The organism is Halomonas sp. M1 (genome assembly GCF_029581375.1).
In the GTDB taxonomy this organism is placed as follows: domain Bacteria; phylum Pseudomonadota; class Gammaproteobacteria; order Pseudomonadales; family Halomonadaceae; genus Vreelandella.
In genome coordinates, this window is the sequence record NZ_CP121119.1 from 460,004 (window position 1) to 690,689 (window position 230,686).

Consider the following 230,686-nt stretch of genomic DNA (forward strand, 5'->3'; position numbering starts at 1 on the left):
GCTTCATAGTAGTTTTCACGCAGCTCATCAAAGGTGACATTACGTTTAGCGGGATCGTTTACATCCGGTGAGAGGGAGGCAGTGCGCGATGTTGGGCCAAGCACGCCCGCGACGTAGCGCGGGATGTCAGTTTCGGCGGCTACTGCATCGCATACTTCCCGAGCCAAACGTGCCGACTCACGGTTGAGTTCTGGTACCAGCTCTTCCATGTCATAATCGGCCTGAGACAACCGGGTGCTGTTAAACGTATTAGTTTCAAGAATATCAGCGCCCGCTTCCAAATAGTCGCGATGAATACGTGCAACGACATCGGGGCAGGTAAGCGCTAATAAGTCATTGTTACCTTTTAGGTCAGACGGCCAGTCACTGAACCGGTCACCGCGAAAATCCTCCTCGCTGAGTTCAGCATTCTGCAGCATGGTGCCCATACCGCCATCAAGAATCAGGATGCGTTGGGTAAGGCGTTGGGTGAGGGAGGCAGTCAAATCACTAGCAGCCATGGCAGGGGGGAATCTCCAGCGTCTCAGTCGAAAAGGATATTTTTATAGTCGTCGTCATAGTGTGAGCGGCGCCTATCATAACAAAGGGCACACCATAGGGCAGCAAGTGCGGGCGTGAAGTTATTGCAGCATCTTTATTAGGCGCGCTCATAGACCTGCAATAGCCGACTAAAACACTCAGGATTGTGTCAGAGGCCAGTTTTGCTTACCATGGGTACAAATGACATGTGAAGTGGCCGCGCCACTACCACGGGAGGACAACACCCCTCATGACCACGACTATCGAAGCTCCCGGTATTGATATTACCGAAAGCGCACAAGACTACCTCGCAGAATTGCTTGAAAAGCAGAACGTTGAGGGAATTGCAGTACGTATTTTTATTACTCAGCCGGGCACGCCCTATGCTGAAACGTGTTTAGCGTACTGCCGTCCAGGTGAAGAAGAGCCCACCGACATGAAGATAGAGCTTGAGAAAATTAATGTTTTTCTCGATAAAAACAGCTTGGTCTTCTTGGAAGAAGCGGTGGTCGATTTCAATGCAGACCGTATGGGTGGCCAGTTAACGATTAAAGCGCCCAACGCAAAAATGCCTAAAGTGAATGCCGATAGCCCCTTGGAAGATCGCATTAACTACACGCTTTACAGTGAAATTAACCCTGGACTAGCAGCCCACGGTGGTGAAATTAAACTTGTGGAGCTGACGGAAGACAGAGTTGCCATTCTTGCTTTTGGTGGGGGTTGCCAGGGCTGCGCAGCGGTGGATTTAACGCTTAAAGACGGCGTTGAAAAGACTTTAATGGAGCGCATCCCTGAGCTTGCGGGTATTCGTGATGTGACCGATCACACCGATACCTCTAACGCCTATTATCGCTGATCGATATTGTGTCTCAAAACCCCAGCAGATATCTGCTGGGGTTTTTTTTACTGTCCTACTTGTCTGACTCATGACTCTCTTGAGCCTTAGGAGCCAGCGTTTCGGGTAGGGCTGTTAGCTGTGCCTGCAGGTCTTCCATCCGCTGCCAAAGCTGCTGCTGCCACTCATCGTCTTGAGCAGTTTGCTGCTGCTGCCGTGTTAACGCCAAGAGGGCTTTATCTATTTCGCCCTGCAGTTTGGCACACTGTTCTTCACGTGCTGCATTGTCATGCTCCAGTTCAGCAATGCGCTGCTGCTGAGTGCTGCTCTCTAACTGGTGCTGCTGCAATTCAGCTTTTTTGATCTGCAGTTCTTTGTCTAGGGTGTTAGCCCGCTGCTCCCAGTGCTGTAAGCGCTTTTGTAGCGCCTTTTCTTCTTGGGCGCGTTCCTGTCTTAATGTATCCAGTAGCGCCATTAATTTCCCTTCCGCGGCCTCGTTGCGCTGTTCTTCCCGTGCTAGCCGTTCTTGCCAAGTGGCCTGCTGTTTTTGTTTCTCATCGGCAAAATGCGTCTTAAGTACGGCAAGGTTTTGCTCTGCTTCGGCAAGCTGTTGACGAAACCCCTCCGTTTGTCGGTCTGCTTTTTCTGCCTGCAGCTGCCACTGGTTCTCTTTTGCTTGGCTCGCAGCAAATTCACGGTTTACGGCTTCTAGCCGCTGTTCGGTGTGGCGAAGATGTTCAGCTAGGGCGCTTTCCCGCTGCTCGGCGTTGGCGGCATGTTGTGCTGCTTCTGCTGCCTGCTTTTGAGCAGTTTCTACCTGACGGTTAGCCTCTTCACGGTAGTGAGCAAGGGCTTGATTGGCGACATTTTGTGCCTCTAGCCATAGCTCGCTTGCCACACTCACTACTACTTCTGGCACGCCTTTGGGAGGCGGCACGTCACGATTTTGCTCTCGCTCAATACGCCATCGCCGGAAATGCTCGCTAATTGTCGTAAAACTGCCGGTACCCAGCACCTCGCGAATACGTTGAACGCTAGGCGCATCGCCACGGGCAAGCAGCGTATCAATCGCTTGCTGAACGTCACTGTACTGAATGCCACTGCGCGCCATGGTGTTTATCTCTATTAAAAGTAAAACGTTATTTTCGCCGGGATTGGTTAAAACTTCAATTATTACGTAATACATAAAACGTAATAATATTTATTATAATCAGTATAAATTCAAGATTACCCGCCTTATCTTGAATTTATATGCACGTAAGCCCACACTTAGCCCATTGAATATCCATCTGCTCGCTATAAAGGCTGATAAGGACGTAAACATGCCCCATCGTGTGGCCAGCACATTGCTGCCTGAAGAAAAAGGTTTGCAAAACAGTCGATTACCTTTGATCAGCCAGCTAGGGCGTATCGATGCGCAAAATGATGCCGAAGCGGTAGCTGCCTGGCTTGCGGAGTATCAAGACAGTCCTCAAACATGGAAGTGTTACCGACGTGAGGCAGAACGCCTGCTGCTCTGGCTAGGAAGTCACCATCAACAGCTGCAAGATATTAATCGCGAAACGCTGCGCCAATTTGAACGGTTTCTTGAAAATCCGCAGCCTACTGCCCAATGGGTAGGGCCAGCCAAGCCACGATATCACCCCCAATGGCGACCCTTTCGAGGCGGGCTTTCTCCAGCGAGCCGCCGTCAAAGCCTAGTCATTTTGCAGGGGATGTTTAGCTGGCTAGTTGAAGCGGGGTGGGTGATACATAACCCGTTTGCATTGATGCGCGATAAGTCACGCCGACTCAACAACCAAACCCAGCGAATTGAGCGCTATTTAGAGCGCGCGTTATGGGAGTGGTTATGGGGGTGGATCAATGCCCCTAAAGAGCAGCAAAGTGAGCGCGCACGATATGAGCATGCCCGCCGTCGCTTTATATTTGGTTTTGCTTATCTGCTGGCACCACGTATTAGCGAAATGTCGGGTGCGCAAATGGGCGATTTTCAGCAGAGCGAAGGGCGCTGGTGGTGGGTAGTCGTAGGTAAAGGCAATAAGGTAGCGCGTATCCCACTGCCTAGTGACATGCTCGATTGTTTGCGCGAGTGGCGAGAAGCACTAGGTATGGATGGTCTACCCGGGCACCATGAAGCAACGTCGCTAATTCGTGCGTTAGATAAGCGGCGTGGTATTAGTGATAACCAGCTATACCGTCTGATACGCAAAACATTTTTCGATGCAGCCGATGCGTTAGAAGAGCAGGGTGGTAAACCTGCCTATATCAGTACTTTTCGCCAAGCAACTCCCCATTGGCTACGCCATACATCGATCACCCACCAAGCTCAATCCGGCATTAGCCTTCGCTATTTAGCAGAAAGCGCTCGTCACGCTCGAATAGAAACCACCACGCGTTACCTCCACAGCGAAGAAGCAGAGTGGCATCAAGAACAGCAGCGGCACCGTTTAGGGGAAACGATCCCAAAAGAGCGTAATGACCCGGTATAATAGACCGCATTCTGTGACACTTAACCCAAAGGGAAACGCCATGAGTACTTCCGGCGCCGAGTTAGCCCAGCAAGAGCTGGTCGAAGAGTTTGAAATGTTTGATAACTGGATGGATCGCTATCAATACATTATCGATATGGGAAAACAACTTCCTGATTTTCCAGAAGCGTGCAAAACAGACGAGTTTAAGATTCAGGGGTGCCAATCCAATGTTTGGATGCGCCACGAGGAGGAGGGCGGCAAACTAATCTTTAAAGCCACTTCTGATGCTGCGATTGTATCAGGCTTAATTGCGGTGCTGCTGAGGATTTATAGCGAACGAAGCGCAGAGGAAATTAACCATACTGAACCCCATTTTATGAAAGACCTTGGCCTGGATAAACACTTATCCCCTACGCGCAGTAACGGTCTGCACGCCATGCTGGAGCGCATTTACCAGGTAGCGAAACAAGGCTGATAGGGCACGTTAAGTGTTGTTGACTAATATTGTTGGCTATTGCTTTTAGTGGCGGTGGTTGCATTTGGCGTGGGTAGGGGGTGTTGAACTGTCATCTTCTTGGCAAAGCTGTTCGCTTCTTCCGCCAGGCACAGGGTCCATGCCGCCAGGGTTGCCCGGGTGGCACTTCACGATACGTTTAGCCGCCATCCAGCCTCCCTTAAAGGGGCCATGCACTTGAATGGCTTCAATGGTGTAAGAAGAACAGCTTGGCCAAAAACGGCAGCGCGGGCCAAGTAGGGGGCTAATGGTGTATTGGTAGACTTTTACTAAGCCTACCATGGCCCCTCCCATTAACTTCATCAAGCCTTGGCTCAGCGCAGTAAAGAACCGTCGCATCACTTTTTGCCGTAAAGGGTGGTAGGGTCAATCAATGGCTCGCTATTAATGGTTGCCTGCTCCCTGTCCATGCTTATGTAAAAACAGCTACGGCGGCCGGTGTGGCAAGCGGGACCTGTTTGTTCAACCTGGAGAAGTAGAGTGTCCCCATCGCAATCTAGCGCGGCACTTTTCAGCCGCTGCTGCTGCCCAGAGGATTCTCCTTTACGCCACAGTTTTTGACGAGAGCGAGAGTAGTAACACACTTGCTGGGTCGTCAATGTCTCTTCCAGGGCTTCTCGGTTCATCCACGCCATCATCAGTACTTCGCCGGTATCGTGTTGCTGGGCAATGGCGGGCAGTAGTCCATCTTTATTAAAGCGCGCCGCGTCCAGCAACGTCTGCGTAGCTGGTAACGTATCTGTGGGAGTGGCAGCTTCCAGCGCTTTAAACAGGCTGCTGGGTTCTAAGTGATTAAAACGGGACATAATTAGGCACTCGCTTGTCGGCAATGTTGGCAAAGGCCTTGAAGCTCAATGGTTTGGCGCTCAACGTTAAAGCCTTGCCGTTTTGCCAAGGTCGCCAGCTCATCGCTGATAGCATCTAAGTGAAGTTCTTCTACGTAGCCACACTGTCGACAAATAAGCAGCTGGAAACCGTGGGCATGCTCAGGGCATGCGCAGGCCACGTAGGCGTTTTGTGACTCTATACGGTGTACTAATCCCTGGTCGATCAAGAACTCCAAAGCACGATAAACCGTGGGCGGCCGTGCGGCAGCATGTTCAGTGGAGAGCTTGTCCAGCAGGTCATAGGCTTTTAAACCGCCTCCATTCTCAGCAATTAGTTCAAGCACACGGCGGCGAATCGGCGTAAATCGTACGCCTCGGGTGTGGCACTGAGTTTCTGCTTGCAACAGTAACGAATTGGCTTCAGTCATAGGTAACTCATTGAACATCGTTAGCGTAGTCTACGCGCTAGCCGGAGTGCTGTCAGGGCTTTCAATCAGCTCGCTTTGTCGGGCAAAGTGATGTTGAGCAAACGCTACTCGCTCTTCAACTGAGACCCCATCTGGCTGACGCTCAATCAGGTCAAGGCGTCGGCGTAATCCTTCACCATTCGTCATTTGGATGGCTAAGCCTGGGCGGGCATTGAGCTCCAGCAGCATGGGGCCATGTGCTCGATCAAGCACCATGTCGGTTCCTAGATAGCCAAGCCCGGTCATTTCATAACAACCCGCCGCCAAATGGAGCAGCGTATCCCACTGCGGCACCACCAGACTTGCCAAATCGTGACCTGTATCAGGGTGGCTGAAACAAGGACGGTCAAACTGAACGCCCCGAATAGCTGAGCCGGTGGCGATATTTAACCCTACGCCTACCGCCCCTTGGTGCAAATTAGCTTTACCGTCGGATGCCGCAGTCGAGAGCCGCATCATCGCCATGACCGGATAGCCTTTAAAAACGATGACTCGAATATCAGGCACACCCTCGTAGGTGTAAGCCAACAGACTTTCATCAAAGTTGATCAGCGTTTCAATGACCGCCACATCAGGCGATCCACCCAAAGAGTAAAGCCCGGAAAGAATATTGGAAACGTGGCGTTCAATATCCTCAATCGACTGACGCACCCCACTGGGTTTGATAAAGGCCCCGTCTTCGACTTTCTCGATTACCAGAATGCCTTTCCCGCCACTCCCTTTGGCAGGTTTGATAACAAAGCCACTATGTCCTGTTAGCATTTCGCCAATGTGCTTGACGCCGAACTGGGTGGTAACTGTGCCAATGAGCTCTGGCGTGGTAATACCGTACTGGTGAGCAAGCAGCTTAGTTTTAAGTTTATCATCCACCAGCGGATATAGACGACGGGAGTTGTAGCGACCGATGTAACGAATGTTACGCCGGTTCATGCCGATAATCCCTTTGTCTCGCAACCGAGTTGGCCATGTCCAGTTTTTAAGCCAACTCATGAGGGTTTCTCGTCATCTGTAATTGGCTTGAAACGCCGTAACTCAAACAACCGGTAGCCAGTGTAATTACCCAAAAGTAGAATCAAGGCCATGAGTATCAGCTGGACGCCCAGGAAATTAAACGTGATGTGACGCACCCAAGGGTTATTCATGGCAAGGTAAGCCAATACAGCCGTGAGCAGGCTGCCGCCACCTTGGATCAACACCTGTTTAGGGCCTTCTTCTTCCCACAGAATGGACATCCGCTCGATGGTCCACGCCAAAATAATCATAGGGAAGAAAGTAACCGTTAATCCAGCGCTTAGCCCCATGCGATAAGCCAATACGGTAAAGATAGAAATGATGGCGATGACCGTGATGATCACCGCCGACACTCGCGCCACAAGGAGCAAATTGAGGTAAGAGAGGTAGTTGCGGATGATCAAGCCAACAGCCACGATTAACAGAAAGCCGATTAAGCCGGTCAGCAGGGTGGTTTGAATAAAGGCCAATGCAATAAGTACCGGCATAAAAGTGCCCGATGTTTTAACGCCCACCAGTACCCGCAGAAAGACCACCATCAGTGCGCCTATCGGTATGAGCAGAATCGTCTGGAACAGCGCTTGCTCTTCCAGCGGCAAGCTGTGAATAGAGAAGTTCAGTAGGGTGTCGTCAGAATAGTGGTTGCGTACCGCAGCCGATGCCGGCTGATGGTGGGTTAGCATCGAAAAACTAACCCGAGAGTTGGTGCCACCTTGAACTTCTAACACCGCACGCCCGCCTGTTTCCCATAGCAGTAGGTTTTCGGGCCTGCCTTGCTCACCGGTGGTTGGGTTAAATATCGCCCAGCGCTCGGTGGATGCATCAAATACTTGGATCCAGCTGCTTAATAGCTGACGTCTGCGCCCATCTTCAAGTAGTAAGCCACTAACTTCACGTGCTTGAACACCCGCTTGATTGAGTAAGCGAACCACTAGAGTAGAAGGCTGTTCTTGGGTAAGCAGCAAACGAGCGTTTTCGCCTTGCCGGGTACCATTAATGTCGAGTATCAGCTCCCTAGCAAAGGTCGCGTTGTTGGCACTGCGTCCCCAAGCGCGCTCGATGAGCTGGTTAGCCGCTGTGTCGTATGGGCTCTCCCACGGAGGCGGAGAAGAGAGGCCAGGAGGCGTTTGTACGGGAGAGCGAGCATCGGGAGATACCAGCATTTGTACCGAATAGTACAGCTGCTGGCTACCGGCGGCCTCGCGAATCGTCCATTGCGCCTGACGGCCAAGCTCGTCAGCCAGGTAAGCTAAACCATAACCAGAGGAGGCGGTGTTTTCGGTAAGTACGCGGAAACCTGCCTGATGGGTAGGTAGAGCCAAGTCGACCTGAACCGGCCCATTTTGCGCATTGAAATTAATAACCGCTTCAATTTCCCATACTTGGCGCTGTTCACCGGGAAACCAGGGGATCTCAAACTGGATGTGTCGATGAATGCTGGTAGCAATACCCGCAACTAGCAAAAAACCTACGATCAAATAAAATGGCAGCCGTGACATGGAGATTCCTTTCAGCGAAAAGCGGCAAGGGGAGAGCGGTTACTCTTCGGTATCGTCTTGATCAGCCGCTTCATCATCAGCAGCTTGCTCGGCTGGCTCACCGCCAGGAAACTCAGGTCGCTCGTGAATATAGGTTTGAGCAACATCAATGGTGGCAATATCCATCATAAAACGACGCCCCAGCAGCACTGGGTAGTCTAAATGCGTCCGGTTATTGAGAGTAAATTCAACGTTTTCACGGAGAGGACCAAGCGTCATTAACAATGAAATAACGGGACGAGACTCTTCGCCGGAAGCCTGAACAATGCGTACCCTACGTATGATAGGCGCTTCAATCCACTCATCACGAATACGTTCGACAACGACATCTTCTTCGTTTAGCGCAAGCTTAAAGCGCACCCAGTTTTCACCGTCTCGCTCAAAGCGAGTGATATTAGAGGCGGAAAGCGACGACGTATGAGCGCCGGAGTCGACCCGTGCTTTCAAATAGGTGCCAATACTGGGTAACCCTACCCACTCATTACGGCCCAGCATGGTCTTGGTATCTTCAATACTCGCCGCTTCGCACTCTTCACGGATAATGATGGGCTCTTCGCCTCGAGCCTCTAAGTTCGCGATATCGTCACGCAAAAAGCGGAGCAGGCTGCCCACCTCTCGCACGTCGGCTGTAAGCACCTGCTGCTGATTAAGCTGACGCTCCTGCAGCGTAGACATTGCACCACACTGCTGTGAAAAGGCATTTTCTAGCTCAAGGATGCGGGTATTGAATGAGGCTTCGCTCAGCGGTGGTGGTTCATTAGTATCTGGCTGGGTGGCGGCACAGCCTGCAAACGTAAGCGACAAACCAGCCAACAGCCACAAAACACCTGGGCGCATAACGAGTGATATCCTTGGATAATAAGAGCACGAATGATAAGGAGAAGGGAGACCAGTTGTCCAACATAGCAGTGGTTTTCACATCTAACGTTTATGAGATTTAACATAATATATATTATGCGAACTTGCGTAGTTATCGATTACTACCACGCACCGCTACTTTTATAGAAAAATTTCTCTTACAATGATTATACATGCTATCCACTATATACAGGAAAGCCTTATGAAACGTAGAACATGGCTGCCTCTCTTGGCTTCTCTTTTTCTCCTTGCAGGCTGTGCAAGCGTGGATGTTGAGGACTACGCGGGTACCACACCGCATTTCGATATCGCCGAATACTTTACGGGCACCACCCGCGCTTGGGGTATGGTACAGGACTACTCAGGTGAAGTTCAGCGTCGTTTTACTGTCGATATCACTGGTACGTTTGAAGATGACACCCTAACCCTTGATGAGACTTTTCTATTTGACGATGGTGAAACCGATCGGCGCATTTGGGTATTTGAGCGCACTGGCCCACACTACTGGCTAGGGACTGCCAACGATGTCGATGGCGAGGTAGAAGCTCGTCAGTATGGTCATGCCTTTAATATGCGCTACCCCTTGGTTATCGACGTTGGCGGCCGCAGCATACGCTTTACGATGGATGATTGGATGTATTTACAGCCAGATAACCGAGTGATTAATCGTACTGCAATGCGCAAATTTGGCCTCACCTTGGGAGAAATCACCCTGGTTTTTGAAAAGGTAGATATTGAGCCCAATGCCAATGAGCACTTGGCCACCCAAGAGTCTAATGGTTAGCGCTATACCTCTCGTCCAGCAACAAAAAGCAGCCCGCTCAATAGCTAGGCTGCTTTTTTCGTAATTGTACGCTAAGCGCCTGCTAACTACTCATCTGCAGGCGCGTAAGAACCATCGTCCCGGTGCACTTCATTACCAGTGATAGGCGGCGTAAATACGCAGGCTAAATGCATGGTTTTGTGGGCACGCAACAAGTGTTCATCGTGCTGGTCCAGAATGTAGATGTCGCCTGGCTTAATCGGCCAAATTTTGCCATCGGCCAGGGTCTCCACCTCACCTTCGCCTTCAATGCAGTACACAGACTCGTAGTGATGCTTGTAGTGAATGTGTGTCTCAGTGCCTTCAAAGATACGGGTAATGTGAAACGAGAAGTTGCCACCGTCGTTAGCCAAGACCAAGCGTGTGCTGTCCCAGTTGCCGTTTTCAGCGGTCACTAAGCGGTCAGTTTGGCGTGCTTCTTCAATGTTGCGAACGATCATAGATATGCTCCTTTACTAGGCGTCTAGCGCTGGCCAGCCGCCTACTCTTTAATCGATATCATACGCCGAGAAACTCGTGCGTAGCATAGTCACGAAACGCTAACTCACTTGCTGATAACAGCCTTCACCGATGCTTCTAGGATATCCAGCGCTTCAAGCAGGTCGTTATCGGTGATCGTCAGTGGGCAGAGGCATTTCACTACTTCACCATCTTGGCCACTCGTCTCAATAATCAGGCCATGCTCAAACGCTTTGCTGGTAATCTTATCGGCAATGTCGCCAGATACAACGTCGATACCGCGCATAAGGCCACGGCCACGTTCGGTAGCAGGCATGCCGTTTTCACTGAGTAGCGCTGCCAGTTTTTGAAAACGCTCTTCAACAATACGCGCTTTGCGCTGAACGTCACGCTCAAACGTATCATTTGACCAATATTTTTTCATCGCTGCGGTGGCTGTCACCATCGCAAGATTAAAACCGCGGAAAGTGCCGTTATATTGGCCTGGCTTCCATTTATCCAATTCTGGGCGCATCAGTACATGAGCAAACGGCATGCCAAAGCCGGAGAGTGACTTTGAATTAGTGACTATATCGGGCGTAATGCCTGCGTGCTCAAAGCTAAAGAATTTGCCTGTACGTCCACATCCCGCCTGAATATCGTCCACAATCAGCAAAATGTCATGAGCATGGCAAATGCTTTCTAGGCGTTTCAGCCACTCTAGGCTCGCAACGTTGATACCGCCCTCGCCTTGCACGGTTTCAACGATTACGCCTGCGGGGATATCTAAGCCGCCTGATTTGTCGTTGAGTAGTTTCTCAAAATAATCAAGAGTATCCGCATGCTCGCCCATGTAACCATCGAATGGCAAGAAGCTTGCGCCCTGGGTGGGTATGCCCCCCGTCGCTTCACGGAATTTACGATTCCCAGTAGTGGCCAGTGCGCCCATGGTGACGCCGTGGAAGCCGTTGGTAAAGGTCACAATGTTATGGCGACCTTTAGCAACACGGGCCAGACGGATGGCCGCTTCTACTGCGTTAGTACCTGTTGGACCAGGCAAGTGGACTTTATATTCCAGCCCGCGAGGCTTAAGGATTAGCTCTTCAAGGGTTTCTAAGTAGTCACGCTTCGCAGCTGTCCACATATCCAGGCCGTGCACTACCCCGTCGGTTGCGAGGTAATCGATCATTGCCTGTTTCAAATGGGGGTTGTTGTGACCGTAGTTCAGCGTGCCGGCGCCCGCTAAGAAATCGATATACTCGCGACCATTCTCATCAGTTAAACGCGCATTTTGTGCTTTGGTAAACACCACGGGAAACGAGCGCGAATAAGTACGTACATTGGATTCTAAACGTTCAAGCGTTTGGGTCTGCATTTAGCGACCTCCTTTTTTTGAATAGTTGAGCCGAGCCGACTTATAACAAGCCAGGTAAGTATGATTGGAAAAACAAAGTGTTAGAGCGCTTCGGTTTGGAACGGGCCTATACGAACTAGGTTTTCCGGGTCGTGCTCCCCACCCAGTTGCTCGGTAGAGAAGTATTCACGACTATTGAGGGGGGCATGCCAGCGTGCGGCAAGACGACGAAACAAGCCCCAAGAGGCTTGGTTGTCGGGAGTAATCGTTGTTTCCAGATGGTGGACATTTGCCAATTCAGGGCGGGACATAATGGCTTCCACCAAGCGGCGTGCTAACCCAGTACCCCGTGCCTTTTCACCTACAGCTACCTGCCATAGGAAATAGGTATCCGGCGCATTGTCTTTTACATAGCCCGAAACAAAGCCAACAATCTCGCCCTCTTCATTAGTGGCGACTGCGCAAGTATCACGAAATTGGGTTGCCAATAATAAGTAGGCGTAGGCTGAGTTCACATCCAGAGGTGGGCAAGCTTTAATCAGCTCGAAGACGCCCCATCCATCATCCGCGTTGGGCTTACGGATAAACAGTGGCGTCTCTGCATGACCGACTACCGCATCAGCAACAGTAGGCCGTGCTAAGTCGGCAGAGGGTGTAAAAGGCTTTATAGGCGTACTCATGGTTATGCTTCGCTGTAGCGAATTTGACGTTCATTATAACAGCTGATTATGAGCAATTCAAAAGCCATATTATCCTCGGGTCTATTTTCCATAATTTTTAGTTATAGACAATACATAAACCGCTTTAGCTGAGCCTTTTGATGCAATGCCTAGTTGAAGTTTAGAGCAACGTTTCGGCAGCGCCAGATGAAAAAGGCGAGCCTAAGCTCGCCAAATAGGTTAGAAAAAATCACCTTAATAGCGCGAAGGCTCTCTCATGGTGACAAATTCTTCAGCCCCTGTTGGGTGAATACCCACTGTGCAATCAAAATCGCGCTTGGTTAGCCCTGCTCTTACCGCTATTGCTATACCCTGAATTAGCTCCCCGGCGTCTTCCCCCACCATGTGCGCACCTACGACGACATCTGTTTCATCATCGACAATCAGCTTCATCAACACACGCTCCGTATTACCAGAGAGCGTGTGCTTCATCGACCTAAAGTCAGTGCGATAAACGCAGATTTTAGTATGTTTTTCCCGCGCAGCTTCCTCTGAAAGCCCCACGGTACCAATGTTCGGATGGCAAAATACCGCCGTAGGAATAGTGGCGTAATCTAGTGGTTTGGGCTCGGTCTTATTAAAGTGCGTATCCACCAGCTGCATGGCTTCGGCTAGGGCGACAGGGGTTAATTCAGGCCCATTGGTTAAATCGCCCAGTGCTAATACAGAGCGGACTTGGGTTTCATAACGTTCATTGATGGGTATTTTTCCACTAGCATCTAGCGTTATCCCCACAGCCTCTAGCCCTAAGCCTTCAGTATTAGCCCTACGCCCTGTGGCTGCGAGTACAGCGTCTACTTCCAGCACCTCTCCTGTAGTGAGGTGCACATTTAGCGCTGTGCCATTGGGCTCAATTCTCTCAATGTTGGTATTAAAATGTAGGTTGACCCCTTTTTTGGCCATCTCTTCGCAGGTAAATTCACGGACTTCCTGGTCGAATCCTTTTAAGAAAAGCTCACCGCGATAAATTAAGTGAGTTTCACTGCCTAACCCATTAAAAATACTGGCAAACTCAACTGCAATATAGCCGCCGCCCAGCACTAAAAAGCGATTCGGAAAGTTTTGCAAATCAAACACTTGGTTAGAGTTAATGGCGTGTTCACACCCCGGGAAATCAGGCACCCATGGCCAGCCGCCAGTCGCTAATAAAATCTGCTTGGCAGTGACCTGGGTCTCGCTTCCTTGGGAAACTAACGAAACGGTGTGTGGATCGAGCAGCCTCGCGCGAGCGTTGAACAAGGTTACCCCAGCGCCTTCGAGCATCCGCTGGTAAATGCCGTTTAGGCGGCTTATTTCACTGGTTTTGTTATCACGCAACGTGGCCCAATTGAAAGTGGCTGGCCCCGCCATTTGCCACCCAAAGCCCTCAGCATCACTAAAGTTATCTTGAAAATGTGACGCATAGGCGTAGAGCTTTTTAGGCACACACCCCACATTGACACAGGTGCCGCCCAAATAGCGGTCTTCTGCTATGCCGACGCGTGCGCCAGTTGAAGCTGCCATACGGGCAGCACGGACGCCACCAGACCCCGCTCCAATCACAAACAGATCATATTCATACTCAGCTGACATAGTTGACTCCTATCTACGGCGCTTAGTTAATCGCGCTAAAGGTAAGCTGGCGATTGACCTTGTATTCTCAGGAGGTTAAAACCTCCTACTCTTGTAAAACCACGCTGTCATTACACGTCCAGCGCCCTACCACCTGATGATGTCATTCTATGGAGATTTAATGTCTGACCCTATTGCGACACTTCTCGAAAACAATCGCGCCTGGGCGGAACGCATGTGCGAAGAGGATCCCGAGTATTTCAAGCGCCTCTCCAATCAACAGAACCCTGACTATTTATGGATAGGGTGTTCTGATAGCCGCGTTCCCGCTAACCAGATTATTTCACTGCCACCGGGTGAAGTGTTTGTCCACCGGAATGTAGCTAACCTGCTCCACCATACCGATATGAACGCGCTTTCCGTGGTGCAGTATGCGGTTGATGTTCTGAAAGTCAGCCATATTATGATTGTGGGCCACTATGGTTGTGGTGGTATTAAGGCGGCCGTGACAGGTGGCGAATGCGGTGTGGTTGATTACTGGCTTCACTCTGTAAGAGAGCAGTATAACCACCACCGTGAGGCGCTCAAACACCTGCCTATGGCGGAACAGATCGACCGCATGTGTGAATTGAACGTTAAGGCTCAGGTTAATAGCCTATGCCGCACTAAGATACTCCAACTTGCATGGCAGCGCGGTCAACGTATCTCAGTGCATGGCTGGGTCTACGGGTTGAGTGATGGCCGGGTTAAAGATTTAAAATGCACCATTAGCGGCCTTGACCAGGTAGAAACGCTGTATCGGATTGACCGTCTTCAATCTGGTGACTGACATCTAACGGTCCTCTACATCGTGCTTACCCAGCCTTTGAAGGCTCGTCTTTGAAAACCAGTCTTTGAAAAACTCAGTAGCCGGTTGACTAAGAGCTGAAACCACCGGCTAATTGTGACGGTAAGCGCGGTGGCAGCTACGACAGCTCAGGCTCACATCTGAAAAAGCTCGCGTTGCTGCACGATAATCTTCCTGCTCGGCGGCTTCTACTAACACGGCCACCTTCTGCTCTAGATCTTGAAAACCGGCAGCAAATTCGTCCCACTCCTCCCATATAGCCGGGCGTGCATCAGAGCCGCGCCCATGGGTTCCCTTGATAAAGGCAGGCAGAAAATAGTCTTGGGTTGCACGCTCCTGCAGCTCAGCTAATCGAGGAGCTGCACCGCGTGCATCGCGATTATTAACCAGATCGAACCGGAGCTGGCGCAGGAGGCGCTCTAAATCTTTTAGCTCATCCTGCCGCCACGCAACGGCTTCACGTTCGCTAGCAAACGGAGAGTCCTCCACGGTGTGCGGCAAATGCGCTGCGGTTTCTTCGTCGGCTGAGAGCGCCACGGCAGAGTACATTATACTCACCGTGGCTATGCCGCTGAGAAGAGCGTAACGGGCTAAACATTGCATTATTGATTGGCTCCTACTTATCCAATGGGGCAAGTAACACCCGTGCCTTTTAAACCACAATAACCGCCTGGATTCTTATCCAAATACTGCTGATGATAAGCCTCCGCGTAATAAAACGTATCCAGTGGCTTTATTTCAGTGGTAATTGCTCCTTTGCCGGAGCGATTAAGTGCCTGCTGATAAGCAGCAGCGCTGTCTTGAGCCGCCTTGAGTTGCGTATCGGTGGTGGTGAAAATTGCCGAACGGTATTGGCTACCCACATCGTTACCCTGGCGGTTCCCTTGGGTGGGGTCGTGCTGTTCCCAGAAAATTTGCAGCAGGGTTTCGAGTGCCGCTTGTTTTGGGTCGTAAATGACCCGGACAACTTCAGTATGCCCTGTTCGGCCCGTGCAGGTTTCTTGATACGTGGGGTTAGGGGTCGTGCCACCCGCGTAACCCGCCGCCGTCACATAAACACCTGGTTGCTGCCAAAATAAACGCTCTACCCCCCAAAAACACCCCATGCCGAGGACGATTTCTTCATAACCTTCTGGAAAAGGAGGATGAAGGGAGTGGCCGTTTATCGTGTGCACTTGGCTGGTTTCGATTGCTGTGTCGCGACCAGGCAGTGCCGAGGTTGTGTCAGAAAATAGCGCCATAATGCCCTCTTCTCATTCCCGTGGGTAAATGTAGGGATCGCCAGAACGGGTGAAGGTATAGATTAAGTCCACCGCTTGATTAGCACCGGATACCGCCTGCACATATAAATTACGCCAGAGCGTATAGCGAAGTGTTAACTCGGCAATAGGCGAGAAAATACCGACGCCATAGCTAATACGAATATCGTCGGTTAGTTGCCCGCTTACCGCCACTTGGCTTTCGTCGCCAGCACCCGTGGTGTCTAGCGTTAAGTCATCAATGCCAAAGGCTTCGCCAATAGAACCAACCGCTCCCCCTGTACGACCAAGCGACATACCAATTAGTGCCGTCGTTAAGGCGCTATCTATTCCGCCGCCGGAGGCGTCGGGAGCACGTCCACGTAATAAATAAGAGAGTGCGCGCGTTTCATCCATTGCTGGTTCGGAGAAAATTGATACGTTGGGTTCTTCGGCATTTCCCGTCACACGCAGGCCAGCAATAACCTCGTCTTCTGTGACATCAGGATTGCGGACAGCCTCAAAGTCCAACACCGGCAGGCCAGGAGGGCCACTAAATAGTAACTGGCCACGGCGTATTAGCAGATCTTGCCCAAATGCCTGGAAACGTCCATCCACCAAGTTCACCTCACCAAATAACTGTAACGCGCCGCTATCCTGGCGAATTTCCAGCGTGCCGCCTAGCCCTGATTCAAGCCCATAGGCCGAAAACAGCATGTCGCGGCCCAGGGTGAGCGTAATTAGGACATCTAGCGCCATGCCGGTTTGAGCTAACTCGTCGGCGGCACTGGGGCCATCGCTGCTTGCACGCTCCTGAGCTAAGCGTTCGGCTTCACGGTCATCGCGCTCGGTAATGATGACTTCATCGGCGCTTGGCGAAATCGCTGAGGGGGCTCGGTCGCCTATCTCCAAACGTGCCCAGGGTATGTCGACATTGCCTCGCACTTGTAACAGTTCTGGGGTCACCCTGATACGGATATCCGGCGCCGCCTCCAGGCGCCCGAATTGAGGTAGCTCCACGAGCAATGGCTCTTGAGTGGCGCTAAGATCAACCCCAATTCGCCAATTGTCACCAGAGGGCCAGTAAGCGTCGCCTGTGATATTGAGTCGGCCGCGCTCGGCAGCTAAGAAGCCATCAATGTCTCCCTGTTCGCCGTCAAAGGTAACTGCCAAGACGCCATCTTGGATATCAATAGGGATATCTGGCCCATGAACACGAATGCTGCGTAAGGCAAGTTCCCCCTGTAAATCTGGTTGGCTGGTGGTGCCACCTATTTGTACGCTCCCATTAAGGTTGCCCTCTAAGCGGTCCATTCCCGCCACCATAGGGCGATAGGGCTCAAGTGAGACGTTGTTTGCGCGCAGCTCGCCTCCCAGCGCCCCCTGCCCCATAGGGTCATTGACCGATAGGTTCAGAGAAAGCTCACCCGCTTCTGAGAGCGACAGCGCTACATCGGCATCTGCTCTCGCTTGGTTAGCGTCTATCTGAGCATCTATGTTGATGACCGGCAGTTGGACAGGTTGCCCATAATCATTAACGGCAGTAATTGCTAATTCACTGAGCAGCTGTACATCAGCTTGCCATAGGGCTCCCCCTTGGCGCCAAGAGGCCACCATATCAGCGGTGGTATCGCCCTCAAAACTCCACTCTTCGGGCAAGAAGGGCTCCAACATTTCCATGGGCACTTCGCGCACAGTAAGTACAGCGCGTCCTTGTTCAGCTGACCCATCGATGGCTTCTTCGGAACACACTAACCCACCTTGCTCTCGCCGTAAGCAGAAAGGTGATAGCCGTATACGCCCATTGGCTAGGTTGTAGCTCAGGTCTAACGGCGCTTCCAGGCGAATATCACCTGCCTCGGAATCGATTTCCAGCGGTGTTAAACGTCCTTGATATTGCTGGGCTTGCTGGTCAAATCGGCCATCAATAGCGAGCAGTGCTCGGCTAAGTGCGCTGCGGGGCTCTCCCTGGGCGTTAATCGTAAGCGTATGCTCGGAAAGGCGACCACTTAACGCCAGCGCTACACTAGAAAGCGACTGCCCTCCCGCGTTGACCTGTTGTAAATCTAAATCAACGTCAAGGCTTGGGTCGTCAATCCCCGTCACGTCTGCGGCAAGTGACAGCTGCTCTACCCGATTTTCGGCAAAGCGTAGCCTTTCCCCAGTCAGGCGCGCCATAAGCGCTGGCTGAGAAAAACTGCCGCTTGCCTGCACGCGCCCCGTTAATGTGCCTGCCAAGTCTGGATGCAGGGTTTGCAGCTGGCGCAGGGCGATTTCAGCGTTTAAAGACATCGCTTCTTGGCTGACTTGACCTTGGGCGGTCAGGCGATTTTCTCCTTGAGTAAACAGCAGCTCTTGAATATCAACTTCAAGATTACTATTCGCCTCTAAGGCTGCCTGCAATGTCAGCGGGTACTCCTGTAGCTCCCCTTCAATGGCCAGCTCAGGAATATTCACTTCCCATAAGTCGTCAATCTGGCGAACGTTGAGGGCAATATCACCCGTCAAATTGCCATTCAACTGATCAACAAAATGAGAAGGATCAAACTGTTCTAAGCGGATCCGTGAATCAATCTGGAGTGGTGTTGCCCAGTTAATTTGTCCTTCGCTACGTAGTAAGCTCTCATCGATGCGCAGCGTTAATGGCGCCCAGCGGAAGGAAGTAAGATTTCCGTCCCCGGAAATACTCACCTCTGTGGAAGGCACTTGCGGCCCTTCGGCGGTAAAAGCCAGTGAAAGTTGATAAGCCTCTAAACTACCCGTAATCGCAAGATCCAATGCGTCGATTGAATAAACCTCTTGCTCTTCCCCCTCGGTTTCAGTGAGCGGCCATTGTAAATTTTCACTTCGCAGGCGAGCCTCAAAAGGTACCGTCGGTGACAGCACGTCTACTTGGCCACCTAGGTTTACATTCACTTTTCCGCTTACCGCTAAGTCGGCATAAAGCTCAGCAAGGTCCCCAGATAGCTCAAGCACGACTTTTTCTCCCTCAAGCTCTGGGAACAGCTCTGGTAAGAAAAGCTCCGCTGTTAAGCGTGCCCCCAATGGATAATCCCCTTCTAAAGAAACCGAAGCTGTAAGCGATGCATGAGCGTCGGGAGTTAACACATCAAGGGTATTGATCGTTATCTGGTTATTTTGTGTTTCAGCTTCTAATACTAGGCGCTCAACATGGTAGTCAACTGCACCTTCCAAGTTGAAATCGGTCACCGTTAAGGCTTCAAGATGGAGGTCTATGGGCAGAGTAATTTCCGGCAGCGCTAGTCGCTCATCGGATACCAAGGGGGCTGTTTGGGCCACGGCGGAAGTGCCATTGCCTGTAGGGCGTGCAGCAACGATAGCGCCGTCGATACCTTCAGCCATCAGAGGTGTTTCGATGCCCTGGGTAAGCTGCACGCCAGGCGATGGAGGCAGATAAAGCGTTGGCCGTATCAGCGCTGTAGGTGCAATAGCCAGCTGGTTTCCTTCCGCCACGGCAGAAGTGGTAAATGTATCCCAGTTAAGCCGGGTGCCATCCTCCAGCTGAATTTGAACGTCACTGATCTCAATGGAACGCAGTTCAATAGGAAATGGCAATTGAATGCGAGCTTGCCCGGAGGAGCCATCATCAGCCTCGTCCGAAGTATCTGCGCCACTGCTTAGCTGGATATCGGCCCCTTTAAGGCGCAGCGTTTCTAAGCACAAGCGTCCCGAAAGGACACAGTCATCCGCCCAGGCTAGCTCGAAGTCATCAATTTGGATGCGTGTATCACCGATAGCAAGCTGGAAGCCCTGGAGCGTGAATCGATCCAGCAGCGCTCCTTCTTGTTGTTCAAAGGTGAAATAACCGCGTTGCTCGCCTTGTGAAAACAGCTGCCCGGTGCCCCAAGGTGAGAGTGCAACCCCCAGCAGCAGTGCTACGAGACCCAACAACCAAAGGGGCACAACGATAAATAAGCGAATAAAGCTCCACGCCGCTAACCATAAGCGACGTTTAGGCGAGAGCAACTGACGCTTTGCAGGGCCCCGTGTTTCAACCTTAGCCAAAATGCTCTCCTAGAATTCCGGTCCAATGGAAAAGTGCACACGCCAGTCGTCATCATTGTCAAAGGGATGAGCGACATCAAAGCGAATGGGGCCCACGGGTGATATCCAGCGCACCCCTACACCAGCACCGGTTTTGAGATCTTCTGGCCCCCAGTTATCGAAGGCGTCACCACTGTCAACAAAGGTTGCTCCCCACCACTCCCCTGTCACTCGCCGCTGATACTCAAGCGTTGACGTAAGTAATTGTTGCCCGCCACGCAAACGGCCTTCTTCGTTTTTGGGCGATAAACTCTCAAAAGAGTAACCCCGAACGCTACGGTCACCACCAGCAAAGAAGCGTAGTGAGGGCGGCAGCTTATCAAAGTCATCGGTTTCTATAGCACCGATACTCAAGCGTGCTGAGAATCGGTTGTCATTTCCAATGGTGCGAATCCACTCTGTATCTCCCGTTAGCCGGGCAAATTGAGCGCTGGACCCCCATGTGGTGTCTGAATATTCGATGGAAAGCTGCTGACGGTCGCCCCATAGCGGAAAGCGTTGGGGCTGTGTCCGCGTTCGAGACCACTGGATGCCAGGGTAAAACAACCAAGCGTCATCTGAAATGCCGCCCTGAGTGAAGTCTTCATAAGTGGTACGAAAGTACAGCGTTTGTACCCAACGATTTTCAAACTCCCAGCGTCGCGCTACTTCAACCGTACCCTCTAGCGATTGGGTATCCCCATCGTCTCGGTTACGCACACCGTATTGAAGGCGATAGTTATCGCGTATGGGGTCTTCCAGAGGGATATTGTAGACACCCGTGAAGCGCTGCTCAGGTGCGGAAATATACAGGTCGTGGTTAAGGCTATGCCCAAAGCGGTTAATCCAGGGCTGTTTCCAGCCAAAACGTAACCGAGGCCCTACATCCGTCGCGTAGCCAATACCCACCTCAAATTGATGCCGCTCCGCGGGTTCAACGCTAACATCAATAGGTAGATGTGTATCATCTTCATCGCGTCGATTAAGGCTCAATGCACTGGCCAATGCGGCACTGGATAAACGGGACCGCTGAGGCTGAGAGGCCGTTGCTTCGGTCCACCAGGGATCCCCACCAGAAGGTGGAGCAATGGAAAGCTCTTGCGCTGTTTCTAGCCGAGGGCGGACGGTTACCGATCTAAACCACCCTGTCTCTGCAAGGCGTTGGTTATAACGGGCTAAAGATTCTGCAAGGTAAGGATCACCGGCTTCAAATGTCTGCATTTGGCGCAGGCGCCCAGGCTCGATATGACTGCCTCTAATTGAGGTATTACCAAATTGGTAACGCGGGCCACTATTAAAATCCATATAGAGACGAGCGCTTTCAAGGTAAGGTCTGACTTCCATTCTACGATCAGCAAACGCCCAATCGAAGTAGCCTCGCTCAATGGCTAGGCCCGAAAACTGGTTACGCAGCCTATCCCATGGCGCATGTTGTAAAGCATCACCTTCCCGCAATGGAAAGTTAGCAAGGGCGGCCTGAAAAGGTGGGTCGTTCTGCGCATCGCCTTCAACGTTAATCGAAAGCACTTCAATTTTTACCTGGGGCCCGGGCTCAATACGCACCGAGATCGGTGTTTGGTTCAGCTCAACGGTAATGTCAGGTTCGTAGTAACCAAAAACGCGCATGGCTTCACGGGTACGCTGCCTAATTTCACCTTTTAGGCGCACATCGGTGTACTGTTCTTCATCAATACTTTGTAAATAAGCATCAATATTGTCTTCTACTGGACTACTAACCCCACTGATCGCTGCGTTTAGTGCCCATGTGGTGGGACTCAACGTGAAGAGTGGCAGTATCACTAAGCAAGCTGCCTTTTTGGCCACAGGCCATCGCCGTTGTTTTCCCATACCTTCCATCCCTAACTAAATCAGCAATTCGGTAGGCATTTTCTACCGGAGCATTTCCATCTGCGCACTAAAAGCAAGCTGTGCTTGGCGTACCTGCCGAATGTCGCTTTCTAAAGTAATTATTCGCTGTGACCACTGCTGCTCTAGTTCTTCCAGAGATGCCTGGGTCGCCGCCGGCGACTCCGCAGTGCTTAAATTCTCAATGGCTGAGGAAAGCGTACTTAACTGCTGATTAGTTGCTTCACGCCAGCGAGCAAACTCAGCTTCTAGTTCATCGCTTTCGCTCGCCAGCTGGCGCTCAAGTGCTGCTAAGCGCTGTGCTGTGTTCTCTTCCAGATGAGAGACCTCTTCAAGCAAGTTTTGCCGACCTGAAGTGCCCGACTGCTCCAGCGCATCTAGGGACGCACGAATAGCTGCTAGCTGCCCATCACGAAGGCTTGCCTGTTCCCGAAATTGTTCAAGTGACTGCGAAAGCGAACTCACTGCATCGTTTGAAACAAGTTCTTCATTAGCCGTTAACAAGCCATAGAGCTCTTCACGCGTATTAGTCACTACCATTGCTAGCTGCTCCTGTTCTTGGAACAGCGTTGCCATCTGTGCTTGTACAAAGGTTATCGTATCCTGGGCGTCCGTGTCACCCGAGTCTAGCCTAGCGTGAAGGTTAGAGACTTCACCGCTTACGCGGTTAAACTCACTTAACAAGCGCTCACGCTCGTACCAAAGGCTGACGGCAGCTGCCCCCAGCGCAATAATGATCACTATCATAACCAGCCACAATGGCCATAGCCTTGGCCCCCTGCGGTGACGCAAGTGTCGCGCGGTCAAGCTTTGATCCACATCGGGAACAATGCGCTGGGACGAAGAGCTATTAGGCATGGTTATTCCTCAAAAGTGGTCGGGTCGGCACGTCGCCCGATCCCTCTATAGCGTAAGCCACAGCTTGCTACGAAGGCTGGGTCGTAGATATTACGCCCATCGAGCACTAACTTAGCGCTTAGCAATGAGGCTAAACGATGCCAGTCAGGGTTCCAATAGGATTTCCACTCTGTGACGAGCATCAGTGCATCGGCGCCCTCACAAGCTTCATAAGGATCCCCTTCGAAGGTGGTTAAATCGTCACGTTCGCCCACTGCCGCATACAAAGCCGGGATAGCCGCGGGGTCATGCAGCCTTACCTTAACACCCTGTGCCCAAAGGGCTTCAAGCAGAGTTAGTACCGGTGCATGATCAATACGCGCAGTACCAGGTTTGAAAGCAGCTCCCCAAATGGCGATCGTTTTACCCGCCAAATTGCCTTCAAAAGCAGTCCATAGTTTTCTGAACAGCGTCTCTTTTTTCTGCTCGTTAATATCCATTACCTGCTCAAGCAGCGCTGAATATCTACCACTTGCCGACTGAACATCTGCTAGGCGCATCAAATCACGGGAGAAATTGGGCCCACCGAAACCACAGCCTGGGTACAAATACTCAAACCCGATGCGGGTATCTGCGCCCATTCCTTGGCGAACGTGTTCCACATCAACGCCAAGCGTATCTGCTAGGCCCGCAATTTCATTCATATAGCTTATGCGTGTCGCTAACATGCCGTTAATAGCAAGCTTAGTTAGTTCGGCTGCCCGGCAGGGCATCCTCTGAAATACTTCGCTGCGTCGATTAAAAGCACGCAGTAACTCCCGGGCTACTTGTTCCCCCATGGCGTCATCACAGCCCAACAACCATCGCACTGGGCGGGTAAATGATGCCCAAGCTCGGCCCTCTTCAAGGGTGTCAGGCAGCGCAACGCTGCTGTGCTGAGCGCCCATGACGGCATGGAGTCGCTCGGTTTCACCTACCGGGAAGGTCGAGTTATTAATTAATACAGCGCCACTATGCGACTCAAACATGGGGTGCTGAAGTAACGTATTAGCTGATTGACGCTGCCCGGGCGATAACGCAAGCCATATCACATCGGGAGTGTTGGCTTGTTCAAGCGTTTCGATAATTCGCAGCGTGCCGCTGGAGAAAGCTTGCTCAATATGTGTCATAAGCTCGGGTTCGCGACGCAACCAGTCTTCTTTTGAAAGCGCGGCCCACTGAGCCTCTTCATGCAGCAGCCAGTCGACGTGATGGCCAACCCAGGCTAACGCGGCGGCGGCTGTTGCAGCACTTAGTTCACTACCATGGAGTAATACACGCATCGCTCACGCTCCCCGACCGGATAACATTCGGGAAAATAGGCTGTTATGTATCATGCAAAGTTCCTTTTCATGCGTTCCGCCCCTGGAGTGGTTAGAATGACATAATACTGAACGAATGGCCGGATGCCACCTTGCTACTTGATATGCCAACAAGCGAAGGCGATAGCATCCTGGCATATGCTGACAGACAAATCCCCTTTAGGCTAAGGAGTGCAAAATATGCAAGCGTCACCTCAGGATAGCACTGCTCATCGCTATCAAGGCAACGTCGATGCAGCGGAAGTTGCTAAATTTGAAGCGCTCGCGAGCCGCTGGTGGGATCCGCAGAGCGAATTCAAGCCTCTGCACGACATTAATCCCTTACGACTTGATTTTATTGATGCCCGTTCTGGCCTGGCTGGAAAACGTGTGCTCGATGTCGGCTGCGGCGGCGGCATATTAAGCGAGTCAATGGCGCATCGTGGCGCCAAGGTTACCGGAATCGATCTAGGTGAAGCCCCGTTAGGCGTTGCACGTTTACATGCTGAGGCAAGCGGTGTGGAAATTGACTACCGTAACATTAGCGTTGAAGCCTTAGCTGATGAACAGCCAGGCCAATTTGACATCATTACCTGCATGGAAATGCTAGAGCACGTTCCAGACCCCGCTTCTGTCATTCGTGCTTGTAGCCAACTAGTACGCCCTGGGGGCTACGTATTCTTCTCCACCTTAAACCGTACCCCTAAATCTTATGCCTTTGCGATTCTGGGCGCTGAATATGTGCTGAGGCTATTACCTCGCGGTACCCATGATTACGCAAAATTTATTCGCCCCTCTGAAATGGCCGCTTGGTCACGGATATCAGGGCTTGAGGTACGGGAACAAACAGGGCTTACCTACAACCCATTAACCCGGCGTTATCGACTAGTAGCCAATGATGTATCAGTTAACTACATGATGTATTGCCGCAAAGTGAGCCAATAAATGCCAACGACACTTCCAACTGCAGTGCCTGAGGCCGTGCTGTTCGATTTGGATGGCACGTTAGTGGATACGGCGCCAGATTTAGCACAAGCAACGAATGCCTTAAGGCAGCACCATGGGCTAGCGCCGCTGGCGTATGAACAAATTCGTGGGCAGGTATCCAATGGCGGGAGTGCGCTGGTGACACTGGCGATTGGTCTTGAAAGTGGTAGCCAGGCGCACGATACAGCGCGAGAGTATCTACTGGATGCCTATGAACAAGCCGTGGCGGTGCATAGTCAGGTCTTCAAACCGCTGGATCAGTGGCTAACCCGCTGGCACGCACAAGCGCGTTTATGGGGAATTGTTACTAATAAACCTAGACGCTATACCCTGCCCTTACTTGATGCTCTAGCATTAAAGCCAGGCGCACTACTCTGCGCTGATGACCTTAGCGTGAAGAAGCCCGCCCCTGAACCACTTTGGGAAGCAGCGCACCGTCTTGGCGTAGCCCCACAAGCGTGCTGGTATGTCGGTGACCACGTGCGTGATATAGAAGCAGCTAAAGCGGCGGGAATGACGGCCGTCGCGGTTGGCTATGGCTACATTAGTGAGGAGGATAACTATCAACAGTGGCCCGCTGATATCTGGTTTGAAACGTGTGAAGACTTGGTTGATGCTCTAAACGCGTTTCATCACACTGCTAATCAATAAGTAAGCAATAACGTTTAGAGCACCTTGCTAGCCCCGCCTCTGATGTTGTTAAACGCGAGGCGGTTGGGCGTCTAGTTTTTGACCACTAACGCCGGTGCTGTCTGGGCCCATTAACCAAAGGTAAGTTGGCATGATTTCTTCTGGTGTACGCAGCGTTGTGGCATCTTCACCCGGAAACGCGGAGCGGCGCATCTGAGTGCGCGTTGCACCCGGATTAAGGGTATTAACGCGTACATTTGGCTGATTTTCCAGCTCATCGGCCAACACTTCAGCAAATCCCTCAGTGGCGAACTTAGAAACCGAATACGCTCCCCAATAAGCACGCCCTTTACGACCTACGCTTGATGAAGTGAAGATAACCGATGCATCTTTGGATTGTTGCAGCAATGGTAATAGGGCTTGCGTCATCCAAATAGGCCCATTGATATTTACCTGCATCACCTGCTCCCACAGTTCAGGATTATATTGCTCAAAGGGCGTAATCCTTCCCAGCAACCCGGCGTTGTGAAGCAGCCCATCTAAGCGTCCAAACTCCTTATCCAGCGTTTCAGCCATGTCATGGAAGTCTTTGAGCGTCGCGCCCTCAAAGTTCAGCGGAAAAATGGCTGGTTGTGGCCCTCCTGCTGCTTCAATTTCATCGTAAACGCTTTCAAGTTTTGCGATGGTACGCCCCAATAGAACAACAGTTGCCCCATGGCGGGCATAGCTCAACGCCGCAGCGCGGCCAATACCGTCACCCGCACCGGTTACCAACACGACGCGGTTTTCTAAAAGATTGGCCGTTGGTTGATAGTCGATTTTGCAGCTCATGAGGTTTCCTTGAAGCGAAAAAATTAAACAGGGTTATCCAGCAGCCTGGCGTAGAAAATCATTTGCAAGCCCGGCAGCACTGCTTTGTGGATAGTCATCGCGCACTTTTTCAAGCAGTTCTCGGCTACGTTCAGCCTCGCCCTGACGTGCTTTTACAAGCCCTAGTTTGTAAAGCGCATCGGGCACTTTGCTACTACTGCTGTACTGCTCTATCACACGGCTAAAGGCTTCATCCGCTGAGCTTAGCTCGCCTTCAGCGGCATAAAGCTCACCTAGCCAGTAGTGGCCGTTGGCGGTCAAGCTACTATCGGGATGATCAGTGACGAAGGCTTCAAAAGCAGCAATGGCTTCGCTAAAACGACGTGCCTGCACATGGGCAAATGCTGCTTGGTAGTCCGCCTGGGCATCTTCACTGACGTTGCGTGCCGAAGGCGCGTTAACCACCTGCTCCGCTGCTTCAGGCTCGACCTGCGGAGTGGATTGCTCAATTTGACTAGGGCCACTACTCATTAAGCGGTCTTCAATATCTAAATACTGCTGCTGAGATTGGCGACGTAACTGTTCCAGCTGATGGCGCAGTTCTTCAATTTGGCCACGCAGCTGTTGAATTTCCTGCTGGTGCTCTTGAACTTGGTTAAAAAGCACCAAGTTTCCACCTGAGGCTTCTTGGCGTTGGGTCTGCTGATAAAAACCGCTGGAAGAGCCCGATGAGAGATCTTGGACAAGCGGCTGCTGAGCAACAGCGGTCAGGGGCAATACGGACAGCGGGAGCACTAAGGCTCCCGCACCGCACAGCCTCTCAAAATAGCGTTTGAGACTGTGATTCATGATGACTCCGTAGGTAGTACGCTATTGGCGTGTCTTTAGCACGCCAACGCCATCAATAATTGAACACAACGCGGCGATTCTGTGAGTACGCGCTTTCAGTTTGTCCGCTTGCGGCTGGGCGCTCTTCACCGTAGCTAACCACGCTCATTTGTGAAGGTGATACACCTTGAATATTCAGGAAGCGCTGAACGGCTCCTGCACGACGCTCACCCAGTGCCATGTTGTATTCACGTGTGCCACGCTCATCAGTATGGCCGTGTAGTACAACTTGTGCATTTGGATTAGCGCGCAGGTAGCGAGCATGCGCCATTACCACTGACTCGTATTCGCCCTTGATGGTATCGCGGTCGAAGTCGAAGTAAATGGTGCGTACCTCAGGGATACGCGAGTCAGCTTGCTGACCGGCACCTGCACCAGAGCCTGACGTGGAGCCGTATTGGCCACTAGTGCCAACACCCGTGGTAGAGCCCATGCTGCTGCCATCTTGGCTGCCGTATGAGTCACCATCTTGAGTCCCGCCGGTGCTGGAACAGCCAGCGATAACTACGATAGATAACGCTACTGCCAATGAGCGAGCCAACGGTTTAAGTTGCATAATCAGACTCCTTGCCTGAAAAACAGAAAACAAATGCGGTTCAAGATCAATTTAAGAAAGGTGACCACGCGGGATCGCGGACATCACCTTGTGCTGCGGGTAATCTAAATGACGAGCGACCATCGGCCGATACAGCACTCAGCACCCCATTGTTACCCTGTTGGGTAGCGAAGATTACCATGGTCCCGTTCGGAGCAACACTAGGAGATTCATCTCTTGTAGATTCACTTAATACAACTAAGCGACCTCCATCGAGTTCCTGGCGTGCGACTTGGTAACCACGGCTTGAGCGGTGAATTAAAAATATCTGTTCACCGTCTGGCGAGTAACGAGCACGGGCGTTGTAATTGCCCGTAAACGTAACGCGATTTGTTTCTCCGCTGCCTAATACGTGGCGATAGATCTGCGGGCCGCCACTGCGGTCAGAAGTGAAGATAAGACTGCGGCCATCGGGCGCCCAAGCAGGCTCAGTATCAATGCTGCTGCTTTGGGTAATACGCTCAACAGAGCGATTAGCAACGTCCAGAATATAAATTTCTGGCTGGCCATCTTTAGAGAGCGACATGGCTATACGTCGGCCATCAGGCGACCAAGTAGGTGCTCCGTTGATGCCCTCAAATGAGGTGGCTTGCACCCGCTGCCCGGTGGCTACATCTTGGATATATATAGCAGGGCGCTCGGTTTCAAAAGACACATAGGCAAGCTTTCTGCCATCTGGCGACCATGAAGGTGACATGATCGGCTGATCAGAGGTAAGAACTTGTTTGCTATTACGACCATCAGCATCAGCCACATAAAGGCCGAACTGCATATTGTCACCTAGCCCCTGAGCCGTAACATAAGCAATGCGCGTTGAGAAAGCGCCTCGGATATCGGTGATTGCCTCGAAAATCTGGTCGCTAATGTAGTGAGCTGCACCGCGTAGGTCGTTTGCGTCGGCGGTAACCGTTTCACTAATTATGCGGCGTTGACCACTGATATCCATTAAATCGAACTGTAGCTGGTAGCCGCTACCGGTTTGCTGGGCACGCCCAACCACCAGGTAGCGTACATCTAGCGAACGCCATGTGCCGAATTCTACCTCGCTGGCTTGACTTGGGCGGTCAAACATTGCGCTACGCTCAAGCGGTGAGAAGAACCCGCTTCGTTCTAGGTTATCGTGAATAATTTGGGCAATGTCTTCTGGCATATCGTCACCGCCAGCAAAAGGCACCACGCCAATGGGGAGCGCTTGATCACTCCCACGCGTTATTTCGATCGTAAGATTTGCATGTACTGCACTGCTGACAAACAGCAATACGCAAAACAGCCACACTTTGCTAAAGGTTTGCATCAGCGAACATCCCCCGGGGTAAATCGCAGATTAAATTGGCGTAAATTACGCTGCTGATCGGCGGGCAATTCTCGTAACTCGCCGAAAGGTGCAGCTTGTTCGACGGCCTGCATCGCAGACCTGTCAAACGTGCTATCGCCACTTGAAGTAACAATAGAAGTTGCCAACAGTTCACCTGATGGCCCAAGCCTTACTTGAATCGTAGCACTCATCGCATTACTTGCACCTGGCGGTATTATCCAAGCCTGCTCTACCGCACGCCTAACAATGTTGATGAAGCTATTAGCAGCCTGCTGAGCTTGTTGAGCATTGGCTGCGGCCTCTGCTTCACCGGCTAGTTGACGCTGCATAGCAGCTTCGGCTGCTTCTGCCGCACGGCGCTCTTCGGCTTCACGTTCACGCCGGGCCTCCTCTTCGCGAGCCCGCTGAGCCTCGGCTTCGCGCTGGCGTTGTGCCTCAGCCTCTTCACGAGCGCGCTGCTCTTCAGCTTCACGCTGGCGTTGTGCCTCAGCCTCTTCACGAGCGCGCTGCTCTTCAGCTTCACGCTGGCGTTGTGCTTCAGCCTCTTCACGGGCGCGCTGCTCCTCAGCTTCACGCTGGCGCTGGGCTTCGGCTTCTTCACGGGCGCGCTGCTCCTCAGCTTCACGCTGGCGTTCGGCTTCGGCTTCTTCACGAGCGCGCTGCTCTTCAGCTTCGCGCTGGCGTTGAGCTTCAGCCTCTTCACGCACACGCTGCTCATCTGCTTCTCGTTGGCGCTGAGCCTCCTCACGCGCTTGCGCCTCGGCTTCCTGCTCTTGTGCTAAACGTTGAGCCTCTTCAGCACGCCGCTGAGCCTCTTCTTCAGCCTGGGCTTGGGCCTCTTCTAGTGCACGCTGCTCTTCGGCTTGCCGAGCCTCGCGCTGGGCTGCCTCCTCAGCTGCTTGCTGTTGAGCAGCCTCTTGGGAGGGTTCCGTTGAAGGTTCCGGCTCCGGTTCTGGCTCAGCCTCCTCTACCTCAGCCTCAGCCTCTGCTGCGGCTCTGCTCAGCGCCGCCTGCTGCTCCGTAATCTGCTGTGCCTGATCCGTGAATGTTTCTGTACTGACAAGCGTCGCCTGCACAATAGAAGAAGAGTCGGGCTCTGCTGTCGATGTTGGCAAACTGATCAAGCTAAACACGACTACCATCAAATGCACCGCAACAGCCAAAATGACCGGTAGCGTGTAGCCAACATCTTGGGGGTCTCGATGAGTATCGGCAGCCATCTGTGCGTTACCTTTACCCATCTTGTGGTGGCTCGGAAAGCAGCCCCACATTAGCGACGCCAGAGCGCTGTAACGTACTCATGAGCAGAACAATTTGGCCATAAGGAACGTTACGGTCACCGCGCACCATGACCGGTGTGCCAGGACGGCGTTCTAAAATAGCGATAATCCGCTCAGCCATTTGATCAAGAGAGACGACGGATGTGTCTTCGCCTAAGGTAACGAAATAGTTACCCTCACGATCAACGGAGATGATGATCGGGTCGCTATCCTCTTGGGTTTCGATTGGCTCAGAAGTGACTTGCGGCAAGTCTACGTCTACCCCTTGGGTGAGCAACGGGGTGGTGATCATAAATATCACCAGCAATACCAACATAACGTCGATAAAGGGGACGACGTTGATCTCCCCCATCGGCTTGCTTTTGCCGCTACGGTTGAATGGACCTTGCATGGCAGACTCCCTTAACTGGCGTTAGGCTTGCCGTCACGGCCTTGCAGATTACGGTGCAAGATAGCGTGAAACTCTTCGGCAAAGTCTTCATATTTGCCCAGTAAACGAGCCGCATCATTTGACAGGCGGTTATAAAAAATTACCGCTGGGATAGCAGCAAAAAGCCCCATGGCTGTCGCAATCAAGGCCTCTGCAATCCATGGCGCAACCGTTGCCAAGGTGGCTTGCTGTGTCATGGAGAGCGCTTGGAAGGAGCCCATTATGCCCCACACGGTGCCAAAGAGGCCAATATAGGGGCTAGCTGAAGCGACGGTGGCCAGGAAAACCAAATGTTGGGTTAATCGGTCTTCTTCACGGGACCACGCAACGCGCATGCTGCGCTGAACGCCATCTAATACTGAGTCAGCATTGCGGGTTTTAGGCATTAGCCGATTGAACTCGCGAAACCCTGCTTGAAAGACATGCTCAGCACCATGGCGCGGATCGTCGGCCGGAATTTCTCGGTAAAGTTCGTTCAGGTCGACACCAGACCAGAACGACTCTTCAAATTGGTTGTACTCTTGCTTTGCTTTACGCAGCGCAATGCTGCGCTGGAAAATCACCACCCACGAGAGGATTGACCCCACTACTAGTAGCAGCATCACCAGTTGAACAACCGTACTGGCACTCATTATCAAGTGGGGAATGGACATGGTGTTATCGTTCACAGTTGCCCTCATCAATCAATTAGCGTCGGCTTATCCGACTGTGGTGATATTCGCGGTGATATCCGCCAAGCGTTGCAAAGAACTCAGCATTCGTTAGCCGCACTATAAATCAAGCGCTTAAAATCGTTAGGCCTCGCCTAGCAGACTAAGCGTGGCGGGCCATTTCTTAGGCTTCAACGTCTTAGCACTCAAGCAGGCTATCTCGACTGTCGCAGCGCACAAGAGTTCCTCATTACGTCGAACCTGCTGTTCAAACGTCATACGGCATCGCCCGATAGTTTCCACTGAGGCACTTACCACCAGTTGGTCATCTAAGCGAGCTGGCTTGGCATAGTGACAGGCCAAGCGGTATACCACTAGCTGTGTTCCTTCGTCTAGCAGCATTTGCTGATTTATTCCTAATTCTCTCAGCCAGTCACTACGCGCACGCTCCATAAACTTCAGATAGTTAACGTAGTAGACAATCCCGCCAGCGTCAGTATCTTCCATGTAAACGCGTATTGGCATAGTAAAGCCATGGCTCATGGACGCCGCTCTCCTTCCACGTTGACAGAGTGTTCATGGGGAACCCTATCAAAATGCAGCCACGCTTGGCGGGTCACCATACGCCCTCTTGGTGTTCGCATCATAAGGCCCTGCTGAATGAGGTAAGGCTCTATAACGTCTTCGATGGTATCGCGCTCTTCCCCTATCGCTGCGGATAGTGAATCCACCCCTACAGGGCCGCCATCAAATTTGTCGATCATTGCCAGTAACAAGCGACGATCCATGTGATCAAGCCCATGATGGTCGACATTAAGCATGTTCAGTGCAGCATCCGCCAAGCTAGCATCCACTACCCCGTTACCTTTGATGTCTGCGTAATCCCGCACACGCCGTAGAAGGCGATTGGCGATACGCGGCGTACCCCGTGAGCGGCGGGCAATTTCCACGGCGCCTTCCTGGCTAGTTTCTACCCGAAGAAGGCGTGCCGACCGAGAAACAATTTCAGTGAGCTCTTCTAAATTATAAAACTCAAGGCGCTGGACGATACCAAAGCGGTCACGCAGCGGTGACGTTAATAGCCCCGCACGTGTTGTTGCGCCCACCAGCGTAAAAGGGGGCAGGTCGAGCTTAATAGAGCGAGCTGCAGGCCCTTCACCAATCATGATGTCGAGTTGAAAGTCTTCCATTGCGGGATAAAGCACTTCCTCAACCACCGGCGATAAGCGGTGGATCTCATCAATGAACAGCACATCGCCTGGCTCAAGGTTGGTTAACATCGCAGCTAGGTCACCTGCCCGTTCAAGCACTGGACCAGAGGTTGATTTAAGCCCCACCCCCATTTCCGTGGCAATGATATTGGCAAGCGTCGTTTTGCCAAGCCCAGGAGGGCCAAATACCAGCGTATGATCCAGGCTTTCCTCGCGAAGCCTGGCCGCGCCAATAAATATCTCTAGCTGCTCTCGCACCCGAGGCTGGCCGATGTACTCTTTAAGTCGCTTGGGGCGAATAGCGTGGTCAATTCGCACTTCTCCCTGTTCGGGTTCAGCAGCGATTAACCGGTCGTGTTCTAACATAGAGGCTCTTTTTTTGATGGCTTGCTTAACCGCACGCAGTGTCGTTAACCATAAATGAACAAGGACACTTACCCGTTCATACGATTCGTTAGAGCCGCTTTGATCAGCGCTTCTGTTGATTGATTAGGATTAATATCAGCCAACATTTTAGATGCCTCTGTTAGCTTATAACCCAGGCTAACCAGCGCAGCTTCAGCGTCTGCAAAGCTATCCCGAGGGGCTGGGCGGCCACTTGTTGCTTCCAGCGCTAGAGGTGCATGACTGCCATTTTCCCATTCGGGGAAGCGGTCGCGCATTTCAATGATCAAGCGTTCTGCGGTTTTTTTGCCCACCCCAGGGAGTTTGGTCAGCGCTTTACTATCATCGTCCCTAACACAGCGCATAAAGGCATCTTCGTCCATCCCAGAGAGGATAGCTAACGCTAGCTTAGGGCCAACGCCATTAACCTTGATCAGGGCGCGAAACAGCGCGCGCTCGTGTTCTCGGGCAAAGCCGTAAAGAAGATGAGCATCATCGCGAATAGTAAGGTGGGTATAGAGTGAAACGCTCTCCCCGGGAGCAGGCAGTGCTACTAGGGTATTCATTGAGGTCTCTAACTCATAGCCAACACCGTGAACGTCGATCACAATCCACGGGGGTTGCTTTTCCAGCAGAGAACCGCTCAAACGACCAATCATAAGGTTACTCGCAACATTCAAAACAGCTGTTTACTATAAAGCCACCCTGTACAGATGACCAGCAGCGGTTAGAGTCGCCAGCGTCCTGAGGAGGACCTGCTGCGCCCTCGTGACGAGCGCGTTGTGCTCAGCCCACTGCCTGCATAGGCATGGGTGAGCGCAATAGCTAACCCATCCGCTGCGTCGGCTTGTGGCGTGGCGGAGAGTTTAAGTATGGCGGTTACCATGTGTTGCACTTGGCTTTTATCAGCCCCACCTTGTCCGGTAACCGCCTGTTTAATTTGTCGTGCAGCGTACTCGCCGATACTTAAACCGTGGTTGGCGATACACACCAACGCCGCGCCTCGGGCCTGCCCTAATTTAAGCGCTGAATCGGCATTTTTAGCCATAAAAACACGCTCAACGGCCACCGCATTAGGACGATGCAAGCCAATGACCTCGGCTACGCCTGCATAAATTTGCGCCAAACGCTGCTCTAAGGCCCCTTCTGCGGTGCGGATACAGCCACTTGCGACGTATTTTGGCGTGACACCAACAAGGTCAATCACCCCATAGCCGGTGATGCGCGAACCGGGATCAATACCTAAAATCCTAATAGTGGGGGCTGTTTCGATTCCATTCATTTTACGTGCTCAACTGTGCTGGCAATAAAATATCGCTCACAAAAACGTCGCTAACAAAAACACCGACGCAGGGCGTCGGTGTTGGATAAAGCTTAGCGTACTGGAATGCTATTCAGTAGCGTCAGCTTTGGCCTTTTGGCGCAGGCGAATATTCAGCTCTTTTAACTGGTCGAGGCTAACTTCGCCCGGCGCATCAGTCATTAAGCAGCCTGCGCTTTGCGTTTTCGGGAAGGCTATCACTTCACGGATTGTCTTAGCACCCGCCATGAGCATTACCAGACGATCTAAACCGAAGGCTAAGCCGCCATGGGGCGGAGCGCCATACTGCAGAGCATCCAGCAAGAAGCCAAATTTCTCTTGTGCTTCATCTTTACCAATGCCAAGAATCTCAAACACAGTGCTCTGCATAGCCTGGTCGTGAATACGGATTGAACCACCACCCAACTCAGTGCCATTGAGCACCATATCATAAGCACGGGAAAGCGCTTTTGCTGGGTCTTCCTTCAGCGCTTCCGGCGAGCAAGATGGCGCCGTGAAGGGGTGGTGAAGCGGGCTCAGGCGGCCATTATCGTCGGCTTCAAACATTGGGAAGTCAACGACCCACAGCGGTGCCCAGGCTTGGGTATAAAGTTCAAGATCAGCGCCTAGTTTGACACGCAGTGCGCCAATCGCTTCATTAACAATACGCGCTTTGTCAGCACCGAAGAAGATGATATCGCCATCCTCTGCACCCACACGGTCTAATAACGCTTCGACCACATTTTCCATAAACTTAACGATGGGCGACTGCAGACCTTCAAGGCCTTTGGCGCGCTCGTTAACCTTAATCCAAGCAAGGCCTTTTGCACCGTAGATGCCGACAAATTTAGTGTATTCATCGATCTCTTTACGGGAAAGCTTAGCGCCGCCGGGCACTTTAAGCGCTGCTACGCGGCCATCTTCGGCACTCGCTGGGCCTGAGAATACCTTAAAGTCGACCTGTTGCATCAAGTCATCAACGTCGGTCAGCTCAAGGGGGATACGCAGGTCAGGCTTGTCCGAACCAAAACGGTTCATGGCTTCTTGCCAAGTCATGCGCGGGAACGCTGGCAACTCCACGCTTAGCACTTCTTGGAACAATTGACGAATCATGACTTCAGTAATGTTCATGATATCATTTTCTTCGACGAAGGAAGCCTCGATATCAATCTGAGTGAACTCAGGCTGACGGTCAGCACGCAGATCTTCGTCGCGGAAGCATTTGGCGATCTGATAGTAGCGATCAAATCCGGCCACCATTAACAGCTGCTTAAACAGCTGCGGCGACTGCGGTAGCGCAAAGAAGCTGCCGGCGTGGGTACGGCTGGGCACCAGGTAGTCGCGAGCACCCTCTGGCGTAGCGCGAGTGAGTACTGGGGTTTCAATATCAAGAAAGCCTTGATTTTCAAGATACGCGCGAACGTTATGGGAAATACGCGAACGCAGACGCAGTTTCTCGATCATGTCAGGGCGACGAAGGTCAATATAGCGATGCTTAAGACGCACTTCTTCGCCTACCTTGCCATGCTCATCAAGCTGGAAAGGTGGCGTAGCAGCGGTATTGAGCACTTCTACTTCTTTGGCCAGCACCTCAATCATACCCGTGGGCATATTGGGGTTTTGAGTACCTTCTGGACGCAGCCGGACACGCCCGGTAATACGCAGGACGTATTCGCTGCGGACGCGGTCGGCATGGGCAAACGCCTCGGCGGTATCAGGGTCTACAACGAACTGAGCGATGCCATCGCGATCGCGCATGTCGAGAAAAATGACCCCACCGTGATCACGGCGACGGTGCACCCAACCACATACGGTGACCGTTTGATCCACCAAAGTTTCGTTAAGCTGGCCGCAATAATGGCTGCGCATGTCTAATCCTGTTCTGTTACGTGGCAATGAGATTGTCGCGGGGCGTTACGCCCCTGACAGCCGCAGCTAAGCCGCGGCGCCTTTGTTCGTTGGTGCGCTGGGGGATTCTGTTTTTGAACCCGTAGTGCTGGAAGCGGTTTGGCCATCAGCGACCAAATTCTTCTTACTGCCTGTCTTAAAATCAGTTTCGTACCAACCGCCGCCCGCTAAGCGAAAACCTGCCGCTGAAACTAAGCGTTCAAGTCCGTTGCGCTGGCAAGCAGGACACTCTTTGAGTGGGTCCGCACTGATTTTCTGTAATTTTTCCATGCGATGGCCGCAGGCCTTGCACTCGTACTCATAGATGGGCATGTTGATGACTCCTGAAAAGCTCAACTCCAACAGACTGGGTTTTCACAGGCTAACGTTTTGATAAAAATGACGTTAACAGGCTGTAAATATGTGGCCTGTCGGGATAAATTCCAAGACTGCGGTTGATAGAGCGACACATTATACCCTTTTGTGCCCCCTGCCGAGCAAGGCCAAGCGCCTACTGGCAGTTAATGGAGAGAATAAAATGTTCAATGCGGTCATGCTGGATGCCCAAAGCTTAGGGCCCGATATTGATTTAACCGCAATTCAAACAGTTGTTAGCCATCTTGAAGTGTACGGTAAAAGCACCTCAGAACAAGCGCTTGAGCGTCTTGCAGACGCCGAAATCGCTATCGTCAACAAGGTGAAATTAGATGCGCAGACGTTAACACAGCTGCCCAAATTACGGCTTATTTGCGTGCTAGCAACCGGGCTTAACAATATCGATCTAGAAACAGCTAAAGCGCAAAATATTGACGTTAAAAATGTTACCGCTTATGGAACCGCCAGCGTTTCACAGCATACATTAATGCTAATGCTGACATTGGCAAATCGTCTGCCACGCTACCAGGCGGACATTGCTGCCGGGAAGTGGCAACAAAGTGACTTTTTTTGTTTACAAGAGCACTCAACCCTAGAGCTAGCAGGCAAGCAGTTAGTGATGGTTGGTCAAGGTGAACTTGGCTCGGAAGTAGCGCGCTTAGCAGAAGCATTTGGTATGCAAGTGACGTTTGCCGCACGGCCAGGAAACGAGGCTGCCGACCAGCGACCGTCTCTCGATGAACTGTTACCCAGCGCAGATATCATAAGCCTACACTGCCCCCTCAATGAGGCTACCCACCATCTCATCAACCAAGAGCGGCTGGCAAAAGCGAAGTCTTCGCTACTGCTTATCAACTGCGCGCGAGGTGGCGTTATCGATGAAGCCGCCGCCCTAGAAGCGTTACGCAATGGCCAGATTGGTGGGCTGGCAGTGGATGTATTGCCTACAGAACCGCCTCGCGAGGGCCATCCGCTGTTAGAAGCGCTGGCGAATGCGGAGCCGCTGAACCTGATTGTTACGCCCCATAACGCTTGGATTACCCCTGAAGCCCGTCAAAACATTGTGGCGTTAACGGCAGACAACATTACGGCGTGGCAAACAGGCGCAAAGTAAGCGCCCATTAATACGTCGAGAAATGATCAGGAGCGTGGTAGTCATCAAACACTTCAAACGTAACATGGGTGACCCGCGCTCCATCAGGCCCTTGCCATAGCCACTCGCCAAGCGCAGTCACAGCGTCGGTTTCTCCGCACATTGCCACCTCCACACGACCATCTGGCAAGTTCTTAGCGTAGCCAGTAATGCCCAGCTTGAGCGCCTGCGCTTGCGTGCTATTTCGATACCACACGCCCTGCACCTTTCCTGTCACATAAGCACGAACACAACGTTTTTCCATGATTTAGCTCCTGTTTAAATTAACTCGCGTTTAACCAGAACTGCGCTGTTACGAGGAACCAATGGGCGGCCACGACGCAATAGCAGTGAGCGTGTAAATGCAGCGCCAAAGAGTAGAATTAACGAGCTGTAGTAGACCCATAGCAATATCATCACCACTGAGCCTGCGGCGCCATACGTAGACGCAGTAGCCGTGTAGGCTAGATACACGGCGATGATGTTGCGCCCTATTGTAAAGAGCACAGCTGTCACTACTGCCCCAATAAACACATCTTGCCAACTCAAAACCACATCCGGCAATACCTTAAAAATCGTCGCAAAAAGCAGCACAACGACTGCCAATGAAATTAACGACTCAAGCGATGTGGTAAACAAGCTGGCATAAGGAAGGAGGTGATCGGTCGCTTGCAGCATTCCCCTTATTACTACCCCAAGCACCAAAGAGACAAGCAGAATGAAGCCAATTGAGAGCACCACTGTCAGCGACAGCAAACGGTTTTTGATAAATATAAACATGCTATTTGAGGTGGGTTTAGCCGTTACGCCCCAAATGGTATTGAGCGAAAACTGCATTTGCGCAAAGACGGTGGTCGCCCCTACGATTAGTGCAGCAAACCCAAGCAACGTGGGCAGCAAACCAGACTCTTCAATGCGCGACTGCGCCACCGCCTGCTCAATCGCAGAAGCAGCATCTACGCCTAACGTTCCCTGTAATTGAGCAACGATTTGCCCTTGGGCAGCGTCTTCACCCAGCACCACCCCAATAACAGTTACCGCAATGATGACAGTGGGCGCTAATGAAAATAGCGTGTAAAACGCCAACGAACCTGCATAGCTAAAGGCGTTGCGCTCTAACCATAAGGAAGTTGCGTCTTGTACTACTTTCCACCAAAAAATAAGTGTGCGCTTGAACATATCCATTCCCTTAAACGACTTTATGGGGCGTCCGTGTCAATCATTAACGCCTGCTCGAGATAGTAAGCATACCTAACCCTAGCGCTGGGTGCAGGTATGACCACATTGCGTCACTTCGCAGCCCACTCCATAATGGCGCTCATTTATCAACGATCAAGGAAGCCCTATGAACTCGGATGCTGTTGAATCTGCTATGGCTTACGACTTTGATTGCTTGGTATTTATCGGACGCTTCCAGCCTCCCCACCTTGGGCATTTAGCGATCATCCGAGAAGCGCTAAAACAGGCGAGACAGGTTATTGTGTTGGTGGGGTCCGCTTGGCAGGCTCGTTCGTTACGCAACCCATGGCATTTTGATGAACGCCAAGCCATGATTCGTTCTGGCTTTGATGATGATGATAACCAGCGCCTAGAAATTACGCCGCTGCTGGACGCTCTTTATAATGACGATGTATGGGTAAGAGACGTTCAACGGAAAGTTCGTGACCTCGCAGCACCTGCCAACGCCCGCTTGCCACGCATTGGGTTAATAGGCGCAAGCCGTGGGCAGTCTAGTTACTATTTATCGCTTTTCCCCCAGTGGGAGTCAGTGAGCGTACCCTTAGTAGAAGGCATTTCGGCGAGCCAAATACGCGAGCGTCTGTTTCGCTCGCTGGGCTCTACCGATGACTACCTAAGCACCGGTGCATATCACGACTTGCCGCCTGGAGTGGTAAAACGTGTGGGCAGCTTTTGCCAAGGCGACGCCTACCATCAGCTGTTAGAAGAGCAGCAATTACTCGACCAGTACCGGCAGGCATGGGCACACGCACCCTACCCACCTATTTTTGTTACCGTTAACGCGGTGGTCGTCCAGTCGGGGCACGTGTTATTGGTTAAACGTACGGCGGCTCCCGGTAAAGGTTTGTTTGCTCTACCGGGGGGCTTTATTAACCCCCATGAGCGACTGTTAGATGCTTGCTTAAGGGAGTTGCGCGAACGGCTACGTCTCAAAGTGCCCGAACCCGTTTTAAAAGGTTCCCTTCGCGGCCAGCGCTTATTTGACGAGCCGCACCGCAGTTGGCGGGGACGCACGCTAGCGGAAGCATTTTACTTCGCTCTTCGTCCTGACCAGCAGCTACCACGCCTTAAACCGGTTCGCGGGGGGGACCATGCGCGCTGGGTGGCATTGGCGGATTTAAGGCCGGAGAGCTTGTTTGAAGACCACTTTTTTATTATTCAAAATTTTTTAGGGCTACCCGCGGACTTTAGTAGTTTTTAGACTTAGCGGCGTCAGAAGACATCGACGCCGCTTAACTAAGCCTGTAGAAAGTCCCTTGGCAACTTCATCATCTGACGCCATAGCCGTTCAACGCCTGGTTTATGCACTAATGAGCAGCGGTAAAGACGAATCTCGAGAGGAATATCCCAGCTTTCATCTCCTGCCCTTACCAGTCGACCACTTTTTAATTCCTCACGGATACAAAAATCCGGGATCCACGCGGTGCCAACACCTTGCAACACCATACCCTTTAAACCTTCGGCCATGGCGGTTTCGTAAACCGTGCGAAGCTTCATACGCAGGGGGTCATTCTTCAGCAGCATTCGGACACTGCGGCCTAAAAATGCCCCTTGAGTGTAGGCTAAATAAGGAATGGAGCTATCACGCTGCAGCGAAAAAAGCGGCTCGCCATTCTCGTCAGGAAGGGTGACCGGTAACATTTTCACTTTTCCGATTGAAAATGAGGGGAATACTTCTGCATCTAACTGCATGGTGGCAAACGGGTCATAGTAAGCCAACATCAGGTCACAATTACCCTCTCGCAGCACATGAATGGCCTCCCCCACATTCATAGCAACCAAGCGGGTAGGCAACTCGCCTAATCCTTTTTGTAACCGCGATATCCATGGCGGATAAAAGCTCAGCGCTAGTGAGTGAGCAGCGACGATATCCAGTGCTTCGTTAGCAATAGATAAACCACGAAGATGCCCTAGTGACTCATTTAACTGTTCAACCAAGTTTCGGGCGGTAATTAAAAAAAGTTGACCCTCCGACGTCAAACCTATCGGGGTTGTAGTGCGGTCAACTAGCGTCACGCCGATTGCTTGCTCTAAGGCCCGGATACGGCGGCTAAAAGCTGGCTGTGTTACATGACGCTGTTTTGCCGATGCAGAAAAACTACGTGTATTCGCCAACGCGACAAAGTCTTCTAGCCATTTTGTTTCTAAATTCACCCAAAACTCCTTGTGCCCAACCATTCGCAGCTGTTTTCGGTGCTCAGTTGATCACTGAATTGGCGCAGTCAAATAAGCAGCCCTTGATACGACTTTTTTCCACATAGAACGCTGGTTTATTTCATCCATGGTAACGCGTCGGCAGTGAGCAAAGTCCTCTTCCAGCATCTTACTTACTTCCGCAGCAAATGCTGAACTGGGGATAAAAGCAGTAATTTCAAAATTGAGTCGAAATGAGCGGTTATCCAGATTTACGGTACCTACACTTGCTGCTTCATTGTCAATTAAGATCACTTTTTGGTGTAAAAAACCAGGAAGATAACGGTATATTTTAACACCTGCCCTTAACATATCGGGTAGAAATGAGAATGCTGACAAGAATACCAACAGATGATCTGGCCGCTCAGGAATCATCACACGGACATCAAGCCCCCGCATCGCCGCTAAACGAAGCGCATCTTGTACTCCTTGATCAGGCACAAAATAGGGGCTGGTCACCCATAGCCTTTCATTCGCACTATGAATTAACTGTTGAATTAACAGGCTTGCAGTGTCCTGTTTATCCGCAGGGCCGGAAGGTACGATAACAACCTGGTGGTCTTCTTGCGGATGGGTTTCTGCATGCCAATTAAGCGTGATGACCTCATTAGTCGCCCAGTGCCAATCTTCCCAAAAAGCTTCTTGCAGGCCCAAAACACTCGGCCCTTGCAAGGCTAAATGGGTATCCCGCCATGGGCCATGACGAGCACCCTGCCCCAAATACTCTACCCCAACATTAAAACCACCAACCCAGCCCTTCTTGCCATCGGTCACCATAATTTTGCGGTGGTTACGAAAATTAAGCTGAAACCGATGCTTGAAACCTCGCGAAGAACGAAAGGCTTTTACGTCAATGCCCTCTTTGGTGAGCTCTCGAAAATAGCTTTGATTAAGCTTTCGGCTGCCTACTTCATCATAAAGAAAGTAAACACGTACACCCCGCTGTGCAGCTTGAATCAAGTGCCGCTGCAATCGACGCCCTAGCTCATCGTCACGAACGATAAAAAACTGAAGCAACAGATAATCTTTAGCATCGTCTATGCCATCGAAAAGACTTTTAAAGGTCGCTTCACCATCAATGAGTAGTTCTGCACTGTTGCCCCTCGTTAAAGGCATCATCGCCAGCTGCTCCACAGCCTGAATATCGGCATTTTTAGGCAGTGCAACGTGAGGTTTAACGTTGTTCCTGTAGCGTGCCAACACTCGCCTTAGAACGTTATCTCGTGCGCCTCTCGCCGAAACATAGCCATAAAACCGTGGCCGCCCAAAAAACCAGTACGCTGGTAATGCCACGTAAGGAAACGTAAGCAATGAAATAATCCACGCAACAGCACCTTGAGAGGTACGGCTCGACATTAACGCCATGATGGCTGACACAATCCCCAAAAGGTGTATCAGCATAATACCTGTCCCTAATAACCATGAGGTCATTGACTATTCCTCGCCATCCGGTAGGGATCCTTTGTTTGATCGATTTACTGCCAATGCACAAAAGCCCCGCGTAGGACGGGGCTTCTTTATTTCACGTATTGCTTATAAAGATATCAAGCAATTAAGCCGACTGAGCAATAATTTCCTTCCATTTGGCTGGCCCGGTTTGATGGACAGAAGTACCAAGACTGTCTACCGCAACGGTTACCGGCATGTCTTCCACTTCAAATTCGTAGATTGCTTCCATGCCCAGATCTTCAAAGCCGACCACACGAGATTTTTTAATTGCTTGGGCTACCAAGTAAGCCGAGCCGCCCACCGCCATTAAATAAACCGCTTCGTTGTCACGAATTGCGTCAATGGCTATTTGGCCACGTTCAGCTTTACCTACCATGCCTAATAAGCCCGTCTCTTCCAGCATAGTCCGGGTAAATTTATCCATTCGCGTCGCAGTAGTAGGGCCTGCTGGGCCAACCACTTCATCGCCAATGGGATCAACGGGGCCTACGTAGTAGATAAACCGGCCTTTCATATCAACAGGCAGCGGCTCCCCTTTTGCAATCATATCAACCATGCGCTTATGTGCCGCATCACGCCCAGTTAAGAGCTTGCCATTTAAAAGAAGCGTATCACCCGGCTGCCAGGTTTTAACTTCTTCAGGCGTTACGGTATCTAGGTTAACGCGTTTAACGTTATCCCCTGCTTCTCGGGTAATTTGCGGCCAGTCTTCAAGCTTAGGGGCAGGCAGTGCAACAGGGCCTGAACCATCTAGCGTAAAGTGAGCATGACGGGTGGCTGCACAGTTGGGGATTATCGCCACCGGCTTATTAGCGGCGTGGGTCGGATAATCTTTGACTTTAATATCCAGCACGGTGGTCAAGCCACCTAACCCCTGGGCACCGATGCCGCTTTTGTTCACTTTATCGAACAATTCAAGACGCAACTCTTCAGCACGGTTACTTGGGCCACGGGCTTGTAAGTCTTGAATATCAATAGGATCCAGCAGCGCTTCCTTGGCAATTTCCATGGCCTTTTCAGCGGTACCACCGATGCCAATACCCAGCATACCCGGTGGGCACCAGCCTGCCCCCATTTTTGGCAGCTGTTCCATTACCCAATCCACTACGCTATCGGAAGGATTGAGCATGGCAAATTTAGATTTTGCTTCACTGCCACCACCTTTAGCAGCCACATGAATATCGACTTTATCGCCAGGTACGATCTTGTAATGGATAATTGCCGGCGTGTTGTCTTTAGTATTTTCACGCTTGCCATCGGGGTCGGCTAGCACTGAGGCACGCAGAACGTTATCCGGCAGCTTATAGGCGCGACGAACGCCCTCATTGATCATATCATCAAGGCTCAGCTCCGCATCCCAAGTGACGTTCATACCAACATGTACAAAGACCGTCACAATGCCGGTATCTTGGCAAATCGGGCGGTGGCCAGTGGCACACATACGCGAATTGATCAGAATTTGCGCTATAGCATCTTTAGCAGCGGGATTTTCTTCGCGCTCGTAGGCGGCTGCCATGGCATCAATAAAGTCTTTCGGATGATAGTAAGAGATGTACTGCAGAGCATCGGCAACGCTTTGTATCACGTCGTCCTGGCGGATCACGGTCATGGTCAAACAGCTCCTCGGTTATCGTCTTTTCCGCGGCCGTTAGTCGTCACTACTGCTATGGACTAATACGTCAAACGTGGCCGTCTGGGTGTGGGAGGAGTATACCGTATTGCCTAGAGAGCGGCAGCCGCTCAACGCTGCTTCGGAGCCATAAATGCTAATGTTTTGATCTAAGTTTTAAGAAAACAGCAAGATAACGGTATAAAATACTTTAAGGGGAAAGCAACTGACAGCAGGGGCATAAATACAGCCGACGTGACCCAACCATCATTCGCTCAATAATGCTGCCGCAGCGGTGGCACGATAACCCTGCACGCTCAAAGGCGCTAAAACGCCACTGCCTGCGTGGCTCCTTCGCAGCAATTGCCTGCTCAATCCACGCGTCAAGGTTAGTAACTCCTGCCTGGCGGTATGCCCGATGAGTGATATCAATAATAGAGTCGGCTAGTAGCGAGAGCTGAACAGACGTTAAATCCACAGGTCGCATTTTAGGGTGAAGCTTAGAAAAAAATAGAATTTCTGTTCGCAGGTAATTACCCAAGCCTGCCACTAGCCGCTGATCTAACAACAGCGCCCCCAAGCTTCTCCGCCGGAACTGGGGGTCATGTAAGCGCTTTTGTACATCACCTGATGTTACCTGCTGGCTCAATAGGTCAGGACCTAAACGCGCTAAAAATGGGTGTGAATCTAGCGCATTTTCATGCCATAGCGACACATCCGATGCGCTATAAAGGCTCGCCGCCCTGCCCTCTGCTGTTAAACGAACGCGAAGAGAGCGTTTGGTCGAGGGCGGCTTATCTTCTGAATGGAGCTTCCATACCCCATACAGCTGATTATGAGAGTACAGCACCCGCTGATCTGCAAAGCGAATCAGCATCGCCTTTCCCCAGGTATCCACTGCGTTTACTTGAATGCCGATTAACGAACTAGCCTGTTTAGCAAGCTCGGGGAATGCAAACCACACATCATCCAAGGTTTTACCACGCAGCTGCTTTTCAATTTTATCAGCAGCACGGCGAATTTCAGGACCTTCCGGCATTGTTTACCCCAGCGCCAGCTGCTTTTCTTTCATTTGATGAAGCTGATCACGTAGACGCGCCGCCTCTTCAAACTCGAGGTTCTGTGCTGCTTCAAACATGGCGTCCTCAAGCTTACTAATAGCGCCTAGCAGGTCTTGTTTGCTCATGGTGGTTACATCGTACTCAGCGGCATTTTCCGCCACTTTGCGCTCTGAACCACGGCGACGACTGCTCTTTTTACCGGGTGCTTGGGCAGCTTCAAGAATATCGGCTACCGATCGCGTGACCGTAGTGGGAGTAATGCCATGTTTTTCATTGTGCTCAACCTGTTTGGCGCGGCGCCGATCGGTTTCATCAATCGCCTTGCGCATTGAGTCAGTGATTCTGTCGCCATAGAGTATCGCTTTACCGTTGGCGTTACGGGCAGCGCGGCCAATAGTTTGAATCAGCGAGCGCTCGGCGCGTAAAAAGCCCTCTTTATCCGCATCCAGAATAGCCACCAGCGACACTTCAGGTATATCCAACCCTTCGCGAAGCAGGTTAATCCCTACTAATACATCAAATTTACCCAGCCGCAGGTCACGAATAATCTCAACCCGCTCCACCGTATCGATATCGGAGTGCAAATAGCGCACACGAATACCGTGCTCATCAAGGTATTCGGTTAGGTCTTCAGACATACGCTTGGTCAAGGTGGTCACAAGCACACGCTCGCCAACGGCGGTACGTAAGCCGATTTCAGAAAGCAGGTCGTCTACTTGGGTGCTTGCCGGGCGAACTTCTATCTCAGGGTCTAACAGCCCAGTTGGCCGCACCACCTGTTCAACTATCTGGCTGGCGTGCTCTGCTTCATATTTCCCCGGCGTGGCTGAGACAAAAATCGTCTGCGGGCTTATCGCTTCCCACTCCTCAAACTTCATCGGCCGGTTGTCCAGCGCTGAGGGGAGCCGGAAGCCATACTCGACTAGCGTCTCTTTGCGTGAACGGTCGCCCTTATACATACCGCCTACCTGGGGCACGCTAACGTGGGACTCATCTATAAATAGCAGTGCGTCATCGGGCAAGTAATCGAAGAAAGTCGGTGGCGGCTCACCTGGGGCACGCCCCGAGAGATAGCGCGAGTAGTTCTCAATGCCGTTGCAATAACCCAGCTCCAGCATCATCTCAATATCGTAAAGGGTGCGCTGCTCAAGACGTTGCGCTTCCACCAGCCGCTCGTGCTTGCGCATCCATTCCAGGCGTTCTTTGAGCTCATCCTTGATGGCATCAATGGCCCCCAAAATAGTTTCCCGCGGCGTAACGTAGTGCGATTTTGGGTAGATGGTCATACGCGGCACCTCCCCACGGACAGCACCGGTCAACGGATCAAACAGGCGAATGGTGTCAATCTCGCTGTCAAACAGTTCAACCCGTACCGCCTCTTCATCTGAGTCTGCCGGGAAGATATCAATCACATCGCCGCGTACTCGGTAAGTACCCCGACGAAAATCCATATCGTTGCGGGTATATTGCAGCTCAGCTAGGCGGCGCAGAAAAGCCCGCTGATCAATCAGCTCACCACGGGTAAAATGCAGGCGCATTTTCAGGTACTGGTCGGGGTCACCCAGGCCATAAATAGCTGAAACCGATACGACGATTAACGCATCACGTCGCTCCAGCAGGGCTTTAGTAGCTGACAGGCGCATTTGTTCGATATGGTCATTAATCGAGGCATCTTTCTCGATAAACGTATCGGAAGAGGGAACGTATGCTTCCGGCTGATAGTAATCGTAATAAGAGACAAAATACTCAACCGCGTTGTCTGGGAAAAACGACTTAAATTCCCCGTAGAGCTGGGCAGCAAGTGTTTTATTGGGCGCCATGACGATGGTAGGCCGCTGCAGCTGCTGTACCACATTTGCCATGGTAAACGTCTTACCTGAACCGGTTACCCCCAGCAGGGTTTGATGGGCAAGTCCCGATTCCAGCCCGCTGATTAAACTACGGATTGCCGTTGGCTGATCACCGGCAGGCTTAAATTTTGACTGTAGCCTGAACTCCTTGCTCATCATTACTCCCGTTCTGAGGATGGAACACTCAGTATGCAGCGTTACTCGGTGTGCGTCGTAATTTCTACCGTCGCCTGGGTCATCAGTCGCTGGATAGGGCAGCGATGGCTGATCTCTTCCAGCTTGGTGCGCTGCTCAGGGTCTTCAATCCCGTGCAGTATCAACGTGACGGCCAGGCTGTAGACACCTTTTCTTTCTTGGCTATCATCGCGCTGCACCTTCACGGTGATTCCCTCTAGAGGCCACTGCTTACGCTTTGCGTACATTTGCACGGTAATCGCTTTACAGGTACCCAGCGCGATATCGAAGTAATCATGGGGGTCGGGGGCACTACCATCACCACCAACGACCGGTGGCACATCCGAGTACAGCGCCTCCAAACCATCGACCTCAACCCGTTGACGAAAAACGCGATTGCGCTCGCTAATAATAGTGATGGGCTTATGCATTACGATACCTTTACTCCTAGGTTAAGTTTTTCAACGGCTTTAATAAGCGTCTCCCGCTTAGCACGTCCTTCTACCTCAGCGCCATAACGGCCCACCTCAGCGCTATCGACGCCATCTAATATCATTAATGCAGTGGTGATTTTATTGACCTGTTCAGGGGTGGTTACGCCCTTAAACGTTAGTGATTGATAAGCCATCCGCCACCCTTTTGAAAAATGAATCTATGGTCAGGCGATTGCCGAAACCTATACAAATATGCTGCACAGTACCGGTGCAGTAAGAGTGTCTAGTATGCCATAGCTGTCTTGCAATTGGCTCACGGCGCCCTCACCTAACTAAGTCGCGCTTCAGTTTCATTCTTAAAATACAGTTTGTATGCTCTACATACATTAGCACTCTGCATCCATTATGCGCTCTACACGAAACTATTGCCGCTTAGGCATAGCTAGCTAATAGCCAGATACTAGCAACCACCTGCAATCAGGAGTTTTTATGGCGGCCGCCACTTTCCAGACCCAGCTAAATCGCAATGTACGTCTTACCCACCTTGGCGCTCTGGATGTGATAGGTGCGGATGCAGAGAAATTTCTGCAGGGTCAGACCAGCGCCCAAGTCAGTTTAGCGAATGGCCACTTTGCACCGCTAACCTGCTTTTGCACCCCAAAAGGTAGAATGCTGGCTAATGCCCAGATACTACGCTTAAGTGAAGAGCACTTCCGCTTGATAATGAGCGCTTCACTAGTCGATATGCTGGCTACACACTTAAAAAAATTCGCCGCTTTTTACCGTACAGAGTTAGTCTCCCAGCCTACACTCACCTTTGTTGGCGCCAGCGCAGACGCCCTGCCGTTAGCCAAAGCAACGGGTGTGACGCTACCTGACCTACCCGACACCCAGCACAGCAACGGCGAAACGCTTGTGCTGCGTATACCAGGCCAAGCACGCTGGCTATTTTGCCTCAAAGATAGTTCGCACCATGAACTGAGCGATGACGACCAATCGCGCAATGCGTGGCATCTTGAAGATATCCGCAATGGCATAGCATGGCTTACCGACGCACAGCAGGATCATTTCTTGCCACAGATGCTTAACTGGGAAGCCTTAGGAGGGATCAGCTTTAAAAAGGGCTGTTATACCGGCCAGGAAGTCGTCGCGCGGGCTCATTTTCGTGGCCAGGTAAAAAAACGCATGGTGCGCGCCTCAGTTCCTGCGACCACATTGCCTAGCACAGGTGATGCTTTGATAGATGCTGACGGTAAACGCGCTGGAGAAGTGGTGAGTAGCGCGTTCAGTGAAGAGCAGCACGTGGAGCTGTTAGCGGTTGTGAGCACTAAAGTTATCGAAGATGCGCCTGCTATTTTTTGGCAAGATAAATCTGTAACGCTCTGTTCGCTACCTTATGCTCTTGAGCGCTTAGATCCGGAACAATTAGCCGTTAACTTGAATGCATAACAGCCTGATAATCATTTAAGCCTTAATAATTAACAAGCCCAAACAGTCGCGCTGCATTCGCGCTACTTAGTGCCGCGACCTCCTCCACCGTTTGGTTGCGTAGCGATGCGACGGCTTTACAAACGCCTGCCACTCGACAAGGTTCATTACGTTGGCCCTGATACCCGCTAAGGGGCATATCAGGGCTATCCGTTTCCAGCACAAAGCCATCATCTGGTAACTGACTAACCACGCGACGCAATCGCTGGGCACGCTCAAAGGTAACGCTGCCCCCCAAGCCTAGCGTATAGCCAAGCTGCAAAAACGTATCAGCCTGTTGGTAAGACCCCGCAAATGCATGAATCAAACCACCCCTTGGCAACGCAAGCTCGCGCAAACGTTTGCTGACGGTGTCGTTCGCTTTGACACAGTGTACTACCACCGGCAGTGCATACTGTTTGGCGAGCCGCAACTGGGCGTCAAAATAGCGCCACTGCTCATCTAAGGTATTTGTAAAACGCCCGTCGATGCCGCACTCACCGACAGCGACGAAATGCTTATTTTCCGCAATCTGTTGCTCCAGAGCATCAAGATCCTGCTCCTGGTGCTCGGCGATAAAATAGGGATGTAAGCCTAGACACAGGCTGACATCCGAGCGTTCCCCTAGCTTAAGCACATTGGGCCAGCGAGTTCGTGTGGTACCCGGCACCACAAAATGGCCCACACCCACCGCTTTGGCCGCATTGATAACATCGAGGCGATCATCATCAAACGCGGCAAAATCGAGGTGGCAGTGGGCATCTATCAACATAGGCAGTGAGCTTAATGCTCGCGAGTCGGCTGGAAGCGGATGTCGGGCCAACGCTCCTGGGTCATCTGCAAGTTAACCCGGGTTGGCGCAATGTAGGTAAGATACCCCCCCCCATCGATTGCCAAATTGGTACTGGCCTTGCGCTTGAACTCCTCCAGCATCTTGGCATCTTCACAATATACCCAGCGCGCCGTTTGCACGTTGACGCCTTCATACAGGCAGTCAACTTTGTACTCTTCCTTCAACCGGTGGGCGACCACGTCAAACTGGAGCGTACCTACCGCACCCAAAATTAAGTCATTATTGTCCATCGGCATAAATACTTGAGTAGCCCCCTCTTCTGAAAGCTGCTGAAGCCCCTTCTGCAGTGCCTTCATTTTCAATGGGTCTTTTAAGCGCACACGCTTAAATAGCTCCGGGGCAAAGTGAGGAATGCCGGTAAAGCGCATATCTTCACCCACCGTAAAGGTATCGCCGATCTGAATAGTGCCATGGTTGTGTAAACCAATAATATCGCCCGGCCACGCCTCTTCTACCTGCGAGCGATCCGAGGCCATAAAGGTCAACGCATCGGCAATTTTCACATCCTTACCAATACGCACATGGCGCATTTTCATGTTTTTCTCATACTTTCCCGAACATACGCGCAAGAAGGCAATGCGGTCTCGGTGATTCGGGTCCATGTTGGCCTGAATTTTAAAGACAAAACCGGTAAAGCGCTCATCGTGAGCGGTCACTTCACGCGTATCGGTATTGCGGGGTTGGGGCGCCGGGGCATGCTCTACAAAGCCATCCAACATTTCGCGTACGCCAAAGTTCCCCATGGCAGTACCAAAATAAACGGGTGATAACTCGCCGCGGCGGTAAGCCTCAAGGTCAAACTCATGGGACGCACCGCGTACTAACTCAACCTCCATACGCAGTTCTTCTGCTTGCTCTTCACCCAACACAGCATCCACTTCAGGGTTATCTAACCCTTCAATACGCTTATCGTCAGGAATGCGACTACCCTGACCTTGTGTATACAGATGAACGACGTCGTTATAGAGGTGATACACCCCTTTGAAATGCCGTCCCATGCCAATTGGCCAGGTCATCGGCGCACACTGAATGTTTAATACGGTTTCTACTTCATCCATCACCTCAATGGGGTCGCGGATATCACGGTCCATCTTATTGATGAACGTCAGGATAGGCGTAGTGCGCAGACGACACACCTCCATCAGCTTGATGGTGCGATCCTCAACCCCTTTTGCGCCATCAATCACCATTAACGCTGAATCGACCGCTGTCAGCGTGCGGTAAGTATCTTCGGAGAAGTCTTCATGCCCTGGCGTATCTAGCAGGTTTACAATACGCCCACCATAGGGGAACTGCATCACCGAGGTGGTTACCGAGATACCCCGCTCCTGCTCCATCTTCATCCAGTCAGAAGTAGCATGACGGTCATTGCGCTTACTCTTCACCGAGCCAGCCATCTGGATAGCGTTCCCAAACAGCAGCAGCTTTTCAGTGATAGTTGTTTTACCCGCGTCAGGGTGTGAAATGATAGCAAAGGTACGGCGCAGTTCAGCTTCGCGCGCTATGTTAGCGTCAGACATTAGGCTCTCTGAAAGATGGTGCAATATTCAATCCGGGGAAGCGCGTACAACAGCGGCGCTTGAGTGGGCATATGGTAACGCAACTAGGCTATAACGGCATACCACGAGGTGACGCCCATGTATCTCAAGCAAAAACAACGCACAAAAAAACGCCGGATAACCGACGTTTGAAATAGTACATTCCAAAAAAGCGACTGCTTACGCGAGGCCTCTTTGAAAGTTCTTTTTGATAGCTTTTTACGATAGCTCTTTGCAAAACATCTATGCGAATGTATTGACCTGAGTACCTAGGCTACCCTCTTGCGCAAGATCCGGCTCAGCACCCGCAGTTGATGATGCCAGAACCTCTGTTACTTGGTTAGCCTGATCCTCAAGTGCCTCTCTAAAAACTTGCATTTGAGCTTGCTCAGCGGTTTGCGCTTGGTTCATGTACAGAGCGGTGCTTACTGCATTGCTTGCGGCAACATCCATATTTCACCTCACATTTCAAAAAATACGCTTCAAGCGTAGCAAATCCGAGACCTTCACACCAAATTTCTCATCACCTAGGTTCAGACATCTCATCCGATAGGTCGCTTTCTAGGGCAGCTTTAATACCCTCTGCCGTGCTAATTAAAAACGGTCTGCGCGGAACGGCGCCATATCGATAGCCGTTGGCTTATTTTCCATCATATCGGCAAGCAACTGTCCTGTGGCTGGCCCCAACGTAAACCCTTGGTGGCCATGGCCAAATGCCAACCACAGCCCTGGGTGACGCGGTGCTGGGCCAATCACCGGCTTCATATCCGGCAAGCATGGGCGTGCGCCTTTCCAAGCAGCTGCGTCGCGCCGCTCGCCAAGCGGAAAAACGGTGCGAGCCACTTTTTCGGCGGCACCCAACTGCTGCTCATGAGCCGGCGACTCAAGTCGATCAAGCTCTGCGCCTGTCGTCAGCCTCACGCCCGCGTTCATAGGCGCCAGCAAATAGCCCACCTCTGCGTCCATCAGCCAGTAATTAAGCTTAGCATTGGGTTGCGTTGCATAGTGCATGTGGTAACCACGCTTAACAAAGGTCGGGAAGTGATAACCCAATTTTTTCATCCACTCACCTGCCCACGGCCCAAGCGCCACGACAACCTCATCGGCTTCTAACGTTTCAGCAGCAGTATCGACTTTCCAACCCTCTCCTTCTTGCTGGAAACCATTAATATCGGTTTGCAAGATTCGTCCGCCTTGCTCAACAAACGAAGCAGCGTATGCAGCTACTAGCCCACCCGGATCGGCAACTGTCCATGGATCGAGCCAATGAATAGCCCCGATAATATCACTGCTTAAATCCGGCTCTTTCGCAGTCAGAGCAGCACGATCTAACACCGCAAACTGCACGTTATATAGCGCTCGCGCCTCTTCTGCCTCTTTCACACGTTTGGCAAGCTTTTCAGGCGTACGATAAATTTCCAACCACCCTTCACGGCGAACTAAATGATCCGCGCCAGCGGCTTCAATCATTGGCCCATGGGTCTCTAAGCAGAGCTCAATCAATGAAGCCCACTCAGGAATAATTTTCTTATAAAGCCGCGAAGATGAGTGGTGCCAGTAGCTCAGCAAAGGTGATGCTGCGTTAAACATGCCCGCCGGGCGATAACGAATATCCACACGGTTATTCGGCAATACGCTGAGAATCGTCTTCATGTCCCGAGGAAAGGGGTAAGGCCTAACTGCTTCCCGCTGAATAATGCCCGCATTACCAAAGGAGGTTTCACGGCCAGGCTGGCTGCGATCGACGAGTGTCACCTGGTGACCACGCTGCTGTAAGTGCCATGCAATGCTGACGCCTACCATTCCTGCCCCTAACACCACCGATTGACGCGCCATTTTGATGCACTCCTTTCTTAACAATGATTGCGCATATAAGCCCAGGTAGCTGCGCAAGTAACTTATTGAAAAATATCACTATCTGACAAGCTTTAACACAGTCATAAAAACTGTTTTTTAGTGTATTTTTAGATATTCATGTCGCAAAAAACACAAATACGGATGACTTTACTAAACGCGGCACAACAATTGCTTAATATCTATCAGCACCACGGTTACCCATCTATCAGTGTGCGTAACGAAAAGGTCTATCAGGGCTTGATGAAGCGGGCCTGACAGCTAGTAGCACCATAGCAGTGCTGAATACGCACCAATACTGCACAAGGGTTTGCCAATGTCTTACGGTTTTGACACTACGTTAATCGATACGCTTTGGGTGTTGTGGGCAGCCGCATTAGTTTTCGTTATGCAAGCGGGGTTTTTGTGCCTTGAAGCTGGCACAACACGAACTAAAAATGCCATCAACGTCGCCATGAAAAACTTAGCGGACTTTGCCATCGCCGTAAGTGTGTTTTGGCTTGCTGGTTTTGGGATGATGTTTGGAGCCTCCCACTCAGGCTGGATTGGCACATCATTGTTTGGCTGGGATCTTGAATCGGCAAACAGCTGGCTGATAACGGTCTTTATTTTTCAAGCCATGTTTTGTGCCACGGCAGCGACTATCGTGGCGGGGGCTGTGGCTGAGCGAATGACATTTATCGGCTACCTATGGACGGCCTTTTGGATCGCTTTGCTTATCTATCCCATATTTGGCCACTGGGCATGGGGCGGCCTACTAGGCGGATCACCTGGATGGCTAGCAGCACTAGGCTTCGTCGATTTCGCAGGTGCAACAGTAGTTCACAGTGTCGGTGGGTGGGTGGCGCTAGCCGCCGTATTAGTTATTGGCCCAAGGCATGGGCGCTTCCAGCCTGATAAACCGCCCGCCACGTTTCCTGCAGGAAATCTGCCGCTCGCGATGCTTGGTGCCCTGTTCATGATTTTAGGCTGGTTTGGCTTTAATGGAGGAAGCACTTTAACGCTTAGCAGTGCAGTACCCAGCATTCTCGCCAATACCCTACTGGGTGCTGTAGGCGGAGTCTTATCAGCCATGCTAGTGGGCTGGCGCATACGACGCTATGCCGATGTGATGTACGCAATTAACGGCGCAATAGCAGGGCTAGTGGCAGTAACTGCAGGGGTACACGTCCTTTCACTATCAGCCGCATTTTTACTTGGCAGTGTCAGCGGCGTTCTTATGGTTCTTTCGAGCGAGTGGCTGTTAAAGCGCCGCATTGACGATGCAGTGGGCGCAATACCTGCCCACCTAGTGGCGGGCGTTTGGGGAACATTAGCACTTCCCTGGTTTGCCGATATGAGTACTTTAGGCACCGCGCTGAGCCGAACAGACCAATTTGGAATCCAATTGATCGGCGTGATGGTTTGTGGTGCATGGAGCTTTGGCATCGCCTGGCTGCTCTTCAGCGTAACACAGCGCTTTTTACCCCTGCGTGTCTCTGAAGACGCTGAAAAAATGGGTCTTAACTTGGCAGAGCATGGCGCAAAAAATGAGCTTCACCAGCTCCTTGAGCATATGCGACAACACGAGCGGCAGGGTGATATGCACCAACGCATAGACGCCGACCCGTTTACTGAAGTAGGCGAGATTGCCGCTGGCTACAACCGGGTTTCCGCCGCCCTTGAGCGCGCCGTAGGCCATACGCAAGTGATGCTCCGCAACTTACGCGATGGTGTGATCACATGGCAGTCTGACGGCACTCTAACCGGCCTAAACCCCGGCGCAGAAGCTTTATTTGGGGTAAACGCTCAACAGCTAGTTGGCCAACCCGTCAGCAAACTATTTCCCAATAACACCCTCCACCCCGGCGCACGTCATGAAGTTAAACTACGCACAAAAGAGCAGCAGGTGCGCTACTTAGAGATTCAGGTAAGCGAAGGCGCCATTGGCTCGGCCTCGGAGTGTTCAGGCATGGTGCGAGATATCACCGAACGCAAACAGCTTCAGGAACAACTGAATCGAGAAAGGGACCTTGCTCGCATAACACTGGCATCCATCGGCGACGGAGTGATTACCTGTGACGTAAGCGGCAACATCACCTTTATGAATACAGAAGCACAACGGCTCACCGGCTGGACATTGGAGGATGCCATTAATCAGCCGATACAAATAGTTTATCAATTATATGATGACGTTAACGAGCAGCTGATTAATAACCCTGCCCGCCAGGTGCTCACCCAGCACGAAGCCGTTCAATACAGCGAACACTGCCAATTATTACACCGATACAGCAAGCGTCACCCAATCCAACACAGTGCAGCACCGATTCGCTCTCGGCGGGGCATCACATTAGGCGCCGTGGTTGTTTTCCAAGACGTAAGCTTGACACAAAAACTCTCTGAACAGCTTAACTACCAAGCAACTCACGATAATCTAACCGGATTAGTCAACCGCCGTGCATTTGAAACCGTGTTAACCAAGCTGCTCGAACACCCAGAGCACTCGCATGTTCTCTGTTACTTAGATCTAGACCAGTTCAAGATTGTTAATGACACCTGCGGCCACTTAGCGGGCGACGAACTGTTAAGGCAAGTAGCGGTAAAACTAAAAACCCACGTGCGCAACAGTGACACGGTTGCTCGCCTTGGCGGTGATGAGTTTGCGCTTATTCTTCCAGACTGCCCATTAGACAAAGCCGCACATATTTGTGAAGCAGTGCGTACTGACATCGAATGCTATAGGTTTGTTTGGCAAAACCACACGTTTGGCATTGGCGTTAGCATTGGCCTGGTGCCGATCACACCTGCACACCCTATGCACTTATCAGATGCCCTTCATGCCGCTGATGCCGCCTGCTACATCGCCAAAGAAGCCGGAAGAAACCGCATTCATAGCCATCAACCCAGTGACCGCCATTTATTAGAGCGCCATGGCGAGTTGCAATGGATTCAACGGTTACAAAACGCTCTTGATAATGACACCTTCCGACTTTTTGCTCAGCCAGTCAGCGCCGTTTGTGGGACAAAACCTGGCTACCAAGAAATACTGTTACGTCTCGAGGAAAACGGCATACTTATTTCGCCCGGCAGTTTTCTACCTGCCGCCGAACGTTACCACTTTATGACACGGATTGATCGCTGGGTAATTCGCAATACGCTTGCATGGCTAACGGATCGACACCGCGGCTCAGATGATAACGAAATCGGCTATTGGGGCATTAACTTGTCCGGAGAATCACTTTCAGATAGTGCTTTTTGCCATGAACTGATTCAACAAGTACGTAAAGCGGGCCTACCAGCAGGAAGCTTATGCTTTGAAATTACCGAGAGCACTGCCATTGCGCAGCTTTCAAAAGTCAGCGAATTAATCCAATCGCTAAAAGCGCTCGGTTGCAAGTTCGCATTAGACGATTTTGGTACAGGGCTTTCTTCGTTTAGCTATCTTAAGCAACTACCCGTGAATTATATAAAAATTGATGGCAGCTTTATACGCAACATTCACCACGACCCCATTGACAAGGCTATGGTACAAGCAATTCACGCGGTGGGAAAAGCATTAGAAATCGATACTATTGCCGAGCATGTCGAAACTCAGGACACACTGGACACGCTAAAATCATTAGGAATTGAGTACGCACAAGGTTATCTGCTGGGCAGGCCAGAGGCTATTACAGAAACAACTGACAATAGCATAAGGGTAATGCCAAGATAGAATGACGTTAGAGGATAAGGTGACAATGCAAAACAAAGGTAATTAAGCTAAGGGATTAAGATCTACAGGGAGGGTTGGCTCAAAAAAAATTCAGCCATTTATGAAAAGTTGCAAATGTGTTGAAAGGTTAATGGGGTGGATGATGGGGATCGAACCCACGACCACCGGAGCCACAATCCGGGGCTCTACCACTGAGCTACATCCACCACAACCTAAAACTGGGTAGTACGTTACATCAATGGGGTGGATGATGGGGATTGAACCCACGACCACCGGAGTCACAATCCGGGGCTCTACCACTGAGCTACATCCACCATAGATGAAGTACTTTAAGAACTACTTTTTATCACTGCTAACGAACACCATTTTTTAATGTAGATCTAATTACCTTGTTAAAAGTAATTATCTATATCATTAATGGCGCGCCCAGCAGGACTTGAACCCGCAACCTACGGCTTAGAAGGCCGTTGCTCTATCCGGTTGAGCTATAGGCGCACATAAAGCATTCTATCTAGCTGAATACTGATGAGCACTTGACCACAACCAAAGTCTGGAAAAGCAAGCTGCCGTCTTCCGCGCTAGGTATGTGGTCGGGATGGAGGGATTCGAACCCCCGACATCCTGCTCCCAAAGCAGGCGCGCTACCAGACTGCGCTACATCCCGATTTCTTACCTTAGACGCTGCTGCGTATCTCGTCTCAAGCGAGGCATATATTACTACTTCTAATTTTAAAGTCAACACCTAAAGTGATTGATTCGATAGATGCTTTGCCTTCCCGCCCTAGCATGCGAAAATTGCTCCTTAATAGAAAGCGCGTTGCTGCACGTATTTAGCAGTCTGCTTTGCTCTTCAACCTCGCATAGGGATCTCATTACATGGCCGCCCAACTCATCGATGGCAAAGCCATCGCCGCTAATGTCCGTCACGCCGTTGCCGAAAAAGTCAGCGCACGCCAGCAAGCCGGCACTCGAGTACCCGGACTAGCCGTTGTAGTGGTCGGAGAAGACCCAGCGTCTCACGTGTACGTCAGCAACAAGCACCGTGCCTGCGAGCAAGCGGGCATTCTCTCTTTTCAACACGCCCTGCCCGCCAACACCACGCAGGAAACGCTGGAAACCCTAGTCGATCAGCTAAACGATGACCCTGCGGTTGATGGCATTCTGGTTCAACTACCTCTGCCAGACCATATGGATGCACGACCCATTTTAGAGCGCATCCGTCCTGATAAGGATGTTGATGGCTTTCACCCTTACAACATTGGCCGCTTAGCCCAGCGAATGCCGTCGCTGCGGCCCTGTACGCCTAAAGGCATTATGACCATGCTGACGCAAAGCGGGATTGCGGTGCGTGGATTAGATGCCACCGTTGTAGGCGCCTCTAACATTGTAGGCCGCCCAATGGCACTAGAGCTTATGCTCGCGGGCTGCACCACGACGGTTTGCCATCGTTTTACTCAGAACCTGCAAACACATGTTAGTCGTGCTGACCTATTGGTGGTTGCTGTTGGCAAGCCTGGCATCGTCAATAGCGAATGGATTAAGCCTGGCGCTATTGTTATCGATGTAGGTATTAACCGACAAGAAGATGGCTCATTGATGGGAGATGTCGACTTTACCATCGCCGCTGAACGCGCCAGCTTTATCACACCGGTGCCCGGCGGCGTAGGGCCAATGACGGTTGCTACCCTGCTTGAAAACACTCTAGAAGCCGCTGAGCGCCACGACAAAGCTCTATAAGGGCTTAAAGAAACGCCGCCTTAAGACGATACTGAGCAACCAAGGAGCACCTTAACGTGCGACGGATTGGAATTATTGGCGCCATGGCGCAAGAAGTTAACCTTTTAGCCAGCCAGCTTGAAAATGCTGAGCGTTATGAACACGCCGGTTTTGTATTCTATACCGGTACGCGCTATGGGTTAGAGGTGGTGGTGTTGCAGTCAGGCATCGGTAAGGTCAACGCAGCCGTAGGCACCGCTATCCTGCTTGAGCGTCATCAGCCTGACGCTGTTATTAACACCGGCTCGGCAGGCGGCTTCGCTACCGATCTAAATATCGGCGATGTCATCATCTCTGATGAAGTTCGTCACCATGATGTGGACGCCGTCGTGTTCGGCTATGAATTAGGACAAGTTCCAGGCATGCCCGCCGCTTATCAGGCTGATAAGCAGTTACGCGATCTAGCACGTGGCGCGATTGCAGCGCTGGGGGAAGTAAACGTTCGTGAAGGGTTAATCGCCACGGGGGACGCCTTTATGGCCGATCCGGAACGCGTAGCCACAACGCGCGCTCAGTTCCCTACGATGCTGGCGGTTGAAATGGAAGGCGCCGCGATTGCACAAACCTGCCATCTCTACGGATGCCCGTTTGTGGTTATCCGCGCGCTGTCGGATATACCTGGCAGCGGCGACAACCATCTCTCTTTTGAACAGTTCTTAGATATCGCCGCAGACCACTCGTCCCGCATGGTTGATCAAATGCTTATAGCGCTCGGCAACACCTAGTCGACAACGCAAAACACAACATAAAACGGAGCCCAATGGCTCCGTTTTATGTTGCTAGCGCTAGATAGAGGGCTACATCTGCTCGATAGCGCGCTTTGCCAGGCGCCGCTTTTAGGCGTCTTTAAGTGCCCACGGCAAGGTTTCACCTGCCATAAGCGGAATGATGTCCTGCCCTGCGGCGTAGGGGAAGCGTTCAGGCAAACGCCATTCACGGCGTTCCAGCGTGATGGTGTCAGTATTGGGGGAAAGCCCGTAAAAACGCGGACCATTTAAGCTGGCAAAGGCTTCAAGCTTATCCAGCGCCTGCATCTCTTCAAACGCGACTGCATACAGTTCAATCGCGGCAGGCGCCGTATACGCACCTGCACAACCACAGCTCGACTCCTTATCACCTTGGGCATGGGGAGCACTATCGGTTCCCAGGAAAAACTTAGCGCTTCCACTGGTCGCAGCTTTTAATAACGCCAGACGATGCTGTTCGCGTTTTAAAATCGGCAAGCAGTAGTAATGGGGGCGAATGCCACCCGCCAGCATCTTGTTACGGTTAAATAGCAAATGGTGAGCAGTAATGGTAGCTGCAATATTGCCGGGCGCAGCGGCAACAAACTCCGCAGCCTGCTGGGTCGTAATGTGCTCAAACACCACTTTAAGGCTAGGATGCCTCGCTAGCAGGGGCTTCATTACCCGCTCTATAAACGCTGCTTCACGGTCGAAAATATCGATATCACTATCGGTGACTTCACCATGAACCAATAATGGCATACCCAACTTGGCCATCATCGCAATTGCCTCATCGCAGTGGGCAATATCGGTAACGCCAGAGGCCGAATTAGTCGTTGCCCCCGCTGGATAGAGCTTAACGGCTTTCACTACACCACTTTCAACCGCTTTCTCAATTTCACTGACAGGCGTTGTATCGGTTAAGTAGAGCGTCATTAGCGGCTCAAAGCGACTCCCAGGGGGTAGCGCTGCCAAGATGCGCTCGCGGTAAGCAATGGCCTGCTCGGTGGTGGTCACGGGGGGCTTGAGGTTTGGCATGATAATCGCTCGACCCATTTGGGCGGCGGTATGGCCTACCACGGCGTTGAGCGCCTCATCATCACGTAAATGAAGGTGCCAATCATCAGGGCGGGTTAACGTAATAGCGTCCACGGCAAGTCCTGTGCTTATCTGGTTGTAGAGTAATCGGGCAGAGCATTAGAGAGCGGACAGTATACCCAATACGGCGGGGTATAAATCTACCGTTGTGCCCCACAGCCCTCATCAAGTGTCGTATCATGGCGGCACTTTGTAGGATCAAGGATCTCGTTGTTTATGCAGAACGTGCGTCGCTATGCAGACATTATCGCCAGCATTGAAGGGTTAATGTGGCTTGGGCTTGCCTGGTCGATCTCTATTTCAATGTACAAAGGCAGTACCGAACCCACTGTGGCAATGCTGTTTGTGATTGGCGCCTTGGTACTTATTAGCTGGGCTCACCGCCCCATGCGCTATTTATTGGGGCGCTACCATATCCGTAAGCGGCGAACAGATATGTGGATTCATACCCTTGCATTGCCACTACTGTTGGCAATGTTTTTCCACATTATGCTTGAAGCCATCGTAGGTAGCGCCTGGCTTCCACCCAAAATGCTGCTGTTTAACTTTTTAGCTTCAGCCGGGTGGATGACCTTTGTCATGACCCTATTTATCAAATTTGTCATTCATAGTGTTAAAACATCAGGTAGATAATCTCGTTATGCCCACCGCCCTTCCCCTGCCACTGTCAACGCCAAACCGCAACCTGGTTCGATTGACCATTGTCCGAGGCATTACATGGACAGGCTTTTTACTGGCGATTATTGTCGGCATCGAATTCTTAGCGTTTGATTTACCCGTTACAGCAGTGGTCGGCGTGGTCATTGCTATGGGCGTGCTTAATATTGCGACTTGGTGGCGTCTTGGCAGGCCCCGGGCGGTAAAACATATTGAATACCTTTCCCACTTATTAGCCGATGTGGCTGGCTTAACACTGCTATTTTATTTTTCCGGTGGCTCTACCAACCCGTTTATTACCTATTACCTAGTGCCAGTGACCATTGCAGCCGCCACGCTGCCTTGGCGGCATGCCTGGACAGTGGCCGCCTGCTCTATGGCGGGTTATACGTTTTTGATGTTTTACTATCACCCTATTCCGCAGCTAGGCCACATCAATAGCGATGGCCCACTCAGCCTTCACGTGCTGGGCATGTGGCTCAACTTTGGCTTATCGGCGGGGCTGGTCACTTTTTTTATTTATAAAATGGCGCATGCGCTTCGCAACCGGGATAAAGCCTTGTCGCTCACTCGGGAATCTGCTCTGCGCAACGAACAGGTATTAGCAGTAGCTACCCAAGCCGCAGGCACTGCACACGAACTAGGCACCCCACTCTCCACCATGGCGGTGCTTCTTAAAGAGATGCAAGATGAAGCACCTAGGGACAGCGTGCTTCAGCAAGACATTGCGCTGTTGCGCCAGCAGGTCGATGTGTGCAAGTCGCGTTTGCAGCACTTGGTCACCAATGCGGATCGGCGGCGTATGGCTGAACCTGAAGTGCTTGATGCAGAAGTGTGGCTGGCAGGCGTAGTGCAGCGCTGGCTGGTTATCAGGCCCGATGTTAGCCACCACTTCGATGTTAACGAGAAGCGTGGCCGCCCTTGGCTTGCGGTGGATGCTACCCTTGACCAAGCACTCACTAACTTATTAAACAATGCCGCCGATGCAAATCCAGAGCAGATTGCCATTCGGTTAGATTGGCAGGAAGAGAGCGTCATTATCGATATACGCGATCATGGCCCCGGGATTGCTATGTCCATCGCTGACCAGCTTGGCGATACCTTCGTCTCTACAAAAAGCAAAGGGATGGGAATTGGCTTGTTTTTAACCCATGCCACGATTAACCGCTTTGGCGGCGGCGTTAGACTGTACAATCACCCTGAAGGTGGCACGTTAACGGAAGTAACGCTTCCACGCTGCTCCGCCCCAGACAGGTAATAGCGGCATGGCAGCCGCAGCAACACCGAGGACATCATGCAGACGCACGAGCAACGCCTTCTAATTATTGATGACGATGAAATGTTTTGCCATGTATTGAGCCGAGCGCTCAGCCGCCGTGGCTACGAGGTAATGGTTGCCCACGATGCCGACCAAGCACTAACGGTAGCGGCGCAATTTGTGCCAACCATGGCAACATTGGATCTTAAACTCGAACACAGCTCGGGCCTTAAACTACTACCTGAGCTGCTCATCACCGTGCCCCATTGCCGCATTGTGGTGCTTACCGGTTATTCGAGCATTGCCACCGCAGTAGAAGCAATCAAGTTAGGCGCAGTGAACTACTTGTGTAAACCCGCTGACGCAGACGACGTGATTCATGCGTTTGAACAGCAGGAAGGCGACCCCAACATCGAGCTTGCCGATAACCCGCCCTCTATCAATCGCATTACCTGGGAACATATCCAAAAAGTGCTTCAAGAGCACGATGGCAATATTTCAGCGACTGCCCGCGCGCTGGGCATGCACCGGCGAACCTTACAACGCAAGTTACAAAAACGCCCAGTTCGCCGTTAACTCACGTTAAAGTTCAGTCAATAAACATCTATGCATCAGCAAATTCCCCTGTTACCACCCTCTTATAAACGCTTCAGCATAAGTGGCGCGCCCTAACAGGGGAAATAATCGCGTTAGTGGGCTGTCCAGCCTAGGTCAATATTCCAGCTTGAACCGGTTACCGCACCAGCAGCGTCAGAAGCGAGATACGCTACCATCTGTGCCACTTCGATTGGTTCGATTAAACGCTTAACCGCGGCATTTTTTAGCATGATGTTTTCAATCACCTCTTGCTCGCCCATACCGTGCAGCTTGGCTTGATCGGCGATTTGGTTATCCACCAGCGGTGTTCTCACATAGGCAGGGCAAATAGCGTTGGCAGTAATCCCCTGATCGCCGCCTTCCAGCGCAGCCGTTTTGGTCAACCCCATCATGCCATGCTTAGCACTTACGTACGCAGACTTGCCGGGCGAGGCGACTTGGGCATGAATCGAGGCAATATTAATAATTCGCCCCCAGCCTTTTTCACGCATTGATGGCCAAGCCGCTTGAGTAAGGATGAAAGGCGCCGTGAGCATTAGATCAATAATTTGACGCCACTTCTCTTCAGGAAAGGTTTCAATCGACGCAACGTGCTGAATACCCGCATTATTCACCAAAATATCCACGCCACCAAAGCGCTTTACCGCATCCGCGATAGCAGCACGACACGCATCAGGATCAGTTAGGTCAGCCTGGTAAAACGCCGCGCCAGCCGCATCGGCCACTTCCTTGCCTTTTGGATTGAAATCCACGGCGAGAACCTGATGGCCCAGCTCACAAAAATGTTTCACAACAGCGGCACCAATGCCTGTGGTGGTACCGGTTACCACAGCAACGCGGGGGGTTGCGGCTACTGGAGAACTCATTAGCATTTCCTTTTGGGTTAAATTAGATGTTGAAAAGCAGGTCTTGAAAAACGCGACATAAAAATAGTCAATTTAACGCTCGGCACTCGTCGACACTCTCGTGTCACACTAGGCCATTTACAAGAAATCAGAGAGGAACATCAAAAGCCGGAACACGTTGATGATATCGGGGTTATTCATAACGACAACCGAAGCGTCCAGATGTAACGGTTACGAGTATAGAAGCCCATTAGGCTGTCTGCATACTCTGCCCTTCTGGCACTTAGCTCTGAGCCATTAAGCGCGACATCATTTGCTGCGCTAACCGAGCGGCATCCTGCATACTTTCGAGATCGCTTAAATCCTCTAAGACACTGCGCTTGTAGATTTCATAGCCAGTAGGCAACCGCTCCAGGTCTAACAAGTAACGCCCTGAAGGTAAGTCAAGCAACAGCGTCTCAGGTAGCGGCGACGTCAGCATGGACTGCTCGGGCACCGCCATCAGCCAAAGCTCACAAGGTGTCATCAAGGCTCCCACCATCAGCGAAGCCCCATGAACTGTCTCGTTGAGGTGTTCAAAGCATAAAGCGTCTACACCTAACCGAGGGTTATAGTGGCTATGTTCTTTGATAGAGCGCAGGTGCGCATCTCGATACGCCAGCGCCAGTGCCGCTAGGTGCTGATACTCCTGGGGAGCCAACCGTTGCATCACTTCTCCTTGAACAAATGGCACCGATAACGCGCCTCAATGATGGACGTAGTTTGGTGCTATTGGCGAAAGCATCTCAGCTACGCCACAATGGCCGTAATTTTTTACTGAAAGCCCACTATTTTAAAGGAGCGTTACCCATGTTTGTGGTTATTTTTGGTCGCATGTCTTGCCCTTTTTGCGTCCGCGCAAAGCAGTTAGCTGACCACCTGGAAAGCACAGGAAAAATTGAAGGCTATCGCTATGTAGATATGCCTACAGAGGGTGTTACCAAAGAAGATATTGCAAAAACTGCGGGCAAACCAATTCACACAGTTCCGCAAATATTTGTCGACCAACAGCACATTGGCGGTTTTACGGAATTCGACCACTATGTGCGCAATAAACAGCTACTCGCCTCTTAAACTTGGCGTTAAAAATGCCGTTAATACCCGTTGAACCCAATGTACCCTTGCTTGCCTATACTGAATGCCCAAGAACTTAACCCATACGGGTCAACTATAGGCGGCGAGGTTACCCCATGCAGCGAGAGGAGTTTATTCAACAGCTGTGGCTTGACTATATTCATACCCATCCCGATTTAGGGGCACTTAGGCTGTGGCCGTTAAACACCCCAGCTGAATACCTGACGCTGGTAACTCTCAACCACGGACCTTTTGCTGCGAACATACTGGCGGGCAAGTTAGCGCATATGGGGTACCGTTCAGTAGGTCATTACGCCATGGCAGATAAAGGGATGCTTATTCACCTTCTCGCCCCTAATGACAATGGTAGTTGGCTATTATTGGCAGAACTGCAGTTAGGCACACTTTGCAAAGCGCCCAGGGAAGCACTCACTGGTCTAGTAGCACAAAGCCATCCCGAAGATTGCAAAGGCCATAACTTGCTTTGTCGTGGGCGCCCCTGGCCAATGCCGTCCTGGACACTGTATCAACAGCTTCAAGCTGCCCACCCACTTGCAGCATGGCTAGCGGTCATGGGCCCACGACTTCATCATGCAGGCTTTGATTGCATAGCTCTGGATAATCCACTTGAAGCACTCGATGTCCAACTCGCAACGGCTGGCATGCCAAGTATTGAAAGTCAGCAAAATGGCGTATTCCCCGTCTCATCGATGCTGCAACATCGCTTTTATCCCGCTATGCCTCAGAAAATTGCGTTTGACAACGGCGATGAACACCGGCTTAGTCTTGGCGGCCTCGCCTTGATTCAAAAGCATCTGGACGATGACCACGAGCGAATTGCTGAGATATTGCTGCCTTTTCATACTCGCTGTGAAATGGCGTGAGCCCGACAAGCGTGCCCACGCCAATTTAATCAGCCAACGTAAGCAAAATTACTCATCAAAGGTCATTTCAGGAACGTTATCTGGAACAATGAGCTTTCCAGCGGTTTTCTCAATGATCTCTTCAACGCTTACACCCGGCGCACGCTCTTTCAAAATGAATGCACCGTCTTTAATTTCAAGATAGGCGAGATCTGTCAGAACGCGATTGATACAACCTGCACCGGTTAATGGCAGCGTACACTTCTCCAGCAGTTTAGATTCGCCATGTTTAGACGCATGGGTCATTGTACAGATAATATTTTCGGCGCCTGCGACCAAATCCATAGCGCCACCCATGCCTTTGATCAATTTACCAGGCACCATCCAAGAGGCAATGTTGCCTTCCTGGTCGACTTCAAAAGCGCCAAGCACCGTTAAATCGACATGACCACCGCGGATCATGGCAAACGATTCAGCCGAAGAAAAAATTGCCGCACCGGGTCTAGCGGTTACCGTCTGCTTACCGGCATTAATCATATCCGAGTCAACTTCTTCCTCCGTCGGAAAGCGTCCCATGCCCAGCAAGCCATTTTCAGACTGCAGCATGACATCAATACCTTCAGGTACGTAGTTGGCAACCAGAGTGGGAATGCCGATACCTAAATTAACGTAGAAGCCATCTTCAAGCTCGCGAGCAACGCGTTGGGCCATCTGTTCACGTGTTAAAGCCATGGTACTTACCTCGTAGTGAATAACGTGAGAGTCATCGAGTTGAGTAATTGCATTAAGCTATGTCGCAATTAAAAAGCGTGTCGCGATTAACTGCGCACCGTACGCTTCTCAATACGCTTCTCGAAAGAGCCTTGAATAATGCGATCCACATAAATACCCGGCGTGTGGATTTGGCTTGGCTCCAGCTCACCCGGCTCAACAATTTCCTCAACTTCCACTACGGTGATTTTTCCGGCAGTCGCCGCCATTGGGTTGAAGTTCTGCGCAGTATGGCGATACATCACGTTGCCATATCGGTCGGCTTTCCACCCTTTTACAATTGCGAAGTCTCCCGTGATCGCCTCTTCTAAAATGTAGTGACGACCGTTGAACTCGCGTACCTCTTTACCGTCACCAATCGGCGTACCGTAACCTGTCGCGGTATAGAAAGCGGGAATACCGGCACCGCCTGCACGCATTTTTTCTGCCAGGGTACCTTGGGGCGTAAGTACTACATCGATTTCATTATTGAGCATCTGCTGCTCAAACATTGCGTTCTCACCCACATAAGAGGCAAAAATCTTACTGATCTGGCGATCTTCAAGCAGCAGACCCAGGCCAAAGCCATCAACCCCACAGTTGTTGGACACAACAGAAAGGTCTTTAACGCCCCGACGCTTAATCTCAGCAATCAGGTTTTCGGGGATGCCACACAGGCCGAAGCCACCTGCAATCACCGTCATCCCATCTTTGATACCTTCCATTGCTTCCTCGTAGGAAGACACTCGCTTATCGAATCCTGCCATTGTTATGCCTCTCATTATTGTCGGTGGTGCGTTGAGCAGATCCTAACGATGCTGCTTACGGGATAGTGCCAGTGTTGTACTTGATGATATATTTGTTAAGTTTGTTTTTCTTATCAATTTATTTTAAAAACTTATAAAAGAGTCTACATGACTGCCAAACAACTGCGCGCATTTCTCGCGGTCGCCCAAACCCTGAGCTTTACCCATGCATGTGAGCGCCTGCACCTTTCACAACCAGCATTGAGCCTCGCTATCAAAGGGTTAGAGGATTCGCTTGGCGGTAAATTACTCATCCGAAGCACCCGTAGCGTGCGGCTGACCCCTGAAGGAGAGTCGTTACTCCCCCTTGCTAAACACCTGCTAGCGCAGTGGGATAACACCGAGGAGCGCTTGCGCCAGCGATTTACACTTCAATTGGGCCGTTTGAGTGTTGCCGCCATGCCATCTTTTGCCTGCAACTTACTGCCCGGCGCGCTGGTTAAATTTCGTCAACAATACCCCAAAATCAACATCACCGTTCACGATGTGATTAACGAAGAGGTGATCGACATGGTGCGCTCCCGCCAAGTCGAAATAGGCATAGCTTTCTCACCGGAGGGAACAGGCAGCCTAACGTTTACACCCCTATTTGAAGATGAGTTTGTGGCGGTGGTGCCGCCGACATTTCCCTTACACGCTAGCAGCCTTTCATGGGCAACGCTTTTACAGGATGACTTCATCACCCTTCAGCGCCCGTCGATGGTTCGTCGCTTGCTGGAACTAGAACTGGGCAAACGTAAAATTGATTTACCCGTAGCGTTTGAAAGCCACCAACTCTCAACGGTAGGTAGAATGGTAGCCGAAGGCTTGGGGGTTAGTGCCGTCCCCTCTATGTGCATTAGACAGATGCAGGCGCTAGGCGCCCGCTGCGTTCCTTTAAATAGCCCAAGCATTGCTTGCCGGGTAGGTATAATCACCCAGCAGGAGTTATCAGTCGCCGCTTACGCTTTGCGTAATGTGCTTGTCGAAAGTGTAAAAGCACCTTGCCTAGCTGAAACGTTTTAAAGCACGCTGGTAGCATTAGCACGACCCATAAAAACACCCTACCCGTGCAATAGTGAACAGCTAAGCTGGGCAGCATCGCCTTGATCCTTTAGCATTCAGTCTAAAGGCGTACTCACGTGCAGAGCGCTGAACAGAAGAATTTGTATCGAGGAAATGCGGTATGCCTATTGTGAAAGGAGTTGTCAGCGTTTTACTGCTGATAGTTAGCACGCTTTTTTGGGGTGTGCCTCTTATTCTGCTGACGCTTGCCAAGGTAATCACGCCTGGCCGTCATCGCAAACAGTGGCTACTTAATAAGCTCTGTGCTGTCGCTCAAAACTGGATAGGCCTTAACCTCTGGTGGATGCGGCGCTGGCTAAAACCCAACCTGACTATTAATACGCCTAAAACCCTGAGTACCGATCAATGGTGGCTGGTAGTTTCAAACCATCGAAGCTGGACCGATATTTTTATCCTGTTTATGGCGCTGCACCGCCGAATACCGTTGCCACGCTTCTTCTTAAAACATCAATTAATATGGATCCCAATCGTCGGGCTAGCATTTTGGGCGCTGGAGTTTCCTTTTATGCGTCGCTTCAGCCGCGAACAGATTGCCAAAGACCCTAAGCTCGCCACTATCGACCGTGAAGCAACAGAGCGTATATGTCAGCAGGCGCGTAACGCACCTATTACGATACTTAATTTTGTTGAGGGCACGCGTTTCACAGTGGCTAAACGGGATGCCCAAAACAGCCCTTTCCGGCATTTGTTAAGGCCGAAAGCGGGCGGTATTGCCCAGGTGATTAGTCTGCTAGGCGACCAATTGGATGGTATTCTTGATGTAACCATTAGCTACCAAAACCCATCACCCACTTTTTGGGGGTTTCTATGCGGTAAAGAAGCCCCCATTACCCTTGAAGCAAGGCAACTGGCTGTTCCCCATTGGATGCTTGATGCCAACTATCACCAAGAACCGCAGCACAAGGAACGCTTCCACGCATGGATCAATTCACTCTGGCAGGAAAAAGATACCTTGCTTGGCAACCAAACCGATCACGATTAACTCACTGGATGGTGATTTGTTTACTTGCCACTGGGCTAGCAGGCTGTGCCGGGCCTGGCACGTCTACCGAACGTGTTCCTACGCCCAGCAGCTCGAGCCAAATCAGTGGCAATTGGATTGAAGTACAGCGTGGCGATACATTAGGACAGCTAGCCGCAAGGGCCAGCGTCCCACTGGAACGTCTTGAACGTTTTAACCCCGGCGTGTCTGCACAGAACTTAAGCGCGGGGCAGCGCCTGCTGATACCTACTCAGCAAGAGCGCGCTCCTTCAGGCGGCCCCTACCGCTACCAAATCCGAGCAGGCGATACCTACTCCAGTATCGCACGTCATTTTGGCACTACCTCTGGGCGCTTACAGAGCGCTAACCCCAGCACCCCGGCAACGGCGCTGCGGGTTGGTCAAATCGTCAGCGTGCCCCTTGGTAGTAGTGCAGCACGCAGTGCCGCTGCTAGCAGCGGAAGCAGCAATGCTAGCCGCCCAGCAGCTGCTCCATCAACACCAGCGCCAAGCGCCAGCTTGCCCGCCTCGGCACGCCGCTGGCCATGGCCATTAGAGGACTACCGTATCGTGCGGCGCTTTGGTGCAGATAGCCGTGGTACGCTTCAGCCAATGCTGCTAGCAACCCAAGAAGGCGCAAACGCAAAAGCAGTTGCCCCGGGCGAGGTACGTTTCGCCGACGGCATGCGGCAACTCGGTGACGTGGTGATCGTTCACCATGCGGATAATCTTCAAACGGTCTATGCCTTATGCGCACGCATTCTTGTCCGAGTCGGACAACAGGTCAGCACGGGTGATCCACTTTGTGAAATCGGGCAAAGCAGCTCGACCCAGCGCTATGACCTACTGTTCGACCTCCGCCAAGGTGGCAAACCTATCGACCCGCGCCAAGTATTAAGGTAGCCCTACAATAGTCGCTGTGACGAAAAAGCCCCTGAATGTCAGGGGCTTTTTTACGCTATATTAGCAGCTAACCGCTTACTTTATCCGCGATAGTAACCGGGCTTAATAAAGGGGGTCGCAGTCACCACCATGGGGAGCTGCTTGCCGCGCACCAGCGCATAAACAACGCTTTCAGCCGCTTCCCATTCACGCTTTACGTATCCAAGTGCCACTGGCTTGCCTACGCTTGGCCCAAAGCCTCCCGACGTGACCACACCAATCTCGTTACCCGCTTCATCTACTAACACGCTTCCTTCACGCACCGGCGCGCGCCCTTCTGCCACCAAACCGACCCGCTTACGCACATGGTCTTTAGCATCCACCTGATGGAGAATTAAATCGGCGCCCGGGAAGCCAGCAGAACGCTCGCCTCCGTGACGCCGCGGCTTGCCAATGGCCCAAATAAGCCCGGCTTCTACTGGGGTCGTCTCAAGATCCATATCATGCCCATAGAGGCACAATCCCGCTTCTAAACGCAGTGAATCACGCGCGCCTAAACCAATGGCTTCAACCTCAGGCTCTGCAAGCAACTGTTCGGCAAGTGCTTCACACCCCTCACGGGAGACGGAAATTTCAAAGCCATCTTCACCGGTATAACCACTGCGGCTGATCCATACGTCCTGCCCCGCCAAGGTGAACCGGCCATGCTGCATAAATGTCAGCTCACAGGCTTCTGGGCAGAGACGCGCCATCACATCGCGAGCTTCTGGCCCTTGTAACGCCAACAGTCCCCGATCGAGCACCTCGATCTCATGGGTGGCGCCTAAATTGGTGCGCAGATGGGCAATGTCCTGGTCTTTACAGGCGGCGTTAACCACAAGATAAAAGTGGTCTCCTGCATTGACCGCCATCAAGTCATCAATAATGCCGCCGTCAGTGCTGGTGAAAAGCCCATAGCGCTGCTCGCCTTTCTTCAACCCTACTAAGTCCGCCGGTATTAACGTCTCTAACGCTTTCGCAACATCTTTACCGGATACCAGAATCTGCCCCATGTGAGAAACATCAAACAAGCCACACCGCTGGCGAGTATGCTCATGCTCTTTCTTAACGCCTAACGGATACTGCACCGGCATATCATAGCCAGCAAAGGGCACCATTTTAGCGCCAAGCTTGGTGTGCAACGCATGGAGCGGTGTATGGTTAAGATTAGTCATGGGGTTTCCTCGGTCGAAAAAAGAAACGGGAAGCCAGCAGTGGGCTTCCCGGCTCTATAGCTATTGATACAGCATAGCGAGTCATTACATCCGTATGACGCGCTAAACGCTATTTATCATGATCCAGCGCTTCACCAGGCAACACTTCTTTACCGGCAAAGTAATCCTTGGTGAGCTTAAAGACCACAGGCGATAGCAGTGCCAGGGCGATCAAGTTCGGGATAGCCATCAAGGCATTAAATGTATCGGCCATTAGCCAGATAAAGCCCAACTGTGCGATAGCGCCCAGCGGAATAGCCAATACGAATAACACGCGGTATAGCATAATAGAACGTGTACCGAACAGGAACTGGCAGCACTTCTCGCCATAGAAAGACCAGCCAAGAATAGTGGTAAACGCAAAGACAGCCAGCGCCACCGCGACAATCTGGTTACCAAAACCTGGTAGCGCCGCATCAAACGACAGCGCGGTCAGCGATGCACCTGCTTCCCCCTCAATCCACACGGTGGACGTCAAGATGACCAGGGCCGTAATCGTACAAACAATAATGGTATCGATAAACGTACCCAGCATTGCGATCAAACCTTGGCGCACTGGGTTTTTGGTCTTAGCCGCCGCGTGAGCTATAGGTGCGCTACCCAGGCCCGCTTCGTTAGAGAAAATACCCCGTGCCACACCAAAGCGGATAGCGGCCATGACGGCTGCCCCTGCAAAACCACCGGCAGCGGCAATAGGATTGAAGGCATAGTAGAAAATCAGCCCAAACGCATCACCAATTTGGCTAGCGTTAACCATTAGCACCAGCAAACCCGCAATCACGTATGCAATACCCATGATCGGCACAAGCTTGCCGGCCACTTTTGCAATGCGCTTGATGCCCCCCAGGATAACCGCCCCGGCAAGCACCATAATGATGATGCCCGTAAGCCAGTGAGGCACACCAAAGGTAGCATCCATAGCATCGGCTACAGAGTTAGACTGCACAGTGTTGCCAATACCAAATGCTGCTATCGCGCCAAAGAAGGAGAACAAGCCCCCCAGCCAAAGCCACTTTTTACCCAGGCCGTTTTTGATATAAAACATCGGCCCGCCAACATGGTAGCCGGTGCTGTCGGTTTCCCGGTAACGAACCGCCAACACTGCTTCAGCAAACTTTGTTGCCATACCGACTAACGCTGTAATCCACATCCAAAAAACCGCACCAGGTCCACCTAGTGCAATGGCGGTGGCTACACCAGCAATATTACCGGTACCAATAGTGGCAGATAGCGCAGTCATCAGCGCATTAAAAGGCGAAATCTCACCGCTATCGCTAGCTTTTTCTGGGGCTTTTTCGCCGGCTCCTGCTTTGGGCTTCACATCGCGCCCTTGCCACATCAGCTTGAAACCTATGCCCAGCTTGCGAATCGGCATTAGTTTCAAGCCAATCTGTAGGTAGAGACCCACACCTAACAGTAAAATCAGCATTAACGGGCCCCAAACTACGCCGTTTATCGCCCCCAGGATGCTAGTTAATGTTTCCACGCGTATCTCCTTCCCCTGTACGTCAGCTCAATTATTATGGGTGTTAGGCAGCTGTCTGCCCTCGTTATTGGTTGGGTGCTAATAACCAAGCGTCTTGCCACAGCGTATCTTTTGCCATGTAAAACGCATGATTTGCATGTTTTACACCATTTACCTAGGTCACATCCATGGCAATGTCGTCTTTTGGCAGAGAAAGTCACTCTTCTAGAAATTATTACTAGTGCCAACCCCCTAAGAAACCCGATGCTTTTATTTGCTATTTTGCTCTACTGAAGAAATTTGTTTCCGATAAGAAACACGGTACCATAGGCAAAAATCGCTCTCTGCTGTCGAGACCTGCTGTCGCCAACGCGAACCACAAGCGCTAGTATGATCTCGTCCAGACAACCGTTTCGTATAGGGAATCATCATGAGCAATCTTCCTGCTAATCTTCGTTACGCTAAAAGTCACGAATGGGTGCTTGATCACCAAGACGGCACCGTGACAATCGGCATCACTGACCACGCTCAAGAAGCGCTGGGTGATGTGGTTTTTGTAGAGCTACCCGAGGTAGGCCAAGAACTCAGCAAAGGCAAAGAGTTTGGGGTTATTGAATCGGTTAAAGCAGCCTCCGACCTTTACTCACCGGTCGATGGCGAAGTTATTGAGATCAACGACGCCCTTGAAGATGCGCCTGAAACAGTCAACGATGCGCCCTATGAAGGCGGCTGGATGATGAAGGTGCGCGTAACTGATCAAGCCCTTGACGACTTGTTAGACGCCGACGCCTACCAAGCGACAATTAACGCAGACGATTAATCACCATTAAGCCTGCTCATTAAGGCTGGGGCAGGCTTATTACCGAATAGCCTTTGTTGAATACCCCTGCTCGGTTTTCTCATAACGTCCGGAAGCTACCCATGTCTTTTGAATCACGCCGCTTGGCCGAACTGGCCGACCACGATGCTTTTATCAAACGTCATAACGGGCCCAGCCCCGATGATGTCGCTAGCATGTTAGAAGCGCTTAATATGCAGCGCATGGAAGACCTTATTGAGCAAACCGTGCCCAGCGATATTCGACTTGGTCGCGAACTTGCACTGGATGACCCTCGCAGTGAAGCAGAAGCCCTTGACTATCTAAGCCAGCTAGCACGCCAAAATCGGGTGGCTAAAAGCTATATTGGCCAAGGTTACTATGGCACGCACATGCCCGCGGTTATTCAGCGTAATGTGTTGGAAAATCCAGGCTGGTATACCGCCTACACTCCCTACCAGCCGGAAATTTCCCAAGGCCGTTTAGAAGGTCTGCTTAACTTCCAGCAAGTTATTATGGATTTAACCGGCATGGAGCTTGCTAACGCCTCCCTGCTGGATGAAGCGACTGCCGCCGCCGAAGCCATGGCGCTTTGTAAGCGCAGCAACAAAAAGAGCAAGTCCAACGCCTTTTTTGTGGCAGACGACCTCTTTCCACAAACGCTGGACGTCGTTAAAACCCGTGCCGAATTCTTTGGCTTTGAACTCATCAGTGGGCCAGCCGCCTCACTAGCCGAACACGACGTTTTTGGTGCGCTAGTTCAATATCCCTCTGCCAGCGGAGAGGTTAGCGACCTGGGCCCCATGCTAGAAGCTGCCCAAGCGCGCGGCATTATGACCTGTGTAGCTACCGACCTATTGAGCCTAGTACTGCTTAAAGAGCCGGGTGCAATGGGTTCCGATATTGTGGTGGGTAGCTCCCAGCGCTTTGGCGTTCCCATGGGCTTTGGTGGCCCCCACGCCGCTTTTTTTGCAACATCAGACAAGCTAAAACGCTCGATTCCTGGTCGAATTATCGGCGTATCGAAAGATAGCCGGGGCAACACAGCGCTACGCATGGCGATGCAAACCCGCGAACAGCACATCCGTCGCGAGAAAGCGACATCCAACATTTGTACCGCCCAAGCGCTGCTGGCCAACATTGCGGGCTTCTACGCGACCTATCACGGTGCAGAAGGGTTACGCAAAATTGCTGGCCGCGTAAATCGATTAACCACCCTGCTAGCAGAAGGTCTCAAGCAGGCAGGCGTTATGCTAGCTCACGACAGCTGGTTCGATACGCTGCGCTTGACCCAAGTGGATGCGGGCAAAATTCATGGCCGTGCCATGACCCACGACATCAACCTGCACTATTTCGCTAACGGCGATGTCGGCATTAGCCTGGATGAGACGACGACTGCCCACGATGTAGCAGCCCTGTTTGATGTGTTGCTCGGCGACGAGCATAGTCTTTCCGTAGCAGCGCTAGACGAGAAGGTGGTGAAGGATGGCATCAGCGGCATTCCGGCCGCGTACCAGCGCCAAAGCAACTTCTTAGAGCACCCGACGTTCAAACGTTATCGCAGTGAAACAGAGATGCTGCGCTACCTAAAACGTCTTGAGAACAAGGACCTCTCGCTGGCTCACGCCATGATTCCGCTGGGTTCATGCACCATGAAACTCAATGCTACCAGCGAGATGATACCTGTATCCTGGCCTGCGTTTGCGCATCTTCACCCATTTGCCCCCCGTGACCAGGTCGCGGGCTATCATCAAATGATTGATGAACTTGCCGCTTTCCTGGTGGAAGTGACCGGTTACGATCACATCTCCATGCAACCAAACTCAGGCGCACAAGGCGAATACGCTGGCCTGCTCGCCATCCGTCGCTATCAAGCTGCCCAAGGCGAAGCTCACCGCGATGTGTGTTTGATTCCAAGCTCCGCCCACGGTACTAACCCTGCCTCTGCGGCCATGCTTAGCATGGAAGTTGTCGTGGTCGAGTGCGATCAAAACGGCAACATCGATCTCGCCGACTTAACCAACAAAGCCGAGCAGTACAGCGAACGCCTCTCTGCGGTGATGATTACTTACCCCTCGACCCACGGGGTATTTGAATCTCACGTGTGCAGCGTATGCGAGGTAGTCCACAAACACGGCGGCCAGGTATACGTTGACGGCGCCAACATGAACGCCCAGGTTGGCCTTACTCGCCCCGGTGATTTTGGTGGTGATGTATCGCATCTCAACCTGCATAAAACGTTCTGTATTCCCCACGGCGGCGGTGGCCCCGGCATGGGTCCCATTGGTGTGAAAGCACACCTGGCGCCTTTTGTATCTAACCACGTGGTGACGCCTATTAATGGGGTCAACCCGGAAAGCGGCGCCGTCTCTGCTGCGGCGTTTGGCAGTGCGTCCATCCTGCCAATCTCTTGGGCCTACATTAAAATGATGGGCGCCCGTGGCTTGCGGGAAGCTACTGAACTTGCCATCTTAAATGCCAACTATATTGCCAAGCGGCTGGAAGAGGCCTACCCGATTCTCTACCGCGGCCAAAATGGCACGGTGGCGCACGAATGTATTATCGACATTCGCCCCCTCAAGAGCGCTTCGGGCATTAGCGAAGAGGATATCGCCAAACGCCTAATGGACTATGGCTTCCACGCGCCCACCATGTCGTTCCCGGTTCCAGGCACGCTGATGATCGAGCCAACCGAGTCGGAGTCACTGTACGAAATAGATCGTTTCTGCGATGCCATGATCGCTATTCGTGAGGAGATCGATGCAGTAGAGCGAGGCGACTGGCCGCTGGATAATAACCCGCTGGTGAATGCTCCACACACACAGGCAGACGTAATGGATAGTAACTGGCAGCGACCCTACGACCGAAAGCTAGGCGCCTTCCCCACGCAGGCAGTAGCCGCATCTAAATACTGGCCCTCCGTTAACCGCGTAGACAACGTGTTTGGTGACCGCCAGTTAATTTGCTCGTGCCCTAGCATTGACGAGTATCGCCAGTAATATCATTGCGATGTTAAAACGTGAGATGTAAAGCATGAGAGACAAAACGTAAGCTTAACGCCTCTGGCACCGCTAATCCGGCGCCAGAGGCGTTTTTCTTGCATACGCTGGTCGTGAAAACCGTTCAGTAATTTTTCATACCGCTTGGGTAGCACCGAGTCTTGGCGACGCAGCAGGTAAAGCACTTCGCTGATGGCATGTGGCAACGCTAATGCCTTCACCTGACGCTGCCAAGGGGACGTTTCAAGCACTAAGCGGGAAACAACGGTAAAGCCCAACCCCCGGGCCACAGCATCCAGCACCATGCTGACTTCATTGGTAAACCCCTGGTGGCGGAAGTGCGTCATGGAGCGAAACTCGTCAGGGTAATTAGCCTTCAGCAACGCATTGGCGTGGTTAATGCCGTCGTAGTAATTGAGAAAGCCTATCCCCATCAAATCAGAAAGGGTGCTGCCCGCAAAATCAGCCGGCACAACTAAGCAAAGCGGCTCTTTATGCCAAAGGGTGCAGGTGAGATCCGGGTGGTTGACCTGCTCAGTAACGATACCAATATCGTAGCGCCCTTCTAGCAGGTCATTAACAATTTCGTGGTTAAACGCAAAGCTATAGTTAACGGTCAAGTTAGGATGCATCTGCTGCTGACCGAGAATGTAAGGGTAAAACATCAGCCCCACACTCCCAGGCGATGCAATACGGCAATCACCGCTATCTAAGGAGTCGTCATCTAGACCGTGGCGAAACTGCTCATGTTCAGCAAACAGCTTTAGCGCATAGTCGTAGACGCGTCGGCCCGTCTCAGTGAGCGTAAAACTCCTGCCCTTACGTTCCAGCAGCGTTTTATTAAGGTAAATTTCCAGCTTGCGAATATGCTGGCTAACCCCTGGCTGAGTCATTTCCAAACGGCGCGCCGTCCGTGTGAAACTTCCGGTTTCCACCAACGTAATAAATGTCCGAAAATACACGGCATTAAACATAATGAAGCGCCATCTTATTGAGTCATCGTCTGCTCTTAACGAGACCATAGAGTAGCACAACTCGGCTACCTACTGAGCGCACCACGAGCGCTACTGAACCGTCTGTAACAGCGTGATAGTATGCACATTGTGATCACCAACATCAGGGAAAGCCATCATAATGACGCAACTGCCAGTGCCCCGCGCCACGATCTCCAGCATCATATCTCCCGAAGGGAGTCTTGAAGTTCTCTCTCAGCATGAAGTCAATCGTCTTAAAAGCACCTCTAAAAGCGGTTTGCACGATTTGCTCCGGCGCTGCGCTCTGGCGGTGCTTAACTGCGGCAGCCCCACCGATGATAGCTTAGCCATTTTAGAAGCTTACAAAGACTTCGATATTGAGGTGCTACAGCAAGACCGAGGCATTCGGCTGAAATTAACTAACGCGCCCGCTGAAGCTTTTGTAGATGGCCGTATGATCCGCGGTATTCGCGAACACTTATCGTCCGTTATTCGCGATATTGTCTACGTCTATAATGAAATCCAGCACCACAAACGCTTTGATCTTAATACTGGCGAAGGCACCACCAACGCGGTGTTTCACATTTTGCGCAAGGCTGGCACGTTAAAGCCCGGCCGCGACCCTAGCCTTGTGGTGTGCTGGGGCGGCCACTCCATTTCAAGAGAAGAGTACGAATACTCTAAAGATGTGGGCTACCACTTAGGGCTTCGCGATTTAGATATCTGCACCGGCTGCGGTCCTGGCGCCATGAAGGGCCCTATGAAAGGTGCTAACGTCGCTCACGCCAAGCAGCGCCGGAAAGATGGCCGTTATTTGGGCATTTCAGAACCGGGCATTATCGCCGCGGAAGCACCCAACCCCATCGTTAATGAACTCGTTGTGATGCCGGATATCGAGAAGCGGCTGGAAGCCTTCGTGCGCCTTGGTCATGGCATTATTGTTTTTCCCGGTGGCGTAGGCACCGCAGAAGAGATTCTGTATTTGCTCGGCATTTTGCTTCACCCCACCAACGCTGACACCCCCTTTCCGCTTATTTTCACCGGCCCCGCCAATTCGGCGGCCTACTTTCAGAAAATCGACGAGTTTTTGGTTTACACCCTGGGTGAAGATATCCGCCGCTACTACACCATTATTACCGGCGACCCCACGGCGGTGGCACGTAAAATGCGTGACGGGATTGATGAAATTGCCGATTTCCGCCGTAAGCATCAAGATGCGTTTTACTACAACTGGCGCTTGACGATCGCCAGGGAGTTTCAGGCGCCTTTTACCCCCACCCATGAAGCGATGCGCGCGCTAGCCCTCCACCGCCAGCAGCCAACTCATGAGCTAGCTGCCAATTTGCGTCGGGCGTTCTCGGGCATTGTGGCAGGCAATGTTAAAGAAGACGGCATTCGTGCTATTGAGGCCCACGGCCCCTTTGAGCTAACCGCCGAACCGGAACTAATGCAGCGATTAGACGAGCTACTCACCTCGTTTGTAGCCCAAGGCCGGATGAAGCTAGATGGCCAGCCCTACACGCCCTGCTATGTACTTAAATAGCCCTCCTCAAATAAACAGCGCAACGTATAGCGTATAAACACCGGCAGGCTTGCGCCAACGCTCCGCCTGCCTTTAAAGGAATGCACACGTGATTATTGCTCTGCTAACGCTGCTCGCGGCAGGGGTTATTAAAGGCGCTATTGGTTCTGGCGTGCCTGTCATCGTCATTCCCGTCCTGACGATGCTCTATGATGTAAAGCTGGCCATTGCGGTACTAGTGGCGCCCAACCTGTTCAGTAACGCGCTGCAGGTATGGCAGTACCGACGTCATCTTTTACCGCTAAGGTTTTTAGCCGCGTTTTCAATCGCCGGTGGACTGGGCATTATCATCGGCACTTGGGGGCTGGTAGTGCTTTCGCCCACCCTGCTCTCGCTTGGAGTCGCAGGCGCTATTGTAATGTATCTGGCCATTAAGCTGGCTAGGCGTAAAATGGTAATGCCTTTTTCGCTGGCTAAGCGCATCGTTTTGCCAGTGGGCCTATTAGCCGGGGTGTTACAAGGCGCTGCGGGCATGTCAGCGCCTGCATCAGTGACCTTTCTCAACGCCATGCGGTTAGAACGCCAAGTGTTCATCGGCTCTATTTCCGTTTTCTTCGTGGCAATCACCTGCGTGCAAATACCCGCCCTCTTAAGCGCGGGTATTTTAACCTTAGAACGCAGCGTATATAGCTTGGCTGCGTTACTGGTCATACTAGTGGCGATGCCCTTAGGGGCTAAGCTTGGCAAACGCCTGCCTCACCACTTATTCGATAATTTAATTATGCTGCTATTAGCAGGCATCGCGTTAAAAATCATCCTTGATGCCACGCTGTAAGATAAAACCGCCTATGGGCAGAGGTGAAACCCACCAGGCAGAGTCGCCGTTAACCCGCTACACTAATGGACGTCATGAGCAGCACCGAGCGCTCACCATGGAAAAGGAGAACCAGCATGCAAATGATTGACCAGCTAAGGGATGGTAAAACAAAGGCGTTTGCCAAGCACTGTTTTGAGAGCAGCACCCCAGAAGCACTTAATGCCGCCGCCGAAGGTCCCGCCGACCAAGCACAAATGGAGCACTGGGGAATCACCGAAGGCCAATGGGAAGAGGCGGTTGCCACCGCATTGGCCGATCATAAAGCCCAAAGCAGTTGATAGACGCCCCTAGAGCCCTGCTAACAGCAGGGCTCTTTCCATTCTGCATTCGCCACTGCCCACCGAGCTACCTACGCATTTAGAATACTCTCCCACCCTATTACCCTAACGTCACTCGAAGTACTCTTAAGCCTTATGCGCTGCTTGGCTCCACAGCCTGCCATGCTAATCGATGGCAACAAAGACCTACTCCACACCAAGATAACAATTAATTAAAATTTATTTTTGCTAATATGATAGTGCGTTTATCTGATAATGTATTAAACACAATAAGCGCGCTGTAAGCCTAATGCGGCAATATTGCTAAGCCTACGGCTTTATTCATCAAGAGGCTGTCAAATGTCATTTTTTATTAAGCATACCTGTGTCGGTATGGCCACTTTTAGCCTACTGGTTGCTGGCCCAAGTTTCGCAAGTACCGAACGCCTTGAGACTGAACTTACCGCCCTATTCGCCGATGGCGAACTGAGTATTGGTGATGTTTCTAAAGCAATGCTGCGTGATCGCTTTACCGCTGAGGACATTATGTATGACTCTCCTGAAGGAGAGCGTCTTAAGATCGAACGCTATATCGTCATCGGTAACTACGACAACCCTGACGAAGTTCGCGTGGAAGGCATAAGGGTCGAAGATAGCCTCACAGAGCTACTGCTATTGAGTATGGATAGCGCGGTCTTTGGCGAGCCTGGCATGGCGGTTTTCAATGATGAGGCAGTGCAGCAAGCGCCATTGAATATAGCAAGCCTTAGCATTGATAACTTTACCCTGGATCTTGATTCTGAGCTGGCCAGCGAGATGCTATATGAGCTTGGCATTCAACAGGCTCCCGGGCGTCTAGAAATTGCTGAAGTGCGTGGCAAAGCAATCTCAGCGGATGCACTAGGCATGCTCGAATTTAGCGGTGTTGCTATGCATGGAGAGGACTTAGGAGACCTGGGCAGTGGCTCATTCATTATTGACCGAATACGCTTCGAAGACCTCCGCGGAATGCAAGGTCAACAAGAAGAGCACTTGGGTGCGATGTTGCTGGAAAACATGGCTATTGAGAGCGACGTTCTTGTTGCCACATTAGACCGCCTTAGGGTCGATAGTGACTTCAAGGACGGTGAAGGCGGCGTTTGGATAGAAACACTTGAGCTTGATCTTAATCGTATGATTGCTCTAGCCCCTCCCTCTGAGCGTACCGAAATGCGCATGATCAGTAATGTATTGACCGATGGCAGTGGCAAACTTGTCCTTGATGCTCACTTTGAAGGACGCTGGGACGAGCAAGAGAGCCACAGCGTGCTGGGCGGAGATATCCGTATAACGATACGCGATGCAATGGGCCTGAGCTTTAATTATGACTTGCCTGTCGTGCTACCCAAGAATGCGACACCTATGGACGCTTTGCGGGATACTCGCCTGCTCGATGCCGCTACACTGCTAGGGGGTGATCTTGCATTAACGCTGAATGATGAAGGCCTTCTCAGCAGACTTGTTACATTAGGCGCGACGATGGAAGGCATTTCAGAGGCGCAACTTATTGAACAAGCACGGACGCAGGCAAAAGGCTTTGGCATGATGTTCGGCCCTGAAGCTCAATCCGTCATGATGGGTATGGTCGAATTGCTTGAAGGCAGTGCCAGCCAGCTTATGCTGAACATCACACTGCCTGCTGAAAGTAACTTACAGACCTACGCGGAAGATCCGCTGGGGCTGCCTGGTCAGCTCTCACTTCAAGTGGAAACACGCTGAAGCACGTCTTACCGAATCATACTCCTCGCCCAACAGGCGAGGAGTAGAATGCAAACGCCCAATTCAAAGACATCCACCAATCCTAAGCACAAAAAAAACGGCCACCGCGTAAGCTAAGTGACCGTTTTATAAATTCTTTGGTCGGAGTGACAGGATTCGAACCTGCGACCTTTGCAACCCCATTGCAACGCGCTACCAAGCTGCGCCACACTCCGATGTCTTTATTAGCAACGCTGGTAACTGCTTACGTTTGCCTCAAGACGGTGCGTATACTAGCTTTTTATACGCCAAATGAAAAGCTCTTTTTGCGCTTTCTTTTCAATCGCTTGCCGTTAAGCTTAGTCGGCTGCTTTTAGTAAGGCGGCCATAGCCTCGTAAACCTTGGGCGTGGTGACTAGCAGCTGCTCCGGGTAAAGATCTTCTGGTACGCCCTCAGGCACCTCTGTTAAATGCCCTACCCGCGCGCCTGCTTCACGGGCAATAACCCACCCCGCCACAAAATCCCAGGGCGATACGCTTTCGTAGTAGGCATCTAAACGCCCGCACGCCACATCGCATAAATCCTGGGCGGCGGCGCCATTGCGGCGAACATCCTGGCAACCAGCTAACACCGCCGCTAAGCGGGGTAAGAGTTTTTTACGGGCTTCTTTTTGATAGGGGAAGCCGGTGGCTACTAACGTGCTGTCAAGCGAGTCAGCGCCGCTGGGTTTAATCGGCTGTTTATTACAAAATGCGCCCATTCCCTCTGCAGCACTAAAGGTTTCACCTAAGAAAGGCGCATGTATAACGCCTACTTTACCCACCCCATTCTCCATCCATCCAATAGAGACCGCCACGTGGCGCAGGCCTTTCGCAAAATTCACCGTGCCATCGATAGGGTCAACCACCCATAGCTGCTCAGCAGGCGTTTGCAGGGCGCGCTCCGGGTTTAACTCTTCGCTTAGCCGCGCCTCGCCAGGAAAATGCTCCTCTAGGCGCTGGCTGATAAGCGTATCCACCGCGACATCCACGTCGGTCACCAGCTCAACGCCCGCTTTGAGTCGCTGGCTAAAGCCTTGCTGCTCACGGGCAGTCAGTATCATCTTCCCGGCATCTTCGGCAATCTCAATTGCCAACGCCAGCCGTGCCTCTAGGGTGTAAGCCGCCATGTCCGCTCCTTAGGGTCGTTTGTCATCCCTCAGCATAAGCGGTGACCAATGGCATTACCATGACACCACAAAGCGCTATTAACGGTTTAGCGCAGTGCGTCCACCAGCACATCGACCACTACCCGAGTCGCGGCTTCGATTAATACCACATCAGCGCCTACATGCTCCCACTCGTAACCTGGGTACCGGGGCAGCTGGGAGGCAAGCTGACCATCAAAGCGCTTGGCAATCCCTGGTGGCAGTGGCTTACCACGCTCTAAATTACGCTGAATACCCGGCGGCAGCGATTCAGCGCGAGGGGCGTCGTATTGGCGGAGCAAACGCAGCAGCTCACGCTCGTTTATGCGCGGCAGGTCAACGTAGCCCTCTTGATGAGAATGGCGTTGGCGGCTTTCATGTCGGCCGCTATCGCTGCCACGGTGGCGTTCTGATTGGGAAGCGTTATCACGGGCGCCATGGGCAGGCGCATGGGCGGGCTGAGCCACGGCCGCAGAGTGCCACAGCAGTGCGCTTACCAATAAACTGGCGCCAATATTAATCGGTTTCATAACTTACTCCTTGGTGGCAGGAGCTTTGAGTGTAGAGTGCAAATGCGCAGGCAGTGTGGAAGGTAGGATATTTGGGGTGAATGCTGTAAGCCTTATGGGGACGGTACGCGCTGGATAGCACCCTCAGCAGTAATTTGAGCCTGAACACCTGGACGTTGAGTATCTAACAACAGTGCAGTGCTGCCCTCTTCGAACACGCCCCGAAAGGCATCGGCCACTGCTGCTTGCGCTGGTTGGCCATCACCGCCCACTTGGCAGGCGCCAAAATTAAAGGGCCTTAAGGCATCGTCAAGGTTGTCTGTTGCCAGCACCTGGGTTTTAAAGGTGCTTAGCTCCTGTTGACAAGCGCCAAAGGCAGATCGGTCTAGGTAGGATAAAAGTGCGGGAAGGCTTATTGCCGCTAAAATTGAGACAATAGCGGCGACAAGCAAAAACTCAATGAGAGAAAAGCCCCTGCTAATGTGACAAACATCCATTTTATTCATGTAGATTATGCCCAAAAATAAAAGCCGCTTTGAAAAAAAGCGGCTTTTGCACACAAGATCCTAATCTAAAAGTTATTACTGAGCTACGATTGCGCCATTCACAATGTTGATTTCACCAGCACTTACGCCACGATTTGAAACAATACCTTCCGCATCTACCTCATCATTACCAGTTGGATTAATGAACGCATCAGCGATGTCTGCATCTGAAGGACTATTTTCAGCATCCAAGTCACAAGCTTGGAAATTGAAACTTACAGCAGTGGCGACTCCAGCAGAATCAGCATTTTGTTCTAGTGTGGACTCAGCAATAACCGCACTACGGAACGCTGAAAGTTCACCTTGACAAGCGTTCAATGAAGAACGATCAAGATAGTTGCCATACTGAGGCACACCCACAGCCGCCAGCACGCCGATAATTGCCACCACAATCAGCAGCTCGATCAGAGTAAAACCCTGCTGCTTTAGGCGACGGGGTTGATTAAGTAATTTTTTTTGCATCGTGTGAATCCCTTGCGGTGATGAATCATCATTTTATGGGCGGCCGCTTGTCAGCTTTACGACCACTAACATTGCTTAGCCAAGCATTGCGTTACATTAGCTTACCGTACCCGTATTAGCAACTAGGTACATCATACGCGAGGAACGGTTTTGTCACCCTTTTTGATGGCAATTAAGATTTGCGTATATAAGCCCAGAAGTACCTAGAATTAAGCATCTATGGTAAAAAGAGCGCTACATTTACCATGCCGCCGAGATGCCCATGCGTCAACCCGCCCCCGAATCTACTCTTAGCCATGCAGCCTTAAACGGCGGCCTGCGCGGTATTGCTGAAAGGCTGGTGAAACACGGCTCATTAACCAATGCCCAGGCGGCAGTTGCTGAGTCTACCGCTGCAGAGCTGGACATTTCGCTATTACAGCACGTAGTGGAAAGCGGACTGGTGGATGCCAATGCCGCCGCTTTGGCCGCGGCCTGGGAGTACGGCCTACCGGTGATTGATCTTGACTCAGTCCGGATTAATGCGTTGCCACCGGCTAATGACTACCCGGTTAAAATTCTCGAAAAGCTGGATATTCTGCCCCTCGCACGCCACGGTCACCGCTTAACCGTTGCGGTGCCTTACCCGGCGACCCTGACCCAGCTAGACGAGCTGCAGTTTGCTACCGGCTTAAGTGTGGATGGCGTGCTGGCCCCGGCGGATCAGCTAAAAACCACGCTTATTCAGTACCTAGCACAAAACGAGCGGAGTATGCTCGATGAGCTAGAAAATGTTGACGATGCAGTCAGCGCGCTCAACGTTGTGCACAACGCTGACGGTGAAGAGATCGCGCTTGATAACGCCAATGAAAATAGTGAAGACGCGCCGGTCGTAAAATTTGTCAACAAAATACTGCTGGATGCGATTAGCCGTGGCGCTTCGGATATTCACTTTGAGCCCTATGAAACTCTATATAGGGTGCGTTTTCGTATTGACGGCATGCTGATAGAAATAGCACGCCCGCCCTTTGCTCTTCGCCACCGCATTGCCGCACGGCTCAAAATTATGTCGCGGCTCGATATTTCGGAACGCCGCCTTCCACAAGATGGGGCGATAAAGCTTCAGCTTTCCCGTACACGCTCGATTGATTTCCGGGTTAACTCGCTGCCCACCGTCTACGGCGAAAAAGTGGTGCTGCGTATTCTAGACCCGGCATCGGCTCAACTAGGCATTGACCAGCTTGGCTTTAACCCAGTACAGCAAGAAACGTATGAAAGCGCGCTTAAAAAGCCCCAAGGGATGATTTTGGTCACCGGCCCCACCGGTAGCGGTAAAACCGTAACGCTATATACCGGCATTAATATACTCAACCAAATTGAGCGCAATATTTGTACCGCCGAAGACCCGGTGGAAATCAAAGTATCGGGCATTAACCAAGTCAACGTACTACCCAAGATTGGTTTAAACTTTGCCAGCGCCTTACGGGCATTTTTGCGTCAAGACCCGGATGTGGTGATGGTGGGTGAAATACGCGATCTCGAAACCGCTGAAATAGCGGTAAAAGCGGCGCAAACCGGCCACTTGGTGCTCTCAACCGTACACACTAACTCGGCCGCGGAAACCCTTACCCGCTTGGCTAACATGGGCGTTGCCTCCTACAACATTGCCAGCTCGGTAAGTTTGATTATCGCCCAACGGCTAGCCCGCAGGCTTTGCAATATGTGTAAAACCCCTGCGGAAATTCCAGCTGAAGCGCTACGTAAGGCAGGGTTTAGCCAGCTTGATATCCGTAACGCCACTATCTATCAAGCCAAAGGTTGTAAGCAGTGTACTCAGGGCTATAAAGGACGAATCGGTGTTTATGAGGTACTGCCGGTTTCTGATGACATGCGCCAACTTATTATGCGCGATGGTAATTCCATCGAAATTGACCAATTAGCGCGCAAGGAGGGCCATACAAGCCTCCACCAAAGCTGCTTAAGCCGTGTTTTGGATGGCAGCACCAGTCTTGAAGAAGTTAACCGAATTAGTAAGGAGTAAGCGGCGACATGGCTAAAGTAAAAGCACGCCAGGCAAAGCGGGCTCCACTCTATCGCTGGAAATGGGCAGGCACAGGCCCACAGGATAGACCAATGCGCGGGGAACTCATTGGCCGTACAAAAATTGATATTGTTGAGCAACTGGCGAAACAACGTATTACCGCCACTAAAATCCAAAAACGCAGCAGTTTTAGTGGGCGCGGCAAAATTACCAATGTCGATATTATGGTCTTTGCTCGGCAGATGGCCACCATGGTGCGTGCGGGCATTCCCATTCTACAAGCACTTCAGGCAGTGTCTGAAAGCCTTAAAAAGCCTGCTATGGTGGCGCTTACCCAACAAATTATGGAAGACGTTTCCTCGGGCGACAGCCTCTCAAGCGCCATGGCCAAACACCCTAAGCAGTTTGACCGGCTGTTTGTAAACCTCGTGGATGCTGGCGAACAGGCCGGCGCACTTGACCAAATGCTGGAGCGTATCGCCAGTTATAAAGAGAAAGTGGAATCGCTCAAAAACCGGGTTAAAAAAGCTCTATGGTACCCCACTGCCGTCATGGCAATTGGTGTCGCTGTTACCATGCTGCTACTGATCAAAGTCGTGCCAGAATTTGAAAGCATGTTCCAGGGGTTTGGCGCCGAGCTACCCGCACTTACCCAGTTCACGGTGAATTTATCCGAATTAGCGCAGCGGTATTGGCTCTATGCACTGGGCTTGTTAGTCGGTGGCGTCATGTTTCTTAAAGCCGCTGCAAGGCGCTCATACCGCTTAGCTTACCGGCTAGACGGCCTAATGCTTCGCCTGCCTGTGATAGGCGATATAATGCATAAATCTGCTGTTTCCCGGTTCACCCGCACCCTGGCCACGACTTTTGCCTCGGGCGTGCCGCTGGTGGAAGGGCTTGAAACCGCCGCAGGGGCTGCAGACAACCGCGTGTATAGCAAAGCGATTAACGAAGTACGCCAAGATGTGACTACCGGCCAGCAGCTCCATTTTGCCATGCGCATGACCAACCGATTCCCTGCCCTAGCGGTTCAGATGGTCAGCATCGGTGAAGAGGCAGGCTCTTTAGATGCCATGCTTAACCGTGTTGCTGACTATTACGAAGAAGAAGTCGAAAACAAAGTGGATGCGCTAACCTCGCTCATGGAGCCCGTTATTATTGTTGTGCTGGGTACGTTAGTAGGTGGTGTAGTCGTATCAATGTACCTGCCAATTTTTGAGATCGGCACCGCCCTTTAAGTGCACACCTCGCTTGTATCAGCTATTTATCGGATAAATCATTAGGAGCTTTATGGGCTTTCCGCCAACACTCTTGTACCTCTTCGCGCTACTTATCGGGCTTTGCTTTGGCAGTTTTTTAAATGTTGTGATCACTCGCCTGCCGGTGATGCTGATGCGTAGCTGGCGCAATGAAGCCCGCGCCGCGCTTGAGCTTCCCGCAGAAACCTCGCCCCGGTTTAATCTCGCAACACCGGGGTCGATGTGCCCACGCTGCGAACACCCCATTGCATGGCACGACAACCTGCCTTTGCTCGGCTGGTTAAAACGACGCGGCAAGTGCGCCAACTGCCAGACCCCCATTAGTGCGCAGTATCCGCTGGTAGAGCTTATGGGTGGGCTATTAGCAGTCGCTGTCGTAGCGCTTTACGGTGCAACGGCAAGCGCTCTGTTTATTTATGCGGCCTGTTTAACGCTGCTTGCTCTAGCCGTGATCGATTTTCGCACGTATCTGCTGCCAGATATTTTAACCCTGCCCCTGCTCTGGGCTGGCTTGCTCTATCAACTGCTCTTCCAACCTATTATGTTGCCCAGTGCCGTTATTGGCGCTATGGCGGGCTACCTAATACTGTGGAGCTTTTACTGGCTGTTTAAGCTGATGACCGGCAAAGAGGGCATGGGATTTGGCGACTTCAAGCTGCTAGCGGCGTTAGGTGCCTGGGTCGGCTGGCCCATGCTGCCGCTGCTGTTGGTGTTATCAGCAGGTATTGGCGCTATTGTTGGCTTAGCGGCACAAGCACGCTCCCCTCATTTACGCGGCCAGCCACTACCTTTTGGCCCTTTTTTAGCCCTGGCGGGGTGGGTTTGTCTGCTAGCGGGCAATGAGCTGATGGCGCTTTATACATCGTTGCTTTATTAGCGCTTAAGCTATTAACGCAGCCACTTGAACCACTACTTGAAGAACTAGTTAAACAGCTATTTCGTCACGGTTGCTACAGCTAGTTTATTATCTATGCGCATTATTATTTACAGCGCCACTACTAAGGAGCAGCCATGATCGTTGGATTAACAGGCGGTATCGGCTCGGGTAAGTCTACCGTTGCTCGGGCGTTTGGCGCGTTGGGAATAGGCTGGGTGGATGCCGACGATGTCGCAAGAGAAGTAGTGATGCCCGGCGAACCGGCGCTTGCTTCAATTGCCGAACGTTTTGGAAACAACGTGCTGCAAGCGGACGGCACGCTGAATCGGGCGGCCCTGCGCAGCATTGTGTTTGAAGCCCCAGCCGAGCGCCAATGGCTGGAGTCGGTAACCCACCCTCGCGTGCGTGAGCGTATTCTGGTGCACCTTGAGCACTTGCAGCACCACTCGCCCTATGTCTTGCTTGTCTCGCCGCTACTATTTGAGTCAGGCCAAGACAGGCTAGTAAACCGCACCATTGTGGTGGATGTACCTGTTGACATACAGCTTTCTCGAACCCTTGAACGAGATGGCGTGAGTGAGGCTCAGGTGCATGCTATTCTCGCCGCCCAGCTACCCCGTGAAGCGCGCCTCGCGAAGGCAGATGACGTTATTGACAACAGCGGGGATCATGCTTCGATGATGCAACAAGTAAAGCAGCTTGATCAGCGTTACCGAAACGAACACCAGTAGCTCAAGGAGAGCTTTATGCCAACGCCCGCCAACGATGCACCGCTTGAGGTCGCTTGCCCGCAGTGCAGCAAACGTGTCACCTGGAGCCCCGAGAGCGCCTATCGCCCTTTTTGCAGCAAGCGCTGCCAGTTGCTTGACTTAGGCGCCTGGGCTGAAGAGTCCCACCGTATTTCGGGCGAATCCGCCATGGACGAAGCCGATCTAGACACGCTGCTCGCCCAAGCGGATAAAGACGCCCCGCTCTCCTAGCTCAGAGTTTGCTGCCATGAACGATAATGTCCTGCCTGTTTATCACTTACTTCATGAGCTTGATGCTCGTTTCGATGACTTGATGGTCACTATTGATCAGGCAGCAACGTATTATGAGCAGCAGCAGGCGGCGACATGGCACTTTCAGCCACTCCATGAGAACACGTCCTGGCTGCGCAAAGCGCTGCTCGATATGTGGCATCAGCAAGGCCAAGATGGGCGCGAGACGCGTAATTACATTGCGCTCATCGCAGCGGATGACACCTTACTCGAAAAATTTAATGCGGTTAACCGTGCTAAAGCGCAGATCAGCGAACTGCTACAACGTATTAAACAGGCACACCCGAATACCCTTAGCCAAGCAAAACATCGCTTACCCGAGCGCCACCCTGACGTTGATAACGTGCTGCGTAAGGGCGGTTTAGCACGGCTGCACCTTAAGCAGTGCTGGCGGCACATTCCCATAGCCCCAGCACCGGTATCACGGGTGCGCTTTGCTTGGTATAGCAGCGGGCGCTCAATAAAAAAATTAACCGTCCAAGAAGCTGAGCAAAAACTCCTACAGTTGGATACCGGCGCTGCTCATGTCCGCATTCAGCTGCGTAAGTTGGCTGGTATTCCGAGCGACGAGCCACTCGCCCAGGTGCAGTCTCAGGCCCCCTTAATGCGGGCCAACCTATTTTTCACCGAACCTTTAGAAGATGGCCACACAAGGCGTGCAATGAACGTCGCCCTGCCGCTTATTGTACCTAGCCATAATCAGCAACTTCCGCACATAAAAATGCCACCGCTTGAGCCACCCACCCAGCGCACCAGGGCTAAGCGACGCGATGAAAAATTAGAGCATGAAGCCTTTTTACCCAGCTTGCGTATCTACCGCTACCGCTAACTCTCCAGGGCAGGCACTGTTTGCAGCTCCCACCGTTCATAGGTGAGCAGCGTCTGGATCAGTTCGCTTAGCTCACGCTCAGATAGACCATATTCACTTATTAAGGCCTTAAAGCGTTCGTTAAACACGTGATCGCGCTTTTCGGTGAGTGCTGCTTGGTCGTCAGCCTCAAGATCTGCCAACGACCTCACGGGTGGCCCTGTGGGGATATCCATACTGTTATTAGGGTCATCCAACTGACGCAGTGCTTGCGCAAAAGCATCATCTAGCTCACGGAATTTACGGAGCTTTTCACGCTCGTCCAGCTGTTTTTCAACCTTGTGATATTTCATTGGTATTTCATTTTCACCTTACATAAAAGGGTCAATACGTCTATTCAACAGACTTTTATGACAAAAACTGTGCACAAACGCGTAAACCGATAGAGCAAACTTGCCTTTGCTACTTCTTAGAAGCATAAAGAGAGGACTACCGCATTAGCATTAACTTAAGGTCCTTCATAGACTCGCAACGCTAGCACACAGGAAGATGGCTCTATTGATTGCTTGTCTGCTTATTACGATCACTCAGCACCGAGAAGGTGCGTTACAGGCTAACAAAACGCCACCTGTAAATTACACGCAAAGGAGGCCAGATAATGTTCAACGCAATGACACGAGCTGAGATCTGGCTGCAGGATACACTCGATAAAACACTGGGTATCGAAGACCTCGCTAACCACCTTGGTTACTCATCGTCTCAAATACGCCGCCAGTTCCGCCAATGCTTTAATGTATCGCCTAGCGCTTACCGGGAAAAAAGACGTCTTGAGCGCGCAGCTGTTTTACTCTCGCTCACTCCACAGAATATAGCGCAAATTGCATTACGCTGCGGCTATCTCAACCACTCCTCTTTTTCGCGGGCCTTTCATCGTCGTTACCAGCTCACACCGCGCAACTATCGCCATGCACTCAGCGGCATTCGTCACTTGTCACTTTCTGAGCGACATTTTAAAACCACTATCGTGAGGAGCCAACCCAAACAAACTGTTCTCATGCGCCTTTACAGTGCGCCAGAGCTAATTCACGGGCTAGGGGTTACCAAGTACCATGCTAATCAACTGGAGTGCTTCCAGGCTCATTTAGAACCCGCCACCCCGGCTATCTCGCTTCCAGACCTTTTGTCTGAGAAGGTAGAGGCACTTGAAGATGAACCCAGCGTCCACCAGATACGAACCGATATTGGGCTTTATCTGGAGAGCAACACCCAAGCTAATCACTTGGCCTTACCCGTCGCTTATCGTCGAGTCGCTATGCCGTCCCACTACTATGCCAAAACATGTTTTGAGGATTTTTCAGAGTTATCGCAAGCAATGACATCAACTCTGATACAGCTAATGAGGGATCAAAAGCAGTTTCATGTCAGTGGGGAAGCACCTAGGGTACTGTGGCATCCAAATCATTTAGAGCTGCAAACTCCGCTATTATTCTAGCAAGCGCAGCCTACTTATTAAACGCGACGTTAAATTTAACGTCGTTCAAAAAAAACCGGCACTTCTGTTAAGAAATGCCGGATTAAACTGCTTAGTCTTCCATGCGTACCAGCCAAGACTCAACGGCTTCATCGCCATGCTCGTCTTTCCAATTACGCAGGCCTTTATGATTACCGCCACGGGTCTCAATCACTTCACCGTTATGCGGGTTTTTATAAATCTTCAGACGACGCTTACGACGTGATGACGCAGCAGGCGCTTTAGCACTGCGCTGATCTGATGCTGGATCTAACAGGGCAATCACATCGGCAGGACGCTTACCAAACTCATTCATCAATGCCTCAAGCTTAGCTTTAAACTCCAGCTCGCTTTTTAAGCGTTGATCACCTTCCAGGCGTTGAAGGTCTTCCTGCAGTTGTTTCAGCTGCTGCTCTTTCTGGATATATTCATTTAAAAGTGACATAGGAGTTCCTTTGTAGCCAGGGTTTAACGTAGCGTAAATTTAACCGCATAAGGCATAGAGTGGGCAAGCTCAATACCCGTTAATTCAGGATGCGGACACATTATTGCCGTAAAAGTGCTAATTGACAACTAGTCTAGATGATTTTGTGATATTTACTAATCAATTTTACAGACTTAGGTAAAGCTTAAAAGTTCAGCGCTTTAAAATTAACAAGCAAAAAACAGTTACTACAGACGCAATGAACTACCGTTACTCAACACTGCATAAGCCATAAAAAAAGCGCCGCCCTAATGGGCGGCGCTTTTATAGGAAAAACTAATAAATTAGTCTTGACCCATCTGCTGCTTGATAAGATCACCGATAGTGGTCGGACCACCTGCTGATTCGGGCTCTTGATCACGCAGTTTCTTCAGGTTCTGACGAGTATCGTCTTGCTCTTTCGCCTTAATCGACAGATTGATCTGACGACTCTTACGATCAACGTTAACAATACGCGCTTCAACGCTGTCGCCTTCGTTCAATACGTTACGCGCATCTTCCACGCGATCAGCACTGATCTCGGACGCCTTCAAAATAGCGATAACATCTGTCGCCAGTTCAACGTGAGCTTCTTTAGCGTCAACTTCAACGATGCGGCCAGTCACAATGCTGCCCTTGTCGTTAACAGACAGATATTCAGCAACCGGATCAGAATCCATTTGCTTAATGCCTAAAGAAATACGCTCGCGCTCTGGATCGATAGAAAGGATGACGGCTTCAGCTTCGTCGCCTTTCTTGAAGTTGCGTACTGCTTCTTCGCCAGTTTCTGTCCAGGAGATATCGGACAGGTGAACCAGACCATCGATACCGCCTTCAAGGCCGATAAAGATACCGAAGTCAGTGATTGACTTGATGGAACCTGAAACGCGGTCGCCCTTGTTGTATTCAGCGTTGAAGGTTTCCCATGGGTTAGCAGTGCACTGCTTAATACCCAGAGAAATACGACGACGCTCTTCATCGATATCCAGAACCATAACGTCAACATCGTCGCCCACTTGGACAACTTTAGACGGATGGATGTTTTTGTTAGTCCAGTCCATTTCAGAAACGTGAACCAGACCTTCAACGCCTTCTTCCAGCTCAGCAAAGCAGCCGTAATCGGTCAGGTTAGTGACCACGGCTTGAACTTTGGTGTTCTCCGGATAGCGCTGCTTGATGTTGACCCACGGATCTTCGCCAAGCTGCTTCAGACCTAGTGAAACGCGGTTACGCTCACGATCAAATTTCAGCACTTTAACGTTGATCTCGTCGCCAACAGCAACGATTTCAGACGGATGCTTGATGCGCTTCCACGCCATATCGGTGATGTGCAACAGGCCATCAACACCGCCTAGGTCAACAAAGGCACCGTAGTCAGTCAGGTTCTTAACGATACCTTTAATCTGCTGACCTTCCTGCAGAGTTGCCAGCAGCGCTTCGCGCTCGGCACTGTTCTCTGCTTCAAGCACGGCACGACGCGATACAACGACGTTGTTGCGCTTCGGATCAAGCTTGATGACTTTAAAGTCCAGCTCTTTGTTTTCCAGGTGCGCAGTGTCGCGAACCGGGCGAACGTCAACCAGAGAACCCGGCAAGAAGGCACGAATAGAATCAACTTCGACGGTGAAGCCGCCTTTGACTTTACCGTTGATCACGCCTTTGATGACTTCGTCTTTCTCGAAGGCAGCTTCCAGAACCTTCCAAGCTTCTGCGCGCTTGGCTTTCTCACGGGACAGACGCGTCTCACCGAAGCCATCTTCAACGGCTTCCAATGCAACGTGAACGTCGTCGCCGATAGCGATGTTCAGTTCACCGTTTTCATCGCGGAATTGTGACGCTGGAATCTGACCTTCAGATTTTAGACCAGCGTTGACGGTAACCCAGTCACCATCGATGTCGACAACCTGAGCCGCGACAATAGCGCCTGGCTCCATATTGATGTCGTTAAGAGACTGTTCAAACAGTTCAGCAAAGCTTTCGCTCATGGTTTTCCTACGTGATCAACGTTGTTGAGGCATAAATGCCTTCTCCGCACCACCAGCGAGTACGGGCCTAATGTCATTCAGCTTTTGGAGGTGTTAGCGCTGGTTAGACCTGACCGGGCTCACTGATATGAACGATCATATGAACTGCCGCCCTGCCACGTCGTGACACCTATCCAAAAACGCCGCAAGGGAGAATCAAATGCCGTTTGCCATGCCACGCTGGGCTAGCAAAACGGTCAACCGTTCAACCACTTCCGGTATGCTCAGGCGTGTGGTATCAAGCGTAATGGCATCATCTGCCGGCTTGAGAGGGGCCACACTGCGCTGCGTATCGCGTGCATCGCGTGCCTGAATCTCCTTTAAAAGACTCGAAAGACTAGCATCCACCCCGGCTTCCTGCAACTGTTGATACCGCCGATGGGCGCGTTCTTCCGCGCTTGCCGTTAGAAAAATTTTTAGAGGCGCCTCGGGAAACACTACGGTTCCCATGTCCCGACCATCTGCGACTAGCCCTGGCGACTGGCAGAAGTCGCGCTGGCGCTGGAAAAGCGCCTCACGCACAAAGGGCAACACCGCCACTTGAGAGGCACGCTCACCCGCCTGCTCAGTGCGAATAGCACGGGTAACATCTTCTCCTTCCAGCAGCGTACGGGGTTGGCCCTCTTTTACAGGAAAGGCAACATCTAACTGCACTGCAAGCTTGGCAAGCGCTGCCTCATCATCCAGGGCAACGCCGTGTTTCACTGCCGCCTGGGCAGTGAGCCGGTAAAGCGCACCACTGTCGAGCAAGTGCCATCCCAAGCGTTCGGCCATTAGGCTGCTAATAGTACCCTTGCCCGCCCCACCGGGGCCATCAATGGTCAGCACGGGCACATTAAGCGTCATTACTGCCCTCCACACTAACATTCATACCAATGCGCTGCGCTAATGCGACAAAATCAGGGAACGACGTCGCCACGTTGGCGCAATCATCGATGATGATCTCATCGCTTGCCCGTAGTGATGCGATGGCAAACGACATGGCGATACGGTGATCACCCAAACTGTCGATCCGTCCGCCGCCGTAGCTGGGCACTTGATCATTACCGTTGCCTAGGATGTCGATGCCATCCTCTACAACGTAGTGCTCAACACCCAAAACGGCTAGACCATCGGCCATCGACTGAATGCGATCCGATTCTTTAACCCGTAGCTCTTCAGCGCCCCGCAGGCGCGTGGCGCCCTGGGCGTTAGCAGCAGCGATAAACAGCGCCGGAAACTCATCAATGGCTAACGGCACTTGATCAACCGGTATATCAATGCCTTTTAAAGGCGTATAGCGAATGCGAATATCCGCCACGGGCTCCCCGCCCACTTCACGCTCATTTTCAAGCGTCAAATCAGCGCCCATCAGCGTTAGAATATTAATCACGCCAACACGCGTTGGGTTTATCCCTACGTGCTCAAGGGTAATATCAGCCCCGGGAGTAATCGCGGCCGCCACCAAAAAGAACGTTGCTGACGAGATGTCCGATGGCACATCAATGGGGCTGGCAGTAAGCGTGCCACCGCCCTGCAACCAGCAGGTATCACCTTCGCGGGAAACCGTATAGCCAAAGCCATTAAGCATGCGCTCGGTATGGTCACGGGTGGGTGCTGGCTCACGCACTTTGGTTTCACCCTCAGCGTATAAACCCGCCAACAGCAAGCAAGACTTCACCTGGGCACTGGCCATTGGCATATCGTAGAAAATACCTTTAAGCGGCGCACCGCCTTTGATGTTAAGCGGCGGGCGCCCACCCTCTGCCGTATCAATAGTGGCGCCCATTAAGCGCAGCGGGTCTGCCACACGCCCCATCGGGCGCTTGGTTAGAGACTCATCGCCTGTTAGTTCGCTATCAAATGCCTGGCCTGCCAGCAAGCCTGCGAACAAGCGCATAGCTGTACCGGAGTTACCCACGTAAATCGGGCCTGAAGGGGCTTTAAGCCCATGCAAGCCTACTCCGTGAATGGTGACCCGCCCTTGGTGCGGCCCTTCGATAGCCACGCCCATCTCACGAAACGCTTGAAGGGTCGCCAAGCTATCTTCACCTTCTAAAAAGCCCTTAACTTCGGTCACACCTTCGGCTAATGCACCAAGCATAATAGAGCGGTGAGACATGGATTTATCGCCCGGCACGCGCAAGCGGCCTTGCGCTTGGCCACCGGGACTCACCCGATAGGTAACCTTACCCTGTGGTTGCATGTGATATTCCGCCTGATAACTAGTTTTATTAAGTAAGGTGTCAAAATAGTGTCGCGCATGGCTAGCGCGATCAAACGTGGCAATCAGCGCATCGCTGTCGCCACGTTCAACGGCCTGCCTTAGCCGCGCCAAGCCCGCTTCAAAATCATCTAATGAGGACAACACCGCGTCACGGTTAGCAATAAATATGTCCCGCCACATGACCGGATCGCTGCCAGCAATGCGGGTAAAGTCGCGAAAGCCACCCGCTGCGTAGCGAAAAATATCTAGTCGCTCATCTTGGCGGGCCAAGGTGTCTACCAAGGAAAATGCCAGCAAATGCGGCAAATGGCTGGTGCGCGCCAGCACTTGATCGTGTCGCTCAACGCTCATCTGCAGGACTTGTGCGCCACAGGCCTGCCATAAAGCTTCTACCCGCGCCAATGCGTCGGCATTAACATCAGGTTCAGGGGTAAGAATCACTTTATGGTTAACGTAAAGTGATGGGTCAGCCGCTGCTACGCCGCTTTTTTCAGAACCCGCTATTGGGTGCCCTAGCACCATATTGCTCGGCACACCGCCAAATACTCGCTCAGCACATTCACGAATAGTTGCTTTAGTGCTGCCAACATCGGTGATCGCCACGTTATCCGCCGCCGCAGAGAGTCCTGCTGATAGCGTCTGCATAACACTCTCCATGGCAAGCACCGGTACGGCCAGCACCACCATGGAAACGCCTTCAAGGAGCTTGGCAAGCTGCGTGCCTCCGGCGTCAATCAGCCCCAACTCTACCCCGAGAGCGACTTCGCTTGCGTTAGGGTCACAGGCTACAATCTGGCCGCTAAATCCTGAGGCGCGAAGCGCCGCCGCCAAAGAGCCACCGATAAGACCAAGCCCGACAATCAGTAGCCGAGGCTCATGACACATCACCTGATGGCTACTCTTTAATACCCGCTTTGTCACAGCACGCCCTGGGGGTAAGAGCCCAGCACCCGTAGTTCAGAGGCGCGCAGCTTAACTTCTTCCAGAACCGCAGCCACTTGAGGTTCGTCACGATGGCCCTTGAAATCGATGAAGAATACGTAGTTCCAAGCGCCTGTACGTGAAGGGCGCGTTTCAATACGCGTTAAATCAATTTTGTGGCGGTGGAAGGGCTCTAACAAATCGTGCAAGGCCCCTGGCTGGTTGCGCATGGCAACAACAATTGACGTTTTGTCCTCACCGGACATCGGCACATCTTGGTTGCCAATGATCAAGAAGCGCGTCGAGTTATCAGGACGGTCTTCTATCTTGTCGGCAATACGCTCAAGCCCATAGAGCTTAGCGGCCATATCACCCGCAATCGCGGCGCTATGCCATTCGGTTTTCACCAGCTTAGCGGCTTCCGCATTTGACGACACCGGCACCCTTTCAGCGTGGGGATAGTGGGCATCTAGCCACTTACGGCATTGGCCAAACGACTGCGGGTGAGAGTAAATTCTGGAGACTTTATCCTTGCGGGTCGTCTCGCTGATCAATAAGTGGTGATGAATACGTAACACCACTTCACCGCAAATCTTGATCGAGGAATCCATAAACGTATCGAGGGTATGGTTTACAACACCCTCGGTTGAATTCTCAACCGGCACCACGCCGTAGTTGACGGCGCCCGCTTCTACTTCACGGAAAACTTCGTCAATGGCCGCCATTGGCAGACTAACCGCACTTTCGCCAAAGTGCTTTAACGCTGCTTGCTGCGTAAAGGTGCCCTCAGGGCCGAGGTAGGCAACTTTAACAGGCTGCTCAAGGGCAAGACACGCCGACATGATTTCACGAAATAACCGCGCCATTTCCTCAGCATCAAGCGGGCCTGAATTAAGCGCCATGATACGGCGTAATACCTGCGCTTCTCGCTCAGGGCGATAAAACACGGCATCTTTATCTTCGGCTAGCTTAACGTGGGCTACCTGCTGCGCACAGCTCGCCCGCTCGCTAATCAAGCGCAATATATCGCCATCTAACTGGTCGATACGTTGACGTAATTCGTCCAAAACAATCGGCGTATCGGACATGATGGTTAGCCCCTTCGTTGTTCAAAATCCGCCATAAAGGCGATTAACGCATCAACTGCTTCTTCAGGCACGGCATTGTATAAACTGGCACGCATACCGCCTACACTGCGGTGGCCTTTCAGATTCAACAGCCCCGCTTCGTCCGCTTCTTGTAGAAACGCTTTGTCCAATGCGGCATCTGCCAACACAAAGGGCACGTTCATGCGAGAGCGGTTAGGACGAGCAATAGGGTTGCTATAAAACGCGCTGGCATCAATCGCTGCGTAAAGCTTGTCCGCTTTACGCTGATTAAGGGCATCCATTGCATTAAGGCCACCCATCTCATCTTTAAGCCACTGGAATACTAACCCCGACAAGTACCAAGCATAGGTTGGCGGCGTATTTACCATAGAGCCCGCTTCTGCAAGCTGCTGATAATCAAATAACGAAGGCGCGCCGGGCACTGCTTTACCTAGCAAATCATCGCGCACGATAACCAGCGTTAACCCCGCAGGGCCAATATTCTTTTGGGCACCCGCATAGATAACGCCGAAATCAGCCACGTTAATCGGGCCAGAAAGAATGTTCGACGACATATCGCACACAAGCGGTAGCACCGTGCCATCGGCACGCTGTGCCACCGGCGTATAATCAAACTCTAACCCGCCAATTGTTTCGTTCGACGTATAGTGCAGATAGGCCGCGTCACTGCTTAAAGACAGCGTATCTAAAGCAGGCACTGCTGTATTGCCATTCGCTTCGCTGCTACCCGCTAAATGGCAGCGGTAGCCTAAGTGCTTTGCTTCGCTAAGTGCTTTTTTACCCCAAATACCGGTCTGGATAAAGTTGGCACTGCCGCCCGCGCTTAACAAGTTCATGGGCAGCATAGCGAATTGCATACTGGCACCGCCTTGCAGAAACAGCACTTTGTAGTTACTGGGAATATTCAGCAACTCTCGCAGATCGGCTTCTGCGCGCTCGGCAATGGCCACAAATTCATCGCTACGATGACTCATTTCCATTACCGACAGGCCACGCCCGTGATAATCCAGCAGTTCGTTGCGTGCACGCTCAAGTACGGCAGCAGGCAGGGCTGCAGGCCCTGCACAAAAGTTATAATGACGTGTCATCGGTTCCCGGTTCCTGTGCGCCATCTTCAGCTATGTTTGACTCACCCTCTTCAAGCGCTTCAAAGTCGCTTTCCCCGGGCTCATCAACACGAACGGTTTTCACCAGCTTCTCTTCTTTGCCTAAACGAATCAGCATCACACCCTGCGTGTTACGCGACGTCGTGGAGACTTCTTCGACACGGGTACGCACCAAGGTGCCACGGTCGGTAATCAGCATCATTTCATCGCTGTCGTACACCTGCATAGCAGCCACTAGCGACCCATTACGTTCGCTGGTTTGCATGGCGATAACGCCTTGCCCCCCACGGCCACGCAGCGGGAACTCTTCTAAGCGTGTGCGCTTGCCGTAGCCGTTCTCACTAGCGGTCATAATGTAAATCTGACCCTCCGACTGGACCTGCTCCTGCGGCTCCACCTGCTGCTCCACATCGGCCTCTGCATCCGCTTCAGCGTCGATCTGCTGACTCTTGGGAATGATAAGGCTGATGACTTCGGCATTCTTCGCTAAGCGCATACCACGAACGCCGCGCGCGGTGCGGCCCATGGCCCGCACGTTGCCTTCCTCAAAGCGTATTGCCTTGCCGTTTGAGGAAAGCAGCATGGCGTGGTCGGCGCCGGAGGTAATGGCGGCCCCTACCAAGCGATCACTCTCTTCTAGGTCAATGGCAATCAAACCGACACTACGCGGACGGGAGAACTGCTCAAGACTAGTACGTTTAACGGTACCGTTTGCCGTGGCAAAGAAAATGTAGTGCTCTGGATCGTAATCGCGCACCGGCAGAATCGCGTTAACCGCCTCACCCTCTTCCAAGGGCAGCATATTAACCAGCGGTTTACCCCGTGAACCACGGCTAGCGTTAGGCATTTCATAGACTTTCAGCCAGTACACTTTGCCGCGGTTAGAGAACAGCAATACGGTATCGTGAGTAGACGCCACTAGCAGGTGCTCGATGACATCCTCATCTTTCATGGCAGTGGCTGACTTACCACGACCACCCCGGCGCTGAGCTTGGTAGTCTGACAACGGCTGGGTCTTGGCGTAGCCAGAGCGGGAGACGGTTACTACCATATCCTCTTCGGTGATCAAATCTTCAATAGAAAGATCTAAGTGGCTAGCCTGAATTTCCGTACGGCGGTCATCACCAAACTGCTCACGCACCGCGTGCAGCTCTTCACGAATAACTTCCATTAGTCGCTCTGGCGACGCCAAAATTGCCGTGAACTCAGCAATTTTCTCTAGAATCGTCAGGTACTCACTCAGCAGCTTTTCAGTTTCAAGGCCGGTTAAGCGGTGCAAACGAAGTTCAAGAATTGCCTGCGCCTGAGCATGCGACAGGCGGTACTCGGTTGCTGATGGGTTAAGGCCAAACCCTTCATCAAGATCTTCAGGTTTACAAGAGGTAGCACCAGCACGTTCCAGCATGGCGGTGACTTGGCCTGGCTGCCAAATTTTAGCCAGCAGCTTTTCGCGAGCTTCTGCCGCGTTGGGCGACGCCTTGATCAGTTCAATAACTTCATCAATGTTAGAGATGGCAACGGCCAAGCCTTCTAACAAATGGCCGCGCTCACGGGCTTTCTTCAGCTCATACAGCGTGCGGCGGGTAACCACTTCACGGCGATGACGAATGAACGCTTCGAGCATCTCTTTAAGATTGAGCGTGCGAGGCTGACCGTTTTCAAGCGCCACCATATTGATACCAAACACGTTTTGCAGCTGTGTTTGAGCAAACAGGTTATTAACCACGACCTCGCCAGACTCGCCGCGCTTAACTTCAATCACCACACGCAGGCCATCTTTATCCGACTCATCGCGTAGCTCGGCAATACCCTCAATTTTTTTCTCTTTCACCAGCTCGGCGATTTTTTCAATCAGCCGCGCTTTATTCACCTGATACGGCAGCTCAGAAATAATGATGTGGTCACGACCACTCTTATCATGATGCTCAATGGTGTGGCAGGCACGCACGTAAATGCGCCCTCGCCCTGTACGGTAAGCATCCAAAATGCCCGCACGGCCATTAATAATGCCGCCGGTGGGGAAATCCGGCCCAGGAATGTACTGCATTAGGTCATCAACGGTGAGCGTATAGTCGTCGATTAACGCCAAGCACCCATCAATCACCTCCCGCATGTTATGCGGCGGGATATTGGTGGCCATGCCCACCGCAATACCCGATGACCCGTTAATCAACAGGTTGGGGACCTTCGTCGGCATGACCGCAGGAATACGTTCAGTGCCGTCGTAGTTGTCTACCCAGTCGACGGTATCTTTTTCAAGATCCGCCAAAAGCTCGTGCGCAAGGCGCGCCATGCGCACCTCTGTGTAACGCATTGCGGCGGCACTATCGCCATCGATGGAGCCAAAGTTACCTTGGCCATCGACCAGCACGTGGCGCATGGAGAAGTGCTGGGCCATACGTACGATGGTGTCATATACCGCACTGTCACCGTGCGGGTGGTATTTACCGATGACATCGCCGACGACACGCGCCGACTTCTTGTACGGTTTATTCCAGTCATTGCCCAGTTCATGCATGGCAAAAAGCACACGCCGGTGAACAGGCTTGAGGCCGTCGCGCACGTCGGGGAGCGCACGACCGATAATGACACTCATCGCATAGTCGAGGTACGACTGTTTGAGCTCGTCTTCAATATTGACGGGCAAGATTTCTCTGGCGATGTCACCCATGAAAGTCAGATCCTTTGCACTGCATTGGCACTGCGAGAGTTGAAAGCGCTTAAAAATGCCGCCCCCGGTAGTGCCAAAAAAAGCAGTACAACAGGGCGGCGCGCAGATACCCTGCCATCATACCACTGCATAAGCACCAAGGGCAGTCAGGGGCATCGCCTTCGATTATTGTGCTGTAAACGCTTCGTTTGTAACTACGAGACCTTCAAGCACGTCACGCACGTCACCTTTAATGGCCGCGGCTTTGTTGGCTTTCATATCAAGTAGCACAAAGGTGAGATCCGCTTGAGCGACAAGCGCGCCATCTTTACGTAGGATGCGGTGGTGGCAAAGCGCACTGCGCTCACCTACCTCAACAATACCCGTCAAAACATGAAGATCATCGTTCTGCACCGCCGCCGCGCGGTAATCAATATTTAAATTAACTACCACAAATGCATATCCTGATTGGTGAAGTTGCTTGATCAGTCGCGGGTGCTCATCAAAAAAGGCCCAGCGCCCCTCTTCCATGAACTCAAGGTAGCGCGCGTTATTTACGTGGCCATAGCCGTCTAAGTGATAGCCGCGGACCCGCATACCTACCTGTGTAATTGCCCCTGACATAGAGCCTCCTTTTCGATAACTGTTTTTCAATAACTGTGTGTGGTTGAGCGAGTTGGTAAAAACAACCATCAATCAAACACAAGTTTAAAACGTACGCAACAACACGACATTCCCCCGAGGTGCTAGCAGGAAAGGTCTGCTTTCGACATAATGTGCCACCTTTTTAATAGGATTGGTGACATGTGGTTTAAGCACCTGCATTTATATCGCCTTCATGGCGCCCCTGAGCTAGACAGTTCAGCATTAGCAAGCGCACTCGATACCCATGCAGCCAAGCCTCTTGGAAATGCCGATGCACGGCGCCTTGGCTGGACAGCGCCCGCAGGGCGCTTAAGCGGAGGACAATTACTGCATGAAATCCAGGGGCATCGGCTGATCTCAGCGCTGCGTCAGGAGCGTTTACTGCCGGCTTCAGTGGTTAAAGAAGAAGTCGACGAAAAAGTCGCGGATATTGAGGCCAGCGAAGGCCGCAAAGTCACGCGCAAAGAAAAAACCGCTTTAAAAGAGCAAGTTACAGAAGCATTACTGCCGCGTGCCTTTGTACGCAGCCAGAAAGTCGACGTGTGGTGGGATACCCGCCGCCACCTGATCGGTATTAATGCCAGCTCACGTACCCGCGCAGAAGATATCTTAGACCTACTCCGTGAAACCCTTGGCAGTTTAAAGGCCACGCCAATCTCCTCCCAAACGCTGCCCATCCGTGCCATGACCACATGGCTTGGCGACTCTGCCAGCCGCCCATCGGATCTTCAGCTGGGCGATCAAGTGGAGCTAAAAGCCAAAGGCGATGACGGCGTTTTACGGGCAAGGCAAGTAGACTTAGACAGCGACGAGATTCAACAACTGCTCGAAAGTGGTCGCCAAGCAAGTAAACTCGCTATTAGCCTGGAGGGTCGCTTAAGCTTTGTACTCCACGACGATTTAGCACTTAAATCGCTGCGTTTTGGCGACGCGCTAATCGAAGAGGCTGACCATGCCGATGATGGCGACGACGCCCTGGCACGCCTGGAAACCGACTTTATTTTAATGGCACAGGCGCTATCCGACGACGTCACCCGTTTATTGGAGTGGCTCGGAGGTGAAACACAGCGGGAACCTGCCGCGCAGCAAGAAGCCTAATGGCTACTTTTGCTGGCGCTGAACATCGACTTACTTCTGCTTAACACCCAACGGATCGCATGACTCAACACAATAACGCACCCAATGCTGACCCCGCCAATGACCCTTGGGCCGACATTCGGCCCTACATGGATCATGAGGTGAAAGACGTTCTTGCGCGCCTCTCCCACGACAGCGAGCTACTCGATGCGCTAACGCAATTCCGGCTGCCGCGCCTAGCCAAATGGGCACCTCCTCTCGCACGCGGCCTAGCAAGCTATGCCGTGCGCCGCGAGGTGAAAGGCGTTACCACCGTGCGCGGCTTCCAAATGCGTATTGCCCATTATATGGAGCGCATGATTCGCACCACCACGGATGCGTTTGACGTCGCTGGGCTTGATAAACTCGACGATCACAGCGCCTATTTATTTATCGGCAACCACCGTGATATTTCGCTGGACCCTGCATTTGTCAATTACGCGCTCTATCAGGCCAATCGCGATACCGTGCGTATCGCGATTGGTGACAATCTGCTGAAAAAGCCTTATGTCACGGACCTTATGCGTCTAAATAAGAGCTTTATTGTGCCGCGCAGTGCCCGTGGCAAGCGCGCCATGCTCGCTGCCTATCAGCAGCTTTCCGCCTACATACGCCACTCCATTACGGTCGACCAGCACTCCATATGGATGGCTCAGCGTGAAGGGCGTGCCAAAAACGGCATAGATCATACCGACGCCGCTATTATCAAAATGCTCATCATGGCCAGACGCCACGCGGAGCGTGATATGGAATTTGGCGAAGCCATTGCCGAATTAAAGCTGGTACCGGTCTCCATAAGCTATGAGTACGACCCCTGCGACCTACAAAAAGCCCAAGAGCTACATGATGTGGCCACCCAGGGCAGCTACGCTAAAAGTGAATTTGAAGATATTCGCTCAATTGTGGCGGGAATTACCGGCTCCAAGGGGCGTGTCCAGCTCAAATTTGGCAGTCCAGTCAGCGCCGATATGGCCACGCCTGGGGAAGTGGCGGCAGAAATCGACCGCCAGGTGATTGGCGGCTACCGCTTATTCCCGAGCCATTACCTTGCCTTAGAAGCACTGGGTGAGGCGCCAGAACTGGTCGCCCGCAAAGCCATTTCACGGCAGGACAGAGAGCGTTTTAAGGAGCGTTTAGCCAGTGTACCTGAAGCGCTACGCCCCTACTGGCTCGAACAGTACGCCAACCCTGTTAAACATAAAGCGGGCCGCTTAACCCTTTAAACGCTGTTGAATATTTCCAACGCTGGCGCCGGGCAGAACATGCTCGGCCGCCGAAAAAGTGCTATGGTCAAGGCAATAATTGTTCCGCTTGGCAGTTTCACCAAGCGCGGTCTTAAGGAGAGTCCTAATGTCCGCATCAGAAATTCAAAAAACACGCATCATCAACGAGCTGCATGGCTTTATACGCAAACTGCTGCAAGACCCAAAAATTCTTGAACAGTCGCTGGCCATTGCTCGCAAGGAGCTGGCCGAGGGCAATAGCGCTTCAGCGATGGCTCGCATTGCTAACGAGATATCCGACACCACCAGCGTGCACATTCCTGAAGACCCCGCAGAGCACTCAGACGCCGACAAGCTGTTTTTGAACGTGCTGCGCGAAGTGGTGCAAGAAGAGCAAGCGCTGTATTAGCGTTAAGGAACTTTGTTAGTTTTTAGCAACAGCTATTAACAACCAATAGCTCTAACGCACGAAGTTACGTTACCGGCGAAGCGCATTTATCCTTCGCCGTCTTTATTTATTATGGCCTAACCGGAAGCATCATTCACCATGTCCAACACTGCCCCGCGCAACATTCTGGTGACCAGCGCGCTCCCCTATGCGAATGGAGCGATTCACCTCGGTCACCTGCTTGAGTACATCCAGACGGATATTTGGGTGCGTTTTCAAAAAAGTCGTGGCCAGCAGTGCTACTACGTTTGCGCCGATGATGCTCATGGCACCGCCATTATGCTGCGCGCTGAGCAGGAAGGCATCACGCCAGAGGCATTGATCGCCCGCGTCTCCCAAGATCACCAAGAAGACTTTTCCCGCTTTGGTGTTGGGTTTGATAACTACCACTCCACCCATTCCGACGAAAACCGTTATTTTAGTGAACTGATTTACACACGCCTGCGCGATAAAGGCCATATTGCCACTCGCGATATTGAGCAGATGTTTGACCCTCAAAAAGGCTTGTTCCTAGCGGACCGCTTTATTAAAGGCACCTGCCCAAAGTGCGGCGCCGACGACCAGTACGGAGATAACTGCGAAAAGTGTGGTGCAACCTACACGCCCGCCGACTTGATTAACCCGGTTTCAGCTATCTCAGGGGCGACTCCAGAGGTACGCAGCTCTACCCACTACTTTTTTAAGCTACCTGACTTTGCTGAGTTTCTTCAGGAGTGGATTAACGACGGTCACGTGCAACCACAAATTCGCAATAAGCTTATGGAGTGGTTCGAATCCGGGTTTAACGAGTGGGATATCTCCCGAGATGCGCCTTATTTCGGCTTTGAAATCCCCGATGCGCCAGGCAAATACTTCTACGTGTGGCTTGATGCCCCTATTGGTTACCTGGCTAGCTTTAAAAACCTTTGCGACCGAGAAGGAATTGATTTCGATAGTTTCTGGCAAAAAGACTCCAGCGCCGAGATCTATCACTTTATTGGTAAAGACATTGTCTACTTCCATGCGCTGTTCTGGCCCGCCATGCTCCATGGCGCCGACCTGCGCACCCCTACGGCGGTTAATTGCCACGGCTTTTTAACCGTCGATGGCGCCAAGATGTCCAAGTCACGCGGCACTTTTATTAAAGCCGCTACTTATGCCGAGCACCTTAACCCAGAATACTTGCGCTACTATTTTGCAGCGAAGCTAACCTCCAAGGTCGACGATTTAGACCTCAATCTGGAAGATTTCGCCGCACGGGTGAATTCTGATCTCGTTGGTAAGGTCGTTAACATCGCCAGCCGCTGCGCAGGCTTTGTGAAAAAAATTGGGAACGGTACCCTAGCAGAACACTGTGCCGAGCCCCAGATGGTGGCGCGCTTTATTGCCGCCGGCGAAGACATTGCGGGCGATTTCGAAGCCCGAGAATTTAGCCGAGCCATGCGCAAAATCATGGAATTGGCAGATGAGGCCAATACCTATATTGCTGAAAAAGAACCCTGGGCACTGGCAAAACAGGATGGCCGCGATAGCGAGGTGCTAGAGATCTGCTCCGTGGGCATCAACCTGTTCCGCCAGTTAATGGTCTACCTCGCTCCGGTAGTACCTGTAATGGCTGAACAAGCCCGCGAGTTCCTCAAGCTTGACTCCCTGGATTGGGAAAGCCGTGGTGATGTGTTGATTAATCATCCGATCAATAAGTTCAAGCCCCTAATGACGCGGGTTGAGCGTGACAAAATCGACGCCATGATTGAGGCCTCTAAGGAGGATTTAGTGGAAGAGCAGAAGCTGAAGAACACCCCCAAAGGGCCCTTGGCAGACGACCCTATTGCTGCAGAAATCAGCTTTGACGACTTTGCGAAAGTAGACCTACGCATTGCTCGTATCGCTAAAGCGCAATACGTTGAAGGTGCAGATAAACTCCTGCAGCTAACCCTGGACTTGGGCGGCGAAACCCGCAATGTCTTTTCAGGCATTCGGTCAGCCTATTCCCCAGAGGCGCTTGAAGGCCGCTTAACCGTCATGGTCGCTAACTTAGCGCCACGCAAGATGCGCTTTGGTGTGTCAGAGGGCATGGTACTGGCTTCTGCTAACAACGAGGGTATTTATCTGCTCTCTCCCGACTCTGGCGCAGAGCCAGGTCAGCGTGTAACCTAATTTAGCCAAGGTATCCGCTAAGGGCAGAGGCTGTACGCCTCTGCCCTTTTATTATTTAAGATAATAATAAAAATTTAACCTGACTTTCATCTGAGATGCTCCATGGCTAATCGCTGTACCACCTCTCTACGCTTTCGCTTTTTGATTGCCCTTACCAGTGTTTTTCTACTGGCGGTAATAGTGCTTGGCCTGCTAACTCGGTTTGTATTTTTTCCAGCCCTTTATAAAGAAGAGCAGTCCATTATTATTAATGAAATGGACCGCCTTGAACGTAGCGTCGCGATTAATCAACAGCAGCTACAAGCCCAAGCACGCGATTGGGCCACCTGGGACGACACCTACGAATTTGTCCAAGGCAGCTACCCACGCTACGCCGAGGTAAATTTCAGCCAGAGCATGTTTGAAGAGATGCGCTATAAGCTGATGGCCTTTTTTAACACCGATGGCGAAGTGCACTTTCTGGGCGGCTTGAACCCTACTACAGGGCAGTATCAAACCTGCGAATCGGCTACCCAAGCGTGCAGCTGGATGATGCCTTATGTGGTCTCAATGCAGCGCTCCATCCAAGAAGGTAGCGAGCAAGAGCACAACATGCTTTATACCCACCCCGCGCCAACCATGGTAGCGTCAAGCCCAATTCTGCGCACGGACTCCAGCGGCCCGCTCGCCGGCTGGCTGTTTAAAGTACGCGCCATGAACAGTGACTGGCTGAGCGTACTCAGCGAGCTCACCGGCATGCCGCTCTCGCTTACTGTACGCCCAATCGCTTCGATACCAGCATCTCGCACCACCTCGACTATTATGGGTAACACGGTGCTTGCCGAACGCTTTCTTACCACCTACCAGCCCGGCGCCATAATTGCGATCAGTAGCCGCCTAGAACGCGACCGTTACTTGGCGGGCTTACGCTCATTACGCTATGTGCTGCTATGGACGGGTGTAATGATGCTGTTGGTGATAGTCGCCGTTCTGGTGCTATTGCAAAAAATGATATTAGGCCCGCTGCGCGCACTCACTCTTTTTACCGAACAGCTTGGTCAGGAACCCTTACCCCAACACGGATTGACCCACCGCAGTGACGAAATAGGCCTTTTGGCGAGAGTATTTGAGCGCCAGTTCACCCGCCAACGTCAGCTTAATGAAAAATTAAGTATTCTCTCCACCCACGACCCTTTAACGGGATTACCTAACCGTCGCCTTTTTGATCAAGAGTTACAGCGCGCTGTAGAGCAAGCCATAGCCCATCACACCCCGGTTGCGGTGATGATGCTCGATATTGACCATTTTAAATTATTTAACGACCATTACGGCCATCCCAAGGGCGACCACTGCCTTGCCACCGTGGGCGCAAAACTTCAAGCGTTTGCCGAGAATAATGACGTTTTGATTGCCCGAACCGGCGGCGAAGAGTTCTCTGTTCTCGCAGAGATGCCCGCCGACCAGGCGCACCGGTTAGCCAACGCTATTAATGCGGAAATTGATGCGCTTAATTACCCGCATAACTTTTCACCGGTTGCCCCTCACCTTACCTTTAGTATTGGTATCAGTGCGTTGGAGATCAATGAGTACTTTACACCTACGGCACTTATGAGCACTGCCGACCAAGCACTTTACCAAGCTAAAAAAGCCGGGCGTCATCAGGTGCGTCTTTATGCACCACCGCTAGCCAATAAGACTGTTTCTACGCACAATACGCCGCCATGAGTGAACTCTTTATCATTTTGGTCAGCACCGCGCTGGTCAATAATTTCGTACTGGTACAGTTTTTAGGGCTGTGCCCTTTCATGGGCGTTTCCAATAAGCTGGAATCAGCCATGGGCATGTCTCTGGCCACGACCTTTGTACTTACGCTTGCCTCCGCTGCCAGCTACGTGGTGTATCACGGTTTATTGGTGCCCTTTGATATTACCTATCTGCGTACCATTAGCTTTATTGTAGTGATTGCTGCCGTCGTACAGTTCACCGAAATAATGGTGCGCCAGCTTAGCCCCCTGTTGCATCAGGTGTTGGGGATTTTTCTGCCGCTAATTACCACCAACTGTGCCGTACTCGGGGTAGCGCTACTATCACTTAACCGCGAGCTGAGCTTTTTCCACACGACACTCTATGGCCTAGGCGCAGCGCTAGGGTTCTCGCTGATCCTGGTACTGTTTGCCGCGATGCGCGAGCGCTTAGCCAGCGCCGATGTACCCATGCCCTTTAAGGGGGCAGCCATCGCGATGATTACCGCAAGCCTTATGTCGCTAGCGTTTCTTGGTTTTTCTGGCTTGGTGCAGGGGTAACCCATGGGCGATACATTTTCATGGTGGGGCATTGTCAGCGCCATAGGCGTGCTGACAGGGCTAGGTATTATCTTTGGAGCGCTGCTGGGCATGGCCAGCGAACGTTTTAAAAGCGAAGCGAACCCGCTGGTTGAGCAAATTAATGCGCTGCTTCCGCAAACCCAATGCGGCCAGTGCGGCTACCCTGGCTGCCGCCCCTACGCTGAAGCCATTAACCAAGGCGATGTCCTCAACAAGTGCCCACCCGGCGGCGACGCCACTATTCACGCATTGGCCGACCTATTGGGCCGAGAGCCAGCGCCTTTAGATGGTGACGCTGCCACCGACGATACCGTCGCGTTTATACGCGAAGCGGAGTGCATTGGCTGTACTAAGTGCATTCAGGCGTGCCCGGTTGATGCCATTATTGGGGCCGCCAAGCAGATGCATACCGTGATTGAAGATGAGTGCACCGGCTGCGACTTATGTGTAGCCCCCTGCCCCGTGGATTGCATTGATATGCTGCCCAGAAGTAAACCGCTCACCCAATGGCAGCCGTTAGTAAGCGCTTCTGGGATCATTGCCAGTGACCGCCCCCACGCCAGGAGTGAACATGCCCGCCTTTGAGTTTCCAGGCGGCATTTACCCGCCCGAGCGTAAAGCCCGCTCGAATCAATCTAAGTTGCAGATTGCAGCGCTGCCGGCCCTGGTAACGCTGCCTTTAAAACAGCATGCAGGGAACGCTGCGACGCCCTGCGTTGCGATGGGAGACAGCGTGAAGGTGGGCAGCTTGATCGCCCAGCGCGATGGCATGATTTCGGCCCCTCTTCACGCAAGCGTAAGCGGCACCGTCACCCAGATTAGCAACACCGCGATTACCATTGAGTCGGATGGGTTGGACAACTGGCAGAGGCTACCACCGCTTGATTGGCGGGCAGCCTCACCGGCCACACTACTCGAGAGGCTAGATAGCAGCGGGCTAACCGGCCTTGGGGGGGCAGGCTTTCCCACTTACATTAAAGCCCAGGTCGCAGAGCATCACGCCATAGACACACTGGTAGTTAACGCCGCCGAGTGCGAACCCTATATCACCGCTGACGACCTTACCCTGCGCAGCCACCCCGCGGATGTACTGGAAGGCGCCCAGCTAATTGCCAGACTCTGCGGTGCGCAAACCATCGTTATCGGGATTGAAGATAACAAACCCGAGGCCATTAGTGCCTTAGAGCACGCGCTCCCCCAGGCACAGCATCCGGCAGCCATCGTGCTGAAGGTCATCGAGACCCGCTACCCCAGCGGAGGTGAACGCCAGTTAATCAAAAAAGTGCTTAATCGTGACGTGCCCAGCGGTGGTTTACCTGCCGATGTGGGCACGCTATGCCATAATCCTGGCACCCTGCTGGCAGCACTTCACGCCGTGCGCGACGGCAAACCATTGGTTGAGCGTATTGTTACCCTGACCGGCGAAGCGGTTAGTACCCCAGGGAATTACTGGGTACGGCTAGGTACATCGGTGGCCAGTTTGCTCGACGGCGTTGGTTTAATGCCCGGGCAACTCCATCAGGTCATTGTTGGCGGCCCTATGATGGGCACCCCCCTTGCCACGTTAGACACGCCGGTGACGAAAACCACCAACTGCCTGATTGCCGCTACCCTGGCAGAGCTACCACCAGCGCCTATTGAGTCGCCCTGCATTCGCTGCGGTGCCTGCGAAAGTGTGTGCCCCGCCCAACTGCTCCCCCAGCAGTTGCACTGGTATGCCCGGGCCGAAAACGATAGCACGCTGGAAACACTTAACCTGTTTGACTGTATTGAGTGCGGCGCCTGCAGCTTTGTGTGCCCAAGTTTTATTCCGTTGGTTGAGGATTATCGTTTAGCAAAGCAGCGCATCCGCATTAAACAGATAGAAACAGCCAAGTCCGACCACGCCAAGCATCGCTTTGAATTCCGTCAAGCACGCCTAGCCCGGGAAGATGCTGAAAAACAGGCCCGCCGCCAGGCAAGGCTGGCTCAAACGCAAAAGCCTTCGACGAGCACTGCAGGTGATCACGCCGCGCCAGAGGTAGATCTACGTAGCCTGCGAATTGCCCAAACCGCTGCCAAAGCTGCGGTTAAAAAAGCTGAAAAAGTGCTAGCCAGGGCCGCCGAACAAGATCCTAAGCAGCGCTTTGATGATTTAGAAACCCAGCTTGCAACCGCCCAAGAAAACCTCAAGGCGGCGGAAGCGCGCCTCACCAGCGCGCGCGAGAACGCCATCCAAAAGGACACCCCATGAGCATGATGCACGCCGCCCAGGTAGGCGCTGCCCCATCAACCGCCCACCTCATGCGGTGGGTCATCGTGGCAACCCTGCCGGGCATAGCGGCCATGACGTTCTACTTCGGACTGGGGGTGATCAGTAACGTGCTACTAGCCGGGTTATTTGCCCTTGGTGCTGAAGCACTGATAGTAACCCTACGCCAGCGCCCAGTAAGGCCAGCGCTGCGGGATTCCAGTGCGCTGCTTACCGGCGTACTGTTAGGCGCTTCTCTACCGCCCGCTAGCCCCTGGTGGCTCATCGCGGTGGGCGTAATGGCCGCAGTTGTGGTCGCTAAGCAGCTGTATGGCGGTTTGGGCCACAACCCATTCAATCCGGCCATGGTGGGCTATGCCTTACTACTAGTGTCGTTTCCTACTTACATGACGCTGTGGTCGCCGCCCCAAGCACTCACGGCCGAGTCGCTATTCAACCAAACGCTATGGGCGCAAATTATTGGCTCCCTGCCACCAGCAACGCTTGATGCGTTGAGCGGAGCCACGCCGCTTGACGCCTTCAAGCACAAAGGTGAGGCGGTGCTTGCCAGCGAGTTCTGGGCCAGCCAGCCGCTTCCCGAAGGCACGCTTATCACTTGGCGCAACGTGGCGTTTGCTTGGTTAATCGGCGGGCTAGTGCTAATTGCCAAGCGTATTATCAGCTGGCATATCCCCATCGCCATGCTGGGTAGCATGATGCTGCTAGCGACGCTGTTTTATGCCAGCGACCCAAGCCACTTTGCCTCGCCGCTGTTTCACCTATTAACGGGTGCCACGCTATTTGGGGCGTTTTTTATCGCCACTGACCCGGTCTCAGCGGCCACCAGCCAACGTGGCAAACTGATTTATGGAGCGGGCATTGGTGCCCTCGTGATGATTATTCGCACCTTCGGCGGCTACCCCGACGCAGTGGCGTTTGCGGTATTACTAATGAATCTCTGTGTACCGCTACTAGATATCTACACCGTGCCGCGTCCAAGCGGCCATGCCAATACAGCAACTCACTCAGCGCCCAAGGAGCCACTATGACGCCTCGCCAAGCGATGCTACGCGGCGCCTTTGCCCTAGGGGCCTTTGCACTAGTCACTGCGGGCAGTGTCGCACTTACCCGCGCGCTAACCGCCGAGAGAATTGCCACCCACCAGCTCGCCCATCAACACCGCCAGCTGCAGCAAGTACTGCCCCCTGCGCTGGCTGACACGCCTATTCAAGATGTTTTAAATGGCGTATTTGAGCTACCCAACCCTTTGCAGCTTGGGCATCGCAGTGAGACGCAAGGCTGGCAAATTCATAGCGGCGATGGAAGCGCACTTATTCTGCCGGTGGTGACGCGCCAAGGCTATAACGGTGAGATCAGGCTGCTGGTCGGCATTGATCAACAGCGCAAGATAACCGGTGTCCGGGTTACCCAGCACCAGGAGACGCCAGGGCTCGGCGATGATATCGAGCGCCAGCGCAGCGACTGGATAACTCACTTTGACGGGCTGAGCTTAACCAGCCTGCCGCCGGGAAGCTGGGCGGTACACAAAGATGGCGGACAGTTTGATGCTTTTACCGGTGCAACCATTACCCCCCGCGCCGTGATTAATGCGGTACATCAGGCGCTTTTATATACAACAGAGTCCAATCTCCCCATCACCTTTGAGGAGCCAACGCCATGAGCCAATGGCGCCAACTCACCCGTGAAGGGCTGTGGTCTAATAACCCTGCACTGGTTCAGCTGCTGGGGCTTTGCCCGTTGCTGGCTGTTAGCGGCAGCGTGGTCAATGCCCTCGGGTTAGCTATTGCGACGCTGCTGGTGATGGTCGGCGCTAGCACGACAATTTCACTCCTCCGCCATCAGGTACCCAGTGCGGTACGGCTACCGGCGTTTGTTATGATTATTGCCGCTTTTGTTACCTGTGCAGAGCTATTGATGGCCGCCTATGCGTACCCACTTTATCAAGTGCTGGGGATTTTTATTCCGCTGATTGTTACCAACTGCGCCATATTAGGTCGCGCAGACGCCTTCGCCTCGCGCCAGCCAGTGCTGCCTGCCTTCGTCGATGGCTTTATGATGGGGCTAGGCTTTGGCGCGGTACTGGTCGTGCTTGGGGCGATACGTGAACTGCTTGGCCAAGGAACACTATTCAGCGGCATGGCGTTACTGTTTGGCCCTGCTGCCACTAATTGGCAGCTAACCTTGGTGGATAATTATCAGTTTTTGTTTTTCATCCTGCCGCCAGGTGCTTTTTTTGTTGCGGGGCTATTGATAGCGCTAAAAAATGCGCTCGATCAACGTAGCGCCACGCGAGCACGCCCAGCCACGGTTACGCCACGTAGCGATCGTCGGGTAAGGGTGACCGGCACAATCAAATAAAGCCGCCTTTAATAACCAAGAGAAGACTCCATGAATGCCCAAAAGCGTCATGACATTTTTGCACGCCTACAGGCGGAAAACCCACACCCCACGACCGAGCTAAACTGGAGCACGCCTTTTGAACTGCTGGCCGCCGTGCTGCTCTCCGCACAGGCCACAGACGTTGGGGTGAACAAAGCTACCGCTAAACTTTACCCTGTGGCCAACACCCCGCAAGCCATCATTGACCTTGGTATTAATGAGCTAAAGCGCCACATTAAAACCATTGGGCTTTTTAACACCAAAGCCGAAAATCTGATGAAAACCTGCCACTTGCTGGTTAATCAGCACGGTAGCGAGGTACCGAAAACACGCAAAGAACTGGAGGCCTTACCCGGCGTTGGGCGAAAAACGGCGAACGTGATTCTCAATACGGCTTTTGGGCAGCCCACCATTGCCGTGGATACGCATATTTTTCGAGTATCCAACCGTACGGGTATTGCCAAGGGTAAAGATGTCGTAGAGGTTGAGCAGAAACTGCTAAGGCACATACCCAAGGCATTTAAACAGGATGCCCATCACTGGCTGATTCTCCACGGCCGCTATACCTGCATTGCCCGTAAGCCGCGCTGTGGTAGCTGCATTATCGAAGATCTGTGCGACTATAAAGAAAAAACCGAGCTTGGTTAAACACCAGGCTAACAACATGAGGATGCTGATGCCCACGCCTGCCACACTGCTCCATAACCAGCCTATCGCTGAGCGTATTGATGCGCTGTTAAACCTTTCCAAACAGCATGCCGAGCACTACTGCAGCCCTGGCGCCTGGCTGGCGCGGCAGCGCTATATGGCACAGCACCCCACGTCTATTGTGGTTATGAAGTGTATGGATGGACGCATTCATATTCCCCATGCAACCCGCACACCGCTGGGCATTATTACCCCGTTCAGAAACTTAGGCGGTATTTTTGATTTAGGCTGGCCGTATTTAGGGGAGCTATTAACCGACTCAGTACTCGATGCGGCTAAAGCCGGGCATGCCACATTGATGTTGATTACCTATCACTTTTCCAGCGGGCATCAAGAGCGTGGCTGCGCCGGATTTGACTGTGACACTGAAGCAGCCAAAGCACATGCCTATGCCATAGCCAAGCAGGCCGGGCAGTTGTTTGGTGATGATCACCAGCAGGTGTACCCACTGGTATGCGGGTTTGAAACCGACAGCGACGCTTTGATCCTCCACGGCCAGCATGGCGAGGTATTGGACAGTCGTGACTTGATCGGCCTAGCGCCAGAGGCCTTAAGTACCCCACTTGCCAGTCTCTGTCCCGATATGCCCTGGGAGATACAGCGAGACTTACTGCCCCTACTAGCAGGCAACGTGGCCCACGTTAGCGAGCTACAGGGCGTAGAGCGAGATTTAGATATTGAGCACCGCGAATGGGTGATTTGTGTAGGCCGTGGTTTTGACTTTCTTCACCTGCCGAACACCGCACTGATTATCGGCCCCTATGGGCCTGATCTAGCCGAACCGATAGGTATCGCCGCCGCGATCATTGAAGCTAACATGCGCGCCGGACGAATTCCCGACGATGGTTTCATGCTGCTCGCCTCAACCCCTTACCAGCACAGCGGTGTAGATCGCGCACGAGCAGAAATGAAGTCCCGCTTTCTGTCAGACTTCGCCGAACGTGTGATACAGCGGGAACACCCAAAACTTGCCCAAAAAATGCGCCGCCATACGGCGGTGGTGCACTGGCCAACCCGCCGACTAGACTCTCTGGATTAATCGGCTAAGCGCTTTTGGCTATTCGCTTTCACCTATAAGGAGTTTGCGATAAGCCCCCCGCCACTGCGGCCATTGCCACGGGTAAGTATCCAGCAACGGCGGCTGGCTACCGGGCTCCATTAGCCAAGCGTATAGCCGGTGATAGAGCCCTTCGGTCGTCCCGTCATAGCGGTACTTTTCGGGGTAAAGCGCGGGAAAGCAGAGCCTATTTGGCACCAGGGGCAGCGCTCCTCGCTGGGCGGCTTCCATAATCGCCAATCCTTGGAACTCATGCCAGGTGGTTGAGACCACGATGCCGCCGCCATTAAGGAGTGCGCGGTATTCTGGCTCTGGCTGCGGCCCCCAACAAATCGTTTGCTTGGCAAGACGCTGTTCAGCCTCTGCAAAAATGGGCGGCACATCTCGAAAGCGTTGTCCGAGCACCGCTAGCTCAAACGGCACCTGCTGCTCGCCTAGCGTGAACAGAACTTCAAAAAAATCCTCAGGATTTTTATCGTACTCCCAGCGATGATTCCACATGATACGCCGAGGGTTCGCATTCACTTGGGGGGCATTATCTACCGAGGCTATGGGTACCGGCAGCACCTTTGACCGCTGACGCATCTGCTCCAATGGCTTGGCAGCAGGCAGATTCTCCGGCATCTTTTTTAGAAACTGGCGCGCACCATCAAAAAATGAATCCCGATTATAGGCTGTGTTAAAGACTATCGTATCCGCTGCCAGCGCCGCATAGAGGTTGACCATTTTGGCCTCTACCTGAGGCATCTGCTCACTGGACGCTGGGTAGGCAAACTGGTTTTCGTGAAAATACACAATTTTTCTAGCCTGCCCTAACTGGGGAAACAACCCTACGAGCGTAGCAAAGTCCACCATCGAGGTTGCCAGCACGACATCATAGGACTGGCTCAGGGTTTCATGCTCCTTCAGCCACCAGCTCAGCGGATTGCCGCGAATCCGCCACGAAAAGTGACGGGGAGGCAGGGTTAGTAACGTCCAAGAAAACTCATCAAGCGCAGTCATTAAACTTTGTGCCCAATAGCGGTGACTCACCGCCTCGTAGGCCGATAATAAAAGTACCCGCATTAAAATCCCTGTTGCTCAAGCTTCTGCGCCAACATCTCTAACACTTCAATGCCTTGCACATCGGTAGGCAACCAAGGCAACGTCGGGCGTGGTAAACGCTCAAATAGTTCATCAATACGCGTAAGGTAGGTGGCCTCCTGCTCCCGACGCGCCTGAAGGAAGTCACCGTCTGCTTCTATAGGTATCAGGCGATTGATCAGCACGCCAGCAACCGGTATATGCACCTCTTCAAGGGCTTTCACGGCACGATCAGTTTCTAAAATCGGCAGCCGCTCAGGTGTCATCACAAATAAAAAGCTACACGCCTTAGAATCTTCAATACGCCTTCTGGCTTGATGGAATAGGCGACGCCGATCAATTAGCGTTTTGGCGACATCCCGGGTGCGCTCGTCCAGATCGTCTAACGGGTCTACCGTTGGGTCGTCAAAGGGTGTTGCAACATCGCGGCCCCGCTTGGGCGTTAAATGCTCAAGCACCTTACCCAGCTCTGCCGACTTGCGGTTATGCGCCAACAGCCCGTCTGTCCAGGCTGCCATCGCCTCCGGCAGCGTTAACAGACGAAGGGTATGCCCAGTGGGGGCGGTATCGAAAATAATTAGGTCATAAGGCGCACTATCATCCACCATCAGCCGCGCTAACCGCTCAAGCAAAGCAGCCTCCTGGGTGCCTGGCGACTGTCGGGTAAGGCGCATTTGGCGCTCTAGCTCCTGCATCATTTCGGGCGCAGCATAACGGCGCATTTGTTTAACCACACGGGCCAGATGCGCCTCTACTTCGATGTCAGGATCGATCTCCATGGCATCCAAATTGGGCAATAAACGGCGCGGTATATCCGACAGTGCGCGATCAAACACATCGCCCAGGCTATGCGCTGGATCAGTGGATACCACTAGTACCCGTTTTCCACGGCTAGCAGCAAGCACTGCTAAGGAAGCGGCGACGGTGGTTTTACCCACGCCGCCTTTGCCACCTACCCAGAGCAGGCGACGGTTCAGTACTGCTTGCATAGTAATCCCCAAAATAGGTAGCTCAGTATACTGGTTGCTTAGCTGGTCGCTCTCAACAACAGCGGAAATGATCCAAGGGCGAGTGCTCCATCCCCATCCTTTTGTGCCAGTCGTGGAAGCGTTCCAGCAGCAGCGGCTGTAGCTCAAGGGTGTAGTAGCCAGCGGGGTTTTCAAGCCCCATCATTTCAGAGAATACCAGCAGCATGAATAGGTCATCTTCGTCACGCCGTGCCCGAGCAATAGCACCCCGATAGCGAGCGCTATAAACCTCTTCGGTAAAAAAACGGGCTTGGTCTAACCAAGCCCGTAATTTATCGCGACGCGACGACGACCCAGATGATGGGTCATCGTGCATAACGTTACCTCTCTATTATCTGATTAGCGTAGTTTACGACTTGGTTAGTCACTCTGCGCCGCCATTTCCGCACGCGAGCGTTTCAGTGCAGACGCACACTCCATTGCCACCATAATGGCTGCAATCAATACCACGACATCCAGCACCAGTAGGAACATATTGCCCTGATTCCAGAAGGTACGGAGCTGGATAAGCAGCGCCAAGATAGTCATTACCAGCAGGAAGCAGAGCGGCGCCAGCGTGTACCACATTGGGCGTCTCATACGCACCAGCATCACGGTGATAACCAACAGCGTTAGTCCCGCCAATAGCTGGTTAGTGGTACCAAACAGAGGCCAAATGATCAGGCCGCCAGAGCCGTCGGCGCCACCAGCACCAAACGCTAGCAATAAACAGCTACCTACTGCTAGACCGGTGGCAATGGCGGGTTTTTTCATCCACTGCTGATTATAAATATCGCCCCACTCTTGGAAAATATAGCGCTGCAAGCGCAGGCCAGTATCCATGGTGGTGCCCGCAAACAGTGCGGCCATTACCGTTAGCAGTGTAGCAGCCGTGACTTCGGGCAGACCCAGGCCGTTATGGATAATAAAGGCGCCACCCTCAACGAAGGCATTCACCCCGCCCTGACCAAAGGCGCTGTACATCGCCTGCCAATCACCTAATGTGGCGAAACCTGCCGTGGCTGCAAGAATAGCCGCCAGCGCTAGCATGCCTTCACCAACCGCCCCGAAGTAGCCGACAAAGCGAGCATCGGTCTCTCTATTAAGCTGTTTAGACGTTGTTCCCGAGGAAACCAATCCATGGAACCCAGAGATAGCGCCGCAGGCAATGGTCACGAATAGCAAGGGAATCAACGATGGCGTACCTGCCGGAACATCGCTGTTAAAGGCGGGAGCTACTAGCGTTGGGTTCAACAGTACTAACGCACCGTAAAGGATAATCAAGCCAATAAACAGCTGCAGCCCATTGATGTAATCTCGCGGCTGAAGAAGCATCCATACGGGCAGCAGCGACGCAATAGCCGCGTAGCCAAATAGAATCAGAATCCACACCGCATTACCTGACATGCCGGCAACTTCTGCAGGCATCTGAACAGGAACCGAGGGCCCAATGCCGATTAATAGATAAAGCGCCGCCACACCAATAATGGAAACCACCGGTAGGCTAAGAATGCGGCGATAAATCAATTGGCCAATAATCAGGGCAACAATAATAGCGCCCCACACCGGCACCACTGCGCTAGAGAAGTTCATCATTAGTCCAGCGATGACCACGGCAAACACAGCGTTGACCATCAGCAGTACTAGGAAAATCACGATCATAAAGATGCTTCGTGCCCGCTTACCTACAACGTCGCCGGTTAGCGCACCCACCGACTTGGCTTTATTGCGAACACTGGCCCAAATGGCACCAAAATCATGTATCCCAGCAAAGAAAATGGTACCCAGTACCACCCATAAAAAAGCGGGTGCCCAGCCCCAGATAACCGCAATAGCAGGCCCAACAATAGGCGCCGCACCGGCTACCGATGTAAAGTGGTGGCCCCACAGCACAAACCGATTGGTGGGTACGTAATCAACGCCATCTTCAAACTCATGGGCAGGGGTTTTAAAGTCAGGATCTAACTGGTAGATCTTTTCTGCAATGAACTTAGAGTATACAAAATACCCTAAGGCCATTGCCGCAAGGCCTACCACCAGCAGGACAATAGCACTCATGGGCGCAGCTCCTTTGGTAGTTTCTCGTTATTGTTGACAATATTCGTTAGCTCATTGCCACCTGACTATAGTGGTATCATCAAACGTTTAAGTCTATGAAGAAGCTCATCTCTTCTTTTAATTAATCCCAAAGTTGTATAAATACAAAGTTGTATAAATACAAAGTTGTGTAAATACAGCGTTTTGTAAATACAAAGTTGTAGAGCCGCCAGCAGCTCATAAAGGCTAATCTAAACGATAAAATACCTAGCCCATGAGAATCACATGCCGACCCTACTTCTGTTGTTATTGTGCGCATTGCTCCTTGGGGCGGCCACAGGCTACCTGTTTCGCTTTACTAAACGGGGCACCACTTCACGCCCATCAGGGCTTGCTTATATCGGTATTATAGGGGGTGTTACTGGTTTTATTATTTTTCAGCTACTCGTTAAAACAACAGGAGCACCGCTATGGCTTTTACCGCTGCTGGTTGTTTCTCAAGTATGGCTATGGCTTGGTCCATTTGGCCCTAAGCGTCGAGCTGGATAATGCATGATTAGCCCCATTTTGGGGCGCACACGTCGAAGGTCGTCTTGGCCCCGCCGCTGAGCCTACCTAAACTCCTTGGATAACCCACTACAATATGATCAGGGAGAGATACATGGCCAAAGTGCTTGTGGTCGATGACGAACCCAACATTGTGCTGTCGTTAGAGTTTCTAATGGAGCAAGCAGGCTTTGAAGTCGTCACCGCCGAAGATGGTGAACAAGCGTTGGAGCAGGTAAACAGCGCCTCACCTGATCTCTTGCTACTGGACATTAGCCTGCCGGGCATGAGCGGCTTTGATGTACTAGAGCGTCTGCGTGGTCAAGAAGCCACTGCCCAATTGCCGATTATTATGCTTACCGCCCACGGGCGAGATGTCGAGCGCGAAAAGGGCATGGCCCTTGGCGCCGACGACTACATTACCAAACCCTTCTCAACTCAATCTTTAGTTGAAAAAGTTAAAGCCCTGTTAACTGAGGAGCAGCCATGACAAAAGGCGGGCTGCCTAAACGCCAACGCCTGATTGGCTTATGGCTTATTCTCAGCGGCATTAGCCTACTTGGCGGCGCTATTTTTGCCGCTTGGCTAGATGCTCAACTTGCACCGACGGGCTTAACACGGCTGGCGTTGTGGCTGGGCAGCTTTTCCGGCGGCGCCACGATTTTTCTGGTGGGTTTACTCCTGGAACGCATGCTATTTACCCCGCTTCGTCACCTTCAAGTGCAGCTGGCCCGCTTAGTCGCCAACCCCGACGCCCGGGATGAGCACCCGCCAGAAGGCTGGCTTAAAGCGCTTGCCCCCGACCTGCGCCGCGTGCGTGAAAGTTGGCGAATTGACCGCAGCCGCCTTGCCACTGCCCATGCTGAAGGTGCAAGAAGCGCGGCGCGCATTCGCCAGGAACTTGAAACTCTTCTACAGGTTCTTGAAACGCCGCTGCTACTGTGTGACCACCATCGTCGACTGATGCTATTTAACCAAGCAGCCGAAGACTTTTTTGAAGGCAACACAGGACTAGGCTTAGGCAAACGGCTGGAAGCCCTGCTGCCCGTAGGCAGCCTACAGAATGCCCTTAGCCAGTTGCCCAGTGATGGCTCGCCTAGAGAATTGCTCACCCCCTGTGATAATCGCTGGCTAAAAGTAATTCTGCGACGCGTACCCGGTAGCGACGGTGAAACTCTGCTGACCTTTAGCGATGCCACGGCGTCGTGGTCCAGCGAAATGGGCGTACGCGCAGAGCTAGCCAGCATGCTAACGCCGCTACGCCAGCACACCGCCAGCCTCACCAGTGCCGCTGATGCCCTGACTCAACTACGCCATCAAAACGATGCAGATACGTCACTGCTGCGCCAGCGCTTCGAGCGGGTTATTCACGAAGAGGGCACGACGCTAGGTGACAACGTGGCCAAAATTGGCCAACTGCTGGACGATTTACAGCATCAGGGCGAGCGATTAACCCCGATGTGGTCGAACGACTTCTGGCAAGCTTTAGATGAACGCTTAGACCCAGAGCATCGACTAATCACGCCAGTAGGCATGCCCGCCTGGTTTAAAGGGGATGCTCCGGCACTCATCGCCCTGTTTGATTCACTGGTAAAGCAGCTAAGTGCTCACCTCCCCGACAGCGGCTTTGAGGGTGAAATATGCTTGGGCAATAAGCGGGTCTATCTAGACCTTATTTGGCAAGGCAAAGCGTTACCCGAACATGAACTCGCCGCATGGCAACACCAACCTATCGCCAGCCTACCGCTAACACCCAAAGTGGCCGATGTACTGCGCCAACATGCGAGCGATATCTGGAGCCTAACCGATGATGATGGCTTACATGCGCGGCTGCGGATGCCTCTCCCCGCCATTGAGCGGGTAGGTGCCCCACGAGAGCCTGCCCCACCGCGACCTGAGTTTCACGACTTTGGTATCGCTGATCTGCCTCCTCCCGATGAAGCATTGGCCAACCGCTCGCTTCGCAGCTTAGACGTGGTTGCCTTTGATACCGAAACTACCGGGCTTGAACTACGCCGTGGCGATACGGTAATCAGCCTTGGGGCCTGCCGAGTGGTCAACGCACGTCTGCTAGCCAGCGATGTGTTTGACCAAAAGGTGGATCCCAAACGGCCTATTCCTCCAGCGAGTACCGCTATTCACGGCCTCACAGATGCCGATGTCGCCGGCGCGCCGCCGCTGGATATTGTACTTACCCATTTTCGCGACTACATCGGGGAGGCTGTGCTACTGGCTCATAACGCTGCCTTTGACCTTTTAGCCATTAGCCATAAAGGAGTCGCGTTTGATAACCCGGTGATCGACACTTTACTCATCTCTCGGGCACTAGACGAAGCGCTAGACGGGCACGACCTGGATAGCCTTGCCAAGCGTTACGACCTAGCTTTCCCACCCGGTACCCGCCACACTGCATTAGGTGATGCCAGGGTCACCGCCGAGCTATGGCTAGCGCTGCTACCGCGCTTGGAAGCCCGCGGCATTGATACGCTGGAGCAGCTGCTAACGCTGCAAGCCAATGCGTTTGACCGACAGGATGCTAGTGCCTCATGAAATCTACCGGTGCCCACTCGCGTAAAGTAGAGCGTTTAATGGCTTTAGTCGCCGTTACCCTGCTGCTGTTCTGCCCACCACTCATCATCATAGTGGACCGCTTGCCCTCGTTTAACGTGGGCTGGCTACCGCTTTATCTGTTTATCGCCTGGGCGGTGGTCATCGGTTTAACCGCTTGGCTAATGGAACATCGCGCGGGACGCTAACCATGCGTACAGACCCTATTATTCTCGGCACCGCGTTTGGCTATTTGGCGCTACTGTTTGTGGTAGCCGCCTGGGGCGATCGGCGCGCCGAACAGGGCCGCTCACTGATTGGCTCGCCCACGGTTTATGCGCTCTCTATTGCTGTGTACTGCACGGCCTGGACGTTCTACGGCAGCGTAGGCCGAGCGGCGGAACATGGCCCCAGCTTTTTACTGATCTACCTTGGCCCTACCCTGGCAATGCTGTTGGCCCCCTCGGTCATTCGCAAAATGGTACGCATTGCGGCACGGCAGCGAATCACCTCCATTGCCGACTTTATCAGCGCCCGCTACGGTAAAAACACCACGCTCGGCGCACTGGTAGCGCTAATGGCGCTAATTAGCATTACGCCTTACATTGCCTTGCAGTTAAAAGCCATCACCGTTAGCCATGCGGTATTGATCAACTATCCTCACACCGCCGACACCACCCTGGTCGATGAACGGTTTTGGATGGATAAATCTCTTTGGGTCGCGTTGGTATTGGCCGTTTTTATTATTCTATTCGGCACTCGCCACTTGGATGCCAGCGAGCGCCATGAAGGCATGGTGGCCGCTATCGCTTTAGAGTCACTGGTGAAGCTGGTGGCGTTTATGGCCGTTGGGATATTTGTGGTTTTCGTCATGTTTGAAGGACCGGCGGCACTATTTGCTGAAGTGGCTGCCACCCCTACCCTGATGAACAGCATGAGTTTAGATAGCGTGCCGGGGGGAGCAACCGGCTGGGTTGGCATGCTAGCTCTCGCCTTTCTAGCTTTCTTAACACTGCCGCGTCAGTTCCAGGTATTGGTCGTAGAGAATGTCGATGAGCAGCACTTGACCCGAGCAAGCTGGCTGTTCCCACTTTATATGCTGCTAATTAACCTATTCGTGATCCCCATCGCCCTCGCAGGTCTTCTGCTGGGCGTAAGCGCAGGGGACCCTGACAGTTTTGTACTCACCCTGCCCCTTTCGGCAGGGTTAGAAGGCTTGCCACTGCTTGTTTTTATCGGCGGACTTTCTGCAGCCACAGGTATGGTAATTGTCGAAACCATTGCGCTCTCAACCATGGTGAGCAACCAGCTGGTTATGCCGTTGCTCTTGCGCTCCAAGCGACTTCATTTGAGCACCAAAGGGGAACTTGCCGGCTGGCTACTGGGTATTCGGCGTATTGCTATCGTGCTTATTCTGCTGCTTGGGTATCTCTACCATGCACTGATCGGCGACTCCTACAGCTTAGTCACTATTGGTCTGGTGTCATTTGCAGGTGCGGCTCAGTTTGCCCCTGCGTTACTGATAGGCCTTTACTGGCGTGGCGCCACGCGCCAAGGGGCTACCCTTGGTTTAATCGCCGGTTTTCTCGTGTGGTGTTACACCCTTTTGCTGCCAGGCTTTGCTCAGTCAGGCTGGCTAAGCGCTACGCTGTTAACCGAAGGGCCATGGGGCATTGCCTGGCTTATACCCTACAGCCTGTTTGGGCTGGAAAACTGGGATATTTACAGCCACTCGTTGCTGTGGAGTATGCTCGCCAATGTGGGGCTTCTGGTGGGTGTTTCTCTATTTACCCGCCCCTCCCCCTTAGAACAGACCCAAGCAGCGCTATTCACTGAGGCGATGCACCCCAATTTACAAACCACCTCGCTGTGGCGTGGGCAAACCACCCAAGGGGCGTTAAAAGAGTTACTGGTTCGCTATTTAGGCGAGCAAACCACCCAGCGAGTATTCCGCCACAGCGGCAACAAACTCCTCTTTGCGCCTGATGACACTGCCCCGCCCGAGTTAATTACCCGGGCAGAGCAGGCCCTTGCAGGGGCTCTTGGTAGTGCATCAGCACGGGTTTTGATCAACTCAGTGGTACGCGGTGAAGCGTTAGATATCGAATCTGTTCTGAGGATTCTCGACACCACCTCTCAAACCATTGAGTACAACCGGCGACTGGAACAGAAATCCCAAGAGTTAGCGCAAATTGGCGAAGAGCTGCGCAGCGCTAACGAGCGGCTGCGCGAACTGGACCGGTTAAAAGATGAGTTTGTAGCCATGGTCAGCCACGAACTGCGAACACCGTTAACGTCTATCCGCGCTTTTGCTGAAATCTTACGCGATAGTGACCAACTGCCCGACGAGAAGCGTAAGCATTTTCTTGGTGTTATCGTTCACGAGAGCCAGCGGTTATCCCGCTTAATTGAAGAGATATTAGACTTGGCTCGCCTTGAGAGCGGTCGCTTAACACTGAACCCAGAGCCTCTTGATTTAGCGGCGCTGGCTCGCCACAGCATTAATGCAATTGCCCACCTCCATGAAGAGCACGGCATCGTTTTAGATGTTTCGATTGAGGCCGACCCCGCAATAGTGATTGGCGACCACGACCGGTTAGAACAGGTGATTATTAACCTGTTAGATAATGCGGGTAAGTTCGCCGACCGCCAACAGCCCAAAGTACGGTTGGCACTCTACCACCACCGCCGACATTTCCGCTTAAGCGTTGAGGATAATGGCCCGGGTATTGGCATCGAGGAGCGAGAGCGAGTATTTGAGAAATTCCACCAAATACAACAAGATGGCGAACTCCCAAAAGGTAGGCCCAAAGGTAGTGGCTTAGGCTTACCCATTAGCCGAGGTATTATCGCTCATCTTGGCGGGCGGCTCTGGGTTGAGGACGCTAAACAGCTAGGCGGTGCTTGTTTAACCCTGGAATTACCCGCCGCCCCTGATGACCAGGGTGGAAATAACCCCCCATCGAGCGGAGATGACAGCTCAGATACGTCTGACAGCCCTCCCGCCGAGCAAAATTAAGCCATAGGCTGTTTAACGTTTGCCTTTTACCCGCTGAATAAAGGTTTTGACCTGCTGAAGATCAAATTTCAACAGCAATTTCTCATCTTCACGTAAGCGGCGAAGATCAACCCAGCCATCTGCGGCCTGGCCGCGTGATATGTCATAACGCTGCTGATCCAGCAGGCACTGTTGAAAACGCTCAAACGCTGCTATCAGCAAGTCTGATTGCTCTAAACTCAAGGTATCAGTCGCATGGCTAAGCGCGACCAAGCGCTCCCGGGTGCCTATTTCCTGCCGCCGATGCCTTACGCTGAGTAAGCGCACAGCGCTGATCAATGGAAGTAATCCCTGCCGTTTAAGATTAATGGCATGACGGTGGGGTGCCTCCGAACTTGGGCTAGCCGCAACGCGTCCGAAACGGTCTAAAGCAACCGGCAGCTCATCAAGCAATACCGACATTTCATCCATAAACAGCGATGCTTGGGGAAGCGTTGTAGAAACACTCTCCGCCAACTGCTCAGCAAGGGCTGAGTTACCTGCCACAGGCGTAAAATCAAGCAAAATATTGGTTTGCTGAACGCGTTTAACACGCCGATCAGCGCTCCATATTTCCAGTTGCAAGCGCCACTCGCTGATCCGTTTTCGCCACATCGGCCAGCGAGCCATTATATGCCCTCGACACAGCGGTATCCCCGCCTCATCAAGACGCTGGGTGAAGCGCTCACCCAGGGCTTGAAAGTAGCCATCGATTTCCACATGGCGGGCATCCGGATAGTCATCAATGATTAACGCATTATCCTGGTCTGGGCTGAGGAGGCTTTCATACCGGGCAGCTGACCCTAACATTACCACGCAGTAATCAACCGGAGGCTCTCCCCACCCCTGGGCATGCATTTCATTGAGCGATAGCGCTATTGCCTGACGGTAAAGCCACGCATTATGGTCGCCAATAATCTGACTAATGCGCCATGCGGGAATGTCATAGCGCACCAGCGCCTCAACGAGTGGCAGTTGACAGGCATGGGAATCCGCCAACGTAAGGTGTGGCGCAAAGAGTCTGGAAAAAATGTCGTCTAACGGCGCCGTGATAGCCGACCTGTTTAGCTGGCCATCTTTATCTATTAAGGAGCGCCATGGCGAGGCTTGATATACAACACGCATTCGCCGCTCCTTGGTTTAATGAGTGGCTCTATGGGTTATTTAAGCGAGGGTATGGCTTGGCTAATCAGTTTTGCTCTTTTTGCCGAGGATCGGGGGCAAACATTGCCTCGCCTACTTCATCAATATAGCGCTGCGCTTTAGTGATCATCATCGCGTCGCAGGCTTCACGACCGGGAAGCATATCTGAACGCTCAAATCGATGCTCTTGGGTAACGCCCGCGCTATCTAGCCTGCGAATCCAGCCACTAACCCGGTATTGCCCGCTTTGGTTATCAGGCTGGGAGACAATTAAATACTCTTTGTACTCAACTGGCTCGGCAGCGTTTGCGCTGCTCTCTTCAGCGCCTTGGCCACCGCCCCCAAAAAGACCTGAAAGTAGTTTTTTTAGCATAGGTAGTTCCCCTGCAATAAAAACGGCCAGCTTTGCGCTGGCCGCTTAACGCATTGTTAGCTCTGCTGACGCCCTTTACCAGCGGCAATACGTAAACGCAGCGCATTCAGCTTGATAAAGCCTTCCGCGTCTTTTTGATTGTAAGCACCCGCATCATCTTCAAACGTCGCGATAGACTCATCAAACAGCGACTGCTCGGACTTACGGCCCACCACAATGGCGTTGCCTTTGTAGAGCTTCATACGCACAACGCCACAAACGTTCTTCTGAGTCTCGTCGATAGCCGCTTGCAGCATGCGGCGCTCTGGGCTCCACCAGTAACCGTTGTAGATGACTTCTGCGTATTTAGGCATCAGTTGATCTTTCAGATGCGCTTCTTCGCGATCGAGAGTCAGCGACTCAATCGCACGGTGGGCGCGCAGCATAATAGTGCCCCCTGGCGTTTCGTAGCAGCCGCGAGACTTCATGCCCACATAGCGGTTTTCAACAATGTCTAAACGGCCAATTCCGTTGTCACCGCCAAGCTTGTTAAGTTTTTCGAGCACTTCATGCGCTTTCAATGGCTCACCATCGATGGCAACAATGTCACCTTTCTCGAAGGTAAGCTCCACATAGGTGGGCTGCTCCGGCGCGGCTTCTGGAGAAACGCTCCAGCGCCACATATCTTCTTCTGCTTCTGCCCACGGATCTTCCAAAATGCCGCCCTCGTAGGAGATGTGCAGCAGGTTGGCATCCATGGAGTACGGCGATTTTTTCTTTTTATTAGAAAAATCGACCGGAATGTTGCGCTCTTCGCAGTAGGCCATCAGCTTCTCACGAGAAGTGAGATCCCACTCGCGCCACGGTGCAATAACTTTAACACCCGGCTTCAGCGCGTAACCGCCCAGCTCAAAACGCACTTGGTCGTTGCCTTTGCCCGTCGCGCCATGGGAAATAGCATCGGCACCGGTTTCATTGGCAATTTCGATTAAGCGCTTGGCAATCAGCGGGCGGGCAATGGAGGTACCCAGCAGGTACTCACCTTCATAAATAGTATTAGCGCGGAACATAGGGAAGACATAGTCCCGCACGAACTCTTCACGAAGGTCTTCTATGTAGATCTCTTTAACGCCCAGCGCTTCCGCTTTCGCACGGGCGGGTTCAACTTCTTCGCCCTGACCGATGTCGGCTGTAAAGGTCACTACTTCGCAGTTGTAGGTCTCTTGCAACCACTTAACGATTACGGATGTGTCCAGGCCGCCTGAATACGCCAGCACAACCTTTTTGACATCGGACATTCTTTACTCCTTGTGTAGGGAAAGCAGTTCACCAAAATATATAGTGCGGCACGCCATGTGCTAACAAAAACCTGTTACCACACTCTATTAGTATAGCGCTCTCAATGCTCAGCGAATACCGTCAACGACGCCTTGGGGGTAAAGCTGCTAGAATCACACCATTCATTGCGGTGGCTTGCTGCACACCCTGACCGATTACTCGCTTTACTAAGGAGAGCTGCATGAGCGAGGCAATTGCCCGCGAATTAATGGCCCAACGTTTTCGCAGTTACCTGCCGGTTGTCATTGATTTAGAAACGGGTGGTTTTAATGCCCAAAACGACGCCGTACTTGAGATTGCAGCCGTTACGCTCACCATGGACCCAGAGGGTAACTTATTACCCGATGCCACCTACGCTTATCATATTCACCCTTTCGAAGGGGCGAACGTTGAACAGTCTGCGTTAGATTTTACCGGCATCAACCTGGACGACCCGCTGCGACGCCAAGTGGCGCTCACGGAGTCAGAGGCGCTGGGGGAGCTTTTTCGCCCTATTCGCAAAGCCATTAAAGCCCACGGCTGTTCACGTGCCATCTTGGTGGGGCATAACGCGGCATTTGATCACAGCTTTTTAAATGCGGCGGCTAATCGCTGTGATGTAAAGCGAAACCCGTTTCATCCGTTCTCAAGCTTTGATACAGCAACGCTCGCTGGCTTCGTGTACGGCCAAACCGTGCTTGCCCGGGCATGTCGCGCTGCGGGTATCGATTTCGATAATAAAGCGGCTCACTCTGCCCGTTACGATACTGAACGCACCGCGGAGCTCTTTTGCGCGATGGTTAACCGCTATAAAGATTTAGGCGGTTGGCGGCTAGCCCAACAGGAGCAAGAGCTGGACATCGGCGAGTAGCCAGCCTAATGCAGCCCCTGCCGCTTTACGCTAAACTTTCGCCGTTTGTTATAAATTTTCCAGGGAATGCCACGGTATTTTCCCTGGGCATATTTAACCTATTTTAGTCATCAAGCACGCTCTAGAGCGTGTTCCAACTATCCGTTTTTAGGAGATGAGACGTTTCCATGGCTCAGCATAATGCCTTTTACGCCCAATCCGGTGGCGTTACCGCCGTCATCAATGCCAGCGCCTGCGGCGTTATCCAAGCATGTCGGCAAGCCCCCGAGCAAATTGGTAAGGTGTACGCCGGTCATAACGGCATTATCGGTGCCTTGACGGAAGATCTCATCGACGTGTCCCAGGAGAGCGATGAAGCTATTGCTGCTCTGCGCCACACGCCGGGCGGTGCTTTTGGTTCATGCCGCTACAAACTCAAAGACATTGATACACACCGCGCCCAGTACGAACGCTTAATTGAAGTCTTTAAAGCCCACGATATTCGCTACTTTTTCTATAATGGCGGTGGCGATAGCGCGGATACGTGCTTAAAAGTTTCGCAGCTGTCTGAAAAGCTGGGTTACCCCCTCACCGCTATTCACGTCCCTAAAACAGTGGATAACGACCTGCCCATCACTGATAACAGCCCGGGTTTTGGTAGCGTTGCTAAGTACATCGCCACCTCTACCCAGGAAGCATCACTGGATGTCGCTTCTATGTGTGCAACGTCCACCAAAGTTTTTGTACTGGAAGTCATGGGGCGGCACGCAGGCTGGATTGCTGCCGCTGGCGGCTTGGCGGGAGAAGGTGAAGGCGAGCCGCCCCACCTGATTATCTTCCCGGAGATTGCGTTCAACCGAAGTGCCGTTATGGCGCGGGTAGAAGAGAGTGTCACCAAGTATGGTTACTGCGTGATTGTGGTATCGGAAGGCGCTCGTTACGAAGACGGCACTTTCCTTGCCGATGCCGGCAATACCGATGCCTTTGGCCACCGTCAACTTGGCGGTGTTGCACCCACGTTAGCCGGTATGATCAAGCAGGACTTGGGCTATAAATACCACTGGGCGGTTGCCGACTACCTGCAGCGTGCAGCGCGCCACCTAGCCTCTAAGACTGATGTCGAGCAGGCGTATGCAGTGGGCCGCGAAGCCGTTACCCTGGCGCTGGCAGGTAAAAACTCTATGATGCCGGCCATTCGTCGCATTTCCCAAGAGCCTTACCAGTGGGATGTGATCTCTGCTCCCTTGGCGCAAATCGCCAATCAGGAGAAATTCATGCCACGAGACTACATCAGCGAAAATGGCTTTGAGATCACTAAAGCGTGCCGCGACTACCTATCACCACTGATTCAAGGGGAAGACTTCCCACCCTTTGAAAATGGCCTACCAAAAGTTGCCAAGTTGAAGCTTGCGAAGGTCGAGCAAAAACTGCCTACTTTCACTCTCTAAGCGCTTTTGGTTTGTGACGAGCAATTTGTGACGAACAATTTGTGACGAGCAATATAAAAGGGGCGGTGCCGTAAAAGCATCGCCCCTTTTTTATGCTTATGTATGCTTAGCGCTTTTTAAAGCAACCTACCTTAGCAACCAAGACAGCACGAGCAGTAGCAGCAGAATACCCGCCACGCCTTGCCAAAACCGCCGCGGCTCTTGGCGCGCTTCCTGTTTCGCTGGCTGTCGCCCTAACGGCACGCGTAACGCATGAAGAAACTCTGACATTCGCCTAAACCGCAGTGATCGCTGTGGATCCAATGCCCTGCGCAGGGCTTCGTCAAGGTCGTGGGTTATCTCAGGGTTCGTCGTGCGCGCGCTACGGTAGCTCAGTTCTTCAAGATCCGTATGGCTACGCAGACGGTTGGGTGTCAAAACATAAGGCAACGCGCCGGTTAACAGCCAGTAAACGGTGGAGGCCAACGAATATTGGTCGCTGCGCCGCCCTACGCTATCACCCAGAGCATACTCCGGGGCCGTGTGCTCATTAAAGCCAATTTGGCGCAGCAGCTCACCTGAATTGCGATGCCCATCGACTTCGCGCATGTGGCAAGCACTAAAATCAGCCAACACCAGTTTGCCATGGGTATCGATCAAAATATTATCAGGGGTGATTTGCTGATGAATAATGTCCCGATGGTGCAGTGCCTGCACTGCTTTCCCCAGCTGATTGGCGATATCTAACCGCTGTATTAGGCTCGCCTGAGGGTGACGCTCAGACCACTGGCGCAGCGTTTCGCTTTCTACATACTGCATTAGATAGTAGAGATAGCGTCGTGGGCGAGAGGGTTCAACCACCTTCACCACGAAGGGTGACTTGACCCGTTCAACCACCCATTGTTGGAGTAAAAAATGCTCCAGATAGGCATTGCGCAAGGAAAGCTCTGGACTTGGCGCTTTCATCACCATGTCGCGCTCTGATTGAATATCACGCACACGATACACCCTAGATTGGGCATTACGCGAGAGCACGGCTTGCACTTCAAAACCATCAAGCCGCTCGCCTACCGATAGCTCCGGTGGTATGGGTAAATCACCGTAAATTAAGCTAGGGTGATCATCAGCCTCCTCTGGCAACTCATCAATCCGTAGCAGCTGAAAGCAGAATTGATCTCCACCATACCCTCGCTCCTGAGCACGCTGTTTCGCTTCGCTGGCGAGACGTTCGCAGGCAGCGTCTAAATCACTCGCATCCTGGCGAATTAGGCGGACATAGTCAGAAGGTAGCAGCGTCCCCCTAACGCCTTGAGTGGTAAATACAAACAGGTCCCCCTGCTTCAGTGCCAGCTGGGTGTAATCAATATCTACACTGCCATCCATCCCCAGCGCCCGGGAAGGGTAGCGATAACCGCCTATATCCGTTACGTGGTCACGGGTCAGTTGCTCAAACTCAGCGCCACGCAGCCGGAACACCAGCGTATCGCCCATGTGGAATAGCTCCGCTTCGCGCCCTCGAAACACGATGGCAGATAGCGAAGAAACAAAACTGCCCTCTTTTACATGCTGGCTTTGGCTGTAGCACCAGCCATTTAACGCCCGTAGCACACGCGTAGCAGAGGTTTTGGTATCCCAATGGTCTGGGGTGGAGTAATAGTCGGCTAGAAAGCCACGTACACTTAGATCCCCGGCTTGCTTTGCCATGGTGTTACGCGAGATTGAGTCACTAATCACCGCGCAGCCGCCTTTAACGTTCAGGAGGGGTTTTTCAGGCAAACGTACCGACATAGAGCTGCGGTGCTGTCGCCTATCCGGAGCGACAAAGGCTTGTCCATAACTGATTAGCAACTGGGCATGCGCCAACTCATCCTCCTAGGCTTGCCTCTTGATGGGAAACACCCAGGGCCTATGATACACGCTGGCGGCGTGAAACGATGCCCACCAAACGTCGCTACCCCTATAAAAACAGGCACATTTAGGGTGCTTATAAAATTAGTCGATTGCACACACCTATGTCGCATTGGTAATCCAGCAGTCATCTTCGTATAATTCTTCGCAATTAATGCAATGCACCAACGCACTTACTGCTTAGTCACTGCTCTACATAAGCCAAGGAACCAACGATGAACTTCGATAATATCCCCGCCGGAAAAGATCTGCCCAACGACATTTACGTGGCAATTGAAATTCCTGCCAACCATGCGCCGATTAAATATGAAATTGATAAAGACATGGGCGCCCTTCTCGTTGACCGTTTCATGGCCACCCCTATGTTCTACCCGGCCAACTACGGCTTTATTCCCCACACCTTGGCTGACGATGGCGACGCTCTGGATGCACTGGTCGTCACTCCTCACCCAGTTGCGCCTGGCAGCATTATTCGTGCGCGCCCCATCGGCATCTTGAACATGACCGATGAAGCGGGTGAAGACGCCAAGCTCGTCTGTGTACCGCACCCGAAACTCAGCACGCTGTACGATGACGTTCAAGAGGTCACAGACCTTCCTGAGCTGCTGCGCCAGCAGATCGCACACTTCTTCGAGAACTACAAAGACCTCGAAAAAGGCAAGTGGGTTAAAGTTGAGTCTTGGGAAGGCGTTGAGGCTGCACGCAAAGCGATTGAAAAAGCCGCAGCGGCCTACCACAAAGCCTAACGGTTGGGTTAATTACGCAAAAAGGCTGCCCTCAGGGCTAATGCCAGTCAGTTAGGGGTTTCATCCATTAGCTGGCAATGCGATATTCCGGTATCAGTGATTTTCTGATACCGGATCTTTTATGCACTTTAGTCAGGCTATTGATGCCATTGCCCGTGTTACCCCTGATACCTTTTCTAGCCTCTCTGAAGTGCTGTCCCCTGAGCTAATTGATACGTGCCTGGAGCAAGCAGGCGTTGCCACGCTGCGAAAGCGGCGCTTACCGCTGGAAATGGTGGTGTGGTCGGTTGTAGGTATGGCGCTATTTCGCCATATTCCTGTGGGACAAGTCGTCAATCAGCTCGATATTATCTTGCCGGGTAAGCGCCCCTTTGTGGTACCCAGTGCAGTCGTTCAGGCACGCCAACGCCTCGGTGTGGATGCCATCAAACATGTTTTCGAACAAACGCAGGCTCTGTGGCATGAACAAACCCCTCACCCTCATTGGTGTGGTCTAAGGCTTTTAGGCGTAGACGGGGTAGTATGGCGAACGCCTGACACACCCGGCAATCAAGCGGCGTTTGCACGCACGCGTAATGCTTATCGAGAGGCGAGCTACCCGCAAGTGCGGATGGTGTGTCAAATGGAGTTGACGAGCCACCTGATCACGGGCGCCGCGTTTGACAGTATCTCGGCTGGCGAAGTGGCATTGACGACAGATCTGATAGCCAGTACGCCTGACCACTCTCTGACGTTATTTGACCGCGGGGTTTATTCGCTAGGTATGCTGCATGCGTGGCAGCAAGCAGGCGAGCAGCGCCACTGGCTGATCCCGCTACGAAAGGGAACACAATATGAAGAAATCTACTCGTTGGGTCGTCAGGATCGACTGGTTCGCCTGACAACATCGCCACAAGCGCGAGCGAAATGGCCAGACTTGCCCGCGACGTTGGAAGCACGCCTGATGTGTCGCAAGGTCAAGGGCAAAGAGATTCAGGTGCTGACGTCGATGACCGATCCGCTGCGCTTTCCTGCCGCTGATATCGTGGATCTTTATAGTTACCGCTGGGAAATCGAGCTGGGCTATCGGGAAATGAAGCAGTCACTTCTGGGTAATCGGCTCACGCTGCGTAGCCGCACGCCGGACATGGTTCGCCAGGAGTTATGGGGCACGTTGCTCGCCTACAACTTAATACGCTTTCAGATGGCCCGAATGGCCTATAGCTTAGACAGTGTTCACCCCAATCAATTGAGTTTTCATCAAGCTGCCCATTTTATTATCAGGGAATTATCTATGCTGCCGGCGGTGTCACCTGGCCGTCTTCCCGAGGTAATGAAGTCGATGCTAGAGATGGCGCCGTCGTTCTTGCTACCTGATAGACGAGAAAGGTCGTACCCGCGTGCTGTTCGGGCACGACCACAAAAATATGCGGTTAGAAAAAAGCCAGTCAGGCTTAACTGACTGGCATTAGCCCTCAGGGCAGCCTTTTTGCGTTTAGGTCTTTTTTGTATTTAAAACAATGCATTCGTGGATTAACTCAGTGTGAAGTACCGCGTCACGACACCGCAGCGGCTACGCTGGCGCTGAGAGGTGCGATATGCTGCGTCTCAGATACCCCGTAAAGACTGCGCAAGGATACATCGTGTTACCCATCAAACGTTTTAGCCTGTTTTTTTTGCTCTGCTGGCTCCCTGTGCTGGCTCAGGCGCAGTGGTTTTCCTCTTCCAGCAACCAGAGTGACTTTTTACCTGTCTTAGAGGCATTTCAACCCACTGCCTGGCATGACGGTGAGTCGCTTTTTATTGGCGTGGATATTGCTGATGAGTACTACCTCTATCGCCACCAACTGGCAGTTACCAGCCTAAATAGTAGCGTTGACTTAGAAGAGCCCCTAATACCCGACGGCACCTTTACCAATGATGAGTTCATGGGTGACGTGTATATCTTTCGCGACAACTTGGTATTTGAGGCTCCGTTTTCAGCGCCCTATAGCGGCCCCATTGATATTGAGCTTACCTTTCAAGGCTGTGCAGACGCAGGCCTATGCTACCCGCCTGAACGCATAACCCTTGAAGCGAACGAAACGTCGCCACCTGCTAGGTTTGCTGACTGGGAGACAGAGCCCACGTCACAAACAACCCCCTCCGGGGAGCAACGCACTGCTAACGACAACACCAGCTTCAGTGCTCCACAGAGTCAAGACAGCCGTTTTAGCGCTCTAATTAGCGAGGCTAGCCTACCACTTGCGCTTGGCCTCTTTTTCCTCGCCGGCATTGGGCTTACCTTTACTCCCTGCGTCCTGCCAATGATCCCTATTTTGTCATCCATTGTGGTGGGCCAAAATCCTACTAAACCCCGTGCCTTCGCCCTGTCTGCCAGCTATGTACTGGGCATGGCGTCTACCTATGCCGTAGTAGGCATCTTGATGGGGTTATTCGGCGCGGGGCTTAATCTTCAAGCCCACTTGCAGTCCGCGCCCGTACTGATCACGTTCGCACTGCTGTTTACGCTATTTGCACTGGCTATGTTTGGTGCCTTTAATTTACGCGTTTCCCCCCGCTTAGCCAGCCGGGTAGATGCTTGGCAAGCTCGCGCACAACAGAGTGGGCCTGCGGGATTAGCGTTGGCAGGCGCACTATCGGTGCTAGTGGTTTCTCCCTGTGTAACCGCACCTTTAGCGGGCGCACTGGTGTTTATTTCTACCACCGGCGATGCGCTGATGGGGGGCGCCGTTTTATTTGCGCTTGGCATGGGCATGGGGGTTCCTCTCCTGCTGGTAGGCACCTTTGGCACCACCTTGCTGCCCCGCACCGGCGCCTGGATGAACGGCGTAAAAGTTGCCTTTGGGCTGCTGATGCTGGGTGTCGCCATCTGGATGATTGAGCGGTTAGTGGCACCCTCTGTTGCACTGCTACTCTGGGCAGGGCTGGCCATTGGCAGCGCACTAGCGCTGGGCGCACTCAACATTAACCAACCCCTTGGCTGGTCTCGGGCGCGCCAAACCTTAGGCCTTATGCTGCTTGCCTGGGGCGTTGCGCTGGTGTTTGGCGCGGCCCAAGGTGGCAGCAACCCGCTTCGCCCACTGACGGTTTCAGGCGGACAATCTGAGGCCATGTCTCAGGCACTCTCATTTCAAACAGTCGACTCCCTTAGCGACCTGGAGATGGCCGTTGCCCAAGCAGAGCGTAACCAGCGCCCGGCCTTTGTCCACTTCACTGCAGACTGGTGTATATCCTGCAAACTAATGGAGCGAGAGGTTTACCCCCACCCAGACGTAAGCGCCGCATTGAACGATTTTCAACTTGTAGCGGTCGATGTGACCAACACGGATGCTCAAAGCCGAGAGTTGCTTAACAGCTTCAACCTTTTTGGCCCACCTAGCTTGCTATTTTTTGCTGAAGGAGAGGAAATTCGCGATGCGCGCATTCAAGGTGAAGTCAATGCTGAACAACTTGCACAACACCTAGAGTCGTTTAAGCGTTGGCAGCAGGGGTGAGTACGAAAACTGGCCCTTTAACCGCCCCTTTTATGCCGTTGTGTCGCGATTGTCGTCAAACAGTTGTTTAATTTCCTAAGAACGAGCATATCTAGACCACCACTGGACATGCTCGCACTTTTTCGGCAAACTCCGCACCCATATTAGCTAAAAAACGCATCTTTTACGGCTGAGCAACGGGTAACGTTCACCATCGTGCAGCGTTCTCTTCATTTTTAATTCTGGTTTACTGCGCTCTTTCAGGCGCCACGGTATGGGCAACTCTTTTTGCTTGCCTATCCTGTAGAAACCTTTAACACCGATTGGGGCTACTATATGGATATTCGTAAAGTTAAGAAATTGATTGAGTTACTCGAAGAGTCCAACATCAGCGAGATTGAAATTCAGGAAGGCGAAGAGTCCGTTCGCATCAGCCGACACCCGAACGGGGCAACTTGGCAGCCCCAGCCAATGCCCCAATACGCCCAGCAATCCCCCTACCAGCAGGCACCCTCCGCTAACGCTGCGCCAGTAGCGGCTGAGCCCCAGGAATCCAGCTATCGCGGTGAAGCTGTTCATTCACCCATGGTGGGCACCTTCTACCGTAGCCCGGCCCCGGGTGCAAAAGCCTTTGTAGAAGTAGGCGACACTGTGAAGCAAGGTGATACGGTATGTATCATTGAAGCGATGAAAATGATGAACCAAATCGAAGCTGACCGCGATGGTGTGATTGAGGCCATCCTTGTGGAAGACGGCGAGCCGGTGGAATTCGATCAACCTATGATCGTCATCGCTTAATCTTTCATATCAACACGGGTGGATTCTCCCATGCTGGACAAGGTACTTATCGCGAACCGCGGCGAGATTGCCCTACGTATTCTTCGGGCCTGTAAAGAGCTAGGGATCAAAACCGTTGCGGTACACTCCAAAGCTGACCGTGAATTAATGCACGTTCGGCTTGCTGATGAAGCGGTGTGTATTGGCCCCGCTCCCTCAGCGCAATCTTATTTGAATATTCCAGCGTTGATTAGCGCTGCAGAAGTCACCGATTCAACCGCCATTCACCCGGGCTATGGCTTTCTCTCGGAAAATGCCAACTTTGCTGAACAGGTAGAACGCTCTGGCTTTACCTTTATTGGCCCGCGCGCTGAAACGATCCGCCTCATGGGTGACAAAGTCAGCGCCATTCAGTCGATGAAGGAAGCTGGCGTTCCCACAGTGCCCGGCTCAGACGGCCCCCTAGGCGACGATGACGCCACCAATTTAGCCACGGCACGTAGAATTGGCTATCCGGTGATCATCAAAGCAGCTTCGGGTGGCGGCGGTCGCGGCATGCGCGTAGTGCATACCGAAGGCCATTTGCTGTCAGCCATTACGGTAACCCGCACAGAAGCACACGCCGCCTTTGGCGACGGCACGGTCTACATGGAAAAATTCCTTGAAAAGCCGCGCCATGTTGAAGTTCAAGTGCTTGCTGATGGCCAGGGTAACGCGATTCATCTTTATGACCGCGACTGCTCGCTACAGCGTCGTCACCAAAAAGTATTGGAAGAAGCCCCAGCGCCCGGACTTGATCCTGAAGCCCGCGCCCAGGTGCTTGAAGCGTGCCGCCAAGCGTGTATCAAGATTAATTACCGCGGCGCAGGCACCTTCGAATTCTTATACGAAGATGGCGAGTATTTCTTTATTGAGATGAACACCCGCGTTCAGGTAGAGCACCCGGTGACCGAGATGGTGACCGGCGTGGATATCGTCAAAGAGCAGCTACGCATTGCTTCTGGCTTGCCACTTTCAATCCGCCAGGAAGATGTGAAGCTTTCCGGTCACTCCTTTGAGTGTCGGATTAATGCTGAAGACTCGCGCACCTTTATGCCTTCACCGGGTAAAGTAACGCTGTATCACTCTCCCGGCGGTCTTGGCGTTCGCATGGACTCGCACATCTACACCGGCTACACCGTTCCTCCTCACTATGATTCACTGATCGGCAAGCTGATCACATGGGGAGAAGATCGCGAAATCGCCTTAACGCGGATGCGTAATGCACTCGACGAACTATTGGTCGAAGGTATTAAAACCAACATCGACCTGCAGAAAGACCTCGTCCGTGACAGCTACTTCCGCCAAGGCGGTGTCAACATCCACTACCTTGAGAAGAAGCTCAGCAGCTAACACAACCCAAGACACTGGCAACATCTAGGCCGGTAGCACTAGGTACGTACTGCTAAGCGGGGTGGCTAAAGCCACCCCGTTGCTGTTTATAACGTTCTAACCTTTCTCAACGAATTGCTATTCCATGCAGCGGAGATCCCCATGCCCTGGCTTCAACTCAAAGCTCACGTCGCCCCCGAGCAAGCGGACCTGCTCGAAGAGCTACTGCTAGCAGAAGGCGCCACCGCCATCGGCCTACAAGATGCCCATGACAACCCTGTTTTCGAGCCAGAAAGAGGCACAACACCGCTGTGGCAGGACACAATATTAACCGGCCTATACGACGATCTAGAAGGCATTCACGAAATGTTAGGGCGAATTGAGGCAGCATGGGCAGAGCAATTGCCCAGCGACCCCTGCCCAATGATCGAATATGAGCTACTTGCTGACCGGGACTGGGAAAGAGAGTGGATGGATGATTTCACTCCATTGAAAATGGGTGAGCGACTCTGGATTGTCCCTAGCTGGCATGAGCCGCCAGAAGCCGACGCCGTCAACCTGATTCTAGATCCCGGACTCGCCTTCGGCACCGGCACTCACCCCACCACGGCACTCTGCCTGGAATGGCTGGACAGCCTAGCCGTTGCCGGACAGCTACACGATAAAAGGGTATTGGATGTGGGCTGCGGCTCAGGAATACTTGCGATCGCAGCGCTAAAATTAGGCGCAGCCCATGCCGATGCCACTGACATCGACCCCCAGGCACTTCAAGCGAGCCGGGATAACGCCGAACGCAACCACATCAATGATCAGCAGCTAGCGCTTTACTACCCCGAACAGTTAACGGACGGCCCCTATCCCGTTGTTACTGCAAACATACTGGCAGGCCCTCTGGTTGAGCTATCTCCAATGATTGCTGGCCACGTTGCCCCAGGCGGGCATCTTGCCCTATCCGGCATTTTAGCTAACCAAGCCAACGACGTGCTAGAAGCCTACCAAGCTCAAGGGCTCATCATGGAAGAGCCGATTATTCGTGAAGGCTGGGTACGCTTATCTGGAATGCGACCGGCTTAATCGCGCTTTCGGCCTTCACCCCATCGCCGAGTAGGCGTATCATACGCCCCCTTGAAACGCCTACCCGTCGATTTCATGCAGGCCCACAACGCAGCACTATGACTCTACTGACGACTCACCCCCCGAAGATTGGGCCTTACCAGATGCCTAATCAGGTAATACTGGCGCCCATGGCAGGCGTTACCGACCGTCCCTTTCGACAGCTTTGCCGACGGCTTGGTGCTGGTTGGGTAGTGGGCGAGATGGTCACCGCCGACCCATCGCTGTGGCATACCCGTAAGTCTCAGCTGCGTATGGATCACCAGGGCGAACCAGCCCCGCGTGTGGTGCAGATTGCCGGCGGCGATGCTGACATGCTTGCCCATGCGGCGCGACTCAACGCTGAACTAGGCGCGCAGGTGATTGATATCAACATGGGCTGCCCAGCAAAAAAGGTCTGCAACAAAGCAGCGGGTTCTGCCCTGATGCGAGATGAAGCGTTAGTGGCAGAGATACTAGAAGCGGTAGTCGCTGCAGTAGATATTCCAGTGACGCTTAAAATCCGCACGGGCTGGTGCGCTGAATCAAATAATGGCCTGCGCATCGCTCAACTGGCAGAGTCAGCAGGCATTCAAGCGTTAGCGGTACATGGACGCCACCGGGAGCAGCGCTATACTGGTTGGGCAGAGTACGACACGATAGCGGACATTAAGTCGCGCCTTTCGATACCCGTATTCGCCAATGGCGACATTACCAGTCCCGAAAAAGCCCATGACGTGCTTTGCTATACCGGAGCCGATGCGGTCATGATAGGTCGCGGCGCCCAGGGCAATCCGTGGATATTTCAAGAAATTAATTACTATTTGACCCACGGCGAGCGGCTCGCCTCCCCTAGCTTGACCGAGCGCTGCCAAGTGCTTGCCGAACACGTGGGCGCCCTGCACACATTTTACGGCGAGACCATGGGTGTTCGCATCGCACGTAAGCATGTTGGCTGGTACGTCAATGATGATCAGCGTTTTTCTGACCATCAACGCCGCATGCTAAAACAACAATTTAATGCGCTTAGCTCGCCTGATTCGCAGTTTGAGTGGATTAACAATGCCATGACGCATGACGCTGCAGAGCGTCTGCTAGCCAAAGGAAGCCATGCTGCATGACCGAACGCGACCTGCTTTCCAGCGAATTTTCTCCACAGCTCTCCGGCACGCTGGCGGATCCTGCTACCACAACGCCGCCTCAACCGCTAAGAGAGGCGGTTGAAACCGCTATGCGTCGTTACTTCGAGCATCTCGATGGCAGTCAGGCAACTGACCTGTATGCCATGGTGATGGCCGAAGTAGAGGCGCCACTTCTTGCCTGTGTTATGGAACATACCGATGGCAACCAGACCCGCGCTGCCGACGTACTGGGCTTAAATCGCGGCACGCTGCGCAAGAAGCTGAAACAGTACGGACTCATTGAAGGTGACGCCCCCTAATACGGGGCGTTATTAGTTTTTAACTCTCGACCCTGCACACGAGCACTCTCATGGCTGATAGCACTCTTAAAGCTGGTAACAATGTAACTCCCGTTCGCCGCGCACTCCTGAGCGTATCTGACAAAACCGGCATTGTTGAATTTGCCCGTGGCTTGAGCCAAAACGGTGTAGAGCTACTTTCTACGGGTGGCACGTTTCGCCTGCTGCAAGAAAACAGCATACCGGTAAAAGAAGTGTCTGAGCACACCGGCTTTCCCGAAATTATGGATGGCCGGGTTAAGACGCTACACCCCAAAATTCACGGCGGCATTCTTGCTCGCCGTGGCCAAGACGACGCGGTGATGGCAGAGAACGATATTACGCCAATCGATATGGTCGTGGTTAACCTATACCCCTTTGCCGCCACCGTAGCCAACCCTGACTGCACGTTAGAAGACGCTATCGAAAACATCGATATTGGCGGACCCACAATGGTGCGCGCCTGCGCAAAAAACCATGCCTTCACGACGATTGTGGTGAACGCGGATGACTATGCACGCGTTATAGGTGAACTTTCTCACCACAATGGCCAGGTAAGCGCTGAAACCCGCTTTGATCTTGCCGTTAAGGCGTTTGAACATACGGCAGGTTATGACGGTGCCATCGCCGACTATCTAGGCCGCAAAGTACGCAGCGAAGATGCTTCCTTCGCTCGCACTTTCAATCTGCAGTTACATAAAAAGCAGGATATGCGCTACGGGGAAAACCCCCATCAGCAAGCGGCATTTTACGTTGACCCGACCGCAAGCGAACCAAGCGTTGCCACTGCAAAAACACTGCAAGGCAAGCCGCTCTCTTTTAATAATGTGGCTGATACCGATGCCGCCTTTGAGTGCGTAAAAGCGTTTGATGAAACGGCCTGCGTTATCGTCAAGCATGCCAACCCCTGTGGCGTAGCCATTGGTGCAAGCACCTTGGAAGCCTACGACAAGGCGTTTGCTACCGACCCCACCAGCGCGTTTGGCGGCATCATCGCCTTCAATGTGGCGCTAGACGCTGCGACCGCACGAGCCATTATCGACCGTCAGTTTGTAGAAGTGATTATTGCACCCGGCGTTAGCAATGAGGCAGCTGCCATTGTGGCTGAAAAACAGAATGTGCGCCTTTTGGATGTTAGCGCTCACTGGCCCGGTGAACAGCAGCCAGCATTTGATTTCAAACGCGTTAATGGCGGCCTGCTGGTTCAGGAACGCGATCAGGGCATGGTGACCCGTGAAGAGTTAACCGTCGTCAGCGAACGTGCGCCCTCAGAACAGGAGCTACGTGACCTAGCGTTTGCTTGGCGAGTGGCTAAATTCGTTAAATCCAACGCCATTGTGTACGCAAAAGCTGGACAAACTGTTGGCGTTGGTGCTGGCCAAATGAGCCGGGTTTACTCAGCTAAAATTGCCGGTATTAAAGCAGCCGATGAAGGGTTTTCGGTTCCTGGCTCAGTCATGGCGTCTGACGCATTCTTTCCCTTCCGCGATGGTATCGACGCCGCCGCTGAAGCAGGCATTACCGCCGTTATTCAGCCCGGTGGCTCGATGCGTGACCAGGAAGTGATTGATGCCGCTAACGAAGCGGGCATTGCGATGGTATTTACCGGTATGCGCCACTTCCGCCACTAAGTACCATCCTTTCTTGTAAAACGAAAACCCCCGTTGGCACGGCGCCAATGGGGGTTTTTTATTGTCATCTTAAAAGGACCTGACGAGAGCAGTTAGCCTAGATCAATACAGAGGTATTTAGTTTCCAAATACTCTTCTAAGCCCTGGTGCCCGCCTTCGCGGCCAAGGCCAGAGGCTTTTACCCCACCAAACGGCGCTGCTGCATTGGAAATAAGCCCAGTGTTAATACCCACCATGCCATACTCAAGCGCCTCAGCAACGCGCCATACCCGCGCTAGGTCGCGCGAATAAAAGTAGGACGCTAAGCCATACTCAGTGTCGTTAGCCATTTCGATGGCGGTCTCTTCGTCATCAAACGGAAACACGGCTGCTAGCGGACCGAAGGTTTCTTCATGAGCCACTTTCATTGTATCGGTCGCAAAGCTTATCAGTGTGGGGGTGAAAAAGTTGCCACCTAACGGGTGCGGATGACCGCCCAGCAACAGCTCTGCGCCCTTATCAACCGCATCCTGTACGTGTTCACTGACTTTTTTTACCGCATTTTCGTCAATCAACGGACCGATATTAACACCGGATTTAGTGCCATCCCCTACTCGAAGCTCACTGTTCATCGCCACCGCAAGCTTTTCGCAGAAAGCGTTAATCACGCTGGACTGAACTAGAAAACGGTTAGTACACACACAGGTTTGGCCGGCGTTGCGAAACTTAGCCGCCATTGCACCTTCAACCGCAGCATCAAGATCAGCATCTTCAAAAACAATAAACGGTGCGTTACCGCCCAGCTCTAGCGATATTTTTTGAACATGCTCAGCTGCCTGGGCCATCAGCTTACGCCCGACCTCAGTGGAACCCGTAAAGGTAATTTTGCGCACTTTAGGCGACTGCGTCAGTGCTTTGGCTATTTCAGACGCATTACCCGGCACAACGTTGAAAACACCACGGGGTATACCTGCTCGCTCAGCAAGCAGCGCCAGCGCGGTAGCCGAAAATGGTGTTTGACTGGCAGGCTTGACCACGATAGTACAACCTGCGGCCAGAGCAGCTCCAGCCTTACGCGTTATCATCGCCGCCGGGAAGTTCCACGGTGTAATAGCACCCACTACGCCTACCGGCTGCTTGGTGACCACGATCCGCTGATTAGCCTTAGCTGCAGGGATGGTTTCACCATAAACACGCCTCGCTTCTTCGGCAAACCAGCGCAAAAAACTCGCGGCGTATGCAATCTCGCCTTCTGATTCTTTTAAAGGTTTGCCCTGCTCATAGGTCATTAGCAGTGCCAGATCATGCTGGTGCTCAAGCATTAAATCATGCCACTTGAGTAATAGGTCAGCACGCTCCTGAGCGGTTAATGCTCGCCAGGCGGGCAATGCGGCGTCCGCCGCATCAATGGCGCGTTCTGTTTCAGCTTTGCCTAATCGCGGGATATCGCCAACCGGTTCGCCGGTTGCCGGATTAATAACGTTGATCTGCTCACCGCTGTCTGCGGCCACCCAGCTGCCGTCGATATAGGCAAAAGGGCAATACAGCTGTGTCTCTTTCAGCGCTTCCATGACAGACTCCTGACCAAATGATGGCCTCGCAGGCTCATAAACCCCTTCATGCTAAGACGAAAAAGCACATTTGACCAAGTGTTTGGCAACAACGCAGACGCTAGTTCCAAAAAAAGGCACAGAAGCCTGGGTTGAGCACTGCATAACAGCCCACTCAACTAATCAGCGTTAAAAACTCTTGGCGGGTAGCCTGATTAGCACGAAAACCGCCCAGCATTACCGACGATGTCATGCTTGAATTTTGCTTCTCAACGCCTCGCATCATCATGCATAAGTGGCGCGCCTCAATGACCACGGCAACCCCTCTGGCTTGAGTGACTTGCTGCACGGTTTCTGCAATTTCACGGGTAAGGTTTTCCTGAATTTGCATACGCCTTGCAAACATATCAACAATCCGAGCAAATTTGGAAAGCCCAAGCACTTTGCCGTTGGGTAAGTAAGCGATATGACATTTACCAATAAATGGCAGCAGGTGGTGCTCACACATCGAGTAGAGTTCGATATCTTTCACCAGTACCATTTCATCGGTCTGAGATTCAAACACTGCGCCATTCACTATTTCTTCGAGCGACTGCCGGTACCCTGCTGTTAAAAACTGCATGGCTTTTGCCGCCCGCTTGGGCGTATCACGTAGCCCTTCACGCTCTGGATTCTCTCCTAGAGCAGTAATAATTTGGCGGTAGTTTTGGGCGATGTCGTCAGTCATGTTAAGCCTCATACAAACTGTGCGTACTCTCTTTTAAGCGCTGTTGTCGCGCTTGTGAGTCATGATGCGCACAAACTATTAGTTGCAACCTAATGCTCGTAAACAAATATTTTTAAACAAATACTTACAAGCCGCGTAATACGTTTTCACGCCACTCATATACAAAAAATATACCTTAAAATAACTTTTGTACAACTAAAAGCCGCGTCTTGGCTTATTTTAACGTACCTAGCACCACTGTGGCAGAGTGCCGCGCTCCCCCGTTCGTGTCTATTTGAGCTGTGCTATGATTAATCACTATTTTTGCTTTAACCGCAGCGTCAAATCTGAGAGCACTCTACATGTCATTTAAGTCAACGTCTTTTTGGTTAACTACCCTAATTGGTTCAGCATTAGCTGCACCTCTTCAAGCAGCAGATGCCTCTCTGACTCTGCCTAGTGGCGCTAGTATTGGTGTTGAAGTCATTGAAGACCTCCGCCTGAGCGAAGACCAAGCTCGTAAAGCAGATATTTTGTTGCACCCCGCGCCTGTAAATAGCGCCACTCATGAGCTACCCGAGTACTGCATTCTGGTAGCGAATGCGCAGTTAAGCGGTAACCGCATCCGGATTACTACCCAAGATGCTACCTGTATTGAAACCGATGATGCCGAAAGCGCTATTTACTCAGGCACCTTTAAAGCCAGCGCCTACTCGGAAGACGGCCAGTACGGGCTAGCGTGCGACGACACAGCGTGCACCCTTAACCCAGGTGATGCATTCATTTTAACGCTTGATGAAAGCGTCAGCATTTCTGCACAAGACAATCCATCAGCAGAAATTAACGCTGCCCGCCGACAGGCTAATGGCGAAGGCGTCGCCAACCCTATACCTGCTGATCGCCCATCCCCCAGTGAAGGTAGCAACGCCACTTCAACAGCGACGGAATAACCTAACAGCTGCTGGCCTAGCGCACCTATAAATGACGTGCCTAGGCCAGCCAAATAGGCTTCTCTAACTGCAAGCACTGCTGTTCAAGCTGTCGAATGTGTTGATCCCAATAACCGCTTTCTGCCAACCAGGGAAATGCGCGGGGAAATGCAGGGTCGTCCCAGCGGGAGACCAACCATGCAGTATGGCGAATCAAACGATAAGCTCTTAACGGTTCAATCAGCGACATTTGTTTATGCGGAAACGGCAGCGTCTCTTCGTAACCCTCAACAAGTTCGCTTAATTGCGCGCGCCAGCTATTGGGGTCACTCACCGGTAACAACATCCAAATATCTTGGATAGCCGGCGCCATAATGCAGTCGTCAAAATCAACTAGCGTAAACACCCCGTCCCTACCCAGCACATTCCCTAAATGACAATCGCCATGAGTGCGTATCATCGGCGCGGCCTCAACAGTCCCTCCACCTAGCTGACGAAGAATTTTTTGGATTACCTGCTGGTAGGCACGCCGCTGGTGTTTATTAAGCCTCTCGCTCGCTAATACGTGCGCTTCCGCTTCAACAATATCGCGCTCAAAATGCAACTCACGACGGTATTGAAACGCTTTTTTACTCGCCACTTTATGAAGGCTGCCAAGCGCTTCACCCAGAGCAAAAAGATGCGAAGGATTATCTAATTCAGGCGCTTGACCTGCGCATTGAGGGAACAAGGCAAACCGAAACTCTTGAAACTCATGCAGTGAGCGGCCTTGGCTGTCTCTCCATGGAGCAACAACTGGCACATTAGCCTGATATAGCTCCTGCAAGAAATCGTGCTCTTCTTGAATCGCTTCGTTACTCCAACGACCAGGACGATAGAACTTAACTATCCAGCGACCACCCTCATCATCGCGAAACATTAACACACGATTTTCGTAGCTATTAAGCGCAAACGGCTCGCCAGCAGGCCAAACTCCTATGGACTCGGCGGCAGACATCACGAGGTCTGGCGATAGTGCGTTAAATGGATGCGACATAGACCGCTCCTTGGAAAGAAAGCCTCATTCTATCAACTCTTATCCAATGGCGTACGGGCAGCGCTCCATATATCTACTCGCTCAGCACCAGCCTTCAGCGCAGCAATCGCCAACGCGTGCCCAGTGGCCCCCGTTGTTACCACATCATCAACAATCGTCACATGAGATGGGAGTGATGTTGCGACGCTAAAGGCACCCATCATATTTGCCATTCGCTGGCGGCGATTTAATGAGCGCTGTGAAGGCAAATGTTTAATACTTGAGGCGCTAGCAACGGGCAGCGCCAACCGACGCCCAAGTTGGCTGGCTAGCCAATGCGCTTGGTTGAAGCCTCGCTCCCGAGCACGGGCAGGAAACATAGGTACTGGAAGCAGTACACTACCTAACGAAGCTGGCGTGTTAGCTAGCATCAGCTCTACTAGTAGATTTCCTGCACGGGGAGAAGCATTAAATTTAAAATCGTGGAGCAGCTCTATGACAGGCCCCTGATATAGCAACTCGGCTGTTGTGGCCCTAAAAGCAGGCGGATTCGTTAAACAGTGACCGCATAGGGCCTGGGGCTTGTGTAACGGTGTGCTGCTCAGTGGTTCTTTACATTGCAGACACCCAGCACTGTTCCACGGGAGGTCGTTAAAGCACTCCCAGCACCAACCTCTGCCGGCAGCTCCAGGAGCTAGGCAAAAAGCACAATAGCCTGGCAGCCCAACGCGAAGCCATTGGCTTGATTTGACCGCTGTCCTATTAAGCTTGTTATGTAGCCATCGCGTCAGATGCATACCCAACCCACGTCACTAGTGAGAGACCACAATACTCAAAGTGTTGACATTAACAAAGAAGCTGTTAATATGCGTCTCGTCTTCAGCGGATGTGGTGGAATTGGTAGACACGCTAGATTTAGGTTCTAGTGCCGTAAGGTGTGGGAGTTCGAGTCTCCCCATCCGCACCAATTTAAGCTTCAAATCAATTCGGTAGCCATCGGCTGACCGAATTTTTTTTGCTTCTCACTTTTGTCTCTTCTTAATTTTTCTAAGCTACTGACTGAGACTCACTTTTAGGCTAAGTTAATAGCCATGCTTTTTACCAGTGTAGTGAGAAGGATCTCATCCAATGGAATGGCTTAGCGACAATGCCCAGGCAATTTCTGCCGTTGCCAGTGTATGCACGCTATTAGTGTGGATATTTTATGCTCAACTGCTCTATAACGGCTATATTCGCCAACGGCGACCTCGAATCATTATTAATCGGGGTAAAGGAATTGGTACTGAAGCCCTTTGCTTAATCAGCAACATGAGCAATGAAGCTATCTATATTCAACACGTGGTGGCTGTGCTTCACACCCAACAGGGCCGATACTCACTCGACGTAGTGGAGTATCAGCAGCAGAGCGACGAGGATCAAGACGTCAGCTATCGTACCCACCAAGGCCCGCTTGCCTCCGGCGACTATCTGCATATTCAGTCATTCGGAAACATCGTGAACCAAGTTAAACAGCACTGGAAAATCGATGATGAAGTGCTGCATGGGCACAATATTCAACTCGACATTCGCGTCATTGCTATTTATGGCTCTGAAGACATGCCGGTAGGTGCTTCACGCAGCTTCAGCCTTGATCTAGACACAGAACCAAACCGCCAGCTTACGCCAGCCAGCGTGGACACAGTCCGACTCAATGGTCGCAGACAACGCAAGCGAGTTCTGGAATGGGCAAAAGAGATTGAAACCCATAAAGCACAATAGGCTTCACTTTTAAGTCAAGGCACCGATTCACGCTACTATTGAGACCGCTCGATGCAAAAAATAATAACTTACTGCTGGCTTGGCTTTTTCACTGTATTAGCGACAAATGCCCATGGTGAAACCAATGCCTATGGCGACGAAGCTGACAGCGACTTACCCGAGTGGGCGGAAGAGCAGGTAGAGCCTTTTCGTGCGCGCGTGGGAAACTGGGTGGATAACACATCACGCAATATTGACGCCTTTTTTGGCGGCGATGAATCAAACTCTGTTAATAATGAATCCTACCTTCGGCTTGGTCAGGAAATTGATTGGATGGAGGGTGAAGGCACCAGCGGCGATGTCAGCATACGTTATCGAATCGACTTACCCACTACCGAAGAGCGGTTGCGCTTAATCATTGAGAGCGACCCAGAAGAGTCACAAGGCACTTTGGCTGATCAAGGCTCAGGACGGTTATATAATGACCAGCGAGACAGACGCTCATCCACGCTTGGCTTAGACTGGCTAGAGAGACGAGACAAACGTGAGAACTGGAGCAATCGCATTGGCGCGGGCGTGCGCCTAAGGGTTCCACTTGACCCCTATGTACGCCTCACCAGCGAGAGATTGTGGGGTATAGGCGAAGGCCCCTGGCAGCTTGAATCCTCTAACCGTCTATCGTGGTTTAACAATGAAGGTTACTCATCGCGCACGCGATGGGATATCGGTCGCCCGCTTTCCGACAACCGCCATTTACGCTTTATCACCACTGTCCAGTGGCGCGAGGAGGAGGATACCCTTGAGTTCAGTGAGATTGCAGAGCTCAATCAGCGCTTAAATAATCGCAGCGCCATGCGCTACTCCGCTATCGCTCTTGGTGAAAGTGCGTCCAACCCTAGAATGACCAATTATTACCTCCAAACCCGTTACCGCCGCGACGTGCATAAAGGCATCTTGTTTGCCGATGTCATCCCGGAGCTACACTTTCAGCGTGAGGTAAGCTACGACCCTCGCTGGGCAATGACGCTGCGTCTGGAGATGTACTTCCAGCGGGAAGTTAACCGCGACTATTTCAATTTCTAGGGCTATTTGCTTCTTTTGCTTCTTCTCAAAACGCATTGGCAAGGACCTGCCAATGCGTTTTATTACGGTTGCCATTCAATTAAATCCGCAGACCGCCATCACACTCAATAATGCGCGCCGTGAAGTAATCATTCTCAAAAATAAAAGCAACGCTCTGGGCAATATTATCTGGCTCACCTAACTGCTTTAGCGGCACGCTGGCTGAAATTCTCTCCAGCATATCGGGACGCATTGAGGCTGTCATATCGGTGGCAATAAAACCGGGCGCCACAGTACCCGCACGAATGCCATAGCGGGCAAGCTCCTTACCCCAAGTTACCGTCAGCGCATGAATGCCTGCCTTCGCAGCGGCGTAATTACTTTGCCCCATGTTACCCGCACGGGAAATACTGGAAATATTGACAATAACGCCTTGATGTCCTGCTTCTACCATTTGTGTCGCTGCCTCACGACCACAAAGGAAGACCCCGGTTAAATTAACATCCAGCACCTTTTGCCATGATGACAACGACATCCGCTTTTCAACCTTGCCATCTTTAGCTTTGATAAGCAGTGCATCGTCAGTGACACCTGCATTATTAACGCAACCACTCACGGGACCCATACGAGTCGCAATGTCAGCGAAGGCCGTTTGAACCGACGCTTCATCGGCAACATTGACCACAAATGCCTGCGCATCAATATGCTGGGACGAAAGCGACGAGACTGCCTCATCAAGCGCTTCAGCACTCATGTCGAGTAGCGCCAAACGCGCGCCCTGAGCGCCTAGCCGCTGAGCGGTAGCAAAACCCAAGCCGCGCGCACCGCCAGTAATAGCAATAACTTTATCGGTCAACTGCATGTCACTCTCCTTCAACAAGATACTCTAAAGCACTGGCGTAACAACCTAGCTGTAAAATTAGTCCTAGCTACTTTTACAGCTACCTACACACATGCCTCACTCAGAACAGCCCCCTAGGGCGACTGCTATAAAAACAATTGTGCACTGCAGCATAGAAGAAGCTGCACCAAAAATCGAGTACTTAAAAATCCCTTGCCCATAGCCAAGCTGTTAAAAGCTGCTTGTTTTTTGTATTTCTGCCACCATATCCAGCGATTACGCCTGTTATGGAGCGCATTATGCCCATTCTCATTTTTATATCGCTATTTACCTTACTCGACTTTGTGCTGCTTTTTTCCGTTGGTAGTCAAATTGGCTTACTGACGACGCTGCTGCTGGTGATTGTTACCGGTTTTGTGGGACTGCATCTTATTCGTAAAGAGGGAGTGTCAACCTTTGCCAGAGCACGTCAGCGAATGCAGGCAGGTGAAATCCCTTCAAATGAGCTACTCACCGGTGCGGCACTAATTTTTGGTGGTGCACTACTGATGGCCCCCGGTTTTCTTTCAGATGCCTTAGGTCTCGCTTGTCTATTGCCTAATGCTCGCCAACTCATGTTAAAAGGGCTTGCTTGGCTAGGGCTTAAAACGGTGCATAAACAGCAGTATCAAGCTAACGCTTCTAACCAGCGGCAAAGCCAACGCCATGATCAAGAGTCAGAGCACCCGGACACACCACTTGAAGGCGACTTCATTAGCCGGGACGACGCTTCTCGACGGCACTAAGTGCTTATTAGGCAAGAAAATTGCTAATACGCAAATTTTTTCTTGTCGCCCCCTTGAAAGGTTCTGGGTAGCCCCCACTTTTGAGGCAGCAGACAAATTCGGCGAAAGCATATGCTCTCGCCATTAACATGAAGGCAACGTGCCTTCACTTCTCGCGGCCAACTTGTCCACGAGAGTTCATTTTAAGCTAATAGCCTCAACAGGCTTGACGATACTCAGGAGAACGTGAGCATGAATATCCGTCCTTTGCACGATCGCGTCGTAATCCGCCGCAAAGAAGAAGAGCAGAAAACCGCTGGCGGCATCGTGCTACCGGGTAACGCGCAGGAAAAACCCACGCGCGGCGAAATCCTGGCGGTTGGTAACGGCCGTATTCTTGAAAGCGGCGATGTACGCCCGCTAGACGTTAAAGTTGGCGATACCGTTATTTTTAAAGACGGTTACGGCGTTGAGAAGCAGAAGATCGACGGCGAAGAAGTTTTGATCATGAGCGAAGCCGATATTTTAGCGGTCGTCGAAGGCTAAGCATTGCTGCCGTTAAGCGCCTCGATTATTTACTTTCACATTTTATATTCAATTTAGGAAGTAGCGAATATGTCAGCTAAACAAGTTAAGTTCTCAGACGATGCCCGCAAACGCATGGCGCGTGGTGTTGACGTACTGGCAAATGCAGTAAAAGTCACCCTGGGTCCGAAAGGCCGTAACGTAGTACTGGAAAAGTCGTTTGGCTCTCCGACCGTTACTAAAGACGGTGTTTCTGTTGCCAAAGAGATCGAGCTGAAAGACAAGTTCGAAAACATGGGCGCACAGATGGTAAAAGAGGTTGCTTCACAGACTTCTGACGCTGCGGGTGACGGCACCACCACTGCTACTGTTCTGGCTCAGGCCATTATCGCGGAAGGCCTGAAAGGCGTAACCGCGGGCATGAACCCGATGGATCTTAAGCGCGGCATTGATCAAGCCGTTGCCGCTGCCGTTAAAGAAATCAAGGCGATGTCTGTACCTTGCACCGACACCAAGTCGATTGCCCAGGTAGGCACTATCTCTGCTAACGGTGACAAGCGCATCGGTGAAATCATCGCTGAAGCGATGGAAAAAGTCGGTAAAGAAGGCGTCATCACTGTTGATGAAGGCCGTGGCTTTGAAGACGAGCTGGAAGTGGTTGAAGGTATGCAGTTTGATCGCGGCTACCTCTCGCCCTACTTCGTTACCAACCAGGACACCATGACGGTTGAACTGGAAGATCCTTACATCCTGATAGTGGATAAAAAGATCTCCAACATCCGCGAGCTACTGCCTGTACTAGAAGCGGTTGCTAAACAAGGCAAGCCGCTGGCTATCATCGCTGAAGATATTGAAGGCGAAGCCCTGGCAACGCTGGTTGTGAACAACATGCGCGGTATCGTTAAAGTGGCCGCTGCTAAAGCACCGGGCTTTGGCGACCGTCGCAAATCCATGCTGCAGGATATCGCCATCCTGACTAACGGCACGGTTATCTCTGAAGAAGTAGGCCTGACGCTTGAGCAAGCGAACCTGGATCACCTGGGTACCGCTAAGCGTATGACTATGTCTAAAGAGAACACCACCATCATTGATGGCGCTGGTGCAGAAGGCGATATCGAAGCACGCGTTAACCAGATCCGCGCGCAAATCGAAGACACCTCTTCTGACTACGACAAAGAGAAGCTGCAAGAGCGCGTTGCCAAACTGGCAGGCGGTGTTGCTGTTATCCGCGTCGGGGCTGCCACCGAAGTAGAAATGAAAGAGAAGAAAGCCCGCGTCGAAGACGCGCTGCACTCTACGCGTGCAGCCGTTGAAGAAGGTGTTGTACCTGGCGGCGGTACTGCACTGGTTCGCGTTATGGCCAAAGTACAAGGCCTGACTGGCGAAAACGAAGACCAGAACCACGGTATCAACATGGCCCTACGCGCTATGCAGTCACCGCTGCGTCAAATCGTTTCTAACGCTGGTGAAGAGCCCGCGGTGGTTATCAACCGTGTGAAAGATGAAACCGGCAACTTTGGTTATAACGCACAAACTGGCGAGTTTGGCGACCTGTTCGAAATGGGCGTTCTAGACCCGGCAAAAGTTACCCGTACTGCGCTGCAGTCCGCTGGTTCTGTTGCAGGTCTTATGATCACCACCGAGTGCATGATCGCTGAAGACCCAGAAGAGAAAGATGCCGCGCCTGATATGGGTGGCATGGGCGGAATGGGTGGTATGGGCGGCATGATGTGATGCACCCCTGAGCCTATCGCTCTGACGTTCAACGTCGTAAAGAACCCCGCCAAGTGTGGGGTTCTTTTATTTTAACAAGCCGGAAAGTCCAACACCTCCTCGCCTCTGCTCAAGCGTCAAAGCGTGCTACCATCAGCGCCTTTCTTTGGCAGCTTCTAGGTCTTTATTACCGTGCTTTCTAATATCCGCATCGTGCTGGTGCAAACCTTTCATCCTGGAAATATTGGCGCCACTGCCCGAGCGATGAAAACCATGGGGTTAACCGAGCTAGTTCTGGTCAATCCACGGGCTTTTCCCGATGAAGAAGCAACGCGCCTTGCGGCAGGCGCCACGGATGTCCTGGAAAATGCCCGTTGTGTCGGCTCGCTTGAGGAGGCAGTGATCGACTGCGTTCAAATCGTCGGCGCCAGCGCAAGGTTACGTAGTTTACCGCTACCACACTACGATGAACCTGATGAAATGGCCCAGCACGTAATTGAAAACGCTGCGCATGCACCGGTTGCATTGGTGTTTGGACGCGAACGCTCAGGACTTACCAACGACGAGATCCGTTGCTGCACGCACCAGGTCAGTATTCCGGCTAACCCAGAGTACGGCATCTTAAACCTTTCTCAAGCGGTACAAATTTTAGCCTATGAAGCACACCGTGCTTGGCGTAAGCGAGACAGTAGCGACTTTGCCTACCAACGCCCACTAGAGGCCACCCCACCAAGTCGCGAGCAGTTTATATACTTTCAGGAGCACCTTGGCCGCTTGATGCAACAAAGTGGCTTTCTTACCCAGCCCCATGCCCGCACAGAAGAGCAGCTGCAAGCGCTATTCGCTCGCGCCCAGCCCAGCCGTAAAGAGCTTTCCCTCTTGCGCGGGCTGCTCAGCGCCTTCGAATCCCACCTACCTAAATCGTAAAAGCAGCTATGAATGAAAAGGGCGGCCAATGGCTGCCCTTTTAATGACACTCGCTCAATAAATTAAAGCGCCATGGCCGCCATCCAACCAAAGGCAATTAACGGTAGGTTATAGTGGAGAAATGTTGGCACCACGCTATCCCATATATGGTCGTGCTGCCCATCTACGTTTAAGCCTGACGTTGGCCCAAGCGTAGAGTCAGAGGCTGGCGATCCCGCATCCCCTAATGCCGCTGCCGTGCCAACAAGTACCACCGTTGCCATCGGCGAAAAGCCGAACTGCACCGCCAGCGGTACAAAAATCGCAGCAATGATGGGGATCGTCGAAAACGATGAGCCAATGCCTAAGGTGATAAACAGCCCCACCAGCAGCATCACCAACGCCGCGAACCCACGATTTTCACCAAAGACTTCAACGGCACCTGCCACCAACGACTCAATATCCCCCGTTGCTTTCATTACTTCGGCAAAGCCAGCCGCTGAAATCATAATAAAACCGATCAGCGCCATCATCCGCATACCGCTAGTGAACAGGTCATCCGCCTCGCGCCACTTAAAAATACCGCCTAACGAGAGCAAGCCGATACCCACTAGCCCACCAACAATCATTGAGCCTGTATAAAGCTGTAAACCCAGCGCCGCCACAATAGCGACGCCCGACATAATCAGCCCCAGCGCATGGGGTTTGGCCGGTGTCGGTGCCTGCTGATGGGTGCTGGCTACCAGCGCTTTATTGGCGTAGTTGCGCTGGTGACGGTAGCTAAACAACAGCGCCACCAACAGCCCCAGAGCCATACCACCCACGGGTATCGCCATCGCCATTGGTACCATGCCTCGGGTGATTTCTAAACCTAGCGGCTCACCAGCGCTGTTGAGATTAGCCAGCAAAATATCGTTCAAAAAAATAGCGCCAAAACCGACGGGTAGCAGCATATAGGGCGCCGTTAAACCAAAGGTGAGCGCACAGGCGACAGCGCGACGGTCAAGCTGAAGTCTGTTCATTACAGTAAGTAGCGGAGGAATGAGGACCGGAATAAATGCAATATGCACCGGAATCGCGTTCTGCGACGAAATAGCCACCAGCAGCACCGCTACTAACAGCAGCATTTTCACCCGCGCCTGGTGAACCACTGAAGCTTCTTTGCCCAACATCGTTATGAGTCGGTTAGCTAACATGTCGGGTAACCCCGAGCGAGAAATCGCCACGGCAAATGCCCCCAGCGTTGCATAGGCTAGCGCTACTTGAGCACCGCCACCTACGCCATCGTTAAAGGCGCTAAGCGTTTCATCCAGCGACAAACCACCTATTACTCCCCCAACTAACGCGCCAACTACCAGCGCAAATACAACAGACACGCGTAAAAGCGACAGTGCCACCATCACCAGCACTGCAATAATGACTGCATTCATGGAAATACCCAGAGCTATTGGAAGGTCGTTAACGCAGAAGGTGGCAAATATTACCAGAACACAGCTAGATAAGCAGGCTAAACATAGAGTGAGAACAAGGAACCACACGTCCTTTACAGTCGCTGCAAAGAGATGACGACCTCGCCTCAAATGTTGGACTTTAGTCTAACCACCATTGCTGCTTTGCAACATGACACCTAATATTCCACCTTCCGCCTATTATTCAATAGACACTAATTTAGATTTTTTGAGAAAACCTATCAGGAGCCAGCATGGGCATGCTTGCAATTATTATTTCCCTCTTATCACTGATGTTTCTCGCCTACCGAGGCATATCAGTTCTGCTCCTGGCACCGCTTATGGCCTCCTTGGCGGTACTGCTATCGGGAGATGCCGCTTTTTTGCTGCCCATCTACACCGATACGTTCATGAAGGCACTGGGCAACTACGTTATTCAGTTTTTTCCGCTATTTTTGCTCGGTGCACTCTTTGGCCAATTGATGGCAGACTCAGGTGCCGCTCAATCAATCTCAAATGGCATCGTTAAACGTTTAGGCACTCATCATGTAGTACTAACCGTGGTCATTGCCTGCGCTGTGCTTACGTATGGCGGCGTATCACTATTTGTGGTGGCATTTGCGATTTATCCCATTAGCCGCGAGCTGTTTCGCCAAGCCAATGTGCCTAAGCGGCTGATACCTGCTTCTATCGCCCTTGGCTCCTTCACGTTCACCATGACGGCGTTGCCAGGTACGCCAGCCATTCAAAACGCGATTCCTATTCCCTATTTTGGGACTAATAGCTTTGCAGCCCCCGGCTTAGGCATCATTGCTGGCCTTATTATGCTGAGCCTTGGGATTTACTACCTGCAGTCGCGCGTCAAAAAAGCAGCAGCAAACAACGAAGGTTACGGCAAGCATACCGAGCGCGAGGCCAACCCAGCCGAGGACACCGCCGAAATGGCTTCAATGCCGTTGTTGGTGGCGTTAATACCGCTGGTAATGGTGATTGGCTTAAACGCCCTGTTCACCTACGGCGTTTTTCCCGCGATGGATCTCAGCTACATTAGCGACACGTTCGAAGATGTTACGCCTAGCCGGCAAACAGGACTTTGGGCGATTTTGATCGCTTTGCTGAGCGCGTCTGCCTGGCTGATTATTAGTCACTGGCGCCGCTGGGAAAATCTTAAAGAGACAATTAATAAAGGCTGTTTTGGCTCATTATTGCCTATCTTCAATACCGCTTCTGAAGTGGGTTACGGAGCGGTCATTGCAAGCCTGGCAGGCTTTGTGATCATTCGCGATGCAGTGCTAAATGTCTCTCCGGGTAACCCGTTGGTTTCCGAAGCCCTGGCTATGAGCGTGCTGGCAGGCATCACTGGTTCCTCTTCGGGCGGGCTCTCTATTGCCCTAGAAACTCTAGGCAGCGAGTACCTAGCCATGGCCGAACAGGCGGGTATCAGCCCAGAACTAATGCACCGAGTAGCAACGCTTTCTGCAGGGGGCATGGACACCCTCCCCCACTCTGGCGCGGTTATTACCCTTCTGGCCATTTGTGGCTTAACGCACCGCCAATCGTACGGTAACTTAGCCATGGTAACCATTGTGCTACCTATCGCGGCACTGGTGAGCGTTATCACCCTAGGCACACTATTTGGTAGCTTCTAAACCTTAGCAACCCATGCGATAGTAAGTCAGCTAACAGCCGTTCAAATATGCTCACCGATGGGCGATTGAACCTAAGCCAAAAATAACGAGACCCAATATGGCGACTTCAAAGCAAAAAACACTGCTTTTCATTCTGCTGGCAAGCTTCGTTATCTCCACCGCCATGGGGCTTCGCCATGGATTCGGGCTTTTTATTGAGCCCATGAGCAGTGATTTTGGCTGGGGTCGGGGAGTGTTTGCTTTTGCGCTAGCCGTACAGAACCTCATCTGGGGGCTTTCCCAACCCTTTACGGGCGCGCTTGCTGATCGCTTTGGTGCAGCAAGAATTATTGTGGTTGGCGGTATTCTCTACGTGCTTGGCCTGTGCTTTATGAGCCTTTCCACCAGTGCGCTGGGCATGACGTTAAGCGCGGGCTTGCTTATCGGCCTTGGCCTTTCGGGAACAACGTTTTCAGTTATTCTGGGCGCAGTAGGTCGTGCGGTAGCACCCGAAAAACGCAGTATGGCCATGGGGATCCTGAGCGCGGCGGGGTCATTTGGCCAATTTGCCATGCTGCCCGGAACATTAGGGCTCATTGAGTGGCTAGGTTGGGCCGCGGCACTATTAGCCATGGGCGCCATCGCAGCCTTTATGATTCCATTGGGTGCAATGCTAAAGGATAGCCCCACGCCTAAATCTTTAGGTGATTTAAGCTTGCGCGGGGCGCTTAACGAAGCCGCTGGTCAGAAAGGCTTTTGGCTACTCTGCCTAGGCTTTTTTGTGTGTGGCTTTCAAGTTGTGTTTATCGCGGTTCACCTGCCCGGCTATCTTTTTGATAACGGCCTTTCGATACAAATAGGTACGACGGTACTCGCACTGGTAGGGCTGTTTAATATAGTGGGCACATACATGGCGGGCTGGTTAGGCGGTATATGGTCTAAGCCGCGCCTTCTTAGCTGGCTTTATCTCGTTCGTGGCGCGATTATTGCGGCGTTTATTGTGCTGCCCTTAAGTTCCACCAGTGCTTATCTATTCGGCATCGCGATGGGGCTACTGTGGCTCTCAACCGTTCCACTCACCAATGGGATTGTGGCCTCAGTGTTTGGCGTCCGCCATTTATCAATGCTGGGTGGTATTGTGTTCCTGTTTCACCAATTAGGTTCATTTATGGGCGTTTGGTTGGGCGGTTATATGTACGACCTCACGGGGCATTACAATACCGTATGGCAAATTGCGATTATACTTTCACTGGTCGCCGCTGCTTTACACTGGTTTATTAGCGAAAAGCCCCTTGCCCGCCCGACTCACACACAGGTGACCTCATGAAAAGCACCGCAACGTTAGCTGCTCTGCTTTTAGTGGCCTCGTTTGCAGCGGGCGGGATTGCGCTTGCCTGGTGGGGCTGGCAAACGCTGGATGGCTCACTACTCCTATTGGGCAGTCGACTGTGTTGAATACTGACGCATAAACTGCGCGCAGTACCATGCCATCATCCGCGCCTCATCGGTGGGAATTACCCAAGCACCTACCGGGCTGTCCGCTGGCGAAATGCAATGTGAATTGCGGTCATTTGCTTCACTATCCAATGCTACCCCCAGCCAAGCACACTGCCTCACCACCTGATCGCGAACATAGGCGGCGTTTTCACCAACGCCAGCGGTGAAAATAAGCTGATCCAGTCCACCTAAGGCGGCGGCTAGACTGCCTATTTCCCGGGCGATTCGGTAAGCATAAAGCGATAGCGCCTCTTCAGCCTCTGGTGCATTGCTTTCCAGCAGCTCTCGGACATCGCCACTGATACCCGAAACACCGCGCAGCCCTGAACGCTTATAAAGCATCGTTTCCACTTCTTCAGGCGTCATTCCCTCTTGCTGGATAAGGTGCAATACCAATCCAGGGTCGACGCTGCCTGAGCGTGTACCCATGGGTAGCCCTTCTAGCGCAGTAAATCCCATTGTCGATGCCACACTGCGCTTATTCTGCAGCGCACATAGGCTAGCCCCATTGCCTAAATGAGCGACAATTACGCGCTTTTTACTCGCCTCCTCAGGGAGGTAATTATCCAGCACGCGGCTGATGTAGTCATACGAGAGGCCATGGAAACCGTACCGAATCAGCCCTTTTTGAGTAAGCTCACGCGGCAAGGCAAAATGTCGCGCAACGTTAGGCTGCTCAGCGTGAAACGCCGTGTCGAAACAAGCAATTTGGGCCACCTCTGGATAGCGCTGCATTAAATGCATGATGGGCGCCAGCCCATGGGGCTGATGCAGCGGCGCCAAACTATTTAGCTCACCTAGCGCGTCTAGGTACTCTGCTGTCACCTTAATAGGCGCTTGGTAGTCACGCCCCCCATGCACAACCCGGTGACCAATCACCGCTATTGAACCGTTTTTATCGGCTTCCAACCACGCCATTAACGATGACAGTGCTTCCCCGTGGCTAGTTGATGGCGCCAGACCATTAAGCGATAGGTCGTTCCCCTGGGCATCGTTTAAGTGGACGGCTTCACGCCCACGACTACCGATGCCAGAAAAGTGCCCTTCAACCTTCAGCGTTAGCGCATCAAGGGTCAGCGGCGCTTCATTATGCGCGAGATAAAGCCCAAACTTGATGCTTGAGGAGCCACTATTGATCACCATTATTTGCATAAAACCTTACTCACCCTTTGATACGTTACTCTGCTGTTGCTGATAGTCGGCAAGCAGTAGCGCTAATGCACAGGAAGCCATACGCGTTAACGCATCATCAGCACGACTCGTCAACACAATCGGCACCCTGGCGCCGACCACAAGCCCAGCCCCCGTAGCATCAGCAAGATAGCTTAGTTGTTTCATTAGCATGTTGGCGGCTTCTAAGTCCGGCGCTAATAAAATATCTGCCCGCCCTGCCACAGGAGAATGAATACCTTTGGTTTTGGCTGCCGCTTCCGATATGGCATTATCAAACGCCAGGGGGCCATCCAGCGTCGCACCTGTAATTTGGCCCCTATCCGCCATTTTGCACAGTGCTGCCGCATCAAGCGTAGAAATAATCTTTGGGTTAATGGTTTCTACCGCCGAAAGAATCGCCACTTTGGGATTGTCGTTACCCAGCGCGTGGGAGAGCTCTACCGCATTTTGGATAATGTCGCGTTTTTGTTCCAAGGTAGGGTAAATAGTAATGGCAGCATCGGTAATGAATAAGGGCCGCGGGTAAGTGGGCACATCAAATGCCATGACATGGCTCAGGCAGCGCTCGGTGCGCAGTCCTCCTTCACGCTTAACTACCTCGTGAAGGAGTTCGCTAGTAGGCAGAGACCCTTTCATTAGCGCATCTACTTGGCCATCCCGTGCCAACGCCACCGCTTTGGCTGCGGCGGCATGGCTATGAGGGGTATCGATTAGCTCGAACGCGCTAATATCAACCTCGGCCGCGTTTGCCGCTGCCTCAATTTTAGCTCTAGGGCCAACCAGCACAGGCACGATTAACCGCTGCGCGGCAGACTCCACCGCCCCTCTTATAGAGCTTTCATCCACAGGATGAACCACGGCCATACGCAATGGGTCAGGGTGATCGGCTGCGGTGAGTATTTCATGAAGCCGCCCACGTTCAGAAAGTCGAATGGCCGGAAGCTCTGCCCGGGGGCGACGGATTTTTTGAGTAGGCGCAAGCACCTCCGCTTCACCCTCGATCACAATGTCGCCATGCTGATTTCGACATTCACAGGCAAATATTACGTGATGGTTACGCGACTGTTTCTCCGTTACCTTGACCGCCACATGAAGTACATCACCCAAGCGAACCGGCGCCCTAAAACGCAGTGTTTGTCCTAAATATATAGTGCCCGGCCCTGGCAACTCAGTGCCCAGCACCGTAGAAATAAGCGCACCGCCCCACATCCCGTGGGCGACAACTTCTTGAAAGCGGCTGCTTTTAGCGTAATCATCGTCCACATGCGAAGGGTTGATATCCCCCGACATAATGGCAAACAGCTTGATGTCATCCATGGTCAAGCGTTTTTGCAAAAATGCCCTGTCACCCACTTTCATCTCATCAAATGTACGATTTTCAATCACATCGCTAGAATGTGTTGCCATTAACCGGCTCCCTGAATTCGAATGTAGTAAAGTGGACTTAACAGGGGGTCGCAACCAAATTCAGCGCTGCCACCGCCTGTGATTAACCCCACTAGATTGTAGTTATCAATAACCCAATCAGCACGATCTAATACTGAGCAAGGTCAAGACGATGGCATAACGCATTGAGTAAACTATCTAAATAACGCTGTTTAAGATAAAAACCTTATGGATCCCTGATGAATTTCTTATTCTCTCTATCACGCCAGCTTAGAGACAGCCTACGCGACCTAGCACCTGTTGTATTAGTGATGGGCTTTTTTCAGCTGATTGTGATTCGGCAACCACTGCCCGATACGCTGGCACTCATCGACCTTTTATTAGGGCTTGTGTTTGTCGTTGTAGGGTTAACCCTCTTTATCAAAGGGCTTGAGCTTGGCCTCTTTCCCCTGGGTGAAAACTTGGCACGTGCGTTTGTGCAAAAAGGGTCGGTGGCATGGCTGCTGGTGTTTGCCTTTGCACTAGGCTTTGGCTCGACAGTAGCGGAGCCTGCACTTATTGCGGTCGCTGCCCGTGCAGGAGAAGTGGTGTCACAAAGCGGTTTAATTGCTAATACTTCTAATGCGCAAGACTCTTTCGCCTTTACGCTTCGCATGGTGGTCGCCGCCTCAGTGGGCACAGCCGTTGTTGTGGGGGTGTTAAGAATTTTTAAAGGCTGGCCACTGCACCTGATGATTATAGCGGGCTATGTCATTGTGATGCTGCTAACGCTAGTGGCACCCAGCGAACTAGTAGGTATCGCCTATGACTCCGGTGGCGTTACGACGTCTACTATTACCGTACCGTTAGTGACCGCGCTAGGCGTAGGTTTGGCATCCTCAATTAAGGGGCGAAACCCAATGCTTGACGGCTTTGGTCTTATCGCCTTTGCTTCGGTGATGCCAATTATTTTTGTACTGCTATTTGGCATTTTTGGTTTGAGCTTTATGGAAGGCGCCTCATGAGTTTACTCCTTACGTTTTGGGAAACACTGCGCGATATTTTGCCGATAGCCGCCATTATCTTTGGCTTTCAGTATCTTGTTATTCGTAAACCCGTTAAGCGCCTTCCACAGGTACTAGCAGGCTTTCTAATGGTCTGGGTAGGGCTATCGCTTTTTTTGGTGGGGTTAGAACAAGCGCTTTTCCCCATGGGTGAGTTAATGGCAAGTCAGTTAACCGAGGCCAGCTTCCTACCTGCTGTTGCAGAGGGCGCCCAGCGCCACTGGAGCGATTACTACTGGGTCTACCTGTTCGCGTTTGCGATCGGTGCCAGTACAACGATTGCAGAACCATCGCTCATTGCTGTTTCCATTAAAGCAGGTGAAATATCAGGCGGAACTATCAATCCATTAATGTTGCGCATTGCTGTGGCTCTCGGCATGGCGTTTGGTATTACCTTGGGTACCTGGCGAATTGTCATGGGTTGGCCGCTACAATGGTTCGTACTGGTGGCTTACTGTTTAGTGATCCTGCAAACACTTCGCTCACCACGCTCTATCATACCGCTTGCATTCGACTCAGGCGGTGTTACCACATCGACCATTACCGTGCCTATTATTGCGGCGCTTGGGCTGGGGTTAGCCTCATCAATCCCGGGCCGTAGCGCGTTAATGGACGGTTTTGGGATGATCGCTCTTGCCTGCTTATTCCCTATCATTACGGTAATGGGCTATGCCCAGATAGCCCAATGGCAAGACAACAGAAAACGGCCTGCCGCAAATACGCCAGGGAATAGCACTCAAGAAAGTAAAGGAGACAGCAATGCGCTTTAAATTGATTGTAGCGATGGTTGAAGATGAATTAAGCGACGATATTCTGCAGGCCGCCCGTGACGCTGGCGCCACAGGTGCTACCGTGATCAACAATGCCCGGGGCGAAGGGCTAAAAAAAGCGCGGGGCATTTTTGGAATGGAGATAACTGCCCAACGAGATGTGCTGCTTTTTTTAGCCGAAGAGCATATCAGTCGACATATATTGGAAGCTATTCAACGGGTTGGCGAATTTGATGAGACACCGGGCACCGGCATTGCGTTTCAAATTGATGTTGAAGATGCCGTTGGCGTTAAGCATCAAATCAAATCACTGTCAGAGTCGTTAACTCAGCCTTTATAACGCGTAAGGAATTTACAATGGCAACTGAAACGTCTTCCCTAGCCATGCCCTCCCTAACTGAGCGCACTGCGCGCGATGCGATGCATAGTCGATTTATTGCGGTTGATGGCTTCGTAACCGTTGCCGAGGGTTTGGCACTGCTACGCCAGCGCCAAGCCTCGGTGATTATTATCAATCGGCGCAACGAACAAGACGAACTCGGCATCGTGTTACCGTCGGACATCGCTAAAAAAGTGCTCTCCCCAAGCCGTCCACCCGAGCGTGTCAATTTATATGAAATAATGACAAAGCCGGTGGTTAGCGTGCGTCCTGAGATGAACATTCGCTACTGCGCGCGTCTCTTTGAACAGTTTGGGTTATCGCTGGCCCCTGTCGTGGATACCCACCATCAAGTCATTGGCATTGTTGACTATCACCATCTGATACTCGATTGGTTATCAGCGAGTCAAACCGCTCACCCTTAAGCCCAGGCGAAAAGCAGCTCAGGCTAAGTACTAAACATCCACTTAGCGATGGCGCCACTTCCGCATGAGCACACCGTGCTTGGGTGAAAAGAGTAGCGCCATAAAGAAACAGCTGGTTGCCACCAGCACAATAGTGCCGCCAGACGCTACATCAAACGCGAACGAGAGGTATAAGCCCAGCACTGCCGACCCTACCCCTACGCCCATCGACAGGAGCAGCATGGTTTTAAAGCGATCTGTTAGCAGATGGGCGGTGGCTCCCGGCGTAATCAGCATCGCAACAACCAGGATAATCCCAACGGTTTCCAGACTCGCTACAATGGTCAACGTCAGCAACAGTATCAAACCGTAATGGATGATACTGGTATTGAAGCCAAGGGCCTGGGCTTGAGTAGGGTCAAATGCGTACAGCATTAACGGCCTAAAGGCGAGCCACACAACGATTAACGCCACCACACTGGCGGCTAGTGTTAATAACAGCGCAGACTGCTGCACGCCGAGCACATTCCCGAACAGGATATGCATTAAGTGGGTGCTCGATGCGATCTTACTAATCAGCACAATGCCCAGGGCAAATGCACCCGTAAACATAATGCCCATCGCCGCATCAGATTTTATTCGCGTGTGGCGCTCAATCGCACCGATACCTAGCGATGTTAAAGCCCCTGTGACAAAGGCACCGATAAAAAAAGGCAGCCCCAATAGGTATGCTATAGCAACACCAGGTAGAACGGCGTGGGAAATTGCATCGCCTAGCAACGACCAGCGTTTGAGCACCACATAGCAAGAGAGCATCCCGCAAATGGCACCCACCATAATAGAGGTCAGCAGCGCCCGCTGCATGAACGCGTATTGAAACGCTTTCGATATACTCTCGGGAAGTAGATTGACCAAGAGCATAAGTGCAGCAATTAGACCACTTACCAACGCATCGCTAAAGGTCTCTAAGGTTAGTAATATCTCGATCATGCCTTATTCCTGCGCGACTGAAAAAGCAGTGGGACGAAGCGCTTGATCGTTACTCGATTGCTCAATTGAACTAACCGCCAACTCAGCTAATCTAGCATCACTCAGCATCTCTTCGGGTGAACCCACACCGCGCACAATCCGGTTAATCAACACAACATGATCGACATAGCGGCGCGCACCGGGCATATCATGGGTCACCATCACAACCGTACGGCCTGCTTCCCGCTCACGCTTTAAAACATTCAAAATAAGCTGCTCGCTAGGGGGATCTACGCCTGCCAGCGGCTCATCTAATAGCAGGATTTTTGCCTGCTGAGCCAAGGTGCGGGCTAACAGCACCCGCTTTTTTTGCCCACCTGAAAGCGCTCCGATAGGCCGATCAGCCAATGCCAACATATCAACATCTTCTAATGCCTTGCGAACTACTTGCTGATGGCTAGGCGCATACCAACGTGCAGGAAGCAGCCGCCGCCAAAGAGCATCGCGACGCATATGCCCGTAACGGCCGCCCATCACGGTTTCCCATACCGAAATAGGAAAATCCCACTCAATCGCTTCTCGCTGGGCCATGTAAGCGATATTCCCCGCCTTTCGTTGAATGGCAATGGGCTCACCAAATGCATCCACGCGGCCACGCAAAGGTTTCATACTGCCCGTCAGCACGTGGAACAGCGTCGATTTTCCTGCCCCATTCGGCCCCACGATAGCCGTCCATTTTCCAGCTGGAAACGAAAGGTTAATGTTTTCCAGCACTGGCTGGCGATGGTAGGCGGCATACAGGGCAGTAATATCAATCGCCGCTGCAGCAGGATCAAGCGGGGGCGTCATAAACATTTACTCGGCAGCTAAATAATGGCGTAGCAGCGCAGCATTATGGCGTAGCATCGCGAAGTAATCAGCAGCTTCACCCGTTGACTCACTCAGGGAGTCGACATAAAGGGGGCCAGCAACTTGCACCCCTGTATCGCGTGCAATGCTGGTGACGTGACGATCTGAAATGGTGCTCTCCCAGAATAGAGCGGGTGGCTGGCGCTCTTCTATAATATCAATTATGCGCATTAACTGCCTGGGAGACCCTTCGGTTTCAGCATTAGTGCCCCAAATGCCATCGTGGTCAAAGTTGTAGGCGTCTGCAAAGTAGAGAAACGCCGCTTCACTGGAAAGCAGCAGCCGATGCTCATCAGGAATAGCCTCAAGCGTCTCTTGCAACTCAATATGTAAATCGTGTAGCTGCTCTTCTAAAGAGAGTGCACGCTCTAGAATGGCCTCAGCCTGGTGGGGAAGTAATTCTCCCATTGAGCTTGCGATAACATTGACATAAGCCGCAGCAGCACGGGGATCCATCCAAAGATGGGGATCAACGTCACCTTCCATTTCACCAGTGATGATCGACTGCGTTGGGTAGTCGGAAGCTTCTGCCACGGCGATAATAGGCACATTATCGCTAACCGTCGCTTCGACTTGTCGCATCCACTGTTCAAGCTGATAACCGTTATAAAAAACCAAATCCGCCTCTTCAAGCGCGGCAAAATTATCAGGCGTTAACTCCCACTCATGAACTTCAGCATTCACTGGGGTCAGCACGGAGACATGAGCGTCATCCCCCGCCACTTGCTTAACGAGGTCACCTAGTACAGAGAACGTCACAGCCACATTGATGGGCGCCTCATGCAGATCAGCTACCTCAGCATTCGCAGTTCCCCAGGCTAGTGATGCCCCAAGCAACACCCCTACATGTAACTTGCTCATCGGCTTTCTCCATTGTGCTAGTATTCGACGTTGATTACTTTAGCGCATCAAAAAAGCTTTATGCAAACAGTTTAGCCTTGGCTAACAATTATCCTTAAAAATACGCTACCATCACCAATTAACGTTTCCACTAACCTTGATAATATTTGCCAATGAGTGATTACCAGCAGCGGCACCCTTCTTCTTTAAATGACCTCAGTGACGATGCACTGCCCCCAGTGGAGCAGCATGCACGACAATATGAGACCGTGCGAAATGCACATGAAACCGAGCTGATTGAAGACTACGTTGAGCTCATTGGCGACCTTATTCGCCATCGCGGGGAAGCGCGTGCAGCGGATATCGCCAACCGCATGGCCGTTAGCCAAGCAACGGTGTCTAAAATGATTCGCCGTTTGAACGATCAAGGCCTAGTAACAAACAAGCCTTACCGCTCTCTTTTCCTAACAGAAGAAGGCGAAAAAATGGCTAAAATCTCTCGGGCACGTCACGATGTAGTGCTGCACTTCCTACGTGCACTGGGCGTTGCCGACAGCACAGCACGTATAGACGCTGAAGGCATGGAGCACCACGTTAGCGATGAAACCCTCGCTATCATGCAGCACTTTACTGAACAGCAGCGTCGATAAGCCGACTCGTTCACGCCCTGTGGGCATCGTTTGAACACTTATCAACATCCAAGGGAGATCAACTTTTCACACTTTTTTAATGCGCAAAAAAATGCCTAGGACGATATTTATATTCAAAATATCGCCCTAGGCATTTAGTGTGGTTACGACCTTTCTGGCTTAGCCAAGCCGAACATTAGAGCCAACCTATAAACTGTAGAGTACGCCTTAAAATAGTAACACAACAGATAAGCTAAACTTTTTTCTGTAAAACTAAGCTCTTTTTGAAAAAATAATTTTAGCGCTTTACGCGGAGGCAAGCATCCTTTAATTAAAATTAAAATAAATCTCTTTTTAAAATATTTTTTATCTTTATCAACTTCCCCGCCGAGCACACGCCTTTTTTTCTTCAGCATAGCTTTGATATCAGAACGCGCGGGGTGGTTCACTATCACTTCAGAAGCATACTCTATATCTATACCTTTATCGTTAGCTCGCTTCCCCCACTCAACATCACCACCTGACAAAAGAGCATCATTGAAAGGTCCAACCGTTTCAAAATGCTTGGCCCAAGTCACCATGTTAGCCGTTGCTGAGCCACCAGCGTTGGCGTATTTTTTCTGATCAAAGGCAAATGCCTTTTCATAAATTTCAACGATGGTAAGCTTATTTGTTTTAAAGAAAAGCTCCACTTTGCCAGCCACCAGCTCTGCCCCCTGATCTAATCGAGCAACGGCTGATTCAAGCCAGAGAGAGTCAGGAATACAGTCAGAATCAGTAAATGCTAAGATATCACCTTGTGCAATTTTTAAGGCAGCATTTCTAGCTGCATAAGAACCTGGCTTATCTTCTTTAATCATTCTGACGTTTTTAGGGAGCGTAAAACCGACTGGGGCGATATCTTCTCGCGCATTATTGACGATAATGACTTCGAACTTATCTTGTGAAAACGACTGATTTTGTAGCGCGTCCACACATTTTTGCAATCTCACCCAATCATAATAGGTGGGGACAATCACAGATACTCTCGGGCGACTAACAAGCCTTTTCACACTGGCATTTCCGCTTGAAATGTTGGATTCTATATTTTTATCTAAAAATAACATTTTAATCACCAAACTTATTGACAATAAAAACCGAATGCGGAGGTCAGCTGTAAAGCTAAAGCCTAATTTGCAATACAAGATTATAACTTAACCCTCTCTAAACATGAGGCGATTTCTCTAGTTCATAAACTGGATACGCTCATTGTTTTTTACCGGACTGGGGCAACCAGCAGCCAAGCGCTTCTGTTACATAGTATAAAAATAGTTGCTGGACTCTAAGAAGCCTCAACAGCCACATAGTTCCTTGATGATTAAATACATATGCAAATTACCTAAAAAAATAATACGCCTTGGTCTATAGAACGAACCTTAAAATAGTCATTTATTGTTAGAAAATCTAGCGAATATATTATTTACTAAAGAAATAAGGCGACGCATTACAAGCTGAGCAAAAGGTTTTTTAATTTCCAAAATTATTGAAAAACGAGGTTTGTCGCTCAAGCAACTCTTTCAAGCGAGGAGTCGTGTATTCTAAATAAGAACGCGTTAGGTGGTGAGTATCAGACCACATCAATCTTTCATCAAAATAGGCGGGGCACAGACCCTCGCTACATATCATTTCAGTAAAATCTACAGAAATAAATAAAGGCAGCTCACTTATATACACATCAACAGGATTTTTTGGTAACAGAACTTCTTCTATTGGCCGTGCACACTGGCTCGCTTCCTGCCTGTTTTTCCATACGCAATAACTTGGGTCACTTTCGAACCAAGGGTTATCCCTAATACCTATTACCGGAATACCTAACGTGGTTATGGCCTGCCATTTTTCCACATATCCAGCGGGTACGAACTCAATAGGATCGTTAACAACCAGTCTATTCTCACGCGGTCGGTTAGATCGCGTTGAATTTGTTACAACAACATCAGGTTTAATATCATTTATAAAGTCAACTATGTTATCATTCCAAACTTCACAGGTTTCATTATTTTCCACAATCTCATAGCCTAAATTGCAAGAGTGTTTTAATATAGTGACTAGCTTAAAACCGTACTGATGAGCGAGTTCCGAAAATAAAGGCTCCCACTGGCCAACATGCGAACCTCCTACTAGCGCAACGATATTTTCAGAAGTAGTATCTCCAAATTCACAAATAATAATGTCTGACTCAGTGATGTCTGCAGCACAATTATTTTCTCTTTTCATGGCCTCACTTAAATCTGTAGAAATCGCAGTAACATAATGAAAATCAAGATCAGCAGCATCATCTTGTATATAAATACTTGAACCGTAAAATAGATCATTATCGAAAATGGGATCTACCTCATGAAGATTCTCAAAATAATACTTCGCACTTAGCCCGAGAGTTACAGAAGGGATAAAAAAAACAAACCCGGTAGCAAAGGCTAGCCAGGTCTTGTTTTTAGGTATTTTTCTGAAAGGACGCTCAATCAAAGACGTTGTAATGATAGCAAGCGCGATTCCTATTAAAATAATGACAAGGCCTTTTATAAAACCTAAATGAACAGTCTCATAATAATTTTGAAAGAAAACTAATATTGGCCAATGCCAAAGGTAGATAGTAAAAGACATAGCACCCAACATAACAAGATATTTGTTGGTTAAAAGCCTATTGATAATTGATTTACTTTCAAGGCTGCTACCAGAGATGATCAAAAAAACCGCAGCACTAACGGGCAAGAGAGCCACGTAGCCTGGAAAGTTCCAATTTCTAGGAACCACTAGACCAACACTAAAAAGTACTATAACCCCGACTAAAGACAACATAAAAGAAAGGCTTTTGCTTAGTTTAATATATGGCAATATTATAGCAACCATAGAGCCTGCCAAAAACTCCCAAACCCTGCTAAATGGATTGAAATATGCCGTACTAGGGTTAGCTATCGTAGAAACAACAGAATAAAAAAAAGAAACACAAATAACGATAAAAACACCCATAATCAGTGGTGTTAACGATTTTTTCTTGCTTGATATATATAACAAGGGTGCAATCAAAAAAGGAATAAAGGCGTAAAACTGAACCTGGATCGATAGCGCCCAATACTGCTGAAAGGGGCTCGCTGGATCTCCACTTTGCAGATAATCCACTTCACGTCTCATTAACAATAAATTTTCTAGGTTTGCAGCACTAAAAACAAACTCATGGATAGTCGCAACCCAATAAACTGGAGGTATAAAAAAATAACTTAATATTAATGTTGCCACTAGTACTACATAAGCAGAAGGCGCCATACGTTTTACAATATTCGCCCAAAACTGAAGAACCTTTAGCTTCTTATCTTTAGCATATTGTCTAAGTAGTATGCCTGTCATCAGGTATCCTGATACGACGAAAAACACATCAACACCACCCGATACCTTTTGAAACCAGATGTGAAAAACCAGTACTAGCATCGCTCCTATGGCGCGAATCCCCTGAATATCATAGCGGTAGCTATTGTTAGTTGCATAAATATCAAAAGTACTATTCATAACGTCCTCCTTGATAATTAGCAAAAATCCATTTTATTAAAAACCTATAAAGAAAACAGCTTTTAAATCCAGCTAAAGAAGATTTTTAATATTTGATAAATCCAAATAGCTGCCAAACCATCTCCAATTAAATATAACACTAAGAAAACCATACCTTGCAATACAGCTGTAATCCCTAATTACTAATTTTTAAAAATCTCTCTCTTAATTTCTCATAGTAGGGCTGGGGGATGATTAGTGAGGACAGTACCAGCCATTGCCGAGGTCGCATACTGAATAGCATTAGCGCATAAACATCTTTCTCAATTGATTTTCCCACCTGTTTTTTTTCAACTGCCCATGCGAGAATTTTTCGATTTATTGAAGCCCTTAAATAACGCTTTTCATACCAAGACAGGCCAACCTCACACTCCTTCTTTAAATCTAGACAAGGATGAACATGAATAACGTTATTTTTATTACTTACAACACCACTATTATCTAGTAACCAAAAGCTTGTAACGGTAGAGTCATAATGGACCATTTTTAGGCAACATAAAGCTTTTAACCAAAAATACACATCCCCAGCACGCTGATATCGCCCCACAGGAAAACCACCCAGGTCTAAAAACCTGTCACGCTTTATGCAAGCACCGTTCATGTGAATAAAGTCAGAACGAGAAAAGGCAGCTAATGCTTTCTCACGACTAAACACACCGCTTTCCAGAATATTGCTTTGTCGAACAAGCTTATCCCCTTTCATTTTTTGAAAAGCATTAACAAATAACTCAATAGAAGGATTTTTAGCTATGGCGTCTGCAAATTTGGAAAGGTGATCTTTAGCAAGCAGATCATCCGCATCAAAAAAAACAAGCCAATCAGAGGTCGCTTTATGAGCGCCATAATTTCTGGCCGCATAACCGCCAGGTCCTGGTGTGTCTCGTTGATATAATCGTATTTTACCGTTGCGCTCTTCATCCAATAAAATCTCATGAGAGCCATCGGTTGAGGCATCATCAACAACAATTATTTCAAAATCTTGGAGGTTCTGTTCATACAGACACAAGAGCGAGTTTAATAAAGTAGACACTTTATTATATACAGGGACTATCACTGAAAAAGCATGCATAAACGCACCTTAACTATATAATTAGATTAGGCTCGAAATAAATAAAGCAAGAAAAGTATATCTATTTAAAAATTAGACTTATTTCCAACTACTACTTATGCCTTATGGCGTAACTTAGTCTTTAGAGCGGCTTTGATCGTACGCGGAATGTAAGCGGCGATTTTTTTCTTCATGGTGCGCAACAGGCCGTGGCCATTCGTTAGTAAGTTATCATTCTCTGCTCCTGTATAAAGCCGGTTATCTTCACAGCTATAGACGGCTTTACCCGATATATTGGCAATACTCGCAGCTTGCCTGGCATCACTTTCAATAAAGAAAGTATATTCAGAATTTTTATAAAACATTCCTTTATGTGTAGAGTGAATACCTTGGCGCTGTCGTTCTTCTTTTGATGGTAAGTTTAGCATCACTAACCTCTCATAAGTGATGCCCTGTTGCTTAAGCCATGCCTCAGTCTGGTCACGATATTTCTCAAGACGATTAGTAACCAAACACCCTATTCTTCCTGCTGGCAAGAAAAGAGGAGTCGCATTATTTAAAAAAGCGATATACTTTTCTCCGTCATCATTTTGATGATCTGTCGGGTCAACGCATAGTACACCATCAATATCAACGCAAGCTTGGGAAAGCATGCTGGGCGTAAAGAGGTTCCACTGAAAAACTCGAGGCGATTCCAAAGTATAAAAAGAAATGTTGACGTGCTGATACGCATCACTACTTGTATAAATAGCCAAGGTGTCGATTCTACAGGGGCAGTCACTAGGAATGGCACTTAATGCTTCCTGCATAGTACGCCCTGTCAACACACTATCATCAACAAGAAGTACTTTCTTTGCATCCCACGTAGCACTTGGTAGCCCTTCTCTCTTTCTTCCCAAACGGGTTTTTAGTGTTTGATTAGCAATGAAATCCGGTAGCCCCATCACATCGATATGCAAGCCCAGAGCAATCATGCTTGCCGGAATCATACCACTACGAGGAATTCCGACTACTAAATCATAGCCTTTTCCCTGGACACGAAATAGGGACGCAGAAATGTCCTCACTCAAATCACCATAAGATTTATAGTGCATAAATAGCCCTCCGCTTTAAATCTAAGTTAGCATAAGCTTTACTATCAATAATTTAATACTATAGAGCATCACTTTTTACTTATGACTTTTTCAAATGGCGCCGAATACTTCTAGGGATATTGTTATAAGCAAACTTGACAAAAGGTATTGGGAAATAATAGAAAGGTGCATTGAGCTTCCATAGCTTTTTCAAACTAATCTTAAATGAGTTAAATGTATATCCCAGTCGATTACCAACTTCAAAACTCTGAGCGTCATGAAGTCGTTTTATAGTCAACGGCAAATCAACGCGGTAAAATGTATGGCCTCTTTGCAGCGCTCGGATCCACAAGTCAATATCGACTTGTCGAGTCATTGTTTCATCATACCCCCCAACCTCATCAAAGAATCGCCGAGAGAAAAGAATAGAGCTATGGTTAATCGGGTTTCGGATATAAAAACTCTCTTTGCCCATAGGAGTAATAGCAAAACCTCCTTTAGCTTGCATCTCGCCCTCCCCATCTCCATATACAGTTTGGCTAGTTGTCACCACCAGCTCTGCATCAGGGAATATACCAATCGCCAGCGCCTGCTTTTCTAATTTTTCAGCTATCCATTTATCGTCAGCGTCAATATTAGCCAGCCACCTGCTCTTAGCATGGCTCACGGCTAAATTCAGCGCCTTTGAACGCCCAATGCCCTGCGTATTCACGAGCTGCACCGGTATCGGAGCCTTACGGCGCAGTTCCATAAGAATATCCCAAGTATTATCATCAGACCCATCATTAACCACCACAACTTCTTGGGGAATATATGTCTGATAAAAGACTGAAGAAAGGCTGGACACCAGAAATTTTTCGCCATTTTTAACCGTCATAATGACAGAGATATCAATCTGACCCATCAGTTACCTCCGAGGTATTCGATAATTCTTACAAACAGTTTATGACGGCTAGAAACCTATAAATTAACCCATCAATTTATAATTTTTATCTAAGCAACTAACTATGACACTATTTTATTTTAAAAATAATTAAAGAAAAAAAACCCGGCTTACGTGATTTACCATTAACTACTTTCCACACCAAATATTTTACTTTATTTTTAATGAAACGGGTTCCAAGCTTATCCCCGGGATTATAGATACAGTTATCATTTAAGCAAAAAACAGGCTTTTTAGCCTCTTGACATATAAGCCTTGCCTGATCAGAGTCACCTTCGATAAACATTTCTGCAGGTGATGCCTTAAACTTATCAACTTTAAACTTAATGAGAGAATCAAACTCCTTAACGTTAGTTTCACTATCAGCCATAATAAGTTCCCGATATGAAATACCACTACTTGCTAAAAGGTTTTCTACCTCATGACGGCTTGATTCATTTTGGCATGAAACAATCGTATCGATAACACCTGATGGAATATAACGGAAACTCAAATCAGCTTTATTACTATTAAGATCGCCATTCCTGATCATTCCCTCTAAGCTAACGCACGACCTACTTATAACCTTATGATGAAAAATATTCCATTCGAAAGCTCTAGGATGGGGAAGGAACTCAAGAATAATATCCACATCTTTTCTGAATGGTTTACTAGAGTAAACTGCAAGAGTCGATGCACGATCAGATAGCCACTCGGGAAGTGCCTCCACTTCACTTTTTAGAGAGTTACCGGACATAATACTATCGTCCACGATGAGTACTTTTTTTGCTTCCCAAGGTGACGATATTTCATTCCTCAGCCCACGGGTCATGCCCTTTTTCAATGGATAATTATTCACCCAGGAAGAGATATCCGTACAGTTGACATTCAGTGCGAGCGCAATCATATAAGCCGGCACCATACCACTTCTCGGTATACCAACGACTAAATCCCAGTCACCTGAAAACTTTACGAAATTTTTTGTAATGTCCCTACCTAGATCACCATAAGATTTAAAACGTATTTGCATTGAGATTTCTCCATGACCCCACCTCAATTTATTGAGCAACAGGTATCAAAAGCACCGCCGTGACCACACGCATTACTTTTTATGACCTGATCATCTTTTACAACATGACTTGCAGTATTTCTATTTCTTTACCATGCTTTTATTGAATAAGTTCTTACTATATTTAGTTATAGATCTATCTAACGTGACTGCGAAGCTTGTTGTAATAAGGCTGTGGCACTAACAATGAGACAACATGCAGCCATAGCCGTACATTCATACCTGTCAATGTCAATGCTTTTAAATCCAAGCATACAGACTGATCGAGCTTCTTTTTTTGAACCGCCCTAGAAATAACTTTACGGTTTATCGCCTGATGAAACTGTCGGCGTTCACTCGACGTCAATTTAGAATCACACTCTTTTAAAAAATCAAGCCCTGTAGGACAATTAGAAAAATGACGCTTATCATGTACAAGGTCTTCATGTTTGAGAATCCACAAGCTTGTAACCGTAGCGTTGTAGTGCACTGAATTTAGTTCGCACAATACTTTTAACCAAAAATATACATCCCCGCTACGACGGTAATACCCTTTTGGAAAGCAACCTAACGCAAAGAAACGCTCTCGACTAATACAGACACCATTTATATGAATGAAGTCAAAGCGAGCAAAAGCACTTAAAGCTTCAAATCGACTCAAGCGATCTTTGGGTATTGCTTTTAAATAAGATAATCGACGCTGCCCTTGTATTTTTTGGTAGGCATTAATAAATAGTTCAATGTCTGGGTTATGTGCAATATCATTAGCAAAACAAGACAGGTGGTCGAGTAGCATAATGCCATCAGCATCAAAGAATACTAGCCATTGCCCGACTGATTTATCTGCGCCTAAGTTGCGCGCAGCGTAACCCCCTCCTGCCGTTGGGCCTAGCTGAAATAGTCGCAGCAAACCAGCTTTTTCATACTGGCGAAGTACGTCAAGGGAACCATCCGTTGAACGATCATCTACGGCGATCACCTCAAAGTCTCTAAACGTTTGACGATATAAATATTCCAGTGAGCTAGCTAAGGTGGCAACCTTGTTATTGACTGGTATGATCACCGAAAAAAAGGGCATATCGGTACATTTTCTCATTGTTATAAAAGTGATGATGCCAAGCTTGGGGATATACAGTTGGATACTCGATATAAACAGTGCGGCGTGAAATTACGAAATGCGGGGGATTTCAGGGCCAGGAATGGGATTGAGCTGTTTTTCTTCTTCATTATCAACGCCTGAATTTATCACCCCCATCGCTTCCAGCATTACAGCATTAACCTTATGGACATCGTACCGGTCTTTAGCTATCTCGAGAGAGCGTTGCCCCATAGCTTGCACGCGTGACGGTCTATCAATAAAGTGCTCCATGGCTTTAACAAGTGCATCAACATCCCTTACCGGTATTAAGTAGCCATTATCGCCATCAATCACTGTTTCCCGACAACCCGGCGCATCAGTAGTAATTACCGCCCGCCCCATCGACATAGCTTCTAATACTGAGCGTGGAGTACCTTCTCGATAATAGCTTGGCAATACATATACGCTGCAGTCCGCTATGGCAGGGCGCACGTCATCAAGCCAGCCTAAATGCTGAATTGAACCTTCCTTTACCCAGGCGTCTAGCTCTTCTTGGGTAATCGTATCGGGGTTGCTATCAATATCGCCAGCCAGTTGAAATACCATATCAGGATGCTGTTGCTTGATAAGAAGCGCAGCATTAGCGTACTGGCGCACCCCCTTATCTCCTAATAAGCGAGCAATCAGTAAAAACCGCGGCGGACCCGGGGGTAAGGGGGCAACCGTAAAGTGCGCCATATCTACTCCAGATCCATTAAGCACTTGCGAAGGCACTTCCTGACGTAGTATCCCAAACTCACGGAAAAGAGCTTCATCATCTGGATTCTGAAAAAATACTTTGTCTGCCTTACTCAACGCGGCTGCATACAGCCTACGCACTATTTGAAAAACCAATGCACGCTTGCCGCTCGCCTGGCCTGCAAAAGCGTATCCAAGGCCTGTAATGAGCGCGTATTGCTGAGGAACCTTAGCCAGCCAAGCGGCCAACATGCCATAAACGACCGGTTTGATGGTGTAACCAAGAACTATGTCGGGTCGAACGCTACGCATTAAACGGTAAAGTGACTGGAACGTTATAATGTCTTTTAGCGGATTAAGGCCAGTTCTCTGCATTGGGCAATCGTGCGTAATTGCTCCCCAGGCTTCAAGTTGCTGACACGTCTTTTTGTCGTCTAAAAGCCCGGGGGCGGCTGTATGCACTTCTAGCCCTGCATTAATCAACGCCTGAACAAGTGGCCCCCGGAAATTGACTAACGAATAGCTTGTACACGATATCAACAAAAAGCGCCGTTTCGGTATTGAAACCTTTGAATTCATGGGAACTCCTCAACCAGCCACCAGGACACGCTACTGCTAGCTGTGCTCACTTGGTGTTCGCTATTAACGTTGGTCTTAGTGGGAAGGGATAGCCTTGAATAGCCGATATACTAAAAGGCTGTGTTAGTGCTCTCTTTCATAACCTCTTTCAGCACTTGGCAGGTTTTATCAATTTCTTCGTGAGTAAGTGTCGGATGGCATAAAAACATAAGGCTGGTTTGACCAAGTTCCTGAGCCACCGGCAGGCTAGCGTGCGGTTGCCAGCCGGCATTTATAAAGGCTTTTTCGAGATAGACTTCAGAGCAGCTACCTGAAAAACAGGGCACTCCGCGTTGATTAATCTCATTCAGAATACGGTCACGATCCCAGCCTGGTGCAAGCCGTTGCGGCCTGATAAACACGTAGCATTTATAAGCGCCATGCTGGGAATATTCGCTTGTGCTATTTATGGATGTTTCTGTGCACAAAACTGGCACTCGCAATCCTGGACAATCACTCGCTACCTTCCAAATACGTTGAGCATTCGCTTGGCGAATCGCGCTCCATTCAGGCATCCGTTTAAGCTGTATACGACCGATGGCGGCCTGCATTTCGGTCATACGCCAGTTGGTACCCAAGGTTTCATGTAACCAGCGAAAGCCTGGGGGATGCTCACGAACATGAACGGCATCCCAGCTCTTGCCATGATCCTTATAGGCCCACATTTTTTTCCAAAGTGCAGCATCATTAGTGGTAACCATGCCCCCTTCACCACCGGTCGTCATAATCTTATCCTGGCAAAACGACCAACACCCCACGTGGCCAAGACCCCCTACGCTTCTGCCGAGGTAACGGGCGCCATGAGCCTGGGCGCAATCTTCAATCACATAAAGTCCATGCTGCTCTGCCAATGCCATAAGCTCTTCCATCTCGCATGGCCAGCCTGCTAAATGCACAGCGATGATAGCGCGAGTACGGGGGGTGATTTTTTCAGCAACTGTGGCGGCAGTGATGTTTTGAGAATAACGATCGACGTCAGCAAAAACGGGGACGGCTCCCGCATTTGCAATACAGGATGCGGAAGCTACATAGGTTCGAGAGGTAACGATTACCTCCTCGTTACCCTTTTCACCAATTCCTAAGCCCTTCAGCGCTAAATCTAGTGCGTTGGTGCCGTTGGCTACGGCAATCGCATACTCAGTCTCAGCGAACCGAGCAAACTCTTTCTCAAACTCAATGCATTCCGTACCAGTCCAATAATTCACTTTATTAGAAAGCAATATATCCTGCACTGCTTGTGCTTCTTCCTGGGTAAAGGAAGGCCACGGGGAAAACGGACCATCAAGCATGTTAAGCCTCCATAGCCAATAAGTCTTTTTCATTCATTACAACGGGTTTCTCATCAACATCCCTGAGAAATATCGTGCCTTCTAAAAACTCATAGTGCTGGTAGGTAAAAGAGAATTTTTCAGGGTTAAGATTTGCTTCAAGATAGTCTAGAGGCAGATTAGCACCCGCCTTAGCCAACGACGAAACAAACGCGACAAACCTGACGTTTATTTCGGTTATCATTGGCTTACCTTGCGCATTCTCTTTGAAATCTACCGTAAAAATACCGTTCGCTTTGGATTGGTGCTTACTAAAAACTGAACTGATAGCTTCATCGGCAATTTTCACCAGCTCTTTATCATTAATTAACCTGCCAAATGCTGTGTTACCCGTTATCCCTGAAGGCGCCACCTTTGACATAATGTAGGTAACTCTTTCAGCACAAGCAGAGCGTAAAATCTTCCCATCCATATACATAATTTTACAAGCAAGGTTTCTACCAGGAAGAAACTCTGAAGCTATAAACTCCTCAATAAGGGGATTAATTCTCATCCACTCTTCTAGCTCTTTTTCACTATTGATTTTTAAAGAACCAAGACCGCTTGAACCTACGGTACCACGCACCCAATAAGGGTAATCTAGCGGTAAATTATTATTTTTCTCGCCATTCAGGAAAGTACAATAGCAGGGTATATAGGGTTTATTCTGAAGAAGATCATGTAGTTGTTTTTTATCAACTAATGTCTCTGTTGCATGCCTAGATGAAATAAAAGCTTTACAAGGCAATCCATCTTCCTCTTTACGTTTCGACCAAGCAACGACTTCAGCTTCTGGCAATACAACAGCAAACCTAATGTGATGTCGGTCAATTATTTTTGCAATTTCAGCCCAATAGTGCTCGCTATCAGCCTTGGGCACCAAATAAGTTTTACTGTAAGAAGTATTATCGTAAAGCCCCATCGCCAATGGATCTGCATCTACACCAATAAAATTATAAGCATCAGATTCGGAGTCAATAATTGACCTGACAAAACTACGAGGCGTTGGCCCACCGACACCAGTAACCAGTATGTTAATTTTATTAGTCATTTTGACCACCTTTTTGGTTGTGCAGTTTTGATGCTTTGAAATTGGGCATAGCCACGTCACCGGAATAACTAATACCCTCTTTCACAAACACCTTCTTAACTGTCAACAGAAGTATCTTTACATCCAACAAGAACGTTTGGTTATCGACATACCAAATGTCATAATCAAATTTTTTTTCCCAAGAAATTGCATTTCGACCATTCACTTGTGCCCAGCCTGTTACCCCAGGGCGTACTTCATGCCGCCGTGCTTCGTAGGCACTATAGTGGGGTAGGTATTCCATTAGCAGGGGTCTTGGGCCTACTAGGCTCATATCCCCTTTTAGTACATTCCATAGCTCGGGCAATTCATCAAGACTAGTGGCCCGTAGACGTCGGCCAAATGGCGTTAGCCGCTCTTTTTCGGATAGCTTGTGACCTCGCTCATCATAGGCATCCCGCATAGATCGGAATTTCACAATCTCGAAGGGTTTACCATTCAGCCCCGGACGATGCTGGCGAAACAGCACGGGCGTTCCCAATTTATAGCGAACTAATAACGCTACAATAATAAGCACAGGTGATAGCAATATCAGCCCGACCAGTGATGCAATAATATCGATTTGGCGCTTAAACATGTGCCACCTATTACTAATAGTTGATCCCAAAATTAAACATGACGGCTAGTTACAATTGAAAACAGCGATCTCAAACACCATGTAAAATATCATTATAGACAAAGACATTTGATTGCTAGGTCAGTGAGTAACAGCCACTCAATCTACATTTATTGCATATTAATTAAATAGCTAAGACGCGGCCTCACCTATTTTATTTATTAAGCCGCTTTTATTCGTTTATCGCTTCAGCAGAAAGGGATGTTAAAGTGACTGCTGGCAATAACGGTTTGACACGTCCTACTGAGTAGTAGGTAAATCCTTTTGCCATCATGCGATGTGGTTCATAAAGATTGCGTCCATCAAAAATCGTCGGCTCAGAAAGCTGATTTTTTATAAGATCAAAATCTGGCGCTCGGAAATTTTGCCACTCCGTTACAATGATTAAGGCATCGGTATTTTTTAAGGCTGCTTCTTTCGTTCCACAAAGACTCAGTTGTTCGTGACTTCCGTAAAGTCGTTGCGCTTCTTCCATGGCTTCGGGGTCATAAGCTTGAACTTTAGCACCAGCTGCCCAAAGCGCTTCCATAAGCACGCGACTAGGGGCATCACGCATATCATCTGTATTCGGCTTAAACGAAAGCCCCCAGATCGCAAACGTTCTACCCTGCAGCTGTGCATTGAAGTGCTGGTATACTTTTTCGAACAGGGTCTTTTTTTGCTCTTTGTTACGTAGCTCAACCGCCTTAAGCACTTTAGCATCAAAATCGATTGCATCTGACGTGTGGATTAATGCCTGTAAGTCCTTAGGAAAGCAGGAGCCTCCGTAACCCACCCCTGGGTAAATAAAGTGATAACCAATACGTGGATCAGAGCCGATTCCTTGACGCACAGCTTCAATATCGGCACCCAGCCGCTCGGCCAAGTTGGCCATCTCATTCATAAAACTAATTTTGGTAGCCAGCATGCAGTTAGCCGCATATTTGGTCAGTTCGGCACTTCTGACATCCATGACAATAATTTTGTCGTGGTTGCGATTGAACGGGGCATAAAGCTCACGCATCACTTCTATGGTGGTCTCGCAATTGGTACCAATAATAATTCGATCAGGCCTTTGGCAATCTGAGACAGCGCTACCTTCTTTCAAAAACTCCGGGTTTGATACAACATCAAATCTGATATCGTCACGACCACGCTTTTCCAGTACTTTTTCCACCTCGGTACGCACTTTATCGGCGCTGCCTACCGGCACGGTGGATTTATTGATAATAATTTGATCGCGTTCCATGTGTTCGCCGATAGTAGCCGCCACCTTCAGCACATACTGGAGATCAGCGCTGCCGTCTTCATCTGGCGGAGTCCCCACGGCGATAAACTGAACCTGGCCATGCTTAATTGCAGCAACCGCATCAGTAGTAAATTCAAGCCTGCCAGCAGCATGGCTCTCTTTTACTAACGCTTCTAATCCCGGCTCGTAAATGGGAATAATACCTAACTTAAGCTGTTCAACTTTATTAGCATCTACATCAACGCAGACAACATGATGGCCAACTTCAGCCAAAATAGCACCTTGAACCAGGCCAACATAACCCGTTCCGAAAACTGTAACGTTCATGGGATTTCCTACTAATTATGGGTGTATTAATGAAGGAGGAAAAGTGCACTTCACTTAATGGGGATTGGCGCGTCACTCGTTACTTCAGTGTTTTTATTCGATGCGTTTTTATTCAATGAGTAGTAGTCTCGATACCAGCTGACAAAACTTTCAACCCCCTGAATAACGGGTGTGGATGGCTTATAACCAACTCTCTTTTCTAGCTCTCCTGAGTCTGCATAAGTATCAAGAACATCACCTGGCTGAAGGGGCAGTAATTCTTTGATAGCTTTTTTACCTAAGGCTTTTTCAATGGCTTCGATATAAGCACTAATCGTCACTGGGTCATTATTACCAATATTAAAGAGACGAAACGGTGCATTACTGGTAGCTGGGTCTGGGCAGTCGCTGTTCCACCCAAGCTCAGGTGTCGCGATGTCGTCACTAGCGCGGATGATTCCTTCAACTATGTCGTCTACATAAGTAAAATCTCGGGTATGGCGACCATAATTGAAGACTTGAATAGGCTCATCGTCCAAGATTTTTTTAGTGAACTTGAATAGCGCCATATCTGGGCGCCCCCAGGGTCCATAGACGGTAAAAAACCGTAGGCCGGTGGTGGGTAGTCCAAACAAATGGCTATAACTATGGGCCATCATCTCATTGGCTTTCTTGGTAGCCGCATAAAATTGCAACGGATGATTAGCCCCCTCATGCTCTGAAAACGGCATTCGCGTGTTAGCACCATAGACACTGCTCGTACTCGCATACGTTAGGTGCGCTATTTCAGCATAGCGGCACGCCTCCAACACGTTCGTGAAACCAATGAGGTTGCTTTCTACATAGCTGAGCGGGTTTTCCAGTGAATAGCGCACGCCTGCTTGAGCAGCTAGGTGTATAACCCGATCGAAACAATGTTCGTTGAAGCATTGCGCCACTGCTTCTTGGTTAGCCAAGTTAGCTCGAATCGACATGTAACGACCGCTTGCCTCAGCTGCTGTCTGTTCTAGTAGTTTAAGACGGGCTTCTTTAATAGCGGGGTCGTAATAATCATTGACGTTATCAAAACCTACAACACTATCTCCACGCTCTAGCAGTTGTTTAGCCGTGTGAAAGCCGATAAAACCGGCATGGCCGGTAACTAAAATTTTCATGCAGTGACTCCATGCCAACGCAACCGGGGCAATTGGAAAGGCGGGGGTTAATGACGAACAAAACGCTGAATATGTTGCCAACCCACCCGCCTTAAACCACCTAGCGCTAAGGGTACGAGTGCCACTGAACGCACTATCGCCAGAACGGGTCTCGGAAGTTCGTTTAAGCATAGGGATCGAGGTAAGCCGGTATATGGAAACCAGCGCTCACCATAGGAACTCTGCTGGGCTGAAAGCGGTAAATCACCGGTGAAACGAGAAGGCACGTCATACCAGGCATAATTGCCTTTCAATGTTTCTATCTCGTTAGGGCCGGGCTGTAAAAATTCAAAATCGATGATTTTGAGCCCCTGACAAGGGTCATAAATAAGATCTTGGGGATTCAAATCAATACACTCATAACCAAGGCGACGGTAATGAAGGATTACCGCCCTTACGCGCTCAATCGTCCAGATAGGTAGCAAGCCATGAAGTGAAAAAGGCGCACGAGGCGAGAGAATACGATCCATACGATTTGCATAACGCTCAAACACTAAGTAATGAGAACCTACTTCAAGTAGTCGTGACACTTCAGGCAGTGATGCGCCAAGTTCCCGCGCCCTTACCTCTCGCTCTAGATATCGCTCGCGCCCGGGACGGAAGGTTTTACAAATGGCTTCGGTGCCGTGAAAGTCAATTAGCTCAACTTTAGCTCGGCACACCTGCTTACTTAGGTCGGCAAGAACCGGGTAAGGCGTACGAAACGCAGCATTATAATGCTGAACCGTTTGCCGTATTTTATCAAACTGATGTGGTACCACGTTTTTAAGATATTGAAGTGCCTGCCCTGCATTGCAGGTCAAGTCCACCAGGTTGCTTTGCGCTTGTTTGCTTCGTTCTTGGTTGGCTTTATCAATTAGTTTTTTCTTAACCGTCAGCAACCGAACATTATCAACTTGCTCGATTGTATCTGAAGCAGATGTTATCTCCCTTACAGGGTAAACATCATGTACTACCAAAAAGTGAACCGGCAAACTGCTACTGCCTACTCTATTATTGATTAACGGCTGTTGATCACTTTTTATATGTAGAGAAAACGCCTGTTGCTGATCTTCTTGAAGAGGCAAATCACACAAAATATTAAACCCATAACGATCCAACAAGCTACGTAGAACGTCGAGATATTCCAGCCCTTGCTCTTTAATCAATAAAACAGCAACCCCTGATAGCCACTCCTGTTGCTCTATATCATGGTGTTTATTGGTCATAGCTTTTCTCCTTAAGCTAAAGAGAGTGCTTTTTAAAAAAAGGGAGTGATGACATGCTTAGTTATGCCCTATTCATCACTTAAAGTTGGCAAGAGAGGTGATTACTTAACGCAATGCTTTTCTGGCAGGCGTATCAACTCTCTTTAGAAACGGGGCTTAGTGCGGGTTCAATACGATTAATAGAACGTAAGAAATGGGGCGTATCTAGGGATTGGTCTTGGGGTCCGGGAAGCATGGTTTGACGAGCTTCCCATACCAAATCAGCTATTTCATCCAGGGGGTGGTAATCCAAAGGTGCCGACTGTAAAAGTTGTCGAATACGCAAGTGATCAGTTTCAGTAAAGGCCTGCTCCAGTTCCTTTAAAAATGCTTCTAGCCTGGGCCATTCCCAGAAACGCTCTTTTGACGTCATAATGCGATCGTGGCGCGTCCTTCGCACGTCATCACCGATTAGCAGCTCCTCGTAAAGTTTCTCGCCAGGCCGTAGGCCGGTGTAGATGATTTCAATATCCCCTTCAGGATGTTGGGCATCTTTCACTTCAAGCCCAGAAAGTCGCACCATATTCATTGCCAAATCGTAGATGCGTACTGGCTCGCCCATGTCGAGTACAAATACCTCGCCCCCCTCACCCATGGCGCCTGCCTGAATAACCAGCTGAGCGGCTTCAGGAATGGTCATGAAATAACGGGTAATATCGGGATGTGTCACCTTAATAGGGCCACCCTGTTCAATCTGCTTACGAAATACCGGGACTACTGAGCCACTTGACCCCAACACATTACCGAAACGCACCATGCAAAAACGCGTGTTTGTTTGTGCATGAGCAAATGCTTGACAAATAAGCTCGGTCAACCTTTTAGAAGCCCCCATTGCATTAGTGGGACGAACTGCTTTATCGGTAGAGATCACCACAAAGGTTTCTACCCTCGCTGCCATGGCGGCCTTAGCAAGGTGCAAGGTGCCCAAGACGTTATTGCTTACTCCCTGCACAAGGTTGAACTCCACCATCGGTACGTGTTTGTAAGCAGCGGCGTGGTAGACGGTGTGTACTTCGAAGCTGTCGAACACCGCTTTCAGGCTGCCCGCATGCTGAACCGATATTAGTAGTGGCTTTAGTTCGCAACTTGACTGGGTCGTTTCGATATGCTGCTTCAACTCTTGCTCGATGGCATACAGCGCATATTCACAGTTGTCGACCAGCAATAACCGTACGGGATTCTGAGCAAGTATCTGACGGCATAACTCGCTGCCAATCGAGCCTCCCGCCCCGGTCACCATCACTGCCTTATCTTGAATATTGGACTGCATCAACTCAGGGAAAGCAGGCACCGCTTCCCTCCCAAGCAAATCCTCAAGCGCCACGTCATGAAGCTCGCTGATTTTAGCCCGCCCGGCGATAACATCAGCGCTGCCGGGAATTGTCTTAAGTGGAACAGAGAGGCCCGAAAGCCAGTGCAATATTTCACGTCGGCGCCAACGGGGTGCACTAGGGATGGCGAGTAAAACCATAGCAGCCTGGTACTCCTGAACCAGAGCAGCCAGCGCAACCGGCTGATGCACCCTAAGCCCTTCGACCATGGCGCCTTCAAGCCCGCGCCAGTCATCCACGAAGGCGACGGGCTCATACTCCCCTCCGTGGCGAAGCGCGGCGACCAATTCACACCCCGCAGCGCCAGCCCCATAGATCACCACTGGCTTACGCTGGCGACGCTGGCTACGGCGATACAACTCGCGTAGCACAAAACGAAGGCTACCAATGCCTAGCAGTAAGAAAAGTGAGTAGGTAACGATAATCGACAGGCCAATGGAGTGCCCCACAAGGTGGCTGGCAGGTATCACAAGCAAAGCCGATGACATCACCACCATCACGACCGTCGGAACGGTGACATGACTCATGTAGCGAATTACCAGGCGATACAACCCAAGCCAGTGAAAAAGCAGAAGACTCATCGGCACTAACAGGCCGATAGCCATCCAAAGAGAACCATCGCTAAGCGGCTGTGGGCTTTCCAGATGGATCATAGCTGCCAGTTGCAGGCTGCTCGCCACAATCACTCCATCTAGAACCACCAGTACCCTGCGCTTTATCCAGCGTGGCGTCATCGATAACGATTTCATTAAACTAGCCATGTTTTCCCCTTTATTCTTCCTTGATGGCATTACTCACGGGTTATACGGTCACGATGTATACTGCGGTGTTGTTTAGGAAAGCTCTGGAACTAGACGATGCTGTGCAACGGCCGCAGAGCCTTGTCGGTAAAGATGCCAACCGATCACCAGTACCATCCAAAACAGTGTGGAACGCAGGCCATTATGGGTCAGGGAATAAACCAATGGCCCGGCCACCGCAGCCCATACGTACAACGGTGCTTGGCGCAACACGATTGCTATCGTTAAGAGAAAAAGCCCGAGCCCGGGTAGGCCGTAGGCAAATAACATGTTGATGAAGGAAGAGTGAATTTCATGCCCATCGTAAGGCGCAAAGCGCTCACGCTCGGCCTCGCCCGCCCCCAGGATCGCGTATTCAGGGAAATTCATTAACCGGTCGAACTTGCGCTCTTCATAGACGCTATCCACCTTACCCGGCGCCCTGTCCATACGCGCTTCCAAATTACGCAGTACTTGTCCATCTGAGCTGACATTAGCCACCAGCACACCCAGTAGTAACAGAGGAAGTAGCAGTAGCAAGCGTGCAAAGTGCTTAACTTGTTTGGCATTAGCCAGCGCCCAGCCAGCCAGCACCATGACGCCTCCCCCCATGGCCGCTAACGACGACGCCGCGAGAATCCCTAAGACTCCTGAGGCTAGCCCAGCCAGTGCTAAGGGTCTCATCTGTATATGAAAATCGTCGAGCATTAGCAGCAACACTACGCCGCATAGCGAAAAATAGGCGAGTTGGTTGGGGTTGTTGAAACTACCCGTAGTACGGCTAATCCCCATAGCTAGCTGCGTTACCGTATAGCCAGCCGCAATTAATAGGGCAATTGATACGCCACTGCGGATAATGCCTAACGCACGGTCGCCGTAAACATTAAGAAAACGTAATAGCGACATACCAATTAGGAAATTAAACAGGAAGAACTGAGCGGGCTTAAAAAAAGTAGTGGTTTGCATTATCAAGGTCCAACCAAGGCAAACCAGCAACACCCATAGCACCATCATTCCCCAGCATATAGCGAAGGGTGAAACTTTAAGGTGTTTATCACCCAGCGACATCACCAGCATGACACCGGAAAAGCCTATCAATACAAAGTCAGCTAGCTGTGGCGCACCACTGGGGAACAAATAAAGACTGCTCAGTGAGAGGCCCAGGAATAGTAGTAGTGCACCAATCAGATTCATGGCGATATCCTTTTTCCGTGACTAAAGATTGGCCATCATCTGGAAGGTCTGGTTACGGCTGGCTAGATCATCGTAGGTGCCAGCATCGATTACCCGTCCACTCTCCAGCATGTAGATGATGTCGCACTCTTTAACGGTCGCTAAGCGGTGGGCAATCATGATCACGGTCATCTGGCCGGAGAATCGCTGGATATCATCCATCACTCGACGTTCAGTTATCCCATCCAGAGCGCTAGTGGCTTCGTCGAACACCAATACTTGGGCTTGCTGATAAAGGGCGCGAGCGATACCTAACCGTTGACGCTGCCCGCCTGATATCTGCACGCCACGCTCGCCGATATGTGTTTCCAGACCTTCAGGAAATCCTTCAATCAGTTCATCGAGCTGCGCCATGTGCAGCGCTTCCTTCACTCTTTCGACGTCAATAGCGTCGCGCTCAATAGCAAATGCAACGTTTTCAAGGATGCTAGCATCAGACAAAAATATCTGTTGCGGGACAAAACCCACGCCTGCCTGCCAATGGCGCAGGTTTTCCGACGTGAGGGGTATACCATCAATCAGCACTCGCCCTTTCTTAGGCTCAATCAGTCCCAGCAATAAGTCGATAGCCGTGCTCTTGCCACTACCGGAAGAACCCACCAATCCCACCATTTTATTAACGGGGATCGTCAAGCTCAGCCCATCCAGTGCCAATGCCCGTGAACCTGGGTAGTCAAACACCACGTCCTGCATCTTAATTTCACGCTGGGGCACCCAAGGTGTTATCTCTGCTTCAGCGTGCGCTTCACTCACCGCGTGAGTGTTTTTAAATTCACGACTTGCGATCAAATCGTCACGAATGGCGTCATAGGCGGCTAAATTACCGCGTATTTTCGTGATCGAGGTGTAGATTTTTTGAAAGCCGGGGAGCATTTTGAAGCCTGCCAGCGCATAAATTGACAGGGCTGGCAGAATGGCGCCTAGATTACCTTGGTAAAGGTTTAGCAGATAAAGCACCAGCACAATGACTGAACCAAAGGCGACTAACTCAATGGCGAAACGTGGCGCTTCACTTAGGCCCTGAGTGACGCCTTCACCCCGCGCGATACGGTTACTTGCCTTATCAAAGCGTGAGGTAAAACCCGCCTGTCGATGAAGTAACAGCAGGTCTTTAATGCCTCCAAACCCCTCATTCATCAGCTTGAAACGCTTGGCTTGCGCTTCGGAAACCCTTATTCCATTAATGACGAGATAACGTCGCACCGTCTGATATAGCAGCAAATAGGTGCCTATAAAGATCACCATGCCGGATATCGCTACCACCGGGTTATAGAGAAAAATTGCCAGAGTCATTAAAGACACCATGATCAACTTCGCGTTGAGCTCCATGGCGGGATTAATGATTTTAATGGTCACTCGTTGGACTTCAGCAGATACCTTAGTGGTTAAGCCACTAGTATTCTGGCCGGAGTGAAACAACCACGGTTGGTGCAAGTAATAGCGGTAGAGGCGGCTTGAGAGTTCTGCCCCTACCTGAGCGCTGTAGAGCGCCAGCCGCCAAGTGGTGTAGATAGAGACCAGCGCCGCCAAAAGCAGTACGCCAAGAACCATTCCACCCAATAAACTCAAGAACGTCTTAGGGCTTTGCATGCCGCTGGCGTCGTAAGCCAAAGCGAGCCAACCATCGCCCTGAAGCTTACTCATATCCCCCACTACCGCCATGAAGGGCCCGATGGCAATGACACTGGCTATCTGAGCCAGCGCCATACCAATAATTAACACTTGAAGCCTCAATAACTGCCGGCGTTGTTGCTGAGTCAATAAAGAATAGAATTCCCGCAATTGCTTTAGCATAGTGGTTCACCGGTAAGCATAGAGGTAGCTGCCGTAATATCCATGGCGGCTATTGGTGGATTTCTTAACACCGTTCAAGATTCCACCCTTGATATTCACACCCGCATTCTCCAAACGGCGCTTAGCGGCTTTGATCTCGCCAGGTGCGTTAGCATCGAAACGCACGACCATCAGACTGGTGCCGGCCATCTTGCCTACCACTGTGGCATCGGTCACCGCGAGTATCGGTGGCGTATCTACGATCACTAAGTCGTAGCTCAGGCTCATCGCTTCAAGAAAATCGTGGAAGCTTTGCTGCATCAAAAGCTCTGAGGGATTAGGCGGCACACTGCCTCGAGCCACATAATCCAGTCCTTCTAGATCGCTGTGGCGAACAGCTTCTTCAACCTCTATACGCCGTGCCAACAACTCAGAAAGGCCTTTTACGCCCTTACCGTTAAACGCATGGTGTAAGTGACCACGGCGCATATCAGCATCAATCAACAGTACTCTCTGGCCTGCTTGGGCACATACTGCTGCCAAATTCGCCGCCACGAAACTCTTACCGACCCCTGGGCTAGCACCGGTTATCATCAGCCGATTATTGTCAGACTCGAGCATGGCAAAATAGAGACTAGTACGCAGACCGCGCAACGCTTCCACTGCAATTTCAGCGGGTTTCTGAACAGCCAGCAAACCTCTGAATACTTCCTGAGCCTTTTTCGAATGGCGCGGACGAATTCGCTCGGTAAGCCCCGCCTGCTCTCCAGAATCCGGCAAGGTGGCGTAAACGGGCAGGCCCAATTCTTCGAGCTGTTCGGGAGTCTTAATCGCACGACTAAGTAATAACCGCATTACCACAATCATTGTCGCTAGCAATGCACCAATCAGGCCGCTTACAGCCGTAATCAGAGGAATACGCGGAGCAATAGTGCCTGGACTCAACATAGCGGTATCCAGGATACGTACGTTACCCACGGTTCCAGCCTTAACCAGACGCATCTCTTGAAGCTGATTCAGCAATTGCACATACACTTGCTGATTGACTTGGGTGTCCCGCGTTAATCGAAGCACTTCCTGCTGAGTTTCAGGTAGCTCATTGACCTGGGCATTGAGGCGATCGCGCTCTGCGGCAAGCTGAGAACGTTGTCTTAAAAGTGTCTGGTAGTTGGGGTGCGAAGGCCGGTACCGCTCAGCTAGGTCGGCTTCTCTCATTGACAGCTCGTTGAGCTGGTTTTCAACCTCGACTACGCGAGTAAGAAGATTTTGAGTCTCGAAAGTTAAATCTACCGAATCACGTTGCGCTCGATAATCATTGAGCATTCCCTCAGCATCGGATAATTGATTGCTAACTTGGGGAATCTGCTCGTTAAGAAAAGCGATCTGCTGCTCTGCTTCTTCGGAGTGACGCTGCACGTTTTGGGTAAGAAACACCCCCGTTAAGGTGTCCAGCGTCGGTTGGATCTCACTACGATCGGCACCGCTTAGTTTGAGTTCATAAACGCCTGACTCAACGCCTCGCGGCATAATCTCGAAACGACTCTGCAAACTCCTTATTGCATTAAGAGAAGAGACCCGCCTTAAGATAAATTCAGACCCTGGATGGGCGATTGCCTGACTAATGAAAAGGCGATAACCCAACGCATCGTCTTGAACCGTTTCACCGACGTTGCCAGTCAATAGCGTTTCTTCTTCCAGTAACAAGTCAAAACGACCCTCTTCCTTAATGCGTACTATATGATCCAGCCCAATGTTGTCATCAGGCACTTCAAATCGCGAAACACGCAGCGACTCGTCGGCCCACACATAAGGGTTTTGCCAGCTACTACCCTCACTGTCCCCCAACCACCCTCGTATGAATGCTGGTGTAATGCTTTCGATCGACGCTTGGTTAACACCATGGCTAACGAGGAAATTCCCTACCATTGGCAACCGGCGCGGCTCAACTTGTATGGCCAAGTCTTGCCGGTTAGCGGTTTCACCTAGCACCATGCGCGACTGCAGAATTTCAAGCTCAGCGGCAGTCGGGTTATCCGGCTGCCTTTCACCTGCTGAATCCATGAACGCTAAGTTCGAACCTCTCGCCTCAATCTGGACTAAGGCATCCGCTTGATAAATGCGAGGTTGAGAACTGGCGTGAAAATAGCCTCCAAGAAGAAAAACTCCCGTTAACGAAACGATAAACCAGCGATGGTCGAAAAGTGTATCCACCAACTTACGTAGATTAAGATCGTCGCTCTCCTGAGGGCCAAGCGACGACGATGGTGCCGGGGGGAAGTGAGTCATAGCCATGCCTCATTACTCTTCAAATAGTAGTTAGTTAGGTGCTTAAAGATCACCAACATCCACCGCAGTCGTTGCGACATCACCCGGCAGACTGACGGAAGGCAGCAGCAAAGAGATCACGTTGTTCCAACGAGCCAGCGGCGCTGAAGTCACGTACACCACATCCTGGGGTTCGAGAGGAAACCGCGTTCCCAGCAATAAGCGCGTGGCATCTCGAATATCCAACTGGTAAATAGTGGCGATTTTTTCACTGCCGGGTGGGTTTCCACGCACTACGAAAATGCCTGAAGGCTCAGCTCGATTTTCATTTACACCACCCGCTCTTCCTAATGCATCCGTCAAGGTGATGCGTTCGTTACCCAAGGCAATCGCACCAGGCCGTAGTACCTGCCCCATCACAATGACGTTCTGGTTCTCCATAGAAGGCACGTGAAGAAGGTCACCGTTACGCAGTAAGCGGTTCTGGCTCATATCCCCTTGGCGCATCATGGCGTATAGCGAGATCTTATCTTCTCTACCGTTTCGGCTTAGCGTAACGTTATGCCAATCGGCGTTATCACGCGCACCACCGACTTCACTGATAGCATCCAGCAGCGTCATTGGCACAATAGTCAGCGGCAGTGTTCCGGGGTTTTCTACAGCACCACTGATATAAACTTTCTGTGAGTGAAACGCTGCAATGCCTACTTCTACTTGAGGGTTGGTGATCACGCTGGAAAGCCGCTGCGCAATCAGATCGCGAACCTGGTCAAGCGTCATGCCATCGACCTTAACGCGCCCCACGTAGGGGTAAAACATGGTACCGTTAGGCCGTATACGGTTACCGGTTTCTGCAGCGGAGCGCTCGGTACCCGCAGGGATAGTCAGTTCAGGATGGTCGTAGACAATCACGCTCAGGATGTCGCCAGGGCCCACCCGATACTCATAGCCCTGCACTTCCTGATCTAATGCTTGGGGCGTTGCGCGGGTAGGCACCTCCATTTCGTACATCGCATTCACCAAGTTAGGGGTGATTGGCTGTACGTCAACGCGCCCATCCAGCGATTGCTCCAAATTGCCTTTATCGATATGACCGCCAGGCGCCATTGCACAGCCGCTGAGAACACCCAAAAGCACTATCAGTATTAGATAGCGGATCAGACGGCTTGGATGCTTTCTCAACCCAACTTCCTCTATCTCATTGAATTTGTTCATTCTTTACTCCCTTTGCTTTTTGGCTTTCCACGCTACCGCCCGGGGATTTTTAATCAGGCATTTCCCAGAGCCTTTTGAAAACTGCCATGGAGATGCCAACCTGCGCAGACCCATGGGGCACAATTATCAATTTGATAAACAATCTTAAGGTTACATAAAAATACAAAAAGATTACTTCCATTTACATAGTCATGGCAGAGTGAGATTTCTAGTGCTTTTTTAGGCTGGGAGAGTATGTTTAGGCATTTTTTATAACGCTGTGAGGGGTCATAGATAAGCTAAAAAATATTATCTATCGGTTTTTTAAGTTTTATTTTTTACTTAAATATCATATATTTATCAATAACTTCGATTGTTTGACTAATATTTTTAGTACTTTTTTATATTATCTAAGACATCCATTAATATAAATTATAATTAGATATAATATTTGTAACATAAAGTTGCAAAAGGGCGCCCTACTCTGTTTCGAGCAGTAAACAAGCGCTCTCTAAAGTAATTTATCTAAAAGGCTTGCCTAACCGCCCTAGCAAGCGAGGAAAGAAGGAAGTGCAGAGAGTGATTAATTGAAGCGTGGAAGCACTGATTAGCAAGGGTTGTGCTGATTAGCATTAGCCAATCAGTGATGTTTAAACCGCGTGGGTAAGCAAATCGTGGCAAACATCAGCGAAGCAGAACCCGCTTAACGTGTGCGGCTATCATAGGTGAGTATTTTGACCGGACGTGGAGCAGAGGATCTTAACGCCGATTGACGAGCCCAGGCGCGCTGCGCACAAAGCCTAGAGCTTTTCCGCCCATAAGTGAGTCGCGTCCTTGAGTAGCGAATGCACATGCTCGAAGACTTCTTTTGTTTTTCGATAAGGGTCCGGTATGTCCTGCCCCTCGCCGCCATCCAACCAACGACCGAGCAATAGTATTTTACCTAACGCTTGAGGTGCTTGCTGTCCCACAGCACGACGCTGACCCTCTGTCATCACAAGAATGAGATCGGCATCTTGAATCATTTTGTCTGAGAGTTGGCGTGCTTGATGATGGGTGACATCCAAGCCATCTGCTTCTGCTAATTGTCGTGCAAACGATGAAACAGGCTTTCCCACTAATGCGCCTAATCCAGCTGAGCTAACCTGACATTTGGGCAGTTGCTGCCTCAGAAATGCTTCGGCAACAGGGCTACGGCAAATGTTGCCGGTACACACCACCAAAATACGCTCGAACATAGCTTAGTTATTCCCTGGCAAGGGGAAAAGAAGGTTATCAAATGCCATACTCAATGCTCCCAATGAATAGCAATCAGTCCAAAAGCTTCATAAATAGCCCGCTCCGTTTTGCGTAGTTCACGCGCAGAAGGTATCCAATATGCAATCGCCTCCTGCTGTTTAACCAAATAATGCGTGGGCGCTGCCACTGGTTTTAAACCAACCTGTTCGAAATGCTGTACTGCACGAGGCATATGCGACGCTGATGTCACCAGCAGTACCTGAGCGCCGTCGCCAAGTAACGCTTTTACTTCAATTGCCTCTTCTGCGGTGTCTTTGGGTGATGTCAGTTTAACGATCTGCTCTGAAGGCACTCCCAATGACTCAGCGGCTTCAGCATAGCCGTGTGCCATGGTCATTTCAGGGTCTGTGCCGCCTCCTGAGACTAATAACGGCAAATCTGGACGCTGGTTCCATAACCTCACACCCTCCATCAAGCGAAATCCTGAGCTTTCGCTTAGCCTTCCGGTTATTGACCACGGCTGCTCTGGCTGCCAGCCGCCACCTAATACGACTACAGCATCAATGTCGCTATGTTCTGGCCACTCCATTAATGCCGCATACTTTGACTCTAAAGGCTCAAGGAGGCCATCCGCTACTGGTGCCCACGCAGCCAGCAAAAGTAATACCACTGCCACGACCATTAGATTATCGCCTAAGCGGTATCGCCCTCGCTTACGAACTACCCACCCGATACCAAAGGTAATGGCCATTAAGGGGAGAGGCATCAATAATATAGCCGTCAGCGTTTTAACTAGGCTATACATGAGGACTATGCTGCCGTTGCTCTCCTGGCACCTGAACCCAAAGTAAAATCAGCCAGCTGGCGTACACTGCTATTCCAGCCGGATAGGCAAAGAAAGAATAGCTCAAGCCAAAGCTTACAAAGCTTATTGCTAGTAACACACCCGCCATAGAAAAGGACCTTTGTTTAGGGTTTTCGCTGCGTAAACCGGGTAGGAAACGCCATAAGGGAACAAGATAAAGACCTAATACCATCAGAAGACCCGGCAACCCCCGCCGTACCCAAGCGTCTAAAAGATCGTTATGTGCATGCCAATAATTGCCAAGATCCGGGTTGAGTATTCCCTTTTTCTTTAACCCTTGCATAGCGGGATCATAGCCTCGATGCCCATAACCTATAAAGGGTTGATCACGAATTAACCACATCGCTCCGCGATACATTTCCAAGCGAGCCCCCACAGAACCAAACCCGGTACCCTCAATATAACGGTGCACTTCACTCACCGCCTTATCCATCCGTTTTGCCACACCGGTTTGCGGTGTTACATACACCACTAGCATCACCACAAGTACAGAGCACATTCCCAGCCAACGCCACCTGGCTCGCCAGCGGTGCGTATAACCGTAATAAAATAAACATAACACTAGCGGTAGAATTAACCAGCCACCACGCGTACCGGAAAATACCGACGCCAACGCACCTCCCGCCGCGCCTCCTAGTAAAAGCATAATCCAATAAAAACGTGTTGTTTGCTGGTGCCAGGCCCACCCAAGACCGGCCAAACATAACAGCGAACTTAGTAACGCAAAATTTCCGAAAAAAATAGAGTGTAGTGGCGGGTGCCCTGTTGCCCGGGTCAAACCAACCCCCAATTTTTGCCACGCAGCCCATCCTCCAGCCCCTATTCCAGCCAATGCTAAGCCGGCCCACCACCCCCAGGGTTTTAACGCTGCAGTACGAATCATCACCAAGGCCAGTGCACCGAGCCAGGCTGCTCCTGCTAACGGCAACGCTTGACGCAAGCTGGCATGCCATACGCCAACCATTACTTCGACCACACCTACACCCAATAACAACGCTAGCAAAAGTCCATCGCCACGCCACGTTATGGGTTTTAAGCCGCTCTTTTTGCGTCGTTTACTCCATGCAAGACACCCACCTACTCCCCATACAATGGTGATTACCAACCCCAACCAATAGCCCATGGGTATCAGCAGCGGTAAAGCAGTGATTGCGACAGCCTGCATGTACTGTGTGCCTTATAGATCATAGGAGTGATGATGCGTTACTGACTCACCCGATCCCCGCTTCCTTTTCCCAGCACTGTCAGGAACAGATAGCGAAAGTACGTCGGCACCGCCATTTCGGCCAACATTCGTTGATCCATTTCCGCCAACAACTCAGGCGTAGACATATCAATATTGTTAAGTTGTGCCAAGCCGGTAATACCCGGACGAGCGTTGTATACATTGCGCTTGGAACGCTCCTGGATCAACTCATGTTGCGAGAACAGGCACGGGCGAGGCCCCACAAGACTCATGTCCCCCGTCAATACATTCCATAGCTGAGGTAATTCATCCAATTTGGTACGGCGCAAAAAAAGACCGAAACGGGTGATTGAGGAAGCATCCGCAAGATGCGAAGCAACCCAGGCGGTATCAAGCTTCATGGTTCGGAATTTGATGAGTACAAACGGTCGGCCACGATATCCCACGCGCTTTTGCAAAAAAAGAGGAGACCCAGTGTCCCAATAACCGATCAAGGCTAATAACAACAATATTGGTAGGCCAAAGAGTAGACCCGAGGCGGCAAATAGTATGTCAAAAAAACGTAGCGTTTTAGCCATGATATCACCGTCCGCAGGGTTTATTTTTAAATTTAACTATTTAAAAATAGGCAGGGTAACCTTCACTGCAAACTATAAAACCCAGAGAACAACTGACTCAACGGTTAATTGCGTAACTATTGATAAAACTTCCAGTCAAGTGACCGATTCTTCTAGCATTATTAATTGACTTCCCCATCTTTTAACTATTACTAAAACTATCATAACCCAATCATATAAACCGGAAAAAATGCGAAAAATCAGCACTAAAAATAACACTTTTAGATAGCAGTAACTGATAAATAAGTATTAATTTAGAAATAGAATCTTTAAACTCGCACGAAAAAATGACGCGCTGCTGTCGAAGAGCTCATCTTTTTAGAAGAATATTTTAGGAAATAAGCCAGGGGGCTAACGATAGCTAGGGGGCTAATAATATAGTGGCTGAAATATTTGTGCCGCCTCCTCCATAAGCATCGGTGTCGCACCGTGAGATATCGGATGACGGGTCCCCATTAGGTAGTCTAGGACTGACATTTTCAGGAATGCGCCCAACCTGGGGGTGGCAATTGATCCAATTCATACGAGCCCCTGCCCAAAATTGCCGAGCTTCTTGGCCTTCAAGAATAGTAAAACAGCCGGGGAATTTCTTATTCAGATTTTCAATCTCTATGATCGCCCCTCTCTCTACCAGCACGTCTGCCGGCCAAGCACTGTCTCCCATCCATGCAATCACATTGTTCGAGCAGGACTCCGTTGTTGAAAGAGCATCCCGAAATCGACTTGCAAAACCACGACCATGGGGCTTTTCACGGTCATCATAGGCAAACACAGATTTTTGAATCGACCAGCCGTGGGGAGTCGCCGAACGCATTTTTAAGCCAAAACCATGGTACACACCGTCAGGAGCTCTTGTTTGATCTGGGTGTGGCACAGGCGTAGTGCGAATCAATACTTCATTAAGTGTTACCACGTTTGTTCGATAAGCATCGGATGACCCTCGTGCCGGATCTGTCGCTACTGCTTGCATCACACCGTCAAACAGCGTGTCCTCGACAAGCATAGTCTGCATTTGGGTCTCCTCGATGGCATCGTCAAAAATATTTGAAAACCATGTATTGCGCACAGTGTGTCGATTGTAAGACGTGACCGCTTGGTGTCTGCGAGGAACAAATAAGCCGACTCCGTCCTCTCCGACGTTGTCTATTCGCGCACCATCGATGATGGACCTATCGGAGACCAAAAGTATTGCTCGCCCACGAGGTCTTTGCTTTGCCTCCCTCCAATTCATTTCAGGATCGTTGGTTCCAATAAACGTACCGCCCGCAAAGCAGACAGGAGTAGGTAACGAACCACCGTTGACAGAGCCACTGCTTATTTTTACAGGAAGGCTGTTGGGAGCATCAGGAAACTTTCGTTGGTGCCAAACTCCATCCCTGGCGTCAAATCGAGATTCTACCGGCACCCGGTTGCTGCCCGCGTCGTAGAGATTAAAATTATCATACCCATGATAGCCACTCAGGTCTGTAATAGGCCCCTTATAGGTGTTAAGGCATGAAAATGTGTCGTCGACATACCTACCCACGCTAGGGGCTGGGTCGGGCTGTCTCACTTGGTTGATTTGGTCAAAAATCGGTCGCTGGGCCACCCCCTCCGCCTCATTTTGATAAAAGACAACCATAGGGCCTATGAATAAAAGTAGTCCTAGAAATTTAAGTTTATCGCTCATAGCCCCCTCCCACTTTTTCACCATCTAGAACGTATAAAAATAATTATTTTTTAACTTAAATAAATACAGTGAGAATCAGCCTTACTGGAAAGTTTAGAGTAACGATGTAATAACGCTCAATGACCTAAAGGCAGATTTACACGTATTGGGTGATCAGTCATCAACATCATGTTTAAACACTGGCTTTAAGCAGACTCTTTTTTTGCTATAAACCGTTGCCTAACATCAGGCTTGGGAAAATACTGTTAAGCTTAACCTCGACGAATGTATCGATACCCAACGCTTTGACTCATGAAAATCAGGGATGTACGGAAGGGTCTTGGCGTCGTCACAATAGTGGAAGCCCTTGGGCTGCGCTTCAAAAGACACAACAGCGTCTGAGTATTCAACATGGAAACAAGCGCGCAATACCAGCGGCGACCCAATGATTGGCACGCTATAGTTTTTGACGCTGACAGGTTTGAAGAGATTATCGACGCGGGAGGGGTGAAGCTTGGGATGGCACATAGCATCACCATTTCTATTGTAATGTTACTAAGAAATAGTTTATGCCACGCTTTTTTACAAATGATGCCCAAGTTTGGATGAGAAACGACATAAATGGAGGCGGCCCCAAAAGCCACATCCCGGCACACGCAGCCACTGCTACCGTTGCTCCCTTCCGGGCCTGGCGGGGTTTGCAGTTTAGCGTTGCGGGAGGACCTAAGGGGCCACCATTGCAATGCATAGATCAAAATACGCATTAGTGCTGATTGGTGGCTACGCCCTGATTTGAACAGGGGACCCCATCATTATGAGTGATGTGCTCTAACCAGCTGAGCTACGTAGCCTTTCCGACATCAGCGGGTGCAGAGTATGCCTATATTAGAGACAAAAGGCAAGCCAAAACAGCCTGCCTTTTGCTTTGGTCACATGCGTGCTTATAGTGCGGCCTTAACGGCGGGCAGTGCTTCATCGCCGTCGCGGGTTGTTACGCCTTCTAACCACGTATCAAGCACATCGGTATTTTCATTGAGATAGGCACGTGCTGCAGCTCGCGGCTCTACCCCATCGTCCATAATCGCGCTCATCAGCTGGTTTTCCATTTCCAACGTAAACGTCATATTGCGCAGCAACGTACCTACATTCGGGCACTCTTCAATAAAACCTGCGCGGGTATTGGTGTATACCGTTGCGCCCCCCAAGTCAGGGCCGAAATAGTCATCGGCGTCGGTTAGGTACGCCATGTCAAAGTTAGTATTCATTGGGTGCGGTGCCCACCCCAAAAACACCATCCACTCTTCATTAGGCACACGTGAACGAAGTTCTGCCAGCATCCCCGCTTCGCTTGAGTCGACCACTTGCCAGTTACCCAAACCATAAGCATCGTCGTCGATCATTTGCTCAATCAGTTCATTCCCATCATTGCCAGCCTCAATGCCGTGCAAGCGGCGTTCAAACTGGTCAGCGTGCTCCGCTAAATCCTTAACCGATGTTACGCCAGCATCGTAAACGTACTGGGGTACAGCTAGAGTGTATTTTGCCCCTTCCAGATTTGCTACTAGGCGCTCTACGTCGCCGCTTTCAATATAAGGGTCACTAATGGACGCCATAGAGGGCATCCAGTTACCTAGAAAGACGTCAAAATCATTATTTCGCATACCCGCATAAGCAATGGGTACAGAAACAGTATCCACGCGGGGTTCGTAGCCCAGCGCGTCTAGTACTTCACTTGCCATCGCGGTGGTCGCAGTTATATCTGTCCAACCGACTTCTGCAAAGCGGACACTGCTGCACTCGTTAGCAGAGGCTACCGCGGGTAACCCTGCGGTAATTAGAAGGGTGGCAAGACCACGTGAGTAGTTCGGTTTTATCATTATCAATCCCCTTTCTAGTTTGTAATCACACTGCTTTTAGTACACAGCCTCTGTTTAACACTCATTTTTTATTGATTGAACGTTCAATAAAGAAATGTCATCATAACTAGATAATCATGCCTACCCCTGCTTTTCAAGGCTGGGAGTAACTGGCATTCATCGTCATTAGGAGATAGCTGTGCCTAAGGTGGGAATGGAACCAATACGCCGCCAGCAGTTAATTAAAGCCACAATGGCGGCCATTGATGAAGTTGGCCTCGCCGAAGCGACTGTCATGCGCATTGCACGCCATGCAGGTGTTTCAGCGGGTATTATTAGCCACTACTTCGGCGGCAAGGACGGCTTGCTAGAAGCCACCATGCGTCAAATTCTGACAGATCTCAGTGATGCTGTGTCGGCACGTCGTCGTGCTCTCGAAGACGGATCTCCCCGCGCCCATATTGGGGCGATTATTGAAGGTAATTTCGACCGCACCCAGGTAACTGGCCCAGCGGCTAAAACGTGGCTCGCCTTTTGGGCTAGCAGCATGCACAAACCCATGCTTCAGCGCCTTCAATACGTCAACGACCGCCGTCTTTACGCCAACTTATGCCACCAGTTTCAGCGCGTTATGCCCCGCCCTGACGCCCGAAATGCGGCAAGAGGATTAGCCGCCATGATTGATGGTTTGTGGCTTCGTGGCGCGCTTACTCCAGATGGTCTTGACGCTGCCGAAGCGCGCCACCTTGCGCACACCTATCTCAATCAGTTGCTCACACACCACGGATGCTTAGAAGAAGCAACCGCGACTAATATTCGCTAAGGAGACCAGCATGGCCACTCAAGACGTACAGCCCCTTTATATTGATGGTCGCCCGGCAGACGCTACCTCCGGCGAAACATTTACCGTTACCAATCCTTTTGATGGCAGCTTGCTCGCTACCATCGGACAAGCAAGTCAAGCGGATGTTGATGCCGCCGTTTCCACTGCTCAAAAAGGCCAACGCGAGTGGGCTGCCATGAGCGGCATGCAGCGCTCACGCATCCTGCTGCGTGCCGTAGCGCTACTGCGTGAACGCAACGATGCGTTAGCTGAGTTGGAAACCCACAATACTGGCAAGCCGATCAGTGAAACGGCAAGCGTGGATGTCGTGACCGGCGCAGATGCGCTTGAATACTACGCTGGCTTGGCACCCGCCATTGAAGGCAGCCAAATCCCCCTGCGCGACAGCTCATTCGTATATACCCGTCGTGAACCGCTAGGCGTGATTGGTGCGATTGGTGCTTGGAACTACCCCATCCAAATCGCCTGTTGGAAAGCCGCTCCTGCACTGGCCGCCGGTAACGCAGTAGTGTTTAAGCCTAGCGAAGTTACCCCGCTAACGGTGATGAAACTGGCCGAGATTTTCACCGAAGCTGGCTTGCCCAACGGCGTGTTTAACGTGGTTCAGGGCGACGGCCGCGTGGGCGCTATGCTCACCGAGCACCCTGGCATCGCAAAAGTATCATTTACCGGCGAAGTGGCCACCGGCAAAAAGGTGATGGCGGCTGCCGGCGGCTCCACGCTAAAAGATGTCACCATGGAACTGGGCGGCAAATCACCGCTGATCGTATTTGCCGACGCCGATCTTGATCGCGCCGCCGATGCCGCCATGATGGCCAACTTCTACTCCAGCGGCCAAATCTGCACCAACGGCACGCGGGTATTCGTTGAGCACAGTATAAAAGATGCCTTTGAAGCCAAGCTGGTAGAGCGCGTCAAGCGCATTAAGGCAGGCGACCCAATGGACCCCAGCGTCAACTTCGGGCCACTAGTCAGCTTTGAGCATCAGGAAAAAGTACTCTCCTACATAGCGCTCGGCAAAGCACAAGGTGCTCGGTTGTTGGTGGGTGGCGATAATTGGAACAGCGGTAGCTGGGCCAATGGCGCCTGGGCAGCCCCCACAGTATTCACTGACTGCACTGACGATATGCGCATCGTACGTGAAGAGATATTTGGTCCGGTCATGTCGGTACTTACCTTTGATGATGAAGACGAGGTCATCCGTCGCGCCAATGACACCAAGTACGGTTTGGCCGCAGGCGTTTTTAGCGAAAGCCTAAACCGCGCCCATCGCGTCATTCACCAGCTAGAAGCCGGTATTTGCTGGATTAACACCTGGGGCGAGTCCCCCTCCGAGATGCCGGTAGGCGGCTATAAGGAGTCTGGCATTGGGCGTGAAAACGGCGTCGAGACGCTTAATCACTATACGCAAACCAAGTCCGTGCAGATCGAGATGGGCCCGTTTGAGTCGGTGTTTTAAGGAGTGCTCATGTCTCAACCACGTGAATTTGATTACATCATTATTGGGGCAGGCTCGGCGGGCAACGTACTCGCTACCCGTCTGACCGAAGATAGCGACGTTAGTGTTTTGTTGCTCGAAGCTGGTGGCCCTGATTATCGTTTCGATTTTCGTACCCAAATGCCGGCGGCCCTGGCCTATCCACTACAGGGCAAACGCTACAACTGGGCGTTTGAAACCGATCCCGAACCGTATATGGATGGCCGCCGGATGGAGTGTGGGCGCGGTAAGGGCCTAGGCGGCTCCTCGCTCATCAACGGTATGTGCTACATCCGCGGCAACGCACTGGACTACGATAACTGGGCCAAACAGCCCGGCCTTGAAGAGTGGGACTACCTAAGTTGCCTGCCCTACTTTAAAAAGTGCGAAACCCGCGACATCGGCCCGAACGACTACCACGGCGGCGACGGCCCGGTTAGCGTCACCACACCAAAAGCGAATAACAACCCGCTTTATCGCACCTTTATCGAAGCCTGTAAGCAGGCAGGCTACCCAGAAACTGAAGATGTTAACGGCTACCAGCAAGAGGGCTTTGGCCCTATGGACCGCTTCGTCACACCTAAAGGCCGACGCGCATCTACCGCCCGAGGTTACTTGGATACCGCCAAGCAGCGCAGCAACTTAACCATAGAAACCCACGCGGTGACCGATGTTATTGAGTTCGAGGGGAAGCGCGCTGTGGGTGTTCGCTATGAGCAAAACGGCCAGGTACACCACGCCCGAGCCCTTCGAGAAGTACTGCTGTGCGGCGGCGCGATTGCCTCACCACAGATTCTCCAACGCTCTGGCGTGGGTAACCCAGAGTGGCTTCAAGAGTTAGGCATTTCGGTCGTTCATGAACTACCCGGGGTTGGCGAAAATCTCCAAGACCACCTGGAGATGTACATTCAGTACGAATGCGAAGAACCGATCTCACTCTACCCGGCGCTGAAATGGTATAACCAGCCAAAAATCGGCGCTGAGTGGCTATTTAAAGGCACCGGCATCGGCGCCAGCAATCAGTTCGAATCCTGTGGCTTTATCCGTAGCCGCGATGAAGAAGAGTGGCCGAATCTGCAGTACCACTTTCTGCCCATCGCGATTAGTTACAACGGCAAAAGTGCGGTGCAGGCTCACGGCTTTCAGGCCCACGTGGGTTCTATGCGCTCCGAAAGCCGCGGGCGGATTCGCCTTACCTCGAAAGATCCACATGCCGCGCCTAGCATTCTGTTTAATTACATGGCCAAAGAGAAAGATTGGCAGGAGTTCCGGGATGCCATTCGCCTCACCCGTGAAATCATCGCTCAGCCAGCCTTTGATAAGTACCGTGGCCGTGAAATCGCCCCCGGGCCTGACGTGCAGTCGGATGAACAGCTTGATGCTTTCGTGAAACAGCATGCCGAAACCGCTTATCACCCCTGCGGTAGCTGCCGAATGGGCGATGACGCGATGGCTGTCACAGATAGCCAAGGCCGCGTACATGGTCTTGAGGGTTTGCGGGTGGTCGATGCATCGCTTTTCCCGGTAATCCCTACCGGCAATCTAAACGCGCCGACGATTATGCTGGCAGAAAAAATAGCCGACCGCATTCGAGGTCGCGCCCCCCTGCCTCGCGCTAACGTAGACTACTATGTTGCTAACGGAGCACCCGCAAAACAGCACTGAACTTCACTTTACAATTATGACTCAAACGCCACAGCGTAACCCTGTGGCGTTTTTTTATGCCTTGTATTCAGCGCAGAGAACATCCCCCTCACCAATACGCTACAGTAGTGATTAAACGCAGGGTGAAGCCCCGCGATTGGGAAGAAGGATTGGTAGGCGTCAAAAACCGTCACAGGAATAGTTCAATCAACTAGCTAAAGACAGCCTATGGCAAGCGAAAGGCTTGCACTGAATAGCGAGAGTCTGCCAAAATTCAAACATTCGTTTAAATGCACTACCCGCTAACAAAACACGAATTAACAACCCACGGAGAGGTTATATGCTAACCCTACTGCTTATTGTGCTGGCCATTGTTGGCTTGCTCATTGTGATGCGTCGGGAGGCGGGCGCTACCCCTGCGCTTGCCGTCCTCGGTGTTCTCGGTCTTGTCGGGGTGTTATTCGGCGCCCCCGTTATCGGTGTGTTATTGCTGATCGGTGCAGCCTTAGTGGCGGCTGCAGGCCTACCTGCTCTACGCAGCAAATGGCTAACGCCACGTCTTTTTGCCGTCTTTAAAAAGGTAGCGCCCAAAGTGTCCGCTACCGAGCGCACCGCGCTTGAAGCAGGCAGTGTCTCCTGGGACGGCGAACTCTTCTCGGGTAAGCCACAGTGGAACAAGCTGCTCGACTTTAAAGATGAGGGCCTGCGTGAAGACGAGCAAGCGTTTATCGACAATCAGTGTGCAAAAGCCGCTGGCATGTGTAATGCCTGGGATATCGCGAAAGAGCGCGCCGACCTGCCCCAAGAACTTTGGGATTTCCTGAAGAAAGAGGGCTTCTTCGGAATGATTATTCCGAAAGAGTACGGCGGCTTAGGCTTTTCTGCTAAAGCGCAGTCCACGGTGCTACAGAAGCTTTCCGCCAACGAGACCCTAATGGTCACCGTAGGCGTGCCCAACTCGCTCGGCCCAGGTGAATTGCTGCTGAAGTACGGCACTCAAGAACAGAAAGATCACTACCTGCCTCGCCTGGCCGATGGCCGCGAAATCCCTTGCTTTGGTTTAACAGGCCCGCGTGCTGGTTCTGATGCTACCTCGCTACCGGATACCGGTGTGGTCTGCAAACAGATGGTTAACGGCGAAGAAGTACTAGGCTTGCGCCTTAACTTTGAAAAACGCTGGATTACCCTGGCGCCTATCGCCACTGTCGTTGGACTTGCTTTCCGCCTTTTCGACCCGGAAAAGCTGCTAGGCGACGAAGAAGACCGTGGCATTACCCTAGCGCTGATTCCTCGTGATACCGACGGCATGGACATTGGCCGTCGTCACCATCCTATCGGCAGTCCGTTTATGAACGGCCCGATCAAAGGTAACGACGTCTTTGTACCGCTGGACACCATTATCGGCGGCCCAGACATGATTGGCCAAGGCTGGCGGATGCTGGTTGAGTGCCTCTCCATTGGCCGCTGCATTACCCTGCCCTCCGGCGCTACCGGTACTGCCCGCTATGCACTTGGCTGGAGCGGTGGTTTCACCCGCGTTCGCCGTCAGTTCAACGTGCCGGTGGCAGAGATGGAAGGCGTTCAGGAGCCATTAGCACGTATGGCATCCTTGGCTTATATCTCTGCGGCGACGGTTTACCAAACCGCTAACCTGATTGACCATGGCGAGAAGCCTGCCGTGCCGTCAGCAATTTTAAAAAGCCAGCTGACTGAATTCCAACGCGTGCTGCTAAGCGATGCGATGGATGTCCATGGTGGCAAAGCGGTAACCCTTGGCCCGCGCAACTACCTGGGCATTGGCTACAGCGCTAACCCGGTAGCGATTACCGTTGAAGGCGCCAACATTATGACCCGCAACCTGATGATCTTTGGTCAGGGCGCCATTCGCTGCCACCCTTACGTCCTTGACGAGCTAGCGGCGAAAGATGCCAACGATATCAAGGCGTTTGATAAAGCCTTCTTTGGCCATGCGGGTCTAATCTTTGGTAATGCGGCGCGCGCCTTTACCTTAGGGCTTGGCCTAGGCAAAGCCAGTGTGCCTTTTGATGGCCCTGCGGCTATTTATGCCCAGGATATTGCACGCCTATCTGCTGGTTTTGGCCTATGTGCCGACGCGGCCATGGCCAGCCTCGGCTCTGAGCTTAAAAAGCGCGAAATGCTCTCTGCTCGCCTAGGTGACGTGCTCTCTAACCTTTACCTGGCATCCATGGTGCTTAAGCAGTGGCAAGCAGGCGATAAAGTAGAAGGCGAAGAAGCCCTTCTGCATTACAGCTGCCGCTTCTTGCTACACCGCGCCGAGCAGGCCTTTGTTGAAATTTTTGACAACTTGCCAAATCGAGCGCTAGGTAAAGTGCTTAACGCTGTCACAATGCCCACTGGCCGTCGTTGGGATAAACCTAGTGACGACCTTGCACGGGACATAGCCCAGCGCGTCTCAAGCCATAGCGCCCTGCGCACCAAGCTACTTGCCAATACATGGGATCAGGATGACGGTATAGAGCGTAATCCGCTTGCCCGTTACAATGCCCTACTGGCTGAGTACGACCGCGCAGAGAAAATCTACCGCACTGTTAACAAGGCATACGCCAAAGGCGAGCTGCCGCAGACGGCACTTCACCCAGAAGCGCGAGTGGAAGCTGGCCTAGAGAAAGGGCTTATTAGCGAAGAAGATGCCCAGTTTATGCGCACCTTTGAAGCAGAAGTACTTGAAATGTTAACGGTAGACGACTTCGCCTACGATGCGTTTGCTACGGATAAATCAACCCTGATTGACCACAACGCAACGCCGGTAGCCAAGGCGACAAGCGAAGAAGCTAGCATTAAGTAATCGCTAGCACGCGTTACAACCTCACTGTTTGAGCTGTATGTCGTCGGTCAGATAGGTGTCCTCGGATCCATAAGAGGACACCTTGAAGCATCTGACCGCGACTCACTCCTTGCGCCTAGGCTAGTTATATCACTCCCCAGCACGGCCGAGAACGCCATCCATCTATTCCTAAAATCCCGACACTGGCTGTTCAGCCATACGTCGCAAGTGCCCACGCCTGCGCACTCTAAGCTCGCGCTTACTCCCTCTAAACGCTTCTTATCATAAGAGCACTTCCAATGCGCTTTCGAGACATAACCGGCTTCTGATGAGGATAGTGGTCTCGAAAAACGGGTTAATCGCCGAACGCCCTACCTAATCTAATAAGTACAAGCGTTGACATTGAAACAGAATGTGACACTAGTCTGCGTGCGTTTAGGTGAACGGCATTTCATTTTTATTACCCTTTTAATTTCAATTGATTAGAAATACTAAAGGGCATCAGAGCCAACAAAAACTAATAATAATTAATATTTAAAGTATGAAGCTTCTCACTTTACTAAGATCAATAAATACAGGTGGTAAAAATATTCTACATCTATGAACATGCACAACAAGATGTAACCAAAAGATACAAAATGAAAAACTACGTGATGCTCAATAATTATCTTGACACCTTTTATATGAGCTCCGTTAAAAATTAAGGGGATACAGGATGTGCAACCTACCCAGTTGGCAAGATGGCGTTCGTTCACTTATTTGGGAGGAACAACACCGCCAGGCTGGCAGGCTGCTGTCCGTTGTTAGTGTCGAGGAGTATATCGACAAAATTTTGCTACATGCCGATTTTTTATGCCTTCACACCCCAGGTAAATGTCTTGGGTTCGTGGCTTATTACTGTAAAGACGCTTCAATCCCAGATGCCTTTATTACCTTATTTGTCATAGCGCCTGAAATTCGTGGCAGCGGCTTGGCTGCTTCTCTACTTAATGGTGTCACCGTGCAGTCACGCCAGCATAACTGTTCGCGCTTAAAGCTATGGGTACACAAAGAAAACGCAGGTGCCCTTCGTTTTTACCAACGCCAAGGCTTCCGCCCCTGCGAGAGCAAAGAACCTATGTTGTTAATGGAACTGCCGATTCGCTTTGAACAAGACCCGGCATTACCACTTTCTAGATTAATGGAGTCATAAGCCATGCAAGAAAGGATCAGCGTTGACGAGTTCGGCCAAATCATGGAGACCAAGGGCTGGGTTGTCTTCCCTTCGGCACTCGACGAACACTTTGTAAACGAGTTACGCAGTGACTGCCTGAAGTGGATAGATATCTGCCAAAGCATGCAGATTAAGAACGGTGTTAATACCCGAGGTGATGGCACCGCCCACCACTGCCTGGGAGCGAATGACAGTATTGACCATTACATCGACATGCATCTGTTTCATCCTTATATCTCACACTACTTCGGTGAACAGCCCTATATCTGCCACTCATTGACGCCGATAGGGGGTTTTCCGGAGATGACGACCTACGTGCACAAGCTCCACCGAGACGTGAGAACCTTCATTCCGGGCTATCCGCTCAAGCTCAACATGCTGGTGATGTGTGACGATTTTACAAAAGATAATGGCACCCTAGTACTTTCGGGTTCTCATACAAGTGATCAGCCACCCGACGAAAAAGAGTTCGAAAAGCACCACGAAAGAATTGTGGCGCCTGCCGGCTCGGTTCTGCTCTTCAATTCGCTGCTTTGGCATCAAGGTGCGTTAATTTCCGGAGACAAAGCGCGTGTCGCCTTGACGGTGGGTTACAGCCGAGCATGGGTCAAACCGCATATGGACTACGCTCGCATGCTAGGTGACGAATACGGCAAAACACTGTCGCCCTTAACGCGACAAGTGCTCGGTTATAACGCCCGGGTGCCCGTCAGTCTTGATGAATGGTACAGACCAACGGAACAACGGCTGTATAACGCCAACCAGGGGTAGCCACCATGCGCATGACCCTCGATCATAGGGCGCTACATAAACTCTCTCACCAAGCGAGGGGAAGCTTTTATTTATTTGACGAGAGCCGCTTCGTCGAGAACTACTCACGCCTTCGTGAGCAGCTTAGGCAGCATCATGCCAATACCCAAGTGGCCTACGCGCTCAAGGCCAATTATATGCCGCGTATCTGCGAGCTTCTCGATGAACTGGGCGGTATGGCAGAGGTGGTATCGCGTTTTGAGTTCGACGTAGCCCGCCGCCATTTGCCCACAGCCCAACTGATATTCAACGGCCCTATTAAACGTGAAGACGACCTGCGCATGGCTTTGCGAGGTGGTTCAGCGGTCAATATCGACTCCTTTAGCGAAATTGCGTTATTAGAACAGCTGGCCGGTGAATTTAATGAAATAGTGATTGGTCTCAGAGTCAACTTTGCTTCGCTCCCTACTAGCCGTTTTGGCTTTCAGGTCGACTCGGGGGAACTTGAAGCTGCTCTGAACAAGTTGAAACGCATCCCAAACCTAGAGGTGGCAGGATTACACTGCCATGTCAGTGATCGGGCGCGCGGGGTAACGGCGCATACGGAGCGCCTTCGCTTACTTAGTGAACTGGCCTTACAGTTAGCACCTCGATATACCATCGAAACACTGAACGTCGGCGGTGGCCTACTGGGCGCTATGCCAGCACAATTGAAATCGCAGTTTCCATTTGAGGTACCGAGCATTGATGAGTATGCCGATGCCATCGGCTCAGCTTTCAAGCGCTATGCCCCATGCGCCACCATGCAACTCATTGTCGAACCCGGTATTTCCATGGTAGCCGACACACATTGTCTCGTGGCCGAGGTGATAGAAATAAGAGAACGGAACGGCATCTATCAAGCATTAATTGATACCAGCATAAACAGCACTAACCCGACCCACTCAAACAGCCAACCGATGCTGTATGCGGTAACGGCGAATACCCAAGAAGCCAGCCCAGCGCACACTTACCGCCTTGTTGGTCATACCTGCATGGAACACGACGTCATCTGTGAGGCTTTTACAGGTCGTTTGGATATAGGCGATTACATCGTGTTCGAAAATCGCGGTGCCTATTCAATCAACTACACCCCGCCCTTTATTACGCCCGCTCCAGCCGTGCTCAACTGCCAGGGATATATGCTCAAACGTGCTGACGACTGCGCCAGCGTACTTGCCAGCTACTGTTCACGCCACATTGAATCGCCCTCTGTCGATAATAGTTGCCCAGCAGATTCCCTCGCCGCTGAACCCTCCACCCATGTATGAAAATAGCGAATTGAGTCTACGGACGAATCAGCCAGCTCGAAGCCGCATCACTTGCAACACGTTTACTGCCGAAGGAATGAAACAATGAATATTCTGTTCACCTGTGCTGGTCGTCGTAACTACCTACTTCACTATTTCCGAGATGCGTTGTCTGGCAATGGCCGCATATTGGCAGCCGATAGCAACGAGAACGCTGCTGCCATGGTGGAGTCGGATGCTGCGTTTCTTGTGCCGCGTGTTGAGTCACCGGACTATATCCCTACGCTACTCACCCTCTGCGAACAGCAGAAAGTGGGGATGCTTATTGCTCTCAATGACAATGAGCTTTCAATTCTGGCTGAAGCAAAACATAGCTTTATGCGCATTGGTACTCAAGTGGTTGTGTCTTCGCCTGGGGTTATCGCCCTGACTGCCGATAAACTGGCCACTGCCGAACTCGCCAAAGAACTTGGCATTGCCACCCCAACCAGTTACCTAGATGTTGACACCGCCTTCCAGGCGATTGAGCGAGGTGAGCTGTGCTTCCCACTGTTCGTAAAGCCACGCTGGGGGTCGGCCTCGCTAGGGGTCGAATGCGTCTATGACATAGACGAGCTGAACTGGGCTTGGCAGCGGGGTCTGCGTCACCTGCCCCGCAACTCACTTCAACAGTACGCCGACAGAAAAGATGGTTTGCTCATCCAAAGCGCCCTGAGCGGCCAGGAATATGGCCTTGATGTGGTCAACGACTTACAGGGCCGTTATCAGACGACGTTCGTCAAGCGCAAACTAGGCATGCGCTCTGGCGAGACGGATCAAGCAGTAACCGAGGATCATCCTGAACTGATCGCCCTTGGACGCCGTCTGGGCGAAACGTTGAAGCATGTCGGCAACCTCGACTGCGACGTTTTTGTGGACGCAGGGATACCCTACCTGCTCGAACTCAACCCACGTTTCGGTGGTGGCTATCCTTTTTCTGCTGCCGCAGGAGCAGACGTGCCATCAGCGCTCCTAGCCTGGGCGGATGGAAAAGCGCCGCCTATGCACTGGAATGCTATCCGGCACAATGTTATCTCTAGTAAATGCGAGCGCATTGTAAGCCTTGACCGTTCGGCAGCCCCCGTGGATGAGGAAACACCAAGCGACGTAGAAACGTGTAACACCTTTCTCAGCCAGTTCCCGTTGGCGGCCATGGCCTTCTATTGGCGCTGACGCACTCTACCCGCCAAGGTGCCTAGCTTGCACCACCTCTCAGTAAGCATAAAGCCGACTCCACCACATACTAGGAACCGGCTTTTTTACCCTAGGCTTCACGTTCCCTCAGCTCATTTGACCTATTCAGTGTCATCTTATCGAAACATTTACACCCTATCGTTTAAAAACGAATATAAACGCTTAAAAACGCGTTGCAAGTTCGAAAATGATCAACTAGCCTTTCGTTATTGAAAGCAAATGTATGGAAACTGATCATCATTGCTTCAGTTTCCAGCGTACAGCCACCATTACTCTCATCTGCAATAGCGATTTTCAGTAGCATTTTCCAATAACAATGACGCTAGCGAGATCGGCATGTCCTTATATTTGCAGCATATTGACCACGTCGTTGGCGGGGTTACCCATATCAGCAGGATGGAACTTGAGTTAGAGCCGGGGTCGTTTAACGTGCTACTCGGGCGAACTCTGGCGGGCAAAACCACGCTAGTGCGCCTAATGGCAGGTTTGGAACAGCCCTCCCAAGGAAAAATCTTCATGGCTGGCAAGGACGTTACTGGCGTTTCCGTACGAAAGCGCAACGTCTCTATGGTTTACCAGCAGTTCATCAACTACCCCAGCCTGACCGTACGCGACAATATTGCCTCCCCTCTCAAACTTGCCAAAACATCCAAAAAGGAGATTGAGCAGCGAGTGGGGGAAATTGCTGAAATGCTCCGTATCGAGCATTTGCTCGACCGTTACCCACAGGAACTCTCAGGCGGGCAACAGCAACGCACAGCCATGGGACGCGCACTGGTAAAAGAAGCTGACCTTATTTTATTCGATGAACCGCTCGTCAACCTTGACTATAAACTTCGCGAAGAGCTTCGTGATGAGCTGCGTGAACTCTTTAAAGCACGCAATTGCATTGCGGTTTACGCCACCACAGAACCTAACGAAGCGCTGGCGCTGGGCGGTAATACCGCTGTACTGCATGAAGGCAAGCTCCTGCAGTATGGTCCAACCGATCAGGTTTATCGCAGACCTAATAGCCGTCACAGCGCCGAAATGTTCTCAGAGCCTCCTATCAACATCGTGCCTGGCACGCTTAACCATGCGGCTATCTCCTTCGACCCGTCTTTAAGTTTCCCTTGCGACAGCGGCTTACTGAACTTGGCTGAGGGCACCTATGATTTTGGGGTGCGTGCTTCACACATCACTCTTTCACCCACCTCACCTAGCGATATAGAACTACCGGTGAAGGTTGAGGTTGCTGAAATCAGCGGATCTGAAACCTTTTTGCATGTTAGCCATGAGAGGTTTCCGCTAGTGCTTCACTTAGCAGGTATTCACGAATTTCACGTCAACGACCCTATAAAGATCTATTTCCCTAGCCATCAGCTTTACGCTTTCGATAAACAGGGCAGCACTGTGTATGTGCCCGCTGGCCAAGGGGGCAACTTAAATGGCTGAAATTACGCTCAGGGGACTTGCCCACAGTTACAGTAAAACGCCTACAGCTAGTGATGAGTATGCGATCCGCCAACTGGATCACGTTTGGCACCAGGGCGGCGCTTATGCCCTGCTTGGCCCCTCTGGCTGCGGTAAGTCAACGCTGCTCAATATTATCTCGGGCCTACTGGAGCCTTCGGAAGGTGACGTCTTATTTGATGGACAGCGGGTTAACGAACTTCCCCCTGAAGAGCGCAATATCGCTCAGGTGTTTCAGTTCCCCGTCATCTACGACACCATGACGGTGTACGACAACTTGGCCTTTCCGCTGCGCAACATGAATATCCCCGAATATCGCTTAGATCCCAAAGTACGGGAAGTCGCGGATATTTTAGACCTGACTCCCCTTCTGAAACGCAAAGCCAAAAACCTCACTGCTGACGAAAAGCAAAAAGTCTCCATGGGACGCGGCTTAGTACGTGACGATGTCTCGGCAATACTGTTCGACGAACCGCTTACCGTTATAGACCCGCAGCTTAAATGGAAACTACGCCGCAAATTAAAAGAGATCCATGAGCGCTTCAATATCACGATGATCTACGTTACCCACGACCAGCTTGAGGCTTCCACCTTCGCTGACAAAATAGCGGTAATGTACGACGGCCAAGTTGTTCAATTTGGCACCCCCCGTGAGCTATTTGAAAAGCCCGCTCATACCTTTGTGGGCTATTTCATTGGCAGCCCCGGCATGAATTTTATGGAGGTTTCTCACCACGCAGGAAGCGTCATGTTTGGTGATCAGCCGGTGCTGGTAACAAGTGCGATAAATCAGCGTGTAGCCGCTGCATCGTCTAGCAATATCAAGCTAGGCATCCGCCCAGAATTTATTGTCGTCTCTAGCACGCCGTCGGCAAATGCTCTTCCTATCCAAGTGGTTGCATTACAGGATCTGGGTACCTACTCACTACTGAGCTTCACTCTCGCTGGCCAGTTATTCAAAGCACGTCTACCCGAAGGGCATGCACCTATAGGCGATAGCGCATTTGCCGAATTTTCCCTTCAGCACATGGCCCTTTATATCGACGAATATTTGGTGGAGCTCGGAGATGAATAACAAAGTACAAAACAACCGTGCCTGGCTATTAGTACTTCCCATGCTAGTCCTGGTGGCCTTTTCCGCCATCATTCCTTTAATGACCGTTGTTAATTACTCAGTACAAGACGTGTTAGGCCCCAATGCCCGCTTCTTTACCGGCACTGAGTGGTTTGAAAGCATCTTGAACGACGCCGCACTTCGCGCGGCCTTCGTTCGCCAACTCCTTTTTTCACTGACAATCTTGGCCATTCAAGTGCCGTTAGGTATTGGTATTGCACTTATTATGCCCAAGCGCGGCTGGCAAGCATCGGCGGTGCTGATCTTAATTACCCTACCGCTGCTGATCCCCTGGAACGTAGTTGGCAGCATTTGGCAGATTTTTACTCGAGGCGATATTGGCCTGATGGGCTGGGGCCTGCGCGAGCTTGGCATTAACTACAACATTACCCGCAATGCCGGAGATGCCTGGGCCACTATTATCTTGATGGATGTTTGGCACTGGACACCGCTGGTGGCCATGCTCTGCTATAGCGGCCTACGTTCAATTCCAGAGGCTTACTACCAGGCCGCGCGTATCGACCGTGCTTCAAAATGGGCAGTCTTCCGTTATATCCAGCTACCAAAGCTTACTAACGTTCTGGTCATTGCGGTGCTTTTACGCTTCATGCACTCGTTCATGATTTACGCTGAACCCTTTGTATTAACCGGCGGTGGCCCTGGCAGCTCCACCACCTTTTTAAGCCAATCGTTGGCCACTATGGCCATCGGCCAACAAGACTTAGGCCCTTCTGCGGCATTCTCGATTATCTATTTCCTGGTCATTTTGCTGGTGAGCTGGGTGTTCTACACCACCATCATGCACATGCAAAAAGATAAGAACCCGCAAGGGGGAGCATGATATGTACCATCTCGAAAAAACCCAGCAAGGTGAGAAATACAACACTATTTATAGCCAAACCACCCCGGCACAGCGCCGTCGGCGTAATTCGCGCAGTAGATGGCGTTCACGCTTATTGTTAGGTCTATATCTTTTCCTAATGATTTTGCCAATTTACTGGCTGATCAACATGTCGCTCCAGACGAACAGCGAAATTCTCGGTTCAATGACGCTGTGGCCACAAAACCTAACCTTTGACAACTACCTGCGCATCTTCAATAACCCCAGCTGGTACATGGGCTACGTCAACTCGATGATGTATGTCTCCTTGAACATGCTCATCACTATTTGCGTTGCGCTACCAGCAGCTTATGCGTTTAGCCGCTACCGCTTTATCGGCGACAAACACCTATTTTTCTGGCTGCTAACCAACCTGATGGCGCCGCCTGCGGTTTTTTTGCTGCCCTACTTTCAGCTTTATTATTCGGTCGGTTTGTTTGACACCCATATTGCTGTAGCCCTCGCCCACTGCCTGTTTAACATCCCGCTAGCAATTTGGATCTTAGAAGGCTTTATGAGCAGCGTCCCTAAAGAGATCGACGAAACCGCCTACATAGACGGTTACAGTTTTCCGCACTTTTTTATCAAAATTTTCATTCCCATGATTCGCTCAGGCATCGGCGTCACGCTGTTTTTCTTGTTCATGTTTTCTTGGGTAGAGCTCCTACTGGCGAGAACCTTGACCGCCACTAACGCTCAGCCAATCGGCATGATCATGACCCGCACGTCAACCGCATCAGGCATCGACTGGGGAACGCTAGCAGCCGCCGGGGTGCTCACCATTGTGCCCGGTATTTTGGTGGTCTATTTCGTTCGTAACCATATTGCTAAGGGCTTCGCCCTGGGTCGCACTTAAGGAGACGCTGCTATGACGTGGATGGTATGGACAACCCCAACGGCTATTTTCTTTTCATCAATTGCAGCGATGCTGGCCGGTATGACGCTATGGGAAATTCTATCGCCCACTATTGAGCGAAAGGGCTTTCTACCTATTAGCACTACCCGGGGTGACAGGCTATTTATCGGCCTGTTATCAGCCGCTTTTATTCACTTAGGCGTTGTAGGTTTTACAGCGCTTTCTATCTGGATTGCACTAGCACTCTCAGCGGTATGGCTGTTGGTGCTCATGCGCTGGGGTTAGCACACAACGACACCCAGCGTTATGGCGGTATCAGGGATGGTCACAACACCAGGGAAGAACACAACAAAACGAGGTCACCATGCGTAACATACCCTTCAAACTCACCACCCTCGCTGCTAGCTTCATGCTCGCATCGGGGACACTACTAGCCGACGACCACGATGCACGGGCAATTGCCGAGCGCCTAGTCGATGAGCACTTCCAAAACTCCACGCTTAGCCGTGAGGAGCAAATTGAAGAGCTTCTCTGGTTTGCTCAAGCCGCCGAGCCCTTTCGCGGTATGGATATCCAAACCGTGGCTGAAGGGCTAACCACCCACGTTTACGAAAGTGAGGTGCTAGCGCCTGCCTTTAGAGAGCTTACGGGCATCAATATCACCCATAACATCATCGGCGAAGGCGACTTGGTCGATACCATGCAAAACCAAATGCAGTCGGGCAACAGTATCTACGATGGCTACATTAATGACTCTGACGCTATCGGCACTCATATTCGCTACGGCACGACGATTAACCTCACTGAGGCAATGGATAACGAGTGGGCCGACCTTACACTGCCCACATTAGATTTAGACGATTTCATCGGCCTGCAATACACCACAGGACCAGACGGCAATGTTTATCAACTACCCGCTCAGCAGTTCGCTAACTTGTACTGGTTCCGCCATGACTGGTTTCAGCGCGAAGACTTGCAGGAGCAGTTTCATGACATCTACGGCTACGACTTAGGCGTCCCAACAAACTGGACCGCGTATGAAGATATCGCCGAGTTCTTTACCGTGCATGTAGGCGAGATTGATGGAACCCGAGTTTATGGGCACATGGACTACGGCCGCCGCGACCCCTCGCTGGGCTGGCGATTCCATGATTCGTGGCTTTCTATGGCAGGTATGGGGAGTCCCGGCGTGCCCTTTGGCAACCCCGTAGATGATTGGGGTATTCGCGTTAACGAAGAGAGCCAACCCGTCGGTGCGAGCGTTAGCCGTGGCGGTGGCACTAACGCACCTGCATCGGTCTTCGCCATGCAAAAGGCCGTCGATTGGCTACGTGATTATGCGCCTGAAGAGGCGCAGGGAATGACCTTTGGTGAAGCGGGTCCCGTACCTGCACAGGGCCACATTGCGCAGCAAATCTTTTGGTACACCGCATTTACCGCAGACATGACCGACCCATCCGTCGCGGTAACCGATGATGAAGGCAACCCACTATGGCGCATGGCCCCTTCACCCACCGGGCCCTACTGGGAAGAAGGCATGAAAGTGGGTTACCAAGATGTAGGGTCTTGGACGTTCTTTGACTCAACGCCAGAAGACCGTCGCACAGCAGCATGGCTATTCGCCCAGTTCACTGTCGCAAAAACCACATCTCTGGAGAAATTAATGGCAGGTCTTACGCCAATTCGTGAGTCCGATATTTTCTCAGATCAAATGAGCGAGATGGCGCCCAAACTAGGTGGCTTAGTAGAGTTTTACCGCAGTCCTAACGAGTCTAACTGGACGCCAACGGGCACTAACGTTCCCGACTACCCAAGAATGGCGCCGCTTTGGTGGCAAAATCTAGCGCCTGTTATGAGCGGTGAAGTTAGCCCACAAGAAGGCCTGGATAAATTGGCAGCCGACATGGATAACACCATGAACCGCCTCGCCCGCGCCAACGTCTTCGACAGCTACGCGCCAGTGCTGAACGAAGAGCGCGACCCACAATACTGGCTTGACCAGGAAGGCGCGCCGAAACCCAAGCTCGATGATGAAATGCCGCAAGGAACCACCATTCCATACGATGAAATGATGGAAGCATGGATGGCCGCAGGTACACGCTAACCTTCGCCAGGCGGGCTAAGGCCCGCCTCTTCCAACGTTTCATCAGCGGCAAACAGGCATTGTGCCTCTGCACCTATTGAGATCGTAAACACAGGGCTTTTTCTTTGTTAACTGGAACCGCTATGAAACTGCGTAACCGCAATATCGAGAAATTGCACACTGAAGAATTTGACGCGCTAATTATCGGCGGCGGCATCAATGGTGCCGCCACTGCTGCTGCCCTGGCTGGCAAAGGCGCTAAAGTTGCCCTTATTGATCGAGGCGATTTTGCAGGCAGTACCAGCATGCACTCCTCCAACTTAGTGTGGGGGGGGATTAAATATATGGAAAGCAAAGACTTTGCACTGGTACGCAAGCTATGTAAGAGCAGAAACCATCTGATTAAAAGCTACCCATCGACGGTACAAGAAATACGTTTTCTTACCACGATTGCGAAAGGTTTTCGTCACTCGCCACGCTACTTGTGGGCGGGAACTTGGCTCTACTGGCTAATGGGCAATGGGTTTACAAAACTACCGCGTTTACTAACGCCGACTAAAATAAAGCAGGAAGAACCCATCATTAATGTTGAGGGTTCAGTGGGAGGGTTTGAGTATTCAGACGCTTACCTACACGACAACGATGCCCGCTTTGTTTTTAACTTTGTACGCCATGCTCTTAACTACGGTGCCGTAGCCGCTAATTATGTAGAGTCACTTGGCGCCGAACGCGAAGGCGAGCAGTGGCTTACCAAGGCGCGCAACGTGATGGATGGAAGCACATTTACCATTCGCTCCAAAGTGCTTATTAACGCTGCCGGGCCTTGGGTGGATCAGCACAATGCGCTGACCGGTCAAAAAACCACCCACCAGCACATGTATTCAAAGGGTATTCACTTAATTGTTCCGCAATTAACCCGCATCAAACGCGTATTGGCATTTTTTGCTGATGATGGTCGGCTATTTTTTGTTATCCCCATGGGTAACCGCACCTGTATTGGCACCACCGATACGCACATGGAGCACCCAGAGGTCGATGTTACCGCGGCTGACATTGCTTTCGTACTTGAAAACATCAATACGCGGTTGACCCTTAAAGCCCCCCTAACACCCGACGATATTATTTCTACCCGATGCGGGGTGCGTCCGCTAGCCATTAAAGCTGACCAGGGTAGCGATCGCGATTTTTTACAGCTTTCCCGCAAGCACGTTATCGATACCAATGCCGAAAGCGCCCACATCAGTATCTTTGGCGGTAAGCTCACCGACTGTTTGAACGTAGGAGACGAAATATCAGAAGAAGTCTCCCGTTTAGGTGTTAACCTAACGGCTCCTAAGTTTCATTGGTATGGCGAGCCGCCCACGCCCGTCAAACAGCAGTTTATGGATCAAGCGGCACGCATGAACTTAGATGCGATGACTGCTGCCAGCTCCTCTGAGCCACTCTCCTCTCGCCTGTGGCGGCGCTATGCTGAAAAGGCAATGGGAATGCTAGAGGAAATACGTCAAGACCCCTCTGAAGCCGATATTCTCATCGAAGGCACGGAGTACATCCGCTGTGAATTAGCACATGCTAGGGATCATGAAATGATTACCCAGCTAGAAGATTTTTTACGCCGTAGAGCCAAAGTGTCATTGGTCGTTCAACACGAACAGCTACGCCAATCAAAGGGGCTGAAAGAGGCCTGCAAAGTACTGTTTGGTGAAGAGGCAGAGGAGCGCTTTAATACCTATTTTGAACAACATAGCGATACGGCTCGCCCGCCAACCTCGGCAATTGAGAGTCGTTAATTTTGAGTTACTATTTAACGTTATAAAAAATGTCGTAACAGTTAACGGTAGCTAAAAGTGCTGCATTAAAAATGCCCCCTCGTAACCGAGGGGGCAATAATCGATGCAAGCTAATTACGGTGCAAACTCATTACGGTTCTACTCTTCGTTTTCGATTAGCAGTTGTGAGTCGCCCGCTAATACTTCATCCCACGCTTCTTCTAAGGTGCAGCCCAAACGACTATCGATAGTATCGATAACCTCAACGGCGTGTTGTAGCGACTCGCGATTGCCTTTCAGAGCTAAAACCAGCTTAGCTAAGTCTTGCTTGCTGAATGTGCTAGCGATACGGTCGGCTTGTTGGCTCAATTCTGTGCAGTTCATGGTCAATCCCTCATGGTATGGTCAGCCGCTGCTTGTATGTGGTGAAGCTCGTTTGCTGAAGAACAAGCAGCCATCTTAATTAACGACGATTGGTGACGTTGCTACTCATGCTGAGCCGGATAAGTGCTCAGTTCGGTAACTGCGAAACGGTCACAAGCTTTGCAAGACCTTCGCCTTTGGCACCTGGGTACAACGTAGTGCCTCGGTTGTAGCAAGGGATCAGTTGAGTCACATCGGGATAACGATACATCTCCCTGATCCATGACTTCACTATGATTCACAGAAGCTGTGCTAACAATGCGTCATTGGCAGCAGGAGGGGTTGTAGCTTGACTACATCAGGACACTGGCGGGGAGTTTGGTGACGAATACTTTCAGGAGTACTGCTAAGCGACTGTTTTAAAAGAAACACACTTTTTTAGAAAAGTTTAAAGTAAGTATTTAAATCACCATAAAAATTTAAATATCGCATAGAAACTGTTTGTTGCAATAAATTAAAAGCGTGTGCAGTTTACACGCAGTAGCGAAATACACCATACGACCAAGGGTGATAAAATGCTCAACTAGAGAAAAATAACGGCACTATTTAGCATAGCGCCGTTATATACCTGTTAATACGTGAACGTTATTAATTAGAACGCACACGTGACACTGCATCCAGCCAGCCTTGGTAGAGGTGTTCGCGGGTAGTCTCTTCCATCATGGGCGTGAAACTTTTCTCACAACGCCATAGCTGCTCTATCTCTTCAAGGGAGTCGTACCACCCCAGGCGCAGCCCGGCTAGATAAGCAGCGCCTAGCGCAGTAGTTTCCAGGATGGTCGGCCTATCTACCTGAACATTAAGCATGTCGGCCAAAAACTGCATGACCCAGCTGTTTTTTACCATGCCCCCATCCACACGAAGATTTTTCGGTGCCGCATCCATGTCATCATTCATGCAGTGCTGTAGGTCGAGGGTTTGGTAACAAACGGCCTGAAGTCCAGCGGCAACAATTTCAGCAATGCCGGTGTCCCGAGTAAGCCCAAATATCGCCCCTCGGGCTTTGGGGTCCCAGTGAGGTGCGCCTAAACCCGTAAAAGCAGGCACTAAATATACGCTGTGACCACTACGGGTTTCACGCGCTAACGCTTCGGTTTCAGAGGCGTCGGCAAAAAGGTTTAAGCCATCACGTAACCACTGCACCGTAGCACCCGCTACAAAAATACTACCCTCCATGGCGTAGGAGGGCTTACCGTTTAACCGATACCCAATAGTGGTCAGCAAGCGATTGCGTGAAAGAGAAGGCGTATCCCCGGTATTTACAATCATAAAGCACCCGGTACCGTAGGTGCTTTTCCCCATACCCGGCTGAAAACAGGCCTGCCCTACCAGCGCAGCTTGCTGGTCACCGGCAACACCGGCAATCGGCAGCGGTTCGCCCAGCCAGCTCACTTCCAGCGTACCAAAATCGTCGCTGGAATCTTTCACTTCCGGCAGCATGTTGGCTGGCACGTTATACAGCTTCAGCAGCGATTCATCCCACTGCTGCGTGTGGATATTAAACAGCGCTGTACGCGAAGCGTTAGTAGCATCTGTTGCGTGTTTACCACCGGTTAAACGCCAGATAAGAAAGCTGTCCACTGTGCCAAACGCTAATTCGCCGCGCTCGGCTCGCTCCCGAGCACCCTCCACATGATCCAAAATCCATGCAAGCTTAGTGGCCGAAAAATAAGGATCAATTAACAGGCCCGTTTTCGCCTGCACTTCCTCAGTGTGGCCCTGGTCACGCAGCGACTGGCACAGCTCAGAGGTACGCCGGTCTTGCCATACAATGGCGTTATAGATAGGTTTTCCTGTTTTACGATCCCAGACAACCGTCGTTTCACGCTGATTGGTTATACCTACACCATCTACTTGCGAAGCGCTGATATTAGCCTTAACCAGTACCTCTTTGCAGGTTGCGATGACCGACTCCCAGATGTCTTCTGGATTATGCTCAATCCAGCCATCCTCTGGGAAATGCTGTGGGAACTCCTGTTGAGCGATAGCAGTAATTTGCCCCTGGCGGTCAAACAGAATAGCGCGGGAGCTGGTCGTACCTTGATCGATGGCGAGAATAAAAGAGGTCATATGACGTTCGCTTTGTTGTAGGTGTCTTTCGAATTTATTTTTTTACTTTCGCTTTATTATCATTCAAGGCTACTCCAGCCTCCTAAAAGGTCAAGTATGAACCTTCTATACAAAACTGGTGCTCTAATTCGGTTCGCTAGGCAATATGCAGCGCTACGCCATGTTGTTTAAGCAGTTGCAGAATCGTTTCAGGAGGGGCGCGGTCGGTAAACAGAGCATCTAACTGAGAAATATTACCTTGGCGAACAACAGGGTTACGGCGGAACTTCGAGTAGTCAGCCGCTAAGTAAATGCGCCGCGAATTAGCAATAATAGCCTGGGCAACGCGTACTTCCTGGTAGTCAAACTCCAGCAGTGAACCATCTTCATCAATACCACTGATCCCGATAATGCCGTAATCCACCTTAAACTGGTTAATAAAATCGATGGTTGCCTCGCCAATAATACCGCCATCCCGTGAGCGCACCTGACCACCGGCAATAATCACCGTGAAGTCTTCTTTATGCTGAAGAATCGCCGCCACGTTGAGGTTGTTGGTGATAATTTCTAAGCCCTGGTGCTCCAGCAACGCTTGGGCAATCATTTCATTGCTGGTGCCGATATTGATAAACAGCGAGGAGTGGTTAGGGATATGTTCTGCTAAACAGAGGGCAATGCGCTCTTTCTCTTCCAGGTGCAAGGTTTTACGCGTGCTATAGGCCGTATTGACAGTGCTTGACTCAATTCCCACTCCACCATGTACCCGCCGCACTCGGCCTTCGTCGGCAAGAGTATTCAAATCTCGGCGAATGGTCTGCGGGGTGACTGAAAAGTGGTCGGTGAGCTGTTCTATGCTCATATAGCCGTGCTGTCGAACGAGCTCGACAATGGCATCCTGGCGAAACTGTTGGTTCATAGGCCCGGCCTGTTAATTATTTGTTTATCTTTGCGCATAGTAGATTAGCAAAATTTTCGTCACTTATAACTGCCCCATAGCAGCTACTTCAAAGCGGCCACACCCAAAGGATCATAGGTATCGCAACTGCCAGCACCACTAAAGAAAGAGGCAACCCCAATTTCCAGTAGTCACCAAATCGATACCCGCCGGGGCCAAGCACGAGGGTGTTCGACTGGTGGCCAATAGGGGTCAAAAATGCGCAGGAAGCGCTCACCGCGACAACCATCAAAAAAGGATCCATGGAGACATCAAAGCCGCTCGCTAAGCTTGCCGCTATGGGTGCCATTAATAGCGCAGCGGCAGCGTTGTTGACCACATTGGAAAGCAGCATGGAGATAATAAACAAACCCACCAATGAGACAATAATGGGCCACTCGACGCCAAACCTCAGCAGTGCATCGGCAATAATTTCAGCGCCACCGCTGGTCTCCAATGCCTCACCCACGGGCAGCATTGCCGCTAGCAGCACAATCACCGGGCCATCAATGGCCTGATAGCCCTCTCGCAGCGGCAGTACACCGATGAGTAGCGAGATTAATGCCGCCGTACTCATCGCAACCGCTGCAGGCAGCAAATCAAACATCATGGCCATAATGGCTAATGCGAAGATACCTATCGACATCGCCAATTTGCGCGGCTGACCTAAGTGCAGCTCGCGGTTAGCCAAAGGGAGACAACCTAAGGTGGAGAGGCTTTCAGACATTTCATTTTCGCTACCCTGAAGCAGCAATACATCGCCGGTTTGAAAGCGAATATCCCGCAGGCGCTGTTTCAAACGCCCACCATCCCGCGCTACGGCCACTAAATGCAGGCCAAACTGCTGATTTAAGCGCAGCTGGCGCACGCTTCGGTTCACCATTATCGAATCGTTGCGCACCACTGCTTCAATTAGCTGCAGGCCTTCAGTATTCACCGGCTGACGTTGGTCAGCGTCTTGAGCGTCTTTATCTTGAGGGCTATCGTTGGCACTCTCAGCGTTCTCATTACCATCGTTGGCGTCTTCGGGTTCCGCAATGGCGCTTAAACCTACCTTGTCTTCAAGCAGCTTCAGTTCATCGGGGCCTGCTTCAAGCAGGAGAATATCGCCCTCTTTAAGCACCCCATGAAAATTATAGCCCGCCCGACGGTCGTCGTCCCGAACGACCGCGAGCACCGGGATCGTCTCTTCTAACTCATCACGCAACTGCTGCAGAGTCAGTCCATTGGCTTTAGAGGCTTCCGTTACGTTTAATTCCACCAAATAATTAGCGGTATCAAACATTTCTTCCGTTGAGGCTTGGCCACTGCGTTTCGGGGTTAAGCGCCAGCCCACCACCACAATAAAAACCAGGCCCACTAACGCAACCGCAATCCCCACCGGAGCAAAGCTAAACATACCAAAGCTCTCACCGGTCACGCTGCCGCGATACGTGGCGATAATAATATTCGGCGGCGTTCCAATCAGCGTAGTTAACCCACCCAACAGCGAGCCAAACGCCAGGGGCATTAATAGCAGTGACGGGGAGGTATTGTGTTCACGGGCAAGACGCATAGCCACCGGCAATAGCAGTGCTAAGGCTCCCACGTTATTCATCACGCCAGAAAGCACCACAACGGTGCCAACTAGCACAAGCAGCTGCAGTAACAACCGTTCGCCGACCTTCAACACTTGGTCGGCAATAATATCCACTACGCCTGAGCGCTCAAAACCACGGCTAAGCACCAACACAGCGGCTACTGTGATAACGGCTGGGTGACCAAAGCCCATAAACGCAGCTTCGGCGGGTACTAATCCAAGCATGACCGAGCCAAGCAGGGCCGCCAACGCGACTAAATCATAGCGAAAGCGCCCCCACATAAAGGCAGCCAACGTTATGCCCAGAACAACAAATACCAAGGTACTAGGCGCTAGCCCCAAGCTTTCCAATGTCATATGTATGCCATCTCCCTATGTTGCGGACATCCATTTAGCACGCCACACAGTGAGCGACGCGTAAGCCCTTGAGTCAGGTGCAATGACTATACGACCGTAAAGCTCCTGAAAACAGTGACATCCGCCAAACAAATAACAAAAAGCCTGGCGTGGCCAGGCTTTGATAGGCATAAACGTGAACCTTCTTTATTTTTTCATACTGGCCAGCAGCCGCTCAACAGCCTCTAGATGCTCCGGCTCGTTGTGACACATACCCTGGAAAACCGCACAAACATCTAAAAAGCCTTTTAGCTCCATCGTGGGCGCCATTTTCATCAGCCGCTTGGTTAAACGAGTGGCCTTAGGAGGCTGGGCGGCTATTCGGTTGGCATGCGCCATAGCGGTCGCCATCAAGTCGTCTGGCTCAACTACCTCTAGCACCACGCCGTAAGCAAGCGCCTCTTCTGCGGTGATTATCCGCCCAGAAAGCGTCAGCTCAAAGGCGCGCTGGTAGCCTATCTGGCGCTGCATAAACCATGCACCGCCGTCGCCCGGGATGATCCCCAGGTTAAGGAAGGTTTCACCAAATTTAGCGCGGTTTGAAGCAACACGAATATCGGCCATATTGGCCAAATCAAACCCTGCGCCGATAGCAGCTCCGTTAACCGCAGCAATAATTGGCACTTCCACCCGATCAAGCGCCAGCGGCATGCGCTGTATGCCTCGCCGATAACGCTCGGCAACTTCGGCAACGTCACCTGCAAAGTCGCCGCCCCGCTCTGCCATATCTTTAACGTTACCACCTGCGCAGAAGGCAGAGCCCGCGCCAGTCACCACCAGTACGGAAACCTCTTGGCAATGGTTTACCCACTCTGCGGTCGCCACAATATCATCCACAAGCTGGGTGCCCGTTAACGCATTACGCACATCGTGGCGGTTTAAGGTAAGCGTTGCTACACGATTTTCCAGCGTTAACGTAGCATCAACTAGTTCAGGTACTGCTTGGCTCATTGGTCACGCTCCACAATAATTCGGGCATCCACAATCGCATAGCCGGTCGCATGGCTTTCCGGGTAGGCAATTACCGGGTTCAAGTCTAGCTCGTGGATACTAGGGTAGGCCTCCACCAAACGGGAAATTTGTACCAGCAGCGAGACTAACGCCTGCTTGTCGACGCCTGCGGCACCGCGCACCCCAGCCAATACTTTTTGCGCTTTAATCTGGTTAACCATAGATTCTGCATCAGCGTGGCTAAGTGGCAACGCACGAAACGCTACATCTTCAAGCACTTCGACAAAAATACCGCCCAGACCAAACATCATGACCGGGCCAAAAATCGGGTCTCGAAGCATGCCAACAATCACCTCCACGCCCTTCTCGGCCATAGGGGTTACCAATACCCCTTCAATATCGGCACTAGGGTCGTAGGCGTAGGCACTTTCAAGAATCGCCTGGTAAGCCTCGCGAAGCGCTGCCTCACCCACAAGGTTTAGCTTTACCCCACCCGCATCCGATTTATGAAGGATATCTTTCGACACCACCTTCATAGCAAGCGGTTTATCGCCAAAGTGGCGGGCAATGTCGCTAAGCTCGTCAACGCTTTTTGCTAGCGGCTCATCAGGCACCGCAATACAGTGCTCGGCCAGCAGCGCCTTGGCTTCAAACTCTAGCAAGTCCCGCCCTTCGGCTCGGGCTGTTTTAAACATGGCTTGCCCGGCTACTGAAGGCTGTACGGGTTCGGCAGCGACATGAACTGCTCGGCCAGCAAGATACTCGCCGCGCTCACCCAAGGCAGAAAGCACACGCACTGCATGTTCAATGGAGGCATACACTGGCAAGCCTGCTTCATGCAGCCGCCGAAGCGCGGGTGGCTTAATCGGCGCATAGAGGCTGTAAATGACGAGCGGTTTTTCATTGGCGTTGGCGAGTTCAACCATGGCTTCGGCGCCGCGCATTTCATCCCCGAGTAAGGACTCCGCAAAACGCATGCTATAACCACCAAACATACCCACCAAAAACACGCTATCAACGCCCTCATCCTCCATAACGATTTCAATACAGCGCGCCAACAGTGACGGGTTGGCATCAGAGGAACCAGCAACATCGACGGGGTTCACGGTAGATGCCTGGGGCAGCAGCACGCCCCGTAACGCAGTACGAGTATCGTCGGAGAGCTCTGCTAGCTGTAATCCAGCCTCTGCCAGGCGATCGGCAGCAATGGTGGCTTGGCCGCCGCCATCAGAAATCACCGCAACGCGCTTACCGGGGGCTTTTTGCAGCCGACCTAAGCCTTCCGCTACGGGCAAAATTTCATCCGAGTACTGCACCACGCTAACACCCGCTTGGCGCAGTAGATCAACGGTCATCTGGTAGCTGCCCGCGAGTGCCCCAGTATGCGAACTGGCCGCTTTCTGGCCTTGTTCGGTGGCGCCAGACTTGTAAACCACCACGGGTTTCATGGCGGTCACATCCCGGGCAACATCTAAAAACTTGCGGCCATCACGAAAGCCTTCCACGTAAAGCGTGGCCACCCGGGTATGCTCATCTTCCCCCAGGTAGCGCAGGTAGTCGTTAAACCCTATATCGCTTTGATTGCCAGGGCCAATATAGGTGCTAAACCCCACTTGGC

General features: G+C 51.2%; 208 protein-coding genes, 7 tRNA genes and 1 other RNA gene (2 of these 216 cut by a window edge). 94 read left to right on the forward strand and 122 right to left on the reverse strand.

Going from position 1 to position 230,686, the window contains the following annotated elements; all coding sequences use genetic code 11:
* Positions 1-500, reverse strand: the start of a protein-coding gene (gene metH, locus P8S54_RS02050) for a methionine synthase (RefSeq protein WP_281443018.1). Its footprint begins 3,196 nt before the window's first position; 500 of the gene's 3,696 nt are visible here — the first part of the coding sequence; it begins with the start codon at positions 498-500; its stop codon lies off the left edge, out of view.
* 269 nt (positions 501-769) lie between these two features.
* On the opposite strand from metH, the gene nfuA reads away from it, so the two are divergent.
* Positions 770-1,375 (forward strand): Fe-S biogenesis protein NfuA, encoded by a 606-nt coding sequence (gene nfuA / locus P8S54_RS02055; protein ID WP_009095136.1) that lies wholly within the window; start codon positions 770-772, stop codon positions 1,373-1,375.
* Between the two features lie 55 nt (positions 1,376-1,430).
* Here the strand turns inward: nfuA and P8S54_RS02060 are convergent, their stop codons facing one another.
* Positions 1,431-2,465, reverse strand: coding sequence for a DNA-binding protein (locus tag P8S54_RS02060; protein WP_281443019.1), 1,035 nt, complete (start codon positions 2,463-2,465; stop codon positions 1,431-1,433).
* A 211-nt stretch (positions 2,466-2,676) separates the two neighbouring features.
* Between P8S54_RS02060 and P8S54_RS02065 the strand changes: the two genes are divergently transcribed.
* Together P8S54_RS02065 and P8S54_RS02070 are read left to right on the forward strand one after the other, a co-directional pair.
* Positions 2,677-3,843: a site-specific integrase gene (locus P8S54_RS02065; RefSeq protein ID WP_281443020.1), complete on the forward strand. Its 1,167-nt coding sequence runs from the start codon at positions 2,677-2,679 to the stop codon at positions 3,841-3,843.
* 40 nt (positions 3,844-3,883) lie between these two features.
* Positions 3,884-4,300: a SufE family protein gene (locus P8S54_RS02070; RefSeq protein WP_009095133.1), complete on the forward strand. Its 417-nt coding sequence runs from the start codon at positions 3,884-3,886 to the stop codon at positions 4,298-4,300.
* A gap of 45 nt (positions 4,301-4,345) precedes the next feature.
* Here the strand turns inward: P8S54_RS02070 and yidD are convergent, their stop codons facing one another.
* The 6 genes from yidD to P8S54_RS02100 are packed head-to-tail and all read right to left on the reverse strand — an operon-like array spanning position 4,346 to position 9,019.
* Positions 4,346-4,678, reverse strand: a complete 333-nt coding sequence (yidD, locus tag P8S54_RS02075) for a membrane protein insertion efficiency factor YidD (RefSeq protein ID WP_281443021.1) — start codon at positions 4,676-4,678, stop codon at positions 4,346-4,348.
* The gene (gene hisI / locus P8S54_RS02080; RefSeq protein WP_281443022.1) at positions 4,678-5,145 is read right to left on the reverse strand and encodes a phosphoribosyl-AMP cyclohydrolase; all 468 of its coding nucleotides are present in this window, start codon (positions 5,143-5,145) and stop codon (positions 4,678-4,680) included. Before hisI ends, yidD begins: the two co-directional genes overlap by 1 nt.
* A gap of 2 nt (positions 5,146-5,147) precedes the next feature.
* On the reverse strand, positions 5,148-5,594 hold the full coding sequence (locus P8S54_RS02085; protein WP_009095130.1) for a transcriptional repressor: 447 nt from the start codon (positions 5,592-5,594) through the stop codon (positions 5,148-5,150).
* 30 nt (positions 5,595-5,624) lie between these two features.
* Positions 5,625-6,623 carry an alpha-L-glutamate ligase-like protein gene (locus tag P8S54_RS02090; protein WP_281443023.1) on the reverse strand — a complete coding sequence of 333 codons (999 nt, stop codon included), beginning with the start codon at positions 6,621-6,623 and terminating at the stop codon, positions 5,625-5,627.
* Positions 6,620-8,143 (reverse strand): inactive transglutaminase family protein, encoded by a 1,524-nt coding sequence (locus tag P8S54_RS02095; RefSeq protein WP_281443024.1) that lies wholly within the window; start codon positions 8,141-8,143, stop codon positions 6,620-6,622. Before P8S54_RS02095 ends, P8S54_RS02090 begins: the two co-directional genes overlap by 4 nt.
* Positions 8,144-8,182: 39 nt before the next feature.
* Positions 8,183-9,019: an ATP-dependent zinc protease gene (locus P8S54_RS02100; protein WP_281443025.1), complete on the reverse strand. Its 837-nt coding sequence runs from the start codon at positions 9,017-9,019 to the stop codon at positions 8,183-8,185.
* Between the two features lie 223 nt (positions 9,020-9,242).
* Between P8S54_RS02100 and P8S54_RS02105 the strand changes: the two genes are divergently transcribed.
* Positions 9,243-9,824 (forward strand): DUF3833 domain-containing protein, encoded by a 582-nt coding sequence (locus P8S54_RS02105; protein ID WP_281443026.1) that lies wholly within the window; start codon positions 9,243-9,245, stop codon positions 9,822-9,824.
* An 86-nt stretch (positions 9,825-9,910) separates the two neighbouring features.
* Here the strand turns inward: P8S54_RS02105 and P8S54_RS02110 are convergent, their stop codons facing one another.
* The 4 genes from P8S54_RS02110 to gorA all read right to left on the reverse strand — a co-directional run bounded on the left by P8S54_RS02110 (position 9,911) and on the right by gorA (position 13,946).
* A complete protein-coding gene (locus P8S54_RS02110; RefSeq protein WP_009095122.1) occupies positions 9,911-10,303 on the reverse strand; it encodes an ectoine synthase in 393 nt (130 codons plus the stop codon).
* A 104-nt stretch (positions 10,304-10,407) separates the two neighbouring features.
* Positions 10,408-11,676: a diaminobutyrate--2-oxoglutarate transaminase gene (gene ectB / locus P8S54_RS02115; RefSeq protein WP_281443027.1), complete on the reverse strand. Its 1,269-nt coding sequence runs from the start codon at positions 11,674-11,676 to the stop codon at positions 10,408-10,410.
* An 80-nt stretch (positions 11,677-11,756) separates the two neighbouring features.
* Positions 11,757-12,335, reverse strand: a complete 579-nt coding sequence (gene ectA, locus P8S54_RS02120; protein WP_009095117.1) for a diaminobutyrate acetyltransferase — start codon at positions 12,333-12,335, stop codon at positions 11,757-11,759.
* Positions 12,336-12,569: 234 nt separating this feature from the next.
* Positions 12,570-13,946 carry a glutathione-disulfide reductase gene (gene gorA, locus P8S54_RS02125; RefSeq protein ID WP_281443028.1) on the reverse strand — a complete coding sequence of 459 codons (1,377 nt, stop codon included), beginning with the start codon at positions 13,944-13,946 and terminating at the stop codon, positions 12,570-12,572.
* Between the two features lie 160 nt (positions 13,947-14,106).
* On the opposite strand from gorA, the gene can reads away from it, so the two are divergent.
* Entirely contained in the window at positions 14,107-14,754 is a 648-nt protein-coding gene (can, locus tag P8S54_RS02130) for a carbonate dehydratase (protein WP_281443029.1), read from the forward strand.
* A 108-nt stretch (positions 14,755-14,862) separates the two neighbouring features.
* Here can and P8S54_RS02135 read toward each other — a convergent pair whose 3' ends face one another.
* From P8S54_RS02135 to P8S54_RS02160, 6 genes are all read right to left on the reverse strand, one after another.
* Complete coding sequence (locus P8S54_RS02135) at positions 14,863-15,321, reverse strand: cytochrome c (protein WP_281443030.1); 459 nt, start codon at positions 15,319-15,321, stop codon at positions 14,863-14,865.
* Positions 15,322-15,392: 71 nt separating this feature from the next.
* The gene (gene msrA, locus P8S54_RS02140; protein ID WP_281443031.1) at positions 15,393-16,013 is read right to left on the reverse strand and encodes a peptide-methionine (S)-S-oxide reductase MsrA; all 621 of its coding nucleotides are present in this window, start codon (positions 16,011-16,013) and stop codon (positions 15,393-15,395) included.
* A gap of 12 nt (positions 16,014-16,025) precedes the next feature.
* Positions 16,026-20,036, reverse strand: coding sequence for a translocation/assembly module TamB domain-containing protein (locus P8S54_RS02145; protein WP_281443032.1), 4,011 nt, complete (start codon positions 20,034-20,036; stop codon positions 16,026-16,028).
* Positions 20,037-20,045: 9 nt separating this feature from the next.
* A complete protein-coding gene (locus P8S54_RS02150) occupies positions 20,046-21,878 on the reverse strand; it encodes an autotransporter assembly complex family protein (RefSeq protein WP_281443033.1) in 1,833 nt (610 codons plus the stop codon).
* Positions 21,879-21,944: 66 nt separating this feature from the next.
* Positions 21,945-22,778: a hypothetical protein gene (locus P8S54_RS02155; RefSeq protein ID WP_281443034.1), complete on the reverse strand. Its 834-nt coding sequence runs from the start codon at positions 22,776-22,778 to the stop codon at positions 21,945-21,947.
* Between the two features lie 2 nt (positions 22,779-22,780).
* A complete protein-coding gene (locus tag P8S54_RS02160; protein WP_281443035.1) occupies positions 22,781-24,079 on the reverse strand; it encodes a nucleotide sugar dehydrogenase in 1,299 nt (432 codons plus the stop codon).
* Between the two features lie 219 nt (positions 24,080-24,298).
* On the opposite strand from P8S54_RS02160, the gene ubiG reads away from it, so the two are divergent.
* Together ubiG and P8S54_RS02170 are read left to right on the forward strand one after the other, a co-directional pair.
* The gene (gene ubiG / locus P8S54_RS02165; protein ID WP_281443036.1) at positions 24,299-25,042 is read left to right on the forward strand and encodes a bifunctional 2-polyprenyl-6-hydroxyphenol methylase/3-demethylubiquinol 3-O-methyltransferase UbiG; all 744 of its coding nucleotides are present in this window, start codon (positions 24,299-24,301) and stop codon (positions 25,040-25,042) included.
* On the forward strand, positions 25,043-25,735 hold the full coding sequence (locus P8S54_RS02170; protein WP_281443037.1) for an HAD-IA family hydrolase: 693 nt from the start codon (positions 25,043-25,045) through the stop codon (positions 25,733-25,735).
* A gap of 48 nt (positions 25,736-25,783) precedes the next feature.
* On the opposite strand, the gene P8S54_RS02175 is transcribed toward P8S54_RS02170, so the two are convergent.
* From P8S54_RS02175 to P8S54_RS02235, 13 genes are all read right to left on the reverse strand, one after another.
* Complete coding sequence (locus P8S54_RS02175) at positions 25,784-26,545, reverse strand: YciK family oxidoreductase (protein ID WP_281443038.1); 762 nt, start codon at positions 26,543-26,545, stop codon at positions 25,784-25,786.
* A 33-nt stretch (positions 26,546-26,578) separates the two neighbouring features.
* Complete coding sequence (gene ybgF / locus P8S54_RS02180; protein ID WP_281443039.1) at positions 26,579-27,373, reverse strand: tol-pal system protein YbgF; 795 nt, start codon at positions 27,371-27,373, stop codon at positions 26,579-26,581.
* A 52-nt stretch (positions 27,374-27,425) separates the two neighbouring features.
* Complete coding sequence (gene pal, locus P8S54_RS02185; protein WP_009095570.1) at positions 27,426-27,968, reverse strand: peptidoglycan-associated lipoprotein Pal; 543 nt, start codon at positions 27,966-27,968, stop codon at positions 27,426-27,428.
* Positions 27,969-28,014: 46 nt separating this feature from the next.
* Positions 28,015-29,301 carry a Tol-Pal system beta propeller repeat protein TolB gene (tolB, locus tag P8S54_RS02190; RefSeq protein ID WP_009095568.1) on the reverse strand — a complete coding sequence of 429 codons (1,287 nt, stop codon included), beginning with the start codon at positions 29,299-29,301 and terminating at the stop codon, positions 28,015-28,017.
* Complete coding sequence (tolA, locus tag P8S54_RS02195) at positions 29,301-30,563, reverse strand: cell envelope integrity protein TolA (protein WP_281443040.1); 1,263 nt, start codon at positions 30,561-30,563, stop codon at positions 29,301-29,303. Before tolA ends, tolB begins: the two co-directional genes overlap by 1 nt.
* Positions 30,556-30,993 carry a protein TolR gene (gene tolR / locus P8S54_RS02200; protein WP_009095565.1) on the reverse strand — a complete coding sequence of 146 codons (438 nt, stop codon included), beginning with the start codon at positions 30,991-30,993 and terminating at the stop codon, positions 30,556-30,558. Before tolR ends, tolA begins: the two co-directional genes overlap by 8 nt.
* An 11-nt stretch (positions 30,994-31,004) precedes the next feature.
* Positions 31,005-31,700 (reverse strand): protein TolQ, encoded by a 696-nt coding sequence (gene tolQ, locus P8S54_RS02205; protein ID WP_009095563.1) that lies wholly within the window; start codon positions 31,698-31,700, stop codon positions 31,005-31,007.
* A 126-nt stretch (positions 31,701-31,826) separates the two neighbouring features.
* Complete coding sequence (gene ybgC, locus P8S54_RS02210) at positions 31,827-32,225, reverse strand: tol-pal system-associated acyl-CoA thioesterase (RefSeq protein ID WP_009095561.1); 399 nt, start codon at positions 32,223-32,225, stop codon at positions 31,827-31,829.
* On the reverse strand, positions 32,222-33,259 hold the full coding sequence (gene ruvB, locus P8S54_RS02215) for a Holliday junction branch migration DNA helicase RuvB (RefSeq protein ID WP_009095559.1): 1,038 nt from the start codon (positions 33,257-33,259) through the stop codon (positions 32,222-32,224). The genes ybgC and ruvB overlap by 4 nt, the downstream gene beginning before the upstream one ends.
* A 68-nt stretch (positions 33,260-33,327) precedes the next feature.
* Positions 33,328-33,936: a Holliday junction branch migration protein RuvA gene (ruvA, locus tag P8S54_RS02220; RefSeq protein WP_281443041.1), complete on the reverse strand. Its 609-nt coding sequence runs from the start codon at positions 33,934-33,936 to the stop codon at positions 33,328-33,330.
* A gap of 68 nt (positions 33,937-34,004) precedes the next feature.
* The gene (ruvC, locus tag P8S54_RS02225) at positions 34,005-34,559 is read right to left on the reverse strand and encodes a crossover junction endodeoxyribonuclease RuvC (protein WP_281443042.1); all 555 of its coding nucleotides are present in this window, start codon (positions 34,557-34,559) and stop codon (positions 34,005-34,007) included.
* Between the two features lie 108 nt (positions 34,560-34,667).
* Entirely contained in the window at positions 34,668-36,446 is a 1,779-nt protein-coding gene (gene aspS / locus P8S54_RS02230; protein ID WP_281443043.1) for an aspartate--tRNA ligase, read from the reverse strand.
* Positions 36,447-36,512: 66 nt separating this feature from the next.
* Positions 36,513-36,797 (reverse strand): zinc ribbon domain-containing protein, encoded by a 285-nt coding sequence (locus tag P8S54_RS02235; protein ID WP_281443044.1) that lies wholly within the window; start codon positions 36,795-36,797, stop codon positions 36,513-36,515.
* A gap of 205 nt (positions 36,798-37,002) precedes the next feature.
* Here P8S54_RS02235 and P8S54_RS02240 point away from each other — a divergent pair, with 205 nt between their 5' ends.
* The gene (locus tag P8S54_RS02240; RefSeq protein WP_281443045.1) at positions 37,003-37,953 is read left to right on the forward strand and encodes a D-2-hydroxyacid dehydrogenase; all 951 of its coding nucleotides are present in this window, start codon (positions 37,003-37,005) and stop codon (positions 37,951-37,953) included.
* Between the two features lie 7 nt (positions 37,954-37,960).
* Here P8S54_RS02240 and P8S54_RS02245 read toward each other — a convergent pair whose 3' ends face one another.
* A complete protein-coding gene (locus tag P8S54_RS02245; RefSeq protein ID WP_281443046.1) occupies positions 37,961-38,236 on the reverse strand; it encodes an acylphosphatase in 276 nt (91 codons plus the stop codon).
* A gap of 14 nt (positions 38,237-38,250) precedes the next feature.
* The gene (locus P8S54_RS02250) at positions 38,251-39,150 is read right to left on the reverse strand and encodes a YihY/virulence factor BrkB family protein (RefSeq protein WP_009095544.1); all 900 of its coding nucleotides are present in this window, start codon (positions 39,148-39,150) and stop codon (positions 38,251-38,253) included.
* A 166-nt stretch (positions 39,151-39,316) separates the two neighbouring features.
* Between P8S54_RS02250 and P8S54_RS02255 the strand changes: the two genes are divergently transcribed.
* Positions 39,317-40,411 (forward strand): bifunctional nicotinamide-nucleotide adenylyltransferase/Nudix hydroxylase, encoded by a 1,095-nt coding sequence (locus tag P8S54_RS02255; RefSeq protein WP_009095542.1) that lies wholly within the window; start codon positions 39,317-39,319, stop codon positions 40,409-40,411.
* A gap of 35 nt (positions 40,412-40,446) precedes the next feature.
* Here P8S54_RS02255 and P8S54_RS02260 read toward each other — a convergent pair whose 3' ends face one another.
* The 7 genes from P8S54_RS02260 to P8S54_RS02290 all read right to left on the reverse strand — a co-directional run bounded on the left by P8S54_RS02260 (position 40,447) and on the right by P8S54_RS02290 (position 48,174).
* Entirely contained in the window at positions 40,447-41,364 is a 918-nt protein-coding gene (locus P8S54_RS02260; RefSeq protein ID WP_009095540.1) for a LysR substrate-binding domain-containing protein, read from the reverse strand.
* Between the two features lie 51 nt (positions 41,365-41,415).
* Positions 41,416-42,834, reverse strand: coding sequence for a cardiolipin synthase (gene cls / locus P8S54_RS02265; protein WP_281443047.1), 1,419 nt, complete (start codon positions 42,832-42,834; stop codon positions 41,416-41,418).
* 121 nt (positions 42,835-42,955) lie between these two features.
* Complete coding sequence (locus tag P8S54_RS02270; protein WP_009095536.1) at positions 42,956-44,461, reverse strand: fumarate hydratase; 1,506 nt, start codon at positions 44,459-44,461, stop codon at positions 42,956-42,958.
* A gap of 211 nt (positions 44,462-44,672) precedes the next feature.
* Positions 44,673-45,500, reverse strand: a complete 828-nt coding sequence (gene nei, locus P8S54_RS02275; protein ID WP_281443048.1) for an endonuclease VIII — start codon at positions 45,498-45,500, stop codon at positions 44,673-44,675.
* A gap of 3 nt (positions 45,501-45,503) precedes the next feature.
* The gene (uvrB, locus tag P8S54_RS02280) at positions 45,504-47,528 is read right to left on the reverse strand and encodes an excinuclease ABC subunit UvrB (protein WP_281443049.1); all 2,025 of its coding nucleotides are present in this window, start codon (positions 47,526-47,528) and stop codon (positions 45,504-45,506) included.
* Between the two features lie 41 nt (positions 47,529-47,569).
* Entirely contained in the window at positions 47,570-47,977 is a 408-nt protein-coding gene (locus P8S54_RS02285) for an OsmC family protein (protein WP_281443050.1), read from the reverse strand.
* Entirely contained in the window at positions 47,977-48,174 is a 198-nt protein-coding gene (locus tag P8S54_RS02290; RefSeq protein ID WP_009095527.1) for a hypothetical protein, read from the reverse strand. Before P8S54_RS02290 ends, P8S54_RS02285 begins: the two co-directional genes overlap by 1 nt.
* 295 nt (positions 48,175-48,469) lie before the next feature.
* Between P8S54_RS02290 and P8S54_RS02295 the strand changes: the two genes are divergently transcribed.
* Entirely contained in the window at positions 48,470-49,429 is a 960-nt protein-coding gene (locus P8S54_RS02295) for a folate-binding protein (protein WP_281443051.1), read from the forward strand.
* A 22-nt stretch (positions 49,430-49,451) separates the two neighbouring features.
* Here the strand turns inward: P8S54_RS02295 and P8S54_RS02300 are convergent, their stop codons facing one another.
* The 4 genes from P8S54_RS02300 to P8S54_RS02315 all read right to left on the reverse strand — a co-directional run bounded on the left by P8S54_RS02300 (position 49,452) and on the right by P8S54_RS02315 (position 53,674).
* On the reverse strand, positions 49,452-50,219 hold the full coding sequence (locus tag P8S54_RS02300; RefSeq protein WP_281443052.1) for a TatD family hydrolase: 768 nt from the start codon (positions 50,217-50,219) through the stop codon (positions 49,452-49,454).
* Positions 50,220-50,230: 11 nt separating this feature from the next.
* Positions 50,231-51,820: a peptide chain release factor 3 gene (locus P8S54_RS02305; RefSeq protein WP_009095520.1), complete on the reverse strand. Its 1,590-nt coding sequence runs from the start codon at positions 51,818-51,820 to the stop codon at positions 50,231-50,233.
* Positions 51,821-52,081: 261 nt separating this feature from the next.
* A complete protein-coding gene (locus P8S54_RS02310; protein WP_009095518.1) occupies positions 52,082-52,291 on the reverse strand; it encodes a hypothetical protein in 210 nt (69 codons plus the stop codon).
* A gap of 141 nt (positions 52,292-52,432) precedes the next feature.
* Positions 52,433-53,674: an FAD-dependent oxidoreductase gene (locus P8S54_RS02315; RefSeq protein ID WP_281443053.1), complete on the reverse strand. Its 1,242-nt coding sequence runs from the start codon at positions 53,672-53,674 to the stop codon at positions 52,433-52,435.
* 334 nt (positions 53,675-54,008) lie between these two features.
* Between P8S54_RS02315 and amt the strand changes: the two genes are divergently transcribed.
* Positions 54,009-57,383, forward strand: coding sequence for an ammonium transporter (gene amt, locus P8S54_RS02320; protein WP_281443054.1), 3,375 nt, complete (start codon positions 54,009-54,011; stop codon positions 57,381-57,383).
* 131 nt (positions 57,384-57,514) lie between these two features.
* On the opposite strand, the gene P8S54_RS02325 is transcribed toward amt, so the two are convergent.
* The 4 genes from P8S54_RS02325 to P8S54_RS02340 all read right to left on the reverse strand — a co-directional run bounded on the left by P8S54_RS02325 (position 57,515) and on the right by P8S54_RS02340 (position 58,047).
* Positions 57,515-57,589: transfer RNA gene (locus P8S54_RS02325), tRNA-His, on the reverse strand.
* 33 nt (positions 57,590-57,622) lie between these two features.
* Positions 57,623-57,697: transfer RNA gene (locus P8S54_RS02330), tRNA-His, on the reverse strand.
* 104 nt (positions 57,698-57,801) lie between these two features.
* Positions 57,802-57,878 (reverse strand) — tRNA-Arg (locus tag P8S54_RS02335).
* Positions 57,879-57,970: 92 nt separating this feature from the next.
* Positions 57,971-58,047 (reverse strand) — tRNA-Pro (locus P8S54_RS02340).
* A 212-nt stretch (positions 58,048-58,259) separates the two neighbouring features.
* On the opposite strand from P8S54_RS02340, the gene folD reads away from it, so the two are divergent.
* The gene (gene folD, locus P8S54_RS02345; RefSeq protein WP_281443055.1) at positions 58,260-59,120 is read left to right on the forward strand and encodes a bifunctional methylenetetrahydrofolate dehydrogenase/methenyltetrahydrofolate cyclohydrolase FolD; all 861 of its coding nucleotides are present in this window, start codon (positions 58,260-58,262) and stop codon (positions 59,118-59,120) included.
* Positions 59,121-59,176: 56 nt separating this feature from the next.
* Positions 59,177-59,884 (forward strand): 5'-methylthioadenosine/S-adenosylhomocysteine nucleosidase, encoded by a 708-nt coding sequence (mtnN, locus tag P8S54_RS02350; RefSeq protein ID WP_281443056.1) that lies wholly within the window; start codon positions 59,177-59,179, stop codon positions 59,882-59,884.
* Between the two features lie 111 nt (positions 59,885-59,995).
* Here mtnN and pyrC read toward each other — a convergent pair whose 3' ends face one another.
* Positions 59,996-61,036: a dihydroorotase gene (gene pyrC / locus P8S54_RS02355; RefSeq protein ID WP_281443057.1), complete on the reverse strand. Its 1,041-nt coding sequence runs from the start codon at positions 61,034-61,036 to the stop codon at positions 59,996-59,998.
* Between the two features lie 162 nt (positions 61,037-61,198).
* Here pyrC and P8S54_RS02360 point away from each other — a divergent pair, with 162 nt between their 5' ends.
* The 3 genes from P8S54_RS02360 to P8S54_RS02370 are packed head-to-tail and all read left to right on the forward strand — an operon-like array spanning position 61,199 to position 63,473.
* On the forward strand, positions 61,199-61,615 hold the full coding sequence (locus P8S54_RS02360; protein WP_281443058.1) for a hypothetical protein: 417 nt from the start codon (positions 61,199-61,201) through the stop codon (positions 61,613-61,615).
* A 7-nt stretch (positions 61,616-61,622) separates the two neighbouring features.
* A complete protein-coding gene (locus P8S54_RS02365) occupies positions 61,623-62,897 on the forward strand; it encodes an ATP-binding protein (RefSeq protein WP_281443059.1) in 1,275 nt (424 codons plus the stop codon).
* Between the two features lie 36 nt (positions 62,898-62,933).
* A complete protein-coding gene (locus P8S54_RS02370; RefSeq protein WP_009095509.1) occupies positions 62,934-63,473 on the forward strand; it encodes a response regulator transcription factor in 540 nt (179 codons plus the stop codon).
* A 113-nt stretch (positions 63,474-63,586) separates the two neighbouring features.
* On the opposite strand, the gene P8S54_RS02375 is transcribed toward P8S54_RS02370, so the two are convergent.
* Positions 63,587-64,360: a 3-hydroxybutyrate dehydrogenase gene (locus P8S54_RS02375; protein WP_281443060.1), complete on the reverse strand. Its 774-nt coding sequence runs from the start codon at positions 64,358-64,360 to the stop codon at positions 63,587-63,589.
* A gap of 262 nt (positions 64,361-64,622) precedes the next feature.
* Positions 64,623-65,048, reverse strand: coding sequence for a [NiFe]-hydrogenase assembly chaperone HybE (gene hybE / locus P8S54_RS02380; protein WP_281443061.1), 426 nt, complete (start codon positions 65,046-65,048; stop codon positions 64,623-64,625).
* 140 nt (positions 65,049-65,188) lie between these two features.
* On the opposite strand from hybE, the gene P8S54_RS02385 reads away from it, so the two are divergent.
* A complete protein-coding gene (locus tag P8S54_RS02385; protein ID WP_035539697.1) occupies positions 65,189-65,452 on the forward strand; it encodes a GrxA family glutaredoxin in 264 nt (87 codons plus the stop codon).
* A gap of 116 nt (positions 65,453-65,568) precedes the next feature.
* Positions 65,569-66,336, forward strand: coding sequence for a DUF1338 domain-containing protein (locus P8S54_RS02390; RefSeq protein ID WP_281443062.1), 768 nt, complete (start codon positions 65,569-65,571; stop codon positions 66,334-66,336).
* Positions 66,337-66,384: 48 nt separating this feature from the next.
* Here P8S54_RS02390 and P8S54_RS02395 read toward each other — a convergent pair whose 3' ends face one another.
* Positions 66,385-67,047 carry a CoA transferase subunit B gene (locus P8S54_RS02395; protein WP_009095498.1) on the reverse strand — a complete coding sequence of 221 codons (663 nt, stop codon included), beginning with the start codon at positions 67,045-67,047 and terminating at the stop codon, positions 66,385-66,387.
* Positions 67,048-67,133: 86 nt separating this feature from the next.
* Positions 67,134-67,832: a CoA transferase subunit A gene (locus tag P8S54_RS02400; RefSeq protein WP_009095496.1), complete on the reverse strand. Its 699-nt coding sequence runs from the start codon at positions 67,830-67,832 to the stop codon at positions 67,134-67,136.
* Between the two features lie 147 nt (positions 67,833-67,979).
* Here P8S54_RS02400 and P8S54_RS02405 point away from each other — a divergent pair, with 147 nt between their 5' ends.
* From P8S54_RS02405 to P8S54_RS02415, 3 genes are all read left to right on the forward strand, one after another.
* Entirely contained in the window at positions 67,980-68,876 is an 897-nt protein-coding gene (locus P8S54_RS02405; RefSeq protein WP_009095494.1) for a LysR family transcriptional regulator, read from the forward strand.
* Between the two features lie 160 nt (positions 68,877-69,036).
* Positions 69,037-69,918, forward strand: coding sequence for an acyltransferase (locus P8S54_RS02410; protein WP_281443063.1), 882 nt, complete (start codon positions 69,037-69,039; stop codon positions 69,916-69,918).
* Between the two features lie 8 nt (positions 69,919-69,926).
* Positions 69,927-70,820 carry a LysM peptidoglycan-binding domain-containing protein gene (locus P8S54_RS02415; protein WP_281443064.1) on the forward strand — a complete coding sequence of 298 codons (894 nt, stop codon included), beginning with the start codon at positions 69,927-69,929 and terminating at the stop codon, positions 70,818-70,820.
* An 80-nt stretch (positions 70,821-70,900) separates the two neighbouring features.
* Here P8S54_RS02415 and gcvT read toward each other — a convergent pair whose 3' ends face one another.
* The gene (gene gcvT, locus P8S54_RS02420) at positions 70,901-72,013 is read right to left on the reverse strand and encodes a glycine cleavage system aminomethyltransferase GcvT (protein WP_281443065.1); all 1,113 of its coding nucleotides are present in this window, start codon (positions 72,011-72,013) and stop codon (positions 70,901-70,903) included.
* Between the two features lie 109 nt (positions 72,014-72,122).
* A complete protein-coding gene (locus P8S54_RS02425; RefSeq protein ID WP_281443066.1) occupies positions 72,123-73,538 on the reverse strand; it encodes a sodium:alanine symporter family protein in 1,416 nt (471 codons plus the stop codon).
* Positions 73,539-73,947: 409 nt separating this feature from the next.
* On the opposite strand from P8S54_RS02425, the gene gcvH reads away from it, so the two are divergent.
* Positions 73,948-74,337, forward strand: a complete 390-nt coding sequence (gcvH, locus tag P8S54_RS02430; protein WP_281443067.1) for a glycine cleavage system protein GcvH — start codon at positions 73,948-73,950, stop codon at positions 74,335-74,337.
* A gap of 101 nt (positions 74,338-74,438) precedes the next feature.
* On the forward strand, positions 74,439-77,333 hold the full coding sequence (gcvP, locus tag P8S54_RS02435) for an aminomethyl-transferring glycine dehydrogenase (protein ID WP_281443068.1): 2,895 nt from the start codon (positions 74,439-74,441) through the stop codon (positions 77,331-77,333).
* A 2-nt stretch (positions 77,334-77,335) separates the two neighbouring features.
* Here gcvP and P8S54_RS02440 read toward each other — a convergent pair whose 3' ends face one another.
* On the reverse strand, positions 77,336-78,307 hold the full coding sequence (locus tag P8S54_RS02440) for a LysR family transcriptional regulator (protein WP_281443069.1): 972 nt from the start codon (positions 78,305-78,307) through the stop codon (positions 77,336-77,338).
* 160 nt (positions 78,308-78,467) lie between these two features.
* Here P8S54_RS02440 and ppnN point away from each other — a divergent pair, with 160 nt between their 5' ends.
* From ppnN to P8S54_RS02460, 4 genes are all read left to right on the forward strand, one after another.
* Positions 78,468-79,850, forward strand: coding sequence for a nucleotide 5'-monophosphate nucleosidase PpnN (gene ppnN / locus P8S54_RS02445; RefSeq protein WP_281443070.1), 1,383 nt, complete (start codon positions 78,468-78,470; stop codon positions 79,848-79,850).
* Positions 79,851-79,938: 88 nt separating this feature from the next.
* Entirely contained in the window at positions 79,939-80,664 is a 726-nt protein-coding gene (locus P8S54_RS02450) for a sulfite exporter TauE/SafE family protein (protein ID WP_281443071.1), read from the forward strand.
* 116 nt (positions 80,665-80,780) lie between these two features.
* Entirely contained in the window at positions 80,781-80,984 is a 204-nt protein-coding gene (locus P8S54_RS02455; protein ID WP_281443072.1) for a hypothetical protein, read from the forward strand.
* A 339-nt stretch (positions 80,985-81,323) separates the two neighbouring features.
* Positions 81,324-82,721: a hypothetical protein gene (locus P8S54_RS02460; protein WP_281443073.1), complete on the forward strand. Its 1,398-nt coding sequence runs from the start codon at positions 81,324-81,326 to the stop codon at positions 82,719-82,721.
* A 138-nt stretch (positions 82,722-82,859) separates the two neighbouring features.
* Here the strand turns inward: P8S54_RS02460 and P8S54_RS02465 are convergent.
* The 5 genes from P8S54_RS02465 to P8S54_RS02485 all read right to left on the reverse strand — a co-directional run bounded on the left by P8S54_RS02465 (position 82,860) and on the right by P8S54_RS02485 (position 85,403).
* A tRNA-Pro gene (locus P8S54_RS02465) sits at positions 82,860-82,936 on the reverse strand.
* A 123-nt stretch (positions 82,937-83,059) separates the two neighbouring features.
* Positions 83,060-83,869 carry an inositol monophosphatase family protein gene (locus P8S54_RS02470; protein WP_281443074.1) on the reverse strand — a complete coding sequence of 270 codons (810 nt, stop codon included), beginning with the start codon at positions 83,867-83,869 and terminating at the stop codon, positions 83,060-83,062.
* 86 nt (positions 83,870-83,955) lie between these two features.
* Complete coding sequence (locus P8S54_RS02475) at positions 83,956-84,417, reverse strand: anti-virulence regulator CigR family protein (protein WP_281443075.1); 462 nt, start codon at positions 84,415-84,417, stop codon at positions 83,956-83,958.
* A gap of 92 nt (positions 84,418-84,509) precedes the next feature.
* Positions 84,510-84,902 carry a prepilin-type N-terminal cleavage/methylation domain-containing protein gene (locus P8S54_RS02480; RefSeq protein WP_281443076.1) on the reverse strand — a complete coding sequence of 131 codons (393 nt, stop codon included), beginning with the start codon at positions 84,900-84,902 and terminating at the stop codon, positions 84,510-84,512.
* Positions 84,903-84,977: 75 nt separating this feature from the next.
* Positions 84,978-85,403: a prepilin-type N-terminal cleavage/methylation domain-containing protein gene (locus tag P8S54_RS02485; RefSeq protein WP_281443077.1), complete on the reverse strand. Its 426-nt coding sequence runs from the start codon at positions 85,401-85,403 to the stop codon at positions 84,978-84,980.
* Between the two features lie 262 nt (positions 85,404-85,665).
* On the opposite strand from P8S54_RS02485, the gene pilB reads away from it, so the two are divergent.
* The 6 genes from pilB to P8S54_RS02515 all read left to right on the forward strand — a co-directional run bounded on the left by pilB (position 85,666) and on the right by P8S54_RS02515 (position 91,428).
* Entirely contained in the window at positions 85,666-87,423 is a 1,758-nt protein-coding gene (gene pilB / locus P8S54_RS02490) for a type IV-A pilus assembly ATPase PilB (protein ID WP_281443078.1), read from the forward strand.
* Positions 87,424-87,431: 8 nt separating this feature from the next.
* Positions 87,432-88,661, forward strand: a complete 1,230-nt coding sequence (locus P8S54_RS02495) for a type II secretion system F family protein (RefSeq protein ID WP_281443079.1) — start codon at positions 87,432-87,434, stop codon at positions 88,659-88,661.
* Positions 88,662-88,713: 52 nt separating this feature from the next.
* Positions 88,714-89,559: an A24 family peptidase gene (locus tag P8S54_RS02500; RefSeq protein ID WP_281443080.1), complete on the forward strand. Its 846-nt coding sequence runs from the start codon at positions 88,714-88,716 to the stop codon at positions 89,557-89,559.
* A 134-nt stretch (positions 89,560-89,693) separates the two neighbouring features.
* The gene (gene coaE / locus P8S54_RS02505; RefSeq protein ID WP_281443081.1) at positions 89,694-90,290 is read left to right on the forward strand and encodes a dephospho-CoA kinase; all 597 of its coding nucleotides are present in this window, start codon (positions 89,694-89,696) and stop codon (positions 90,288-90,290) included.
* Positions 90,291-90,305: 15 nt separating this feature from the next.
* A complete protein-coding gene (yacG, locus tag P8S54_RS02510; protein ID WP_009095454.1) occupies positions 90,306-90,539 on the forward strand; it encodes a DNA gyrase inhibitor YacG in 234 nt (77 codons plus the stop codon).
* A 16-nt stretch (positions 90,540-90,555) separates the two neighbouring features.
* Complete coding sequence (locus tag P8S54_RS02515) at positions 90,556-91,428, forward strand: DNA replication terminus site-binding protein (protein WP_281443082.1); 873 nt, start codon at positions 90,556-90,558, stop codon at positions 91,426-91,428.
* Here P8S54_RS02515 and P8S54_RS02520 read toward each other — a convergent pair.
* On the reverse strand, positions 91,425-91,760 hold the full coding sequence (locus tag P8S54_RS02520) for a hypothetical protein (protein WP_281443083.1): 336 nt from the start codon (positions 91,758-91,760) through the stop codon (positions 91,425-91,427). The two genes, P8S54_RS02515 and P8S54_RS02520, sit on opposite strands and share 4 nt — an antisense overlap.
* Positions 91,761-92,065: 305 nt before the next feature.
* Between P8S54_RS02520 and P8S54_RS02525 the strand changes: the two genes are divergently transcribed.
* Positions 92,066-92,899 carry a helix-turn-helix transcriptional regulator gene (locus tag P8S54_RS02525; protein WP_281443084.1) on the forward strand — a complete coding sequence of 278 codons (834 nt, stop codon included), beginning with the start codon at positions 92,066-92,068 and terminating at the stop codon, positions 92,897-92,899.
* Between the two features lie 91 nt (positions 92,900-92,990).
* Here P8S54_RS02525 and P8S54_RS02530 read toward each other — a convergent pair whose 3' ends face one another.
* The 8 genes from P8S54_RS02530 to P8S54_RS02565 form a co-directional block, all read right to left on the reverse strand.
* Positions 92,991-93,362 (reverse strand): histone-like nucleoid-structuring protein, MvaT/MvaU family, encoded by a 372-nt coding sequence (locus P8S54_RS02530; RefSeq protein WP_281443085.1) that lies wholly within the window; start codon positions 93,360-93,362, stop codon positions 92,991-92,993.
* Positions 93,363-93,685: 323 nt separating this feature from the next.
* A complete protein-coding gene (gene rpsA, locus P8S54_RS02535; protein ID WP_281443086.1) occupies positions 93,686-95,365 on the reverse strand; it encodes a 30S ribosomal protein S1 in 1,680 nt (559 codons plus the stop codon).
* A 195-nt stretch (positions 95,366-95,560) separates the two neighbouring features.
* The gene (gene cmk / locus P8S54_RS02540; RefSeq protein ID WP_281443087.1) at positions 95,561-96,250 is read right to left on the reverse strand and encodes a (d)CMP kinase; all 690 of its coding nucleotides are present in this window, start codon (positions 96,248-96,250) and stop codon (positions 95,561-95,563) included.
* Positions 96,240-98,495, reverse strand: coding sequence for a bifunctional prephenate dehydrogenase/3-phosphoshikimate 1-carboxyvinyltransferase (locus P8S54_RS02545; protein ID WP_281443088.1), 2,256 nt, complete (start codon positions 98,493-98,495; stop codon positions 96,240-96,242). The genes cmk and P8S54_RS02545 overlap by 11 nt, the downstream gene beginning before the upstream one ends.
* A 32-nt stretch (positions 98,496-98,527) precedes the next feature.
* Positions 98,528-99,619, reverse strand: coding sequence for a prephenate dehydratase (gene pheA / locus P8S54_RS02550; RefSeq protein WP_009095428.1), 1,092 nt, complete (start codon positions 99,617-99,619; stop codon positions 98,528-98,530).
* 5 nt (positions 99,620-99,624) lie between these two features.
* A complete protein-coding gene (gene serC, locus P8S54_RS02555) occupies positions 99,625-100,728 on the reverse strand; it encodes a 3-phosphoserine/phosphohydroxythreonine transaminase (protein ID WP_281443089.1) in 1,104 nt (367 codons plus the stop codon).
* Entirely contained in the window at positions 100,712-103,417 is a 2,706-nt protein-coding gene (gyrA, locus tag P8S54_RS02560) for a DNA gyrase subunit A (RefSeq protein WP_281443090.1), read from the reverse strand. The genes serC and gyrA overlap by 17 nt, the downstream gene beginning before the upstream one ends.
* A gap of 165 nt (positions 103,418-103,582) precedes the next feature.
* A complete protein-coding gene (locus P8S54_RS02565) occupies positions 103,583-104,020 on the reverse strand; it encodes a thioesterase family protein (protein WP_348651273.1) in 438 nt (145 codons plus the stop codon).
* Positions 104,021-104,200: 180 nt separating this feature from the next.
* Between P8S54_RS02565 and P8S54_RS02570 the strand changes: the two genes are divergently transcribed.
* The 13 genes from P8S54_RS02570 (at position 104,201) to P8S54_RS02630 (ending at position 117,644) form a co-directional block, all read left to right on the forward strand.
* Positions 104,201-105,139 (forward strand): recombination-associated protein RdgC, encoded by a 939-nt coding sequence (locus tag P8S54_RS02570; RefSeq protein ID WP_281443092.1) that lies wholly within the window; start codon positions 104,201-104,203, stop codon positions 105,137-105,139.
* A gap of 59 nt (positions 105,140-105,198) precedes the next feature.
* Positions 105,199-106,380 (forward strand): 1-acyl-sn-glycerol-3-phosphate acyltransferase, encoded by a 1,182-nt coding sequence (locus P8S54_RS02575; RefSeq protein ID WP_009095418.1) that lies wholly within the window; start codon positions 105,199-105,201, stop codon positions 106,378-106,380.
* A 127-nt stretch (positions 106,381-106,507) separates the two neighbouring features.
* Complete coding sequence (locus P8S54_RS02580; protein WP_281443093.1) at positions 106,508-106,789, forward strand: hypothetical protein; 282 nt, start codon at positions 106,508-106,510, stop codon at positions 106,787-106,789.
* A 138-nt stretch (positions 106,790-106,927) separates the two neighbouring features.
* On the forward strand, positions 106,928-108,964 hold the full coding sequence (gene metG / locus P8S54_RS02585) for a methionine--tRNA ligase (protein WP_281443094.1): 2,037 nt from the start codon (positions 106,928-106,930) through the stop codon (positions 108,962-108,964).
* Between the two features lie 102 nt (positions 108,965-109,066).
* Positions 109,067-110,668, forward strand: a complete 1,602-nt coding sequence (locus tag P8S54_RS02590; RefSeq protein ID WP_281443095.1) for a diguanylate cyclase — start codon at positions 109,067-109,069, stop codon at positions 110,666-110,668.
* The gene (rsxA, locus tag P8S54_RS02595) at positions 110,665-111,246 is read left to right on the forward strand and encodes an electron transport complex subunit RsxA (protein ID WP_009095414.1); all 582 of its coding nucleotides are present in this window, start codon (positions 110,665-110,667) and stop codon (positions 111,244-111,246) included. Before P8S54_RS02590 ends, rsxA begins: the two co-directional genes overlap by 4 nt.
* Positions 111,247-111,249: 3 nt before the next feature.
* Positions 111,250-111,852 carry an electron transport complex subunit RsxB gene (rsxB, locus tag P8S54_RS02600; RefSeq protein WP_281443096.1) on the forward strand — a complete coding sequence of 201 codons (603 nt, stop codon included), beginning with the start codon at positions 111,250-111,252 and terminating at the stop codon, positions 111,850-111,852.
* The gene (gene rsxC, locus P8S54_RS02605) at positions 111,839-113,500 is read left to right on the forward strand and encodes an electron transport complex subunit RsxC (RefSeq protein ID WP_281443097.1); all 1,662 of its coding nucleotides are present in this window, start codon (positions 111,839-111,841) and stop codon (positions 113,498-113,500) included. Before rsxB ends, rsxC begins: the two co-directional genes overlap by 14 nt.
* A complete protein-coding gene (locus tag P8S54_RS02610; protein WP_281443098.1) occupies positions 113,497-114,546 on the forward strand; it encodes an RnfABCDGE type electron transport complex subunit D in 1,050 nt (349 codons plus the stop codon). The genes rsxC and P8S54_RS02610 overlap by 4 nt, the downstream gene beginning before the upstream one ends.
* Positions 114,543-115,178, forward strand: a complete 636-nt coding sequence (rsxG, locus tag P8S54_RS02615) for an electron transport complex subunit RsxG (RefSeq protein WP_281443099.1) — start codon at positions 114,543-114,545, stop codon at positions 115,176-115,178. Before P8S54_RS02610 ends, rsxG begins: the two co-directional genes overlap by 4 nt.
* Positions 115,175-115,876: an electron transport complex subunit E gene (locus P8S54_RS02620; RefSeq protein ID WP_281443100.1), complete on the forward strand. Its 702-nt coding sequence runs from the start codon at positions 115,175-115,177 to the stop codon at positions 115,874-115,876. The genes rsxG and P8S54_RS02620 overlap by 4 nt, the downstream gene beginning before the upstream one ends.
* A 30-nt stretch (positions 115,877-115,906) precedes the next feature.
* On the forward strand, positions 115,907-116,545 hold the full coding sequence (nth, locus tag P8S54_RS02625) for an endonuclease III (protein ID WP_281443101.1): 639 nt from the start codon (positions 115,907-115,909) through the stop codon (positions 116,543-116,545).
* 28 nt (positions 116,546-116,573) lie between these two features.
* Positions 116,574-117,644, forward strand: coding sequence for a hypothetical protein (locus P8S54_RS02630; RefSeq protein WP_281443102.1), 1,071 nt, complete (start codon positions 116,574-116,576; stop codon positions 117,642-117,644).
* Positions 117,645-117,662: 18 nt separating this feature from the next.
* Here the strand turns inward: P8S54_RS02630 and P8S54_RS02635 are convergent, their stop codons facing one another.
* Genes P8S54_RS02635 through P8S54_RS02650 form a run of 4 tightly spaced genes read right to left on the reverse strand, consistent with a single transcriptional unit; the run spans position 117,663 to position 121,810 of the window.
* Positions 117,663-118,727 (reverse strand): DUF3524 domain-containing protein, encoded by a 1,065-nt coding sequence (locus P8S54_RS02635; RefSeq protein ID WP_281443103.1) that lies wholly within the window; start codon positions 118,725-118,727, stop codon positions 117,663-117,665.
* On the reverse strand, positions 118,727-119,734 hold the full coding sequence (locus P8S54_RS02640) for an ArsA family ATPase (protein ID WP_281443104.1): 1,008 nt from the start codon (positions 119,732-119,734) through the stop codon (positions 118,727-118,729). The genes P8S54_RS02635 and P8S54_RS02640 overlap by 1 nt, the downstream gene beginning before the upstream one ends.
* A 52-nt stretch (positions 119,735-119,786) precedes the next feature.
* Positions 119,787-120,089 (reverse strand): cory-CC-star protein, encoded by a 303-nt coding sequence (locus P8S54_RS02645; RefSeq protein ID WP_009095396.1) that lies wholly within the window; start codon positions 120,087-120,089, stop codon positions 119,787-119,789.
* Between the two features lie 44 nt (positions 120,090-120,133).
* Entirely contained in the window at positions 120,134-121,810 is a 1,677-nt protein-coding gene (locus tag P8S54_RS02650; protein WP_281443105.1) for a carbon starvation protein A, read from the reverse strand.
* A 264-nt stretch (positions 121,811-122,074) separates the two neighbouring features.
* Here P8S54_RS02650 and P8S54_RS02655 point away from each other — a divergent pair, with 264 nt between their 5' ends.
* From P8S54_RS02655 to P8S54_RS02675, 5 genes are all read left to right on the forward strand, one after another.
* Entirely contained in the window at positions 122,075-122,338 is a 264-nt protein-coding gene (locus P8S54_RS02655; RefSeq protein ID WP_281443106.1) for a hypothetical protein, read from the forward strand.
* Between the two features lie 112 nt (positions 122,339-122,450).
* Entirely contained in the window at positions 122,451-122,825 is a 375-nt protein-coding gene (locus P8S54_RS02660; RefSeq protein ID WP_281443107.1) for a response regulator, read from the forward strand.
* Positions 122,822-124,885, forward strand: a complete 2,064-nt coding sequence (locus tag P8S54_RS02665; RefSeq protein WP_281443108.1) for a 3'-5' exonuclease — start codon at positions 122,822-122,824, stop codon at positions 124,883-124,885. Before P8S54_RS02660 ends, P8S54_RS02665 begins: the two co-directional genes overlap by 4 nt.
* The gene (locus P8S54_RS02670; RefSeq protein ID WP_281443109.1) at positions 124,882-125,091 is read left to right on the forward strand and encodes a hypothetical protein; all 210 of its coding nucleotides are present in this window, start codon (positions 124,882-124,884) and stop codon (positions 125,089-125,091) included. The genes P8S54_RS02665 and P8S54_RS02670 overlap by 4 nt, the downstream gene beginning before the upstream one ends.
* Before the next feature lie 2 nt (positions 125,092-125,093).
* Complete coding sequence (locus P8S54_RS02675; protein WP_281443110.1) at positions 125,094-127,901, forward strand: sensor histidine kinase; 2,808 nt, start codon at positions 125,094-125,096, stop codon at positions 127,899-127,901.
* A 12-nt stretch (positions 127,902-127,913) separates the two neighbouring features.
* Here P8S54_RS02675 and P8S54_RS02680 read toward each other — a convergent pair whose 3' ends face one another.
* The 3 genes from P8S54_RS02680 to P8S54_RS02690 form a co-directional block, all read right to left on the reverse strand.
* Complete coding sequence (locus tag P8S54_RS02680; RefSeq protein WP_281443111.1) at positions 127,914-129,044, reverse strand: DUF294 nucleotidyltransferase-like domain-containing protein; 1,131 nt, start codon at positions 129,042-129,044, stop codon at positions 127,914-127,916.
* 64 nt (positions 129,045-129,108) lie between these two features.
* The gene (locus tag P8S54_RS02685; RefSeq protein WP_009095368.1) at positions 129,109-129,435 is read right to left on the reverse strand and encodes an HlyU family transcriptional regulator; all 327 of its coding nucleotides are present in this window, start codon (positions 129,433-129,435) and stop codon (positions 129,109-129,111) included.
* A 56-nt stretch (positions 129,436-129,491) separates the two neighbouring features.
* Complete coding sequence (locus P8S54_RS02690) at positions 129,492-130,712, reverse strand: argininosuccinate synthase (RefSeq protein ID WP_009095366.1); 1,221 nt, start codon at positions 130,710-130,712, stop codon at positions 129,492-129,494.
* A gap of 221 nt (positions 130,713-130,933) precedes the next feature.
* On the opposite strand from P8S54_RS02690, the gene rnt reads away from it, so the two are divergent.
* Both rnt and P8S54_RS02700 read left to right on the forward strand, forming a co-directional pair.
* The gene (rnt, locus tag P8S54_RS02695; protein WP_281443112.1) at positions 130,934-131,602 is read left to right on the forward strand and encodes a ribonuclease T; all 669 of its coding nucleotides are present in this window, start codon (positions 130,934-130,936) and stop codon (positions 131,600-131,602) included.
* A 167-nt stretch (positions 131,603-131,769) separates the two neighbouring features.
* Entirely contained in the window at positions 131,770-133,029 is a 1,260-nt protein-coding gene (locus tag P8S54_RS02700; RefSeq protein WP_281443113.1) for a 6-phosphofructokinase, read from the forward strand.
* 126 nt (positions 133,030-133,155) lie between these two features.
* On the opposite strand, the gene P8S54_RS02705 is transcribed toward P8S54_RS02700, so the two are convergent.
* On the reverse strand, positions 133,156-134,871 hold the full coding sequence (locus tag P8S54_RS02705; RefSeq protein ID WP_281443114.1) for a bifunctional protein-serine/threonine kinase/phosphatase: 1,716 nt from the start codon (positions 134,869-134,871) through the stop codon (positions 133,156-133,158).
* Between the two features lie 260 nt (positions 134,872-135,131).
* Here P8S54_RS02705 and ppa point away from each other — a divergent pair, with 260 nt between their 5' ends.
* The 9 genes from ppa to purH all read left to right on the forward strand — a co-directional run bounded on the left by ppa (position 135,132) and on the right by purH (position 145,447).
* Entirely contained in the window at positions 135,132-135,662 is a 531-nt protein-coding gene (gene ppa / locus P8S54_RS02710) for an inorganic diphosphatase (RefSeq protein ID WP_009095357.1), read from the forward strand.
* A 121-nt stretch (positions 135,663-135,783) separates the two neighbouring features.
* Positions 135,784-137,103: an IS4 family transposase gene (locus P8S54_RS02715; protein ID WP_281443115.1), complete on the forward strand. Its 1,320-nt coding sequence runs from the start codon at positions 135,784-135,786 to the stop codon at positions 137,101-137,103.
* A 181-nt stretch (positions 137,104-137,284) separates the two neighbouring features.
* The gene (gene dsbD / locus P8S54_RS02720) at positions 137,285-139,138 is read left to right on the forward strand and encodes a protein-disulfide reductase DsbD (RefSeq protein WP_281443116.1); all 1,854 of its coding nucleotides are present in this window, start codon (positions 137,285-137,287) and stop codon (positions 139,136-139,138) included.
* A 315-nt stretch (positions 139,139-139,453) separates the two neighbouring features.
* Positions 139,454-139,915, forward strand: coding sequence for an acetyl-CoA carboxylase biotin carboxyl carrier protein (gene accB, locus P8S54_RS02725; protein ID WP_281443117.1), 462 nt, complete (start codon positions 139,454-139,456; stop codon positions 139,913-139,915).
* A gap of 30 nt (positions 139,916-139,945) precedes the next feature.
* A complete protein-coding gene (gene accC, locus P8S54_RS02730) occupies positions 139,946-141,286 on the forward strand; it encodes an acetyl-CoA carboxylase biotin carboxylase subunit (RefSeq protein WP_281443118.1) in 1,341 nt (446 codons plus the stop codon).
* Positions 141,287-141,427: 141 nt separating this feature from the next.
* Positions 141,428-142,339: a 50S ribosomal protein L11 methyltransferase gene (gene prmA, locus P8S54_RS02735; RefSeq protein WP_281443119.1), complete on the forward strand. Its 912-nt coding sequence runs from the start codon at positions 141,428-141,430 to the stop codon at positions 142,337-142,339.
* Between the two features lie 98 nt (positions 142,340-142,437).
* Positions 142,438-143,478: a tRNA dihydrouridine synthase DusB gene (gene dusB, locus P8S54_RS02740; RefSeq protein ID WP_281443120.1), complete on the forward strand. Its 1,041-nt coding sequence runs from the start codon at positions 142,438-142,440 to the stop codon at positions 143,476-143,478.
* Positions 143,475-143,798 carry a DNA-binding transcriptional regulator Fis gene (gene fis / locus P8S54_RS02745; protein ID WP_009095342.1) on the forward strand — a complete coding sequence of 108 codons (324 nt, stop codon included), beginning with the start codon at positions 143,475-143,477 and terminating at the stop codon, positions 143,796-143,798. The genes dusB and fis overlap by 4 nt, the downstream gene beginning before the upstream one ends.
* Before the next feature lie 50 nt (positions 143,799-143,848).
* Positions 143,849-145,447: a bifunctional phosphoribosylaminoimidazolecarboxamide formyltransferase/IMP cyclohydrolase gene (gene purH, locus P8S54_RS02750; protein ID WP_281443121.1), complete on the forward strand. Its 1,599-nt coding sequence runs from the start codon at positions 143,849-143,851 to the stop codon at positions 145,445-145,447.
* Positions 145,448-145,539: 92 nt separating this feature from the next.
* Here the strand turns inward: purH and P8S54_RS02755 are convergent, their stop codons facing one another.
* Together P8S54_RS02755 and folE are read right to left on the reverse strand one after the other, a co-directional pair.
* On the reverse strand, positions 145,540-146,997 hold the full coding sequence (locus P8S54_RS02755) for an NAD-dependent succinate-semialdehyde dehydrogenase (protein ID WP_281443122.1): 1,458 nt from the start codon (positions 146,995-146,997) through the stop codon (positions 145,540-145,542).
* A 154-nt stretch (positions 146,998-147,151) separates the two neighbouring features.
* Positions 147,152-147,703, reverse strand: coding sequence for a GTP cyclohydrolase I FolE (gene folE, locus P8S54_RS02760; RefSeq protein WP_281443123.1), 552 nt, complete (start codon positions 147,701-147,703; stop codon positions 147,152-147,154).
* A 341-nt stretch (positions 147,704-148,044) separates the two neighbouring features.
* Here folE and P8S54_RS02765 point away from each other — a divergent pair, with 341 nt between their 5' ends.
* A complete protein-coding gene (locus P8S54_RS02765; protein ID WP_281443124.1) occupies positions 148,045-148,632 on the forward strand; it encodes a hypothetical protein in 588 nt (195 codons plus the stop codon).
* A 40-nt stretch (positions 148,633-148,672) separates the two neighbouring features.
* Here P8S54_RS02765 and P8S54_RS02770 read toward each other — a convergent pair whose 3' ends face one another.
* Both P8S54_RS02770 and P8S54_RS02775 read right to left on the reverse strand, forming a co-directional pair.
* Positions 148,673-149,647 carry a serine/threonine protein kinase gene (locus P8S54_RS02770; RefSeq protein WP_281443125.1) on the reverse strand — a complete coding sequence of 325 codons (975 nt, stop codon included), beginning with the start codon at positions 149,645-149,647 and terminating at the stop codon, positions 148,673-148,675.
* A gap of 32 nt (positions 149,648-149,679) precedes the next feature.
* Positions 149,680-150,057, reverse strand: coding sequence for a ComF family protein (locus tag P8S54_RS02775; protein WP_281443126.1), 378 nt, complete (start codon positions 150,055-150,057; stop codon positions 149,680-149,682).
* Positions 150,058-150,508: 451 nt separating this feature from the next.
* On the opposite strand from P8S54_RS02775, the gene P8S54_RS02780 reads away from it, so the two are divergent.
* From P8S54_RS02780 to P8S54_RS02790, 3 genes are all read left to right on the forward strand, one after another.
* Positions 150,509-150,593: transfer RNA gene (locus P8S54_RS02780), tRNA-Leu, on the forward strand.
* A 161-nt stretch (positions 150,594-150,754) separates the two neighbouring features.
* Complete coding sequence (locus P8S54_RS02785) at positions 150,755-151,384, forward strand: hypothetical protein (protein ID WP_281443127.1); 630 nt, start codon at positions 150,755-150,757, stop codon at positions 151,382-151,384.
* A 51-nt stretch (positions 151,385-151,435) separates the two neighbouring features.
* Positions 151,436-152,446, forward strand: a complete 1,011-nt coding sequence (locus P8S54_RS02790; RefSeq protein ID WP_281443128.1) for a hypothetical protein — start codon at positions 151,436-151,438, stop codon at positions 152,444-152,446.
* A gap of 79 nt (positions 152,447-152,525) precedes the next feature.
* Here the strand turns inward: P8S54_RS02790 and P8S54_RS02795 are convergent, their stop codons facing one another.
* Positions 152,526-153,287: an SDR family oxidoreductase gene (locus tag P8S54_RS02795; RefSeq protein WP_009095317.1), complete on the reverse strand. Its 762-nt coding sequence runs from the start codon at positions 153,285-153,287 to the stop codon at positions 152,526-152,528.
* A gap of 278 nt (positions 153,288-153,565) precedes the next feature.
* On the opposite strand from P8S54_RS02795, the gene P8S54_RS02800 reads away from it, so the two are divergent.
* From P8S54_RS02800 to P8S54_RS02815, 4 genes are all read left to right on the forward strand, one after another.
* Entirely contained in the window at positions 153,566-154,051 is a 486-nt protein-coding gene (locus P8S54_RS02800) for an FxsA family protein (protein WP_281443129.1), read from the forward strand.
* Positions 154,052-154,282: 231 nt separating this feature from the next.
* Positions 154,283-154,576 carry a co-chaperone GroES gene (locus P8S54_RS02805; protein WP_009095313.1) on the forward strand — a complete coding sequence of 98 codons (294 nt, stop codon included), beginning with the start codon at positions 154,283-154,285 and terminating at the stop codon, positions 154,574-154,576.
* Between the two features lie 69 nt (positions 154,577-154,645).
* Positions 154,646-156,289 carry a chaperonin GroEL gene (groL, locus tag P8S54_RS02810; RefSeq protein ID WP_281443130.1) on the forward strand — a complete coding sequence of 548 codons (1,644 nt, stop codon included), beginning with the start codon at positions 154,646-154,648 and terminating at the stop codon, positions 156,287-156,289.
* Between the two features lie 171 nt (positions 156,290-156,460).
* Entirely contained in the window at positions 156,461-157,195 is a 735-nt protein-coding gene (locus P8S54_RS02815; protein ID WP_281443131.1) for an RNA methyltransferase, read from the forward strand.
* Between the two features lie 62 nt (positions 157,196-157,257).
* Here P8S54_RS02815 and P8S54_RS02820 read toward each other — a convergent pair whose 3' ends face one another.
* On the reverse strand, positions 157,258-158,604 hold the full coding sequence (locus P8S54_RS02820) for a Na+/H+ antiporter family protein (RefSeq protein WP_281443132.1): 1,347 nt from the start codon (positions 158,602-158,604) through the stop codon (positions 157,258-157,260).
* Positions 158,605-158,876: 272 nt separating this feature from the next.
* On the opposite strand from P8S54_RS02820, the gene P8S54_RS02825 reads away from it, so the two are divergent.
* The 3 genes from P8S54_RS02825 to P8S54_RS02835 all read left to right on the forward strand — a co-directional run bounded on the left by P8S54_RS02825 (position 158,877) and on the right by P8S54_RS02835 (position 161,705).
* A complete protein-coding gene (locus tag P8S54_RS02825) occupies positions 158,877-160,271 on the forward strand; it encodes a GntP family permease (protein ID WP_009095302.1) in 1,395 nt (464 codons plus the stop codon).
* A 97-nt stretch (positions 160,272-160,368) separates the two neighbouring features.
* On the forward strand, positions 160,369-161,577 hold the full coding sequence (locus tag P8S54_RS02830; protein WP_281443133.1) for an MFS transporter: 1,209 nt from the start codon (positions 160,369-160,371) through the stop codon (positions 161,575-161,577).
* On the forward strand, positions 161,574-161,705 hold the full coding sequence (locus tag P8S54_RS02835) for a hypothetical protein (RefSeq protein ID WP_257790893.1): 132 nt from the start codon (positions 161,574-161,576) through the stop codon (positions 161,703-161,705). Before P8S54_RS02830 ends, P8S54_RS02835 begins: the two co-directional genes overlap by 4 nt.
* Here the strand turns inward: P8S54_RS02835 and P8S54_RS02840 are convergent.
* Both P8S54_RS02840 and P8S54_RS02845 read right to left on the reverse strand, forming a co-directional pair.
* Positions 161,682-162,899: an acetate/propionate family kinase gene (locus tag P8S54_RS02840; RefSeq protein WP_281443134.1), complete on the reverse strand. Its 1,218-nt coding sequence runs from the start codon at positions 162,897-162,899 to the stop codon at positions 161,682-161,684. The two genes, P8S54_RS02835 and P8S54_RS02840, sit on opposite strands and share 24 nt — an antisense overlap.
* Before the next feature lie 6 nt (positions 162,900-162,905).
* Entirely contained in the window at positions 162,906-164,327 is a 1,422-nt protein-coding gene (locus P8S54_RS02845) for a bifunctional enoyl-CoA hydratase/phosphate acetyltransferase (protein ID WP_281443135.1), read from the reverse strand.
* A 218-nt stretch (positions 164,328-164,545) separates the two neighbouring features.
* Between P8S54_RS02845 and P8S54_RS02850 the strand changes: the two genes are divergently transcribed.
* The 4 genes from P8S54_RS02850 to P8S54_RS02865 are packed head-to-tail and all read left to right on the forward strand — an operon-like array spanning position 164,546 to position 166,923.
* A complete protein-coding gene (locus tag P8S54_RS02850) occupies positions 164,546-165,310 on the forward strand; it encodes a DUF1538 domain-containing protein (protein WP_281443136.1) in 765 nt (254 codons plus the stop codon).
* Positions 165,307-166,119 (forward strand): Na,Li,K/H(+) antiporter subunit UmpB, encoded by an 813-nt coding sequence (umpB, locus tag P8S54_RS02855; protein ID WP_281443137.1) that lies wholly within the window; start codon positions 165,307-165,309, stop codon positions 166,117-166,119. Before P8S54_RS02850 ends, umpB begins: the two co-directional genes overlap by 4 nt.
* On the forward strand, positions 166,109-166,459 hold the full coding sequence (locus tag P8S54_RS02860) for a P-II family nitrogen regulator (RefSeq protein ID WP_281443138.1): 351 nt from the start codon (positions 166,109-166,111) through the stop codon (positions 166,457-166,459). The genes umpB and P8S54_RS02860 overlap by 11 nt, the downstream gene beginning before the upstream one ends.
* Positions 166,460-166,476: 17 nt before the next feature.
* Positions 166,477-166,923, forward strand: coding sequence for a CBS domain-containing protein (locus P8S54_RS02865; protein ID WP_281443139.1), 447 nt, complete (start codon positions 166,477-166,479; stop codon positions 166,921-166,923).
* 42 nt (positions 166,924-166,965) lie between these two features.
* Here P8S54_RS02865 and P8S54_RS02870 read toward each other — a convergent pair whose 3' ends face one another.
* Genes P8S54_RS02870 through P8S54_RS02880 form a run of 3 tightly spaced genes read right to left on the reverse strand, consistent with a single transcriptional unit; the run spans position 166,966 to position 169,641 of the window.
* Complete coding sequence (locus P8S54_RS02870) at positions 166,966-167,892, reverse strand: metal ABC transporter permease (protein WP_281443140.1); 927 nt, start codon at positions 167,890-167,892, stop codon at positions 166,966-166,968.
* A 3-nt stretch (positions 167,893-167,895) separates the two neighbouring features.
* Complete coding sequence (locus P8S54_RS02875; RefSeq protein WP_281443141.1) at positions 167,896-168,726, reverse strand: metal ABC transporter ATP-binding protein; 831 nt, start codon at positions 168,724-168,726, stop codon at positions 167,896-167,898.
* A complete protein-coding gene (locus tag P8S54_RS02880) occupies positions 168,727-169,641 on the reverse strand; it encodes a zinc ABC transporter substrate-binding protein (protein WP_281443142.1) in 915 nt (304 codons plus the stop codon).
* A 152-nt stretch (positions 169,642-169,793) separates the two neighbouring features.
* On the opposite strand from P8S54_RS02880, the gene mntR reads away from it, so the two are divergent.
* A complete protein-coding gene (gene mntR, locus P8S54_RS02885) occupies positions 169,794-170,270 on the forward strand; it encodes a manganese-binding transcriptional regulator MntR (RefSeq protein ID WP_281443143.1) in 477 nt (158 codons plus the stop codon).
* Between the two features lie 143 nt (positions 170,271-170,413).
* On the opposite strand, the gene P8S54_RS02890 is transcribed toward mntR, so the two are convergent.
* The 27 genes from P8S54_RS02890 to P8S54_RS03020 all read right to left on the reverse strand — a co-directional run bounded on the left by P8S54_RS02890 (position 170,414) and on the right by P8S54_RS03020 (position 203,347).
* Complete coding sequence (locus tag P8S54_RS02890) at positions 170,414-171,355, reverse strand: glycosyltransferase (protein ID WP_281443144.1); 942 nt, start codon at positions 171,353-171,355, stop codon at positions 170,414-170,416.
* Between the two features lie 400 nt (positions 171,356-171,755).
* The gene (locus P8S54_RS02895; protein ID WP_281443145.1) at positions 171,756-173,789 is read right to left on the reverse strand and encodes an acyltransferase family protein; all 2,034 of its coding nucleotides are present in this window, start codon (positions 173,787-173,789) and stop codon (positions 171,756-171,758) included.
* Between the two features lie 175 nt (positions 173,790-173,964).
* Positions 173,965-174,897: a glycosyltransferase family A protein gene (locus P8S54_RS02900; protein ID WP_281443146.1), complete on the reverse strand. Its 933-nt coding sequence runs from the start codon at positions 174,895-174,897 to the stop codon at positions 173,965-173,967.
* Positions 174,898-174,992: 95 nt separating this feature from the next.
* Positions 174,993-175,970, reverse strand: a complete 978-nt coding sequence (locus P8S54_RS02905) for a phosphoribosyltransferase family protein (protein ID WP_281443147.1) — start codon at positions 175,968-175,970, stop codon at positions 174,993-174,995.
* Between the two features lie 79 nt (positions 175,971-176,049).
* Complete coding sequence (locus tag P8S54_RS02910; RefSeq protein WP_281443148.1) at positions 176,050-176,853, reverse strand: glycosyltransferase; 804 nt, start codon at positions 176,851-176,853, stop codon at positions 176,050-176,052.
* 109 nt (positions 176,854-176,962) lie between these two features.
* Positions 176,963-177,901 carry a phosphoribosyltransferase gene (locus P8S54_RS02915; RefSeq protein ID WP_281443149.1) on the reverse strand — a complete coding sequence of 313 codons (939 nt, stop codon included), beginning with the start codon at positions 177,899-177,901 and terminating at the stop codon, positions 176,963-176,965.
* A gap of 175 nt (positions 177,902-178,076) precedes the next feature.
* Positions 178,077-178,997, reverse strand: coding sequence for a glycosyltransferase family A protein (locus P8S54_RS02920; protein WP_281443150.1), 921 nt, complete (start codon positions 178,995-178,997; stop codon positions 178,077-178,079).
* 90 nt (positions 178,998-179,087) lie between these two features.
* Complete coding sequence (locus P8S54_RS02925) at positions 179,088-180,314, reverse strand: glycosyltransferase family 4 protein (protein ID WP_281443151.1); 1,227 nt, start codon at positions 180,312-180,314, stop codon at positions 179,088-179,090.
* A 110-nt stretch (positions 180,315-180,424) separates the two neighbouring features.
* The gene (locus tag P8S54_RS02930) at positions 180,425-181,642 is read right to left on the reverse strand and encodes a DegT/DnrJ/EryC1/StrS aminotransferase family protein (RefSeq protein ID WP_281443152.1); all 1,218 of its coding nucleotides are present in this window, start codon (positions 181,640-181,642) and stop codon (positions 180,425-180,427) included.
* Position 181,643: 1 nt separating this feature from the next.
* Positions 181,644-182,711: a hypothetical protein gene (locus P8S54_RS02935; RefSeq protein ID WP_281443153.1), complete on the reverse strand. Its 1,068-nt coding sequence runs from the start codon at positions 182,709-182,711 to the stop codon at positions 181,644-181,646.
* Entirely contained in the window at positions 182,704-183,327 is a 624-nt protein-coding gene (locus P8S54_RS02940) for a sugar transferase (protein ID WP_281443154.1), read from the reverse strand. Before P8S54_RS02940 ends, P8S54_RS02935 begins: the two co-directional genes overlap by 8 nt.
* Positions 183,328-183,538: 211 nt before the next feature.
* Positions 183,539-184,921 (reverse strand): UDP-glucose/GDP-mannose dehydrogenase family protein, encoded by a 1,383-nt coding sequence (locus P8S54_RS02945; RefSeq protein ID WP_281443155.1) that lies wholly within the window; start codon positions 184,919-184,921, stop codon positions 183,539-183,541.
* 50 nt (positions 184,922-184,971) lie between these two features.
* Positions 184,972-186,054, reverse strand: a complete 1,083-nt coding sequence (locus tag P8S54_RS02950; protein WP_281443156.1) for an NAD-dependent epimerase — start codon at positions 186,052-186,054, stop codon at positions 184,972-184,974.
* 47 nt (positions 186,055-186,101) lie between these two features.
* Positions 186,102-187,301 (reverse strand): hypothetical protein, encoded by a 1,200-nt coding sequence (locus P8S54_RS02955; protein WP_281443157.1) that lies wholly within the window; start codon positions 187,299-187,301, stop codon positions 186,102-186,104.
* A 133-nt stretch (positions 187,302-187,434) separates the two neighbouring features.
* Entirely contained in the window at positions 187,435-189,432 is a 1,998-nt protein-coding gene (locus tag P8S54_RS02960) for a nucleoside-diphosphate sugar epimerase/dehydratase (protein WP_281443158.1), read from the reverse strand.
* 72 nt (positions 189,433-189,504) lie between these two features.
* A complete protein-coding gene (locus P8S54_RS02965) occupies positions 189,505-190,644 on the reverse strand; it encodes a hypothetical protein (RefSeq protein ID WP_281443159.1) in 1,140 nt (379 codons plus the stop codon).
* A gap of 21 nt (positions 190,645-190,665) precedes the next feature.
* Complete coding sequence (locus P8S54_RS02970; protein ID WP_281443160.1) at positions 190,666-192,405, reverse strand: ABC transporter ATP-binding protein; 1,740 nt, start codon at positions 192,403-192,405, stop codon at positions 190,666-190,668.
* Between the two features lie 78 nt (positions 192,406-192,483).
* Complete coding sequence (locus P8S54_RS02975; protein WP_281443161.1) at positions 192,484-194,742, reverse strand: polysaccharide biosynthesis tyrosine autokinase; 2,259 nt, start codon at positions 194,740-194,742, stop codon at positions 192,484-192,486.
* Positions 194,743-194,784: 42 nt separating this feature from the next.
* Positions 194,785-195,936 (reverse strand): polysaccharide export protein, encoded by a 1,152-nt coding sequence (locus P8S54_RS02980; protein ID WP_281443162.1) that lies wholly within the window; start codon positions 195,934-195,936, stop codon positions 194,785-194,787.
* A 779-nt stretch (positions 195,937-196,715) separates the two neighbouring features.
* Positions 196,716-197,153 (reverse strand): low molecular weight protein-tyrosine-phosphatase, encoded by a 438-nt coding sequence (locus P8S54_RS02985; protein WP_281443163.1) that lies wholly within the window; start codon positions 197,151-197,153, stop codon positions 196,716-196,718.
* 50 nt (positions 197,154-197,203) lie between these two features.
* Complete coding sequence (locus tag P8S54_RS02990; protein ID WP_281443164.1) at positions 197,204-197,920, reverse strand: ElyC/SanA/YdcF family protein; 717 nt, start codon at positions 197,918-197,920, stop codon at positions 197,204-197,206.
* A 31-nt stretch (positions 197,921-197,951) separates the two neighbouring features.
* Positions 197,952-199,184, reverse strand: a complete 1,233-nt coding sequence (locus P8S54_RS02995; protein WP_281443165.1) for an O-antigen ligase family protein — start codon at positions 199,182-199,184, stop codon at positions 197,952-197,954.
* Positions 199,185-199,222: 38 nt separating this feature from the next.
* A complete protein-coding gene (locus P8S54_RS03000; protein ID WP_281443166.1) occupies positions 199,223-199,783 on the reverse strand; it encodes a sugar transferase in 561 nt (186 codons plus the stop codon).
* A 400-nt stretch (positions 199,784-200,183) separates the two neighbouring features.
* Positions 200,184-201,491 (reverse strand): hypothetical protein, encoded by a 1,308-nt coding sequence (locus tag P8S54_RS03005; protein WP_281443167.1) that lies wholly within the window; start codon positions 201,489-201,491, stop codon positions 200,184-200,186.
* Between the two features lie 610 nt (positions 201,492-202,101).
* An RNA gene (gene ffs / locus P8S54_RS03010) (signal recognition particle sRNA small type) lies at positions 202,102-202,198 on the reverse strand.
* Positions 202,199-202,244: 46 nt separating this feature from the next.
* Positions 202,245-202,321 (reverse strand) — tRNA-Met (locus tag P8S54_RS03015).
* Positions 202,322-202,411: 90 nt separating this feature from the next.
* Positions 202,412-203,347, reverse strand: a complete 936-nt coding sequence (locus P8S54_RS03020; protein ID WP_281443168.1) for a choline ABC transporter substrate-binding protein — start codon at positions 203,345-203,347, stop codon at positions 202,412-202,414.
* Positions 203,348-203,525: 178 nt separating this feature from the next.
* On the opposite strand from P8S54_RS03020, the gene betI reads away from it, so the two are divergent.
* The 15 genes from betI to P8S54_RS03095 all read left to right on the forward strand — a co-directional run bounded on the left by betI (position 203,526) and on the right by P8S54_RS03095 (position 222,757).
* The gene (gene betI, locus P8S54_RS03025) at positions 203,526-204,149 is read left to right on the forward strand and encodes a transcriptional regulator BetI (protein WP_305656739.1); all 624 of its coding nucleotides are present in this window, start codon (positions 203,526-203,528) and stop codon (positions 204,147-204,149) included.
* Positions 204,150-204,159: 10 nt separating this feature from the next.
* Positions 204,160-205,629 carry a betaine-aldehyde dehydrogenase gene (gene betB, locus P8S54_RS03030; protein ID WP_281443170.1) on the forward strand — a complete coding sequence of 490 codons (1,470 nt, stop codon included), beginning with the start codon at positions 204,160-204,162 and terminating at the stop codon, positions 205,627-205,629.
* Between the two features lie 9 nt (positions 205,630-205,638).
* Positions 205,639-207,312 carry a choline dehydrogenase gene (gene betA, locus P8S54_RS03035; RefSeq protein ID WP_281443171.1) on the forward strand — a complete coding sequence of 558 codons (1,674 nt, stop codon included), beginning with the start codon at positions 205,639-205,641 and terminating at the stop codon, positions 207,310-207,312.
* A gap of 319 nt (positions 207,313-207,631) precedes the next feature.
* Positions 207,632-210,118: an acyl-CoA dehydrogenase gene (locus P8S54_RS03040; protein WP_281443172.1), complete on the forward strand. Its 2,487-nt coding sequence runs from the start codon at positions 207,632-207,634 to the stop codon at positions 210,116-210,118.
* 694 nt (positions 210,119-210,812) lie between these two features.
* Entirely contained in the window at positions 210,813-211,289 is a 477-nt protein-coding gene (locus P8S54_RS03045) for a GNAT family N-acetyltransferase (protein ID WP_281443173.1), read from the forward strand.
* A gap of 3 nt (positions 211,290-211,292) precedes the next feature.
* Positions 211,293-212,081, forward strand: coding sequence for a phytanoyl-CoA dioxygenase family protein (locus P8S54_RS03050; RefSeq protein ID WP_281443174.1), 789 nt, complete (start codon positions 211,293-211,295; stop codon positions 212,079-212,081).
* Positions 212,082-212,086: 5 nt separating this feature from the next.
* Positions 212,087-213,370, forward strand: coding sequence for an alanine racemase (locus P8S54_RS03055; protein WP_281443175.1), 1,284 nt, complete (start codon positions 212,087-212,089; stop codon positions 213,368-213,370).
* 84 nt (positions 213,371-213,454) lie between these two features.
* Positions 213,455-214,561: an ATP-grasp domain-containing protein gene (locus P8S54_RS03060; RefSeq protein ID WP_281443176.1), complete on the forward strand. Its 1,107-nt coding sequence runs from the start codon at positions 213,455-213,457 to the stop codon at positions 214,559-214,561.
* Between the two features lie 357 nt (positions 214,562-214,918).
* Complete coding sequence (locus P8S54_RS03065; protein WP_281443177.1) at positions 214,919-216,016, forward strand: ABC transporter ATP-binding protein; 1,098 nt, start codon at positions 214,919-214,921, stop codon at positions 216,014-216,016.
* Entirely contained in the window at positions 216,009-217,109 is a 1,101-nt protein-coding gene (locus P8S54_RS03070; protein ID WP_281443178.1) for an ABC transporter ATP-binding protein, read from the forward strand. Before P8S54_RS03065 ends, P8S54_RS03070 begins: the two co-directional genes overlap by 8 nt.
* Positions 217,102-217,989: a sugar ABC transporter permease gene (locus tag P8S54_RS03075; RefSeq protein ID WP_281443179.1), complete on the forward strand. Its 888-nt coding sequence runs from the start codon at positions 217,102-217,104 to the stop codon at positions 217,987-217,989. The genes P8S54_RS03070 and P8S54_RS03075 overlap by 8 nt, the downstream gene beginning before the upstream one ends.
* 1 nt (position 217,990) lies before the next feature.
* The gene (locus P8S54_RS03080; protein ID WP_281443180.1) at positions 217,991-218,884 is read left to right on the forward strand and encodes a carbohydrate ABC transporter permease; all 894 of its coding nucleotides are present in this window, start codon (positions 217,991-217,993) and stop codon (positions 218,882-218,884) included.
* Positions 218,885-218,896: 12 nt separating this feature from the next.
* Positions 218,897-219,169, forward strand: a complete 273-nt coding sequence (locus tag P8S54_RS03085) for a DUF2160 domain-containing protein (RefSeq protein ID WP_281443181.1) — start codon at positions 218,897-218,899, stop codon at positions 219,167-219,169.
* A gap of 79 nt (positions 219,170-219,248) precedes the next feature.
* Positions 219,249-220,988: an ABC transporter substrate-binding protein gene (locus P8S54_RS03090; RefSeq protein ID WP_281443182.1), complete on the forward strand. Its 1,740-nt coding sequence runs from the start codon at positions 219,249-219,251 to the stop codon at positions 220,986-220,988.
* Between the two features lie 122 nt (positions 220,989-221,110).
* Complete coding sequence (locus P8S54_RS03095; protein WP_281443183.1) at positions 221,111-222,757, forward strand: FAD-dependent oxidoreductase; 1,647 nt, start codon at positions 221,111-221,113, stop codon at positions 222,755-222,757.
* 138 nt (positions 222,758-222,895) lie between these two features.
* On the opposite strand, the gene P8S54_RS03100 is transcribed toward P8S54_RS03095, so the two are convergent.
* The 6 genes from P8S54_RS03100 to P8S54_RS03125 all read right to left on the reverse strand — a co-directional run.
* Positions 222,896-223,120, reverse strand: coding sequence for a hypothetical protein (locus tag P8S54_RS03100; RefSeq protein ID WP_281443184.1), 225 nt, complete (start codon positions 223,118-223,120; stop codon positions 222,896-222,898).
* Positions 223,121-223,747: 627 nt separating this feature from the next.
* The gene (gene glpK, locus P8S54_RS03105; protein WP_281443185.1) at positions 223,748-225,229 is read right to left on the reverse strand and encodes a glycerol kinase GlpK; all 1,482 of its coding nucleotides are present in this window, start codon (positions 225,227-225,229) and stop codon (positions 223,748-223,750) included.
* Between the two features lie 136 nt (positions 225,230-225,365).
* Positions 225,366-226,124: a DeoR/GlpR family transcriptional regulator gene (locus P8S54_RS03110; RefSeq protein WP_281443186.1), complete on the reverse strand. Its 759-nt coding sequence runs from the start codon at positions 226,122-226,124 to the stop codon at positions 225,366-225,368.
* 88 nt (positions 226,125-226,212) lie between these two features.
* Positions 226,213-228,078: an SLC13 family permease gene (locus tag P8S54_RS03115; protein WP_281443187.1), complete on the reverse strand. Its 1,866-nt coding sequence runs from the start codon at positions 228,076-228,078 to the stop codon at positions 226,213-226,215.
* A gap of 186 nt (positions 228,079-228,264) precedes the next feature.
* Entirely contained in the window at positions 228,265-229,068 is an 804-nt protein-coding gene (locus tag P8S54_RS03120; RefSeq protein WP_281443188.1) for an enoyl-CoA hydratase-related protein, read from the reverse strand.
* Positions 229,065-230,686: the 3' portion of an acetate--CoA ligase gene (locus P8S54_RS03125; RefSeq protein ID WP_281443189.1), read on the reverse strand. Its footprint extends 556 nt past the window's final position; only the last 1,622 of its 2,178 coding nucleotides appear in the window; its start codon lies beyond the right edge, outside the window — the gene reads right to left on this strand; it ends in the stop codon at positions 229,065-229,067. Before P8S54_RS03125 ends, P8S54_RS03120 begins: the two co-directional genes overlap by 4 nt.

Coding starts and splice junctions, on each gene's coding strand:
- nfuA (WP_009095136.1), top strand. CDS start 770: ATGACCACGACTATCGAAGCTCCCGGTATTGATATTACCGAAAGCGCA.
- P8S54_RS02060 (WP_281443019.1), bottom strand. CDS start 2,465: ATGGCGCGCAGTGGCATTCAGTACAGTGACGTTCAGCAAGCGATTGAT.
- P8S54_RS02065 (WP_281443020.1), top strand. CDS start 2,677: ATGCCCCATCGTGTGGCCAGCACATTGCTGCCTGAAGAAAAAGGTTTG.
- P8S54_RS02070 (WP_009095133.1), top strand. CDS start 3,884: ATGAGTACTTCCGGCGCCGAGTTAGCCCAGCAAGAGCTGGTCGAAGAG.
- yidD (WP_281443021.1), bottom strand. CDS start 4,678: ATGCGACGGTTCTTTACTGCGCTGAGCCAAGGCTTGATGAAGTTAATG.
- hisI (WP_281443022.1), bottom strand. CDS start 5,145: ATGTCCCGTTTTAATCACTTAGAACCCAGCAGCCTGTTTAAAGCGCTG.
- P8S54_RS02085 (WP_009095130.1), bottom strand. CDS start 5,594: ATGACTGAAGCCAATTCGTTACTGTTGCAAGCAGAAACTCAGTGCCAC.
- P8S54_RS02090 (WP_281443023.1), bottom strand. CDS start 6,623: ATGAGTTGGCTTAAAAACTGGACATGGCCAACTCGGTTGCGAGACAAA.
- P8S54_RS02095 (WP_281443024.1), bottom strand. CDS start 8,143: ATGTCACGGCTGCCATTTTATTTGATCGTAGGTTTTTTGCTAGTTGCG.
- P8S54_RS02100 (WP_281443025.1), bottom strand. CDS start 9,019: ATGCGCCCAGGTGTTTTGTGGCTGTTGGCTGGTTTGTCGCTTACGTTT.
- P8S54_RS02105 (WP_281443026.1), top strand. CDS start 9,243: ATGAAACGTAGAACATGGCTGCCTCTCTTGGCTTCTCTTTTTCTCCTT.
- P8S54_RS02110 (WP_009095122.1), bottom strand. CDS start 10,303: ATGATCGTTCGCAACATTGAAGAAGCACGCCAAACTGACCGCTTAGTG.
- ectB (WP_281443027.1), bottom strand. CDS start 11,676: ATGCAGACCCAAACGCTTGAACGTTTAGAATCCAATGTACGTACTTAT.
- ectA (WP_009095117.1), bottom strand. CDS start 12,335: ATGAGTACGCCTATAAAGCCTTTTACACCCTCTGCCGACTTAGCACGG.
- gorA (WP_281443028.1), bottom strand. CDS start 13,946: ATGTCAGCTGAGTATGAATATGATCTGTTTGTGATTGGAGCGGGGTCT.
- can (WP_281443029.1), top strand. CDS start 14,107: ATGTCTGACCCTATTGCGACACTTCTCGAAAACAATCGCGCCTGGGCG.
- P8S54_RS02135 (WP_281443030.1), bottom strand. CDS start 15,321: ATGTACTCTGCCGTGGCGCTCTCAGCCGACGAAGAAACCGCAGCGCAT.
- msrA (WP_281443031.1), bottom strand. CDS start 16,013: ATGGCGCTATTTTCTGACACAACCTCGGCACTGCCTGGTCGCGACACA.
- P8S54_RS02155 (WP_281443034.1), bottom strand. CDS start 22,778: ATGCCTAATAGCTCTTCGTCCCAGCGCATTGTTCCCGATGTGGATCAA.
- P8S54_RS02160 (WP_281443035.1), bottom strand. CDS start 24,079: ATGCGTGTATTACTCCATGGTAGTGAACTAAGTGCTGCAACAGCCGCC.
- ubiG (WP_281443036.1), top strand. CDS start 24,299: ATGCAAGCGTCACCTCAGGATAGCACTGCTCATCGCTATCAAGGCAAC.
- P8S54_RS02170 (WP_281443037.1), top strand. CDS start 25,043: ATGCCAACGACACTTCCAACTGCAGTGCCTGAGGCCGTGCTGTTCGAT.
- P8S54_RS02175 (WP_281443038.1), bottom strand. CDS start 26,545: ATGAGCTGCAAAATCGACTATCAACCAACGGCCAATCTTTTAGAAAAC.
- ybgF (WP_281443039.1), bottom strand. CDS start 27,373: ATGAATCACAGTCTCAAACGCTATTTTGAGAGGCTGTGCGGTGCGGGA.
- pal (WP_009095570.1), bottom strand. CDS start 27,968: ATGCAACTTAAACCGTTGGCTCGCTCATTGGCAGTAGCGTTATCTATC.
- tolB (WP_009095568.1), bottom strand. CDS start 29,301: ATGCAAACCTTTAGCAAAGTGTGGCTGTTTTGCGTATTGCTGTTTGTC.
- tolA (WP_281443040.1), bottom strand. CDS start 30,563: ATGGGTAAAGGTAACGCACAGATGGCTGCCGATACTCATCGAGACCCC.
- tolR (WP_009095565.1), bottom strand. CDS start 30,993: ATGCAAGGTCCATTCAACCGTAGCGGCAAAAGCAAGCCGATGGGGGAG.
- ybgC (WP_009095561.1), bottom strand. CDS start 32,225: ATGAGCCATGGCTTTACTATGCCAATACGCGTTTACATGGAAGATACT.
- ruvB (WP_009095559.1), bottom strand. CDS start 33,259: ATGTTAGAACACGACCGGTTAATCGCTGCTGAACCCGAACAGGGAGAA.
- ruvA (WP_281443041.1), bottom strand. CDS start 33,936: ATGATTGGTCGTTTGAGCGGTTCTCTGCTGGAAAAGCAACCCCCGTGG.
- ruvC (WP_281443042.1), bottom strand. CDS start 34,559: ATGAATGGAATCGAAACAGCCCCCACTATTAGGATTTTAGGTATTGAT.
- aspS (WP_281443043.1), bottom strand. CDS start 36,446: ATGCGCAGCCATTATTGCGGCCAGCTTAACGAAACTTTGGTGGATCAA.
- P8S54_RS02235 (WP_281443044.1), bottom strand. CDS start 36,797: ATGCCCATCTATGAGTACGAGTGCAAGGCCTGCGGCCATCGCATGGAA.
- P8S54_RS02240 (WP_281443045.1), top strand. CDS start 37,003: ATGTTCAATGCGGTCATGCTGGATGCCCAAAGCTTAGGGCCCGATATT.
- P8S54_RS02245 (WP_281443046.1), bottom strand. CDS start 38,236: ATGGAAAAACGTTGTGTTCGTGCTTATGTGACAGGAAAGGTGCAGGGC.
- P8S54_RS02250 (WP_009095544.1), bottom strand. CDS start 39,150: ATGTTCAAGCGCACACTTATTTTTTGGTGGAAAGTAGTACAAGACGCA.
- P8S54_RS02255 (WP_009095542.1), top strand. CDS start 39,317: ATGAACTCGGATGCTGTTGAATCTGCTATGGCTTACGACTTTGATTGC.
- cls (WP_281443047.1), bottom strand. CDS start 42,834: ATGACCTCATGGTTATTAGGGACAGGTATTATGCTGATACACCTTTTG.
- P8S54_RS02270 (WP_009095536.1), bottom strand. CDS start 44,461: ATGACCGTGATCCGCCAGGACGACGTGATACAAAGCGTTGCCGATGCT.
- nei (WP_281443048.1), bottom strand. CDS start 45,500: ATGCCGGAAGGTCCTGAAATTCGCCGTGCTGCTGATAAAATTGAAAAG.
- uvrB (WP_281443049.1), bottom strand. CDS start 47,528: ATGAGCAAGGAGTTCAGGCTACAGTCAAAATTTAAGCCTGCCGGTGAT.
- P8S54_RS02285 (WP_281443050.1), bottom strand. CDS start 47,977: ATGCATAAGCCCATCACTATTATTAGCGAGCGCAATCGCGTTTTTCGT.
- P8S54_RS02290 (WP_009095527.1), bottom strand. CDS start 48,174: ATGGCTTATCAATCACTAACGTTTAAGGGCGTAACCACCCCTGAACAG.
- P8S54_RS02295 (WP_281443051.1), top strand. CDS start 48,470: ATGGCGGCCGCCACTTTCCAGACCCAGCTAAATCGCAATGTACGTCTT.
- P8S54_RS02300 (WP_281443052.1), bottom strand. CDS start 50,219: ATGTTGATAGATGCCCACTGCCACCTCGATTTTGCCGCGTTTGATGAT.
- P8S54_RS02305 (WP_009095520.1), bottom strand. CDS start 51,820: ATGTCTGACGCTAACATAGCGCGCGAAGCTGAACTGCGCCGTACCTTT.
- P8S54_RS02310 (WP_009095518.1), bottom strand. CDS start 52,291: ATGGATGTTGCCGCAAGCAATGCAGTAAGCACCGCTCTGTACATGAAC.
- P8S54_RS02315 (WP_281443053.1), bottom strand. CDS start 53,674: ATGGCGCGTCAATCGGTGGTGTTAGGGGCAGGAATGGTAGGCGTCAGC.
- amt (WP_281443054.1), top strand. CDS start 54,009: ATGTCTTACGGTTTTGACACTACGTTAATCGATACGCTTTGGGTGTTG.
- folD (WP_281443055.1), top strand. CDS start 58,260: ATGGCCGCCCAACTCATCGATGGCAAAGCCATCGCCGCTAATGTCCGT.
- P8S54_RS02360 (WP_281443058.1), top strand. CDS start 61,199: ATGCAGAACGTGCGTCGCTATGCAGACATTATCGCCAGCATTGAAGGG.
- P8S54_RS02365 (WP_281443059.1), top strand. CDS start 61,623: ATGCCCACCGCCCTTCCCCTGCCACTGTCAACGCCAAACCGCAACCTG.
- P8S54_RS02370 (WP_009095509.1), top strand. CDS start 62,934: ATGCAGACGCACGAGCAACGCCTTCTAATTATTGATGACGATGAAATG.
- P8S54_RS02375 (WP_281443060.1), bottom strand. CDS start 64,360: ATGAGTTCTCCAGTAGCCGCAACCCCCCGCGTTGCTGTGGTAACCGGT.
- hybE (WP_281443061.1), bottom strand. CDS start 65,048: ATGCAACGGTTGGCTCCCCAGGAGTATCAGCACCTAGCGGCACTGGCG.
- P8S54_RS02385 (WP_035539697.1), top strand. CDS start 65,189: ATGTTTGTGGTTATTTTTGGTCGCATGTCTTGCCCTTTTTGCGTCCGC.
- P8S54_RS02390 (WP_281443062.1), top strand. CDS start 65,569: ATGCAGCGAGAGGAGTTTATTCAACAGCTGTGGCTTGACTATATTCAT.
- P8S54_RS02395 (WP_009095498.1), bottom strand. CDS start 67,047: ATGGCTTTAACACGTGAACAGATGGCCCAACGCGTTGCTCGCGAGCTT.
- P8S54_RS02400 (WP_009095496.1), bottom strand. CDS start 67,832: ATGGCAGGATTCGATAAGCGAGTGTCTTCCTACGAGGAAGCAATGGAA.
- P8S54_RS02405 (WP_009095494.1), top strand. CDS start 67,980: ATGACTGCCAAACAACTGCGCGCATTTCTCGCGGTCGCCCAAACCCTG.
- P8S54_RS02410 (WP_281443063.1), top strand. CDS start 69,037: ATGCCTATTGTGAAAGGAGTTGTCAGCGTTTTACTGCTGATAGTTAGC.
- P8S54_RS02415 (WP_281443064.1), top strand. CDS start 69,927: ATGGTGATTTGTTTACTTGCCACTGGGCTAGCAGGCTGTGCCGGGCCT.
- gcvT (WP_281443065.1), bottom strand. CDS start 72,013: ATGACTAATCTTAACCATACACCGCTCCATGCGTTGCACACCAAGCTT.
- gcvH (WP_281443067.1), top strand. CDS start 73,948: ATGAGCAATCTTCCTGCTAATCTTCGTTACGCTAAAAGTCACGAATGG.
- gcvP (WP_281443068.1), top strand. CDS start 74,439: ATGTCTTTTGAATCACGCCGCTTGGCCGAACTGGCCGACCACGATGCT.
- P8S54_RS02440 (WP_281443069.1), bottom strand. CDS start 78,307: ATGTTTAATGCCGTGTATTTTCGGACATTTATTACGTTGGTGGAAACC.
- ppnN (WP_281443070.1), top strand. CDS start 78,468: ATGACGCAACTGCCAGTGCCCCGCGCCACGATCTCCAGCATCATATCT.
- P8S54_RS02455 (WP_281443072.1), top strand. CDS start 80,781: ATGCAAATGATTGACCAGCTAAGGGATGGTAAAACAAAGGCGTTTGCC.
- P8S54_RS02460 (WP_281443073.1), top strand. CDS start 81,324: ATGTCATTTTTTATTAAGCATACCTGTGTCGGTATGGCCACTTTTAGC.
- P8S54_RS02470 (WP_281443074.1), bottom strand. CDS start 83,869: ATGGCGGCTTACACCCTAGAGGCACGGCTGGCGTTGGCAATTGAGATT.
- P8S54_RS02475 (WP_281443075.1), bottom strand. CDS start 84,417: ATGAAACCGATTAATATTGGCGCCAGTTTATTGGTAAGCGCACTGCTG.
- P8S54_RS02480 (WP_281443076.1), bottom strand. CDS start 84,902: ATGAATAAAATGGATGTTTGTCACATTAGCAGGGGCTTTTCTCTCATT.
- P8S54_RS02485 (WP_281443077.1), bottom strand. CDS start 85,403: ATGCAAAAAAAATTACTTAATCAACCCCGTCGCCTAAAGCAGCAGGGT.
- pilB (WP_281443078.1), top strand. CDS start 85,666: ATGCGTCAACCCGCCCCCGAATCTACTCTTAGCCATGCAGCCTTAAAC.
- P8S54_RS02495 (WP_281443079.1), top strand. CDS start 87,432: ATGGCTAAAGTAAAAGCACGCCAGGCAAAGCGGGCTCCACTCTATCGC.
- P8S54_RS02500 (WP_281443080.1), top strand. CDS start 88,714: ATGGGCTTTCCGCCAACACTCTTGTACCTCTTCGCGCTACTTATCGGG.
- coaE (WP_281443081.1), top strand. CDS start 89,694: ATGATCGTTGGATTAACAGGCGGTATCGGCTCGGGTAAGTCTACCGTT.
- yacG (WP_009095454.1), top strand. CDS start 90,306: ATGCCAACGCCCGCCAACGATGCACCGCTTGAGGTCGCTTGCCCGCAG.
- P8S54_RS02515 (WP_281443082.1), top strand. CDS start 90,556: ATGAACGATAATGTCCTGCCTGTTTATCACTTACTTCATGAGCTTGAT.
- P8S54_RS02520 (WP_281443083.1), bottom strand. CDS start 91,760: ATGAAATATCACAAGGTTGAAAAACAGCTGGACGAGCGTGAAAAGCTC.
- P8S54_RS02525 (WP_281443084.1), top strand. CDS start 92,066: ATGTTCAACGCAATGACACGAGCTGAGATCTGGCTGCAGGATACACTC.
- P8S54_RS02530 (WP_281443085.1), bottom strand. CDS start 93,362: ATGTCACTTTTAAATGAATATATCCAGAAAGAGCAGCAGCTGAAACAA.
- rpsA (WP_281443086.1), bottom strand. CDS start 95,365: ATGAGCGAAAGCTTTGCTGAACTGTTTGAACAGTCTCTTAACGACATC.
- cmk (WP_281443087.1), bottom strand. CDS start 96,250: ATGACGCTTAATGTGCCCGTGCTGACCATTGATGGCCCCGGTGGGGCG.
- P8S54_RS02545 (WP_281443088.1), bottom strand. CDS start 98,495: ATGTGTCATGAGCCTCGGCTACTGATTGTCGGGCTTGGTCTTATCGGT.
- pheA (WP_009095428.1), bottom strand. CDS start 99,619: ATGTCCGATACGCCGATTGTTTTGGACGAATTACGTCAACGTATCGAC.
- serC (WP_281443089.1), bottom strand. CDS start 100,728: ATGACACGTCATTATAACTTTTGTGCAGGGCCTGCAGCCCTGCCTGCT.
- gyrA (WP_281443090.1), bottom strand. CDS start 103,417: ATGGGTGACATCGCCAGAGAAATCTTGCCCGTCAATATTGAAGACGAG.
- P8S54_RS02565 (WP_348651273.1), bottom strand. CDS start 104,020: ATGTCAGGGGCAATTACACAGGTAGGTATGCGGGTCCGCGGCTATCAC.
- P8S54_RS02570 (WP_281443092.1), top strand. CDS start 104,201: ATGTGGTTTAAGCACCTGCATTTATATCGCCTTCATGGCGCCCCTGAG.
- P8S54_RS02575 (WP_009095418.1), top strand. CDS start 105,199: ATGACTCAACACAATAACGCACCCAATGCTGACCCCGCCAATGACCCT.
- P8S54_RS02580 (WP_281443093.1), top strand. CDS start 106,508: ATGTCCGCATCAGAAATTCAAAAAACACGCATCATCAACGAGCTGCAT.
- metG (WP_281443094.1), top strand. CDS start 106,928: ATGTCCAACACTGCCCCGCGCAACATTCTGGTGACCAGCGCGCTCCCC.
- P8S54_RS02590 (WP_281443095.1), top strand. CDS start 109,067: ATGGCTAATCGCTGTACCACCTCTCTACGCTTTCGCTTTTTGATTGCC.
- rsxA (WP_009095414.1), top strand. CDS start 110,665: ATGAGTGAACTCTTTATCATTTTGGTCAGCACCGCGCTGGTCAATAAT.
- rsxB (WP_281443096.1), top strand. CDS start 111,250: ATGGGCGATACATTTTCATGGTGGGGCATTGTCAGCGCCATAGGCGTG.
- rsxC (WP_281443097.1), top strand. CDS start 111,839: ATGCCCGCCTTTGAGTTTCCAGGCGGCATTTACCCGCCCGAGCGTAAA.
- P8S54_RS02610 (WP_281443098.1), top strand. CDS start 113,497: ATGAGCATGATGCACGCCGCCCAGGTAGGCGCTGCCCCATCAACCGCC.
- rsxG (WP_281443099.1), top strand. CDS start 114,543: ATGACGCCTCGCCAAGCGATGCTACGCGGCGCCTTTGCCCTAGGGGCC.
- P8S54_RS02620 (WP_281443100.1), top strand. CDS start 115,175: ATGAGCCAATGGCGCCAACTCACCCGTGAAGGGCTGTGGTCTAATAAC.
- nth (WP_281443101.1), top strand. CDS start 115,907: ATGAATGCCCAAAAGCGTCATGACATTTTTGCACGCCTACAGGCGGAA.
- P8S54_RS02630 (WP_281443102.1), top strand. CDS start 116,574: ATGCCCACGCCTGCCACACTGCTCCATAACCAGCCTATCGCTGAGCGT.
- P8S54_RS02635 (WP_281443103.1), bottom strand. CDS start 118,727: ATGCGGGTACTTTTATTATCGGCCTACGAGGCGGTGAGTCACCGCTAT.
- P8S54_RS02640 (WP_281443104.1), bottom strand. CDS start 119,734: ATGCAAGCAGTACTGAACCGTCGCCTGCTCTGGGTAGGTGGCAAAGGC.
- P8S54_RS02645 (WP_009095396.1), bottom strand. CDS start 120,089: ATGCACGATGACCCATCATCTGGGTCGTCGTCGCGTCGCGATAAATTA.
- P8S54_RS02650 (WP_281443105.1), bottom strand. CDS start 121,810: ATGAGTGCTATTGTCCTGCTGGTGGTAGGCCTTGCGGCAATGGCCTTA.
- P8S54_RS02655 (WP_281443106.1), top strand. CDS start 122,075: ATGCCGACCCTACTTCTGTTGTTATTGTGCGCATTGCTCCTTGGGGCG.
- P8S54_RS02660 (WP_281443107.1), top strand. CDS start 122,451: ATGGCCAAAGTGCTTGTGGTCGATGACGAACCCAACATTGTGCTGTCG.
- P8S54_RS02665 (WP_281443108.1), top strand. CDS start 122,822: ATGACAAAAGGCGGGCTGCCTAAACGCCAACGCCTGATTGGCTTATGG.
- P8S54_RS02670 (WP_281443109.1), top strand. CDS start 124,882: ATGAAATCTACCGGTGCCCACTCGCGTAAAGTAGAGCGTTTAATGGCT.
- P8S54_RS02675 (WP_281443110.1), top strand. CDS start 125,094: ATGCGTACAGACCCTATTATTCTCGGCACCGCGTTTGGCTATTTGGCG.
- P8S54_RS02680 (WP_281443111.1), bottom strand. CDS start 129,044: ATGCGTGTTGTATATCAAGCCTCGCCATGGCGCTCCTTAATAGATAAA.
- P8S54_RS02685 (WP_009095368.1), bottom strand. CDS start 129,435: ATGCTAAAAAAACTACTTTCAGGTCTTTTTGGGGGCGGTGGCCAAGGC.
- P8S54_RS02690 (WP_009095366.1), bottom strand. CDS start 130,712: ATGTCCGATGTCAAAAAGGTTGTGCTGGCGTATTCAGGCGGCCTGGAC.
- rnt (WP_281443112.1), top strand. CDS start 130,934: ATGAGCGAGGCAATTGCCCGCGAATTAATGGCCCAACGTTTTCGCAGT.
- P8S54_RS02700 (WP_281443113.1), top strand. CDS start 131,770: ATGGCTCAGCATAATGCCTTTTACGCCCAATCCGGTGGCGTTACCGCC.
- ppa (WP_009095357.1), top strand. CDS start 135,132: ATGAACTTCGATAATATCCCCGCCGGAAAAGATCTGCCCAACGACATT.
- P8S54_RS02715 (WP_281443115.1), top strand. CDS start 135,784: ATGCACTTTAGTCAGGCTATTGATGCCATTGCCCGTGTTACCCCTGAT.
- accB (WP_281443117.1), top strand. CDS start 139,454: ATGGATATTCGTAAAGTTAAGAAATTGATTGAGTTACTCGAAGAGTCC.
- accC (WP_281443118.1), top strand. CDS start 139,946: ATGCTGGACAAGGTACTTATCGCGAACCGCGGCGAGATTGCCCTACGT.
- prmA (WP_281443119.1), top strand. CDS start 141,428: ATGCCCTGGCTTCAACTCAAAGCTCACGTCGCCCCCGAGCAAGCGGAC.
- dusB (WP_281443120.1), top strand. CDS start 142,438: ATGACTCTACTGACGACTCACCCCCCGAAGATTGGGCCTTACCAGATG.
- fis (WP_009095342.1), top strand. CDS start 143,475: ATGACCGAACGCGACCTGCTTTCCAGCGAATTTTCTCCACAGCTCTCC.
- purH (WP_281443121.1), top strand. CDS start 143,849: ATGGCTGATAGCACTCTTAAAGCTGGTAACAATGTAACTCCCGTTCGC.
- P8S54_RS02755 (WP_281443122.1), bottom strand. CDS start 146,997: ATGGAAGCGCTGAAAGAGACACAGCTGTATTGCCCTTTTGCCTATATC.
- folE (WP_281443123.1), bottom strand. CDS start 147,703: ATGACTGACGACATCGCCCAAAACTACCGCCAAATTATTACTGCTCTA.
- P8S54_RS02765 (WP_281443124.1), top strand. CDS start 148,045: ATGTCATTTAAGTCAACGTCTTTTTGGTTAACTACCCTAATTGGTTCA.
- P8S54_RS02770 (WP_281443125.1), bottom strand. CDS start 149,647: ATGTCGCATCCATTTAACGCACTATCGCCAGACCTCGTGATGTCTGCC.
- P8S54_RS02775 (WP_281443126.1), bottom strand. CDS start 150,057: ATGCTAGCTAACACGCCAGCTTCGTTAGGTAGTGTACTGCTTCCAGTA.
- P8S54_RS02785 (WP_281443127.1), top strand. CDS start 150,755: ATGGAATGGCTTAGCGACAATGCCCAGGCAATTTCTGCCGTTGCCAGT.
- P8S54_RS02790 (WP_281443128.1), top strand. CDS start 151,436: ATGCAAAAAATAATAACTTACTGCTGGCTTGGCTTTTTCACTGTATTA.
- P8S54_RS02795 (WP_009095317.1), bottom strand. CDS start 153,287: ATGCAGTTGACCGATAAAGTTATTGCTATTACTGGCGGTGCGCGCGGC.
- P8S54_RS02800 (WP_281443129.1), top strand. CDS start 153,566: ATGCCCATTCTCATTTTTATATCGCTATTTACCTTACTCGACTTTGTG.
- P8S54_RS02805 (WP_009095313.1), top strand. CDS start 154,283: ATGAATATCCGTCCTTTGCACGATCGCGTCGTAATCCGCCGCAAAGAA.
- groL (WP_281443130.1), top strand. CDS start 154,646: ATGTCAGCTAAACAAGTTAAGTTCTCAGACGATGCCCGCAAACGCATG.
- P8S54_RS02820 (WP_281443132.1), bottom strand. CDS start 158,604: ATGAATGCAGTCATTATTGCAGTGCTGGTGATGGTGGCACTGTCGCTT.
- P8S54_RS02825 (WP_009095302.1), top strand. CDS start 158,877: ATGGGCATGCTTGCAATTATTATTTCCCTCTTATCACTGATGTTTCTC.
- P8S54_RS02830 (WP_281443133.1), top strand. CDS start 160,369: ATGGCGACTTCAAAGCAAAAAACACTGCTTTTCATTCTGCTGGCAAGC.
- P8S54_RS02835 (WP_257790893.1), top strand. CDS start 161,574: ATGAAAAGCACCGCAACGTTAGCTGCTCTGCTTTTAGTGGCCTCGTTT.
- P8S54_RS02840 (WP_281443134.1), bottom strand. CDS start 162,899: ATGCAAATAATGGTGATCAATAGTGGCTCCTCAAGCATCAAGTTTGGG.
- P8S54_RS02845 (WP_281443135.1), bottom strand. CDS start 164,327: ATGGCAACACATTCTAGCGATGTGATTGAAAATCGTACATTTGATGAG.
- P8S54_RS02850 (WP_281443136.1), top strand. CDS start 164,546: ATGAATTTCTTATTCTCTCTATCACGCCAGCTTAGAGACAGCCTACGC.
- umpB (WP_281443137.1), top strand. CDS start 165,307: ATGAGTTTACTCCTTACGTTTTGGGAAACACTGCGCGATATTTTGCCG.
- P8S54_RS02860 (WP_281443138.1), top strand. CDS start 166,109: ATGCGCTTTAAATTGATTGTAGCGATGGTTGAAGATGAATTAAGCGAC.
- P8S54_RS02865 (WP_281443139.1), top strand. CDS start 166,477: ATGGCAACTGAAACGTCTTCCCTAGCCATGCCCTCCCTAACTGAGCGC.
- P8S54_RS02870 (WP_281443140.1), bottom strand. CDS start 167,892: ATGATCGAGATATTACTAACCTTAGAGACCTTTAGCGATGCGTTGGTA.
- P8S54_RS02875 (WP_281443141.1), bottom strand. CDS start 168,726: ATGTTTATGACGCCCCCGCTTGATCCTGCTGCAGCGGCGATTGATATT.
- P8S54_RS02880 (WP_281443142.1), bottom strand. CDS start 169,641: ATGAGCAAGTTACATGTAGGGGTGTTGCTTGGGGCATCACTAGCCTGG.
- mntR (WP_281443143.1), top strand. CDS start 169,794: ATGAGTGATTACCAGCAGCGGCACCCTTCTTCTTTAAATGACCTCAGT.
- P8S54_RS02890 (WP_281443144.1), bottom strand. CDS start 171,355: ATGTTATTTTTAGATAAAAATATAGAATCCAACATTTCAAGCGGAAAT.
- P8S54_RS02895 (WP_281443145.1), bottom strand. CDS start 173,789: ATGAATAGTACTTTTGATATTTATGCAACTAACAATAGCTACCGCTAT.
- P8S54_RS02900 (WP_281443146.1), bottom strand. CDS start 174,897: ATGCATGCTTTTTCAGTGATAGTCCCTGTATATAATAAAGTGTCTACT.
- P8S54_RS02905 (WP_281443147.1), bottom strand. CDS start 175,970: ATGCACTATAAATCTTATGGTGATTTGAGTGAGGACATTTCTGCGTCC.
- P8S54_RS02910 (WP_281443148.1), bottom strand. CDS start 176,853: ATGGGTCAGATTGATATCTCTGTCATTATGACGGTTAAAAATGGCGAA.
- P8S54_RS02915 (WP_281443149.1), bottom strand. CDS start 177,901: ATGCAAATACGTTTTAAATCTTATGGTGATCTAGGTAGGGACATTACA.
- P8S54_RS02920 (WP_281443150.1), bottom strand. CDS start 178,997: ATGCCCTTTTTTTCGGTGATCATACCAGTCAATAACAAGGTTGCCACC.
- P8S54_RS02925 (WP_281443151.1), bottom strand. CDS start 180,314: ATGAATTCAAAGGTTTCAATACCGAAACGGCGCTTTTTGTTGATATCG.
- P8S54_RS02930 (WP_281443152.1), bottom strand. CDS start 181,642: ATGCTTGATGGTCCGTTTTCCCCGTGGCCTTCCTTTACCCAGGAAGAA.
- P8S54_RS02935 (WP_281443153.1), bottom strand. CDS start 182,711: ATGACTAATAAAATTAACATACTGGTTACTGGTGTCGGTGGGCCAACG.
- P8S54_RS02940 (WP_281443154.1), bottom strand. CDS start 183,327: ATGTTTAAGCGCCAAATCGATATTATTGCATCACTGGTCGGGCTGATA.
- P8S54_RS02945 (WP_281443155.1), bottom strand. CDS start 184,921: ATGAACGTTACAGTTTTCGGAACGGGTTATGTTGGCCTGGTTCAAGGT.
- P8S54_RS02950 (WP_281443156.1), bottom strand. CDS start 186,054: ATGAAAATTTTAGTTACCGGCCATGCCGGTTTTATCGGCTTTCACACG.
- P8S54_RS02955 (WP_281443157.1), bottom strand. CDS start 187,301: ATGACCAATAAACACCATGATATAGAGCAACAGGAGTGGCTATCAGGG.
- P8S54_RS02960 (WP_281443158.1), bottom strand. CDS start 189,432: ATGGCTAGTTTAATGAAATCGTTATCGATGACGCCACGCTGGATAAAG.
- P8S54_RS02965 (WP_281443159.1), bottom strand. CDS start 190,644: ATGAATCTGATTGGTGCACTACTACTATTCCTGGGCCTCTCACTGAGC.
- P8S54_RS02975 (WP_281443161.1), bottom strand. CDS start 194,742: ATGACTCACTTCCCCCCGGCACCATCGTCGTCGCTTGGCCCTCAGGAG.
- P8S54_RS02980 (WP_281443162.1), bottom strand. CDS start 195,936: ATGAACAAATTCAATGAGATAGAGGAAGTTGGGTTGAGAAAGCATCCA.
- P8S54_RS02985 (WP_281443163.1), bottom strand. CDS start 197,153: ATGTTCGAGCGTATTTTGGTGGTGTGTACCGGCAACATTTGCCGTAGC.
- P8S54_RS02990 (WP_281443164.1), bottom strand. CDS start 197,920: ATGCCTCTCCCCTTAATGGCCATTACCTTTGGTATCGGGTGGGTAGTT.
- P8S54_RS02995 (WP_281443165.1), bottom strand. CDS start 199,184: ATGCAGGCTGTCGCAATCACTGCTTTACCGCTGCTGATACCCATGGGC.
- P8S54_RS03000 (WP_281443166.1), bottom strand. CDS start 199,783: ATGGCTAAAACGCTACGTTTTTTTGACATACTATTTGCCGCCTCGGGT.
- P8S54_RS03005 (WP_281443167.1), bottom strand. CDS start 201,491: ATGAGCGATAAACTTAAATTTCTAGGACTACTTTTATTCATAGGCCCT.
- P8S54_RS03020 (WP_281443168.1), bottom strand. CDS start 203,347: ATGATAAAACCGAACTACTCACGTGGTCTTGCCACCCTTCTAATTACC.
- betB (WP_281443170.1), top strand. CDS start 204,160: ATGGCCACTCAAGACGTACAGCCCCTTTATATTGATGGTCGCCCGGCA.
- betA (WP_281443171.1), top strand. CDS start 205,639: ATGTCTCAACCACGTGAATTTGATTACATCATTATTGGGGCAGGCTCG.
- P8S54_RS03040 (WP_281443172.1), top strand. CDS start 207,632: ATGCTAACCCTACTGCTTATTGTGCTGGCCATTGTTGGCTTGCTCATT.
- P8S54_RS03045 (WP_281443173.1), top strand. CDS start 210,813: ATGTGCAACCTACCCAGTTGGCAAGATGGCGTTCGTTCACTTATTTGG.
- P8S54_RS03050 (WP_281443174.1), top strand. CDS start 211,293: ATGCAAGAAAGGATCAGCGTTGACGAGTTCGGCCAAATCATGGAGACC.
- P8S54_RS03055 (WP_281443175.1), top strand. CDS start 212,087: ATGCGCATGACCCTCGATCATAGGGCGCTACATAAACTCTCTCACCAA.
- P8S54_RS03060 (WP_281443176.1), top strand. CDS start 213,455: ATGAATATTCTGTTCACCTGTGCTGGTCGTCGTAACTACCTACTTCAC.
- P8S54_RS03065 (WP_281443177.1), top strand. CDS start 214,919: ATGTCCTTATATTTGCAGCATATTGACCACGTCGTTGGCGGGGTTACC.
- P8S54_RS03070 (WP_281443178.1), top strand. CDS start 216,009: ATGGCTGAAATTACGCTCAGGGGACTTGCCCACAGTTACAGTAAAACG.
- P8S54_RS03075 (WP_281443179.1), top strand. CDS start 217,102: ATGAATAACAAAGTACAAAACAACCGTGCCTGGCTATTAGTACTTCCC.
- P8S54_RS03080 (WP_281443180.1), top strand. CDS start 217,991: ATGTACCATCTCGAAAAAACCCAGCAAGGTGAGAAATACAACACTATT.
- P8S54_RS03085 (WP_281443181.1), top strand. CDS start 218,897: ATGACGTGGATGGTATGGACAACCCCAACGGCTATTTTCTTTTCATCA.
- P8S54_RS03090 (WP_281443182.1), top strand. CDS start 219,249: ATGCGTAACATACCCTTCAAACTCACCACCCTCGCTGCTAGCTTCATG.
- P8S54_RS03095 (WP_281443183.1), top strand. CDS start 221,111: ATGAAACTGCGTAACCGCAATATCGAGAAATTGCACACTGAAGAATTT.
- P8S54_RS03100 (WP_281443184.1), bottom strand. CDS start 223,120: ATGAACTGCACAGAATTGAGCCAACAAGCCGACCGTATCGCTAGCACA.
- glpK (WP_281443185.1), bottom strand. CDS start 225,229: ATGACCTCTTTTATTCTCGCCATCGATCAAGGTACGACCAGCTCCCGC.
- P8S54_RS03110 (WP_281443186.1), bottom strand. CDS start 226,124: ATGAACCAACAGTTTCGCCAGGATGCCATTGTCGAGCTCGTTCGACAG.
- P8S54_RS03115 (WP_281443187.1), bottom strand. CDS start 228,078: ATGACATTGGAAAGCTTGGGGCTAGCGCCTAGTACCTTGGTATTTGTT.
- P8S54_RS03120 (WP_281443188.1), bottom strand. CDS start 229,068: ATGAGCCAAGCAGTACCTGAACTAGTTGATGCTACGTTAACGCTGGAA.